This window comes from Cryptosporangium arvum DSM 44712, assembly GCF_000585375.1.
Lineage (GTDB): Bacteria > Actinomycetota > Actinomycetes > Mycobacteriales > Cryptosporangiaceae > Cryptosporangium > Cryptosporangium arvum.
Map to the genome: position 1 here is coordinate 6,375,019 of NZ_KK073874.1, position 226,146 is coordinate 6,601,164.

A 226,146-nucleotide genomic window follows, 5' to 3' on the forward strand; every position below is an offset into this window, starting at 1 on the left:
GCGAAGATGTTGCCGATGTGCTTCTCCACGGCGCCGGCCGAGAGCACGAGCCGCCGCTGGATCGCGGTGTTCGAGTGTCCCTCGGCCATCAGCCCGAGCACCTCCCGCTCACGGGCGGAGAGCGCGGGCAGCCTCCGCCGCGACGCGAGCAGTTCCGCGATCACGGCCGGGTCCAGGACGGTGCCCCCGCCGGCCACGCGACGCAGGCCGTCGAGGAACTCCCCGACCGCGGCCACCCGGTCCTTGAGCAGGTAGCCGATCGCGCCGGCGCCGTCGGCGAGGAGGTCGTCCAGGCCGGACGTCTCGACGTACTGGCTCAGCACCAGGGCCGGGGCTCCGGGTACCCGCGCGCGGGCGGCCAGCACCGCACGGAGGCCCTCGTCGGTGCGGCTCGGGGGCATCCGCACGTCGACGATCGCGACGTCGGGGCGGTGGGCGACGATCGCCGCGGTCAGCGCGGGCCCGTCGCCGACCGCGGCGACCACGTCGTGCCCCTCCTCGACCAGCAGCCGCACCAGGCCGTCCCGGAACAGCACCCCGTCCTCGGCGACGACCACCCTCACCGCGGGATCCGGGCCACGAGCGTCGTCGGACCGCCGACCGGGCTGGTGAGCGCCAGACGCCCGCCGAGCCGCTGGCCGAGTCCGGCCAGACCGTGGCCGGGCCGGATCGCCGCTCCGCCGATGCCGTCGTCGGTGACCGTGACCCGGCGGCGGCGGACCTCCACCCGGCAGTGCGTGGCCCCGCTGTGCTTCGCGACGTTGGCCAGCGCCTCGGCGACGACGAAGTACAGCGTGGTCTCGACCTCGGCCGGTAGCTCGTCCGGGACGTCCACCGACAGCGTCACCGGCACCGGCGAGCGGCGGACCAGCGCGGCCAGCGCCGCACGCAGACCCCGCTCGACGAGCACCGGCGGCGCGACCCCGCGCGCGAGCGCCCGCAGTTCGTCGAGCGCCTCGCGTGTCTGGGTGATCGCGTCGGCGAGGACGACCCGGGCACCGGCCGGGTCGGCGTCGAACCGGTGCTCGGCCCGGCCGAGGTCCAGGGCCAGACGCACCAGCCGTTGCTGCGGGCCGTCGTGCAGATCCCGCTCCAGCCGCCGGAGCGGGCTGACCCGCGGGGTCAGCAGCCGCCCGAGCAGCACCAGCGCGGCCCGGGCGGCGAACGGCAGCGTCAGCAGCAGCACCACCCCGACCACCGTGCCGAACACCATCCGGTCGGTGCGTGCCTGCAGCCCCAGCGTCAGGCTGGCCTGGTTGACGCCGTCGCCGAGCCGCAGCGTCATCGGCGCGAGCGGCGCCGGCGACGCGTCGTAGCGCAGCGCGCAGGTGGCCGCGGCCACGCCGACGAAGCACCACAGCGCGGTGAGCGCGGAGGTGAGGACGCTGAGCGGGAACGCCACCGCCGCTCGTGGCCACGACGACGCCCTCCTGACCACCAGCACCGGCGCCACCAGCAGCGACGCCGCATCGGTGAGCGGCCGCGGAACCATCATGACGACCAGTAAACCCGGGGACGCGACCGCGGCACGATTTCAACATCACGTGGAGACTGTTCTACAGTTTGTTGATGCTCGTTGATCTCGCCGCCATCGAGGCCGCCGCCCGGAACATCCAGCACGACGTCGTCCGGACGCCGACCGTCGAGAGCCCCGGGTTGACCGACCTGCTCGGCGTCCCGGTCACGGCCAAGCTCGAACTGCTCCAGCGCACCGGCTCGTTCAAGGCCCGAGGAGCAACCGCCAAACTGCGCTCTCTGGACGACGCCGAGCGCACCGCCGGAGTCGTCGCGGTCAGCGGCGGCAACCACGGCATCGCGGTCGCGGCGATGGCCGACACGCTCGGCGTGAAGGCGACGATCGTGATGCCGCGGTCGGCGCCGCGCCGGGCCGTCGAACTGGCCCAGCGGCACGGGGCCGCCGTGCACCTGACCGCCGACGTCACCGAGGCGTTCGCGCTCAGCGCGAGCCTGCAGGCGGAGGGGCTGACGCTGCTGCACCCCTTCGACGATCCGATCGTGATCGCGGGCCAGGGCACGGTGGGTCTGGAGTTCGCGCAAGACGCCGGGCCGCTGACCGACGTCCTGGTCAGCATCGGCGGGGGCGGCCTCATCGCGGGGGTCGCGGCCGCGCTGCGTGCGCTGCGACCCGGCGTGCGGGTGTGGGGGGTGGAGACCGAAGGGTCGGACACGATGGCCCAGGCGCTGGCGGCCGGCGCGCCGGTGACGATGGTGCCGACGTCGATCGTGACGACGCTCTCGCCGCCCGCGGTGACGGCGTTGACGTTCGGGCACGTGCGTGCGCTCGTCGAGGACGTGCTGGTGGTGACGGACGCGGAGGCCGTGCGGGGTTCGCTGGAACTCGCCGAGACCGCGAAGGTGTGGACGGAACCGGCCGCCGGGTGCCTCGTCCCGGCCGCGCGCCGGGTGATCGAGCGGGTCGGGGGGTCGTGCCGGTTGGGTCTGGTCGTCTGCGGCGGCAACGCGACGGTGGCGGACGTGCTGGCCTGGGCCGAGCGGTTCCACGTTGCGTGACGAGGTGTCGTCCGGGGGCACGGGGTCGTCCGCGGGCACGGGGGCGTTCGCGGGCACTGGGTCGTCCGCGGGCACTGGGTCGTCCGCGGGCACTGGGTCGTCCGCGGACGCGGGGCTCGCCGGCGGGGGTGGGGCTGGGGCTTCGTGGGCCACGGCGGGGTTCGTGGCGGCGGCGGAGCGCGTGGTGGAGGCGTACCGGCCGTTGGTGGAGCCGCTGGCGGCGGCGCTGGCCCCGGGCGCCGAGGTCGTGCTGCACGACCTGAGCAAGCTGCCGAACTCGGTGGTCGCGATCGCGGGCGGGCTGAGCGGGCGCACCCCGGGCGCACCCGCCACCGATCTGGGCCTGCGTCTGCTCATGCAGGACGACCCCCCGGACCGGGTCATCGGCTACCGCACCGAGCTACCGGGCGGCATCGTCTGCCGTTCCTCCACTATCTTCCTGAGCGGCGACCACGACCGCCCGGTCGCCGCCCTCTGCCTCAACCGGGACATCACCCGCCTCAGCCAGGCCCGCGACCTGCTCGCCGAGCTCGTCGACACCCCCGAGGTCAGCGGCCACGACCGCTCGGAGACCTTCTACGACTCGGTCGAGAACCTGACCGAGGACCTGCTCCGGCGCGCGATCGGCGCCCAGGACGTGTCCGAAATGTCCAAAGCCGACAAGACCCGCGTGGTGAAGGACCTCGAGCGACGAGGCTTCTTCCTGATCAAAGAATCAGTCGAGCTGGCCGCCCGCACTCTGGGGGTCAGCCGGTACACGATTTACAACTACTTGAACGACTGACGTCCGGGCACCCCGTCGTCGCGCGGGCGAGCGACACTTGTGACGTGCCGCCCACGTCGTCCCTCCGCAACCGCTCCGGCCTGATCGCGGCGGTCGTCATCGGCGCCGTGGCGGTCACCACCGGGATCGCGATCTTCGGCCCGGGCATCGAACCGGGGCCGCAGCGACCGCAGCCGGGGCCGAGCACGGTGCGGTGGAGCACCACCGTGAACCAGGTCGCGTTCGCCGACGACCGCACCGGCTGGGCGCTGACCCCCCGGTGCGAGTCCGTTTCGGAGTGCGACCCCGCGTTCTGGCGGACGCTCGACGGCGGCCTGACCTGGCAGGAGGTCTCGGTGCCCGCGAAGACGCTGGGGCGCGACTCCGGCGTGCAGGTGGTCGCGGCCGGGCCCCGGACGGTCGTGGTCGAAGCCGGTCGGCGCCGATGGCTCAGCAGTGACAGCGGGGACCACTGGAAACGCGGGACAGCGGTCGGCTCAGTGCGGGCCGGGGCCCCACCTCCGTCGCGAGCCCGCCTCCGCGTGGGCTCCGGCACCCCTCCGGCATCCCGCGCCTCGACGCCGTCGGGGCCGCAGCCGTCGGGCGCGCAGCCGTCGGGGCAGCGGCCGGGGCGGGTGTTGGCGTGGTATTCGCCGGAGAGCGGCCAGCCGACCGCCTTCCCGGCGCAGCCGGACTGGCAGCCGATCTCGATCTCGAGCGCGGCGGACGGCAGCGTCTGGGCCTCGGGCGGCAACAACCAGCTCGCGGTGTGGACCGACACGTGGCGGGGGGCGCGTCCGGTACTCCCCCCGCCGCCGCGCACGTTCATCCAGGTCGCCGCGGTCGACCGGAACACCGCCTACCTCCTGGTGTTCGGCGTCGACGACGAGAGCCTCCTACGCCCGAGCGGCGTATCGCACACCGCCGACGGCGGCCGCACCTGGAAGCTCACCTCGCTGCTCGGTTCGAGCCTGCGCGGCAGCCGGGACGCGGCGACCGTCGGCGAGCGGCTGGTGGTGGTCGATTCGTCAGGAGGTGTCCAGCTCATCGGGCCGACCCCGAGCGCCCCCCGGACGGTGTCCGGAGCACCGGCACTCTGGTCGCTGGACTCGACCGGCGACCGCCTGGTCGGCAGCGGCCTGCAGGACGGCCGGTACTACGCCACCACGAACGGCGAACAATGGACGGAACTGCAGCTCCCGGCGTGATTGGCGTTGGGTCGGGGCGGGTTCAATAGAGGCATGGACAACGTGCTGCTCGTCGCGTTAGCGATCGCTGTCATCGGTCTCGGTCTGATCGCCGCGGCACTCGCCGGACGGGACCGGCGGGACCACCGCACCGCGCGGCAGCTCGCGGCCGTCGAACGCAAACTCGACGCCGTACTCAGCCACCTCGGCGTCGACCTGACCGAGGTCTCCTACCCCGAGGTCGAGCGACTTCTCGCCGCGGGCAAGACGGTCCACGCGGTCAAGGAGTACCGCAAGGCGACCGGCGCCGGTCTGCTCGAAGCCAAGACCGAAATCGACCGCTTGGAACGCCGCCGCACCGCCACCTCCGCCCCGACCCCCGCCGCCACGCCGTCGCCGACCACCCCGGCCGCAGAACCCGCCGCGGCGGAGACGACCACCCGGCCGGCGGAGAAGCCCGCCCCGGCCGAGACGACTACCCCACCCGCGGAGAAGCCCGCCCCGGCGGGGACAACCACTGCACCCGCGGAGGCGACGACCGCACTGGCCGAGAAGCCCGCCCCTCCGGCGTAGTCGACCGGGACATCCGCCGGGCACCGACCGACGAGGCCGGCGCCTGACCCGAGAGGATCACCGCCCGGCCGACTGCGGTCACGCCGCCCCGCCGACCACCGCCGAATCGTGCCGGGCCGCGAACGACACCATGACCGTCGCCGAACGGCCCGGGCGCCGGCAACACATGAGCACCGGCGAAACAGGGCGCTGCACAGGACGCCGTGGGTGCGGCCGGGGCGGCTGGTGAGTCGGGCGGGTCCTCGAATTCCGGGAACCCGGGTCGGGGTGTGTCACGCCAGGCCTGGGGCATAGCTCCAGGTCGGCGGCAGCTCGATGGTGGGTGCCTGCATCGACAGATCGAAGTCGTCGACGCGGAATCCCGCGGCGAGCAGGGTTCGGAGCGCGGGATGCGGGCCGGGCAGGCACAGTGCGACGTGGTCACTGTCCAGCGCAGCGACGGCTGCATACAGTGCACCCGCCGCCGACCGCGGGTCGGAACACGTGAGGTGCGCCAGCACGCCGGGTACACCGGGTCGCCCGGCCCCCACGGCGGTCACCCGCTCCCCGTCCCGCACGACGAACGCCCTCCCCGCTCGCATCCAGTGCCGATAGACCGCCGCACGCCCACCCCCGTCCCGCCCCGGCCCGAGCCCCGCACCCGCGCCGAGGTCAGCGGCAACGCCCGAGCCCATGCCCGCACCGGCACCACGGCCGACGACGGCGCCGGACACCGCGTTCGGGTCCGCACCCCCTACCGGGGAGAGAGCGGCTTCGGTGGAGGCGGCAGTGGTGGCGTCCACCCGGTCGACCCGAAGCACGCCTCGGGGCAGGCGGGACACCGGGCCGCTGAGGTACAGCAGCGGCCACGACGGCACCATCCCGGCGCGTGCGTACAGCGGCAGCGCCGACGGGTGTTTCGAGCTGAACGTGAACTCCAGCGGCGGGAGCGCACGCAGGAGCGCGGCGCCCACCCCGCGCGCGTGCACGGCCGGATCCACGAACAGGTCGGTGAGCAACGTCCCGAGGGGTGTCGGCAGCGCCCCCGCCCACCCCAGCACCGTGCCGCCCGACACCGCCACCTTCGCGTGCCCCTGAGCGCGGATCACCTCGACGTACGCCGGGTCGGCTCCGGAGTCCTCGTCGGACTGGCCGGTCGCGTGCGTGATCGCTCGGATCCCTGACAGATGCCCCGAATCCACCGCCCGAATCTCCACCCGCCTAGTGTGACGCCATGGACGATCCCTACCGCCTCGGCCGATTCGTCAGCGCCCAGGACAGTGGCTACGGCTACGACTCCGTGCTCGCCGAGCTCCGCGCCGGCGAGAAGGTCAGCCACTGGATGTGGTACGTGTTCCCGCAGGTCAGCGGGTTGGGGAGCAGCTCGATGGCGCAGCAGTACGCGATCGGATCGCTGGACGAGGCGCGCGCCTACCTGGCCCGGCCCACGCTCAGGAAGCGTCTGCACGACGCGATCGACGCGCTGCTCGGCGTCGAAGGGCGCAGCATCACGCGGATCCTCGGGTCGATCGACGCGATGAAGCTCCGCTCCTCGATGACGCTGTTCGACGCGGCCGAACCGGGCGAACCGGCCTACCGGCGGGTCCTCGATCGGTACTTCGACGGCCGGACCGACGAGCGAACCCTGGAACTCCTGCGATAGCCCGTGTGAGGATCGGCGGGTACCGCCCCCAGCGAAGGGACGCCCGCCGATGAGTACCGCCGTCTCGCAGGCCCGTCAGCACGCGCTCGGCGACCTCCCCCGACGCTCGGCCCGCCGCTTCGGCGACAAGACCGCGATCATCGACGGCGGGACGCGCTTCACGTTCGCCGAGCTCGACGCCGTCGTGGACCGCACGGCCGCGGCCCTGGACGCCGCCGGCCTGGTCAAGGGCGACCGGCTCGCGTTGCTCTCGCACAACTGCTGGCAGTTCGCGGTGCTGTCGTTCGCCACCGCGCGCCGCGGCGTCGTGCTGGTGCCGGTGAACTTCATGCTCAACCCCGAGGAGATCGCGTACGTCCTCGATCACAGCGGCGCGGTCGCGTTCGTCGCCGAGGACGCCCTGACCGCGACCGCGGAGAAGGCGATCGTCGCGTCGGCCGGGGCGGTGAACCTGCGGTTCGCGATCGGCACCGGCGAGACGCAGCCCGGCTGGCGCGACTTCGCCGAGTGGACGTCCTACGACGGGCCCTTACCCGAAGCGGTCCTGGTCGGCGACGACGACCCGATCCGGCTGATGTACACCAGCGGCACCGAGTCCCGGCCGAAGGGCGCGATCCTCACCAGCCGGGCGCTGCTCTGGCAGTACGCCAGCTGCGCGATCGACGGCGAGATGACGTTCGACGACGTCGAGGTGCACTCGCTGCCGCTGTACCACTGCGCGCAGCTGGACTGCTTCCTCAACGTCGACGTGTACACCGGCGCGACGAGCATCATCCTGCCCGCGCCCCAGCCGGCGGCGATTCTGCACGCGATCGAAGAGCACCGGGCGACGAAGTTCTTCGCGCCGCCGACGGTCTGGATCGCGCTGCTGCGGTCGCCGGAGTTCGACACCACCGATCTGTCGAGCTTGCGCAAGGGCTACTACGGCGCGTCGCCGATGCCGGTGGAGATCCTGCAGGAGCTCGCACGGCGCCTGCCCGGCGTCCGCTTCTGGAACTTCTACGGCCAGACCGAGATGGCCCCGCTCGCGACGATCCTCCGGCCCGACGAGCAGGTGCCGCAGGCCGGCAGCGCGGGACGGCCCGCGATCAACGTCGAGACGATCGTGGTGGACGACGACGACGAACCGGTGCCGCCGGGAACGGTCGGGGAGATCGTGCACCGGAGTCCGCACGCCACGCTCGGTTACTACCGGGACGAGGAGAAGACCGCCGAGGCGTTCCGCAACGGCTGGTTCCACTCCGGGGACCTGGGGGTGTTCGACGCCGACGGGTATCTACGTGTCGTCGATCGCAAGAAGGACATGATCAAGACCGGCGGGGAGAACGTCGCCAGCCGCGAGGTGGAGGAGGCGCTCTACCAGCACGCCGGCGTCGCCGAGGTGGCGGTGTTCGGCATCGACCACCCGTACTGGGTGGAGGCGGTGACCGCGGTGGTGGTGCCGAAGGAGCCGGGCCTCGACCCCGGCGAGGTCGTCGCGTTCGGCAGGTCCGTGCTCGCCGGGTTCAAGGCACCGAAGTACGTCGTGGTGGTCGACGCACTGCCGAAGAACCCGAGCGGCAAGATCCTGAAGCGCGAGCTCCGCGACCGGTTCGGGCACCTAGGCCGCGAGTAGGACGAAGAGCAACCCGAGCGCCGCCGGGAGGGCCTGGACGAACAGGATGCGGCGGCTCGCGGTCAGCGCGCCGTAGACGCCGGCGACGATGACGCAGCCCAGGAAGAACGTCTGGAACGCGACGTCGTCGCTGATCAGACCCCACGCCAGGCCGGCGGCGAGGAACCCGTTGTAGAGGCCCTGGTTGGCGGCGAGCGTGGTGGTGGCGCCGGCGAACTCCTCGGTGGTGCCGAAAGCCGCCCGGGTGCGCGGGGCACGCCAGAGGAACATCTCCAGCACCAGGATGTAGACGTGGATGGCGGCCACCAGGCCGACGAGTACCTGCGCGATCAGCGACACGCGCGTGAGCGTAACCAGCGGGTTCGGCGGATCGGCGGACGCCCCGGGCGGTTCAGCTTCCCTTGGGAGCGCGACGCCGGCGCGGAACCGCGACGGGGGCCGGGAAGTCCGGGGCCGGGGGCAGCGGCTGGAACGGGAGTTCACCGCGGTAGCCGACCGCCAGCGCGAGCTGCCGCCCGGCCAGCGTTCTCGCGCGGGCGGTGGTCAGCGCCGGGTCACCGGCGGTCAGACGCGTCGCGAGGCCTCCGAGCAGCGCCAGCGCGACGGTGGCGACGTCGTCGGGATCACCGTCGGTGAACAGGCCTTCGGCGCGCCCGGCGGCCACGGTGGCCGCCAGCGGCTGCAGCTGCCGGTCGTTGAGCGCGGCCAGGGCCCGCGCGAGGTCGGGCGCGCCGGGGGCGCGGTGCTCGAGTTCGGCCCAGAGCCGCCACTCCAGGACGTCGTCGGCGGTGAGCGGGAGGCCGAAGTCGATCAGGTCGGCGAGTCGTTCGTCGGCGCGGGTGCGCCGGCCGGCCGCGGCGCGGCGCTCCAGACGCTGCTCGGCGACGCTCAGCGACTGGGTGAGCGCGTCGGTGAGCAGCTGCGCGCGGGACGCGAAGTGGTAGTGCAGCAGCGCGGTCGAGACGCCGGCGTGCCGCGCGATGTCGGCCAGGCGCACACCGTCGAACCCGTCCTGGGCGATCAGTTCGAGCGCCGAGCGCAGGATGCGTTCGCGTGCCTCCGTGCCGCTCATGCGCGACAGCGTCCCACGCCCTTCCCTGACCTCGCGTCGAGGTCGTAGGCTCGGACCCGGCCTGATTTTAAAGTCAGTAGGAGTGAGAGTGCCTCGCTACGGAGCCATGTTCGGTCCGGACGTCACGTTCCTCGGCGTCGACCGCTGCGCCCTGGACGACCCGGAGTCCTACGCGAACGCCGACGCGGTGATCGTCGGCGCCCCCTTCGACGGCGGGGTCAGCCACCGGCCCGGCGCCCGTTTCGGGCCGCAGGCCATCCGTACCACCGACTACAACCCCCACGACGGCTCCCGTCCGTCGCTGGCGCTGCGCGTCGATCCCCTGCGGGAACTGCGTGTGGTCGACGCCGGGGACGTGGAAACCTACGCCGGGGACATCGAAGGCAGCCTCAAGGCCGTCGAAGCCGCGGTGACGACGATCGCGGCGTCCGGAGCCGTGCCGGTCGTGCTCGGCGGGGACCACACGATCGCGTTACCCGACATCACCGGCGTGGCCCACCACCACGGGTTCGGACGGGTGTCGGTGATCCACTTCGACGCCCACGCCGACACCGGCGACGTCGAGTTCGGACACCTGCACGGGCACGGCCAGCCGATGCGCCGGCTGATCGAGTCGGGCGCGGTGCGGGGTGACCGGTTCATCCAGATGGGGCTGCGCGGGTACTGGCCGGGGCCCGACACCCTGGACTGGATGGCCGACCAGTACATGCGCTCGTACGAGATGAGCGAGATCGTCGCGCGCGGGCTGGACGTGTGCCTGGCCGAGGCGTCCGCGCTGGCGCTCGACGACTGCGACGCGGTGTTCCTCTCGGTCGACGTCGACGTGGTCGATCCCGGCATGGCGCCGGGGACGGGCACGCCGGAACCGGGCGGGCTGACCTCGCGCCAGCTGCTCGACGCGGTCCGGCGCCTCTGCCTGGAGCTGCCGATCGCCGGGCTCGACATCGTCGAGGTGTCGCCGCCCTACGACCACGCCGACGTCACCGCGTTCCTCGGGAACCGGATCGTGCTCGAGGCGCTGTCCGGAATCGCGGCCCGCCGCCGGGGCCTGGTCTGGGCACCCGAACGCCCGCTGCTCGACGGCCGGGGAACGCGCCCGCCGCGCTAGGACGCCAGGCGTCGATAGGCGCTGCGGTGGAAGACCAGGGGTTCGGCGTCGGCGTCGATGCCGAGGTCGTGGACGCGGAGCAGGACGATGTGGTGGTCGCCGGCCGGGATCTCCTGTTCGAGCGAGCAGTCGAGCCACGCGGCCGCGCCTTCGAGGAACAGGGCCCGGTCGTCCGAGCGCCGCCAGCGCTGACCACCGAAGCGGTCGCCCTCCTTGGCCGAGAGCTGCCTGCTGGCCTCCGCGTGCCCGTCAGCGAGCACGCTGACCCCGATCCGGGACGCGACGCGCAGCGCCGGCCAGGTGCGTGACGTCCGCGCGACGCAAACCGAGACCAGCGGCGGATCCAGCGACACCGAGGTGAACGACGAGGCCGCCATCCCGACCGGGAACCCGTCGGGCTCGGCGGCCAGCGCGGTCACACCGGTCGGGAACGCGGCGAACACGCGGCGGAGACGGCCGGGGTCGGTACCGATCTGGGTGACACTCATGCGCGCTGCTCCTTCGCGACCGGCAGTGGCGGCACCGGCCAAGGTGGATCATTGATCGTTCGCCGCAGCTCCGGGGCGATCGCCGACGGGAACGGCTCGAGCGACTCGCGGTGCTGGGCGTCGGTGGGCCCGCCCGCGTCGGCGTGCAAGTGCATCACCGAGTGCCCGAACCGGTCGTGGTAGCGCTGGACCGTGTCGATCACCTGCTCCGGGCGGCCGATCAACGCGGAGCCGCGCTCGACGTGGTCCTCGAACGTGGTGAACACCGGCTGGGGGGCCAAAGATTTCGGGAAGCCGAGATTCGCCTCGAAGATCGGCCGGTGGACCCGGTAGGCGTCCGGGGACCCGGGGGTGGTGTGGTGGCCGGCGGTGCCCGCGACCGCGGTGGCCGGGTCGTGCCCGTCGGCGGCCAGCCGTTCCCGGGAGCAGCGGACGGCGCCGTTGCCCTTGCGCGCGGCGATGTGGCTGAGCACGACCGGCGGGGACGAGGAGACGGACGGCCGCTCGCGACGCTCGCCGACGCCCCGCTCCTCGGCGGGCCGGGCGCTCCCGATCACCTGCCGGAAGCGATCGTGGGTCGACACCGTGCGCCGGGTGAGCGGGTCGGGCGCGTGCACGATGAGCGTGATCGCGAGCAACTTCACCTGGCACCTCCTCCGGTCTCCTTTCCCCAGTAAACCAGTCTGGATTGTGGGTCGCCAGACGTCACGCTGTGATGCTCGACGTTGACGCACGGGCGAAGGCCTCCCTTGGCCGCTGTGCGCACGCGAGAGATATGTCTGCCGACCGGCCGGTTGGCACACCTGTCCCGTCTGAATTTCGGTCGACGAGGTGGGGCAGGCCGATCATGGGCGGACGCTGGTGCGGAACCGCGTCGCCGCCCGCTCGGTCCCTGACCGTCCGGTGTGGCTCAACTGCCGCGAGAGGGTGACGATAAGGTCTCGCTCAGTAACTTCAGGCAGGGGGCCGACCTGATGAGCGTTGTCCAGGCGCGTTTTGTGCGACGAACGATCGAGGATCGCTTCGACGGCCTGCTCGACCTGTCCGACCTAAGCACTCGCCCGCCGGACGCCCAGCAACAGGCATTTCTTAGCCGAGGGCTGGCCGCACTCGCCGTCCAGATCGAGCACCCCTCCAGCGACGCGGTCGCCGCGCAGGCCGTCTTCGACGGCCAGGACGATCAGGGCCTCGACGCGATCGCATTCGACACCCAGGCCGGCCGCCCGACGATCACGCTCGTGCAGGCAAAATGGAGCGACTCGGCCAAGGGCGGCTTCGGGGAAGCCGAAGTGCACAAGATGCTCAACGGTCTGGACCTGATCCTCGACTTCAAATTCTCCTACTTCAACCGGCGTTTCCAGCCCCACGTCGCGGCGGCGCAGGCTGCGTTCGACGTCACCACACCCCGGATCACACTGCTGGCCGACATGTTCGAGGAACACCGACGCGGTCTTTTCGCCCGCAACATTCGCGAATCCCTCGACTTCACCGACGTCAACAACAAGATTCGCCAGACGCTGCTCTCCGAGCCGGAGAACCTCTGGTACTTCAGCAACGGCATCACGATGCTGTGCGACTCGATCAAGCCGGTCGGGCGGCCGGTCCTCGGCCACGTGGGGGAATTCCAGCTGAGCGGCGCGAGCGTCGTGAACGGGGCGCAGACCGTCAGCGCCATTCACAAAGCGTATGCGGCGGATCCGTCGATCGCGGAGCGCGGCCGAGTGCTCGTCCGATTGATCTCGCTGGAAGATTGCCCGCCGGGATTCGGCGAGCAGGTGACCACGAGCACCAATACCCAGAACCCGATCGTCGAGCGCGACTTCAAGGCGCTGGATCCGGCGCAACTCGCCCTCCGCGATCAGTTCGCGATCGACCTCAGCTTGATCTACGTCATCAAACGCGGCGAGCCGGTGCCCGACGCCGAGCACGGAACGTCAATCACCGCCGCGGTCGAGGCATTAGCGGCCACGCACGCCAACGCTGAATTCGCCGCCCGCGCGAAGCGCGATCTTTCGTCCCTCTGGCAGGACGATGCTTACGGCGAGCTTTTTGGGGCCGCTCCGAACGCCCACCGTGTCTGGCGGTCCGTCTTAGTAGTTCGCGCCGCACGGCACGAGTTGGCGCGCCTCCGCGAAGGACTCGTTTCGCGGGCAGACGCGATGGCTGTGACGGGTGACCTGCTGATCTCCCACGTCGTCTTTCGTCAGCTCGACCACAAGCGGATCGAAGACCCCGAATTCCACTGGGACAAGGAGCTCGAGCGGATTCCCTCCCTGGTCGAAGGAGCCTTGATCCGCTGCCTGGAGGCAATCAACGCCGAGTTCGGGGTCACCAGCCACATCATCGCCGCCGTGAAGAACTCCGAGCGCATTGAACGTGTCGCCCAGGCGGCGATCGACGCTCTGCTCACCGGTGATTCCGTGCCCGAGCTCGACAGCGAGTACCAGGTCAGCGTCGCGAATCGGAAGAGCCGGCAGACCGACACGGTCAAAGTGCTGGTGGCGGCCGGCACGATCGCGGACGGAACGGTGCTCGAGTTCCGTCCGTTCAGCCGTCCGGAGCGGCGGGAGATGACCGATTGGCTAGCCGAGGACGCGGCCCGGAGCCTGGCCATCTGGCGCAACAGCAAGCGGAATCAGGTGCAGTGGCAGGCGGACGGGAAGTGGTACTCCCCGAGTGGTCTGGTTCGGCAGATGCGGGCGATGGCGTCCGGCCGGGATCAAGCCGTGCAGGGAACACTGCACTGGCATGTTCCGGACCGAGGGTCGTTGAAGCAGATCGGCGATGCCGTCCAGCAGGAGCAGGATGCCGCAGCGGCCGAAACGTCCTAGCCGGGCCGTCGGTGCAGCATCGTGGTGAGGTCGCGCGCGAGGGCCGGCGCGTCGGCGACGACTAGTTGGTATTCGCGCACCACGACGCGGCCCGCGATCACGACGTGCCGGGGGCGGCGGCCCGGGTCGGTCCAGAGGAGCCCGCCGATCGGATCGGCCACCCCCGCGTCGGCCACTCCGGTGACGTCCCAGCACACGAAGTCGGCCGCCGCCCCCACCGCCAACGACCCGAGCACCACCGGCGCGCCGGTCCCGGCCCCGCCCGGACCGACGGACCCGCCCGGACCGACGGACCCGCCCGGACCGACGGACCCGCCCGGACCGGCGGCCGGGCCCGGGCCTCGGCCCAGGCCGGTGGCCGAGCCGGCGGTGGCCCAGCTCAGGACCTCGCGGGCGGAGACGGGGCGACCCGCCAACGGGGCCACCTGCAGGGCCAGGCGGGCGTCGGCGAGCAGGTGGCCGGCGTCGTTCGAGCCGCCGCCGCTGGTACCCAGCCCCACCGCGACCCCCGCGTCGGCGAACGACGCCATCGGCGCCACTCCCCACCCCATCGGCAGGTCGCAGCCGGGCGCGTGCGTCACGCTCACCCCGGCCGCGGCGACGCGTCGCACCTCCGACGGCGTCACGTCGCACAGGTGCGCGAGCGTCACGTCGGGCGCCAGCCAGCCCCACTCGTCGAGCAGGTCCAGCGGGCGCCGCCCGTACTTCTGCGCCGCGACCTGCACGTCCACCTGCTCGTTGGCCTGCGTCCGGCGGCGTAGCCCGTACCGCGCCGCCACCTCGCCGAGCAGCGCGAACGTCTCCTTCGAGTCGCTGTGCACCCCGGCCGGGCCGACGGCCACCCGGACGTGGTCGTCGGCCGGGAACGCGGACGCGATCGCGGCGGCCGACTCCGCGGCACGCATCGGGTCGTCCCCGGCGCTCCCCCGCACGAAGACCAGCCGGACGCCGAGCCGTCGCGCCGCCGCCACCACCGCGGACGCCAACCCGACGTCGTCGGACACCGACGCGCCCAACCAGGTCAGCTGGTGGTCCGCCACCGTGGTCACACCACGCAGCGCCGCCTCGGCCAACCCCACCGACGCGGCCGCGCCGGCCAGCTCGGCGTCCACCCCGGTACGCCGGTACGCCGCGCCCATCACGCGCAGCCACTCGCGCATCGGCACACCCCGGGTGCCGGGGAGCGTACGGAACGCGCTCTGGAGCAGATGGTGGTGGGCGTTCACCAGCCCCGGCGTCACCACGCATCCCTCGGCCACCAGAACGTCGTCATCGTCGGGGCGAGCGGCCACGAACCGGCCGGTCACCGGGTCGCACGCCAGATCCCCCGACGAATCGCCGCGGAAGTCCCAGCGGCGCACCGCGCCGACGACCCTCACCGAGGGCTGAACCGCTGGGCTTCGCCGAGCACCGACGCCATCGTGTCGACCGCGCGCTCGAAGACCTCCCGGCCGTACTCCGCGGTGGCCGTGGAGGCGTCCCCGAGCACACCGTCGGCGTTGAAGTCCGACGACAGCCACCCGAAGCTGACCGGCTTGCCGAAGCCGATGTGCTCGTACCCGGCCAGGTGCTCGGGCACCCACCGGCCCGCGTGCTCCAGGTGCACGAGGTCGGGCCGCAGGTGCAACATGACCGACGTCTCGGAGTGACCGCCGTGGATGCCGAGGCCCTGTTCGGACGCCGACGAGGAGCCGGGCGCCGACGGGTGCGCGAGGAACGTCCGGAGCCCGAACTCCCGGCGCAGTTCCCGGCACGCCACCTGGCCGAGCGCCGAGTTGCCGCCGTGCGCGTTCAGCAGCAGCAACCGGCGCGCGGGCGTGGTCGCTATCGACCGTCCGATGTCGACGAGCGTACGCATCAGCGTGTCCCAGGAGAGCCAGATCGTGCCGGGCGACCAGGCGTGCTCGTCGGACTTTGTGTACGACAGCGCGGGCAGCAGGAGGGCGTCGACACCGCGTGAGCGGGCCAGCGGAACGGCCGCGGACGCCACCGCCGACGCTACGGTCAGATCGGTGGACACCGGCAGGTGCGGTCCGTGCTGCTCGATCGAGCCCAGCGGTAGCACGATCACCGCGTCCGGATCGAGGGCGGCCAGCTCGGGCGCGGTGCGGTCGACGAAGTTCATTCGAGCTTCCCCGGGTTGAGCAGCCCTTTCGGGTCGGACGTCGCGGCCTGCGCGCGGATCAGGTCCACCTGCCGGTCCACGTACCACTGGTGCGGGCTGTGCACGCCGACGCCGAGTTCCTCCAGCGCCGCGATCGCCGCGAGCACACCCTCCTCGGACGTGTAGTCGGCGACGATCATCCCCTGGATCCCCCGATGGCCCAGGTCGAGGTGGAACAGCGCGTTCGGCAGCGCCGCGCGGATCGCGTCGGGGGCGTCCCACAGCGGGTCACCGGCGGATTCCAGGTGGAAGCACGGATACCCGGACTGCTGGAGGAAGTAGACCGGGTGGTTGTACGACATCCCGGAGAGGAGATCGGTGGCCTCGACCCCGTCGAGCACCGCGGTGACCTCGCCCCCGGCCTCCGCGACCAGCACCGTGAACGCCGCGACCGACGCTTCCGGCAGGATCGCGCGCACGCTCACCCGGGTCCGGTCGACGGCGGGCGACGGCAGGTGCTCGACGAGCGGCACCTCGTCCAGCGACGCGAGCCGCGGGCCGAGCGGCCGGACGCGACGCAGGATGTCGGTGCCGGTGCGGTAGTCGTCGGTCGCGACGTAGACCGCACGCCAGTCCCGGGCGGGTTCGGTGGCGAGCGTGAGTTCGGTGAGCACCCCGGTGACGCCGTACGCGTGCACGTAGGGCCGGACGTCGGCGGGGGTGACGGCGGTCCCGCTCCCGTCGCAGGGCGCGACCGTCACGGACTTCACGAACCCGTCGTAGGTCGTGCCGTGCTCGATCGTTCCGGTGCCCGCGCTGCCGCCGCCGACGAACCCGCCGGCGGTGGAGCCCTTGGTGGACGGGAACAGCCAGAGATCCTGGCCGGTGGCCCGGACCGCGGCGTCCACCGCGGTGAGCTTCGCGCCCGGTTCGACGCGGACGTAGCCCTCGCCGACCTCCAGGACACGGTCGCATCGACGCAGGTCGAGGATGGCGCCGCCGGCGAACGGCGTCGCCTGGCCGTAGTTGCCGGTGCCGGCGCCGCGAGGCGTGATCGGGACGTCGTGCTCGTACGCGGCGGCGAGGACGCGCGGGATCTCGGCCGAGGTCTCCGGCGTCACGACGAGCTGGGCGGTGAAGCGGCCCGGGGGCAGCTTCTCACGCAGCACCGGCGACATCCGCGACCAGTCCGAGGACAGCTTGACCAGGTCGCCGGTACCGGTCGTCACGTCGCCGAGAGCCGCCACGAAGCCGTCGATCTGGGCCTGCGCCGGCACCGGGGGAAGCGGCGCACGGGTCACGGTCACGGGAGCGTCACCGACTTGTCGAGGAACCGCGTGTCGATGATGTCGGCGGCTTTCAGGCCGGCCTTCGGGGTGCCGCCGCTGGCCTGCAGCAGCGGGGCGAACGTGTCGATCGTCTGCTGCACCCGGGCCGGGTCCATGCCGCCGAGCGGACCGGACGTGTCGTCGGCGACGATCTTCAGGTCGGCCATCGTCTTCGCCGCGTACTTCGCGACGCCCTCGGAGTACGTCCAGCCGTCGTCGTACTTCTCGACGACGTCGACGATCAGGGCGTTCGTGGTGTCGGGCCGTTCCAGGTAGTCGATCTGGGCGCGCTGCAGGATCGGCACCAGCTTCTTCAGACAGGGCGCGTTCTTCTCCAGGTCACCGGTGCGCACCGAGAGCGGCTCCGGGTAGACGGAGTACCCGACGTCGGCGAGCAGCTGGTAGGCCACCGGCTTGCCCCAGGCCCGCACCTCCTTCTCGTAGATGTACGGCTCCGCGGTGGCGAAGCCCTGCTGGGCGATCTTCGGGTCGCCGACGAAGCGGGCGGGCGCGCCGTCGTAGGACGTGTCCAGCTGGGACTTCGTGATCAGCCCGTTCTTCACCAGCAGCTCGGCGTAGAGCGTGCCCTCGGACACGACGATCGACGCCTTCTTCTTCCCGAGGTCGGCGACCGTCTTCACGTCCGGGTAGGTCTTCGGGTCCCACATCAGCATCTGCGGGCTCTTGTTCAGCGGCGCGACGACCGCGGTCACCGGCTGCTTCCCGGACGCCGAGATCGCCTGGTCGGTGGTGACCAGGCCGAGCAGGATGTCCTGGTCGACGTACATCTGCGAGGTGACCGACTGGAAACCGATCGCGGCGCCACCGGCACGCACCTCGACGTCGACGCCGGTGTCCATACCGCCGCTGACCAGCGGTCCCTTGACGCGCTTCTTCCCCGCGTCGACCGTGTAGCCGGCGCCGATCAGCGCGTACGCGGCGCTGTGTTCGGCTTCCGGCTCCCAGTCGGCCTGGACCACGACGGTCGCCGGGCAGACGTCCGAGAGGTCCTGCGCGGAGCCCTTCGGGGCGGCCGTCGCGGTGTTCGCGCCGCTGACCGCGGTGTCGTCGTCGGACGAACACGCGGTGACGAGCGCCGGCGCGAGGGCGAGCAGCAGGGTGGCGGCGAGCCGCCGACGGGCGATTTTGTTCACGTCATCTCCGGGGGTGGGGTTCGCGTCAGGCTCGGGACGTGCCGTACCAGCGGCCGATCACCGCGCGGTCGAGCGCGGTGAACACGGCGAAGATGGCCACGCCGAGGAACGAGGCCAGGAAGATCGAGGCGATCAGGTCTTCCGACTGCAGCCGCGACCGGTAGGTGTCGAGCAGCCCGCCGATGCCCGGTTCGCCCTGGCGGAAGAACATGTCGCCGACGACCGCGCCGATCACCGCCAACCCGGCCGACGTCCGCAGCCCGGTGAAGATCGACGGCACCGCGGCCGGCAACTGCAACAGCACGAGGCGCTGCCAGCGGCCGGCCCGGTTGAGCGTGAACAGGTCGTGGGCATCGCGGTCGGCCGAATGGATGCCGAACAGCGTGTTCGAGATCATCGGGAACAGCGAGATGATCACGCAGACGATGACCCGGCTGGTGAACCCGAACTGGAACCACAACCCGATCAGCGGCACGATCGCCAGGATCGGCACGGTCTGGATCACCACCGCGTACGGATAGACCGCGCGCTCGATGAAGTCGGCCTGGCTCATCAGGATCGCGGTGAGGATGCCGAGCACCACCGCGATGCCGAGGCCGGTGAGTGCGACGCGCGTGGTCAGCGCCAGTGCTTCGAGCTTCGGCTGCAGGTGGTCGGGGTCGAGCACGGCGACCGCGAGCACCTCGTCGGGCGGTGGCAGCAGGAACCGGCGTTGCTCCGAGAGCACCAGGTAGGTGACCCCGTACCAGATCCCCAGCCCGGCCAGGAGCGCGCCCAGCACCGGCAGGACGTTGCGCGTGATCCGCCGTTTCTTCCGCGGCGCGAGGGTCGGCGCCGTCTTCTCCAGGGTGGCCGCAGTCATGAGTGGTGGCCCTCCAGTGCGTGCGAGACCTCGCCGGTGAGCGCCGCGAACTCCGGGGTGTAGCGCAGCTCCGGCGAGCGGGGATGCGGGAACGGCACCGGGACGTCGGCCGCGATCCGGCCCGGTCGTCCCGTCATCACCACCACCCGGGTGGAGAGGTAGACCGCTTCGCTCACCGAGTGCGTGATGAACAGCCCCGCGAAGCCGCGCAGCTGGAACAGGCGCTGCAGCTCGGTCTGCATGCCGAGGCGGGTGATCTCGTCGAGCGCGCCGAACGGCTCGTCGAACAACGCGAGCTGCGGGTCCGCGACCAGCGCGCGGGCCAGCGAGACCCGCATCCGCATCCCCCCGGACAACTGCCGGGGAAAGCTCTTCGCGAAGTCGGTGAGACCGACGAGCGCGAGGGCTTCCGCCGCGCGCTCCGTCCGTTCTCTCCGGCCGACGCCGCGGAGCTGCCCGACCAGCGCGACGTTGCCCAGGGCCGACCGCCACGGCAGCAACGTGGGGTCCTGGAACACGAAGCTCGTGGTGGCCGCGGCGACGTCGAGCGTGCCGTCGGTGACGGTGTCCAATCCGGAGGCCAGCCGCAGCAGGGTGCTCTTCCCGCAGCCCGACGGTCCGACGACCGCGACGAACTCGCCGGGCGCGACGCTCAGGTCGACGCCGCTCAGCGCGGTCGTCCCGGTGTCGAACACCTTGCTGACGCCGGTGAACTCGAGCGCGGCTCTCGTGGTGGCGGTCATCGGCCCTCCGGACCTCTCGGGTGAGCGGGAACGCCGGTGGCGGCCGGTGCGGTGGCGGGCAGTGCGGTGGCGCTCTCGGTCCGGGTGCGGGCCAGGACGGTGCCGGCGCGCAGCACCACCCGCGCGTCGCCGGGGCCGGCCACCAGGCTGGTGAGCGACTGCACGGGGACGAGGAGCAGGTCGGCGACCGCGCCGTCGGCCGGCCCGGCGGCGGGCAGGTGCAGCGCCGCGCGGACGCCGCCGGTCACCGCCTCCAGCGCCTCGTGCGGATGCAGGTGGGCCGCGCTGACCAGCAGGGATGCCGTCTCCAGCGGATCGCCCCTGCCGACGGCGTTGAACGGGTCGCGCAGGTTGTCGCCACCGGCCGCGACCGTGATCCCGGCGTCGAGCATCGGCCGCACCGGGGCGATTCCCCGCGGCACCGAGTGCCCGTGGTCGCGTCCCTGCAGGTAGAGGTTGGTCTGCGGGAGCACGACGACCGCGATGCCGGCTCGCGCGACCCGGTCGAGCGTGCTCGCGAGGCGCTCGGGCGGGAGCATCGAGAGGCGGACGCAGTGGCTGGCCGTGACCCGGTGCTGGAACCCGCGGGCGATCACCTGGTCGGCCAGGTCGGCCAGATCGAGGCCGGGGGTCAGGTCGAGCGTCTCATCGGTGTGCAGGTCGAGTGGGAGCCCGGCGCGTTCGGCGACGTCGAGCAGGCGTGCGGTCTCCGCCGCCGGGTCTTCGGCGAGGTGGGGCACGCCGCCGAGCAGGTCGGCGCCCTCCTTCGCGGCGGCCTCGACGACCGGTAACGGGGTCGCCGGGGAGATCAGGGGTACGACCTGGATCGTCAGGTGGTCCGCGAGCGCGTCCCGGAGCTCGAGCAGCGCGCGCAGGCCGCGCAGCGCGTCGCCGTCGGGTGGGACGTCCACGTGGGTGCGGATCGCGGTGACACCGGCGGCGGTGTACTGCCGGAGCGCGCGTCCGGCGCGGTCGCTGATGTCGGCGCCGTCGATCCCCGGCAGCATCCGGTGCCACTGCTCGACCGCCTCGACCAGGCCGTTGAGCCGGGTGGCGCCCCGGTCGACGGTGAGCGCCTTGTCGAGGTGCGCGTGCGGCTCCCCGAGCGCGGTCACGGCGAGCCAGCCCTCCGCGTCGACGTCGGCGCCCGGCGGGGTCCCGGTGCCGACGACGGTCCCACCGCTGATCGTCAGGTCGGTGGTCCGGCCGTCGAGGAGTTGGACGCCTCGGAGGTGGGCGACGCGGTCTCCGGGCCGGAGTGCGGACGGACCGAGCACGAGGCACTTCTCCCCTCGGGCAGAATGTTGACCAGGTGAACATCGGCGAGGCTAGGCCGCGAATGTTTCGTCGCGCGCAACGCCGGTGACAGCGCTGTTTCGCATCCGAAAGCTGTTTCGTACCGAGGGGGAAGGACGAGAGTTGCGGCGACAGGCCGGGCCGGAAGCGCGGGCCCTGGGGGAGGTCATCCGGCAGCGGCGGCGGTCACTCGGGATGACGTTGGTGCAGGTCGCTGCGGTCACCGGGTTGTCGCACCCGTTCCTGAGCCAGCTCGAGCGCGGGCGGACACGGGGCAGCATGCGGACGCTGTTCCTGGTCGCGGAAGCCTTGCGCACCTCGCAGCAGGCGTTGCTCGCCGCCGCACAGCCGGCACCGGACGGGGTCGAGACGGTGGTGCTCGAGGTGGACGACGCGAGGTCGATCCCGGTCGACTCCGGTTCGGCGCGGTTGCTCGCGGAGGCACCCGGGCAGTTCGCGGTCACCGAGTTCCGGCTGCGGCCGCAGGAGTTCAGCGAGTTCTACGTGCACGAGCACGCGGAGCTGGTCTACGTGGCCTCGGGGAGGGTCGAGGCCCAGGTGCGGCCCGGGCCCGAGCAGCACGTGCTGCGTCCGCGTGACGTGCTGCGGATTCCCGGATCGGTACCGCACCGGTGGCGGGCGTTCGGGACGAGCGAGGCGGTGGTGCTGGTGACGCACACGTTCACGTCATAAACGGCGTATTCTAGGCAAAACGCCGCTTATCCGGGGGTTGAGATGGCCGTCGTCGAATACCACTTCCCACCGACCACGGAGGCCGGGGGGCGTCCGGGGGCCGAGGCCTACCCGATGGCCGAGGTATGCCCGGGGGCCGAGGTGCGTCCTGGGGCCGAGGTCGCGCTGACCGGAGCCCCGGCGCGCCGGCCCGCGGTGTATCGCGCCCCGAGCACCCGCCTGGACCGCCCCTCCCCCGCGCACCGCGGTTCACTCGCCGAGTCTCCGCCGCCACGCCGATTCGCCGCCGCGGCGGCTCCCCGGCCGACGCCTCCACCCGTCGCCCGCCCGGCGGCCCGTCCCGCATCGACACCTCCGCCCGTCACCCGCCCGGCGATCCGGCCCGCGTCGGCGCCTCCGCCCGTCTCGCGGCCGACGGCCGTCCGGCCCGCGGCCTACCCGGTCGAGCCCCGCTCCGTGGCCCACCCGCAGTACCCGCAACCGGCCGTCGGTTACCCCGTGCTGATGCCGGTGGTCGTCGTGGTGCCGGTGGTGCCGGTCCGGGTGTCGGTCACGATCACGTTCGGCTTCTGAGCTCGCGCGCACGCGCCGTCGCCGCGTCGGCAGGTACGACTCGGTCATCGTCGACCACCACCGCCGGATACTGCTGGTGCCCGCCGAGGCCCCGCTCGACCGCTCGCGCACCGTGGCCGGATGCACCACGATCCGCCGGCTCGGCCCGCGCCGGTGCCGCCGAGCCCGGAGCGGCTCGCCGACGGCTCCCCCTACGACAGGACGACTCCCCCTACGACGGCCGGAGCCGCTCGCCGACGGATCCTCACGACAGCCGGCGGACTTCGCCCAGCACGACCCGGCCGACCGGTCCGGCCGGGACCCCGGATCGCGTCAGCGCCGGTACGCCCGGCCGATGGTCGTCGGTGAGCCGTCCGAGGCGTAGAGCGACGTGCCGCTGTTCCCCGGCGAGAAGATGAACCACGAGTACCGCTCGACGAACGGCAGACCGTCCATCATGGCCGTCGACGCGGTCACGAAAGCGGCCTGCTGCTCCGGTGAAGGGTGGCGCGGTGTCCCGGAGCTGAAGTCGATGAGCGCGTACTCGGTGAGCCAGATCGGCTTGTTCCAGCGGTCGTGCACGGCCTGCAGGTAGCTCCGCAACTGGCGCACCGCGTTCGCGGTCGTGAAGTCCCCGCCGTACCAGTGCAGTGCGATGAAGTCGACCCGGTAGCCCTTGGCCCGCGCGCCCGTCATGAACTGGTCGAACCAGCTCCCGTCGGTGGCCGCGCCGAACGCCGGCGCCGGGCTGCCCAAGCGCATCCCGGTGTCCTGCAGCGACGGCCACAGTTCGAGGGCGCGGGCCGGCGAGAGGTTCGACTGGCTCGCGAAGTCGGGTTCGTTGAAACCGAGCAGCGTGTCGCCGCGCTGTTTCACCGTGGACAGCGTCCGCTCGTCGACCGAGTCCTCGCCCCAGATCATCGGCGTGAACGACACGCCCGCGGGTGCGGGGACCGGATCGGTGCCCCAGGTGTAGTACCAGCCGGCGCCGGAGTCGCCCAGCGCCGTCTTCACCGCCCCGAAGTTGTTGAGCGCCGCGCCCCGCTTGCCGGAGACCGCACGCGGCCGCGCCGCCGACGGACTGGCCCCGGCACCGGCCTGCGCGGGCCCCACCGAAACCCGCGGACCCGCCGTCGACCCGGCCGTCGGCCCCGCCGTCGGCCCGGCCGTCGAACCCGCCGTCGAGACGAGCGCCGACGGGGAGGGCGTCGGATCGATCACCGCGGCGACCGGCGCGGCCGGACCGCCCGAGCCTTTCGCGGCCCATCCCCCGACGGCCGCGACGACCACGCCCAGACAGACGGCCAGGATCAGGAGCGCACGGCGGGACACCTCACCAGTCTCGATCGACCCTCGCGCACCGGACAGCAGGATGGTCCGGACACAAGACACTCATAAGGGACCGCCAAGGTTCGCGCTACCGCCGGTGCGCGTACGCCACGTAATCGCTCACCGGCAGCCCACGGTCGAGCGACCCGGAGTCGGCCCGGACCGACGTGACGTCACCGTCGGCCCGCGCGGTCAACAGCCAGGCCGCGACCAGCTCGCCGTCGCGGAACTCCGGTCGCCACCACGCGTCGCAACCGTCGCAGCGCCCGGCCCGCTCGTCCCCGACCGATTCCAGCCGCAACCGGCCGTGCGTGACGTCCGGGCAGAAGCCTTCGCTCAGCCGCGACGTCGGCGTGAACCGAATCCCCATCCCCCCAGTGTCCGGGTGGCACGAAGTGGGGATCAAACCGCCACCACCGGATGACACGGTGCTCTGGTGACGATTTCCGATGCCGGCGAACTCCGCCGACTCCGAGCCGCGGCCCCGGCCGCCGAAGAAGAGATCAGCAACGACCCGGCCGGCTGGCCGTGGTGGGCCGGGTCGCTGCCCCAGGTGCTCGACGTGGCCACCCGCGTCCTGAGATCCGGGTCCGCCACCGAGGACGACCACCGCGCCGCGGTCTGGCTGCTGCTCCAGGCGTCCGGCTATCTGGTCGAGGTCGAACGCCCGGACGAGTCGGTGGAGGCGGCCGGGACGGCGGTGCGGGCGGACGAGGCGCGGTTCGGCCCCACCCATCCCGACACGCTCCGCAGCAAGGAAACACTCGCGGGTGCGCTGTCCGAGACCGACCGGCTCGATGAGGCGCGGGAGCTCATCGAGTCGGTCCTCGCGGACCGCGTCACCGTGCTCGGCCCCGACCACCGGGAGACGCTGCGTGCCGCGGACACCGCCGCCCTCGCGGCCCTCGACCTCGGGGAGATCGACGAGGCGATCACCCGCTTCGAGGGGGTCCTCGAGGCCCGGCGGCGCGTGCTCGGCGACGAGCACCGCGACTGCCTGGTGACCCGGCACAACCTCGCCTACGCGTACGTGGAGGACGGCCGGCCCGAGGACGCGATCCCGATCTACACCCAGGTGTACGACGCCTCGGTGTCGCTGCTCGGCCCCGCGCACCCGGAGACGCTCTTCACGTTGAAGGCCCTCGGCGACGCCCACGTCGACGCCGACCAGCCGGCCGAGGCGGCCGAACGCTTCGCGGTGGCCTACCGGGTGCGACGACGGGTCTTCGGCGAGGACCACCCGGAGACCCTGGTCACCCGGCACGGGCTGGCCGACGCCTGCTTCGGTACCGAGCGCGCGAACGAGGCGGTGGCGCACCTGGAGGACGTCGTCGCCCGCTGGCGCGCACGCGGGGACCGGGAGGACGTCCGCCTGCTCAACGCGGTGCACGACCTGGGCTGCCTCTACTACCTCACCGACCGGGACACCGCGGCGGCCGAGTTGTTCGAGGAGTTCCTGCCCGAGTTCCGGACGGCGCTCGGCGAGGACTCGGCCCGCACGCTCTACGCCTCGGCCGGCGTCGCGAGCCACTACGTCGACACCGGTCGGGACGACGAGGCCCTGGTCCTCTACGAGCGCACGCTCGCCGCCTGCGACCGGCACTACGGTTCCGGCCACCAGCGGTCGCTCCAGCTGCGGTACGAGCTAGCCACCCTCCACGCCGACGCCGGCCGTGACGACGAGGCGATCGTGGAGTTCGAGCGGGTCCTGGAGGGCGAGCGGACGCTCCACGGCCCGCACCACGAGGACACCGAGCAGACCCGCGCGGACCTCGTCCGGGCCTACCAGCGGGCCGGGCGCTCCACCGACCAGGTGCGGCTGCTGGAGCGGACGCTCAGCGAGCGCACCGACCCCGACGACCCCGGGACGCTGCAGATCGCCCATCAGCTGGCCGACGCGCTGGAGGACGACGACCGCCCCGAGGACGCGATCCGCCACTACGAGCCGACGCTGGCCGCGCGCCGGCGCGTACTGGGCGACGACGACGCGGCGACGCTCGTCACCGCGGCCAACCTCGCTTACACCTACCGGAGGGTGCGGCGGCACGACGACGCGATCGCGCTCTACCGGGAGGTGCTCGCGACGGCAGGCGCGGTGCACGGCGCCGACCACCCGGAGACGCTCACCGACCGGCACCTGCTGGCCGGCGCCTACCTCGACGCCGAGCGGTACGAGGAGGCGATCGCGGAGTTCCGGCGGGTGCTGGACGGCCGCACGGACCGGCTCGGCGCCGACCACCGCGCGACGCTGCTGAGCGCGGAAGGACTGGCCTACGCGTTACGTGAGTCCGGCCGGGTCGAGGAGGCGGTGGCCGCGTTCGAGCGCGTGGTCGACGGCTACCGCCGGGTCGTGGGCACCGACGAGCCGGAGACGCTGTACGCGGTACGCGGGCTGGCCCGCGCCCACCGGAGGGCCGGCCGGGCGCACCGGGCGATCACGACGTTCGAGGAGCTGGTCGCCCGGCAGCGGACGGTGTTCGGCGAGCGGCACGAGGAGACGCTCGACACGCTGCACGAGCTGGCCGACTCCTGCCTGCGCGCGGACCGGCCCGACGACAGCGTGTTCTGGTACGAGTGGGCCGTCCGGGGGTACCGGGACACGCTCGGCGACGACGACCCGGTCACGCACGACGTCTGGTGCGGCCTCGCGGACGCGTTCCTCGCCGCCGACCGGCCGGACGACGCGGTCGGCGTCTACACCCGGGTGCTCACCGCGCGGCGGTTGCTCTGGGGCGAGGAGCACAAGGAGACGCTCGTCACCGCGCACAACCTGGCCCACGCCCACCAGAGCGCGGGCCGGCTCCCGGAGGCGATCACGCTGTACGAGGGTGTGCTCGACGACCGGCGCCGCGTGCAGGGCGAGGAGCACGAGGGCACGTTGATCACCGCGCACAACCTGGCCACCGCCTATCTGGCGACCGGCAGGGCCGAGCGCGCGGCCGAGCTGCACGAGCACGTCCGCACGACGGCGGCCCGCGTGCTCGGCCCCGACCACCCGCTCGCGCTGGAAGCGGGCCTCTTCCTCGACGAGGCCCGGGGCGAGGGCTAGAGCTCGGTCAACGGGACACGTTCGTCGCGGAGCCGGTCGGGAGCCACCACCGGCCGCTCCGTGGCGAGCCTCCACAGCGGATCGCCGTCGTCCCAGGCGTTCACGTTCAGCACCCCATGCACGGCCCCGCCGACCAGCCAGAACGCGTACCAGGAGCCCTCCGGGTCGTCGCCGCGCAGAACCACCTCGGCCTCGGGACCGGCGGGGTCGACCCAGCCCCGGTACTCGAACCCCAGCTCGTACTGGTCGGAGAAGAAGTACGGCACGCGGGTGTAGGGCTCGGGCGCGGCGCCGGTCAGCGCCGCGCCCAGGTACCGGCCGTGCTGCTGCGCGACGTCCCAGTGTTCGACGCGTACGTGCGTGCCGTGGACGGGGTGGTCGACGGCCGCGATGTCGCCGATCGCGACGACGTTCGGGTCCGACGTGCGCAGCGTGGCGCTGACCGCCACCCCACCCGCGGCCTCGGTCAGCCCGGCGGAACGGGCGAGCGCGAGCCGTGGGGACACGCCGGTGGCCAGCACGACCACGTCCGCGTCGACGAACCGGTCGGCGAGCGCCACGCCCCGGTCGGTGATCCCGGTGACGTCGGCCCGGAGCGTCACCGCGACGCCCTTCGACCGGTGCAGGCCGAGCAGCCGCTCGCTCACCGCCGCCGAGCCGAGCACCGAGAGCAGACCCGGTCCCTTCTCCAGGATCTCGACGTCACACCCCTGCTGACGCAGCGACGCGGCGACCTCGCAGCCGATCCAGCTGCCACCGACGATCGCGACCTTCGCCCCGTCCGCGGCGGCCGAGCGGATCGCCAGCGCGTCCTCGAGCGTGCGCAGCACGTGGGCCCGGTCGGCGCCCTCGATCGGCGGCCGCCGGGGCTCCGCGCCGGTGGCCAGCACCAGCGTGTCGTACGGGAGCCGCTCGCCGCCGTCGAGCGTGACCGTGCGCCCGCCCGCGTCCACGTCGGTGACCGTCGTGCCCGGGCGGAACGTGACCTCCCGGTCGGCCCAGGCGGCCGCGTTCCCGCCGTCGAGCACCCAGTCGGGTTCGTCGCTGCCGCCCTGCATCAGCTTCTTCGACAGCGGTGGCCGTTCGTACGGCGCCGCGTGCTCCGCGCCGACGAGCGTGACCGACCCGTCGAAACCGTGCTCCCGCAGCGCGAGGGCGGCGGTGCCACCCGCCAGGCTCGCACCGACGACGACTATCCGCTGATCCGTCATCACCCAGGCCTACCACGACGGGGCCGCACGCAGAAGCGCGTGCTCCAGCGCACGCGGCCGCGCGGTGGCCGTCGGAGGCGCCGGACCGGCCGATCCCGGCCTACTGTCGACACCATGTCAACAATTTTGTTCGTAGTGACCGGCGCCCGGCACTGGACGCTGAAGGACGGCACCCAGCACCCGACCGGCTACTGGGCCGAGGAACTGCTCGCCCCGTACGACGCGTTCACGCGGGCCGGGCACACCGTGGTGTTCGCGTCGCCGGGCGGCGTGACCCCGGTGCCCGACCGCGGCAGCCTCGCCCCCGACGCGAACGACGGCCGCACCGACGTCGAGGACCGCCTGAACGCGATTCCCGAGCTCAAGGATCCGCTCGACCTGGCGGAGGTCGACGTCGCCGACTACGCCGCGGTGTTCTACCCGGGCGGCCACGGCCCGATGGAGGACCTGGCCGTCGACGCCGACTCCGGCCGCCTGCTCGCCGCGACGCTCGACTCCGGCAAGCCGCTGGCGGTCGTCTGCCACGGCCCGGCCGCGCTGCTGGCCGCGCGCCGCCCGGACGGGACGTCGCCGTTCGCCGGGTACCGCCTCACCGGGTTCACCAACGCCGAGGAGACCCAGGCCGGGCTGGCCGAGAAGGCTCCGTGGCTGTTGCAGGACCGGCTGACCGCGCTCGGCGTCACGTTCGACGAGGGACCGGCCTGGCAGCCCCACGTCGTGGCCGACCGGAACCTCTACACCGGCCAGAACCCGGCGTCGTCGGCGCCCCTCGCGGCCGAGGTGCTCACGCACCTGTCCTGACGACGGCCCCCCGCGGTTCGCCTCGCCGATACATAGTGGAGGCGAGGGATCACGATACGTGGGGGGAAATCCGATGAGCTTCCAGCGGCGGCCCCGCGCGTTCGGCCCGCGCAACCGGGGTGTGTGGATCCTGCTCATCGTGATGCTCGTGGTGCTCGCGCTGTCCTGTTGCGCCGGTCTGATGGTGTCGATCGCGCAGCAGGGCGGCGACGATCCGGCGCCGGCCGAGTCCCCGTCGGCGAAGGCCGCGGCGGCGGCGCCCGGCCGGCTGACCGTCCCGAACCTGGTCGGGGTCCGCCTACCCGACGCCGAGGAGAAGCTGACCGCGCTCGGCTTCGGGAACCCGCGGGTCGAGGACTCCAGCGGGCGCGACCGACCGGTGCTCAGCCGCGCGAACTGGGTCGTGCGGAGCCAGGATCCGAAGCCCGGCGCGTCGGTGGCCGGATCGACGACGGTGACGCTGCGCGTCAGCAAACCCACCGACACGGCTCCCACCGGGGCGCCGTCCGAGGGGGTGGTCCCGGACGTGGTCTGCCGTGACCTGCAGGCCGCGCAGGACGCGATGCAGGCGGCCGGGTTCTTCGTGCTGGCGTCGGCCGACGGCACCGGCCAGGGGCGGCGGCAGTTCGTCGACCGGAACTGGGTCGTCACCGACCAGTCGGTGAAAGCGGGGACGCGGCCGGTGCGCTCGACCCGGGTGCTGCTCACGGTCGTGAAGATCGGCGAGGCGAACGACGCGTGCGCTAGCTGAGCGCGAACGCCGCGATCCGCGTCGACTGCAGGAAGTGGAAGTTGTCGTCGGAGACGAGCAGCACCGTGCGCCGGCCGTCGGGCCGGTCCGGGCCGAGCGTCGCGCCCTCGAAGTTGTCGACGCGCAGCCCCGGGGCGTCGTCCAGGTCGAGCAGGAGCTTCTTCGTCATCGCGGTCGCGCCGGACAGGGAGTTCCGGCCGAGCACGTCGGTGGCGTTCCGGGTCTCGGCCAGGAAGATGCGCACCGTGATCCGGTACCGGTCGACGACCGCGGCGCGCTCCAGCACGAGGTAACGCCCGCCGCCGAGCGCGACCAGGTCGGACAGCCCGTTCGTGTCGCCGGAGTCGGCCTCGCGCGGCTCGGCGAACAACGGCTCCAGCGGGTACGCGTACTGCGCGACCGGGCGCCCGGTCGCGGTGTCGTACTCGGTGACGCGGGTCAGCGCACCGGCCTGCGCGGTCGGGTTCGGACCGTCCTGACGCAGCGGCTCCTCCATGCCGACGGCGAAACGCTTCCCGTCGGGGGTGAACGAGATGCCCTCCAGGGCCTGGTTGCGGCGGGGGCCCTTCCCGGGCGCGATCGTCAGCTCGTCCGGGATCGGCAGTTTCCGCACATACGCGCCGGACGGTTTCGCGATCCGCACCGCCGGGTCCAGCAGGTTGTCGCTGCGCTCGCCCTCGTCGACCCAGTAGAGGTCACCGTTGCCCGGGTGGACGGCGATGCCCTCCGGGTCGGGCGGAACGGCGCCGGACGCGAGCGACGGGAACGTCGAACCGTCCCGGCGGCGCAGTGGCGCGGTGCCGGTGAGTTTCGCGGTGACCTTCCGGTCGGACACGTCGATGTCCGCGGTGTAGAGGCGCGCCGGGTCGCGCTCCGAACGGTCGTCGCTGATCAGGTAGTAGCGCCCCGAGCGCCGGTCGTAGCTGATTCCGGACAGGCCACCGACCGTGGTGCCCCCGAACTCGGGTGAACGCGGAATCGTCGTGTCGCCGAGGAACTCCAGCGCGGGCCCTGCGGCCTTCGTCGGCTCGGCGTTCGGCTCCGCGTCCTCCCGGCAGCCGGTGAGGAGGAGCACCACCAGGAGAAGAAATGCCGCAGACCGCACGGGAATGAGAGTAAGTGCTTCCGCAATTCGTACTAGTGAAGCATCCGTGTCGTCGTGGGGAGAGCGCTATGACCGTCGCCGCTGACACCTTCGTCCAGGAGTGGGAAGACTGGTACGCCAAGCACCAGCGCGTGCTCGGCGATCCGCACGGCTTCCTGGCGATCACCAGCCTCAACTGGCTCGACGAGAACCCGCAACGGTTCCCGGACGCGCCGGGCGCGTGGTCCACCGGTCCCGACGGCGTCGTCGTCGACCTCGAGCCGGGCGAGGAACTCGTCGTGGACGGGGAGACGATCACCGGGCGCCACGGCTTCGGCGTCGTCGCCGAGCGCGCGAGCCTCTACCCCACCTCGGGCGACGCGGTCATCGAGGTCGCCAAGCGGGGCGGGAACGACATCATCCGGCCGCGCCACCCGGAGAACCCGCTGCGGACGAACTTCGACGGCACGCCGGCGTACGCACCCGACCCGCGCTGGGTCGCGACCGGCGTCTACGTCCCGTTCGACGAGCCGCGTCCGACGACGGTGGGCGCCGCGGTCGAGGGACTGCAGCACGTGTACGACGCTCCGGGCGAGATCCGGTTCACGCTGGAGGGCCGGGAGCTCACGCTCACCGCGTTCAACGGCTACCAGCCCGGCACGCTCTCGGTGCTGTTCACCGACGCCACGTCGGGGGTCACCACGTACGCGGCGAACCGCTCGCTCGCGGTCGAGGCCCCGGCCGAGGACGGGACGGTGACGCTCGACTTCAACCGCGCGGCGAACCTGCCCTGCGCCTACACCGACCTGGCCACGTGCCCGCTGCCCCCGGCCGAGAACCGCCTCCCGATCGCGATCGAGGCCGGCGAGAAGATCCCCACCGAGCGGCTCTGAGCCCGCGGGGGTGGTCCGGGGCTCCGACGAGCCCCGGACCAGCGGCGTCATTCCGCCAGGGCGCCCCGCCGCCGTTCCACCGACGACACGACGCCCGGTAGTCCGGACAACGCGTCGCTGACCGCACCGAGCACGTGGTCGGCGTCCCGCCGGTCGCCGAGCCCGTCCGGTGCACCCACCGCGTGCTCCAGATAGGTCACCAGCGCGCTCAACGCCTGCGCCGCGTAGGCCGTCCGCACCGGGCTGTGCGGCCCCACCAGGGGCCAGTGACCCGCGACGACGGAGTAGCCGTCGATGTCGGTTCCGATCTGATCTTCCACCGTCATCACCATTCGAACTCGTACCAGGTGCGCCCCCGCCGCCGGTCCCTACCCGCCGGAACGCCGCCTATGCGCAGGCACGAGTTCGGTCTTGATCGACCTGCTCAGCTCCAGGCTTCTTCGGAGAAGCGGACGTCCTCGTCGGCCAGGACGTCGTCGATCAGGTCGGTACGGTGGTCCGGGTCGCCCGGCGGGATGTCGACGAGTTCGTAGCCGCAGCTCTCGTAGGCGGTGCGGTGGATCTCCTCGGACCGCTTGGCGTCGGCTTCGCTGATCCGCCGGGGCGGCGTGGGCCCGGCCGGGCCCCAGCGCGCGACGAAGAACACCAGCGGCTGGTAGATGCCGCTCTGCACGACCCGGTTGACCTCGGTGCGCAACGCCCGGGTCATCGGTAAGCCGGAGTAACGTGCGAACGCGAGCGTGCAGATCGGCGACCGGTCGAAGAGCTGCACACCGCCGCTGTCGATCGGGAGCTGTTGCTGACGTTCGTGCTGCAGGCGGATGACCGCGTCGACGAACCCCGCGTCTTCCTCCGGCGCCTCGACGCCGAGGGCCCGCTGCTGGGCGACGACGTCGGCGGCGGCTTCCTCGACCACGGAGTAGCCACGCTCGGCCAAGGCGTGAAGAATCGTCGTCTTCCCGCATCCCGGCGCTCCGGTGAGGATGTACCGACGCACACCACTATTCACGCAGTGATCGGCGACAGAAGCAAGCCGCTGTTCCGGAGGTTCACGTGATGACCGGACCACGGGCCGTGGACGAGGTCGTCCCGCTCGCCAGTGCCTTGATCCGTATCGACACCACGAATCTCGGCGACCCGGACGCTCCGGGCACCGAACGCGCCGCGGCCGAATTCGTCGCCGAGCAGCTGAGCGACGCCGGTTACGACCCGGATTACGTCGAGTCCGGGGCCCCGGGCCGGGGCAACGTCGTCGTGCGGCTCCCCGGCGCCGACCGCGACGCGGGCGCGCTGCTGATCCACGGCCATCTCGACGTCGTTCCGGCCGACCCGGCCGAGTGGACGGTCCATCCGTTCTCCGGCGAGGTCCGCGACGGTTACCTCTGGGGGCGCGGCGCCGTCGACATGAAAGGCATGGTCGCGATGGCGCTCGCGGTCGCGCGCCAGTTCCGCCGCGACGGCACGGTGCCCCGCCGCGACCTCGTCTTCGCGTTCCTCGCCGACGAGGAGGCCGGCGGCCGGGTCGGCTCGCAGTGGCTGGTCGAGAACCGCCATGACCTCTTCGAGGGCGTCACCGAGGCGATCGGCGAGGTCGGCGGCTACTCGGTGACGCTCGGCGGCCGGCGGGCCTACCTCGTGCAGGTCGCCGAGAAGACGTCGTTCGCGCTCAGCCTGGCCGCCCACGGCCGCGCCGCGCACGGCTCGATGCTGCACGAGGACAACCCGGTAGCCCGGCTCGCCGACGCGGTGGCCCGGCTCGACCGGCACCGGTTCCCGGTGGTGCTCACCGATCCGGTCCGCGCGTTCCTGCGTGGCGCCGCGTCCATGCTCGGTACGTCCGACGACCCGGACGTGGTCGTCGCGCGCCTCGGACCGCTCGCCCGGCTCATCGGGGCCACGCTCCGGGACACCGCGAACGTCACGATGTTGCGGGCCGGCGTGAAGTCCAACGTGGTGCCGTCGGTGGCTCGCGCCGAGGTCGACTGCCGGGTACTCCCGGGCCGCCGGGAAGCGTTCGAACGCGAGATCGTCGAGGTGCTGGGGCCGGGCATCGAGGCGACCTGGCGGCACCTCCCGGCGTGGGAGACCCCGTTCGACGGTCCGATCGTCGACGCGATGGGCGCCGCGGTGACGGCCGAGGACCCCGGCGCCCGCCTGCTGCCGTACCTGCTGCCCGCCGCCACCGACGCGAAGGCCTTCCAGCGGCTCGGCATCCGCACGTTCGGCTTCACCCCGCTGCGGCTTCCGCCCGAGCTGGATTTCTCCGCGCTGTTCCACGGCGTCGACGAGCGGGTGCCCGTCGACGCCCTGCGGTTCGGCGTCCGCGTGCTCGAACGGTTCCTAGCCGAGGCCTAGGCGTGCGTCCGCGTTCGCCAGCACGTCGGTGAACTCGGCGAGGAACGCGGCCTGGTCGACGTCGAGTACGACCTTCGTCGCCGGGGCGTCGACCAGGGGGAAGGCCGGGAGCTCCAGCTCGGCGGTACGCATCAGGCGGGCGCGGACCGCGTAGCCGTCGTCGCGCACGTTGACCGGCCCGTCGGCGGTGCGGGTGGCCCACTCCGGGTGCAGCAGGATCCCGGCGGCGAGCGGGTCGTGCGCCGAGCAGATCCGGCGGCCCCACTTCTCCTGGTAGAAGTCCAGGTAGTAGCCGAGGATCGCGGAACAGAACGACGTCACGGGGCCGGGCCGGTCGGCGAGCGCCGCGATGAACTCCTCGTCGAGGATCGCCGGCGTCGTCACGTTGACGCCGACCATCACGATCTCGCTGCGCTCGGCGGCGTACACCACCGCGGCGGCCTGCGGGTCGGCGTCCACGTTCGCGTCGACCTCGAGGATCGTGCCGGCGGGCTGGTACGGCCCCGAGCCGCCCATCACCACGATCGAGCGGTACCGGGTGAGCACCTGCGGGTCGATCGCGATCGCGTCGGCGAGGTTCGTCATCGCGCCGAGCACCAGCAGGTCGACCTCGCCGGGCCGCTCCTGCCCGATGCGCACCAGCGCGTCCGCGGCCGACTCCTCCGCCTGCGTGCTCGGGATCCGCTCGAGGCCCAGGTCGCCGAGGCCGTCGTAGCCGTGCACGTGGTGGGAGTAGCGGGGTTCCTTGCCGGAGATCGGGCCGGGCCGGCCGAGGTGGATCGGGACCCCCTCGACGCCGCACAACCCCAGCACGTGGCCGACGTTCACCGCCGAGTCCGCGGTCGAGCAGTTGCCGTGGGTGGCGGTGATCGCGACCAGGTCCACGCCACCGACCGCGGCGAGGTACACCAGCGTGAGCGCGTCGTCGATACCGGTGTCGGTGTCGACGACCACGGCGCGGCGGGACGTCATCGGGTTCCTCCTGTGGCTTCGACTGCGGTGGGTTCGGGGAGCGGATCGGGGCTCCGGCGCTTCCAGCGGGCCGACGTCAGGATCAGCGCGATCAGCGTGATCACGTACGGCGCGGCGTCGGTGGCCTGCTGCGGGAGGCCGAGGCCCTGCAGCCGGAAACCGAACGCCTCGGCCGCGCCGAACACGAGGCTGGCGGCCAGCACGAGCCCGGGACGTCCGCGGCCGAGCATCACGGCGACGACCGCGACCCAGCCGCGGCCTGCGGTCATCTGCTCGCTGAACAGCTGCACGTTGCCCAGCGCGAGCTGCGCGCCGGCCAGGCCGCAGAGCCCACCCGCGACGAGCACCGCGGCCTGCTGATATCCGTTCACGTTGACGCCGAGGCTACGGGCGGCGTCCGGGTTCTCACCGATGCCACGCAGACGCAGCCCCGCCGGGTGTCGCGCCAGGAAGACTCCGAGCGCCGGCACCAGCAGCAGGCTCAGCACGACAACCCAGCTGCTGCTCGCGAGCACGTCACCCAGGATCGGGACGCGACCCAGCCAGGTGTCGCCGAGGCGTCCGAGGCCGGCCAGGTCGGGGCTGCTGTAGGTGCCGCTGGTGCCGAGCAGCGAGCGCAGCAGGAAGCCGGTGAGGCCGACCGCGAGCAGGTTCGTCCCGATCGCGAGCACGATCGGATCGGCACGCAGCCGGATCGACCCGACGGCCAGGATCAGCGCGGTGAGCACGCCCGCGCCCACCGCCGCGGCGACGCCGAGCAGCGCGCTGCCGGTCTTCGCGCTGACCGCGACCGCGGTGAAGCAGCCGAGCAGCATCTGGCCCTCGAGGCCGATGTTGAAGACGCCGGCCCGGGCGCAGAGGGCGCCGCCGAGCGCGGCGAGCAGCACCGGCGCGAGCGCGATCAGGACCGCCGCGACGAAACCGAGCGTGAAGACGTTCACCGGGCCCCCGCCTTCGTCTTCGCGCGGTAGGCCTGCACCGCGACGATCAGCACGAACGTGATGACGACGCTCGCCTGGATGATCGCTGTCAGCTGCCGGGGGATGCCGACGTCGCGTTCCATGCCGGTGCCGCCGACCTGCAGCGCGGTGAACAGCATCGCGCCGGCGAGCAGCCCCGCCGGGCGGCCGGACGCGATCAGCGCCACGGTGACGCCGGTGAACGTGTATCCGGGCGCGACGAGCGCGCCGTCGATGAACCGGTAGGGCGGGCCGGCGACGATCATCGCGCCGGTGAGGCCGGCGATCGCGCCGCTGGCCGCCAGCGCGCCGCTGGTGCGGCGGTTCAGGTTGATGCCGACGTACTCGCCGAAACGGAGGTTCGCCCCGAGCGTGCGCAGGTCCAGGCCGGTGGCCGTGCGCGCGTCGACGATCCAGTACGCGGCGAACAGCAGCACCGCCACGACCAGGCCGAGGTTGACGTAGGCGTTCGCGGGCAGCGACGGCAGGTGCATCGCGTCGGGCAGGCGCGGGGTCTGCGGGATGCCGGTGCCCTTGTCGGTGAGCGGGTAGCGCGCCAGGTACGACGCGAAGCTCACGGCCGGGAAGCCGAGCAGCAGCGTCGAGATGATGACCGGGACGCGGCCGAAGCGGGCCAGCGGCACCGCGAGGTACGCCCAGGCCGCCGCGGCGGCGGCGCCGGCCAGCGCGGCCAGCGCGTAGCCGGCCAGGCCCGCGTCCGGCAGCGCGATCGCCACCGCGGCGGCGGTGATGCCACCGAGGACGAGTTGCCCGTCGCCTCCGAGGTTGAACTCGCCCATGCGCAGCGGGATCGCGAAGCTCACGGCCATGCCCAGGATCGGCGCGAACGCCGCCGCGAGGTAGGGCAGGTTGGTGTCGAGCAGGATGCCGCGGAACAGCGCCTCGTACCCGGTGAGCGGGTTGGTGCCCGCGCTGAGCAGCACGATCGCCCCGACCAGGAAGCTGGCGACCAACGCCGGCAGCGCGGCCCCGGTGACGGCCCGCCGACCCACTGCCGTCAGCGTGCTCATGTGTCCTCTCCCGGTGGAGTCAGCGCCGGAGCCTCGTCGGTGGCGTTGGTCATGGCCTCGCCGAGGCGTTGTTCGGAGAGGTCGGCGCGGTCGAACGCGGCCACGAAGCGGCCGTCGACCATCACGTGCACGCGGTCGGCGAGCGCGATCAGCTCGCTCAGCTCGTTGGAGACCAGCAGCACGCCGTGCCCGGCGGCCCGGTAGTCCAGCAGCTCCCGGTGGATGTACTCGATCGCGCCGATGTCGACGCCCTGGGTCGGGTTCTCGGCCACCAGCAGCGGCGCCCGGTGCTCCAGCTCCCGCGCGAGCACGACCTTCTGCGCGTTGCCGCCGGAGAGCGAGGACACCGGGGCGTCCGGCCCGGCTCCCCGCACGTCGTGCCTGCGCATGAGCTCGGCCGCGAACTCCCGGAGCCGGGCCGGTTTCAGCCACCCCTTCCGGAAGTGCCCGACGGCCAGGTTCTCGGTGATGCTCAGCGATCGGGCCGACCCGACCGCGCCCCGGTCCTCGGGGACGTAGGCCAGCCCCGCGGCCCGCCGCCGCCGCAGGTCGGCTCGACTGACGTCGGCCGAGGCGATCCGCACCGTGCCGGACGCCGACCGGAGCCCGACCACCGCCTGCACCAGCTCGCTCTGGCCGTTGCCGGCGACGCCGGCGATCCCGACGATCTCCCCCGCGCGCACGGTCAGCCGGTCGACGTGGACCGGCGCCGCACGCAGGTCGGTCACCTCGAGCACGGCCTCCCCCGGCTCGTGCGGCGCGTCGTTCGTCGCCGCCTCGATGTCCCGGCCGGTCATCAGGTGGGCGAGCTTCGCGGGGGTGGTCGCCGCGGTGGCGAGCGAGTCGACGACCGCGCCCCGGCGCAACACCGTGACCCGGTCGCTGACCTGCATGACCTCGTCGAGCTTGTGGGTGACGAGCGCGACCGCGGTGCCCCGCTCCGCCAGCCGCCGGACCGACGTGAACAGCAGCGCGGTCTCGGCCGGCGTGAGCACCGCGGTCGGCTCGTCGAGGATCAGCACGTCGGCGCCCCGGTAGAGCGCCTTCATGATCTCGACCTGCTGACGCAGCCCCATCGGCAGCGACGCGACGGTCGCGGCGGGGTCGAGCGTCGACCCGTACTCCTCGACCAGCGCGGCGACGCGTCGGCGGGCCCCGGGCCGGTCGAGGAAGCCCCGCTTCACCGGTTCCGCGCCGTAGATCACGTTGTCGGTGACCGACATGCTCTCGAACAGCTGGAAATGCTGGTGGACCATGCCGATCCCGGCGGCGATGGCGGCTTTCGGCGAGTCGAAGCCGATGTCCTCGCCGCGGGCCACGATCCGCCCTTCGTCGGGCCGCACGCTGCCGTACAGCACCGACATCAGCGTCGACTTGCCGGCGCCGTTCTCGCCGACGATCGCGTGCACCTCGCCGGCGCGCAGTTCGAGGTCGACGTCGTCATTCGCGACGACCGGGCCGAACCGCTTGGTGATCCCGGCGAGGCGCACACGAGCGTCGGTCATGCCGCGGCCGGGTCCTTCACGACCAGCTTGCCGGAGACGATCTGGTCGCGGACTTCCTTGACCTTGGTCAGCACGTCCTGGTGCTGGGCGATGACGCAGCCGGAGCTGGCCACGTCGGCCTCCAGGCCGGTCAGGCCGACGCCGTCCTCCTTGAGGCCGTACTCGGTGACGCCGCCGGGCTTGCCGTCGAAGATCGCCTTGACCGCGTTCTGGATCGCGACGTCCACACGCTTGATCGCGTTGTCGACGACGACGCCGGGCTCCTTGCCGCACTCGTTGACGTCGACGCCGAACGCGTAGAAGCCACCGGCCTTGGCGGCCTGGAAGACGCCGGTGTTACCGCCCGAGGAGGCGGCCATCACGTAGTCGACGCCCTTCTGGGCCAGCGTCTCGGCCTGGGCGTTCGCCCGCGCCGGGTCGCTGAACGGGTTGTTGCCACCGACGAAGAGCGGGGTGAACGTCGACTTCGGGTTCACCGACTTCGCGCCCTCACCGAACGGGTCGGTCCAGCGGTGGATGAAAGGCGAGTCGAGCGCGGCGACGGCGCCGAGCGCGTTCTTCTTGGTCAGCAGACCGGCCTCGACGCCGGCCAGGTACACCGCCTCGTACTCCTTGAACCGGGCGCAGGTGAGGTTCTTGGCCGGGTTCTCCGGGCACGAGTCGACCTGCAGGAACTGCTGGTCGGGGTTGTCGACCGGCGCGGTCTTCATGAGGTCGTCGAAGTTGAAGCCGATCGCGACGATCAGGTTCGGCTTCGCGTCGATCGCGGCCTGCAGGTTCTGCGAGATGCTCGTCGGGTCGGTGCTCTCGTACACCTTGACGTCGGCGTTCGCGGTCTTCGCGGCGGCCTTGGAGCCGTCGACGGAGAGCTTCAGGAACGCGTCGACGCCGACGGGGTTCGGGGTGATGACGACGATCGACTTCTTGGCGCCATCGGCGCTCGAGCCGGACTCGGCGCTGCACCCGGTAGCGGCGACCGCCACGACGGCCGCGCCCAGGGTCAGGGCCAATAACTTGGCGTGACGACGTAACCGCATTCCTGAGTTCTCCTACCAGCAGTGTGGGGTATGCTCCCGGCAGCATACGGAGTTGATCAGTGATTGAACAACTTCCACTGATCGCTAGGCTAACGCGCGTACGGTTATCCTTGGCAGGAGTGTGACCATCACCAGGCGTCCGGTGCGACCAACCGCACTTCCGGAAGTGATCGCGGCGTCGTTACGGGAGCGCATCGGGGTCGAGTGGTCCACCGGGGACCAGCTGCCGAGCGAGGCGGAACTCGCCGCCGAGTACGCGGTCAGCCGGCACACGATGCGGGCGTCGCTGCTCGCGCTGCAGCGGGCCGGGCTGGTGACGACACGCCACGGATCAGGCACGTTCGTGACGCGGTACAACTCGTCGATCCGGGCCGGGCTGCAGGAGCTGCGCTCGCTGCACGATCTCATCGCCCAGCAGGGCCACCGCCCGGGCGCGTCCTACCGGTCGCGCCGCCGGCGCGTGGTCACGACGTCCGAGGCCGAGCTGCTCGAGCGCGGCGCCGCGTCGGAGGTCTACGAGATCGAACGCGAGATCACCTCCGACGGCCGGACGGTGGCCTTCGACTACTCCGTGGTCGCCGCGGACGCGTTACCGGGCGACGCCGACCTGTCCGGCTCGCTGTTCGAGCAGTACGCGAAGGTGAACGCGCTGCCCGATCGGGCGGTGGCGCGCGTGCGTGCGGTGCTGGAGCCGTCGGTGGGATGGGGCGCGGGGCGGCATCCCGACGGTTTGTACCTGCTGCTCGACCAGGTGCAGTACCTACCGGGGGGACGCCCGCTCTCCCACTCACGCATCTACTTCCTCGACGAGGGTTTCGAGTTCCTCCTCGTCCGCAGCTGAGCCCGCTCCGCGCGCGGGGTTCAGTGGGCGAGGTTCACGTGGGCGCGGTGGTGGGCGCCCTTCTCGATGAGGTCGACGAAGCCGAGCGCGTAGTCCGCACCGGAGATCGCGCCGCCGTCGGACGGGGCCACGGACACCTCGTCGCCGACCCGGTACGCGCCCCGGCGCTCGCCGGGCGCGAAAGAGCCGAACATCCGGGCCGGGCTCACGAACACCCAGTTGAGCGTTTCGGGCGTCGCCGGGAGGTCCTCGACGACCAGGCCGGCACCGGCCAGCACCTCGGTGTGCAGCTCGGCCGGGACGTGGGTGAGGTCCTCGACGAAACGCGGGGCCCCGGGCGCCGGGCGCAGCGACGAGAAGCCTCCGACGACGTACAGCGTGGCGCCCTCGGCGTCGGCCAGGCGGGCGGCGGTGCCGGTGACGGCGCGGAAAGTGCCGGCCAGCGGGCCGCGCGGCGCGAGCGCGGCCACCACCACGTCGGCGCCTCGGACGACGGCGGCCAGCGCGGCCTCGTCGGTGGCGTCACCCTGGACGTAGGTGACACCCGGGACGGGCTCGGTAGGCGCGGAGCGGCTGAACGCGGTGACCTCGTGACCGCGCCCGGCGGCCTCCGCGACGATTGCCGATCCGGCGTAACCGGTGCCGCCGATGACGACGATGCGAGACATGATGTGCCCTTCTTCCCCACGGGGTTCGACATGGTTACCGTAAGAGACCAGGTCTCCAGCGGGAAGAAGGCACTTCGTGGTAACCACCCAGGTAGACGCGGTGATCGCGGGTGATCCGTATCACGCCGACTGCCCCACCCGGCGCATTCTGGATCGCGTCGGCGACCGGTGGACCGTCCTCGTCGTCGGTGTGCTCGGCGACGGGGACGCCCGCTTCTCCGAGCTGCGCCGCCGGATCGAGCGGATCTCGCAGAAGATGCTGACGCAGACGCTGCGCAGCCTCGAACGGGACGGGCTGGTGCGGCGCACGGTCTACCCGGAGGTGCCGGTCCGGGTCGAGTACGGCCTCACCGACGCCGGGCGCACGCTGCTGGAGCCGCTACGGGCCCTGCGCCAGTGGTCGATCGAGCACCGCGACGAGATCGCGGCCGCACAGGCGGCCTACGACCGCACCGAGTGACCCTCCGCGGCCGTCGAGGCCCGCCCCAAATGGAGCCGGCGGCGGGCCTCGGACGCCTCAGAACGCCGCGAGCACCGAGCCCGAGTACTTGTCCTCGATGAACTTCTTCACCTCGGGCGAGTGCAACAGCTTCTCCAGCTTCACGACACGCTCGTCCTTCTCGTCCCCGGCCCGGACGACGAGCAGGTTCGCGTAGGGGTTGTCGGTGCCGCTCTCCAGCGCGAGGGCGTCCTCGGCCGGGTTGAGGTCCGTCTCGATCGCGTAGTTGCCGTTGATCACCGAGACCGCGGTGTCGTCCAGGCTCCGCGGCAGCTGCGCGGCTTCCAGCGCCTTGAACGTGAGCTTCTTCGGGTTCGACGCGATGTCCCGCTCGGTCGCGTTGACGCCGACGCCGTCCTTCAGCGTGAGCAACCCGTTGGCGGCGAGCAGGTTCAGCGCCCGGCCCGAGTTCGAGGGGTCGTTCGGGATCGCGACGACGCCGCCCTCGGGGACGGCCGTGAGGTCCTTGACCTTCTTCGAGTACAGACCGAGCGGCTCGATGTGCACCGGCGTCAGCGCGGTGAACTTGTAGCCCTTGGCTTTCACTTCCTCGGCCAGGTACGGCTTGTGCTGGAAGTAGTTCGCGTCGAGTTGCTTGTCCTGCAGCGCGACGTTGGGCTGGACGTAGTCGTTGAACTCGACGATCTCGAGGTCCAGGCCTTCCTTCTCGGCGAGGTTGTCCTTGATGTACGTCAGGATCTCGCCGTGCGGAACGGGGCTGACCCCGACCTTGAGCGCGCCGTCGGACGACGTCCCGGAGTCACCGCCGCAGGCGGCGAGCCCGAAGACGAGCGTGAGGGCGACCAGGAGGCGACGCATGGGTTTCCTTATCGGTGGGAGAGACGGCGAACGATCAGATCGCCGAGCATCTGGATGAGTTGGACGAACACCACGAGCACCACGACCGTGGCGACCATGACCTCGGTCTCGAAGCGCTGGTAGCCGTAGCGGATCGCGAGGTCACCGAGGCCACCGCCGCCGACGACGCCGGCCATCGCCGAGTAGCCGACGAGCGCGACGACCGTGATCGTCAGGCCCGCGACCAGACCCGGCCGGGCCTCGCGGAGCAGCACCTTCCCGACGATCTGGCGACGGGTGGCGCCCATCGCCACGGCGGCCGCGACGACGTCGGGCGGCACGTCACGGATCGCGGACTCGACGATGCGGGCGAAGAACGGGATCGCCCCGATCGTCAGCGGCACGATCGCCGCGGACGTGCCGATCGTGGTGCCCACGATCGCGCGGGTGAACGGGATGACCGCGACCAGCAGGATGATGAACGGCAACGACCGGCCGACGTTGACGACCAGCCCGAGCACCGCGTTCACCGGCGGTGCGGTCAGCAGGCCACCGCGGTCGGTGAGCACGAGCAGCACGCCGACGAGCAGCCCGCCGACGGCGGTGAGCACCGTGGAGACGCCGACCATGTAGGCGGTCTCCTGCAGCCCGACGCCGAGGATCTCACTGAGTTCCGACCAGGTCATGCGGCCACCTCCACCAGGGCGCCGTGATCGCGGAGGTAGGCGATCAAGGGCTGGGCCGCGGACCGGTCGCCGGGCAGCGCCAGGCGCAGACGCCCCGCGCGCACCGCGGCGAGCTGCTCGACCGCGCCGCTGAGGATGCGGACGTCGGCGTCGAACCGGCGGACGAGGCCGGCGAGCAGCGCGTCGTCGGCGTGCGTGCCGCTGACCGTGACGTCGACGACCGTGGTCCCGGGCACGTCCGGTACCGGCCCGAGCGGGAACAGCCCGCGGGTGAGCTCGCTGCCGGGCGCCGTCAGCAACTCCGCCACCGGGCCCGACTCGACGAACCGCCCGTTGCGCATCACCGCGGCCGAGTGGCACGCCTGCTTCACCACCCCCATCTCGTGGGTGATCAGCAGGATCGTCAGGCCCAGCCGACGGTTGAGGTCCTGCAGCAGGCTGAGGATCGAACCGGTGGTGTCCGCGTCCAACGCCGAGGTCGCCTCGTCCGACAACAGCACTTTCGGACGTCCGGCGAGCGCACGGGCGATCCCGACGCGCTGTTTCTGGCCGCCGGAGAGCTGCGCGGGGTACGCCCCGCCCCGGTCGCCGAGCCCGACCAGGTCGAGCAGCTCGGCCACCCGTTCGGCCCGCTCCGCCCGGCCCACCCCGGTGACCTCCAGCGGGAGCGCCACGTTGCCGGCGGCGGTGCGTGACGAGAGCAGCGCGAAGTGCTGATGGATCATGCCGATGCCGTGCCGGGCCCGGCGGAGCTCGCCGACGGACAACGACGTCAGCTCCGTGCCGTCGACCGTGATCGTGCCGGCGTCGGGCCGCTCCAGCAGGTTGACGCAGCGCAGCAACGTGCTCTTGCCCGCGCCGCTGGTACCGATGACCCCGTGGATCTCTCCTTCCGCGACGGTGAGGTCCACACCGTCGACCGCGATGACGTCCCGCCTCGCCGACCGGTAGGTCTTCCGTAGGCCTTCGATCCGAATCACGAGAGCGGAGCTTAACTACTAAAACCCTACCTGTCATATCGGTTTAAGATTGATACGCTGGGGGCGCTCCGAAATCACCTCGACGTGCCGGACGCTCGGCGTTACGGTCCCCGCCGTGGACCAAGACGGATATTTCGGCGAAAGCATCGCCGCGACCTACGACGATCCCGACAGCACGGAGTTCTCCCCCGCCGTCGTCGGCACCACGGTCGACGTGCTGGCCTCGCTGGCGCAGCGCCCCGGCGCCGCTCCCGGCCGCGCGCTGGAGTTCGCCGTCGGCACCGGGCGGATCGCGCTGCCGCTGGCCGCGCGGGGCGTCGAGGTGGCCGGCATCGAGCTCTCGAACGCGATGGTCGAGCGGCTACGCGCCAAACCCGGTGCCGACGCCGTCCGGGTCACGGTCGGCGACATGACCACCACCCGCGTGGACGGCGCCTACGACCTCGTCTTCCTGGTCTTCAACACGGTCATGAACCTCACCACGCAGGAGGCCCAGGTCGCCTGTTTCCGCAACGCCGCCGCGCACCTGGCGCCCGGGGGGCGGTTCCTGATCGAGGTGATGGTGCCGGAGCTGCGGCGCCTGCCGCCGGGCCAGACGATGGTGCCGTGGCTGGACGGCGAGAACCGCTGGGCGTTCGACCGCTACGACACCGCGACGCAGGCGATGAGCTCGAACTACGTCGAGCCCGGCGAGTTCCGCTCGATCCCGTTCCGCTACGCCTGGCCGGCCGAGCTCGACCTGATGGCCCAGCTCGCCGGCCTCCACCTCGAGGCCCGTTGGGAGGACTGGCACCGTACGCCGTTCACCCACGAGAGCACGAAGCACGTCTCGGTCTGGCGCAAGCCGCCGGAACCTCAGGCCGGCACCGACTCCTTGGACTCCTCTTCCGGGCGCTGAACGTCCTCGACCGCGGTGACGGCGTCCACGGATTCCTGGGCCTTGTCCGCGAAGTACTGCTTGAACGACCAGGCGATCGCCGCCGCCCAGACCAGGTAGATCACCGCGTAGAAGCCGTAGCGCACGCCGTCGGGTGCGTCGATCCAGTCGCTCTTGAGCAGCGAGCGGGTGTTCGTCAGCACGATGATGCCGCCGACGAGCGACCCCAGCACGCGCGGCGGAACGTGGCGCACCAGCCAGGCGGCGATCGGCGCGGCGATCACGCCGCCGATGAGCAGCGCGACCACCCAGCCGAAGTCGATGTTCTCCGAGCCGATGCCGACGAAGAAGCCGATGCTCGCGGCGACCGAGATCAGGAACTCGCTGGTGTCGATCGAGCCGACGACCTTGCGGGGCTGCAGCCGGCCGCTGGCCAGGATCGCCGGCGTGCCCACCGGACCCCAGCCGCCACCGCCGGTGGCGTCGATGAAACCGGCGAAGACGCCGAGCGGCGCGAGGAACCGCTTGCGCAGCGGTAGCCCCAACCGGTCCTTGCGCAGGCCGAAGAGCGTGAACCGGACGAGCACGTAGAGCCCGAGCGCCAGCAGGATGAGCGCCATGATCGGCGCGGCGGTCGCGGTGTCGAGGCTGGAGAGGAACGTCGCGCCGGCGAACGCGCCGAACGCGCCCGGTACCCCGATCTTCAGCACCACCGGCCAGTCGACGTTGCCGAACCGCCAGTGCGAGAACCCGGAGACCAGCGTGGTGCCCACCTCGGCGAGGTGCACGGTGGCCGAGGCCGCGGCGGCGTTGGTGCCGATCGCCAGCAGGAGCGTCGTCGACGTGACGCCGTACGCCATTCCCAGGCTGCCGTCGACGAGTTGGGCACCGAGGCCGACGAGAGCCAGCAGGATCAGTTTGCGCACGGACGCCTCCGTTGTATCCCTATCGGGCACATAGGTTCGAGCAAGTCTCCGTGCCCTAGTCGACATCGTCAAGCGTGGTTCCCAGGGTGTGGGTCACGCGTTTCGTTGACACGTCGCGTTCGGCATGTGACGGTCAGCACGGTTTCACTGTCGAGACCGGAGGGTGCCCGATGCCTGATGCTCCCGAGATGACCGAATTACTCCGCGATACACCGTCCAACTGGGGCCGGTGGGGTGACGACGACGAAGTCGGCGCGCTCAACCACCTCACCGCCGCGGAGGTTCTCCGTGGCGCCGCTCACATCCGCTCCGGCTCGGTGTTCACACTCCAACGCCTGATCGGCGACCCGAAGGGCGACCCGGTGTGGCCCGGCCGCACCCCGGCCGTCCGCACCCAGGTGCTCGACGAATCGACCTGGGACAGCGACAGCGCTCCCCAGTTCCCCGGCGGCCTGCACTACGCCGACGACAAGATCAACGCGTTCCTGCAGGGCTCCACGCAGTACGACGCGCTCGGTCACGTCTGGTACGGCGGCAAGATCTGGAACGGGTACGACGCCCGCACCACGGTCGGCGGGCTCGACAAGGCCAGCGTCCAGCCGATCGCGGAGCGCGGTGTCGTCGGCCGGGGCGTCCTGCTCGACCTCGCCCGCTTCCGCGGCAAGGAGAACCTCGAGAAGGCCGAGACGTTCACCCACGAGGACCTCGAGGCCTGCGCGTCGGCTCAGGGCCACACGATCGAACCGCACGACATCCTCCTCATCCGGACGAACTTCCTGCGGCTCTTCTTCGAGCAGGGCCCGGCGTTCTACGAGGGGTTCTGCGAGCCCGGCCTGACCTACTCGCGCGAGCTCGTGCAGTGGTTCCAGGACAAGGAGATCCCGAACCTGGTCACCGACACGATCGCGAACGAGGTCACGATCGACCCGGTGTCCGGCGTCGCGCTCCCCCTGCACTGCGCGCTGATGCGTGACCTGGGCGTCACGCTCACCGAGATCTGCGACCTGGAGAAGCTCGCGGCCAGCTGCGCGGAGGACAAGCAGTACACCTTCCTCTACGTCGCCGCCCCGCTGAAGGTCGCGCGGGCGAGCGGATCGCCGGTGAATCCCGTCGCGATCAAATGAGCGCGAAACCCTGGCTCGCGCACTACGGCGAGGGCCGGCCCGCCGAACTCACCCCCGACCACGAGACGATGCTCGACCTGTTCCGCGCCTCGCTGGCCCGGGCCCCGGGCACCGAGGTGATCCGGTACTTCGACGGCGTCCTCACGCTGGCGGAGCTGGACCGCGCGTCGGACGCGCTGGCCTCGGCGCTGCTGGACCGGGGGTTCGCCGCCGGCGACCGGATCGCGCTCTACCTGCAGAACGACCCCGCGTTCGTGATCGGGCTGGTGGCGGCCTGGAAGGCCGGCGGGATCGCGGTCGCGATCAACCCGATGAACCGGCACCGCGAGCTGACGTATCTGCTCACCGACGCCGGGGCGTCCGCGCTGCTCTGCCTGGACGAGCTGTACGCCGACGTGGGGCGCGCGGTCGTCGCGTCGGGCGCCACCGACGTCCGCATCGTGATCACCGCCTCGGCGCTCGACCGGCAGCAGCGCATCGACCCGCGGCTGTTCGCCCACGTCACCAAGCCGGTCATCGAGGACGCGAGCGACCTGGAGACGCTCCTCGAGCAGTACGACGGGCGCACGCCGCCGCCGGTCGACCCCGCACCCGACGACGTCGCGATCCTGACCTACACCTCCGGCACCACGGGCGTCCCGAAAGGCGCGCTGAACACCCACCGCAACCTCGCGTTCAACGCGCAGACCTACCGCGACTGGATGGCGCTGACGCCGGCCGACCGGATCCTCGGCGTCGCGCCGCTGTTCCACATCACCGGCCTGGTCGGGCACATCGGCATCGCGCTGCTGCTGCCGGCGCCGCTGGTGCTGGCCCACCGGTTCCACCCCGGCGTCGTGCTGGACGCGATCCGCGAGCACCGGCCGACGTTCACGGTCGCGGCGATCACCGTGTTCATCAGCCTCGCCGACCAGCCCGACGCCACCTCCGACGACTTCGCGTCGCTGACGATCGTGTACTCGGGCGGCGCGCCGATCGCCCCGGCCGTACGAGACCGGATCGCGGCCGCGACCGGACTGAACATCCACAACATCTACGGGCTCACCGAGACGAACTCGCCGTCGCACGGCGTGCCCTACGGAGCGCGGGCGCCGGTCGACCCCACGTCCGGCGCGCTCTCGATCGGCGTTCCGGTGTTCAACACCGACGTGCGTGTGCTGGGCGAGGACGGCGCGGAGGTCCCGGTCGGCGAGGTCGGGGAGTTCGCGATCCGCGGGCCCCAGGTGGTGCCGGGGTACTGGAACAAGCCCGACGCCACCGCCGAGTCGATCCCCGGCGGCGAGCTGCGCACCGGCGACGTCGGCTTCATGGACTCCGACGGCTGGTTCTACCTGGTCGACCGCAAGAAGGACATGATCAACGCGGCCGGGTACAAGGTCTGGCCGCGCGAGGTCGAGGACGTGCTCTACACGCACCCGGCGGTCCGCGAAGCCGCCGTCGTCGGCGTGCCCGACGAGTACCGCGGCGAGACCGTCAAAGCGTTCGTGTCCCTGCGGCCCGGCGCCTCGGCAACGCCCGACGAGTTGGTGGAGTTCTGTCGCGCCACCATGGCGGCCTACAAATACCCCCGCATCGTGGAGTTCGTCGACGAGCTCCCCAAAACCACCACCGGCAAAATCCTCCGGCGCGAACTCCGACCTCCCCGATAGGAATACAATGCTCGAATGAGCATCGGGATCGCCGTCGCCGACTTCGACCCATCGACCACCAACTATGTGGACGCCGTGCTGGCGCACGCCCGCCGAGCGCGCGACGCCGGCCTGCGCTCGCTGTGGTTCGCCCAGCGCTTCGACTACGACGCGACGACGCTGGCCACGGTCGTCGCGCGGGAGCTACCCGAGGTCGAGGTCGGCACCTCGGCGATACCGATCTTCGGCCGGCACCCGGTGCTGGTCGCCACCCAGGTGCAGGTGGCGCGGGCCGCGACCGGCGGCCGGTTCCGGCTCGGCCTCGCGCTCGGCACGAAGACGTTGACCGAGCAGACGTTCGGGATCCCGTTCGACCGCCCGATCGCGGTGCTCCGCGAGTTCCTCACCGCGCTGCGGACGCTGCTGGAGACCGGGGACGCGGAGTTCCGGGGTGAGCTGATCACCGCGGACCCGGTGCGGCCGATCACCCTGGCCGGGGCCACACCGCCGCCGATCCACGTGGCGGCGATGGGTCCGCAGGCGCTGCGCGTCACCGGCGAACTGGCCGACGGCACGCTCCCGTATCTGGCCGGTCCGCGGACGCTGGCCGAGGAGATCGTCCCGACGATCACCGCGGCCGCCGAGCGGGCCGGCCGCCCGGCACCGCGGATCGTCGCGTTCCTGCCGGGCGGGTTCGCGAGCGACCCCGACGCCGCGCGCGACGCCGCCGCCGGCCCACTCGCGTTCTACGACTCGATTCCGTCCTACCAGCGGGTCGTCGCCCGCGAAGGGCTCAGCACGGCAGCCGAACTGGCCGTCCTCGGCGACGAGAAGACGGTCGAGGCCGCGATCCGGCGCTACTACGAGGCCGGGGCCACCGACGTGGTCCTCACGCAGACGCACTTCGGTGGCCCCGCCGATCAGCAGCGCACCTACGAGCTGCTGGGCTCGCTCACTTGACCTCGAACTCGCCGAGTTCGGACCAGTCGGTGCCGGGCACCGTCGTGTTCACGATCTTCGGCGTCGCCTGCAGGTACTGCGGCAGTTCCCGCTGCGCGGCCTTGAAGTGCTCCGCGGTCACGTGCGCCACGCCGGCGTCCTGATCGCGGAACGCCTCGTTGATGACGTACTCATCGGGGTTGTCGACGCTGCGCGACCAGTCGAACCAGAGGTTGCCGGGCTCGGCCCTGGTCGCCTCGGTGAACGCCTTGCTGATCTCCGGCCACGAGTCGGCGTGCTCGGGCTTGATCAGGAACTTGGCGGTGATGAAGATCAAAGCTGCTCCTAGGGAATCAGGATGGCCCGCCCGCGGACGCGTCCGTTGTCCAGGTCGTCGATCGCGGTCTGGAAGTCGTCGAGCTGGTACTTCGCAGTATGCAGCGTGACCTTGCCCGCGGCGGCGAGCGCCATCAGCGCCACCAGGTCGTTGTACGAGCCGACGAGGTTGCCCACGATGTTGACCTCGGTGGAGATCAGGTCGATCGTCGGCACGTTGATGTTCTCGCCGTACCCGACGACGTGGTAGTCACCGGCCCGCCGCGTCATCCGCAGCCCCTCCGCGGTCGAGCCGCCCTCGCCGACGAAGTCGATGACCTGCTCGGCGCCGTGCCCGCCGGTCAGGTCCAGTACCTCCTCCACGTGGTTCCCGCCGGCCACCACCCCGTGCTGGGCGCCCAGCTCGAGCGCGAGCTTGAGCGCGTCCGGGTTGCGGTCGACGACGATGATCTCGGCCGGCGAGAGCGCCGCCATCACCTGGATGCCGATGTGGCCGAGGCCCCCGGCCCCGATCAGCACGACCCGGTCGCCGGCACGCAGCCGGCGCGACGACTTCGCCACCGCGTGATACGCGGTCAGACCCGCGTCGGCCAGCGCGGCGACGTCGGACGGCTCGAGCCGGTCGTCGATCTTGACGACGCTGCGCGCGGACGTCTTCAGGTACTCCGCGTAGCCGCCGTCGGTGTCGATGCCGGGGAACGCGTTGTTCTCGCAGTGCACGTCGTCGCCGTCGCGGCAGGCCCGGCAGAGCCCGCAGGTCACCAGCGGGTGCAGGATGACCTTGTCCCCCTCGGCCACGTTCGTGACCGCGGAGCCGATCGCCTCGACCCAGCCGGCGTTCTCGTGCCCGATCGTGTACGGCAGCGCGACCTGGGACTTCTCCGCCCACTGGCCTTCGAGGATGTGCAGGTCGGTGCGGCACACCCCCGCCCCGCCGATGCGGACGACGACGTCGTGCGGGCCGGTGATCTCCGGCTTCGCGACGTCGTCGATGCGCAGCGGCTCGTGGTAACCGACGACACGGACGGCCTTCATCGGGCAGCCTCCTCGAGGATGAGCGGAAGTAGCGGTCGCTGGTCGCGCTCGGCGCCCGGGTAGCGGGTGGCGAGCAGACCTCGGCAGAAGTGGGCGTTCCCCTCGACCGAGATCCGAACCGACCGGGCCCGGCGCAGCCGCAGCTCGGCCTGGTCCCGGGTCGGACGGGTGCCGTCGTCGTTCAGCAGCACCGGCGAGCCGGCGTCGACCGGCCAGCCGATCGTCGTGCGGCGCTGGATCAGGGCGTCGGTGTACGGACCGGCCGGGAGGTCCGCGAGGGTCAGCGCCCAGACGTCCCGCTCGGGTTCGGCACGCAGCAGCGCGGTGATCGCCCGTTCCGTCGCCGCGGTGTGGGCCTTGTGCTGGAACGTCGCGCGCAGCTCGTCGAGCGAGTCCTCGGCTTCGTGCCGGAACGTGCCCTTGTAGCCGGCCGCGGCGGCCAGGCCGGCGTTGATCAGCTCCGAGTCGTGGTGGTCGTCGAGCTCCACGACCACCCGCTCGACGCCGGGAACCGCAGCCACCGCCTCGTACGCGTCCGACGCCATGAGATACGCGAAGTTCGGCGCGCAGAACGACGTCGGCAGGCGCAGGTGGATCTCGACGTGCCCGCCGGTGATCTCGACGGACCGGACGAACCCCAGGTCGGTGATCGGCTCGTCCAGCTCGGGGTCGACCACCGTGCCCAGCGCGTCCAGGATCGCCGGCCTCATGAGGCGGCGGCCGGCTCCCGGGGGCCGGTCTGCGGCGCCTCGGCCGTCGGGAGCTGGAGTTCGGCCGGCACCTTCAGGTCGTAGAGGCGGGCGGCGTTGAGGCCGAGGATCTTCTTCTTGGCCTCCAGGCTCAGCGGGGCGTACTCGTTCATGTCGGCCGGGATCTGGAAGTCGACGAACCGCTCGACCAGCCACTTCGGGGTCCAGAGCGCGTAGTCGCTGGAGAACAGGATGCGGTCCTCGCCGATCCAGTACAGCAACTCACCGATGATCTGCGCGAAGTAGCGCGGCCGCGTGTGGATGAACGGCATCGCGACCGCGAGCCCGGCGTACACGTTGGGCTCCTGCGTGGCGATCCAGCAGAAGTCCTCCAGGCGCGGCAGCCCGCAGTGCTCCACGACGAAGTTGAGGTCGGTGAAGTCGGTGGCCACGTGGTCGATGTCGGCCACGTCGAACGCGTCCCGGTCCAGCGGCCGGATCGTCGGCCCCTTGTGGACGTGGATGTTCTTGATGCCCAGCTCCTGGGCGGCCTCCAGGTACCGGTACGCCCAGGGGTCGGTCAGCTTGTAGCCACGCGACTCGCCCTGCCACTCGGCGGTGTAGAGCTTCACGCCCTTCAGGCCGAAGCGCGCGGCGTCCTCACGCAGTTGCTTGAGGCCCTGCTCGCCGAAGCGAGGATCGAAGCAGTGGTTGTACGTGAGCTTGTCCGGGTGCTGCTGCGTGAGGGCCCAGGCTTCCTCGGTCTGGCCGAACCCGTTGTTGTAGAACTCGCCGAGCAGCGCGGGCTGGAAGATCGCGTGGTCGGCGTACCCGAGCTCGAAGATGTCGCGCATCAGCCGGTCGCCGCCCTGGTACAGGTACTCCTCGTACGACCAGAGCTCGGACTCGGGGCTGAGGTTGCGGTGGTAGTCGTAGAAGCAGTCGATGAACTGCTTGCCGTGGACGTTGCGCAGGTTCTCCGGGCGGGCGTCCCAGAGCGCGATGTGCGCGTCGACGACGTAGTAGTTCTCAGCATCTTTGCTGTACATGCTGGGCCTCCGAGGGGTGGTGGATGCCTTTAGGGGGACGCTAGGCAGAGCCTCCTACCCCTTCAAGACGAGCGCTGTCTCACTCTGAGACGTACGCTGGACGCCCAGCCTCTCCCGGGGGGTGACTCGTGGACGATGCTCTGGCCGGCCGTTCCGCGCCGGGCCGGTTACGTGCCTCCTGGCGCCGCAGCGAGCGGTACGGCGTCTCTCCCGACGTGGTCAGCCCCGTGTTCGCGGAGTCGGTCGACACCGATTCCCTGCTCTACGACTGCGCCGGTGAGGTGCTGAGCGGATTGCAGCGGACGATCGCCAACGAGCCGATCGGCCTGATCGTCGCCGACCGCACCGGGCTCGTGCTCGCGCGCCTCTGCAACGACCCGGCGATCCGCCGTTCGCTCGACCGGGTCTACCTGGCTCCGGGCTTCTCCTACGCCGAGCGCGACGCCGGCACGAACGGGCTCGGCCTCTCGCTCGCCGACCGTGCCCCCACGCTCGTCCGTGCCGACGAGCACTACACCACCGAGCTGCGCAAATACACGTGCGCCGCGGTGCCGGTCGTCGATCCGGTCTCCGGCGACCTGGCCGGCAGCATCAACCTGACGACGTGGTCGGAGTCGTCGTCGGAACTGCTGCTGGCGCTCGCCCAGGCAGCGGCCGGCGCGACGAGCGCGCTGATGCTGGTGCGCGCGACGGGGCGAGCGGTGCGCCCGTCGCCGCGCGGCGAGATCTTCCACGTGGCCGCCGGGCCGGACGACCCGTGTGTCTCCCCCGGCTGGCGGCTGGCCGTCGACGACACGCTCGCGGCGGTGGCGGCCGGCCGTGTCGTCACGGTGATCGGCGAACCCGGAGTGGGCAAGTCGGTGGTCGCCGCGCTCGCGCACCGGCGGCTGGCGCCCCGCTCACGCATCCTGCACGCGCGGGCGCCCGAGGCCGGCGACGTGTCCGCGTGGCTCGAGCTCTGGACGCCGGAGCTCGGCAAACCCGACACCTGTCTGATCGTCTCGGGGGTGCACACGTTGCCCGCGTGGGCGGCCGGTGACCTGGCGCGGCTGCTGGCCGCGGCGGCGCGGTTCGTGCTCACCGCGCCGGAGTACACCGCGCTGCCCGACGAGCTGGCGCCGCTCGTCGACGCGCTGGTCGAGGTGCCGCCGTTACGCCGGCGCGCGGACGACGTCATGCCGCTGGCCCGGCACTTCGGTCTCGCGGCCCGGCACCGCCCGATCGAGTTCACCCCGCGGGCCGCGGCCGCGCTCACCGCGTACTCCTGGCCGGGCAACGCCGCCCAGCTCAAACGGGTGGTGCGTGACGCGGTGACCCGCACGAACGTCGTCGACCTGCACCACCTGGCGCCGGAGGTGCTCGACGCCGGCGCCCGGCCGCTGACCCGGCTGGAGAAGCTGGAGCGCGACGAGATCGTCCGCTGCCTGACCCAGCCCGACCAGACGATGACGCACGCCGCCGAGGAGCTGGGCATCGGCCGCGCGACGCTGTACCGCAAGATCGCGCACTACCGCATCACCGTGTCGCCGCGGAAGGCGTAGAAGCCGGCCGCGATCGTGCCGAGGCAGAGCGCGGCGGCGCTCAGGCCGAGCGCCCAGTGGATGCCGACCACCGCGCCGAACAGCCCGACCGTCACCCCGCTGCCGAACCGCAGCCCCATCGACGCGGTGCCGTAGACGCCGAGCACCCGGCCGCGGTCGGGCGCCGGGGCCAGCAGCTGGACGACGGTCTGCCCGATCGACATCGCGGCGAGGTTCGCGACCCCGCCGAGCACCAGCATGCCGAGGGCCAGCGGGTAGTTCGTGGTGAGCGCGAAGACGAGCGTCGTGACGCCGTAGACGAGCGTGCTGATCACGGCCGCCTTCACGTTCGGCCGCACCCAGCCGGTGGCCTCCAGCACGATGCCGCCGACCACCCCGCCCACGCCGTTGGCGAACAGCAGCACGCCGTACGCGGTGCCCTCGCTGCCGGCCCCGAGGTCGTTGGCGAAGATCGGCATCGTGGACTGCAGCGAGGCGCCGATGAACAGCGAGCCGATGCCTCCCAGCACGATCATGCTGATCAGCGTCGGGTTGTTCGCGATGTCCTTGACGACGCGCACGGAGTCCGTGATCCCGACCCGCTTGACGGTGAAGCCGTCCCGGGTGTGACCGGTGAACCTCGTCCGGAACAGGAACAGCGTCAGCGGCAGGTAGAACAGCACGTTGACGAAGATGCCCGCGGTGGGGCCGATGGTCAGCAGCAGCGCCGAGCCGACGACCGGGCCGAACAGGATGCCGAGGCTGCGGAACGTCGCGTTGAGGCGGACGGCGCTCGGCAGCTCGTCGTCGCCGACGAAGTCGTGCAGCATGAGCTGTTCACCGGGGCCCCAGAGCGCACCGGCCAGGCCGTGCAGCACCAGCAGCAGGCAGGCGTTCCACACCTGGAGCGTGTCGGTGAGGAACAGGACGCCCCACCCGACCGAGACGAGCATGAACAACGCCTGTGCGGCCTGGATGACCCGGCGGCAGTCGAACCGGTCGGCGAGGCCGCCGAAGTACACCGAGAACAGCAGGAACGGCAACCAGTGGCTGATCACCTCGAACCCGGCGAGCGCCGGCGAGTGGAACTTCTCCCAGAGCACCCAGTAGGTGAGGACGTGCTCGATGTTGTCGGCCATCATCGCCAGCGCCGCACCGATGAGGTACGGCCGGCAGTCGCGGTTCCTCAGCGCGGCGAACCGGGCCGGAGCTACTGTCACGAGGCTCCAGGCTAGGCTCCCGGGAATGGCACGGTTCATCGACGTCCACCCGATCAATCCGCAGCCGCGTGCGATCAGTCAGATCGTGGCGCTGATCCGCGGCGGTGGGCTGATCGCGTACCCGACGGACTCCTGCTACGCGCTCGGCTGCCAGGTCGGCAACCGGGAGGGCCTGGACCGCATCAAGGCGATCCGCAAGCTCGACGACCGGCACCACTTCACGCTCGTCTGCAGCGACTTCGCGCAGCTCGGACAGTTCGTGCAGATCAGCAACGCGGTGTTCCGGTCGGTGAAGGCGTCGACGCCGGGGCCGTACACGTTCATCCTCCCGGCCACCCGGGAAGTGCCGAAGCGACTGCTGCACGCCAAGAAGAAGACGGTCGGCGTGCGCATCCCCGAGCACACGGTCACCCAGGCGATCCTCGCCGAGCTGGGCGAACCGCTGCTCTCGACGACGCTGACGCTGCCCGGCGACGAGGAGCCGCTGACCCTGGCCTGGGAGATCCAGGACCGGCTCGACCACCAGATCGACGCGGTCGTGGACGCCGGGGAGTGCGGCATGGAGCCCACGACGGTCGTCGACCTCTCCGGCGACGAGCCGGAGATCCTCCGTCACGGCGCCGGGGACACGTCCCGCTTCGAGTGATGGGCGTGTAGGCGGCGCAGAAGCGTGACCAGCTGATCGCGCTCGCGCGCGGTCAGGGGGGCCAGGATCTCTTCCTGGGCCGCGGTGACGCACGCCTCCAGCGTCGTCAGGCGCTCCGTGCCCGCGCCGGTGATCGAGACGACGTTGCGGCGCTTGTCGGACGGGTCGGGGCGGCGGCGCACGTAGCCGTCGGCTTCGAGCTCGTTCAGCGCCGCCACGACGTCGCTCAGGTGGATGCCGCTGCGACGCCCGAGCTCGGCCTGGCTCGACGGGCCGGCCTCGGCGAGCGTCCCGAGCAGGCGGTAGTGGTAGCCGCGCGCGCCCGCGGCCGCGAAGCCGTCGGCCACCACCCGCCCGGCGTGCTGCGCGGTCTGTGACAGCAACCAGCTCGGGAGCGACGGCAACCGGGAGAACGCGGGTTCCATGCCCGAACGTTAGTTGACCTAACGATCTCGGCCCAACTATCGTTAGGCCTCCAAACGTTAGGAGCACTAACGATGATCACCCCCTTCCGCATCGCGATCCCCGGCTCCGAGCTCGACGACCTGGCCGCCCGGCTCGACGCCACCCGCTGGCCGTCGGCGTTACCGGACGGCTACGGCTATCCCCTCACCGACCTCCAGGCGCTCGCGTCCTACTGGCGCCGCGAGTACGACTGGCGGGCCGCCGAGGCCGAACTGAACGGGTATCCGCAGTTCACGACCGAGTTCGACGGCACGACCGTCCATTTCCTGCACGTCCGCTCGGCCCGGTCGGACGCGCTCCCGCTGCTGCTCACCCACGGCTGGCCGGGCTCGATAGTCGAGTTCCTCGACGTCGTCCCGCGGCTCGCCGACTTCCACCTGGTCATTCCCTCGATCCCCGGCTTCGGGTTCTCCACCTCGACCGGCGGCTGGGACGTTCCCCGGGTCGCCGACGCCTGGCTCAAGCTGATGAACCGCCTCGGGTACGACCGCTTCGGCGCCCACGGCGGCGACTGGGGCTCGGCGATCTCGCGCGTGCTGGGCGCGGCGGCGCCCGACCGCGTGGTCGGCGTCCACCTGAGCTACCTGCCGACCCCGCCGGCTCCCGGCGACTTCGACGCGGCGGACCAGGAGCGGCTGGCGCAGATCCGGCGGTACCTCGAGCAGCCGCCCGGGGTGCGGGTGCTCAACTCGCAGACGCCGCAGACCGCGGCCTACGCCCTCACCGACTCCCCCGTCGGGCAGCTCGCGTGGATCGCCGAACGGTTCGCCGAGTGGGGCGACCCGAACACGCCGGTCGGCGCGGATCGGCTGCTCACCGACGTCATGCTGTACTGGCTCACCCGCACCGCGAACTCGTCGGCGCGGCTGCACCGGGAGACGACCGCCGGGCCGCTCCCCTGCCCGGTGCCGCTGGGCGTGGCGGTGTTCGCGCACGACATCACCCGGCCGGTCCGATCACTCGCGGAAAGGGTCTACGACATCCGGCACTGGTCCGAGTTCGACCGCGGCGGCCACTTCGCGGGCCTGGAGGCGCCGGACCTGCTGACCGCCGACCTCCGCGAGTTCTTCTCCGCGGTGGCGTGAACCGCCGTCCGGCCGACGTCGCCCGCTAGCCCGACCAGGGCTGGTTGACGAAGACAGCGGCGCCACGGGGCGGCGTCACGTCCGCACCGTTCGCGAGCTGCCGGCACAACGCCCACAACGGCTCGGCGTTCGGGCCGTTGCCACCGCCGCTCGCGGCCGCGCTCTCCGGGCTCCAGCGCACCTGCCAGCTCGTGGCCTGCAGCACCACGTACGGTCCGTCCACCACCTCGGTCACGACGTCGTCGAGGTTCTCGAGCAACGACTCCGACCCGGAGTCACAGGCGTCGCACCCGCAGTCCGGCAGCATCTCGAGCACGACGTCGGGCCGGCCGAGACAGAGGTACAGCACCGGCGGCGGGCCGTCCCGCTCCAGCAGGAGCAGCGGCTGGGTGCCGGGCCGGTCCGACGCGACCCGGGTACCGCGGTCGAACCCGCGGAGCTCCGTCGGCTCCGCCCGGACGCCCGGCACCTCGGCGAGCCGCTCGGCCCACAACCGGGCCCGGGTGAACACGATCCGGTACCGCTCCGGGGCGGTGACGCGCTGGTACTCCTCCGGGAGCGGCTCGTCCCGGTCCGGAGCCGGCCACGCCCGCTCGCCGAGTGCGTCGTACCGCTCGGCGACGTCCCTCCGCAGTCCGTCCACCCGATCAGCCTCGCACGCGCGACGGGCCGGACGCGCAACCGCGGGTCGTCGGCCCCCGCGAGCGGGGATCAGCGCAGCGCGTAGACGCGGATCGTGCCGTCGTCGAACGCGACCGCGACCCGGGTGGCGTCCCGGTTGAACGCGGCGCTGCCCGGGGTGGCCCCGGCGGCGGTCAGGAGGCGGACGTCGCGCACCGAGGCGCCCGTCGTCGGGTCCCAGCGGGTGACCGTGCGGTCCACGGCGGCGACGAGTTGCTCGCCGTACTCGTCGAACGTGATCGCGCTGTCGCTGGTGAGCGTGCCGACCGGCAGGTCGGGCCCGATCGGGCGGCCGGTCGGGAGGTCCCAGACGCGCACCGTGTCGGGCCCGGACGCCGCCGCGAGCCGGCGTCCGTCCGGGCTGAACGCCACCGCGGTGGGCCCGGTCGCCCCGGCCACCCGGGTACGGAGCGCGCCGGTCGCCACGTCCCACAGCTGGACGCCGCCGGGACCGGCCGCGGCCAGCGTCGTGCCGTCCGGGCTGAACCGCAGGCCGCGCTCGGCGACCCGCACCCCGGGGATCGACGCCTTCCCGGCGAACGTCTCGTTCCGGTCGATGCGGATGCCGGTGCCGTCGGCGACCGCGACGGTCGCGCCCTGCCCCGTCTCGGCGAGCGCCACGACGTCCCGGCCCACCCCGGGGAGCGGACCGTAGAACAGCCGCCCGGTGTCGGCGGACCACACCCGCACGGTGCCGTCGGACCCGGCCGTGATCACGGCGCCGTCGGTCTCGTCGAACCGCACGTCGCCGAACGCCCCGGCGGTCCGGATCGGACCGACCGCGTCCGGCCGGCCCGGCGCCCGGACCTGGTTCGGTGTCCAGACGTACAACGAGCCGGTCGCGTCGAGGAACGCGATCCGGTCGGTGGCCGGCGCGTACGCCAGCCGCGTCGCGGTCCCCGGGGCGCCGTGGTGGACGGCGATCGCTTCGGTGTCCTTCGCCAGCGCGAGAGCCACCGTGGGCGCCGACGGCGGGGGCGGGGCGCCGAAGCTGACGAACCGGGCCCCGGCCGCGATCACGGTCAACGCCAGCACGCCCCCCACCGCGACCAGGGCCCGACGCCTCCGCGCCGGGCGCTCCGCCCCCGACGGCGCCGACGGCGATCCCGGCCCCGATCCCGATCCCGGGACGATGCGCAGTGGGACGCCCGAGCGCCACGGCCAGTCGGGGCCCAGATCGCGGGCGGCCGCGGCGGCCAGCTCGGTCACGCACTCCTGCGCCGACGGCCGGGCCGGCGGGTCGTCGTCGCGCATACGCCGCAGCACCGCCCCCACCGAGCGCGGCGGATCCTCGGCCGTCGCCAGCAGACCGTCGAGCACGGTGGCCAGCGCGGACACGTCGTCCGCCGGCTCCGGTGCGACGTCCGACCCGAGCACCGCGAAGCCGAAGTCGCTCACCTTCAGCGCGCCCTCGGCGTCGAGCAGCAGGTTCGTGGGGGTGATCCCGCCGTGCACCAGGCCCGCGCCGTGCGCCGCCGCCAGCGCGGACGCGGCGGCCAGCGCCCACGCGCACACCGCCTCGGGCGCCGGGCGCGGCTGCTCGTCCAGCGAACCGCCGGGCATCAGCTCGCTCACGACCAGCCAGCGCCCGTCCTGGACGGTGTGCCGCAGCACCGGAACCACGTGCGGGTGTTCGGGCGCGGCCAGCGACGCGCCGGAGCCGGGAACGGGAAGCACCTTCACCGCCCGCGGCGCCCCGGAGGACCGGTGCGTCGCGACGAGGACCACCCCACGTGGACCGGACCCGAGCGCCGGGCCGACCACGAGATCCGGCAACGCCGCCGCGACCTGCGCCCGATCGACGATCACGGCGGCGAGGCTATACCGCCGGCACCACTACCGGAGGATGTTCGCGAGCGCGTGCGACGCGGTCGCGCCACCGTCGACGACGAACTCGCCGCCGGTGCAGTAGCTGCTCTCGTCGGAGGCCAGGAACAGCACCATGTTCGCGATGTCGTCGGCGGACGCGACCCGTTGGAGCGGCACCCGCTTCCCGATCGGCCCGACGTCGACCGCCATCCCGCCGAGCGCGTTGGACACCATCGGGGTGTCGACCGCGCCGGGGTGCACCGAGTTCACCCGGATGTCGTACTGCCCGAGCTCCATCGCGGCGACCTTCGTCATGCCGCGGATCGCGAACTTGCTCGACGCGTACGCGACGAGCAGCGGCATCCCGCCCAGGCCCTCGATCGACGAGACGTTGACGATCGACCCGCCGTGTTCACGCATCAGCGGCACCGCGGTACGCATGCCGAGGAACGTGCCGAACTGGTTGACGCGGATCACGCGCTCGTAGTCGGCGAGCGTGGTGTCGGCGAGCGCGGAGAAGTGCAGCAGGCCGGCGTTGTTGACGAGCACGTCGAGGCGCCCGAACCGTTCGCGCACCGCACCGGCGGCGGTGGCCCACGCGGCCTCGTCGCTGACGTCGAGCGGCAGGAACGTGGCCGCGTCGCCGAGGTCGGCGGCCAGCTTCGCGCCGTCCTCCTCGAGGACGTCGGTGAGGAGCACCTGCGCGCCCTCGGCCACGAACCGCCGGGCCGCCGCGGCGCCCTGCCCGCGGGACGCGCCGGTGATCAACGCGATCTTCCCGTTCAGCCGCATGTGCTCAGCCTCTCTGTTCAGCTAGCTCTGGCGCTCGAGCAACGAGATCTCCCGGCCGGTGAACACCTGATCGGGCGTGTGGTCGGCGAAGTACCCGCCGAGAGCTTTCGCCAGCTCCGCGGGGTCCCAGGTGTCGCCGGCCGCGTCGAACCGGGCCGCCACGGTGGGCGGCGCCAGCACCGCGACCAGGCCGCCGTGCACGAAGAACACCTGGCCGTTGATGTGGTCCGCCGCTTCCGAGGCCAGGTAGGTGACGAGCGGCGTGACGTGCTCGACGCCGAGCGGATCGGGGCCTTCGGACGGCGCGGGCCCGTAGACCGGCTCGGTCATGGCCGTACGCGCCCGCGGGCAGATCGCGTTGGCCCGCACCCCGTAGCGGGAGAGCCCGCGCGCGGCGGCGACCGTCAGCGCGGTGATGCCGCCCTTCGCCGCGGCGTAGTTCGGCTGGGCCACCGCGCCGAGGAACCAGGCCTCCGAGGTGGTGTTGATCAGCCGCCCGTAGACCGGCGCCCCGGTCTGCTTCGACCGGTCCCGCCAGTACGCCCCGGCGTTGCGGCAGAGCAGGAAGTGCCCCCGGAGGTGGACGCGGACCACCAGGTCCCACTCGTCGTCGGACATCGAGAACAACATCCGGTCGCGCACGACCCCGGCGTTGTTGACCACGATGTCCAGCTGCCCGTAGTGCCGGATCGCGGTGTCGACGAGTTCACGCGCCACGTCCGCGTCGCCGACGTCGCCCTGGACACCCACCGAGCCCGGCGGCAGATCGGCCACGTCGTTGAGGACGACCGACGCCCCGGCCGCTTCGAGCGCGAGCGCCTCCGCCCGGCCGAGGCCGGACCCGGCCCCGGTCACGATCGCCACCCGCCCGGATAAAGACATAGAACCCGTTCTCCGATCTCAGCTACTCGGTCACGGTGATCACTCGCCAACAATCTAGAACACGTTCTACGCTAGCGGAAACCGTTCGACCGAGGAGGGGCGGATGCGGCTGCGCTACACGCGGGAGCAACTGGCCTTGGCCGCCGAGTTGCGCGCCTACTTCGAAGCGCTGATGACGCCCGAGCGGCGCGAGGCGCTCGAGACCGGCGAGGACGACTACGGCGAGGGCAACGCCTACCGCGAGGTCGTCCGCCAGCTCGGCAAGGACGGCTGGCTGGTGCTGGGCTGGCCCACCGAGTACGGCGGGCAGGGCCGCTCCCAGCTCGACCAGCTCATCTTCCTGGACGAGGCCGCGATCGCCGGGGTGCCGATCCCGTTCCTGACCCTCAACACGGTCGGGCCGACGATCATGCGTCACGGCACCGAGGAGCAGAAGCGCGACTATCTGCCCCGGATCGCGGGCGGCGAGCTGCACTTCGCGATCGGCTACTCCGAGCCCGGCGCCGGCACCGACCTGGCGTCACTGCGCACCAAGGCCGTCCGCGACGGCGACGAGTACGTGATCAACGGTCAGAAGATGTGGACGAGCCTGGTCGGTTACGCCGACTACGTCTGGCTGGCCTGCCGCACCGACCCGGACGCGGTGCGCCACCGCGGGCTGTCGGTGCTCGTCGTGCCCACCGACGCGGCCGGGTTCTCGTGGACCCCGGTCCACACGATGGCGGGGGTCACCACCAGCGCCACGTACTACGAGGACGTCCGGGTGCCGGTCGACGCACGCATCGGCGGTGAGAACGAGGGCTGGGCGCTGATCACCAACCAGCTCAACCACGAGCGGGTCGCGCTGACCTCGGCGGCACCGCTGCGCCGGGCCCTGGCCGACGTACGGGCCTGGGCCGCGGCCACCCCCGGGCGCAACGGCAAGCGGCTGCTCGACGCCGAGTGGGTCCAGCTGCACCTGGCGCGGGTGCACGCCCACGCCGAGGTGCTGCGGCTGATGAACCTGCGCACGGCCTGGGAGCCCGACCTCACGCCGGCCGCCGCGTCGGCCACCAAGGTCTACGGCACCGAGCTGGCCACCGAGGCCTACCGCCTGCTGATGGAGGTGCTCGGGCCGTCGGCGACGCTGCGCGCCGGTGCGCTGAAGGGCCGCATCGAACGGGCGCACCGCTCCGCGCTCATCCTCACGTTCGGCGGCGGCACGAACGAGATCCAGCGCGACATCATCGCAGCCGCGGGACTCCGGCTGCCGGTCGGACGGCGGTAGACGATGGACTTCTCCCTCACCGAGACCCAGGTGGAGCTCGCGGGCCTCACCCGCCGCATCGTCTCCGACCAGGTCACCACGGAACGGCTGCAGGCGGCCGAGGCCGCGGGCTCGCGCTTCGACCGCGCGCTCTGGGGCGTGCTCGCCGAGACCGGCATCCTCGGCGCGGACGACCTGCTCGACCAGTGCTCGGTCCTGATCGAGCTGGGCCGCGGGCTGGCCCCCGTGCCCTACCTGCCGACGATCGCGGTGGCCGCGCCGGGGCTGGCCCGGTTCGGCTCCGCCGACCTCCGGCTGCGGTGGCTGGCGCCCGCGGTCGGCGGACAGGTCGTGCTCACCGCCGCGCTGGCCCATCCCGACGTCCGGCCGCCGGCCGCCGCGGGCAAAGCCGGTGGTGGCTGGCTGCTGACCGGCGAGGTGACCGCGGTACCGGCCGGCCCGATCGCGGACGCCCTGCTGGTCGAGACCGTGGCCGGGGTGTTCGTGGTGAGGTCGGACGACCCCGGGGTGACGATCGAGCGGCAGCCCTCCACCGACCTCGACGACGCCGGCCGGCTGCGCCTCGACGACGTCGAGCTCACCGACGACCGGCGGCTGGACGGCGACGACGTCGCGGGCTGGCTGCGCGCCCGCGCGGCCGTGGCCCGATCGGCGTACCAGCTCGGCGTTCTGCAGGCGGCGCTCGAGCTCACCGCCGAGCACGCACGCACCCGGGTGCAGTTCGGCAAGCCGGTCGGCTCGTTCCAGGCCGTGAGCCAGCGGGTGGCGAACGCGTACGTCGACGTCCAGGCCCTCGAGCTGACGGTCTGGAACGCGGCGTTCGCGGTCTCCGACGACCACGACGCGGCGGCGGCAGTGGCCACGGCCGAGTTCTGGACGGCCGAGGCCGGACACCGGGTCGCGCACACGCTGGTGCACATCCACGGCGGCACCGGAATCGACGTGTCGCACCCGGCGCACCGCTACTTCACCGCGGCCAAACGCGTCGAGTTCGAGGGCGGGGGTGCCACGACCGCGCTCCTGGGGCTGGGGGCGACCCTGGCCACGGAGTAGCCTGCTCCCCCATGCGACTGGGGCTGTTCGGTATCAACACCGACCTCTGCGCGCTCGACCCGCAGCTCGCGGTCGACGTCGCCGTCGCGGCCGAGGAGGCCGGCTGGGAGAGCGTCTGGACCGGCGAGCACTACGCGTTACCCGACCCGCCGGTCCCGGCGTCACCCACCCGGCCCGAGACGCCGTTCCTCGACCCGTTCGTCGCGCTGGGCCACCTCGCCGGGGCCACCAGCACGCTGCTGCTCGGCACCGGCGTCACGGTGGTGCCGGTGCACCAGCCGGTGATCCTGGCCAAGCAGGTGGTGAGCGTCGACCGGCTGTCCCGGGGACGCTTCCTGTTCGGCGTCGGCGTGGGGTACCTCGAGCCGGAGTTCCGGGCGCTCGGCGTCTCGCTCGCCGACCGCGGGGTACGCACCGACGACTACCTGGACGCGCTGCAGGCGCTCTGGACGACGTCGTCGGTGCACGTCGTCGGGCCCCGGGTGTCGATAAGCGGCGTCACCGCGGAGCCGCGCCCGGTCCGTGCCGGTGGGCCTCCGCTGCACGTCGGCGGGGCGTCTCCGGGTGCGTTGCGCCGCACCGTGCTGCGCGGGCACGGCTGGTACGGCTGGGCCGTCACGCCGGAGGAGACGGCCGCGACCGTGACCCAGCTGGCCGAGCTCGCCGACAACCTGGACCGGCCGGCCGAGCTCGGCGCACTGGAGATCTCAGTGACGCCGAGCGGCCGCACACCGCTGGACGCCACGCTCGTCTCGGCCTACGCCGAGGCGGGGGTGGACCGCCTCATCGTCTCGCCTCCCGGTCGCGTCCGCCGCGACCAGGAGGCGCTGCTCCGCTTCGTGCGTGACACCCCCGCGGCGCTACTTCGCTAGGCGGGCCCGGGTCTCCTCGGCCTCCTGGACGATGTCGGCGATGACGTCGGCGACCGGGCGCAGGGTGTCGAACCGGCCGATGATCTGACCGGCGGGCATCGCCACGACCTCCGGGTCGTCGGCGGCGGCGATCCGCCGGTGCGCCTCACCGACGAGCAGGTTCTGCAGCGGCATCGGCAGCGGGTCGGGCGCACCCGGCGCAGCCCAGGCCTCGGTCCACTTGCTCTTCACCAGCCGGGCCATCTTGCCGGAGTAGATCCGGGCCCGGACCGTGTCGGACGAGGACGCGTTGAGCAGCGCCCGGCTCACCGCGGTCTGGCCCGGCAGCCCCTCGCCGTACTCGGACGTCAGCAACCAGGTCGAGCCCATCCACACCCCGGACGCCCCGAGCGCGAGCGCGGCGGTCACCTGCCGCCCCGACCCGATCCCGCCCGCCGCGAGCACCGGCACCTGGTCGCCGACCGCGTCGACGATCTCCGGCACCAGCACCATCGTGCCGACCTCGCCGGTGTGCCCACCGGCCTCCGAGCCCTGCGCCACCACGATGTCGACGCCGTCGGCGACCTGGCGGCGGGCGTGGTCGACCCGGCCGGCGAGCGCCGCGACGAGGATGCCGCGGTCGTGGGCCTGGCCGATCACGTCGGCGGGCGGGGACCCGAGCGCGTTGGCGATCAGCGCCGGCCGGTGCTCCAGCGCGATCTCGACGTGGGCGCGCGCCACCGAGTGCAGCCAGCCGAGGACCCCTTCCTGGTCGGCGCTGTCCTCCGCGGGGAGCGGCGGAACCCCCAGCTCGTGCAGCGTCTTCTCGACGAAGTCCCGGTGGGCGGGCGGCACCAGCGCGGACAGGTCGCCGATCGAGCCCTCGGTGGGTGCCTTCATCGGCATCACGACGTCGACGCCGTACGGCCGGCCGTCGGTGTTGGCGTCCATCCAGTCCAGCGCGGCCGCCAGCCCCGCCGGGTCGTTGTAGCGGACGGCGCCGAGCACGCCGAGGCCACCGGCCCGGCTGACCGCGGCCGCCACGTGTTCCGACGGCGTGAACCCGAAGATCGGGTGCTCGATGCCGAGCCGGTCACAGAGATCGGTACGCACGCTGTGTCTCCTCTTAATGGCCGGCCGAGACGGGCAGTTCCTCGGACGGCGGGTGCGCCTCGACGTGCCGCCGGGCGCCGGTGTAGTCGGCCTTCCCGGTCGCGAGCCGTGGCATCTGGTCGACCCACCAGTACGACCGGGGCATCTTGTACCCCGACAGCTCGGCGCGGCCGGTGCTGTCGAGCCCGGCGGCGTCGGGCTCGTGGCCCTCCCGCCACTGGATGATCGCGCCGACGCGCCAGCCGAGCCGTTCGTCGGGGACGCCGACGACCAGGGCGTCGAACACGCCCGGGTGCGCCTTGAGCGCGCCCTCGACCTCCTCCGGGAAGACCTTCTCCCCGCCGGTGTTGATGCACGTGTTGCCGCGGCCGAGCAGCAGGAACGTGCCGTCGGCCTCCGGGATCGCGAAGTCGCCGGGCACCGTGTACCGCTTGCCGTCCACCTCGGCGAACAGCGTGGCGGTCTTCTCCGGGTCCTTGTAGTAGCCCTGCGGCAGGTAGCCGCCGCGGGCCAGCCGGCCCACCTGGCCCGACCCCGGCGCGATCGGCCGGTTGTACTCGTCGATGACGATCGTCTCCCGGCTGGAGTTCACCCGGGGCCCGCGGGGCTCGATGTTGTCCTTGCTGATCGCGCCGATGCCGCTGAAACCGGTCTCCGACGAGCCGACGGCCTCGGTGAGGAAGCTGTTGGGGAACGTCTCCAGGTACTCACGCTTCACCGAGGGGGACATCAGCGCGGCGGTGCTGGAGATCGCGAGCAGCGAGGACGGGTCGTACGCGCCGCCGTCGGGCGGCCCCTCGCGGTAGGCCTCGAGCAGCGGCCGGGCCATCGCGTCGCCGACGATCGCGATCACGTTGACCCGCTCGTCGGTGATGGCCCGCCACACCTCGTGGGCGTCGAACCGCGGCATCAGGACGATCGTGCTGCCGGTGAAGAGACCGCCGAACAGCGTCCACTGCGCGGCGCCGTGGATCAGCGGGGCGGCGACCAGCCGGACCAGCCCGGAGTCGACGCCGCTGCGGGCCTGCTCCCATTCGTCCTGGATCGGCTCGCCGGTCATGAAGTCGACGCCGCCGCCGAGCACCCGCCAGATGTCTTCCTGGCGCCACATCACGCCCTTCGGACGCCCGGTGGTGCCGCCGGTGTAGATGATGAAGAGGTCGTTCGGATCCCGCTCCGGGAAGTCCCGCTCGGGCGACTCGCCGGCCAGCGCGTCCTCGTACTCGGTGCCCTGATCGCCGAACTCGAGCACGTGCTTCAGGTCCGGGCAGTCGGCCCGGACCGCGCCCACCTCGGCGGCCAGGCCGCGCTGGGAGACGACCGCGACGGCATCGGAGTCACGGAGGACATATCGTAACTCGTTCTCGGTGCTCCGGAAGTTGACGTTGATGGTCGCGGCGCGCAGTTTGCACACGGCGAACATCGTCTCGGCGGCCTCCATCGAGTTGGCCGAGTGCAGCGCCACGTGGTCGCCCGGCTTCACGCCATGTCGGGCCAGGTGGTGAGCTAACTGGTTGGCCCGCGCCTCGAACTGGGCGTAGGTCGCGCGGCGCTCCCCGAAGACCAGGGCGTCGCGGTCAGGGACGAGATCGACGGCATGTTCCACGAGGTCTGCCACGGTGAGGACCATGGCATCAAATTAGAACACGTTATTGTTCGCCACAATGGTTCTTCGCATTCCTCGCGCGTCCGCGCAGAAAGTGAACCGCGATTCGGCGGACCGTTGATCCCAGGGCAGCGCCGCGCTTACCGTGAGGGCACTCCGATTGCGGCGACAGCGAGGTGGCCGGCATGGATGCAGACTTCCGGGTAGCTGATCTCACTCGACGACATGCCGCGGAACGCGGCGACCGCCCGGCCCTGACCCAGGGCGACCGCACGCTCACCTACTCCGAACTGGAGGAACGCGCCGGTCGGATCGCCAACGCGCTACGCGCCGACGGCGTCGGCGAGGGCGATCGCGTCGCGGTGCTCGACAAGAACTCGATCGAGACCGTCGAGGTGCTCGTCGCCGCCTGGAAGCTCGGCGCGGTCCTGATCCCGCTCAACTGGCGGCTGACCGCGGCCGAGCTCTCCCCCGTCGTCGAGGACGCCGGAGCGGTCGTCCTGTTCGCCGCGCCCGAGTTCGCGGAGACCGCCGAGCGGGTCGCGGCGGCCGTCGGCTCGGTCGTGAAGACCGTGCAGCTCGGCTCCGACTACGAGAAGTGGCTGGGCGCGGCCCCGGCCGAGGACACCGGCTTCCGCGGCGACCTGGACACGGTCGTCTTCCAGCTCTACACCTCCGGCACCACCGGGCGTCCGAAGGGCGTGCTCACGACGAACCGCACGCTGAGCGTCGGCGAGGAGGGCGCGGCGCGCTCGTGGGGCATCGACGGGGACTCGGTGACGCTCGTCGCGATGCCGATGTTCCACATCGGTGGGCTCGGCTTCGCACTCGTCGGCCTGTTGTTCGGCGCGCACGGCGTGATCGTGCGCGAGCTCGTGCCGCCCGACCTGCTCGACCTGATCGTCGAGCGGAAGGTCACGAACACGTTCCTGGTGCCGTCGGTGATCGGCATGCTCGTCGCCCTGCCCGGCGCGGCCGAGCGCGACTACTCGGCGCTGCGCTCGATCGCCTACGGCGCCTCCCCGATCACCCCGGCGTTGCTGCGCCGGGCGCTGGCGACGTTCGGCCGCCCGCTCTTCCAGCTCTACGGGCTGACCGAGACGCAGGGCGCGATCGTGCAGCTCGACGCCGACGACCACGACCCCGGCGGCCCCCGCGAGCACCTGCTGCGGGCGGCGGGCAAGCCGTACCCGTGGGTGGAGCTGCGGATCGTCGACCCGGTGGACGGCACCGCGCTGCCCGCGGGCACGCCCGGCGAGATCCTGGTCAGGAGCGTGGTCAACACCCCCGGCTACCACAACCAGCCGGAGACGACGGCGGCGCTGCTCGACCCGGAGGGGTGGCTGCACACCGGCGACATCGGCAGCCTGGACGACGAGGGCTACCTCACGATCTCCGACCGGCTCAAGGACATGATCATCACCGGGGGCGAAAACGTGTTCCCGGCCGAGGTGGAGGCCGTGCTCGCCGACCACCCCGACGTCGCCGGGGTGGCCGTGGTCGGCCGGCCCGACCCGACGTGGGGCGAGGCCGTGGTGGCCGTGGTGGTGGCGCGGCCCGGCAGCGTGCCCGATGCCGACGGCCTGATCGGTTTCGCGCGCACCCGCCTGGCCGGATACAAGCTGCCCAAGTCGGTGGACTACGTGGACGCGCTTCCCCTGGGGCCAACGGGCAAGGTGCTCAAGCGCGAGCTGCGCCGCTCCTACGACGACGCCTGACCGCGGGCTGCCGGGGCGTCGGCCCGGAGCAGCGCACCCAGCGCGCGGACCTCGGCCACCGAGCGGGCGCCGGTGAGGAGCATCGAGACGCCCGCCGCCTCGCGGCGGGCGATCTCCCGGCGGACGTGGTCGGCGTCGCCGACGATCGAGATCTCGTCGACCATCTCGTCGGGCACGGCGGCGACCGCCTCGGCCCGTTTGCCCGCCGCGAACAACGACGTGATGTCGTCCACGGCCTCCTTGAAGCCGGCGCGGACGAACAGGTCGGCGTGGAAGTTCATGCCGGGCGCGCCCATCCCGCCGATGTAGTGCGCCAGCGCGGGCTTCTGCGCGTCGAGTCCGGGCCGCCGGTCGTCGGTGACGATGATCTGGCAGTTCGCGACCACGTCGAACTCGCCGCGGGTGCGCCGCGCGCCGGGCCGGGCCAGCCCTTCGCCGAGCCACTCCTCGTACATGCCGCCCAGCCGCGGGGAGTAGAAGACCGCGATCCAGCCGTCGGCGATCTCGCCGGTGAGCGCGACGTTCTTCGGGCCTTCGGAGCCGAGCAGGATCGGCAGGTCGGCGCGGAGCGGATGGGTGATCGGCTTGAGCGGTTTGCCGAGCCCGAGCGCGCCCTCGCCGCGGTAGGGCAGCGGGTAGTGCGGGCCGTCGTTGGTGACCGGCGCCCGGCGGGCGAGCACGTCCCGCACGACGCGGACGTACTCCCGGGTGCGGGCCAGCGGCTTGGCGAACGGCCGCCCGTACCAGCCCTCGACGACCTGCGGCCCGGAGACGCCCAGCCCGAGCGAGAACCGCCCACCGGAGAGGTGGTCGAGCGTGAGCGCGTGCATCGCACACGCGGCCGGGGTGCGCGCCGAGATCTGCACGACCGCGGTACCCAGCCCGATCCGCTCCGTGGCCGCACCCCACCAGGCCAGCGGCGTGAAGGCGTCCGACCCCCACGCCTCGGCGGTGTAGACCGCGTCGAACCCGGCCTCCTCGGCGGCGGCGACGAGCTCGGGCGCGCCGGTCGGCGGCGCAGCCCCCCAGTAGCCGAGCTGCAAGCCGAGCCGCATCAAGACCTCCGAGCGTGTCGAGCGCCGCTAGGCGCGAGTGCATGAAACCTGGAGCCCGCTCAGGGCGGCGCTGCCAGTCGAGCGCGAATCCGCCGCGTACAGGTGCGTACTCAAGGGTTCGCGCTCGCCTGGCAGCGCCGTCCTGAGCGGGCCGCCCACCTAGGAGTAGCGGACGGGGAGGTGTTTGATGCCGTTGATCCAGCCGGAACGCAGGCGGGCCGGTTCGGCGACCTTCCGGATGTCGGGCATGTGGTCGGCGATCGCGTTGAAGATGAGGTCGATCTCCAGGCGGGCGAGGTTCGCGCCGATGCAGTAGTGCGTGCCGCTGCCGCCGAACCCGAGGTGCGGGTTGGGGCTGCGCATGATGTCGAACTTCTCCGGGTGGTCGAACACCTCGGTGTCGTTGTTCGCCGAGCTGTAGAACATCGCGACCCGCTGGCCGGCCTTGATCGGCTGCCCACCGAGCTCGGTGTCCTGCGTCGCGGTGCGCTGGAACGCGATGATCGGCGTCGCCCACCGCACGATCTCGTCGGGCGCGGTGCGCGGCCGCTCCTTCTTGTACAGCTCCCACTGGTCGGGGTGGTCGAGGAACGCGTTCATCCCGTGGGTGATCGCGTTGCGTGTGGTCTCGTTGCCGGCCACCGCGAGGATGAGCACGAAGAACCCGAACTCGTCGTCGCTCAGCCCGCTCTCGCCCTCCTGCGCGTTGATCAAAGTGGTGACCAGGTCGTTCGCGGGGCACTTCCGCCGCTCCTCGGCCATCCCCATCGCGTACCCGAGCATGTTGGCCGACGCCATGTTCGACGCTTCCGTGGCCAGTTCGTCGTCGTCGGAACCGATCATCTGGTTCGACCACTCGAAGACCTTGTGCCGGTCCTCCTGGGAGACGCCGAGCAGGCCGGCGATCGCCTGCAGCGGCAGCTCGACCGCGACGTCGTTGACGAAGTCACCCTCGCCCTTCGCGGCGGCCTCGTCGACGATCGTCCGCGCCCGCGCGGCCAACTCCTCGCGCAGGCTGTTCACCGCGCGCGGCGTGAACATCCGGGACACGATCGAGCGCTGCGCGGTGTGCTTCGGCGGGTCCATGTTCAGCAGGATCAGCGACTGCATGTCGATCGCGTCGCGCGTCATGTCCGGCCCGAACCGGACGATCGCGGTATTCGTGGTGCTGGAGAACACCGACGGGTTCCGCGAGATGTCCACGATGTCGGCGTGCCGGGTGACCACCCAGTAGCCGTCGTCCTCGAAGCCCGCGATGCCGTGCGGCTGCGCGTTCCACCAGACCGGCGCGGTGCGGCGTAGCTCGGCGAACTTCTCCAGCGGCACACCCTCCTGCATGTACAGGTCGGGATCGGTGAAGTCGATGCCGGCGGGAATGTCGGGAGCGGTCATGACGACGACCTCCGCTGTGAGGTATCCGTGCGAGTAACCAGACGCTACATGATCAACTGGAACCTGTTCTAGTATCGACGTCGCCCCCGAGCGAAGGAGCACGTATGGGAACCCCGGTCATCGTCTCGGCCGTGCGGACGCCGATCGGGCGTCGCCGCGGCCGGCTCTCCGGCCTGTTCCCGGCCGAGTTGCTCGGCGTCGCGCAGCGAGCGGCCGTCGACCGCGCCGGCCTCCCCGCGTCGGAGGTCGAGCAGGTGATCGGCGGGTGCGTCACCCAGGCCGGCGAGCAGGCGGGCAACGTCACCCGGGTGGCCTGGCTGCACGCGGGCCTGCCGGAGAGCACCGGCGCGACCACGATCGACGCCCAGTGCGGGTCGGCGCAGCAGGCCACGCACCTGATCGCGGCCCTGATCGCGGCCGACGCGATCACCGCGGGCATCGGGTGCGGCGTCGAGGCGATGTCACGGCAGCCGCTGGGCAGCAACATCTCCGAGGACAAGAAGCCGAAGCCCGACAGCTGGACCATCGACCTGCCGAACCAGTACGGCGCCGCCGAGCGCATCGCGGTGCGCCGGGGCCTCACCCGCGCCGACACCGACGCGTTCGGCGTCCGGTCGCAGGCGCTGGCCGCCGCCGCGTGGGCGGAGGGGCGCTTCGAGCGCGAGATCGTGCCGGTGGAGCTGCCCGACGGCACCGTCGTCCGGCGCGACGAGGGGCTGCGCGAGACCACGCTCGAAGGGCTGCGCGCGCTGAAGCCGGTGCTCGACGGCGGCGTGCACACCGCCGGCACGTCGTCGCAGATCTCCGACGGCGCGGCCGCGCTGCTGCTGATGGACGCCGCCGCCGCGGCCGAGCGCGGGTTGACGCCGCGGGCCCGGATCGTCGCGCAGGCGCTCGTCGGCGCCGAGACGTACTACCACCTCGACGGGCCGGTGCAGGCCACCGCGAAGGTACTCGCCGGCGCCGGGATGAAGATCGGCGACATCGACGTGTTCGAGGTCAACGAGGCGTTCGCGTCGATCCCGCTGTCGTGGATGTCGGTGCACGAACCGGCCGCCGACCGGGTCAACGTCAACGGCGGGGCGATCGCGCTCGGGCACCCGGTCGGCTCGACCGGCGCGCGCCTGCTCACCAGCGCGCTGCACGAACTCGAACGCCGTGACGCCGAGACCGCGCTGGTGACGATGTGCGCCGGTGGCGCACTGGCCACCGCGACGATCCTCACCCGCGCGTAGTCAGCCTCGCCCGCACGTACCCCGCCAGCACCAGCGCGATCCAGACCAGCCCGTGCACGCTCAGCAGCACGACGTCGACCACCGCGTTGTCGTTGGCCGCGCGGACGGACGCGGTCAGGCGCGGCACCAGCCACCCGAGCGGGTCGACCGACCCCGACCCCAGGCCCAGCACGAGCACGACGCCTGCCACCAGCACGATCGTCGCGCGGCCGAGGTCGGGGCTGGTCGCGCGGGACGCCCAGGCTCCGATCGCCAGCCCGGTCAGCGCGCTCAGCAGGTGGATCCAGAGCCCGAACAGCAGGCCGGTGAGGGCGTGCCCGGTCTGGACCGCCCCGATGACCCAGGGCAGCACGAGGGCGATCACGATCGTCAGCGTCGCGGGCAGCAACGCCGCCAGCAGCCCCGCGAGGACCTCACGCACCGGCCCGCCGACCACCACGCTCGACAGCAGCCGCTGCGTGTCCGGTTCGGCGTCCAGCACGAGCTTGGCCTGCCAGGCCAGCACCGGCAGCAGCACCAGCGCCGACGTGCCGTACGCCTCGACACCGGGCGCGGCGCCACCGGCGTGCAGGACCGCGAGCAGCACCACGGTGGCGATCAGCGGCGCGAGCGCACGGCGGGTGCGCGCGTACCCGGACACCCGGCTGCCGGCGAGCGCGCCGACCCGGGACGCGGTGGCGACGCTCACCGGGCGGCCCCCACCGATCGCACCACGTGCCCACCGGCACGCAGCCACGCCACCACCGCGGCGACCTCCTCCGCGTCGACCACCACTTCGATCACCTGCGCCTCCCGGGACGTGGCCCGCACCGTCAGCCGACCCTCGGCCAGGCACCACTCGGCATCCGGGTGCAGCCCGGCCAGCTCACCCCGGTGATCGGACACGACGACCACCCCACCGGCCGCGGTGACCTCACGCACCAGCGCCGGCAACTCGGTGCGGGTCGCCGCGTCGAGGCCCTCCCACGGCTCGTCCAGCACCAGCAGGCCCGGGCGGACCAGCAGCGCCTGCACCAGCCCGACCTTCTGCGCGGTGCCCTTGGACAGTTCGGACAGGCGGGTGTCGAGGAACGGCGTGAGGTGCAGACGCTCGGCCCAGGCGTCGATCACCGGTGCGCCGAGCGTCCGCCCCCGGACCCGGCCCACGGTGGTCAGATACTGCCTCGTCGTCCAGGCCTGCTCGGCCGGGAACCGCTCCGGCACCCAGCCCACGACCGCCGGGCGCCCCATCACCTCGCCGCGGGTCGGCGCCAGCACCCCGGCCAGCACGCGCAGCAGCGTCGTCTTGCCGGCGCCGTTGCGCCCGGTCACCGCCGTCACCGTGCCGCGCGGCAACACCCCGTTGACGCCGGTGAGCACCCAGGGGCCGCGCCGTCCGAATCGGAGGGAGACGTTCTGCAGCGCCAGACCGGTCACGCCGACCGATCGTACGCAATGGGAGGAAGCCGTGGGGCGCGCGTGCCGCCCCGGACGACTGTCCACGGTCCCGCGTGAAAACCCTGCTGACGCCGGGCTCCCACTCCTGGTATGCCTGTTCCGGGCTGGAAACCTCCAGCGCCGGTCACAGCGTCGGTCGGGGGCACCGATGCTCCTTCCTCAGCTGATGCGTCCGCTGCCGGCGGGGTCACCCGGAGCGCAACCCGGCGCGGGGATACTCGACACCTCGTTCTACACGGTCATCTCCGGGCCGGTGGGCTCTTATCTGGCCGAACGGCTCGCGGCGGCGATAGCCTCACGCAACCGCTGGAACGGGTGCGTCTGGCTACGGCGGCCCCAGCGGACCCTCCGGTCCCTCGACGCGGCGCTCGGGGAGGCCTGCGCGAAACGGTGGAACGCTGACCCGCACCCCCTCGACGACCCGCGGCGCCGGCTGGAGCAGGCCCTGCTCCGCTCGCCGGAAGGAGCCGTCGTGGTCGTCGAGGTCACCGACCTCACCACGGCGATAGGCCGCTTGATGACCGGCCTGCGCCCGCTCGCGTCGGAGCGTGGCGTCCGCCTCGTCGTGGTGACCGAAGGTCTGCACCTCCCGGTCCTGCGTTTCGCGCCCGACACCCTGGTGACGCCGGCCGCGCTCGGGGGTCGCGACGGGCTGGCCGCCCGGATCGGCGAGGCCGCCTACGCCCCGGTGGCGGCGAAACGGCTGGCCCGCCTGGCCGAGCGGCGGCCCGCCGTGGCCACCGACCTGCTCGACGCCGCGGCGGTCTGGCCCTCCGACGTGCTGGGCGGCGCGCTGGCCGGACGGATCCGGACGCTGGAGCGGGTCACCGCCGCGCTCCTCGAACTCTGCACCCCCGCGCAGCGCTCAGCACTGGAGGCGTCCGTGTCGACCGGTTACTGGCACCCGCAGCTCGACACCGGCGTCGTCCGGGCCGCCGACCTGCGACCGTGGCTCGTGCCGCTGGAGGAGTCCTGGAGCTGGGTCCGTCCGATCTGGCTGGCACCGCTGCGGCGCGCGCTGGCCGCACGGGAGCGCCGGGGACCCCGGTCCGTCGTGGCCGTTCCGGCCCCTCGACCGGTCGTCCGGGACCGTTCGCCGGGCCGGGGCGTCGTCGAGGCCCGGCTGTTCGGTGGTTTCGAGGTCCGGGTCGACGGCATCGCGGTCGACTTCCCCGGCCGGCGCGGACGGAGCGTGCTGCGGTTCCTGCTGGCGCGGCCGGATCGCCGCTGCCCGCGGGACCAGTTGCTCGAGGAGTTCTGGCCCGACGTCGACGAGCGGGCGGCACGCAACCGGCTCCAGGTGGCGATCAGCGGTCTGCGCTCCGCGCTGCGCCCGGCGACGAACGACCACGTCATCGAGTACGTCGCCGACGGGTACCGGATCTCGCCGGCGGTGCGGGTGCACACCGACGTCGAGGAGTTCGAGGACGCGCTCGGCGCCGCGCGCACCGCCGAGCACCGCGGCCGGCCGGACGTCGCGCTGGGCGCCTACCACCAGGCCATCGATCTGTACCGCGGCGACTTCGCCGCCGACGTGCCGTACGAGCCCTGGACGCTGCTGCCCCGCGAGCGCCTACGCCTGCGGTACCTCGACGCGCTCGACGCCGCCGGCCGCATCTCGCTGGGCGCGGGGCGGATCGACGACTGCATCGTGACCGCGCACCGCGTGCTGGAGGTGGACCCCGGCCGGGAGGACGCGCACCGGTTGTTGATGCGCTGCTACCTCCGGCAGGGGCGCACCCACCAGGCCCTGCGTCAGTACGAGCTGTGCCGGCGCCTGCTCGCCGCGACGCTCGCGGTCGAACCGGCGCCGGAGACCACGGCGCTCTACCGCTCTATCCGGCCGCGATGAGCTGCGGCAGCGGGCCGTGGACGGGGACGAGACGAATGCGCGCTCGCCGGACCCCGGCGGGCAGGACGACGTCGGTGAAGCTCAGGATCAACGGGGCCGGGGGCTCGTGTGCGCCGCTGAGCGAGGCACGCACCGTCCACTCGCCCGGTTCGCCGTACGGACGGTCGAGCAGGTCGGCGTGGTACCGGAACACGGGCGCCGGGCTCCGACCGACGGGCCGCAGGGTCTGCTCGACGGTCCGGCGACCACCGACGAGCCGGCCCGCATCGAACGTGGCCGCGCCTCCGTCCGGCTCGCTCCCCCGGCACGCCGCCAGCGACGGTGGAGGCGGCCACGGGCCCCCGGCCGCGGGCTCGGACGGGCCCGGGGTCGCGGGCTCGGACGCTGGGAGCGCCGGGCGGGCCGGCGTGGGGTCCACGCCGGCTTCCGCTTCGACGAATCGGGCGATCGCGTCCGCGCCCCAGCCGGCCACGGCCAGTTCGCGCCCGCTCCGCACGTGCGTGATCGTGCCGTGCGTCGGCCGACCGTCCGCGGTCAGCGAGAGCCGCAGTACGAACGCCTCGTGCCGGTGCTCCAGTGCCGCCCCGGTGCCGGCTGCCCCGTGGTCCGAGAGTTGCTCGTAGAGCTCCTGCAACCGGTCGCCGGTCCGCTCCCGCGTGCCCCGCAGTGCGCCCACGATCTCGGTGAGCGCGGCCCAGGTGACGACACCGGCGCGGTGCAGACGTGACTCCGCACCGGCCCCGATGCCCTCCAGGTCGCGGAAGCTCGCACCGACGGGCGGGACGGCCCCGGCCCGGATGCCGGTCACTACGGTGATTCGACCTGGATGATCGGCCCTTCGAAGAAGCCGGTCAGGTCGTAACCGGGAGACCCGACCGACCGGCTGTTCAGGAACACGGTCGCGATCAGTTTGTAGATTCCGCTGTTGCCCGCGCTGTCCTCCTTCAGGAGGTTCGCGGGGACCACGAGGTCGACGGTGAACAGCTCCCGGTTCGGCCGCACCGGGTCCGGGTTCGCCGCCGCCGTGCCGCGCCGCGCGACCGTCGTGTCCCGCCCGAGCTCGATCTCGTCGCCGGGGCCGATCGACTCGGCGTAGACGCGCACCAGCCAGGTGGGCGCCCCGCGGTCGAGGAAGAGCGGTGCGAGCTGACCGAAGACCTCCCACGCGACCCGGAGCGTGAACGGCTTCGCCGGGTCGACGACGTGGTTGCCGGTGCCGCCGTTGAACGGTTGCGGATCGATGACGGCCAGCGCGGTGATGGCTCCCTCGATCGAGCTCGGGTCACCCGGGTTCCGCGGCCCCACATTGGGGTCGAACTGCAGCACCATCTGACACCCTCCGGATTCGGGTCGCCGCGAGCCGGCGACCTCCGGAACAACGCTAGGGACGACGCTTAGCGACCCACCCGTTCAGCGCCCCGATGGCGAGTTCAGCTTTCGCTAAGCGCATTCTCAGCGGATCACCGAGACGTTCATGCGCAGCCCCGGTGACCCGCCCGAATGCGTCGCGAAGAAATCACCCTTGTCGATCACGGTGAGCCCATCGACACCGGCTACGAGTCGTCGTCCACAGTCGGGGCGAGAACAGACGTAGAGCACTTCCCCGGGCATTTGTGCCTCGATAAGCAATTCGTGGTGTTCCATCGTGTCCTCCCGACGGGTGGGGTACACAATGGGTTCCCGGTCCGCCGGCGCTCACACGCTCAGATCCAGTCGTCGGGTTCCGGCCAGGCGAACCACGGTTCCGGGTCGGACGTCGCGGTGTAGCGGCCCCGGTGGAACAGCAGGGGCGCGTGCCCGGCCCCGGGCGCTTCCAACGCGTCGACGCGGCCGACGACGATCTGGTGGTCACCGCCCGGGTACACCGCCTCCACCCGGCAGTCGATCCAGGCCAGCGCGCCGTGCAGCACCGGGGACCCGGACGGCGCCGCGCTCCACCCGACGACGTCGAACTTGTCCGCGCGCCGGGCGCCGAACACCGCGCTCACCTCGGCCTGGTCGGCCCCGAGCACGTTGACGCAGAACGTGCCGGCGCGCGCGATCACCGGCCAGCTGCGTGACGTCGCGCTGGGGCAGAAGACGACCAGCGGTGGCTCCAGCGACAGGGCGGAGAAGGACTGGCAGGCGAAGCCGACCGGCTCGCCGTCGAGGCTCGCGGTCACCACCGTGACGCCCGTGCAGAACTGTCCGAGCACCGACCGGAACGTGCCCGGATCAACCGTTGGCGCCGACACTGAAGTCATGCCCCCAGAGGCTCACCGCGGTGCTCTCCCGCGCGATCCAGTCGTCGTCCTCGACCTGCCGGCCACCCGTACCGAACTCCACGTCGAAGCCGCCGGGCGTTTTCATGTAGAACGACAGCATCAGGTCGTTGACGTGGCGGCCGAGCGTCGCCGACATCGGCACCCGGTGGCGGCGGGCCCGGTCGAGCGCGAGCCCGACGTCGTCGGTGTCCTCGACCTCCACCATCAGGTGGACGATGCCCGACGGCGTCGGCATCGGCAGGAACGCCAGGCTGTGGTGGCGCGGGTTGCAGCCGAAGAACCGCAGCCACGCCGGCGGCCCGTCCTCGGAACGGCCGACCGCGATCGCCGGTAGCCGCATCGAGTCACGCAGCTTGAAGCCCAGCACGTCCCGGTAGAAGTGCAGCGCCTCGGCGTCGTCGCGGGTGGACAGCACGACGTGCCCGAGCCCCTGCTCACCGGTGACGAACCGGTGCCCGTACGGGCTCACCACCCGGCGGTGCTGCAGCGCGACCCCGGAGAAGACCTCCTGGGTGTTGCCCGAGGGGTCTTCGAACAGGATCAGCCCGGTGACCTTCCGGGATGCCTTCTGCTCGGGCGTGCCTTCCTTCCACGGAACGCCCGCGGCGTCGAGCCGGGCCTGGATGTCGCGCAGGCCCTCCTCGTTCGCGGTCTCCCAGCCGGTGGCCGACAGCCGATCGGCCTCGCCCCGGACGATCACCAGCCGGGCCGGGAAGTCGTCCATCCGCAGGTGCAGCTCGCCCTCGGGCGCGCCGGTGCCCTCGACCATGCCGAGCACCTTCAGCCCGTACGTGCGCCACGCCTCGAGGTCGGTGCACTCGACGCGGAGATACCCCAGCGACGTGATCATCGAAGACCCTGCCCTCCTAAGAACGCCTCGGTCAGCCGGTTGAACTCGTCGAACTTCTCGAGCTGCGCCCAGTGCCCGCACCGGCTGAAGACATGCAGCTGGACGTCGGGCAGCTGCTTGAGCGCGACCAGGGCGCCGTCGAGCGGGTTCACGCGGTCTTCGCGGCCCCAGATCATCAGCGTGGGCTGCTGGATGCGGTGGGCCTCGCGCCAGAGCTGCCCCTCTTCGGGGTGCTGGAAGAAGGACATGCCCATCGCCGTCATGGCCCGCAGCGACTCGGGGTCGCTCGCGGCCGCGAAGCGCTCCGCGACCAGCTCGTCGGTGATCAGCTTCTGGTCGTGGACGAGCGTGCGCAGGAACGCCTTGAGCTTCTCGGGCGTGGGGCCGGGCGGTGCGCCGAACTTCCCCAGACGCTGGACGCCCTCGGTGGGGTCGGCGGCGAACACGTTCAGGCCCAGGCCGCCGGGGGCCATCAGCACGAGCCGCCGCGCCCGGCCGGGGTGGGTGAGCGCGAACCGGGTTGCCACGCCTCCGCCGAGCGAGTTGCCGACGAGGTCGACCACCTCGATGCCGAGTTCGTCGAGCAGCTCCGCGAGCACCCCGGCGGCGTAGGTGAAGTACTGGGGATGCTCGGTGCGCTTGCCGGAGCGTCCGAAGCCGGGCATGTCGACCGCGAGCACCCGGGCCGACTTGCTGAACACCTCGACGTTGCGCCCGAAGTTGCTCCACGCGTTCGCGCCCGGCCCACCCCCGTGCAGGAGCACCAGCGGTGGCCGGTCGGCCGACTCGTCGCCCAGGTCGTGGTAGTGCACGTCCAGACCGGACGGGACGGCCAGCGTGTGCCCGTCCATCAGAACATCCCGTCGGTGACCGGGAGCCCCAACTCGGCCCGCCCGTACATCACCAGGGCGCGCTCGACGTCGTTCGCCGCGTGCACCCGGGCCGCGTGGGCGTCGCGCCAGAACCGGGAGATCACCGACGGCGCGTTGATCGCCTTCCCGCCGGCGCTCTCGTAGAGGCTGTCGGTGGCGTCGATCGCGCGTGCGCTGCCGAGCACCTGGTCGCGGCGGGCGCGTAACCGCATCTCTATCGGGATGCGCGTGTTCTCCACCGCGAGCGCGTACTCCTCGTTGACGTCGCGTTCGAGCTGCAGCCAGGCGGCGTCGATCTCCGCCGCGGCGCGGGCGACGCGGACCTGCGCGAACGGGTCGTCCTTGGCTTTCTCACCCAGGTACGACGCGCGGACCCGGGCCTTGGTGTGCCCGGCGTAGGCCTCGTACGCGCCGTCGGCCATGCCGATCAGCGGCGCGGTGATCGCGAACGGGTGGATCGTTCCGTACGGCATGCGGTAGAGCGGGCCGTCGTTGAGCTCCTGGCCCGGGCACCGGACCTTCGCGGTGTTCTGGAACGAGAGCGTGCGGTGCTCGGGCACGAACACGTCGTCGATGACGACGTCGTTGCTGCCCGTGCCCCGCAGGCCGACGGTGTCCCAGACGTCCTCCACCGTGTAGTCGGTGCGCGGGAGGAGGAACGTGCGGAAGTCGGTGGGACGGCCGTCGTCGCCGATGACCAGGCCGCCGACCAGGACCCAGGTGGCGTGGTCGGACCCGGAGGAGAAGCTCCACCGGCCGCTGAACCGGAACCCGCCGTCGACCGCGGTGGCCCGGCCCTGCGGGGCGTACGAGGACGAGATGCGCGTGTCGAGATCGTCGGCCCAGACCTCGCGCTGCGCCTCTTCGGCGAACAGCCCGACGTGCCAGGGGTGGACGCCGAGCACCGACGTGACCCAGCCGGTGGCGCCGCACGCGCTCGCGATCAGCCGGACGGCTTTGTAGAAGACGATCGGGTGCGCCTCGTGACCGCCGTAGCGCTGCGGCTGCAGCAGCCGAAGCACGCCGGTTTCCTGCAGCGCCTGGATCGACGCGGCGGGGATGCGGCGCCCCGCCTCCGTCTCCGCGGCGCGCTCGTGGAGCACCGGGAGGAGGTCGCGTACCGCGTCCAGCACTTTTTCGTCGACGGTCTCCATCGCTGGGCTCTCTCCGTCTCTCGGCAGTCAGGGGTAGCCTAGAACACGTTCTTTTTCGTGTCGAGGAGCCGCACGTCAGAGCCGGGTGGCGCTCCTCGGGATCAAAACTATAACCTGTTCTATGTCAGGGCCCGAAAGATCGGGAGGTTCAGCATGACGCTGACGAGCTCCGACGGTGACGTGCGGACGATCGATGCGGGCACTCCGCAGGCTCGTTACGCACGCGGTTGGCACTGCATCGGCCTGGCCGAGCGGTTCCGCGACGGCAAGCCGCACGCGGTGCAGGCGTTCGGCACCAAGCTCGTGGTGTTCGCCGACACGGCGGGCGCCATCCACGTGCTCGACGGGTACTGCCGGCACATGGGCGGCGACCTCACCCAGGGCACGGTCAAGGGCGACGAGGTGGCCTGCCCGTTCCACGACTGGCGCTGGTCGGGCAACGGGCGCTGCGCGGCGATCCCGTACGCCCGCCGCGTGCCGCCGCGGGCGCGCACCCGCTCGTGGCTGACGCTCGAGCGCAACGACCAGCTGTTCGTCTACAACGACCCGGAGGGCAATCCCCCGCCGCCGGGCGTCGACATCCCGGCGATCGCCGAGCGCGACACGTACAGCACCTGGACGTGGGACAGCGTGCTCGTCGAGGGCTCCCACTGCCGGGAGATCATCGACAACATGGTCGACATGGCCCATTTCTTCTACATCCACCACGCGTTCCCGGTGTACTTCAAGAACGTGTTCGAGGGCCATGTCGCCAGCCAGTACCTGCACTCGCGGGCCCGGCCCGACACCGGTCTCGGCGCCAACAGCGACCCGGGCGATCTGTTGCGTTCCGACGCGTCGTACTACGGGCCCTCGTACATGATCGACTACCTGTGGAACGAGATGGCCAACGGTTTCACGCTCGAAACCGTGCTCATCAACTGCCACTACCCGGTCTCGCCGACGTCGTTCATGCTGCAGTGGGGCGTCATGGTGAAGAAGATCCCCGGGGTCGACGACGTGACGTCGGACAAGATCGCGCGCAAGCTCTCCAAGGGCTACGGCACCGGCTTCCTGCAGGACGTCGAGATCTGGCGCAACAAGACCCCGATCGACAACCCGCTGCTCTGCGAGGAGGACGGGCCGGTCTACCAGCTGCGCCGCTGGTACGAGCAGTTCTACGTGGACGCGGCCGAGGTCACCGGCGACATGGTGGCCCGGTACGAGTTCGAGGTCGACACCGCCCGCGCCGTCGAGACGTGGGAGGCCGAAGTGGCCGAGAACCTGGCCCGGGCGCAGGAATCATGACGCGGGTCCTGCGCCGGGACGCCCACCGGGAGGAGCAGCTGCACGGCGGCTACCACCCGGTGGCGTGCGGCGCGTGCACCACGACGGTGCTGGTGCGCCACGCGAGCGCGAAGCAGACGTCGATCCAGTGGCCCGCCGACGCCGCCTGCCCCGAGTTGCTCGACCGGGGGCCCGACGGCGCCCCGGTGCGGGCGTGCACACGGCTCGGCGCGGCGATCCAGGCCGCGGAGCGTCCGTGACCTCGTACCGCTTACGGGTGGCCGAGGTCGTGGCCGAGACCGACGACGCCCGGTCGTTCGTGCTCGACGTCCCGCCGGAGCTCACCGAGGTCTTCGCCCACAAACCCGGCCAGTTCCTCACCGTGCGGGTGCCGGTCGAGCCGGCCGTGGCCCGGTGCTACTCGCTCGCCAACGCACCCGGTGATCCGCTGACCATCACCGTCAAGCGCACGGCCGACGGGTACGGCTCGGTGTGGCTGCACTCCCACGTGGCCGCCGGCGACACGCTGGAGGTGCTGCCGCCCGCCGGGCGCTTCCACCCGCGCTCGCTCGACGGCTCGTTCCTGCTGGTGGCGGCGGGCAGCGGCAGCACACCCGTGCTCGGCATCCTGCGCACGGTGCTGACGTCCGGCACCGGGCGCGTGACGCTCTTCTACGCCAACCGCGACGAGAACTCGGTGATCTTCGCCGCCGCGCTCCGTGCGCTGGCCGAGAAGTATCCCGACCGGCTCACCGTGCTGCACTGGCTGGAGTCGGTGAGCGGCCTGCCCACACCGGCCGCGCTGGGGCCGCTGCTCGCACCGTGGGCCGCCGGGGCGGAGGTCTTCCTGTGCGGCCCGGCGCCGTTCATGGCGGCGGCGGACCTGGCGCTGCGCGGGGCGGACGTCGCGCGCGTCCACGTCGAGAAATTCCAGTCGCTGGCCGAGGACCCGTTCGTCGACGTGGCGTACGTCCCACGCACGGCCGAGGGCGAACCGCTCGAGGTGGAGATCGACGGGGCCTGGCACACGCTGTCGTGGCCGGAGGGGCGGCGGATGCTCGACGTCCTGGTCGAGCACGGCCTGGCCGCGCCGTCGTCGTGCCGCGAGGGGCGCTGCGGCGCGTGCACGTGCCTGCTGGTCGACGGCGAGGTGGAGATGGTGAACAACGAGGTGCTCGACGCGACCGACCTGGCCGACGGGTACGTGCTGGCCTGCCAGTCGACGCCGAAGACCGGCCCGTTCCGGGTCTCGTACGACGCATGAGTCTGCCGCCGCGGCCCAAGCAGCTGGATTCCCCGCTGCTGCCGACGATCTTCCGCTACGCCTCGCGCGCGCAGGTATGGGTGTACCGCCGTACCCGCGGGCGCGTCGGGGGGAAGTGGCGCATCGGCGCCGGCTTCCGCAAGCCGGTGCCGACGCTGTTGCTCGACCACCGCGGGCGCACGTCGGGCCGGCTGTTCACCGTCCCGCTGCTCTACCTGGCCGACGGCGACGACCTGGTCGTCGTCGCGTCCCAGGGTGGCCTCGCGTCACATCCGCAGTGGTACCGGAACCTGTGCGCCTCCCCCGACACGTCGGTGCAGGTCGGCGGCGAGCGCCGGGCCGTGCGGGCGCGGGTGGCCACCGGCGAGGAGCGGGCGCGGCTGTGGAAGCGCGCGGTGGGCGTGTACGCCGACTTCGAGGCCTACCAGTCCTGGACCGACCGCGAGATCCCGGTGCTGGTGCTGTCGGCCCGCTAGGGCCCCGACCTCGAACTGTTCATGTCGCACGCTTCCGAAGACAAGTCGGGCTTGGTGAGGAGTCTGGCTGAGCGATTACGCCGGTGGGGGATCAAAGTTTGGTACGACGAATATTCCTTGAGCCCGGGAGACAGCCTCTCGAGATCACTCGACAAAGGTCTCGCCGCCACGAGATACGGCCTCGTGGTGATAAGCCAGCATTTCATCACCAAGCCGTGGACAGAGTACGAACTGCGCGGGCTGACCGCCAAAGAGATGCTCGGTCGAGACACAGTGATCATCCCGGACAAAATTGCGATAACGACGACCGACAAGAGCCTGGACGACGTTACGAATCTGGGAACTCATCGCGGGTATTTTCGCAACAGTCGAGCGGCAGTACCGCCCATCCAGTGCGTGCGTAACGAGGACGGCACCATCCTCTACGCGGGGCCGGAGCCTACTGACGAGGCGATCCGGACCTAAGGCTTGCGCGCGACACCGCCCCACATCTCGACCTCGCCGGGAGCCAGGTCGGTGGTGGCACGCCACTCCGCGATGCTCACCAGGCCCGGCTCCACCAGGTCCAGCCCGTCGAAGAACCGCGACACCTCCGCGAAGGAGCGGAACTGGCCCGGCGTCGACGCCATGATCGGCGCCAGCGCCTCCAGTTGCTCCGGCATCTGGTGGTCGATGGTTCCGTGGGAGAGCGCGAGGTGGCTCCCCGGCGCCAACGCGTCGACGAGCGTCCGCAGGTGGGCGTAGGGCGCGTCGGAATCCTCCAGGAAGTGCAGCACCGAGAACAGCAGCAGCCCCACCGGCTGATCGAAGTCCAGCGGCGCACGCGCGAGGATCTCGCCCGGGTCCCGGACGTCACCCTCGAGGTAGGTGGTGTTCCGGCTCAGCAGCGGCCCGGCGTGCAGCAGCACGATCGGGTCGTTGTCGACGTACACCACCCGCGCGTCCGGTGCGACCTCGTGTACGTTCCCGGCGCTCGGGATCCCGGTACCGACGTCCAGGAACTGCCGGACGCCCTGGTCGGACAGGTACGTCACGGCCCGCTGCAGGAACCGGCGGTTCTCCACCGCGGCGGTGCGGGTGCTCGGGAACGCGGCGGCGATCGCGTCGCCCGACGCCCGGTCGGCGGCGAAGTTCACGGTGCCGCCGAGCCAGTAGTCGTACCGCCGCGCGGGGTGGGGCACCGACGTGTCGATCCCGGGAGGAGCCGGCTCACTGTTCACAGACGCATTAGAGCGCACCCGCCGCATCGAGCGCCGCCAGGTACCCCGACGTCATCGCGGGCCCCAGCGTCGCCCCCGGGCCGGCGTACGTGCGGCCCATCACCTGCGCGCTGGTGTTGCCGGCCGCGTAGAGGCCCGGGATGACGCTACCGTCCTCACGCAGCACGCGCGAGCGCTCGTCGGTGACCAGCCCGCCCTTCGTCCCGAGGTCGCCCGGGACGATCTTCACCGCGTAGAACGGCGGCTTCACCAGCGCCGCGAGGTTGGGGTTCGGCTTCACCCTCGGGTCGCCGTAGTACCGGTCGTAGGCCGACTCGCCCCGCCCGAAGTCCTCGTCCTTCCCGGTCCGCGCGAACCCGTTGAAGCGCGCGACGGTCTGCTCCAGCGCGGACGCCGGAAGCCCGATCTTCTCGGCCAGGCCCGCCAGCGACGACGACTTCGCCGCCACCCCGGCCCGGTACCAGGAGCCGGGCAGCGGCTGCCGCGGCCCCTTCGCGGTGAACAGGTACCGGTCGCGGTAGCGCTGGTCGAACACCAGCCACGCCGGCACCGCCGGGTCGGCCTGCTCGTAGATCGCGTGTACCGCGTCGACGTAGGGCGCGGCCTCGTTGACGAACCGCTTGCCGTCGACGTCCACCAGCACGCACCCCGGCAGCGAGCGCTCGGCGAGCAGGAAGTAGGGCCCCCGGGGCAGCGGCACCGACGGCCCCCACCACGCGTCGTCCATCAGCCGTACCGCCGCACCGAGGTCCTGCGCGGTGCGGATGCCGTCTCCGGTGTTGGCCTCGGCGCCGACGGTCCACTCGGTGCCGATCGGCTCCTTCTGGTACTTCTTGCGCATCGTGTCGTCCCGCTCGAACCCGCCCGCGGTGAGCACGACGCCCTTCTCGGCGAGCAGGACGTCGGACTCGATCCGCACCCCGGCGACCCGCCCGTCCTCCACGACGAGCTCGAACATCGGCGTCGACAGCGACACCGGAACGTCGTGACGCTCCAGGCCCACGCGTAACCCGGCCGCGAGCGCCTGGCCCATCGTCAGCAGCTCCCGCCGGCGCATCCGGCTGCCCCAGGCCCGCGCGCCGACCCGGGCGGCGGTGGCCACCCCGCGCGGATGACGCATCGCCAGGTTCAGCCAGCGGAACTCCGCTTGCGTGATCGCCAGGCCGCCCTTGGCCGCGAGGTACGGCGGCTCGAGCGTCGAGCGCAGCGGGCCCAGCACCCCGGCGGGGAACGGCTTGGGCTCCACCGAGCGCCCCATCGGTCGTCCGCCGGGCGCCTCCGGGTAGTAGTCGGAGTAGCCGCGCACCCAGCCCAGGCGCAGCGGCGTCTCCCGCTCCAGCAGCGCCAGCATGTCGGGCCCGTGGCGTAGGAACGCCGCACGCAGCGCGGCGCCGTCCGCGTCGCCGGGGCGGGCCGCGGTGGTGACGATGTGCTCCAGGTAGGTGGCCGCCGCCGCGGCGTCGTCGACGACGCCGTCGCGCCGCAACACGTGGTTGTTCGGGATCCAGACGCCGCCGCCGGAGCGAGCGGTGGAACCGCCGTAGCAGGGCGACTTCTCCAGCACGATCGCGCGCAGGCCCGACGTGGCGGCGGTGAGCGCCGCGGTCATGCCGGCGCCACCGGCACCGACGACAACCAGGTCGAACTTCTTCGCAGCGGACATCGACGCTCCTCCGGTCACGGCCTCGATCTGTAACACGTTATAGAAAAGTCGGACCGCACCGCTATGGTGTGACAAGGCTTGAATCAGAACGCGTTCTAGACCGGAGCCCTCATGCTCGACGACGTCGAACTGCAAGCGGCGGCGGACGCCCTCCGGGCGGCCGAGCGCGACCGGGTGGCGATCCCACCGCTGATCACCACGTATCCGGGCATCGGCGCCGGCGATGCCTACCGCATCCAGCTGCTCAACATCGAGCGGCGCAGCGCCGCGGTGGTCGGCCACAAGGTCGGGCTCAGTTCCGAGGCCATGCAGCAGATGATGGGCGTGGACGAGCCCGACTACGGCCACCTGCTCGCCGACATGCGCCACACCGAGGACGAACCGGTCGACGCGGGCCGCTACCTGCTCCCCCGGGTCGAGCCCGAGGTCGGCTTCATCCTCGGCGACGACCTGCCGGAAGACTGCACCGAGGAGCAGGCCCTCGCGGCCACCGAGGCCATCGCGCCCGCGCTCGAACTCATCGACAGCCGCATCGTCGAGTGGAAGATCGCCCTCGCCGACACGATCGCCGACAACGCGTCCTCGGCCGGCTTCGTGCTCGGCCGGGCCCGGATCGATCCGCGCACGGTCGACCTCACCGCGCTCCCGGTGCTCCTGCACCGCAACGACGAGCAGGTCGGCGCGGGCACGTCGGCCGCCGTGCTCGGCAACCCGCTGGTGGCGGTCGCCTGGCTCGCCCGCACGGTCGCACGGTTCGGGGTCCGGCTGCGTGCCGGGCACGTGGTGCTCCCCGGCTCCTGCACCCGCGCGGTCGACGCCCGCCCCGGCGACGTGTTCCGGGCCGAGTTCGGGGCGCTCGGCGCCGTCCACCTCACGTTCAAGTGACAACCCCGACCCGAGCGAGGTGACGCATGAGGAAGGCACGGGCAGCGATCGTCGGCTCCGGCAACATCGGCACCGACCTGATGTACAAACTGCTGCGCTCCGACACCGTCGAGCCGCAGTGGATGATCGGCATCGACCCCGGTAGCGAGGGCCTGCGGCGGGCGGCGAATGCGGGCCTGGAGGTGAGCGCCGAGGGCGTCGACTGGCTGCTGGCGCGCGACGAGCGTCCGGAGCTGGTGTTCGAGGCCACCTCGGCGTCGGTGCACCGGGCCAACGCGCCGCGGTACGCGGAGGCCGGGATCGTCGCGGTCGACCTCACGCCGGCCGCGGTCGGTCCCGCCGTGATCCCGTCGGTCAATCTGGGCGACGAGCTGGGCGCCACCAATGTCAACCTCATCACCTGCGGCGGGCAGGCGACGATCCCGATGGTCGCCGCCGTGTCGCGGGCCACCCCGGTGCGGTACGCCGAGATCGTGGCCACCGTGGCGTCGAAATCGGCCGGGCCGGGCACCCGGGCCAACATCGACGAGTTCACCCGGGTCACCAGCCGCGGGCTCGAGACGATCGGCGGCGCCGACAGAGGCAAGGCGATCATCGTGCTCAACCCGGCCGACCCGCCGATGATCATGCGCGACACGATCTTCTGCCAGGTCTCCCCGGACGCCGACCGGGCCGCGATCACCACGTCGGTGGAGCGGATGGTCGCGGACGTGGCCACTTACGTCCCCGGTTACCGGCTCCTCAACGAGGTGCAGTTCGACGACGACCGGGTGAGCATCTTCATCGAGGTCGAGGGCGCGGGCGACTACCTGCCGCCGTACGCGGGCAACCTCGACATCATGACCGCGGCGGCCGCCCGGGTGGGCGCCGAGCTGGCCTCCCGGAAGGTGACGGCATGATCCGCATCACGGACACCTCCCTGCGTGACGGCTCCCACGCGAAGCGCCACCAGTTCACCGTCGACGAGGTGCGCGCGGTCGTCGGCGCCCTGGACGCGGCCGGGGTGCCGGTGCTCGAGGTGACCCACGGCGACGGGCTCGGCGGCTCCTCGTACAACTACGGGTTCAGCCACACGCCGGAGCAGGAGCTCATCCGCACCGCGGTGGCCACGGCCACGCAAGCCAAGATCGCGTTCCTGATGCTGCCCGGCGTCGGCGTGAAGGACGACATCCGCGCCTCGGCCGACAACGGCGCATCGATCTGCCGGGTCGCCACGCACTGCACCGAGGCCGACGTCTCGATCCAGCACTTCGGCCTCGCCCGCGATCTCGGTCTGGAGACCGTGGGGTTCCTGATGATGGCGCACTCGATCCCGCCGGAGGACCTGGCGAAACAGGCGCGGATCATGGCCGACGCCGGCTGCCAGTGCGTCTACGTCGTCGACAGCGCCGGAGCGCTGGTGATGGACCAGGTCGGCGACCGGGTCTCCGCGCTCGTCGCCGAGCTGGGCGACGACGCGACGGTCGGCTTCCACGGGCACGAGAACCTCGGGCTGGGCGTGGCCAACTCGGTGCTGGCCGTCCGCGCCGGCGCGCGGCAGATCGACGGTTCCACCCGGCGCTTCGGGGCCGGGGCCGGCAACACTCCGGTCGAGGCGTTCGTCGGGGTGTGCGACAAGCTGGGCATCGAGACCGGCATCGACTTCTTCAAGATCGTCGACGCCGCCGAGGACGTGGTGCTGCCGACGATGCCCGAGGAGTGCCGTCTCGACCGGATGGCGCTGATCATGGGCTACGCCGGGGTGTACTCGAGCTTCCTCAAGCACGCGTTCCGGCAGGCCGAGCGGTACCAGGTGTCGGGCGCCGAGATCCTGGTGCGGGCGGGTGCGCGCAAACTCGTCGGTGGCCAGGAGGATCAGCTGATCGACATCGCGCTCGAGCTTCAGCGCGAGGCGGCGGCCGCCACGAACCAGTCCCCGGCCAGCACCGGCTGACCGCCGATCTCGTCGGCCAGCTGTTCGGCCCGGAGGAAACGCTTGAACACGTGATGGCGCGAGCCGTCGTTGAGGATTCGTTCCTGCAGCTGTTCGGCGGTGGCGCCCGGGCGAAGGGCGGTGTCCACGACGACGAGCTCGTGCGCCACCCGGCGAGCCTCGCCCAGGAACACCGCCCGCTCGGCCGGCGGCAGGTGCCCCTAGAAGTGGCCGGTGAACACGCGCTCGAAGCTGTCGTCGGCGAACGGCAGGTCGAGCGCGTCACCGCGCATCGCGATCCCGGTACGCAGCCGCCGCTGGGTCAGCGTCACCATCGCCGGGCTCTGGTCCAGCGCGACCACGAGTCCACGCAGGTGCCGCGTGAGGAACCCGCTGCCGCACGCGACGTCGAGCGTGCGCGCCGGCTCCAGGGCGTGGACGAACCGGCACAGGTCGTCGACCTCGGCGTCCCAGCCGGGCCGGGGCCGCGACGCGAACCGCCCGAGGCTCTCGTACCACTCGTCGTACTCCGCGGCGCGCTGCTCGTAGTACGCCGCCGTCCCGGGATCACGCGCGAACGAAGGCATCCGTCCACGATCGCTCCGATTCGGCGACCACGCAATCGGGGAAACCCTCCATCCCGGATGCGGTGCGTGGAAACAGCGCCCCGCGGCATCAACACGCCGATCGCCCCTCCCGCCCGGCGCGACGACAACGGGCTCGGCAGCACCGGTACCGTCGCCGCCGGCCGGGCCGCCGGCCACACGATCGCCGCTGCGTACCGAGCATCCGTACGTTCGCGGTCGGGGCCGGTGCTTCCGGCGCCGCGTGGTCTCGCTCCCGGCCGGTGGCGCGGGCGTCCGGTAGGTCCCCGACATCGCACCGGCATTCCCGCCGCGAACAAACCCCTCGCGGGCGTGCCGGTGCCGCCCGTTCCGGGGAGCCGTCGCCCGGGCTACCCCGCGGTGAGCACCAGCCCGCTGGTCGGGACACCGGTGCCAGCCGTCACCAGCACCGTCGACGCGCCCGGGACCTGGTTCACCGCGCTTCCCCGGAGCTGGCGGACCCCCTCGGCGATGCCGTTCATCCCGTGGATGTACGCCTCGCCGAGCTGCCCGCCGTGCGGGTTCGTCGGCAGCGCACCGTCGAGCCCCAGGGCACCGCCGGCGACGAAGCCCGCGGCCTCCCCGCGTCCGCAGAAGCCGAGTTCCTCCAGCTGCACCAGCACGAACGGCGTGAAATGGTCGTAGAGCACGGCGACGTCCACGTCGGACGGACCGAGCCCGGCCTGGCCCCACAGCTGCCGCGCCACCGTCCCCAGCTCCGGCAACCGCGTCAGGTCGTCGCGGTAGTAGCTGGTCATCAGGTACTCGTCGTCGCCGCTGCCCTGGGCCGCGCCCGCGATCAGCACCGGCGCCCGCCGGAGGTCGCGGGCCCGTTCGGCCGACGTCACGACGAGGGCCACGCCGCCGTCGCTCTCCTGGCAGCAGTCGAAGAGCCGCAGCGGCTCGCAGATCCACCGCGACGCCTGGTGTTCCTCCAGCGTGATCGGGCGCTGGTAGAACCAGGCGGCCGGGTTGGTCGCCGCGTGGGCGCGCATCGTCACCGCCACCCGGCCCAGGTCCTCGGACGAGGCGCCGTAGGTGTGCAGGTAACGCTGCGCGAACATCGCCACCCAGCTCGCCGGCGTGCCGAGCCCGAACGTGTACGCCCACCCCGCGTCCACCCCGCCGGTGGTCGGCGCTCCGGCCAACCCGGCCTGCACCTGGCCGAACCGGTGACCGGAGCGCTCGTTGAACGCCCGGTAACAGACCACCACCGACGCGACGCCGGTCGCCACCGCCATCGCGGCCTGCTGCACGGTGGCGCAGGCGGCACCGCCCCCGTAGTGGACCCGGCTGAAGAACGTCAGCTCGGGGATGCCCACCTCGCGGGCGACCGCGATCTCGGTGTTGTTGTCCTGGGTGAAGCTCACCAACCCGTCGACGTCGGCGGGGGTGAGCCCGGCGTCGTCGAGGGCGGCCCGGACGGCCTGCGCGGCGAGTTTGAGCTCGCTGCGCCCGGAGTCCTTGGAGAAGTCGGTGGCGCCGATTCCCACCAGCGCGGCCCGGCCGGACAGACTCACAGCGTCACCCTCACGGTCCCGCGGACATGGTCACCACGACTCACCCGGCCGACCACCGCGACCGTGAGCTCCGAGCCCTCGGACGACGTCACCGAGCCCGAGAACGTCAGCCGGTCGTACGCGTAGCACGGCACACCGAGCCGGATCTTGACCCCGCCCACCCGCGCCGACGGCCCCGCCCAGTCGGTGACGTACCGCTGCACCAGGCCGGTCGTCGTCAGGATGTTGAGGAAGATGTCCTGGGAGCCGCGCGCGACCGCGAGATCACGGTCGTGATGCACCTCCTGGAAGTCGCGGGTGGCGATCGCGGTGCTGACGATGAACGTCGGCGTCACCTCGAGGACGAGTTCCGGCAACTGCGTCATCGAACCCTCCACGCGGGCAGCGTCAGCTCGGCGTCGATCTTCTGCCAGGTCAGTTCCACCGGGGTGCCGATCTCCGGCCGGCCGTCGAGCACCTCGCCGAGGATCCGGACACCTTCCTCCAGTTCCACCAGCGCGACGACGTACGGCGTCGCGCGCCCCGGGACCGGTGGGTGGTGGTGCACGACGTAGCTGAACACCGTGCCGCGCCCGGAGGCGACGACGTACCCGGTGAACTCCGAGCCGCAGGAACGGCAGAACGGCCCCGGCGGGTGGCGGAGGGCCCCGCACTTCTCGCATTTCTGGATGCGTAGCTCGCCCCGCCCGGTGCCGTCCCAGAAGAACCCGGTGTCCCGGCTGACGACCGGGCGCAGCACGCCGCCGGACGGCTTCGGCGCCGGCCGGAACTTCAGCACCCGCCACGCCATCTCGGCTACCGGCTCGTCCCCGGAGTACCAGGTGTTGTGCGTCGTCACGAACCAGCCTTCGCCGAGCGCGGTCTGCTTCGGCCCGGTGACCTCACCCAGCCGGGACCGCACGGTCAGCTCCTCGCCGGGGCGCAAATAACGGTGATAGGTCTGGTCGCAGTCGGTGGCGACGATCGAGGGGTAGCCGGCCTCGGTGAGCACGCCGAGCATCAGCCAGAGCGGGTCGTCGGCGTCGCGTACCCGGCCCAGGCCCGGCATCGTCCAGACCTGGATCATCGCCGGCGGCACGACGACGCCGGGATGGCCGGCCGCGCGCGCCGCGTCCTCGTCGACGTAGATCGGGTTCTCGTCACCGAGCGCGTCGAGCCAGGCATGCGTCACCGGCTCGTTCACCGGGTCGCGGGCGACGAACGGCGCGCTCTCGCCCCGGGCCCGGATCTTCTCGGCGGCTCCGAGGATGTCGGCGGTCATCGGGGAACCCTCTCCAGACCGAGGCCGGCGGTGGCGATGAGTTCGCGCTGGATCTCGTCGACCCCGCCGCCGAACGTCAGCACGGTGTTGCGTTTGCGGTGGACGTCGAGCCAGCGGAGCAACGCGGCGGTCCCGGGGTCGGCCGGGTCGCCGTGCCGGGACACGACGTCCTCCAGCAGCGGCCAGGCCCACTGGGCGGCCTGGGCGGCGAAGACCTTCGACGCGGACGCGTCCGCGACCTCCCCCGTGCCGCCCGCCGCCGCCGCCACCTGCCAGTTGAGCAGCTCGTTCGCGCGCTGGAACGCGTGCACCCGGCCGAGGGAGCGCCGGACGTCGGGGCGGTCGAGCAGCGGTGTGCCGTCCGGATCGGTCCGGGTGGACGCCCAGGACCGCACCCGGTCGAGCAGGCCGCCGAGCCGCCCGGCCGGGCCGAGCATCACCCGTTCGTGGTTGAGCTGGGTGGTGATCAGCCGCCAGCCCCGGTTCTCCTCGCCGACGCGCATCGCGACCGGCACCCGCACCTCGCGGTAGTAGGTGGCGTTGACGTGGTGCGCGCCGTCGGACGTGATGATCGGCGTCCAGGAGTAGCCGGGGTCGCGGGTGTCGACGATCAGGATCGAGATGCCGCGGTGCTTGGGTGCGTCGGGGTCGGTGCGGCAGGCCAGCCAGACGTAGTCGGCGTCGTGTCCGCCGGTGGTGAAGATCTTCTGACCGTCGACGACGTAGTCCGCGCCGTCGCGGACGGCCCGGGTGCGCAGCGAGGCCAGGTCGGTGCCGGCCTCGGGCTCGGTGTAGCCGATCGCGAAGTGGACGTCGCCGCGCAGGATGCCGGGCAGGAAGCGCGCCTTCTGCTCCTCGGTGCCGTAGCGCTGCAACGTCGGGCCGACGGTCTCCAGCGTCACCGACGGCAGCGGGACGTCGGCGCGGGTGGCCTCGTTGACGAACAGCTGCTGTTCGACCGGGCCGAGGCCGCGCCCGCCGTACTCGGTCGGCCAGCCGAGCCCGAGCCACCCGTCACGGCCCAGCCGGCGGATCAGGTCGCGGTACTCGGGGCCGTGCCGGTCGACGAGCATCGCCTCCCGCTCGGCCGGCGAGAGCACGCCGGCGAAGTACGCGCGCATCTCCTCGCGCAGGGCCCGTTGTTCGGCCGTCAGGTCGATCAGCACTTCTCCCCCAGGTACCGCGCGCCGAGCCGGTCGAGAGCGTCCGACGAACCGCCGACCAGCCGCGCGAGGTCGCTCGCCGCGGCCGAGAACCGGTGCAGCGGGTAGTCCCGGTCGAGGCCGAGACCGCCGTGCAGGTGATGACAGGTGCCGATCGCCGCCGGGAGCTCGGTCGCCACCCAGTACGCGGCCACCTCGGCGTCGGTGCCCGGGTCGAGGTCGTTCGACAACCGCCAGACCGTGGACTGCGCCAGCAGGTGGAGCGTGCGTGAGGCCAGGTAGACGTCGGCGATCTGCTGGGCGACCGCCTGGAACGTCGCCAGCGGACGCCCGAACTGGTGCCGGGCGGCCACGTGCGCAACGGTCAGCTCCAGCGCGCCGGAAAGCAGGCCGTCGCCGTAGCTGACCGCGGCGGCGAGCGCGAGCCGGTACAGGTCGCGCACCGCGTCGGGCCCGCCCACCAGCGCCTGCGCGGGCACCGCATCGAACGAGACCCGGTAGGGCGCGTTCGGCCCGGCGCCCGGTACCCGGGAGACGTCGATCCCCGGCGAGGCGAGATCGACGAGCAGGAGCGCAGGGCCGGCCACCGGCACCAGCACGTACTCGGCCGCGCCGGCGTCGGGAACGCCGAGCTTGACCCCGGAGACCACGAGACCGTCGGCCACCGTCCGGGGCTCGGCCGGGAACGGCGTCGAGGGCTCGTGCAGCGCGACGGTGATCACGGCGCCGTCGTCGACGACGCGCCGGAGCAAATCCTCCGCGGCGCCGCACCGCGCCAGCGCCAGCGCGCCGACGCCGAGCGTGGCGAAGAACGGGGTGGTGGCCGCCCGGCGCCCGAGCTCGGTGAGCACGACCGCGGCTCCGGCCGGCCCGAGGTCGTCCCCGCCGACGCCGGAGGGTAAGGAGAGTTCCACGAGCCCGGCGTCGACGAGCGCGTCCCACAGGCCCTCGCCGGCGGAGCGCTCGACCACCAGCGCGGCCAGCTCCGCGGCGTCACGCAGCGGTGGTTCCGCAGTGAAGTCCACCACCGGATACTAGAACAGGTTCTATCCGTGCGTCGCGGCGTTCCGCGACGAAGAGAACGGTTTCTCCACTGTCACGAGGGGACGATCGTGCGTTACGGGAACGTGACGGGCGGGCGGCACTAGAACGTGTGACTCCTCGGCCGAGGTACTCTGTGCAGGTATCCGTCAGACCCAGGGGGTAGACCCGATGGCCGGACCATCTCGTGCGCGCGGTGGCGGTTCGAGCGTCCTCAACACGCTCAACGCGCTCACCGAGGACGACCTCGGCTCGGCCGCGCAGCGCGACCGGCGCAAGCGGATGCTCGACGCCACGATCGCGCTGGCGACCAAGGGCGGCTACGAAGCCGTGCAGATGCGCTCGGTCGCGGAGAACGCCGACGTCGCGCTGGGCACGCTCTACCGGTACTTCCCCTCGAAGAACCACCTGCTGGTCACCGGCCTCGCCCGGGAGTTTGAGAGCGCCCAGGAGCGGCTCGACCGGGTCGACATCCCCGGCGAGACGCCGAGCGAGCGGGTGCTGTTCGTGCTCGGGCGGGTGACCCGGAAGCTGCAGCGCTACCCGCAGCTCACCGAGGCGATGACGCGGGCGTTCATGTTCGCCGACGCCAGCGTGTCGGCCGAGGTCGACACGGTGGCCCGGCTGATGGAGCGGATGTTCGGGCAGGCCATCCACGAGGAGCCGAACGCCGAAGACCTGGCGATCGCCCGGGTGATCGGCGACGTGTGGCTCTCCAACCTGGTCGCCTGGGTCACCCGGCGGGCCTCGGTCAGCGACGTCGCGGCCCGCCTCGAACTCACCGTGCACCTGCTTCTAGACAACGTCAGCGAGCGGAGCGCAGCGTCAGCACCGTGATCTCGCTCGGCGCGAAGATCCGGAACGGCGGGCCCCAGAAGCCGGTGCCCCCGCTGGTGTAGAGCTGCGTGCGCTCGCCGTGGCGCGACAGGCCACGCACGACCGGCTGGTCGAGCCGGACCAGGAAGTTGAACGGCCACATCTGGCCGCCGTGCGTGTGCCCCGAGACCTGCAGGTCGATGCCGGCCTCGGCGGCGTGCCGGACGAACTTCGGCTGGTGGGCCAGCAGCAGCACCGGCAACTCGGGGTCGGCCCCGTCCAGCGCCGCCGCCAGGTCGGTGCGGTGGCCGGGCAGCCCGGACGACTTCGCGGTGACGTCGTCGACGCCGGCGACCACGAGCCGGTCGCCGCCGCGCTCCACCACCACGTGCCGGTTGTGCAGCGAGTTCCAGCCCAGGTCGGTCATCCGGTCGAGCCAGCCCTGGGCCTCGTTGAAGTACTCGTGGTTGCCGGTGACGTAGACCTTGGCCAGCCGTGCGTTCAGCGTGCCCAGCGGTGCGGCCTGCTCCCGCCGCTGGTCGGGCGTGCCGTCGGCGATGTCACCGGCGTGCGCGACGACGTCCGCGTCGAGCGTGTTGATCAGCTCGGCGGTCCTGCGTGACCACTCGGCCCGGTCGATCGGGCCGTAGTGGGTGTCGGCGATCAGCACGACCCGGGTGCCGTCCAGGCCGGCGCCGAGGCGCGGCAGCGTCACGTCGAGTTCGCGGACGCGGGAGACACGCATCGCCTCGTAGTGGCCCCAGGCCAGCAGCGCGACGCTCACGACGAGCGTGAACACGGTGGTGATCCGGGAGGCGTGCCCGACCCCGCCCAGCCACAGCGCGAGCCGCAGCACGTCGCCGATCACCGACCAGACGAACAGCACCCAGACGACGCCGAGCAACGTGTCGCCGATGCGGGCGGCCCGATCGTCGTGGCGGCCGTGGCCACGCATCATCGAGACCGGCAGGCCCACGAACCCGGCCAGCACCACCAGCGAACCGACCAGGACGACGGCGAGCGGCCAGTCGTTGGACGGGCCGAGCAGCGTCCACCAGGGCACGCCGAACAGCAGCAGCGAGATGACGACGACGATGCCGAGGAACGCCGAGGGGCGCCGGCCGCGCTCGGGGGTGGGTGCCGGCCCGGCGTCGGCGACACTCTGGGGTGGCGAATCGAGATCGGCCACGGCGTACTCCTGTTCGACGGTTCCGGCTAACGGAGCGACGGCTCCGCTAATCCCAACGGCACGCTACTCGCGGTGATTCCGCGTTCCCCCGGTAACCCGCGCCACCCCGCTACTCCCGATCGCCGCCGGTGCGGTAGCGGCGCACGGCCGGGAGCGACGCGGCGATCGCGACCGCGCCGAGGACACACGCGACGCCGCCCAGCGCGGCGCTCGCGGCCGGGCCGACCGCGGCCGCCACCACCCCCGCGCGGGCGTTGCCCAGCTGCGGCCCGCCCGCCCCCACCACGAAGTCGACGCCGCTGATCCGCCCGCGCAGCTCGTCGGGTGTCGTCAGCTGCAGGATCGTGCCGCGGAACACCACCGTGACGACGTCGGCCGCGCCCGCGACCACCAGGCACACCAGCGCGAGCCAGAGCGCCGGGCTCAACCCGAGCCCGACGATCGCCGCTCCCCACACCCCGACCGCCACCAGCATCGCCGCCCCCTGGCGCCGGACCCCGCTCAGCGGGCCGGAGAACACGCCCGCCGCCAGCCCGCCGAGCCCGATGGCCGCGTAGAGCAGGCTCGCGGCGGCCTCCCCGCCGCCGAACCGGGTGACCGCCAGCGCCGGGAAGAGCGCCGCCGGCATGGCCAGCGCCATCGCGTTCAGATCGGCCAGCAGGCTGCCCGCGACCAGCGGGTTGCGCCGGGCGTACCGCAACCCGTCGACGACCGAGCGGAGCCCGACGGCGGTGCCCCCACCGTCGGGCGGGATCGCCCGAATTCCGGCGACCGCCCACGCGGAAACCGCATAGCTCACCGCGTCGGCCAGGTAGACGGCGGCGACCCCGGCCGTCGCGATCAGCCCGCCCGCGAGCAGCGGCCCGGCCAGAGCGCTGACCTGCCAGCCGAGGTGGGTGAGCGCCGCCGCCGCAGGAAGGAGCCCCGGCGGCAGGAGGCGCGGCGCGAACGTGCGCCGGGCCGGCGCGTCGACCGCGGAGAGCCCGGACTGGGCCGCGGCCAGGACGTAGAGCAGCACGAGCTGACGCAGGTCGAGCAGCGCCTGCACGGCGAGCAGCGCGGCGACGAGCGTCAGGCCGAGGCTGGTGACCAGCACGAGCCGACGCCGGTCGACCGCGTCGGCGATCGAACCGCCGAGCAGCCCCAGGGCGAGCGTGGGCGCCATCGTGACCAGCCCGATCGCACCGACCGCGAACGACGAGCCGGTGAGCCGGAAGACCTCGATCGCCAGCGCGACCCCGGTCATGCCGGTGCCGACGGCCGAGATCAGGTGGCCGGCCCAGAGTCTCCGGAACTCCGGTGAGGTCCGGAGTGGACGGGTGTCGGCCAGCAGTGGCGTCACAGCCGGGAAGCTAGCCCGGCCCCCCGACAGAAATCTGACCGTCGACACAGCGTAGACATTCGCGCTACCGTCGAGGGCAACCCCGTCGAGGAGGTAGCGATGCCGACCACCATCGAAACCACGACCGCGGCCTGGCGCACAGCCGGCGAGCGCGGTGACGCCGAGGGAGCCGCCGCCTGCCTGGCCGAGAACGCCGTCGCGATCTCCCCGCTCACCGCCGCGTTCCGGTTCGAAGGGCGCGAGCAGGTGCGTCAGATGCTCGTCGCCGCCGTGCAGGTCTTCGACGACCTCCGCTACCACACCGAGGTCGGCGACGAGCGCACCCGCGCGCTGTTCCTCACCGGCCGGGCCGGCCAGGAACAGTTCGAGGAGGCGCAGCTACTGCGCTTCGACGACGCGGGCCGCATCGTCGAGCTGACGCTGTTCGGTCGTCCGCTGCCCGCGCTCACCCAGGTGATGAGCACGATCGGTCCGGCGCTGCTCCGGGCCCAGGGGCGTCCGGGGCTGGCCCGCGTGATCCGGGCCGCGACCGTGCCGCTGCACGCGATGACACGCCTCGGCGAGCGCACCCTGGTCCCGCTGGCCGACCCGAAGCGCAGCCGCTGAAAGCCACCCACCGACCCCGACCGCGGCCGCTGAAAGCCACCCACCGACCCCGACCGCGGCCGCTGAAAGCCGCCCACCGACCCGAACCGCGGTCACCGGAGGCGCGCGAGCATCACCGATGTCAGCCGGCGGGCCGCGGAGGCGGCTCCGTCGACGTCGCCGGACGCGATCGCCGCCGCGAGCACACGCTGGGTCGCCAGATCGGCGGCCTCGGGCGCGGACAGCTCCCGGGTGACGTCGGCGTTCTGGTTCATCGCCAGCACCAGGCTGTTGTACGACAGCTGATACGCGAGGTTGTCCCCGGCGACGATGATCAGCCGCCAGAACTGCTCGTAGCGCTCGGCCAGCACGTCCGGATCGGTCACCCCGGTCGACCCGGTGACGAATCCTTCGATCTCGGCGGCCGCCCCGGCCGAGGCCCGCGCGGCCGCCAGCCGGGCGGCGTCCACGCCGATCGCGAGCCGCATCTCCAGCGCCGAGCGCAGGATCTCCCCGCCGGGCGAATCCAGCGACGCGGCCAGGTCGCCGAGCAGCTCGAGCCCGGCCGAGACCCGCCAGTCCAGCACCCGGGTGGCACCGCCGTGGCTCACCTCGACCAGGCGCGCCTGCTGCAGCCGCCGGATCGCCTCCCGCAGCCCGTGCCGCGCCACCCCGAACTCCTCGGCCAGCGCCCGCTCGCCGGGCAGCGCCGATCCGGCCGCCAGCGACCCGGTCAGGATCGCGTCACGCAACTGCCGGTACACCGCATCGGAGACGCCACCGCGCGCGATCGGGCTGAAGGTCACGTCACCGACTTTACGGGCGGCGCCCATCCCGGCCCGCGCAGCAGGTGACCGACGCGGTGACGCCAGCAGGACGCGCTCCGCACGGCGCGGGCGATCTTCCCGTACTCCCCGAACGCCACCCGGATCGGGTTGTACGTGCCGATGTTCGTGGTCAGGCCGTAGATCACGCGCTCGCCCTCGGGCTCGAACGTGCGGAACAACCGGTCCCAGACGATCAGGATGCCGCCGTAGTTGCGGTCGAGATACACCTGCTGCGTGCCGTGGTGGACACGGTGATGCGACGGGGTGTTGAACACCGCCTCGTACCAGCGCGGCATCCGATCGATGCGCTCGGTGTGGAGGAAAAATTGATATATCAAATTCACCGACAGCTGGAAGAAGATCATCCACGGTGGAATGCCGATCGCCGCGAGCGGTAGCCAGAACGGCAGCGCGGTGAACGGCGTCCAGGGCTGGCGGAGCGCGGTGGAGAGGTTGTAGCGCCGGCTCGAGTGGTGCACCACGTGGGAGGCCCAGAGGATCCGCACCTCGTGGTGCGAGCGGTGATACCAGTAGTAGGCCAGGTCGTCGGCGAAGAACAACAGCACCCACGTCCCGATCGACGTCGGGTCCAGCCGTAACGGGGTGAGCGCGTACACCCCGGCCAGCGCCGCGAGCGTCACGATCTTCCAGAACGCCTCCACGACGAGGAACCCGAGCCCCATCGACAGGCTCGTCACCGTGTCCCACGCCGTGTAGCCGAGCTCGCTCTCGTCGCTCAGCAAGCGGTAGGAGGCGATCTCCAACGCCACGAACAGCACGAAGACCGGGATGGCGAACACGAGCACGTATTCGGTCATGCGACCAGGCTACGAGAGCTGGTCCACTGGTTCAACCACTTCGCGGCAACGCGTGGATCGCCGCGATCAGCAGGTCCAGGCCGAACTCGAAATCGGCCTCGGGATCGTGCGCGAGCAACGCCGGTGCGGACGCGACCACGTGCGGGAACTGCGCCGGATCGACCCGGGTGAGCGACGGGGCCGTGCCCTCCTCCACCCGATCGAGCAGCTGGGCGAGCCAGAGCGCCTGCAACTGCGACCCGACCGCGTACGCCATCAGCGCGTGCACGATCCGGACCGCGGTGGCGCCCTGGAACCCCGCCTCCGCCGCCAGCGCGAGCGCCCGCTCGGCCAGCCGCGACGCCGCGGTGCTGTCGATCGAGTGGGTCAGCACCACGCGCATCGCCTGGGGGTACTCGTGAGCCGCGGTCCGGAACGCGCGCACCAGCGCCCGGGCCTCGCCCTGCCAGTCGCCGGTTCCCGCGGGCACGGTGTCGAGCCCGGCGACCACGTACTCGGCCACCCCTTCCAGCAGGGTGGCCTTGTTCGGCACGTGGTTGTACAGCGACATCACCGCGACGCCGAGCTCGGCCGCCACCGCGCGCATCGACAGTGCGTCGACCCCGTGCCGCTCGATCAGCTGGACGGCCGCGTGCACGATCCGCTCGCGGGTGAGCACCAGCCGCACCACGGGCTCCGGGGCCCTCCGCGCGGCGTTCACGTCAACCGGACCGGCAGTTCGTCGTAGCCCCGCAGGGTACGGGTGGGGCGACGACGGACCGGGCCGGCGAGCGTCACATCCGGGTAGCGCTCGAAGAGCCGGCGCAACGCCTCCTCGCCCTCGATGCGGGCCAGCGACGCACCCAGGCAGTAGTGGACGCCGCTGGAGAACGCGAGGTGCTCCTTGGCGTTCGCGCGGTGGACGTCGAAGCGCTCCGGGTCGTCGAAGACCGCGGGGTCCCGGTTGGCTCCGCCGATGAGGATCGACAGGAACGTGCCCTTGCGCACCGGTACTCCCGCGACCTCGGTGTCACGCAGCGCCCGCCGGGCCGTGTTCTGCACCGGCGACTCGTACCGCAGGATCTCCTCGACCGCGTTGCCCCAGTCCAGGCCGTCCAGCTGGTCGCGGTGGGACATCAGCAGCGCCGCGCCGTTGCCGATCAGGTTCACGGTCGTCTCGAACCCGGCGGCGAGCAGCAGGCCCGCGATGGCCAGCAGCTCGTTCTCGTCGAGATCGTTGTCGTCGTGGATGAGGCGGCTGATCAGGTCGTCGCCGGGGTCGTGGCGCAGCCGGGCGAAGTGGCCGGACATCCAGTCGTTGAGCTGCCGGATCGCGTGGTCCACCCGGCGGTACTCGCGGTAGGACAGTCCGATGTCGAGCACGGGCGCGGCCGCGCTGCCCCAGGCGACGAACTGCGCCCGCATGGCCGCCGGGACACCGAGGATCTCCGCGATGATCGTCACCGGCAGCAGGCTCGCGTAGTCGCGGACCAGGTCGGGTTCCGGGCCCGCCCGGTCGAGCAGCTCGTCGGCGAGCTCACCGACCCGCTCGCGCATCGACGCCATCGCGCGCGCGGTGAACACACGGGAGACCAGCCGCCGGTAGCGGGTGTGCACCGGCGGGTCGACGGCGAGCATCGACGGCGGCGTCACCGGGCCGATCGTCCGCTGCGGGCGGGTCATCATCCAGCGGGCCGCGGGCGGCAGGGCGTCCGGGTCGGAGACGACGCCGAACGCGTCGCTGCGCAGCACCGCTCCGGCGATGTGGTGATGGGCGGTCGCCGCCAGGAACGACCCCCGCACGATCGGCGCGCGGTCGCGGATCTCGGTGTAGAGCGGGAACGGGTCCTCCCGGGTGGAGCGGTCGGAGAACAGCCGCGCCTGCAGGTCACCCTGCTTGCGGGCCCGGTTCATCGCCAGCCGGGCGACGCCGTGCCGCGTCGACCAGGAGCCGGCGGTGAGCAGCTCGGCGTGCAGACGGTTCGGGCGCTCGCGAGTCTCCATGGAACCTCCAGACGTACGACGTACGTCTTACGTACACCGTACGTACGCTAGCCGTCAACGTGAATGGTGGTTAACATTCCGCCCATGGAGCTCACCGAAGCCCGCCGCCGGTTCGCCGAACTCCGCGACCGGGCCGAGGGCGTCCGCCCCGAGGAACTCGACGAGATCTGGGCCGCGTTACCGACCGCACGGGTCGACGACGTCCTCGGAGCCTGGAAGGGGGCCGACTTCGCCACCGGGCACCCGCTGCACCAGGGTCTGGTCGACGCGCGGTGGTACGGCAAGACGTTCGTCAGCGCCTCCGACGCCAAACCGCTGATCTGCACCGACGAGAACGGCGCGCGCTACTCCGACCTCGCGCTCGGACGCGGCGGCGAGGCCTCGCTGTGGGCGGTCGAGTTCCGCGGCGAGGTCACGGCGACGATGGTGTACGACGCCCAGCCGGTGTTCGACCACTTCAAGTGGGTCGACGACGACACGCTGATGGGGATCATGAACGGCAAGTCGCCGCTGATCTTCCACCAGGGGCACCACTACTACTTCCTGCTCGAGCGGGACGTATCGGGTACAGTCCCGGCGTAGGTCATGAGTGCCAGCGCCAAGCCCCGGCTCGCTGGCCGGCAACCCTCCACGGTTCGCGGTGGGGTGCCCCGGGTGAAGACCTGGCCCGACCGTGGTCCTCACGGCGGGCAAGCGCGGACCTCGTGACGGGGTCCTCTGTGCCAGGAGTGACGCCTCGTGCTGACCCATGCCCACCCCGCCCTGCCCGCCGCGACGAGCCCCGGAGACCGCCGGAGCGCCGGAGTGACCGTGCTCGGAGACGACCTGCCGGTCACGCTGGCCGACGGCACGCTCACCGACCACGTCAACCTCGACTACGCCGCGACCGCGCCCTGCCTCGCCGCCGCCGCGGAGGCCGTGAACGCGATCCTGCCCTGGTACGCGAGCGTGCACCGGGGCGCAGGCGCGGCCTCGCAGCGCTGCACGCTGGCCTACGAGCGGGCGCGCCAGACGATCGGCGACTTCGTCGGCGCGCGCCCGGCCGACCACGTCGTGTTCACCCGGAACACCACCGACGCGCTGAACCTGCTGGCCCGGGCGCTCCCGGCCGGGACCACGGTCGTCGGCTGGGCCGGTGAGCACCACGCGAACCTGCTCCCCTGGACCGACACCGTGTCGCTGCCGGTCCCCCGCACCGCCGCCGAGGCGATCGCCGGCCTCGAAGCCGCCCTGGCCGACCTCCCCGCCCCGCCGCGCGCGGCCACCCCCGGCCGCGCGGGCACTCCGGGGCGGCTCCGGGGAACCGTGCTGGTCACCGTCACCGGGGCCTCCAACGTCACCGGCGAGGTGTGGCCGCTCGCCGCGCTCACCGAGACCGCGCACCGCCACGGCGCCCGCATCGCCGTCGACGCCGCCCAGCTCGCGCCGCACCGCCCGGTCTCGCTCGCCGCCACCGGCATCGACTACCTCGCGCTCTCCGGACACAAGCTCTACGCCCCCTTCGGCGCCGGCGTGCTGGTCGGACGGGCCGACTGGCTCGACGCCGCGGACCCCTACCTGGCCGGCGGCGGGGCCACCGCCTACGTCGCCCCGGTGACCGACGGCGACCTGATCGGCTACGCCGTGGACTGGAACTCCGGGCCGGCCCGGCACGAGGCCGGAACCCCGAACCTGCTCGGCGCGGTAGCGCTCGCCGCGGTCTGCGAAACCCTCGCCGCCGCGGACCGCGACGCCCTCGCCGCCGACGAGAATGCCCTGGTGGAGCGGCTGCGCGACGGGCTGGCGCACCTGCCGGGCGTCGAGGAGCTGCGGAAGTTCACCGACGGGCACGACCGCGTCGGCATCGTGAGTTTCGCGGTGGCGGGCGTGCCGGCCGCGGACGTGTCCGCGTACCTCGCCACCCGCCACGGCATCGGGGTCCGCGACGGCCTCTTCTGCGCCCACCCGCTCACCGAGCGTCTGCTGGCCGACGCGTCCGCCCGCGCCGGCGCCGACCTCGGCCCCACCGCGGTGCGCGCCAGCGTCGGTCTCGGCAGCACTCCCGGCCACGTCGACCGGCTGCTGACCGGGCTCGCCGAACTGACCCGGGACCGTTTTGGTGGGCTATGACCCACCCGAACGTTCACGCTTCACGAGGGGTTCTCCGGATATCGACCGGGTCGCTGGCGCGTACCCGATAGTGTTCGCGGATGTTCGTTGTGACCCTCACTTACGTCGCTGACATCTCCGAAGTGGATTCCGAAGAGGAAGCCCACCTCGCCTGGCTCGACAGCCAGTTCGCCGACGGGGTGTTCGTCGCCTCCGGCCGGCGGGTGCCGCGCCACGGCGGCGTGATCTTCGCCGACAACGTCGATCGCGAGGAGCTCAACCGGCGCCTCTCCCTCGACCCCTACGCCGAGAAGTGCCTGGCCGACTACACCGTGATCGAGTTCGACCCCACGCGGGTCGCGCCCGGTTTCGAGAAGTTACGCTCCGACACCGCTTCTCCGGGTGCCGGCGTGGCCGGTGTCCCGCCCCGCTCCGCCGTCCCGGCCGACGCCCCCGCCACCGAGGCCTGAGAGGCACGATCTCGCGCCGCGCCGGTCGCGCGGCGCGAGCCCGCGCGTCAGGACGGTGCGGGGTGGGCGTTCAGCGCGATACCCGGCTCGAACGCGCCGGTGACCAGGGTGTCGGCGCAGTAGTCGGGCGAGACGAAGATCTTGCGCGCGCCGCTGAAGCCGTCGTAGGCGAACAGGTACACGCGCACCGCGGCGTCGGTGTGCTCACGCAGCAGCGTCGGCAGGTCGATCGACGGGTCGACGCCGCACCGCTCGAGTTCCCCCGGCGGTACCCGCCCCAGGCACATCCGGACGTACCGGTAGCTCTGCCGCTGCAGCCGCGGGAGCCACGTCACCGACGTGGGCAGCTCGATCAGCGACACCGGCGAGCCCGCCTCGTCGACCTCGTGCGGTAACCGTAGCTGGGCCCATACCTGCAGGTCGAGCGCGTGCCGGCGGCCGGTGTTCACGATCTTGATCCGCGGCATGTCGTGGTCGGTGCCGGTCCACGCCGTCTCCGGCGGCGCGACGATGATGTCCGACCACCCGATCCTCGGCGCCAGCCGGCGGGTGAACCACCACCAGAACAGGAACGACGTCAGGATTCCTGTCGGCACGCTGATGAGGGTCGAGACAATGATCTCCACGGCACCACAGTGGATCGGATCCGGTCCGGTCGCGCAGCCGATTATCGTGACCGCATGAGCGGCGACCGGGACCGGGACTCCGGAGGACGGCCACGCCAGGCCCGCCCGCGCGACGCGACGGGCCGTCCGCTCCCCTACGGCGACCCGCGGGGCGTCGACCCGGTGTCGGAGGAGCCGTTGCCGCCTCCGCAGGCGCTCGCCGAGGCCCAGCGGCTTCTCGACGGTGGGCGCGCCTTCTCCGCTCACGAGGTGCTGGAGGCGGCCTGGAAGGCCGCACCCGAGTCCGAGCGCGAGCTCTGGCAGGGCCTCGCGCAGTTCTGCGTCGGCATCACGCACGCCCAGCGCGGCAACCGGACCGGCTCCGGGACGCTGCTGGCCCGCGGCGTGGCCCGGCTACGGCCGTACGCGGCGGCACCACCCCACGGCATCGACGTCCCGGGCCTGCTGACCTGGTACGACACTCACCGGGACGCCCCGGAGAAGGCCGCGCCGCCTCAGCTGACGTGACGGTCGACCTCGGCCAGCAACGCCATCACGTCGATCGGCTTGGCCAGGAACGCGTCCGCTCCGCCCCCGCGTAGGCGCTGCTCCGCCCCGCCGGAGACGTCCGCGGTCACGATCACCACCGGTGTCCGGCGCAGCACCGGGTCGGCGTGATGGCGCACGGCCGCGAGCAGCTCGTCACCCGACAGGCCGGGCAGGTGGACGTCGAGCAGGACGAGCGCGGGCCGGAGTTCCTCGAGCAGCCGCAGCCCGGACGGGCCGTCCGGAGCCACCACCAGGTTGAGCTGCTCGCGCTTGCTGAGCACCCGCTGCACGAGCGTCACGTTCGCGGGGTTGTCCTCGACGTAGAGCACGGTGGACGTGTGCACGGTCGGCGTCACCGGCGCGATCCCGGCGACGATCAGCTCCACCGGGTCGTCCTGGCCGGCCGCGGAGGCCGGGAGATCGATCTGGAAGGTGCTGCCGAAGCCGGCCACGCTGCTCACGCCGATCCGGGCGCCCATCGCCTCGAGCAGGCTCTTGACCAGCGACAAGCCCAGACCAGTGCCTTCGACGCCGGTCCGCTCGGCGCCGAGCCGCTCGAACGGGACGAACACGTCGTCCAGCCGGTCGGCGGGGATGCCGAGCCCGGTGTCGGTGACCGTGATCCGCAGCCAGGTCGCGGCGCCGGCCGCCACCCGGCCACCCTGGTCGTCGGCCGGGTGGAAGTCGACCGTGACGCGTCCGCCGGGCCGGTTGTACTTCACCGCGTTCGACAGCAGGTTGAGCAGCACCTGGCGGAGGCGCTGCCGGTCCGCGCGGGCGATCATGCCGGTCGTGGCCATCGTGGGGCGTTCGAGCGCGACCCCGGCGTCCTCGGCGGCCGGTCGCATCAGCGTGAGCGCCTCCTCGACCAGCGGCTCGACGTGCACGCCCTCCACCGAGAGCGAGAGGCGTCCGGTCTCGATCCTGGCGACGTCGAGCGCGTCGTTGAGCACGGCGAGCAGGTGTCGTCCGGCGCGCAGGATCTGGCCGAGGTTGTCCGCGTCGATCGGGGACAGGTCGGCCGATTCGAGCAGCTGGGCGAATCCGAGGATCGCGTTGAGCGGCGTGCGCAGCTCGTGGCTCATCCGCGACAGGAACTCGCCCTTCGCGCGGTTGGAGCGTTCGGCCCGGTCGCGGGCCTGTTCGGCGCGGTCGCGGGCGACGTGGGCGTTGAGCGTCTCCTGCCGCCGTTCGGTGACGTCGTGCAGCGTGCCGGCGAACCCGACCGGGGCGCCGGAGCCGTCGAGGAGCGGGCCGCCCTGCACCTCCATCCAGCGCGAGTCGCCGTCGCGGTCGCGGAAACGCACGTCGCGGACCATGGACCGGACGCGGTCGGGGCGCGACATCTCGGCCATGTGCTCGGCGGCGACCTGACGGTCGTCGGGGTGGACGCTGTCCATCGCGCCCTGGCCGATCACGTCGCTGGCGGGGATGCCGGTGAACTGCGTGAACGCCGGGTTGACGTAGGAGATCCGGCCCAGCGTGTCGATCTCGACGACGACCGAGCTGAGCTGGTCGAGCAGCGCCCGGGCGTGGTGTTCCTCGAGGTCGGCGGCGAGCAGCGTGGCGCGGCGGGCGATCGCGGCACCGATCAGCGCGCCGGCGCCGACCGCGACCTCACCGCGCTCGCTCTCGCGCAGGTGCTCGGCGACAGCGGTCTCGTTGACCACGCCGCCGATGCGCAGCGCGGCGGTGACCAGGCCGCCGTGGGCCACCGGGACGAGCACGGCCGGGCCGCCGAGGCTGGTGTCGTCGACGGTCGGTCTACCCTCGTCAAGGCGCTGCCACTGGATGTCGCTGAGCCCCGGCGCGGCGCCGATGCCGGGTGCACCGGCCGGCAGCCCGGGGAGCGGCGCGGGCCCCGCGGCGGGCGTGAGCGCCGGAGGCACCGGCGCGGCGTGCTCCCCGGGTTCCGGCGCCGGCGGCAGTCCGGGCGTGAGCCCCGGTGCCTCGGCCAGGCTCGGCGGCTCCGACCGCCCGGAGGCCCCCGGGAGACCGGGCGCGTCCGCGAGCGGGAACGGCTCGGACGGCTCGGACGGGCGCACGACCAGCTCGCCCCGGCGTCCGCCGACGAACGCGGTGACCGCGACCACCGACAGTTCGAGCGCGCTGTCCAGCGTCGCGACCGTCGAGGCGGACAGCAACGTGCCCACCTCGACGAGCAGCTCGACACCCGACCGGTCGGTAACGTTAGGCATTGTCCGGTTCGTCACACTGCTCAATCGGCGCGCGCACCGCGGTCCTGAGTGCTCAGGGCACCACCCACGCGGTGAGCGCGGCGGCCAGCGTCCCGTCGTTCTCCACGGTCTCCACGGTCAGCCGGACGAGCTTGGTGGTCAGCTGCTGCGGCTCGGCCGCGAGCCGCGAGGTGAGCACGCAGACCGTGGTGCCCGCCGACGGCGTGACCCACCCGACGCCGGGGTCGGACTGGATCGCCTCCACGCACCCGCCGGCCGACGCCTGCGGATCCGCCACCACCGCGAACCGCGCCGACTCGCCGAAGTCCAGGTGGAAGCCGTCGGCGCAGCTGCCGTACGCGGCGTCGGCCCCGGCCGGTGGCAGCACCCGGGGCTCGTCCAGGTCGAGGTCGGTGCCCTCGCAGGTGCTCGGCTGCACCCGCACCGGCTGGACAGCGTAGGCCAGCTCGTAGTTGCCGGCCGGATCCAGGCGATCGGGGTTCAGTGACGCGGTCGGGCTCGGCCGCGGCGGCGCGGGCGGCTCGGGCGCCGGTGCCACCGGCTGCGCCACCCCCGGTGTCGACGGGGCCCCGGCCGCCACCGCGCTCGCCGCCGCGCTGGCCGCCCGCTCGGCCGCGGATTCGGCGCTCGCCGCCCGGCCGACCGCGATCAGGCCGGTGACCGTCGCGATGCCGCCGATCAGGATCGCGAGCACCGCGAGGCCGAGCGCGACCACCGGCAACCCGGCCGCCTCGAACGACCGGCTGACCCGGCGGTGCCGGACCCCGGCCTGCGAGTGCCGCCCTGGCCCCGGCTCGGGAACGCCGGTGAAGCCCAGAAACCCGGGCTCCTCGGGGACGGGCTCGGCGGAGTCGTCCGGGTCGTCGTCCGTAACCGTCCGCCCGTACACCGTCGCGGACCGGCCGTAGAGCGTCCCCGGACGCTCGTACGGCGCTCCGTAGGGCACGTCGTACCGGGTCCAGTCAGATTCGTCGCTGCTGGGTTCCCGGAACTCGGGCTCCTGAAGGCTACGCTCCACCGGCCCAGATCCAACCCGATTACCCCGGTTCATCCCAATCCGACACGCTAGACATTGCGGCGGTATTCGCCGCCCACCTCGAAGAAGGCCTCGGTGATCTGGCCCAGGCTGCACACCCGGGCGGCGTCCATCAGTACCGCGAAGACGTTGTCGCCGGCCATCGCCGCGTCCTTGAGACGACGCAGGGCCTCGCGCGCCTCGGGCCGGTGCGACTCCTGGAACGCGCGTACCCGCTCGACCTGCGAGCGCTTCTCGTCCTCGGTGGCCCGGGCGAGCTCGATCTCGCCGACCTCCTCGCTCCCCTCCGGCGGCAGGAACGTGTTGACGCCGACGATCGGCAGCGACCCGTCGTGTTTGCGCTGCTCGTAGAGCATCGACTCGTCCTGGATGCGGCCGCGCTGGTAGCCGGTCTCCATCGCCCCGAGCACACCGCCGCGCTCGGAGATGCGGTCGAACTCGGCCAGCACGGCTTCCTCGACCAGGTCGGTCAGCTCGTCGACGACGTAGGCGCCCTGCAGCGGGTTCTCGTTGACCGCCAGGCCCCACTCGCGGTTGATGATCAACTGGATCGCCAGGGCCCGGCGCACCGAGGCGACGGTCGGGGTGGTGATCGCCTCGTCGTAGGCGTTGGTGTGCAGGCTGTTGCAGTTGTCGTAGATCGCGGTGAGCGCCTGCAGCGTCGTCCGGATGTCGTTGAACTGCATCTCCTGGGCGTGCAGCGACCGGCCGGACGTCTGCACGTGGTACTTGAGCTTCTGGCTGCGCTCGTTCGCGCCGTAGCGTTCTTTCATCGCGATCGCCCAGATCCGCCTGGCGACGCGGCCGAGCACGGTGTACTCGGCGTCCATGCCGTTGGAGAAGAAGAACGAGAGGTTCGGCGCGAAGTCGTCGACGTCCATGCCGCGGGCCAGGTACGACTCCACGTAGGTGAAGCCGTTGGCCAGCGTGAACGCGAGCTGGCTGATCGGGTTCGCCCCGGCCTCGGCGATGTGGTAGCCGGAGATGCTCACCGAGTAGAAGTTGCGGACCTGGTTCTGGATGAACCACTCCTGGATGTCGGCCATCATCTTCAGGCTGAACTCGGTGGAGAACAGGCAGGTGTTCTGGCCCTGGTCCTCCTTGAGGATGTCGGCCTGCACGGTGCCGCGCACCTTCGTCAGCGCGTCGGCGGCGGTGCCGCCCCGCTCCAGCTCCTGGTCGATCACCGTGTTGAGGAAGAACGCGAGGATCGTCGGTGCCGGGCCGTTGATCGTCATGCTCACCGACGTGGTCGGCGCGGTGAGATCGAAGCCGTCGTAGAGCGCCTTCATGTCGTCGAGCGTGGCGATCGAGACCCCGGACGTGCCGATCTTGCCGTAGACGTCCGGCGGGGTGTCGGGGTCGCGCCCGTAGAGCGTCACCGAGTCGAACGCGGTGGAGAGCCGGGTAGCGGAGTCGCCGGAGCTCAGGTACTTGAAGCGGCGGTTCGTGCGGAACGCGTCGCCCTCGCCGGCGAACATGCGTGCCGGGTCCTCGCCCTCGCGTTTGAACGGGAAGACGCCGGCGGTGAACGGGAACCGGCCGGGGAGATTCTCGGCGCGCAGGAAACGGAGCCGCTCGCCCTCGTCGACGTGGCGCGGCAGCGCCACCCGCGGCACCTTGGTGCCCGAGAGCGTCTCCTTGCGGAGCACGGTACGCAGCTCGCGGTCGCGGACCCTGGTCACGAGCTCGTCGCCGGAGTAGTCGGCTTCCAGCTGCGGCCAGGAGGCCAGCAGCGCGTCCGCGTCGCGGTCGACGGCCACCCCGTCGATGAGCGTGCGCAGGGCGTCCGTGGGTGCACCGGCGGCCGTCAGTGCTTCGTGCGCGGCGACGAGATGAGCGCGCTGACGCACGGCGTCGACCTGGGTGGTCGTGGTGGCGTGGTAACCGCGGACGTTCCCGGCGATCTCGGCGAGATAGCGGGCCCTGGTCGGGGGCACCACGGTCGAGGCCGCCGTCGAGGTCTTGCCCTCCACGGCCGGGAGGACTCCCTCGGCGACCGGCAGGCCGGTGCCCGCGAGTTCGTCGCGCAGGTACTGGTAGAGCGCGGTGACGCCGTCGTCGTTGAAGGTCGCGGCGCTGGTCCCGAACACCGGCATGTCGGCCCAGGCGGCGCCGAACGCCTCCCGGTTGCGTACGAGCTGGCGGGCGACGTCACGGCGGGCGTCCTCCGCGCCGCGGCGCTCGAACTTGTTGATCGCGACCGCGTCGGCGTAGTCGAGCATGTCGATCTTCTCGAGCTGGGACGCCGCGCCGAACTCGGGCGTCATCACGTACAGCGAGGTGTCGACGAACGGGACGATCGCGGCGTCGCCCTGGCCGATGCCCGGGGTCTCGACGACCACCAGGTCGAAGCCCGCGGCCCGGCAGATCTCGATGGCCCGTTCGAGCCCGTCGGGGAGTTCGCGGCCGGCGCCGCGGGTGGCCAGCGAGCGGAAGAACACGACGTCGCCGTCGAGGCCGTTCATCCGGATGCGGTCGCCGAGCAGCGCGCCGCCGCCCCGGCGTCGGGTGGGGTCGACCGCGAGCACCGCGATCCGCAGCTTGTCCTGCTGGTCGAGCCGGAACCGGCGGACGAGCTCGTCGGTGAGCGACGACTTGCCCGACCCACCGGTGCCGGTGATGCCGAGTACCGGCACGGTGCGGGCCGCGGCCCTGGCCTCGATCTCGGCGGTGAGCTCGGCGGGCAACCGGTCGGCCTCGGCGAAGGTGATCGCCCGCGCGACGGCGCTGGTGGCGCCGGTGAACAGACCGTCCAGCGCGGTGTCCTGGTCGATCGTCGGCGTCGCCGCCGCCGCGCCGAGAATCTCCGCGACGCCCGTGACCGGTGCGCTCTCGCCGGTGGCGAGGGAGTAGTCGCAGGCCGCGATCATCGAGTTGATCATGGCCGCGAGACCCATCTTCTGGCCGTCGGCGGGCGAGAAGATGCGGGCGACGCCGCGGGAGTGCAGAAGCCGGATCTCCTCCGGCACGATCACTCCCCCGCCGCCGCCGAACACCTTGATGTGTCCGGCGCCGCGCTCGTTCAGCAGCTCGACCAGGTAGCTGAAGTACTCGACGTGCCCGCCCTGGTAGGCGCTGATCGCGACGCCCTGGACGTCCTCCTCGATCGCCGCGTCCACCACTTCGCGCACCGAGCGGTTGTGGCCGAGGTGGATCACCTCCGCACCCTGCGACTGCAGGATCCGCCGCATGATGTTGATCGCCGCGTCGTGCCCGTCGAACAGGCTGGACGCGGTGACGAAGCGGACCGGGTTCACCGGCACGTGGAGCGACGGAGGCATGAACGTGGTCCCGTCCCGAGTCGATTACTTTGACTTCCTACTATCTGACTACCAAGCAAAAATGTCCAGGTTCCGCCGGGCTCTATCCTGTGCGCCACGACACGCGGGGCCTGTTCGACGGCTCGCCGCTGCTGCCGTCCGCGGTGTGCGCCGAGCCCGACGGTCGTCCGCTCGTGGGCCGGGACGCGTTGCACGCCGGCGCGGTGCTCGTTCGGCGCGGTGCTCACCAGGGTCCGCGACGAGGCCGCCGCCACTCTGCGCGACACTCCGGACGAGACCGTGCCGACGTTCCCGGCCGCGGAGCAACAGCGGTCCGCTGTCGGTGAGCCCGGCCCCCGAGGACCACGTCCGCACCGGCGACGCGCTCGGCGTCGCCGGCCCGGACTACCCGCCGGACTTCACCCGGGTCGGTTGATCCGCGCCAGCAGGCGCGCGCGGGCCCCGGCCAGGCTGGGGCCGTACCAGGTCAGCGAGCGGCCGTCGACGCACGCGAACGGCGTGCCCGGGAACACCTCCGGGCCGTCGCCGGGCGTGAACTCGTACGGCTCGTCGGGCAGCAGAACGAGGTCGACCGGCGGCAACGCGGCCGGGTCGAACCTCGGATACCGCTCCGGGCTGTCCGCGAACACGTTGCGGTACCCCAGCCGCTCGACCAGGTCACCGGCGAACGTGTCCGACCCCAGCGCCATCCACGGCCGCCGCCAGATCGGCACCACCGCCGTGGACACGGCGGGGACCGCGACCCGCCACTCGTCGGCGGCGGCGTCCAGCCAGGCCGGGCGGGCCAGCCCGAGCGCGGTGAGCAGCCGCTCCAGCGACGAGAGGGCGGCGGGGACCGTGCGGATGTCGGTCACGTACACCGGGACGCCGGCCGCACGCAGTGCGTCCAGGTCGGGGGCGCGGTTCTCCTCCTGGTTGGCGAGCACGAGGTCGGGCGCGACCGCGACGATCGCCGCCACGTCGGGGTTCTTCGTGCCACCGAGACGAGGAACGTCCAGGTCGGCCGGGTGCGTGCACCAGTCGGTGACGCCCACGAGCAGCTCGCGTGCGCTCGCCGCGACCGTCTCGGTCAGCGACGGCACGATGCTCACCACCCGGCGCACCTCCCCGGGCAGCGTCACCGTGTGACCGAGGTCGTCCACCACCGTCGCCATGCCCCCGACGATAGGCCGATACGCTGCGGTCCATGGCTGCGCCGAGCTCGCTACCGTTCGACCCGGTCGAGGAAGCCGCCCGCAAGTGGAGCGCTCGCTGGGACGAGACCGACGCGATGGCCGTCGCCACCTCGATCATGCGGGTGCAGCAGCTGCTGCTGGGGCGCATCGAGGCCGCGCTGCGTCCGCTGCAGCTGACGTTCGCCCGGTACGAGGCGCTCGTGCTGCTGTGTTTCAGCCGCCAGGGCAGCCTGCCGATGAGCAAGATGGGCCAGCGGCTGATGGTCCACCCCACCAGCATCACGAACATCGTCGACCGGTTGCAGGCGCAGGAGTTCATCCGGCGCGAACCCCATCCCACCGATCGGCGCACGACGCTCGTCGTGATCACCGACGCCGGCCGCGAGGTCACCGAGCGGGCCACCCAGGCGCTCGTCGAGGTGCGGTTCGCGCTCGACTCGCTCGACCCGGAGAAGATGCGCGAGCTCTACGACCTGCTCCGGGACGTCCGGCTGCACGCCGGCGACTTCCCCGCCGACGACCCCCGGCGGAGCTGGCCCGACGCGTTCAGCGAGTGACCTCCGCCAGCAGCTGTTCCCCGGTCAGGGCCGGGGCCCCGTGCTCCTCGGCCGCGTGGACCAGCGCGACCACCGCCCGGTTGACCGGTGCGTCGACGCCCGCGCGTTCGGCCAGGCGCACCACCGCCCCGTTGAGGAACTCGACCTCGGTGCGCCGGCCCGCGTCCAGGTCCTCGGCCATCGACGAGCGGGCCTCCGGGTCGATCCGCAGCATCGCGCCGGCCAGACGGGTGAACAGCGCGTCCGGCACCCGCAGCAGCGTCGGCAGCGCCCCCGGCGGGACCTTCGTGACCCGCGCCGGCCGGATGCCCGCCGCGCGCAGCGCCGCGAGCGCCTCCTCGATCAGCGCCGCCAGCACCCGCCGGTAGGCCCGCTGCGAGAGCTCCGCCCGCAGCGGCACCCCGGCCAGCGCGTTCACCGCGTTGTTGAGGTTGAGCAGCATCTTGCCCCACTGCACCGGCGCGAAGTCCGCGCGCAGCGTCACCGGCAGGCCGGCGGCCGCGAAGGACGGCAGCCACGGATCGAGCGCGCTCGTGCGACCGGCCATCAACCCGCCCTCGGTGGCCCGGTGCAGTCGTCCGTCCTCCGGCGAGACGACGTTGAACGGCACCATGCCGGGCACGATCTCGTAGTCCGGGAGCCGGGTCTGCAGCACGTCGACGTTGCCGACGCCGTTCTGCAGGCTGAGCACCACCGGGCGCTGCGGGGCGTACGTGGCGATCAGGTCGGCGGCGGCCGGCGTGTCGGCGCTCTTCACCGCGAGCAGCACCAGCCCGGCGTCGGCCAGCGCGGTCGGGTCGAGGGAGTAGTCGAGCGCGCCGGCCGGGATCTCGATGCGTCCGCCGTCGAGATCGGTGAGCTCGAGCGGCGCCTCGGTGTAGCGGCGCATCCGCTCTCTGCCGATCAGCGCCACCTCGGCGCCGGAGGCGTGCAGCGCCCCGCCGACGTAGAGACCGATCAGACCCGCGCCCAGTACGACGATCCGGCTTCGCACTCCGTTGCTCCCTCGTTCGTGACCCGCATTGTCGGAACCTTCGTCAGGTACTGACAAGTCGGCTGCGCCGATCGTTGACCCGCTCGGCCGCGCCGCGCAGGGTATGCCCACCGGAACCACAGAGGGAGCGGGCATGGACGCGGACGTCATCGTCGTCGGAAGCGGGTTGGCCGGTCTGGTGGCCACGGCCGAGCTGGCCGACGCCGGGAAATCGGTGATCCTCCTGGACCAGGAGCCCGAGGCGTCCTTCGGCGGCCAGGCGTTCTGGTCGTTCGGCGGCCTGTTCCTGGTGAACTCCCCCGAGCAGCGCCGGATGGGCATCCGCGACTCCCACGACCTGGCCTGGCAGGACTGGCTCGGCACCGCGGGCTTCGACCGGGAGGACGAGGACACCTGGGCCCGCCGCTGGGCCGAGGCGTACGTCGACTTCGCGGCGGGCGAGAAACGCTCGTGGCTGCGTTCGACGGGCATCGGCCTGTTCCCGCTGGTGAACTGGGCCGAGCGGGGCGGCTACGACGCCACCGGGCACGGCAACTCGGTACCGCGGTTCCACATCACCTGGGGCACCGGGCCGGGCGTCATCGCGCCGTTCGTCCGCCGGGTGCGTGCCGCCGGGAACGTGGAGCTGCGCTTCCGGCACCGCGTCGACCTGCTGCTCACCGACAACGGCGCGGTCACCGGCGTCAGCGGCAGCATCCTCGCACCCGACGACGCCCGCCGCGGCGCTCCGAGCTCGCGGGAGGTGGTCGGGGACTTCGCGCTCCGGGCGCAGGCCGTGATCGTCACCTCCGGCGGCATCGGCGGCAACCACGACCTGGTGCGCGCCAACTGGCCCACCCGGCTCGGCGAACCGCCGAAGAGCCTGCTCACCGGTGTCCCCGCGCACGTCGACGGTCGGATGCTCGGCATCACCGAGTCGGCGGGCGGCCGGGTGGTCAACCGCGACCGGATGTGGCACTACACCGAGGGCATCACGAACTGGGATCCGGTGTGGCCGAGCCACGGCATCCGGATCCTGCCCGGCCCGTCGTCGCTCTGGTTCGACGCCACCGGGAAGCGCCTGCCGGTGCCGCTGTTCCCCGGGTTCGACACGCTCGGGACGCTCGAGCACATCACCAGGACCGGCCACGACCACACCTGGTTCGTGCTGACCCAGAAGGTCATCGAGAAGGAGTTCGCGCTCTCCGGCTCCGAGCAGAACCCCGACCTGACCGGGAAGGACGTGCGGCTGCTGCTGCAGCGCGTGCGTCCGGGTGCGCCCGGCCCGGTGGAGGCGTTCAAGAAGAACGGCGTCGACTTCGTGGTCGCCGACAACCTGCCGGAGCTGGTGGCCGGGATGAACAAGCTCACCGGGACCGCGCTGCTGGACGCGGCCGACATCGAGCGGCAGGTGATGGCCCGCGACCGGGAGATGGCCAACCCGTACACGAAGGACCTACAGATCACGGCGTTGCGCGGCGCCCGCGCCTACCGGGGCGACCGGCTCATCCGGGTGGCGTCGCCGCACCGGTTCCTGGATCCGTCGGCCGGTCCGCTCATCGCCGTCAAACTGCACATTCTGACGCGGAAGACGCTCGGTGGGCTCCAGACGGACCTGTCCGGCCGGGTGCTCGGGGCCGACGGTGCTCCGATCGACGGGCTGTACGCGGCCGGGGAGGTCGCCGGGTTCGGCGGGGGCGGCATGCACGGTTACCGGGCGCTGGAGGGCACGTTCCTGGGCGGCTGCCTGTTCTCCGGCCGGACCGCGGGCCGGGCCGCCGCGAGCGCTGTCGGCTGACCCCCGCCGGGGTGCGAGGATCAGAGGCGTGACAACAGTTGACGCGGAGGCCGTCGAAGCCGCCGCCGTGCGGTTGGGCGCGGTCGTCTCGCGTACTCCCCTGGAGCGCAACCTGCGCCTCTCCGCGCGGACCAGCGCCTCGGTCTGGCTCAAACGCGAAGACCTGCAGGTCGTCCGCTCGTACAAGGTGCGCGGCGCCTACAACCTGATCGCCCAGCTCGACGAGGACGCCCGCTCGCGCGGTGTGGTCTGCGCGAGCGCGGGCAACCACGGGCAGGGCCTCGCGTACGCGTGCGCCGCGCTCGGCGTCCGCGGGAAGGTCTTCGTGCCCCGGCCGACGCCGCGGCAGAAGCGGGACCGCATCGCCGCGCTCGGCGGCGCGGCCGTCGAGCTGATCGTCACCGGGGAGAGCTACGACGACGCGGCGGCCGCCGCCGCCGAGGACGCCGCACGCACCGGCGCGACGCTCGCGCCCGCGTTCGACGACCCCCGGACGATCGCCGGGCAGGGAACCGTCCTGAAAGAGGCGTTCGAGCAGCTCGACGAGGTGCCCGACCTCGTCGTGATCCCGGTCGGCGGCGGAGGGCTGCTGGCCGGGTCGCTGGCCTGGCTGCGTGAGCGGTACCCGTCGGTGCGTGTCGTCGGGGTCGAGCCGGCCGGGGCCGCCGGCATGGCCGCCGCGATCGCCGCGGGCGGACCGGTCACGCTCGACGACCTCGACGGGTTCGTCGACGGCGCGGCCGTGCGCCGGGTCGGGGAGCTGACCTATCCCCTGGTGAAAGGCACCGAGCTGATCGCCGTGCCGGAGGGCCAGGTGTGCGTCGAGATGCTGGAGCTCTACCAGTCCGACGGCATCATCGCCGAGCCCGCGGGCGCGCTGGCGCCGAGCGTGCTGGGCCGTGTGCTCGACGTCGAGCCCGACTCGACCGTGCTCTGTGTCCTGTCCGGCGGCAACAACGACGTGAGCCGGTACGCCGAGGTCGTCGAGCGGGCGCTGGTGCACGAAGGGCGCAAGCACTACTTCCTGGTCGAGTTCCCGCAGGAACCGGGCGCGCTGCGTCGCTTCCTCGACGAGGTGCTCGGGCCCGACGACGACATCACGCTGTTCGAGTACGTGAAGCGCAACAACCGGGAGACCGGGCCCGCGCTGGTGGGCATCGAGCTCGGGCGCGCGGAGGACCTGGAGCCGCTGCTCAAGCGGATGAACGAGGCACCGTCGCGGATCGAGCGGGTGGAGACCGACAGCCCGCTCTTCAGGTTCCTGGTCTGAGCAGCGCCAGCTGCTCGCGCTGGGTCGCCAGGTCTGGCGCGGCGACGCGGAGCACGAGGTGCTCGACGCCGGCGTACTCGGCCAGCCGCTCCCGGACCTGCTCGGCCGACCCGGCGACGAGCAGCGCGTACTCGCGCTCCGACCGGTACATGGACAGCACGACAATTCCCTCGAAGGTATCGACGGCACTGATAGACACCGGGACATGGACTTCCCGACGGCGCTGCGCACCCGGCGGCGCGGCCGCAACGTCAGCCAGCTCCAGCTGGCGATCCGCGCCGGAACCACCCAGCGGCACCTGAGCTTCCTGGAGAGCGGCCGCTCCGCGCCCGGGCGCACGCTCGTCGTCCGCCTGGCCGAGTCGCTCGACCTGCCGCTGCGCGAACGCAACGAGCTGCTGGCCTCGGCCGGCTACGCGCCCGTCTACCCGGAGACACCGCTCGCGGACCTGCCCGGCGTGCGCACGGCGCTGCGTCACGTCCTGGCCGGGCACGAACCGTACCCCGCCGTCGTCGTCGACCGTCACGGCACTCTCGTCGACGCCAATCGAGCGCTGAGCCTGCTCACCGACGGCGTCGCGCCGGCCCTCCTGACTCCCCCGGTGAACGTGTACCGGCTGGCCCTGCACCCGCACGGCCTGGCCCCACGGATCCGGAACTTCGGGCAGTGGGCGCACCACGTGGTCGACCGGGCCCGGCAGGAGCTCGCCGCCCATCCGTCCACGCGGCTCGCCGAGCTGGTCGAGGAGCTCGCGGGCTACGCACCGGCACGCACGATCACCGCGGACCACGTCGGCTTCGCGGTGCCGCTGCAGCTCGACGACCTGCGCCTGACCACCACCGTGACGACGTTCGCCACCGCGCTGGACGTCACCGTGGCCGAGCTGAAACTCGAGGCGTTCCTGCCTGCCGACGAAGAAACCGCCACTCGGCTTAGGGTGTCCCGGTGAAACCGTTCCTGTTGCTCGGGACCCGCGCCGACGACGCCGCGGCCGACGAAGAGTACGACGCGTTCCTCCGCTTCTCCGGGCTGGCCGAGCGGGATCTGCGCCGGCACCGGCTCGAACAGGCACCGCTGGGCGACGTCGACCTCGGCGACTGGTCGGGCATCCTGCTCGGCGGCGGGCCGTTCAACGTGTCCGACCCGCAGGCGTCCAAGACCCTGGTCCAGCAGCGGGTGGAGGCCGAGCTCGGGGCGCTGATCGGGCGCGTCGTCGACGCCGACTTCCCGTTCCTCGGCGCGTGCTACGGCATCGGGACGCTCGGTGGCCAGCAGGGCGCGCTCGTCGACCGCACGTACAGCGAGCCGGTCGGCGCGGTCGAGATCACGGTCGTCGCACCGGACCCGCTGTTCGACGACGTCCCACCGACGTTCCAGGCCTTCGTCGGCCACAAGGAAGCGATACGCGTGCTGCCACCGCACGCGGTGCTGCTGGCCAGTTCGCCGACCTGCCCGGTGCAGGCGTTCCGGATCGGCCGGCACGTCTACGCGACGCAGTTCCACCCGGAGCTCGACGCCGACGGGCTCTGCACCCGCGTCGACGTCTACAAGTACGCCGGGTACTTCGCGCCGGAGGAAGCCGACGAGATCAAGGCGCTGGCCTACGCGAGCGACGTGCGGTACCCGCCGGAGGTGCTCCGGGCGTTCATCCGAGTAGCGCGGCGTAGTGAACGGTCGTCGGCCGCACACGGATGACCAGGCGGCGCTCGTCGTCGGACTCGTTCGGCGGGTCGACGTCGAGATACTTGTGGGAGAGCCGGGCCGGTAGCTCCTTGCCGGGGTCGGGTTCGAGCGTGGCGGTGCCGCGCACCTCGGCCGACGTGTAGGGGTTGGCCTCGTCGTGGACGGTGACGCTCACCCGGGGGTCGCGGACGATGTTGCGTGCCTTCGCGCGGTGGTCGAGCACGGAGAACAGCAGGTCGTCGCCGTCACGCAATACCCAGAGCACGCTCGACTGGGGTGATCCGTCGGGGTTGACGGTGGCGATCGTGGCGAAGTTGCGGGCGTCGAAGAGGGCGTTCACGTCGGGGTGCACGGAGCTATCGTGGCAGACATTGGTTTGTAGTGGAAGGTTTTGTTGCAGAGGATATGGGCTTGTTATTTTTTTGCGGGCGGGAGCCACCGGGGGACACGAAGCGCCAGCGCGAGGATCGGGACGACGGCCAGCGCGGTCAGGACCGGCAGCGACGCGGTGCCCGAGGCGGCGCCGAACGCCGCGTAGACCACGAGCGCGACGACCTCCTCCCCCACGTTGGCGACCGACGTCACGGTGGCGCGCGGGCCGGTCAGCGTGTCCTGCAGCCGGGCTCCGGCCACCACGATGCCGAAGCCCAGCAGCCCGAACCCGACGCCGAGCGCGACGAAGCCGAGCGGGTGCCGGATCAGGGCGCCGGCGGCGAGGAGCGCGGTCCCCAGCGCCACGACGACCGCGAGGCGGCGCGGTGCGATGTCGCCGAGACGCCCGCCGAGCTCAGCGCCGAGCGTGTAGCCGGCGGTGGGGACGAGGAGCAGGAGCGGCAGGACGGCCGGGGACGCGAGGTCGACGGCGAGCAGGCCGAAGTACTCCTCGACGGCGGTGACGCCGCTGAGGAACACCACGACGAGCACCACGCGCCCGACCCGGCGGTTCGTGACCGCCTCCCGGATCCCGGCGCGGAGCGTGTCGAGGTAACCGGGTTCGGGATCCGTGCCGGGGCCGGGGGTGGCGGGCGAAGCGGGTGGAGCGCCTTTCGGAAGGCGGGACGCCAACGCGGTCGCGAACAGGCAGACGGCGACGGAGGCCCAACCGACGAGCGGGTAGCCGCCGAGCGCCATCAGCGGAGCGGCGAGCGCGGTACCGGCGACCGAGCCGGCCGCCGACAGCGCTTCGGCGCGACCGAGGAAGCGGGCATAACGATCCGCGGTGCCGTAGCGGGTGAGCTCGTCGTAGACGAGCGCCTCCCAGGTGCCCGACGAGGCCGCGCCACCGGCGCCCCACAGCACGAAGCCGAGCGCGAAACCGGGGAACGTCGGCCAGAGGATCCAGGACGCGAACCCCCCGGCACGCATCAGCATCCCGGCGACGAGCAGATGGCGCCGCGGAATCCGGTCGGCCAGCGCGCCGGACGGCACCTCGAGCACGAACCCGGCGAACGACCAGACGCCGAACAGCACGCTGATCTGGCCCGCCGACATTCCGGCGTCCGCGAACAGCAACGCGTAGACCGGGTAGAGCGGGATCAGTTCGTACGTGAAGACCAACGCCTGGACGCGTCGGATCAACCGGTGCGTGGGGCCCTGGTCACCGCGGCTGAATCAATGTCGTCGCATAGGCTGATCGTCGCACGCCGGGCCAGCGAATATCAGTGCGTCCCGGCGAGCCGCCGCAGCATCGGGGGCGTGTCGGCCGACGGGAGCACGGCCTCGATGAACACCATCTTGTCGGGGGCGGCGCCGGCGCTGGCCAGGGCCGCGCGGAGCTCGCTGCGGCTGGTGACCCGGTAGGTGTGCGCGTGCGGGGCCATCGACCGCACCAGCCCGCTCCAGTTCCACGGCGCGACGTCGTGATAGGACGCGGTGGGGCTCTGACGCACCCGCTCGATCGTGTAGCCGGCGTTGTTCACGACCAGCACGACCGGCGCCAGGCCGTTCGCCGCCATCGCGCCGATCTCCTGGGCGGTCATCTGCGCGGCGCCGTCGCCGATCACGAGCACCGGGCGGCGCTGCGGTTCGGCGAGCCCGGCGCCGAGGGTGGCGGGCAGCGTGTACCCGACCGAGCTCCACACCGGCTGCGCGACGAACGCGGTGCCGCGGGGGAACGTGATGCTGGCCGCGCCCCAGAACGACGTGCCGATCTCCGCGAGCAGCGTCGAGTTCCTCGGCAGCCACTCCTCCAGGCTCTCCCACAGCGAGATCTGCGTGAGCGCGTCGGTGACCGGCCCGTACTCCTCCTCCGCGCGGTAGCCCAGCACGGCCGACGCGGGCAGCCCGGCCGCCGGCAGCGTCGCGTACTCGCTGGCCAGGCCGGTGAGCGCGGCGAGGGCGGCGTGCATCGGCACGCCGTCGAACGTCTCCTGGGCCACCCGGGCCGAGGTGCCCCGGATCTCGATCGTGGCCGCCGGGTCGTTGCGTGCGGTGAACGCACCGGAGACGACGTCGGTCATCAGCGTGCCGACGGTGATCAGCACGGCGGCCTGGTCGACGGCGTGGCGGGCGGACTTCACGCCCAGGTCGCCCCAGTAGACCCCGGCGAAGCAGGGGTGGTCCTCGTTCACACATCCCTTGCTCGAGACGAGCGTGACGAACGGCAGCGGGCCGGCCTCGACCAGCGCACGCAGCTCGCGGGTGGCCTGGCGGCGCTCGACCTCGTGACCGGCGACGACCGTGACCTGACCGTCCTTGGTCCGGAGGAGGTTGCGCGCGGCGTTCGCGAACGCGGCGAGCGCGGCGGCGTCCACCTTGGTCCTGGGGAGCGGGGTGGCGAGGCGCTCGGCGTCGGTCGTCGCGTCGGCCACGTCGGCGGGCACGCTCAGGTAGACCGGGCGGGACGTCTCGAGCGCGGTGGCGAGCGCGGCGTCGATCTGTTCGGCCGCGCGCTCGTGGGTGAGCACCTCGGTCGCGGCGGTGACCTCGCGGTAGGCCCGCGCGAAGTGCCCGAGGTCGCCGTCGGCGAGCGTGTGGTGCAGGAGTTTCCCGGCTGCTCCGGTGGCCGGCGATCCGGTGATCTGGACGACGGGCACCTGCTCGGCGTACGCGCCGGCGATCGCGTTGAGGCAGCTCAGCTCGCCCACGCCGTAGGTCGTGACGACCGCGGCGAGCCCCCGGCGGCGCGCGTAGGCGTCGGCCGCGTAGCCCGCGTTGAGCTCGTTCGGGGAGCCCACCCAGCGCTGCTGACCGCCCGCGAGCAGGCCGTCGATGAGCGCCGAGGTGAAATCGCCGGGGACACCGAAGAGGTGCGCCACGCCGTTCTGGCGTAACCGCTCGGCCAGATACCCGGAAACCGTGACCTCACGCATGAACGTGACGCTGCCGTTCGGGGGTCAGAACGGCAAGATGAGGGTGGTTGGTTGAGCAAAATGCTTCCTGATCGACGCTCGAAGGGCTGACTGTTGAGCGAAACGCGCATTGTCGACCGCACCGACGCGGCCATCCTGCTGGCGTTGGACGCCGCGCCGCTCGCCACCACCACGGCGTTGGCGGACGAGCTGGGGTTCGCGCGCAACACGGTGCAGAGCCGGCAGCGGCGGCTGGAGTCGGACGGGTCGCTGGCGCCGCCGTCGAGCCGGCTGCGACTGGATTCGCTGGGGTACCAGATGCTGGCGTTCGTCTCGATCCAGATCAGTCAGGGAGAGCTGGACCCGACGGTGGAGGCGCTGTCGACGATTCCCGAGGTGCTGGAGTTGCACGCGGTGACCGGGGACGCGGACCTGATCGCGCGGGTGGTGGCGGTGGATCCGGAGGACCTGCACCGGGTGACGCGGCTGATCGTGGGGTCGTACGGGGTGATGCGGACGAGCACGAGCCTGGCGGCGAGGGAGCTGATTCCGCATCGGATGGGCCCGCTGCTCGCTCGGTCGCTGGAGTAGTGGTCGGTCGTTCCGGCTTCTCGCGGCACCGCGATGGCGGGAGCGAGGCATCGCGGTGGCGGGAGCGGGTTCAGCGGTCGCGGTTTCCGGGCGGACGTGGGACGGCCCGGGAACCCATGGTCGGGTTCCCGGGCCGGTGAGGCGGGTGGTCAGTGCTGTCAGTGCTCGCTGTGTTCGCGGCGGAAGCGGCTCAGGCGGCTGGTGAGCCGGCTGCCCAGGCCACCGTGGCCGGCGCCTTCGCGGTCGGCCGGGTCACGGTCGTCCCGCGCCGGGGCGGTGTGGTCGACGGGGGTGGATCCGTTGTTGCCGTCGTCGACGGGGGTGGCGCGGTCGGTCACGGGGGTGACGCCGTCGTTCACGGCCACCCGCTCGTCGCGGGCGGACCGCTCGTCGCGGACGGGCCGCTCGTCGTCAGTGGCGTCGTGGGCGGTGTGTTCGCGGGCGGCGGCGTCGCGGGCCTCGCGGTCGCGCTCGACGCGGGCGATGCGCTCACGGGTGTAGCCGTCGCGGCCGTCGTCGGCGACGGGGGTGTCGGTGCGGGCGGTGACCTCGTCCGTGGCGGGGCCGGCGGCGACCTCGTCACGACGGTCACGGCCACGGAGCAGCCGGGTCCGCGCGGGCGCGGTGCGCTCGGGCGCGGTGCGCTCGGCGTCGCGAGCGTCCGCGCGACCGGCGTCGGCGGGCGCGGCGGTGTGGCCGGTGCGGCGACGGCCGCGGTCGACGTGCACGCGGTCCTCACGCAACGCGTTCTCGTGCGCGGTGTCCACATCGTGGATACGACCGTCCCCGGGGGCACCGTCGGGGTCGAGATCCGGCGCCAGCTTGCGCGCCTGCTGGGCGAGCCGCTCGGCCTCGGCGTGCTCGCTGTCGGCCCGGCGGGTGCGCTCGGCGGCCTCGCGCTCCTCCCGCGCGAGCTCGCGCTCCAGTTCGGCCCGGCGCGCTTTCGCCTGAGCGATCTGCTGCGCGGCGGCCGCACGCTCGGCCTCGGCCCGCGCCGCCCGTGCCTTGGCTTCCTCGAGGTGCTCCTGCGCCTTCAGCCGGCGCTGCTCCGCCTTGGCCCGACGCTGGCGCGGAATCACTACCGCTGCGACGACCAGGGCTAAGAGCACAACCACGATGAGGGCGATGGTGAGCCCGGTCGACATGGCGGCCTCCGTCCATCTCGAAGTGTTTCGGTCGAGACCGGAGTACCCGCCTCCTCCGCCGAGTAAAGATCCCGGGGTCAGGCCTGGCCCGCAGTGGTGGCCCCACGGGGCTCGGACTCACGCACGTAGCGCATGAGCCCCTCCTGCGTCACCGCCGCGACGAGCCGTCCGCGCCGGTCGAAGATGCGCCCCTGGGTGAGCGCGCGCCCGGACCCCGCCGCCGGTGAGGTCTGGTCGTACAGCAGCCAGTCGTCGGCCCGGAACGGCTGCAGGAACCAGAGCGCGTGATCCAGCGACGCGCCCTGGGTCTCCGCGTGCGGATGCGGCACCCGGGCCGAGCCGAGCAGCGACATGTCGCTCAGGTACGTCAGCACGCAGACGTGGAACACCGGGTCCACCGGGAGCGTGTGGCGGTACCGGATCCAGATCTGCTGCTGCGCCGCCGCGCCCGGCACCCGCGCCACCGACGAGGCCGGCACCGACCGCAGGTCCCAGTCGGGCCACTCGCGCGCGTGCCACGCCGCGATCTCGCCCTGCACGCCGGTGGGGTCGGGCAGGTCCTCCGGGAACGGCACGTCCGGCATCGAGTCCTGGTGCTCCGGACCCTCGTCCTGCACGTGGAACGACGCCGACATGAAGAAGATCGCCTTGCCGCCCTGCACCCCGGTGACCCGGCGGGTGGCGAACGAACGCCCGTCCCGGATGCGGTCGACGAGGTAGACGGTCGGGATGTCGGGTTTGCCGGGCCGGATGAAGTAGCCGTGGAGCGAGTGCACGATGTAGCCGTCGGCGACCGTGCGGACCGCGGCCACCAGCGCCTGGGCCGCGACCTGACCACCGAACGTCCGCTGGAGAAACGTGTCAGGGGTGCTCCCCCGGAAGATGTCGTCCTCGATGCGTTCGATCTCCAGGACCTCATGGATGGTCGCCACCCGCACTACGATGCCATTCGAACGAATGTACGAGACAATAGAGCCATGGATCGCCTGCTCGAGGCGCACCAGCGAGCCGCCGCGTTCTACGCCGGCCAGCTCGCCCGCCTCGCGTGCGGCCCGGCCGTGGACTACCTGCGCAGCCGAGGTATCCCCCGGGCGCTGGCCCGCGCGCGGCCCTGGCGGCTGGGCTACGCACCCTGGGGCCGCACCGCCCTGCTCGACCACCTCCGCCGCTTCGGCCACACCGACGACGAACTCGTCGCCGCGGGCCTGGCCGTGCCCTACGGCGGCCGGCTGACCGACGCGTTCCGCAACCGCGTGATGTTCCCGGTCCGCGGGTCGGACGGCCGGGTACGCGGCTTCGTGGGCCGCGACCTGTCCGGCCACCCCCGCGTACCGCGCTACCGCAACAGCGCGACGACGCCGCTCTACACCAAGAGCAACCACCTCTACGCGCTGACCGAGCGGGTGACGGGTGGGGAGGCGCCGGCGGCGGTGCTGGTGGTGGAGGGGCCGGCCGACGCGGTCGCGCTCTCCCGGTTGCCGGTGGGAGCGGAGGGGCGCTGGGCGGCGGTGTCCACCTGCGGGACGGCGCTCACCGGTGGGCAGGTGGAGTTGCTGGCCTCGGCGGTCGCGCCCGGCACGGCGGTGATCGTGTGCTTCGACCCCGATGCCGCCGGTCGGCGGGCCGCTGACCGGGCGTACCAGCTGCTGTACGACTGGGCCGGGCCGGTGGACGCGATCGTGCTGCCGCCGGGCACCGACCCGGCGGCGCTGGTGGCCCGCTCCGGGCCGCAGGGCGCCGATCGTGTGCTGCGGCGGTGTCGCACGTCCCTGCTGGCGGCCCGGGTCGGCTTCGGTCTGGCCGGCCGCCGTCTGGACGAGATCGAAGGGCGCGTCACCGCGCTGCGTGCCGCCGGCGCCCTGCTCCGCCGCTCGACGGAACGGGCTCCTCGCGACGCTCCCCTGATCCCCGCGATCGCCCACTCGCTGAGCGTCCGCCTCGGCATCGACGGCGCGACGACCGCCGACAGCATCTACCCGCCCTGATCGGGGAGGGCGCGCGGATTCCCGCGCGCCCTCCCCGGAGCTAGAGGCCGAAGCGCTCGGCCAGCAGCGTCCGGTGGTGCAGCGGATCACCGAACAGCAGCTGCGACGACTTGGCGCGCTTGAAGTACAGGTGCGCCGGATGCTCCCAGGTGAACCCGATCCCGCCGTGCACCTGGATGTTCTCCGCCGCCACCGCGAAGTACGCCTCGCCGACGTACGCCTTCGCCAGCGACGCCACGGTGGCCAGGGACGCCTCGCCGGACGCGGCCACCGCCGCCGCGTGGTAGGCCGCCGAGCGGGATCCCTCCACCGCGACCAGCATGTCGGCGCACTTGTGCTTGATCGCCTGGAACGAGCCGATCGGGCGCCCGAACTGGAGCCGCTCGCGTGCGTACGTCGTCGCCTGCGTGAGGACGGCGCGCGCTCCCCCGACGCTCTCGTTCACCAGTGCCACGCAGGCCAGGCGCAGCACGTGGTCGAGGATCTCGTCGGCCGTGCCTTCGGTGCCGATCAACCGGGCCGACACTTCGTCGAACACCAGGTCGGCCTGCTTACGGGTCAGATCCATCGTGGACAGCGGATGCGCCGACACCCCGGCGGCGCCCTTCTCGACCGCGAACAGCGACGGCCCGGCGTCCGCGCACGCCACCACGAGAAGCAGGTCGGCGAGTGCGCCGTCGAGCACGAAGTGCCGTGAACCGCTCAGCGTGTACCCGGCCGGCGTGCTCCTGGCCTCCACCGCGCCGTCGAACTGGCCGGTGTCGTTGGCGTAGGCCAGCGTCGCGATCGTCGAGCCGCTCGCGATGCCCGGCAGGAGCTCCTTCTTCGCCTCCTCGTCGTCCGACGCCAGCAGGGCGGACGCGGCGAGCACGGCGGAGGCGAGGAACGGCGACGGTAGCAGCGCCGCCCCCATCTCCTCGAGCACCAGGCACAGCTCGACGAAACCGAAGCCGGAGCCGCCGTACTCCTCCGGGATGTGGAGCCCGGGCAGTCCGAGCTGCTCGCTCAGCTGCTTCCACACCGCCGGGTCGTAGCCCTCGTCGGTCTCCATGAACCGGCGCACCGACGACTCGGGCGAGGTGCGCTCGAGGAACGTCCGCACCGTCGTGCGCAGTTCTTCCTGTTCCGGGGAGAAAATGCTCATCGCGGCACGTCCTTCCAGGCCACGCCCTTGTCGACCCGTACGTCGCCGGGCAGACCGAGCACTCGCTCCCCGAGGATGTTGCGGAGCACCTCGGACGTACCGCCCTCGATGGTGTTGGCGCGCGTCCGCAGGAACACGGTCTGCGTCGACGGGATCCCGTTGCTGCCGTAGGGCAGCGTCGGGCGGCGCATCTCGTAGTCGGGGATCAGCGTGCCGGACGAGCCGAGCAGGTCCAGCTGGAACTCGGCCGCGCGCCGGTTGAACTCGGCCGAGGTCAGCTTCAGCACCGACCCCTCCGGGCCTGGTGTGCCGCGGTTGCCGGCGGCGGCCGCGCGCACCGCGGTGAGGTAGTTGACGTTCGCCTCGATCCAGAGGCGCACCGCCTGGTCGCGGCGCACCGGGTTGCCCTCGCCGCGGGAGGCCGCGACGCGGTAGCCCTCGAGGAGGTCGGCGCCGGGCTCGTCGCGGGTCGCGATCGCGCCGCCGAGCGAGACGCGCTCGTTCATCAGCGTCGTCGTACCGACCCGCCAGCCGTCGCCGACGTCACCGAGCCGGTCGCTGTCGGACACCCGCACGCTGTCGAAGAACACCTCGTTGAACTCGGCGGCGCCGGTCATCTGCCGGAGCGGCCGTACGTCGACTCCCGGCGCTTTCATGTCGACGAGGAACGCGGTGATGCCGCGGTGCTTCGGGACGTCGGGGTCGGTGCGGGCGAGGATCAGACCGCGGCTCGCGAGGTGCGCGAACGAGGTCCACACCTTCTGGCCGTCGAGGATCCAGTCGTCGCCGTCCCGGCGGGCCCTGGTGGCGAGGCCGGCCACGTCGGACCCGGCGGAGGGCTCGCTGAACAACTGGCTCCAGACCTCTTCGCCGGTGTAGAGCGGCCGGAGGTACCGCGCGCGCTGCTCGGGCGTGCCGTGGGCCAGGATCGTCGGGCCGCACATGCCGATGCCGATGGGGTTGTACGAGCCCGGATGCGGTGCCCCGGCCTCGGTCAGGCGCTGTTCGACGAGACCCTGGAGGGCGGGGTCGGCGTGGCGACCACCGTCGGCCGGGTCCACCCAGACCCAGGCGAGACCGGCGTCGAACCGCGCGCCGAAGAACTCGTGCGGGTCGGTGGTGGCGGGTGGATGCTCGCGGAGTAACGCGTCGATCGCGTCGTTGAGCTGCTCGGAGGACAACAGCGTCTCCTTCCCGGTGGCGGGTAGTTATGTACCCGTCCGCCCGAAGTTAACAGACGTTCGCCGTCCACCGACAGCGATGGCCCGCAGCGGACGCTGCGGGCCATCGAAAACGGTGCGCTAGTGCATCATCACCGGGGGTGCACCCTCGGCTTCGTCGTCGAGGAGGTGCGACTCCTCCCGCTTGCGGGGCAGGAAGAACGCCGCTCCGAGCGTCACCACGCAGAGCGCCAGCGCCACCCAGTAGGTGTGCGCGAACGCCTCCGCCGCCTCCTGCAGACCCTTGGCGACGGCCTCCGGGCCGCCGACCTGCTGGACGATCCGCGGGTCCTGCTGCGCGGCGATCGCCGGCAGCGCGAGCTGCGAGTCCTTGAGGCCGTTGGTGAGCAGCACCGACATCAGCGCGACGCCGACGGAGCTGGCGATCTGCTGGGTGATGTTCAGCAGCGTCGAACCGCGCGCCACCTCGCTGTTGGTCAGCGTCCGCAGCGCGCTGGTCATGATCGGCATCATCGTGAGGCCCATGCCGAGACCGAGCACGAACAGCCACGCGATCAGCACCCCGTAGGAGGTGTCGGCCTCGATCCCGGTCAGGCCGTACATGCCGATGACGATCGCGATGATGCCGAACGGCACGATGCGTCCGACCGGCATCTTGTCCGACAGCGCACCGGCGATCGGCATCGTGACCATCGCGCCCAGACCCTGCGGGGCGACGAGCAGACCGGCCATCAGCACGGACTCACCGCGGATCTGCTGGAAGTACGTCGGCACCAGCAGCAGGCCACCGAAGAACGCGACCGCGAACAGGAACATCGTGATGATGCTGACCGTGAGGTTCCGGTTCTTGAACAGGCGCAGGTCGAGCAGCGGGTGCTGGGGCTTGAACGAGTAGATGACGAACCCGATCACCAGCAGGATGCCGACCAGGGCCGGAATCCAGACCTTGTTGGCCGTGATCGTGCCGGCCTCCGGGATCGACGAGACGCCGTAGAGGAACAGCGCGAGACCCGGCGACATCATCAGCATGCCGACGAAGTCGAACGACTCGGACGGCTGCGGCGAGTCGGACGGCAGCACGAGCTGGGAGTAGATCAGCGCGCCGATACCGATCGGGACGTTGATCAGGAAGATCCAGTGCCAGCTCGCGGCGTCGATCAGCCAGCCACCGAGGATCGGCCCACCGATCGGGCCGAGCAGCATCGGCACGCCCAGGATGGCCATCAGCCGACCCATGCGCTTCGGGCCGGCGGCCCTGGTCATGATCGTCATGCCGAGCGGCATCAGCATTCCGCCGCCGAGGCCCTGCAGCACGCGGAAGCCGATCAGCGCCTCGATGTTCCAGGCGGCGGCACAGAGCGCGGAGCCGGCGGTGAACAGCGCGATCGCCGTCATGTAGAGGCGCTTGGTGCCGAACCGGTCGGCGGCCCACCCGGTGAGCGGGATCACGGTGGCCAGAGCCAGCGTGTAGGCGGTCACCGTCCAGGCGACCTGCGCGTACGACAGCGGCTCGTCGACCGAGCCGAACTCGGTCTGGAACGTCGGCAGAGCGACGTTGACGACCGTGATGTCGAGAATCGACATGATGGCGCCGAGGACGACAACCCCGGCCACCTTGAGTATGTCGGGTGTGATCTTGTCGTCGTTGGCCGTGGCTACGTCTGCCATGAGTACTTTCCCTCGTGCCGATCCGTAAGGCAGGGTGGATTAATTTTACGCTCGTTAGATTCTTACTGCATCGATGCACGGAACCAAAACCAAAATAAAGTGACGATCCGTCACAGCATCGACGCCCGGATGAACAACCGGCCCGGCCGAGCGGCGTATTCCCACTATCGGCAGGTTCCTTGCATCAGCCAAACAATCTGGGCCGACGCTACCCCACGCCGCTTCCGACCGCGTTCCCGCCCGTCACCGCCGGGGTCGACGGCCGCTCGCGTGACGTCGCCAGCACCGAACCGATCAGGATCAGGACGAACGCGACGCCGATCAACAGCGTCAGGCGCTCCCCCAGCACGACGACGCCCGCGAGCACGGCGACCGCCGGGTTGACGTAGGTGAACACGGTGGCGCGTACCGGCCCGACCTCGCGGATCAGCGCGAAATACACCAGGAACGCCGCCGTCGTGCAGACGAGGCCGAGCGCGGCGATCGCACCGAGCACCGACGGCTCGGGCCGGGTGTCGGGCCAGGTGACGATCGCGGCCGGCGCGTAGAGCAGCGCCGCGAGGCTGAGCGAGACCGCCGTGAGCGGCAGGCCCGGCACGTCGTCCAGGTAGCGGATGACGATGAGCGGCGCGACCGCGTACCCCACTGCGGTGAGCAGCACCTCGACGGTCGGCCAGGCGTCGCCGCCCCGCAGGGTGGGTGCGACGAGCACCGCCACCCCGCCCAGCCCGACGAGCAGACCGGCCAGCCGCGTGCGGCCCAGCCGCTCGGTGCCCCCGGTGAGCCGGACCGCGATCGCGCCGAGGACCGGGACCGTCGCGATCAGCAGGCCGGCCAGCGAACTCGGCAGCGTGCGTTCGGCGTCGGTGAGGAAGAACCAGGGGCCGACGAGCTCCAGCAGCGTGAACGCGACCACCGGGCGCCACCGCCGCAGCACCGTGCGGACCCCGCCGTTGCGTAGCGCGAACGGGAGCAGCAGCAGGCCGCCCATCGCCACCCGGGCGAACACGACGACCGGGACCGCGACGTCCTCCACCGCGACTTTGATGAGCAGGTAGGGAATGCCCCAGACGATGCTCATGACGACGAACAGCAGCCAACCGCGACGGGACACGGCTCGACGATAGGGGCCGCGAGCGGGCGGCCGATCGGAGGCGGGCCGGCTGTCCGTCGGCTTTCGATGTCTGGCGGTGGTGGGATTCTCCGGGCGGGCAGAGTCGCCAAACAGACAGCCGGTGCGCCTCCGGACACGCGAACGGCGGCCTAAGGTGACCGCGTGGCGGCAGCGGGAACTCGGCTAGGGGTCGACTTCGGGACATCGAACACGGTGGCGGTCCTCGCCCGGTCCGACGGCCGGGTCAACCCGCTGCTGGTGGACGGCCAGCCGCAGCTCCCGTCGGCGGTGTGCGCGACGCCCGCGAAAGAACTGCTCGTCGGACGAGCCGCGCTGCACACCGCCCGGTTGCACCCCGACGGGTTCGAGCCCAACCCCAAGCGCCGGATCGACGACGGGGTCGTGCTGCTCGGCGCGGGCGAGTACGAGGTCGTGGAGCTGTTCGCCGCCGTGCTGCGCCGGGTCGCGGACGAGACCCGGCGGGTCACCGGGGCGGCGGCGCCGGACGAGATCCGCATCACCCACCCCGCGGTGTGGGGCGGCGCCCGGCGCGATCTGCTGCGCCGGTCGGCGGTCGCGGCGGGATGGCCGGCGCAGGCCGTCGGGCTGGTGCCCGAGCCGGTGGCGGCCGCGGCGGCGTTCGCCGAGGTGCACGGGGCGCGGCTGCCGATCGGCGGGAACGCGCTGGTCTACGACCTGGGCGGCGGCACGTTCGACGCCACCGTGCTGCGTCGGACCGCATCCGGGTACGACGTCCGGGCGACCGACGGGCTCGTCGACGCCGGCGGCCTGGACATCGACCACGCGATCCTCACCCACGTCGGCGCGGTGGTGCAGAAACGCAAGCCCGACGCGTGGCGCGCGCTGACCTCCCCCGACACCGCCGCCGAGCGCCGGGCGCGGTGGCTGTTCCAGGACGACGTGCGCGGAGCGAAGGAACTGCTCTCCTCGGCCGCGTCGACGTTGATCCCGGTGCCGCTCATCGACGACGAGATCCCGCTGACGCGCACCGAGCTGGACGCGCTGACGCGCCCGCTGGTGGAGCGGACGATCGTGTCCGTGCAGGGCGTGTTGCGCGAGGCCGGGCTCACCCCCGGCGATCTGTCGGCGATGTTCCTGGTGGGTGGCTCGACGAGGATTCCGCTGGTGGCGACCATGCTGCACCGGACGCTCGGGGTCGCGCCCACGGTGCTGGAACAGCCGGAGCTGATCGTGGCGGAAGGGGCGCTGCGGGTACGCGCGTTCGACGCCGCGCCAGTGGGTGGGGTTCCGCCGGCCTCGGCGCCGCCGTTCCCCGGCCCGCGGTCGGGACCGCCCCAGCAGGTGCCGGCGCAGTACTCCGCACCGCCCGCGTCGGCGCCTCCGTACCGGGCTCCTTCGCCCGGCTTTCCGTCGCACGGGGCTCCCTCTCCGGGTGCGGCTTCCCCGGGAGCGGCCGCTCACGGGGGCGGCTCACACGGGGTCGGCTCGCACGGGGGAGGCCCGCACGGGGGCAGCTCACACGGGGGCAGCTCACACGGGGGCAGCTCACACGGGGGCGGCCCGCACGGGGGAGGCCCGCACGGGGGAGGCCCGCATGGGGGGCATTTGCCGGGCGGGCCGCAGCACGGGGCGGGGGGTCCGCAGTATCCGGGGCCTCGGCCGCCGGCGAACCAGCCCGCGCCCGTGTCGCACTCGGGGCCGCCGTTCCCGCCCCGAGCGGCGAACCACCCGGGTGGCTGGCGCCCCGCGCAGCCCACGATGCCCTACCCCGAGCCCCAGGCCGCGCCGGGAGTGGCGCGCGGCGAGCGCGACTTCCGCTCCGCCGAAGCCGCTCCCGCTCCCTACAGCTCCTCCCCTGCCGCCCCGGTCAGCGCGAGCCCGTTCCACGCCACCCCGGTGAGCGGCCCAGCCGCCGGCGCAGCCCCGATCAGCGGCGGAGGCGCCAGTGCGGCCCCGGTCAGCGGCCCAGCTGCCGGAGCAGCCCCGATCAGCGGCTCAGCGGCCAGCGCGGCCCCCGTGAGCGGCCGAGCCGGCGGCGCCGCGCCGGTGAGTGGCCCAGCCGCCGGTGCGGCGCCGGTGAGCGGCCCGGCCTCCGGAGCAGGTCGCGCCGCCGGTGCGGCCCCCGTCAGCGGCCCGGCGGCAGGCGCAGCTCGGGCCGCCGGTGCGGCCCCCGTGAGCGGCCCAGCCGCCGGCGCGTTCCCCGTGAGCGGCCCAGCGGCCGGCGCGTTCCCCGTGAGCGGCCCAGCCGGAAGCGCGGCCCCCGTGAGCGGCGCCGGCCCGATCAACGGCCCAGCGGGCGCAGCCCCGGTCAGCGGCCCGGCATCTGGAACTGCTCGCGCCGCCGGTGCGGCTCCCGTCAGCGGCCCGGCAGTGGGTGCGGCCCCGGTGAGCAGCGCCGCCGTCGGAGCAGCAGCAGTGAACGCCCGACCCGTCAGCGCGATCCCCGTCAGCGCCGCGCCGGTCAGCGCCGCGCCCCTGAGCGCGGCCCCCGCCAGTGCCCCGCCCCTGAGCGCCGCCCCACACAACGCCGCCCCACACAACGCCGCCCCACACAACGCCGCCCCCGTCAGCGCTGCCCCCGTCAGCGCCGGCCCTGACACCGGCAAACCGACCGTGCAGGTGCGCACCATGCACCAGACCGGTGAGTCCGTGGAGTTCCGCGGCCACGACGGACCGGTTTCGAGTCTGGTGATCAGCCCGGACAGCACCCGCCTGGCCACCGCCGGAGCCGACCGCACGGTCCGCATCTGGGACCTCGCGACCGGTCGCCGCATCGTCACCCTCACCGGCCACACCGCGCGCGTCAACGGGCTGGCGTCCAGTCCGGACGGTTCCCGCCTGGCCAGCGTCGCCGACGACCTGAGCGTCCGCATCTGGAACCCCGCCACCGGCACCGAGCTCGCGAACCTCACCGGCCACACCGACATGGTCCGCGCGGTCGCCTTCCACCGCGACGGTGTCCGCATCGCGACCGGCAGCTTCGACCACACCGTCCGCCTCTGGGACATCCGCTCCGGCGCGACCGTCGGCACCCTCACCGGGCACACCGACGTCGTCCGTGCGGTCGCGTTCCACCCGGACGGCCGTCGCGTCGTGACCGGCAGCTTCGACCAGACGGTCCGGATCTGGGACGTCGAGACGGGCCGTCTGCTCGCGAGCCTGTCCGGCCACGGTCTCGTGCACTCGGTCGCTTTCAGCCCGGACGGACGGATCCTCGCCACGGCGGGTGTGGACGGCGCGGCCCGGCTCTGGGAGGCCGACAGCGGGCGTCCGCTCGGCGAGCGACTGGCCGGTCACTCGGGCGCGGTCACCGCGGTGGCGTTCCGCCCCGACAGCCGGGCGCTGGCCACGGCGGGCATCGACGGCACGGCCCGGCTCTGGAACGTGATGAGCGGCCGGGCGCTCACCGCCCCGATCGGCGGCCACACCGCGGCGCTGACGTCAGTGGCCTTCGCCCCCGATGCCCGCGCCCTGGTCACCGGCAGCCACGACACCACGGCCCGCGTCCACCCGATCTGACGCCACCCGGCCCGACGCCCCGATCGACGCGCCCCGATCGACGCGCCGCGATCCGGCGCCCCGATCCGACGCTCCGATCCGGCGTGCCCCCGATCCGGCACGCCGCGATCCGGCACGCCCCGATCCGCACGCCCCTGATCCGGCGCCCCTGATCCGACGCCCGATCTCACGTCGGGTCAGATCGACGTTCCCACGCGCGCCCATACCCCGGAGCGCGTGCGCCACGTCATGCCCGCGAAACGGGCCGTGACGAACACCGCCAGGCCGGCCCAGACACCGGCCAGACCCCAGCCGAACACCGCCGCCGCCACCGTCACCGGGACGAACCCCAGCAGCGCCGAACCCACCGTCACGTTCCGGATGAACGCGTTGTCCCCGGCGCCGAGCAACACGCCGTCCAGCGCGAACACCACGCCGCCGATCGGCACCATCGCCACCAGGAACGGCCAGAGCACGCCCAGCTGTTCGCGCACGGCATCGTCGTCGGTGAACACGGCGGGCACCACGAACCAGGCGAGCCCGAACACCCCGGCGAACACCACCCCGGCGACCAGGCCGAACCGGCCGACCCGCCAGGCCGTGGCCTTGGCCGCGCCGACGTCACCGCTGCCGAGGGCGGCCCCGACCAGCGACTGGGCCGCGATCGCGAACGAGTCGAGCAGCAGCGCGGCCAGGTTCCAGAGCTGGAGCCCGACCTGGTGCGCCGCGAGCTGGGCGGCACCGGACCGGCCCGCCACCGCCGCCGCGGTGAGGAACGCGATCTGGAAGGCCGCGGCCCGCACGACCAGGTCTCGGCTCACCAGCAGCTGCCGGCGCATCACCGGCCACTGCGGAGTCAGCGGTACCCGCTCGCGCACCAGAGCCCACAGGCACAGCCCGCCGCCGAGCCACTGCGCGACGACGTTCGCCCAGGCCGACCCCTCCAGGCCCAACCCGACCGGGTACACCAGCACCGGTGACGCCGCCGCCGAGACGACGTTCGCGATCACCACGACGACGACCGGCGTGCGGGTGTCCTGGACGCCGCGCAGCCAGCCGTTGCCAGCGAAGACCAGCAGGATTCCGGGGAGACCGAGGACCGCGATGCGCAGCCAGGACTCAGCCGCCTCGGCGACGGCGCCGTCACCGGCGATCAGCCGGGTGGCCCAGGGCGCCAGCACCTGGCCGGCCAGCACGCCGAGCGTGCCGATCAGCAGCGCCAGCCAGGAGGCCTGGACGCCCTCCCCCACGGCGCGGTCGCGCTGCCCGGCGCCGAACCAGCGGGCCGCACGGCCGGTGGTGCCGTAGGCCAGCGTCGTGCCGACGATCGCGAGCAGGCCCATCAGCGTGCCGCCGGCGCCGAGGCCGGCCAGCGCCACCCGGCCGAGGTGCCCGACGACCGCGGTATCGACGAGCAGGAAGATCGGCTCGGCCGCGAGGACGACGAACGCCGACGCGGCCAGCCGCACCACCCGCCCCGCCGGCGGCGCCACCCCATCCGCCCCAGAAACACCCGCCCCCGAAACACCCGGCTCAGAAACACCCGGCTCAGAAACACCCGGCTCAGAAACATCCGGCCCGGAACCACCCGGAACCACACCCTCGGCGGCGCTCCCCTCGCCGTCGCCGGCGCCGCCCCCAGGAAGCGTCACCGGGGTTTGACGGCCTGCACGGTGTAGGTCATCGGCGCACGCCACGGCCGGTCGGCCATCCGGTACTCACCGCCGGTCTTCTCCATCAGGCCGGGGAACGGCTCCCACGGCACCGAGTCGTGCTCGACCAGCTGGGTCAGCGTCAGGCCCTGCTCGAGCAACGCGGTGACGACCTCACCCAGACCGTGGTTCCAGTTGTGCACCGTGTTGTTGATGAACTGGGTGTCGGTCTGCACGTAGGTGCCCTCGTCGTGCCACACCACCGGCTCGGCGCGCTCGAAGTACGGGTACCGGAGCACGAGCCGGCCGTCGCGCCGGTCGTCGTCGAGCGCCCACAGCACCGGGTGGCCCTCGCGCATGAACAGCCGTCCGCCCGGGCGCAGCAACCGCGCGACGACGGCGGCCCAGCGCCGGACGTCGGGCAGCCAGCAGAGCGCGCCGACGCCGGTGAACACGAAGTCGAACCGCTCGGCACCGAGGGCCTCGACCGCCTCGTACACGTCGGACTGCACGTACTCGATCTTCGCGCCGGTCTCCTCGGCGAGGCCGCGCGCCTGCTCGAGGGAGCCGCCGGAGAAGTCGAGGCCGGTCATCCGCGCGCCGAGCCGGGAGAGCGACAGGGTGTCGGTGCCGATGTGGCACTGCAGGTGCAGCCCGTCGAGCCCGGCGACCTCCCCGAGCCGTTCCTGGTCGAACTGCACGACCCGGCTCAGGAACGTGGGATCGACCCGGAACCGGTCGACGTCGTAGTCCTGGGAGGCCGCGTGCGCCGCCGCGCGGTCGTCCCAGCTCGCCCGGTTGAGGCTGCGGTAGTCGTCGATATCGCCGTTCGCTGTCACGACACGAAAATGTCATACCGATCACAGCGAAATCACGCGGGTATCCAGTTTCACCCGAGCGGCGTAGCGGCTCCGCTACCGTCCGTGGATGCGCCGTCGCACGCTCACCTACGCCGACGCCGTCCGCCTGATCGGCGAGCCGGAGAGCCCCGCGGTCACCGCGCTGGGCCACCTGGCCGGTGCGGGCGCGGGAGTGGTCACCGCGGCCAGCGTCGGCACCATCGACTTCTTCGCGTTACGTGACCAGCTGGTGCGCTGGGGCCATACCGCGGTCACCGGGTTGCGCGAGCGGCTCGGCGGCCTGTCCCGCTTCGACCGCACCGAGCGCCTGGTCGCCGCCCACGGCGTCCTCGTGGTGACGTCGTTCTTCGAGGCGCTCGACGACGTCCTCGCCGATCTGGGCCTGGATCTGGACGCGGCCGAGCTGACCGCCGCCGAACAAACCGGGCTCGCCACCGGCACCGGTCACGCAGCGCTGGTCAGCGCCCTGCTCGAGGCCTCGCTGCCGATCCCGTCCCCGGCCCGTCCGGCCGAGGTGCTGGCCGAGCACCTCGCCGACTACTACTCCGCGTTCACCTACTCGGTGCACCAGTTCCTGCGCGGCCTGCGCGCGTTCGACGGGCGGCTGGACGACGTCCGATCGTTGACGCCGGTGAAGCGCGGGGCGCTCGCCCGCTACGACGCGGCGTTCCGGACGCTCGCCGGCGAGGTACCGGAGTTCCGGGTCTGGGCGGCCACCGTGGATGCCCGGGCCACTCGCGAGGTGGTGCGGACGAGCACCGGCGCGCTCCGGTCCGACCTCGCCGAGATCCACACGCTGATGACCGCGCCGAGCCCGGCCGACGCCGTCCGCTCCGGCCTCGAGATCCAGCACCGCAACCGGCTCGACCGGCCGATCCTCGCCTCCGACCGGGTTCCCGACCACGTCGTGCTCCCCCGCCTGCGTGACAGCTACGTCGACCCGGGCGGCCGGGTCGCCGAGACCACCGCGGGCAGCCGACCGGCCACTGAGGAATGGTGGGCGGGCGCAGGGCCGGTGGGCAGCGTCCCGGACTTCGTCCTCGGCCACCTCACCACGCCGGCGGCGCTCACCGCGCCGACCGTCGTCCTCGGCCATCCGGGGTCGGGCAAGTCGGCGCTGACGACGACGCTCGCGGCCCGGCTCACCGACGCCGGGTTCCTCGCGGTCCGCGTCGAGCTGCGTACCGTGCCCGGCGACACCTCGATCCAGACCCAGATCGAGCAGGCCCTGCGGCAGTCGCTCGGCGAAGCGGTCTCCTGGCCGGAGCTCGCGCGCCGCGCGAGGCCGGCCCTGCCGGTCGTCATCCTGGACGGCTTCGACGAGCTCCTCCAGGCCACCGGGCTCAACCGGGCCGACTACCTGGAGGAGGCCCAGGCCTTCCAGGAGCGCGAAGCCGAGCTGGGACGGCTGGTCGCGGTGCTGGTGACCAGCCGCACCGTGGTCGCCGACCGGGCGCGCTTCCCCACCGGCACCGTCGTCGTGCGGATCGCGCCGTTCGACGAGGTACAGGTCGAACGGTGGCTCGAGACCTGGAACGCGGGCAACCGCGCGGGCCTCGCGTCACGAGGACTGCGACCGCTGCCGGTCGACGTCGTGCTCGCGCACGGAGAGCTGGCCGGCCAACCGTTGCTGCTGCTCCTGCTGGCGCTGTACGACGCCGGGGCGAACGCGCTGCAGCGGGCCGGCAGCGGGCTGGGGCGCGTCGAGCTGTACGAGCGGTTGTTCGCCGACTTCATCGAGCGGGAGGTGGACAAACGGCGGTCCGCGGGCGACCGGGGGCCGGACGTCCAGCGGGAGTGGCGACGGCTCGGGGCGGTCGCGCTGGCGATCCTCAACCGCGGTGGCGACGTCATCCTGGAGGCGGAACTCGACCGGGACCTCCCGCGGCTGCTGGCCGACGACGACCTCATGGCCGGGCCGGCCGACCCCGGCCGCACGCTGAGCGCGAGCCAACTGCTCGTCGGCCGGTTCTTCTTCGTGCACGAATCCCGGGCGACGCGGGACACCGGCGCCCCGGAACGCAGCTTCGAGTTCCTGCACGCGACGTTCGGCGACTACCTCGCCGCCCGGCTGATCGTCGACGCGCTCGTCGACCTCACCGACGAGTGGAAGCACCAGCGTGGGCGCCGGTACCGCACCGCGCTGGACGCCGGCTTCCTGTACGCGGCGACGTCGTTCGTGACCGTGACCCGGCGCGCGCCGCTGTGGGACTTCGTCCGGGGTCTGCTCGGTGCGCTGCCGGCGGCGCGGCGGGCGGAGTGCCGTGAGCTCGCGCTCGAGCTGTTACCGGAGGCCGGGTTCCCCCAGCCGACGTGGTCCGGGGCCGAGTACGAGCCCCGGCGCAAACCGTTCGCGGCCCGGCACGCCGCGTTCTCCGCGAACCTCGTGTTTTTCGCGGTGGTACTGGCCGACGGCCCGGTCCGTGCCGACGAGTTGGCCGGCGGTCCGTCGCCGGAGGCGTGGCGGCAGCTCTCCCTGCTCTGGCGCAGCCAGCTCGACCTCTCGGACGGCGGCCGGATCTGGCGCTGGCTGCGGGTCGGGTGGCGCTACGACACCGACCCCACCTGGCTCGAGGTCCGGGTGGAGGACGCGTCCCCCGTCAGCGTCTACGAATCCCTCCCCTGGCCCACCGACGACCCCTCCGTCCAGCGGCACCGACTGGTGCATCCCGGACGTCGTGCTCCCCGCCGACTCGCCCTTCGGCGAGACGCTGAGACGGGCGGCGTTCTACCAGACGTCGATCGACTTCCGCGAGGCCGTCTACGGCTCGATGGCGGCGTGGCCCCAGGCCGACATCGTGCCGGCGACCCCGGCTCACACACCAGTCGTGCTGGACCCGGCGACCCTTCTCCAGCAACTGCTGCTCGTTCCGGCCGAGCAGCACGGCCGCGACATCCGCGGTGAGCTGTTCCACACGGCTCTGCGCCACGCCACCGCGCGGCCCTACCGGCACGCCGTGCTGCGCCAACTGGCTCAGGAACCCGACGCGTTCCGATTCCTCGCCTTGCGCGACTCGGACCGGATCCTCGACATCGACGAACTCGCCGACGACCTGCCCCTGTTCGCCCGGATCGTGGCGTCGACCGCGGGCAACGACGTCGGACCGCACCTGATGCGCAGAGGGCACGACCGGTTGGGGGCCCCGTGGCCGATCGGGGCCGACGAGGTGTTCCGGCGCGCGTTCGCGGGCGAAGGGCTACCGGTGCCCCCGTGGGTGGAGGGGATACTTTCGCACGGGCGTTCGATAAATGAAGTAGAGTGAACGGCATGACCGCGATCGCGTACCAGCCCTCGATCCTGGAGCTCGCCGACACCGATGCCCGGCTCGGCCCGCTCGAGGGGCGGGTCCGGCGGCACGAACTGTCGGCCGGCGCCTGGGTGGATCACCTGCCGGGGTGGGTACGCGGGTCCGACGCGGTGTTCCAAACGCTGCTGTCCGAGGTCGACTGGCGGGCCGAGCGGCGCGAGATGTACGACCGTGAGGTCGAGGTCCCCCGGCTCCTGCGGTGGTACGGCGTCGGGGAACCACTCCCGCACGAGCTCCTGACCGACGCCCGCGATCAGCTCACCGCGCACTACGCCGACGAACTGGGCGAGCCGTTCGTCACCGCGGGGATGTGCCTCTACCGGGACGGGCGCGACAGCGTCGCCTGGCACGGCGACACGCTGGGGCGCTCGGCGCACAGCGACACGATTGTCGCGATCGTGTCGTTCGGGTCGGCGCGGCCTTTGCTCCTGCGCCCGCGCGGTGGTGGGTCGAGCCTGCGCTTCCCGGTCGGGCACGGTGACCTGATCGTCATGGGCGGTTCGTGCCAGCGCACCTGGGAGCATTCCGTTCCCAAAACCACCCGCTCCTCCGGCCCGCGGGTGAGCGTGCAGTTCCGCCCCGTCGACGTCGCTTAATCCGAAAAACATTACCGTCGATTAGTCGCGTTTTCGCTGGTCATGGCGCCTTGATCGCGCCCGGACGGCTTTATACCTTTCCCCGTACCACGCCAGTTCGGCTACGGGGGGAAACACGAATGCGCTCAGTCGGAAGATTGCTCGGAATCGCCGGCACGGTACTGGCGATCACCGCGTCGGGCACGGCCGCCGCGGCCGTGCCGGCCGTCGACAGGTCGTGGGAATGCGACGGGCAGACCCTTTGCCTCTACCGCCAGGCCGACGGCGACGGACGGCGGATCGAAATCGGGTATCTGCCCGGGGACTGCGGCTCGGAGCCGATCTCACCGGTCCGGATCACACGATCGGTCTTCAACAACAACTCGTTCGCGGTCGTACTCGAGACGAACACCAGCTTCAGCCTCCGGGTCGCGGCCAAGCGGCAAATCGACAACCTCCAGCCGGAGCGGAGGTTCACGGGGGCACGGCGGGACAACTGCTGACGTGAGCGCCGGCGGCTCGGGGCGCCCCGAGCCGCCGGCGTTCCGGTTCAGTTCACCTGGCGCCCCTGGTCCTTCCAGTACGGCTCGCGGAGCTTGAACTTCTGCAGCTTGCCGGTCGCCGTCCGCGGTAGTTCGTCGACGAACTCCACGCGTTTCGGCGTCTTGTACCCGGCCAGCCGCGTCCGGCAGAACGCGATCACGTCCTCGGCCGTCACCGGCGAGCCGTCGGTGACGATCAACGCGGTGACCAGCTCGCCCCACTTCTCGTCGGGGATACCGATCACCGCGACCTCGCGCACCGCCTCGAACGAGTTCAGCACGTCCTCGACCTCGATCGACGACACGTTCTCGCCGCCGGTGATGATCACGTCCTTCTTGCGGTCGGTGATCGACAGGTAGCCGTCCTCGAACGCGCCACCGTCGCCGGTGTGGAACCAGTCGTCGGCCTGCGCTTCCGCCGTGGCCGCCGGGTTCTCCCAGTACGCGTCGAGGTTGTGGTTGGTCTGCGAGAGCACCTCGCCGGACTCGGAGACCTCGATGCGCACCCCGAGCGCCGGCGCTCCGGCCCGTCCCAGCAGCCGCGCCTGTTCCGCGGCCGGCAGCGGGTCCCACTCGGCCCGCATCCGGTTGATCGTCAGCAGCGGGGAGGTCTCGGTCAGGCCGTAGATCTGGATGAACTCCCAGCCGAGATCGGACCGGATCCGCTCGATCGTGCGGGTCGGCGGGGGCGCGCCGGCCAGGATCACGCGCACCCGGTCGCGCCCGGGGACCTCGCCCTCCCAGGTCTCCAGCGCGTCGAGCACCGCGTTCAGCACCGCCGGCGCCGCGCACATCACGGTCACCCCGTGGTCACGCACCCGGCGCAGGATCTCCGCGCCGTCCACTTTGCGCAGCACGACCTGGTGCACGCCCAGCCCGGTCATCGCGTACGGCATGCCCCACCCGTTGGCGTGGAACATCGGCAGCGTGTGCAGGTAGACGTCCCGGTCGGTGACGCCGGCGTGCAGCGCGAACACGGTCGCGTTGAGCCAGTTGGCCCGGTGGGTGAGCTGCACGCCCTTCGGCCGGGCGGTGGTGCCGGACGTGTAGTTGAGCGTGCACGTCGCGGCTTCGTCGGCCGACCACGGCCGCGGTTCACCGCCCCCGGTGAACATCGCGTCGTCGCCGAGCACCACGGTGTGTTTCACCGGCACCGAGTCGAGCAGGCCGCGCAGCTCGGGGTCGACGAGCAGGACGTCGGCGCCGCAGTGCGACACGATGTAGCCGATCTCCTCGGCGCCGAGCCGGAAGTTGATCGGCACCAGGATGCGTCCCCAGCCGGAGACCCCGAAGAACGACGTCAGCATGCGGCCGGCGTTGTGCGACACGATCGCGACCCGGCCGCCGACCGGGACGTCCAGCTCGTCGAGCCAGGCCGCCTGGCTCCGGGCCATCCCGGCGAGCGACCGGTACGACACCGGGCCCAGCGACGGCGCCGGTTGGGCCGGTTCGTCGGTCACACCGATCCGGTCGGGATAGACCGTTTCGGCCCGATCCAGAAAGTCCTTCACGTTGAGGGGATAGAACACGCGCCACCTCCGACGTCGAACTCGATCGATCGAAAGGTAATCGCGCACGGCTCCCCACGCACCCGAAGTTGGTTACGCGGTGTGCCCGTGATCGCGACTACATACAACCAAAAATCGACAACGGGCAAAACAGACTTTGCTCGTTCCAGTGAGGCAGTTCACCCCACACGCTCGCTCGTGGTTACCATGCGATCACTGACAGCTAATACATGTTGCGCAAACGTTACCGGGACCCGTTGACGACTACGAAGGGTTCTGGTGAAGTGTGCGCACTAATGTTGGATCCCGTTGTGATCCACACGGCAAGGAGGCGCACTGATGCCCACCCCTTCGCTTGACTCACTGCTCGGCCGCTCCGGGATGAGCCGCCGGTCGCTCCTCCGTGCCACCGGGCTCGGTGCCGGCGCGATCGCCGCCGCCCCGCTGCTCGCGGCCTGCACCGGGGCCGACAGCGGCTCCGACGGCGGCAGCGGAACCGGCACCGTCTCGTTCGGTTCGAACGGATCCGACGAGGTGCCGAAGAAGGCCTACGCCGCCCTGATGGCCTCGGCCAAGAGCGCCGTCGACCTGGACGTGAAGATCAACACCGTCGCTCACAACGACTTCCAGAACAACATCAACAACTACCTCAAGGGCAGCCCGGACGACGCCTTCACGTGGTTCGCCGGCTACCGCATGAAGTCGTACGCGAAGCAGGGTCTGGTCGCCGAGATCGACGACGTCTGGGAGAAGGTCGGCAGCAACTTCTCCGAGGCGTTCAAGACCGCCTCGACCGGTGACGACGGCAAGAAGTACTTCATCCCGCTCTACAACTACCCCTGGGGCTGGTTCTACCGCCCGAGCGTGTGGAAGGAAAAGGGCTACACCGAGCCCAAGACCTGGGACGAGCTCATCGCCCTGGCCAAGAAGATGAAGACGGACGGGCTCAACCCGATCGCGTTCGCCGACAAGGACGGCTGGCCGGCGTTCGGCACGTTCGACTACCTGAACATGCGCGTCAACGGCTACCAGTTCCACGTCGACCTGATGGCGCACAAGGAGAGCTGGGAAGACGCGAAGGTCAAGAAGGTCTTCGACACCTGGAAGGCGATCTTCCCGTACCAGTCCGCCGACTCCCTGGGCCGCACCTGGCAGGAAGCCGCGCAGACCGTCGTCACCAAGAAGTCGGGCATGTACCTGCTCGGCTCGTTCGTCGGCCAGCAGTGGCCCGAGGGCGACACCGACATCGACTTCTTCACGTTCCCGGAGATCGACTCGACGATCGGCGCGGACGCGATCGAGGCCCCGATCGACGGCTTCATGCTCAGCAAGAAGGGCGGCGAGAACAAGAGCGCCCGCAAGCTGATGGAGTACCTGGCCACCGGTAAGGCCGAGGACGTCTACCAGGCCATCGACTCGAACAACGTCGGGGCGGCCAAGGACGCCGACGTGAGCAAGTACAACGCGCTGCAGAAGAAGTCGGCCGAGGTCATCGGGGCGGCGAAGAACATCTCGCAGTTCCTCGACCGCGACGCCGAGCCCGCGTTCGCGAACAACGCCGCGCTCCCGGCCTTCCAGCAGTTCATCAAGGACGGCAACGTCGCGTCGGTGACCAAGAGCCTCGAGGCGCAGGCCAAGCAGATCTACGGCAGCTGAGACAAGCGATGACGACCCCTCAGGCCACAGTGGCCAAGCGCAAGAAATTGCGCCGACTCACCGGCACCGACCGCGTCGTACTCGGGCTCATGGTCGGTATCCCGACGCTGATCGAGCTACTGCTGGTCTGGGGGCCGGCGCTGTTCTCGGTCCTGCTCGGGTTCACCGACGCCCGGACCGACATCGACCAGCCCGGCGGAGTCAGCTTCGCCGGGCTGGACAACTACAAGTTCATCACGCAGGAGTACCCCCCGTTCTGGCCGGCGGTGCAGCACAACATCATCTGGCTGGTGTTCCTGGCGGTGATCGCCACGCCGGTCGGCCTGTTCCTCGCCGTGCTGCTCGACCAGAACCTCAAGGGCTCGCGGATCTACCAGAGCATCTTCTTCGTCCCGGTGATGCTCTCGCTCGCGCTCGTCGGCATCATCTGGCACCTGATCTACAGCCCGGACGCCGGCCTGCTCAACAGCGTGCTCGGCACCGCGGGCACGGCCGACCAGATCGACTGGTTCGGCGACTCGAGCATCAACCTCTGGGCCGCTCTCGTCGCGGCGTCCTGGAAACACGTCGGGTACATCATGGTGCTGTACCTGGCCGGTCTGAAGGGCGTCGACCCGTCGCTGCGCGAGGCTGCGGCGATCGACGGCGCCAACGCCGTGCAGACGTTCTTCCGGGTCGTGTTCCCGGCGATGCGCCCGATCAACATCGTGGTCGTCGTCATCACGGTCATCGAGGCCCTGCGCGCCTTCGACATCGTCTACGTGATCAACCGCGGCACCAACGGCCTGGAGCTGCTGTCCGCACTCGTCGTCCAGAACCTGGTCGGTGAGGGCACCCAGATCGGCGTCGGCGCGGCCATCGCGACCGTGCTGCTGGTCATCTCGCTGGTGCCGATCGTCATCTACCTCTGGCAGACCTTCCGGAACGAGGAGAAGTCATGACGGTCCTCACCGAAACCGGTGGTGAGACCACCGCTCCCCTGAAGCGGGCCAAGACCTCCGAGGGCGGGCCGAAGCTCACCCGGGGCGGCCGGATCTTCAGCTACTCGTTCCTGACCGTCACCGCGTTCCTGTGGCTCGTCCCGCTGGTCTGGACGATCTACACGTCGCTCCGGCCGGAGAAGGACACCCAGAAGTACGGCTACCTGAGCGTCGGCGGGTCGTTCAACTTCGAGAACTACTCCAACGCCTGGAACCAGGGCGGGTTCTCGAAGTACTTCCTGAACTCGGCGATCATCACGGTCCCGGCCGTGATCCTGACGCTGACGTTCGCCGCGATGGTCGCGTTCGCGGTGTCGCGGTTCAAGTGGAAGTTCAACGTCACGCTGCTGATCCTGTTCACGGCGGGCAACCTGCTCCCTCCGCAGATCCTCGCCGCGCCGCTGTTCCAGCTGTACAAGCACTTCGAGCTGCCGTACTCGGTGAGTGACTCCGGGTCGCTGCTGAACACCTACTACGGCGTGATCGCCGCGAACATCGCGTTCCAGGTGGGCTTCTGCACGTTCGTGCTGAGCAACTACATGAAGGCGCTGCCGGGCGAGCTCACCGAGGCCGCGATGGTCGACGGCGCCAGCGTCTGGACGCAGTTCTGGAAGATCATCCTGCCGCTGTGCCGTCCGGCGCTGGCCGCGCTGGGCACGCTCGTGGTCATCTGGATCTACAACGACTTCTTCTGGGCGTTGTTGTTCATCCAGACCGGCGACCGGCTCCCGGTCACCACGGGTATCAACAACCTGTTCGGCCAGTACGCGCAGAACGACAACCTGATCGCCGCCGGTGCCCTGCTGACCGCTATCCCCGTGCTCGCCATCTACGTCGCGCTCCAGCGTCAGTTCGTCGCCGGCCTCACGCTCGGCGGTAGCAAGGGATGACGCTGCGAGCCGTCACCGCCCGCCTGGGCGGCAAGCTGGCCTACGGCGGCGACTACAACCCCGAGCAGTGGCCGGAATCGGTGTGGCTCGAGGACGTCGCGCTGATGAAGGAGGCCAAGGTCAACCTGGTCTCGCTGGGCATCTTCTCGTGGGCGAAGCTGGAGCCGGCCGAGAAGGAGTACGACTTCGGCTGGCTCGACCGGGTGCTTGACCTGCTCCACGACAACGGCATCGCGGTCGACCTCGCGAACGCGTCGGCCAGTCCCCCGCCGTGGTTCGCCCGCCGGTACCCGGACTCGCTGCCGGTCGACGTCGACGGGCAGCGGCGCTGGTACGGCGCGCGGCAGGCGTTCTGCCCGTCGTCGCCGGACTACCGCACGGCCACCGCGCGGCTGACCCGCACGATCGGCGAGCGGTACACCGATCACCCGGCCGTGACGATGTGGCACGTCCACAACGAGTACGGCTGCCACAACTGGCACTGCTACTGCGACACGTCGGCCGAGGCGTTCCGCACCTGGCTGCGCGACCGGTACGAGAACCTCGACAGCCTCAACGAGGCCTGGGGCACCGCGTTCTGGAGCCAGCGCTACTCCGACTGGGCCGAGGTCATCCCGCCCCGCACCCCGGCGTACAACTCGTTCGCGAACCCGACCCAGCAGCTGGACTACTGGCGGTTCTCCTCCGACGAGCTGCTCGACTGTTTCCGGGCCGAGGCGGAGATCCTCCGCGAGCTGTCCGACGCGCCCGTCACGACGAACTTCATGACGTTCTTCAAGCCGCTGGACTACTGGGCCTGGGCCGCCGAGCAGGACCTGATCTCCAACGACCACTACCGGATCGTCGAGGGCCTCGGCCCGGGTGGGGCCACCCACGACCTCGCGATGTCCGGCGACCTGATCCGGTCGCTGGCCGGCGGCGAGCCGTGGCTGCTGATGGAGCACAGCACCAGCGCGGTGAACTGGCAGCCGCGCAACCCGGCGAAGCTCCCCGGCCAGCTGCGCCGCGACAGCCTCACGCACACCGCCCGGGGCGCCGACGGCGCGCTGTTCTTCCAGTGGCGGCAGTCGAAGGCCGGCGCGGAGAAGTTCCACTCGGCGCTGGTGCCGCACGCGGGCACGGACTCCCAGCTGTGGCGCGACGTCGTGCAGCTGGGCACCGACCTCGACCACCTCGCCGAGGTGAACGGCTCGACGGTCCGCGCCCAGGTCGCGATCACCGTCGACTGGGAGAGCTGGTGGGCCGTCGAGCTCGACTCGCACCCCAGCGTCGAGGTCACCGGCCTGGCTGAGCTGCGCCGGTTCCACCGGGCGCTCTGGGAGCGCGGGGTGGCCTGCGACTTCGTGCACCCCGACCACGACCTGTCGGCCTACCGCCTGGTCATCGTGCCGACGCTGTACCTGACCGGCGGCGAAGCCGGGCCGAACCTGACCGAGTTCGTCGAGGCCGGCGGAACCGCGCTGGTCACGTACTTCTCCGGGATCGTGGACCACAACGACCACATCCGGCTCGGCGGGTACCCGGGCGCGTTCCGCGACCTGCTCGGCGTGCGGGTGGAGGAGTTCGACCCGCTGCTGGAGCCCGTCCGGATCGACGGGCTCGACCACGCGACCGGGACGGTCTGGAGCGAGGCGGCGACCGCGACCACGGCCGAGGTGCTCGCCACCTACGGCGACGGCCCGCACGCGGGTCGTCCGGTGCTCACCCGCAACGCGGTCGGCGACGGCCAGGCCTGGTACCTCGGCACGCAGCTGGACGCCGCGAACCACGCCGCGCTGGTGGGGCGGCTGATGGAGGCGTCCGGCGTCGAACCCGTACTGTCCATCGCGGACTGGCCGGAGGGGTTGGACGTGGTCGAACGGGTCGGCGCCGACGCCCGGTACCTGTTCGCGATCAACGGGTCCGACGCCGGGGTCGCGATCCCGGTGCGGGGACGTGACCTTCTCACCGGCCGGGACTGGGTGGAGAGCGATTTCGTCGACGCGGGCGCGGTGGCCGTGATCCGGATCGCCGTTTAGGGCTGGAGGCATGGGCATGCGGGAATCGGCCAGCTGGCTGGCGCCGGGACGGGTCAACCTGATCGGGGAGCACACCGACTACAACGACGGCTTCGTGCTCCCGCTGGCCATCGAGTTCGGCTGCAGAGCGACGGTCTCACCCGGCCCTTCCGGAAGACTCCGGTTCGTCTCCGCGCAGGAGGGCGAGCCGGTCGAGCTCCGCGTCCCGGCGCTCCAGCCGGAGCGGGTCACCGGCTGGGCCGCGTACCCGGCCGGCGTGCTGTGGGCGCTGGGCGTCGAGGAGCTGCCGGGGCTGACCGTCACGGTCGACTCCGACGTGCCGCTCGGCGCCGGGCTGTCCTCGTCGGCCGCGCTGACCTGCTCGGTCGCGGGCGCCGCGAACGAGCTGCTTGAGCTCGGCCTCTCCCCGCGCGAACTGGTGACGGTCGCGCGCAGGGCCGAGAACGGCTTCGTCGGCGCGCCGACCGGCGGCATGGACCAGCTGGCCTCGATGCTCGGCGAGGCCGGGTCGGTGCTGTTCTGCGACATGCGCTCGCTCGACGTGCGTCCGGTGCCGTTCGACCTGGCCGCCGAGGGCCTGGCCCTGCTCGTGGTGGACTCGAGGGCTCCGCACCAACACGCCGACGGCGAGTACGCGGCGCGGCGGCGCTCCTGCGAGCGGGCCGCGCACGTGCTCGGCGTCCAGGCGCTGCGTGACGTGACCGATCTCGACGCCGCCCTGACCCGGCTCGCGAAGGACACCGAGGGCGAGGAACTGGTCAAGCGGGCCCGCCACATCGTCACCGAGAACGAGCGGGTCACCGACGTCGTCGCGCTGCTCGACGCCGGGCGTGTGCGCGAGATCGGCCCGGCCCTCACCGCGTCGCACGCGTCGATGCGTGACGACTTCGAGATCACGGTGCCGGAGGTCGACGTCCTGGTCGAGGCGGTGCTCTCGGCCGGCGCCTACGGCGCCCGGATGACCGGCGGCGGTTTCGGTGGGTGCGTCATCGCGCTCGTCGACAACGACGGGGTCGACGCCGCGACGCGGGCCGCCGTGTCCGCGGCGTCGGCGCGGGGCTTCACCGAGCCGCGCGCGTTCGTGACCTCACCGGCCGCCGGGGCCCACTCCCTGGACGGCCCGGATGCTGGCTAGCCAACGGCAGGCGCGCATCGTCGAGGAGATCCGCCGGGGTGGCGGGGTGCGGGTCAGCGACCTCACCGAGCTGCTCGGCGTCTCCGACATGACGATCCGCCGCGACCTGGAGGTGCTGGCGCGCGCCGGGGTGCTCCACAAGGTGCACGGCGGCGCCGTCCTAGCGAACTCGCGGCGCACCGACGAGCCGGGATTCGCGGTCAAGAGCGCACTGCAGCAGCCGGCGAAGGAGGCGATCGCGGCCCGCGCGGCCGAACTGATCACGCCGGGCACGGCGATCGCGCTCTCGGCCGGCACCACCACCTGGACGCTGGCCCGCCACATCACCGCGATCCCGGAACTGACCGTCGTCACGAACTCGACGACGGTCGCCGACATCCTGGAGGCCCAGGCCCCCAGGGCCGGGTTCACCGTGATCCTCACCGGCGGGGTGCGCACGCCCAGCGCCGCGCTGGTGGGGCCGGTCGCCGACCAGTCGATCGCGTCGCTCCACGTCGACCAGCTGTTCATCGGCATGCACGGCATGGACTCAGATGCCGGGCTGACCACCCCCAACCTGGCCGAGGCCCAGACCAACCGCGCGCTGATCGGCAGTGCCCGGGAAGTCGTCGTGCTGGCGGACTCCACGAAGTGGGGCATCGTCGGGCTCGCCGACTTCGGGCCACTGTCCACCGCGGACGTCCTCATCACCGACAGCGGCCTGCCACCGGCCGCCCACGACATCCTGGCCGAGTCGGTCGGCGAGCTCATCGTCGTCGACGCCCCGGCCGACCACCCTGCCGTCGGAGACCGCACATGAGCAACATCTCGGAGATCCACCTCTCCGACTCCCGCGAGCTGTTCTACTTCGACGACGCTCCGGGCAAGGACCGGTCGGCCGTCGACGAGCGCGGCCTGCCGCACGTCACCAGCACGTCCGAGCGCCGCTGGGACTCGCTGGCCGGCGAATGGGTGGTGATCGCCGGGCACCGCCAGTCGCGCACGTTCCTGCCGCCGACCGACCAGTGCCCGCTCTGCCCCACCCGGGACGCCGAGCACCGCACCGAGATCCCCGCGCCGGACTACGACGTGGTCGTGTTCGAGAACCGGTTCCCGTCGCTGTCGGTGGCCTCGACCGGCAAGTCCGCGGCCGACGGCCTGTTCGACACCGAACCGGGCAACGGGCGCTGCGAGGTCGTGTGCTTCACGTCCGACCACAACGGGGCGTTCTCGCAGTTGCCGCCGGAGCGGGTCCGTACCGTCCTGGACGCCCTGTCGAACCGCACCGTCGCGCTCGGAAAGATCCCCGGCGTCGAGTACGTCTTCTGCTTCGAGAACCGGGGCGAGGAGATCGGGGTGACGCTGTCGCACCCGCACGGGCAGATCTACGCGTACCCGTTCGTGCCGCCGCGCATGGAGCGCACCCGGCAGGCACTGCGTGAGCACCACGACGCCACCGGCGAGTGCCTGCAGTGCGCGCTGCTCGCCGCCGAGCAGGCCGCCGGGGCGCGGATCGTCGAGAAGGGCACGTACTTCACCGCGTACGTGCCGTTCGCGGCGCGGTGGCCGTACGAGGTCATGATCGTGCCCCACCGGCACGTGCCCGACCTGCCCGCGCTCGACGAGGACGAGCTCACCGAACTGGCGTCGCTCTACCCGGCGGTGCTGCGCCGGTTCGACGGGCTGTTCGAGCAGCCGGCGCCGTACATCGCGGGCTGGCAGCAGGCGCCGACCCGCGTCGACCGGGACCGGTGGCACCTGGCGCTGCAGGTGTTCTCGATCCGGCGGGCGCCGGGCAAGCTCAAGTACCTGGCGGGCTCGGAGTCGGGTGCGGCGGTGTGGATCAACGACATCGCCCCCGAGAAGGCCGCCGCGGCGTTGCGCGGAGAGAATTGAGCCCATGCTGACGCCAGACGAGTTGCTGACCACGACCCGCAGTGTCCGGAAGCGACTGGACCTGACCCGCGACGTTCCCCTCGAGCTGATCCGGGAATGTCTGGACATCGCGCTGCAGGCGCCGAGCGGGTCGAACGCGCAGTCCTGGCACTGGGTCGTGGTCACCGACGCGTCCAAGCGGGCCGCGATCGCCTCGTACTACGCGGACTCCTGGGAGCGCTACATCGCGTCCGGGCGCTCGGCCGGCGCGCTCTACGCCGACGACCCGGAGCGGACCGCGGTGCAGCAGCGCATCGGCAGCTCCGGGCAGTACCTGGCCGACCACATGGCCGAGGTGCCGGTGCTGGTGATCCCGTGCATCCGCGCCGGCTCGCTGGGGGCGGGCAACCAGGCCGGCCTGTGGGGTTCGATCCTGCCGGCGACGTGGAGCTTCATGCTGGCGGCCCGGGCCCGGGGGCTCGGCACCGCCTGGACGACGCTGCACCTGCGCCACGAGGCGGCGATCTCGGAGCTGCTCGGTATCCCGGAAGGCATCGCCCAGGCGGCCCTGGTCCCGACCGCCTACTACACCGGCGACACCTTCAAGCCCGCCGCCCGCCAGCCCCTCGACGAGGTCCTCCACGTCGACACCTGGTGATATCGCGGCAGTGATATCGTCGGCGTATGAGCGACGAGCCGACATCGTTTCTCGTGCGTGACGTCCCCCCGGACGACATGCGCCGGTTCCGGGCGGCCACCGCGCGGGTGAAGATCAGCCTTCAAGCGGCGATCCGCCAGCACATCAGCGAGGTCGCCGAGCAGGAGCGTCTCCGGGAGCGCGCGGAGATGATGGAGCGCGCCCGCCAGCGGCGCTCCCAGCGCCCGTCGATCCCCGCCGACGAACTGCACGCGGGTCTCGACGCCGACCGCGCGGCCTGGAACGGCGCATGACGTTCGTCGTCGACGCCTGCGTCGTCATCAACTGGTTGTTCGCACCGCCGGAGTCCGAGGCCTACCGGCGGGCCGAAGCGTTCCTCGACGCCAACGCCGACCTGGCCGGGCCACCGATCCTCCTGCCCGAGGTGCTGGGCCGCATCTCCGGCCTCACCAACGGCGGGCAGATCACCTGGCAGGACGCGGCCGAGGCCACCGACCTGTTCGTCTCGCTCGGCATCACGATCCACCCGCACCCGATCGGTTACGCCTCCGTGCCCCGGCTGCTGGAACTGGGCGCGAACCTCGGGTCGGCCGACGCCACGTACGTGCTGCTCGGCGAGGAGCTGAACGCGCCGGTCGTCACCCAGGACGAGCGGATGATCAGCGCGGCTCCCAAAGTCACCGACCACGAGGTACGCGCGGCCTAGAATCACGGCATGGATCAGGCCTGGAAGCTGGAGCAGCACTTCTGGGAGGAGCTCAGCGAGGGCCGGGCCGCCGGGTTCTACGCCCGGCACATGACCTCCGACGGGTACGTCGTGCTCCCCACCGGTGTCGTCGAGCGGGACGAGCTGATCAGCCGCTGGGAGCAGCACGAGGCGCTGACCTACGAGCTGTCCGAACCGCGTCTGCTGCTGGTCGACGGCAACGTCCTCGTGCACTACCACGCGTCCGCCGACGGGAGCTGGCTGCCGAACTACCGGGCCTGGATCACGTCGCTGTACACCTGGGAGGGCGCGGACTGGGCGCTGGTCTTCCGCCAGCACACCCCGACCGGCGAGTTCGCTTTCTAGTACCCGCCGGCGTCTAGCGCTGGGCGGGTGAGAGTTCCGCGATCAGGTCACCGAGCACGCGGCGGGCGAGGTCGAGTTCGTCGGCCGCGCGGGCCAGGGCCTGGTCGTGTTCGTTCGTCGCGGACAGCCAGCCGAGCGTCGCCAGCTCCTCGAAGCTCGCGCACACGTCGGCCAGCGCGCCGGCGCCGATGTTGGCCGCCGAGCCCTTGAGCTTGTGCGCCTTCTCCGCGGCGGCCGACGCGTCCCCGGTGTGCACGGCGTCGCGGAGCGCGGCGAGCGTCTCCGGTGCGGTGCTGACGAACGCGCCGACCATCTCGGTGAGCAGCTCCTTCTCCCCGTCGGTGGGGGCCGGCCCGGCGATGTCGGCGAACCGCGCCCGGATGCTGCTCTCCTGCTCGGCGGCCGCGGCCACCAGCCCGGGTTCGCGCAGCAGCGCCGGAGCTCCCACCGGCGGCAGGTCGGGCGCGGGCGACGCCGAGCGCGCGAACTCGTCGAGCGCCGCGCGCAGATCGTCGGCGCGCACCGGTTTGGGCAGGTAGTCGTCCATGCCGGCGGCCCGGCACGCGGCCTTGTCCTCCACCAGCACGCTCGCGGTCATCGCGATGATGTGCGGCTGCCGGTCCTCGGGCACCTCGGCCCGGATCCGGCGGGTCGCCTCCAGCCCGTCCATCACCGGCATCTGCACGTCCATCAGGATGACGTCGTACGGCGCGAGCTGCACGGCACGCACCGCTTCCAGGCCGTCGGAGACGGTGTCGACCAGGTGCCCCTGCTTCGAGAGCATCAGCTGGGCCACCTTCTGGTTCACCGGGTTGTCCTCGGCGAGCAGGATCCGCAGCGGAACCGACGCCGGCGCCGGCGGTGCCTCGGTCACGTCGTCCAGGTCGGGCAGCGCCCGGGCCACCACCCGCGCCAGCGTCGAGTGCAGCGTCGAACCCCGCGCGGGTTTGGTCAGCACGGCGTCGAACAACTTCTGCTGATCGGGGCCCGGCCGCCAGGCGACGCTGGTGAGCAGGATCAGCGGCAGGTCCGCGGTGGCCGGAGCGGACCGCAGCCGGCCGGCCAGCCGGGCACCGTCCATCTCCGGCATGTGCATGTCGAGCACCGCGACGTCGTACTGCGCGGACGCTTGCAGCAGCTCGATCGCCTCGGCCGCCGACGCCACGTCGGTGCAGCGCAGCCCCCAGCCGGTCAGCTGCAGACGCAGCACCCGCCGGTTCGTCGCGTTGTCGTCGACGATCAGCGCGTGGGCGTCGGCCAGCGCGCTGTGGTCGGCCGGCTGCAGTTCCCGGTCGACGCAGCCGGTCAGGATCGCGGTGAGCGTGAACGTCGAGCCGATGCCGACCGCGCTGTGCACCGCGATGTCACCGCCCATCGCGTTCGCGAGCCGGCGGCTGATCGCCAGCCCGAGCCCGGTACCGCCGTACACCCGGGTCGTCGAGGAGTCGACCTGCGCGAACGACCGGAACACCCGGTCCATCCGGTCGGCCGGGATGCCCGGCCCGGTGTCGCGTACCTCGGCGGTCAGCTCGACCGGCCCGTCCGGCGCCTCGGTGAGCGGCCGCCCCCGCACCGCCAGCACGACCTCGCCGAGCGCGGTGAACTTCACCGCGTTGCTGAGCAGGTTCACCATGATCTGACGCAGCCGGGTCACGTCCCCGCGCAGCACCGGCGGCGTGACCGAGTCCAGGCTGCCGACCAGTTCCAGGCCCTTGCGCTCGGCGTCCAGCGCCACCAGCGCGAGCGCCGAGTCCATGCACTCACGCAGGTCGAACGCCTCGTCGTCGAGTTCGAGCTCGCCGGATTCGATCTTCGAGAAGTCGAGGATGTCGTTGATGATGCCGAGCAGCGCCTCGCCGGAGTCGCGGACCGTCTTCACGAACTCGCGCTGGTCGTTGTCGAGATCGGTGTCCATCAGCAGCCCGGTCATGCCGATCACCGCGTTCATCGGCGTCCGGATCTCGTGGCTCATCGTCGCCAGGAACGCGGACTTCGCCGCGGCCGCCGCGACCGCCTGGTCACGGGCCTGCGAGATCGCCTCGATCGAGTCGTTGACGGCCTGTCCCATGCGTTCCAGCTCCACCGGCCCGGACACGTCGGCCCGGCGGCTGAGGTCGCCGTCGGTGATCCGGTTCGCGGCCGCGGTGACCTCCTTGATCGGCCGGGTGATCCGGCGCGTCACCCACCACGCCCCCAGTCCGACGACGAGCACCGCCGCGCTCGAGCCCCACAGGATCAGCGCGCGGGTGTTCAGCGCGCTCTGCCTGCTCGCGGCCTGCCGCTCGACCAGCAGCCGCACCTCCTCGGCCCGCATGGCGTCCAGGCCGCTGGAGATCTGGATCATCGCGGCCGAGCCCTGGCCCGACACCGTGAAGCTGCGTGCCGCGTCGAAGCCGGCGTTGCGGCGCAGCGACACGGTCTCGGCCATGATCGCGATCTTCACCTGCACCGGCGGGTCCAGCGCGTCGAGCATGTCCTGCTGGCGCGGGTTGTCGGCGGTGGCCGCCCGCAGTTGCGCGAGGTCCTTGCCGACCTGGCGGGTCGCCTCCAGGTACGGGAACAGGTAGCTCTCCCGCCCCGTGATGACGTAACCGCGCTGCCCGCGCTCGGCGTCCAGGAACCGCTGGCGCACGACGTCGATACGGTGCAGGACGTCGTAGGAGTGATCGACCGGCGCGCGTTCCTGCAGGAGCGTCCCGATCCGGACGTAGGCGCTCAGCCCGATGATCGCCAGCACGAGCATCGCGAGCAGGAAGCCGATCGCGAGCAGCCGCCCGACCGTGAGCCGGGCGGCGAACGGGCGCGAGGCCGGGACCTCCTGGGGCACGGGGCCGGACGGTCCGGACGATTCGTCCGGACCGGTCGCGGATGGCTCCCTCCCCGCGCCGGCCAGCGCTGCCCCCTCGTCCGTCGGTGGGTGCGCGCGTCCGGGCGTCCGGCGAGAAGCACCCGAATCGCACCCGTCGGCTCATCGGCGCGAACCCCGGCGACCTGAAGCATTTTCGCGATTCCGACGCCGGCGCGTAGCGGTACGATGCCGCGGTGTCCGGGGAGAAGCCCTTACCAGCGGCGTTCGAAGTCACCACAACTCACCCGGAGCTGAGAGTCTTTCCGGCCGCCACCAAGGCCGGTGACTGGCCGGCGATCGCCGCCGGGTTCCAGCAGCTCCGAGGTTGGCAGGCCGCGTCGTCGGCGATCTGGCTCATCGCCGACGTGCCCGGCTCCGATCAGTTCTTCCGGCAGGTCGTGGCGCGGGAGCCGTCCCCGATGGCCGCGACGATCCTCGGCTACTGCCTGATCAGCGCCGGTTGGCGGATCCGCACCAGCTACGCGGCCAGCCGGGTGTCCCGCGAGCAGTTCGCCGCCCTGCACGACCACCTGCGTGACGCCGAGCGCACGCTGATGGACGTCACCGCGCGCGATCCCCGGGCGATGCTCGCCTGGAAGGGCCGGCTCACGACGGCGATGGGTCTCTCCCTCGGGGTCGCGGAGGGGCGGCGCCGCTACGACCGGCTCGCCCGGGTCGTTCCCGACAGCTACTCCGCGCAGAGCTCCCATCTGCAGCACACCTGCCCCAAGTGGGGCGGCAGCTGGGAGACCGCGTACGCGTTCGCACGGGAGTGCGTCGCCCAGTCCCCGCCGGGCGGCCTGAACGGTGCGGTGCTCGCCACCGTGTTCCTGGAGCAGTGGGCCGTGGGCGGGGACGACGAGCCCGGCCGCGTCCTCCGGGAAGGTCACCAGGAGGTGTGGGCCGCCGCGCAACGTTCGGTGCTGCACCCCGGTTTCCGGCGCGAGCCCGGCTGGGTCGGGGCGCTGAACGAGTTCGCGGCGTTCTTCAACATCGCCGGCCTCCACTCGTACGCGGCCGTGTTCTTCCGGGCCATGGGTGAGTTCGCGTCCGAGTCCTGGTGGGACCGGCTCCCCGGCGACGGCGTCGAGAACTTCTACGCGTGCCGGGCCGAGTCGTTCTCGATGGCGGGTGGAGCATGATCAAGGAAACCGAGGTCGACGGGGTTCCGACGCTGATCGCGTCGGTCAGTGGCCCGATGAGCGCCGGGCTGGTGTTCCGCGTCGGGTACGCCGACGAGGTGCTGGCACGCGCCGGCATCACGCACCTGATCGAGCACCTGGCGCTCTTCACCACCGGCCAGGCCGACTACCACTACAACGGACGCACCGGCGCCGCGTTCACCGAGTTCCACCTGCGCGGCCGCGAGCACGACGTGGTCTCGTTCCTCACCGGCGTCTGCACGTCGCTGGGTGCGCTGCCGATGGAGCGCCTGGAGATCGAACGGCAGGTGCTGCTCACCGAGGAGTCCGGGCGGTCGCTGACGCCGTCCCACGTCCTCGCGCCCTGGCGGTACGGCGCCCGCGGGTACGGCCTGCCGGGGTACCTGGAGTACGGCGTCCCGGTGATCTCCCCGGACGAGATCCAGCACTGGTTGCGTACCTGGTTCACCAAGGAGAACGCGGCGCTCTGGATCGCCGGTGACGGGGTGCCGTCGGGGTTGCGGCTCCCGCTCCCGAGCGGCGGCCGACGCTGGGCGCCGCCGGCCGTCACCAGCGCGCTGCCGGTCACCCCGGCGTACTTCCAGGGGCCGCTGAACGGCGCCGCGTTCGACGCGGTCGTGCCGATCGGCGCGGCGTCGCAGCTCTACTCCGACGTGCTGCAGCGGGAGCTGTTCCGCGAGCTGCGCCAGGCCAGCGGCCTGTCGTACACCACCGCGACCGGCTACGCCGCGCACGCGCACGGCACCGCCGAGGTGACCGCGGTCGCCGACGCGCTGCCCGAGAAGCAGTCCGCGGTGCTCGGCGGGATGATCGACGCGCTGCTGACGCTCGCGGTCGGGCGGGTCGATCCGGCCGACGTCGACGCGGCGAGGACGAAGCGGCGGGAGGCGCTCACCGACCCGGAGGCCGAGGCCGCGATGCTGAGCGCGCAGGCGAACGCGCTGCTGGCCGGCCAGCCGATCCGGACGCTGGAGGAACGGCTGGCCGAGCTGGACGCGGTCACCGTCGAGCAGGTCGCCGGGGTGGCGGCCGCGGCGATGACGACCGGCCTGCTGCTGGTGCCGCCGGGCCACAGCGCCGACTGGGCCGGGTTCACCGCCGCCCCGACGACCTCGTACACCGTGGTGCCGGGTTACACCTACGCGGTGGTCGACGACGATCAGGACCGGTTCCACATCGGGCCGACCGGCGTCAGCCGGGTGATCGGCGACGAGGCCGCGACCGTGCTGTACGCGGAGTGCGCCGCGATGCTGATCTGGCCGGACGGCGGCCGGCTGCTGATCGGTCACGACGGCATGCGGGTCGCGGTGGAGCCGACGATGATCGCCGGTGACCCCGCGGTGCTCTACCAGGTCGGGACCGGGTTGCCACCGCACCTGGTGGTGCGGATGCCGGCGCGGGACGAGTCGGAGATCCCCCGGCCGACCCCGCCGGAACCCGTCGTGCCCGCGCCGCCGGAGAAATCGGGCCTCTTCCGGAGGAGGAAGAGCTAGGGGCGGGCGCGGGCGGCGGCGTCGGCGACGGGGCCGCGGTGGAGGTGTCCGTGGCCCGGCAGCACCAGGTCGGCGTCCAGGGCTTCGAGCGTGTCCAGCGTCGCCACCGTGCGGTCCAGGTCGTGGTGGAAGATCGGGTGGAGCAGCTGCGGGCCGGTGACCGGTGACGTCGGATGCCCGGTCACCAATGTGTCGCCGGTGACGATCACCCCGTGGTCCGGCAGGAGATAACAGGTGTGGCCCGAGGTGTGGCCGGGCGTCAGCACCGGCACCGGGCGCCCGGGCAGGTCGAGCGGACCGTCCGCCGGGAACGGCTTTGCGTCGGGCAGCGTCACGTGCTTCGTGCCCCCGACCCGCAGCACGTGGAGCCCCCAGGGCAGGAAGCCGGGCCGGAACACGTTACGCAGGACGTCGACCGGCGTGGCCTGCTCCCGGTACTCACCGTGCACGTGACGCACCTCCGGAGACGAGAGGTACACCGGCGTCGTCGACCCGGTCACCAGCTGCGGGAGCGAGCCGATGTGATCGATGTGCCCGTGCGTCACCAGCACGGCCGCGATCTGGGCGGGCCGGTACCCGATCAGGTCCAGTGACTGCCGGACCGCGTCGACGTCCCCCGGATACCCGGCGTCGATCAACGTGACCGCGTCGCCGTCGGCCAGTACGACCCAGTTGACCGCGTCGCCTTCGACAAAATGCACACGATCGGCTACTTCCGTCACGGTAGGGGTGCCCATGGTCCGCGACGGTAGCAAGAGCCGTTACACGGGGATCGCGGCCCAGACCGTCTTGCCGTCGGGCTGCTCCTGGCAGCCCCACTTGTCGGCGATCGCGGCGATGAGCGGGAGTCCGCGGCCGCGGGTGGAGAGCGGGTCGAGCTCGCGCACGACGACCGGCCGGCAGCTCTCGTCGTGCACCGAGACCTTCACGAACGAGCCGCACAGTTTGACCGCGAGGCGGAACGGCGTCCGGGCGTGGTCGACGACGTTCGCGACCAGCTCGTGGACGACGAGCAGGATGTCCTCGGCGGCGGTGCCCCCGATCCGCCACTGGGTGAGCAGGTCACGAACGGTCCGCCGGATCTCGGCCGTCGCGGCCGGCGTCGGCGCGTGCGCCTCGTCGAGCTCGACGGTCGGGTCGCAGTCGGTGCGCATCGGACTGATCACCTCCACAGTCCCAGTATTTGCCAGGACCCGCACGGTGAAACAACCCGGAGCTCAGGAGACCAGGCGCTCGGCCGTGTCCACGTCCGTGATCAGCACGTTCACCCAATCGTTCAGTAGAGCGGCCCGAATCGCGGAGAGCTTGCGCTCGCCGCCGGCGACCGCGACCCGCCGGTCGATCGTCCGTAAGTCGGCGCTGGAGATGCCGACGACCCGCTGATCGAACCGGGACTTCACCGGGCGCCCGTGGTCGTCGAAGAACCGCAGGCAGACGTCGCCGACCGCGCCGAGCGAACGCAGCTCGCCCTGGTCGGCCTCGGCTACCGCGTTGCCCGAACGCAGCAGCAGCGGCGACGGCTCGAGGCTGCCGATGCCGACGAGCGCGACGGTCAGTTCCTTCCACTGCGCCATCACGGCGGCGACCGCGTCGTCCTGGGTCAGCGCCCGGCGGATCGCCGGGGTGCCGACCAGCCCGGGCGACGGCACGAACACCGGCCGGGCTCCGGTCAGCTCGGCCAGCCGGCCGGTGAGGCGGGTGGCCTGCACCTGCGCCTCCGGGCTGCCCACGCCCCCGACGATCTGCACGACCCGGTCGGCGACCGACGTGTGTTTGGGGTGCATGGCGTCGACGGCGGCGAGCAGCGACTCGCTCCAGGACGAGATGCCGATGACATCGCCGCCCTTGAGCGTCGCGTCCAGGTACACCGCGGCGGCCGCGCCGAGCGCCGGGATGACGTCGCCGTTCGAGCCTTCGGTGTCGACGACGACCGCGTCACGCAGCCCGTAACGCTGTTGGAGCTTCTCCTCCAGCTCGGTGTGGACGCCGGGCGGCAGCACGACGACCGTGCGGACGATCCCGCGGGTCGTGGCCTCTTTCAACAGGCGGGAGACGCGCGGCTGCGAAATGTTTAGTTGCGCGGCGATCTCGGGCTGGCGCATGCCCTGCTCGTGGTACATCCGCGCGACCTTCGCCAGCATCCGGAGCTGCTCGGCCGCCGCGGTACGCACGCCGGTGACCGGCATCGGCGTCTCCCTCATATTTATTCAGGCGAAGTGTAGTGGGGCCGCCGGAGCGGCCCCACCGACACCGGGTCAGGACTTGCGCGCGAACACCCCGAACTCGTCGGCGTTCGCCTTGGTGACGATCTCGCAGTCGATCGACTGCTTCTCTTCCTTGCCGGACTTGCCGTCCTTGATCGTGGCGTCGGCCTGCTCGACGGCCTGCTCGGCGGCGAGCGCCGCCGGCTGCAGGGCGGTGGCGAGCATCTCGCCGGCCTTGATCGCCGCGATCGCGTCGGGGCTGCCGTCGAAGCCGACGACCACGACCTTGTCCAGCAGGCCCGCGCCCTTGAGCGCCGCGACCGCGCCCAGCGCCATCGTGTCGTTGCCGGCGATGACGCCCTGGATGTCCTTGTTCTTCTGGATGATCGTCTCCATCTTGGTGAACGCTTCCTGCTGGTCCCAGTTGGCGCTCACGCTGGCGACCTTCTTCATCGCCGGGTACTGCGAGATGACGTCGGCGTAGCCCTTCGACCGCACACCGGCGTTCGTGTCGGACTCCTTGCCGGTCAGCTCGACGTAGTTGCCCTTGCTCTTCATGCCCTTGACGAACTCCTGCGCCGCCAGCTGGGCACCCTGGGCGTTGTTGGAGACGATCTGGGCGGTGGCGACGCCCGTCTTGTTGATCTCCCGGTCGATCAGGAACACCGGGATGCCGGCGTCCTTCGCCTTGGTGACCGGGCCGATCGAGGCGTCGGCGCCGGCGTTGTCGAGGATGATCGCCTTGGCCTTCCGCGAGATCGCGGCGTCGATCAGCTCGCTCTGCTTGTTCGGGTCGTCGTCGTGCGACGCGACCGAGGTCTCGTAGCCGAGTTCCTTGGCCTTCGCGGCGGCCGCGTCCGCCTCGGCCTTGAAGAACGGGTTGTCGGGCGACGGGGTGATGATGGCGATCAGGCCGCCGGCGTCACCGGACGACGAGCCGCTGCTCGCCGAGTCGCTGTCGTCGCCGCCGCACGCGGCGAGCGAGAACGCGCCGAGGGTGAGGGCGAGGCCGGCCGCGGCCAGGCGGCGCAGTCTGAGAGACATGGGGGGTGGTACCTCCACAGTGAGGACTTCTCGGGGGTCGGGAGTCAGGAAGCTGAGGTTTGAGCCGCGGCGGCCGCCGCGGCCCCGCGCTTCTGGAAGCGCTGCTGGCCCTGGTCGAGCATCACCGCGAGCACGATCACCGCGCCCTTGATGAGGATCTGCCAGAACGTCGAGACGCCCAGGTTGACCAGGCCGTCGGCGAGGAAGCCGATGACGAACGCGCCGACGAGCGTGCCGCGGACGTTGCCTCGGCCACCGGAGAGCGCGGCGCCGCCGATGACGACGGCCGCGATCGCGTTGAGCTCGAACGTCTCACCGGCCTGCGGTGCGGCCGAGGTGAGCTCGGACGCGATGATCAGGCCGGCCAGCGCCGCGCAGGCGCCGGAGATCATGTAGACGCGGGCCTTGACCCGTTTGACCGGCACACCGGAGAGCTCGGCCGCCCGCTCGTTGCCGCCGGTCGCGTAGAGCCACCGGCCGAACGGCGCCTTGCGGATCAGTACCGTGAACACGACCGCGAGGATCGCCAGCAGGTAGATCGAGACCGGGATGCCGAGGATCTTGCCGCCGCCGAGGTAGTTGAACCCGGTGTTGCCGAGCTCCGGGTCACCGCCCAGGTTCGGGTAGGTCTCGCCGTCGGAGATCAGCAGGGCCGCGCCGCGGGCCACGTAGAGCATGCCCAGCGTCGCGATGAACGGCGCCACGTTGAACCGGGTCACCAGGATGCCGTTGACCGCGCCGACGAGCGTGCCGACCGCGATCGCGACCAGGATCGTCACCCAGACCGGCGGGTAGGCGATGACGCCGAACAGCTTCACGCCGCCGAGCAGCTCACCGGCGACCACCCCGGACAGTCCCACGATCGAGCCGACCGACAGGTCGATGCCGCCCTTCAGGATCACCAGCAGCATGCCGAGCGCGAGGATGCCGTTGATCGCGACGTGCTTGGTCATCGTGATCACGTTCGTCACCGTGAGGAACGTGTCCGAGAGCAGCGTGAACACGATGATCAGCACGGCGAGCGCGATGAACGCGCGGGCCTCGAACACCACGTTCAGCACGCGCAGCCGGTTGGCCTGGGCAGCGGCGGAGGCCGCCGCTTCGCGGCGTTCCTCGGTCGGTGGGGTGACGGTGGCGGTCATGACGCCTCTCCGGTCTTCGTCGACGGGACACTGCCGCCGGAGGCGGCCATCAGGTCTTCGCGGGTGAGGGCTCCGCGCGTGAACTCCCCGACGATCCGGCCGCGCGAGAGCACCAGCAGGCGGTCGGGGACGTGCAGCGCCTCCTCGGCCTCGGAGGTGGTGAACAGCACGGCCAGGCCGCGCTGGGCCTGCTCGGCCATGAGCGCGAACACGTCGGCCTTCGCGCCGACGTCGACACCGCGGCTGGGCTCGTCGAGCAGCAGCACCCGGGGATCGGTGAGCAGCGCCTTGCCGATCACGACCTTCTGCTGGTTGCCGCCCGAGAGCGAGCCGATCGGCGACCTCGGGCTGCTCGTCTTCACCGTGACGTCGGTGATGGTGCGGCTGACCGCGGTGTCCTCGTCGCGGCGGTTCAGGAACACGCGCCGGGCGAACGCGAGCAGACCGGCGAGCGAGAGGTTCTCCCCCACGCTCATCGTCTGGACCAGCCCGTCCCGCTGCCGGTCCTCGGGCACCAGCATCAGCCCGCGGGCGATCCGCTCCCGGATGGTCTCCCGGCCCAGGACCTCACCGGCCAACGCCACTTCACCGGACTGGATCGGGATCCGGCCGGCGAGCGCCTCGAGCAGCTCGGTGCGCCCGGCGCCCATCAGCCCGTAGAGACCGACGATCTCCCCGGCCCGCACGCGCAGCGTCAGCCCGTCGACCGCGAGCCGGTCCGAGTTCGACGGGTCCGGCACGACCAGGTCGGTGATCGTGAGCAGCTCGTCGCCGAGGACGGTGTCCCGGTCCGGGAAGAGCGAGTCCTGGTCCCGGCCGACCATCTGACGCACGATCCAGCCCAGGTCGACGTCGTCGGCCTCGGCCGTGGCCACGAGCGACCCGTCACGCAGCACGACGACGTCGTCGGCGATCTCCAGCGCCTCGTCGAGGTGGTGGGAGATGTAGACGACCGCGACCCCGTCGGCGGTGAGTTCGCGGATCATCCGGAACAGCACCTCGACCTCGGGTTCGCTGAGCGCGGAGGTCGGTTCGTCCATGATCAGCACCCGGGCGTCCTGCAGGAGCGCGCGGGCGATCTCGACCAACTGCTGCTGACCCAGGCGGAGGTCCCCGACGAGAGTCCGGGGGTCGATCTCCTCCTCGAGCCGCTTCAGGATGGCCGCCGAGGCGGTCCGCTCCCCCTTGCGGTCGACCGCGAACGCCGGGGTGATCCGCTCCCGGCCGAGGAACAGGTTGTCCTCGATCGAGAGGTTCGCGCAGAGGCTGAGCTCCTGGTGGATGATGACGATCCCGGTGTCGGCCGCGTGCCGGGCGCTGGTGAACACGACCGGTTCGCCGTCGACGGCGACGTGGCCGGTGGTGGGCGTCTCGATGCCGGCCAGGATCTTCATCAGCGTGGACTTGCCGGCGCCGTTCTCGCCGAACAGCGCGGTGACGCGCCCGGCCCGCGCGGCGAAGTCGACGCCGGTGAGGGCGTGGGTGCCGCCGAAGACCTTGGTGATCCGGGACGCGCTGAGCACGCTCCGGTTGCCCTGGTTCGCTTGCTCCGCGGCGGTCACGGCGTCACCTCGAACGTCACCGGGGTGAGGGTCACGACCTCGGGGGTGAGGAAGGTGAACGCGCCGACGACCGAGATCTTCTTGCCCTTGAGTGCGTTCGGCTGGACGCCGGCGAGCACCTTGGTCCGCACCTCGTTGTTCAGTGCGGTGCCGGCGTCGGAGTACTGCACCTGGTTGAGGAAGTCGCCGAACTTGATCGTGCCGGTCGCGTCGCGCAGCGAGGTGCCGGTGATCGCCGGTCCGACCTGGACCCAGACTTGGGTGCCCGGCGGGAGGCCCTCGACGGTGAGCGCGAGCAGACTGCCGTTCAGATCGGCTCCGGTGCCGTCGACGCTGACCGGGAAGCTGTAGGGGCTGCTGCCCACGCGCTTGCCGTACTTCTCGCCGGCGGCGTCCGCGTCGGCCTTGAGTGCCGGGACGAGTTCGGTGAGCGGGGTCGCGTTCCTCTCGATCAGGGGCGCGACCTTCGGGAAGGTCTCGGCGCCGTACTTGGCCGGGTCGAAGGTCTGCTCGGCCGCGGCTCGGGTGGCCGGGGCGTCGGCGTCGCGCCATTCGGTGGCGAGGCCCATCGCCGCGAGCACGACGACGACCACACCCGCCTGGATCGCGCGGACCTTCCGGCTCGGCCGGGTGGCCACGGTCCGGGTGCGGGCCGCCTGCCGGCGCGTCCCCGCCGCGGCTGGCGTCGGCTCGGAGACGGCCTCGGCCGGTGACTCGGTCGACGATGACGACGTCACGAAAGCCTCCTCGAGGCAAGAGAATCAGTAGTGGGTGCGTTCGGGTCGTCGCTCACGGACGACATGTCCGGCGCGGGCGACGCGGCCGGGGTGAGCCGGGCTCGGGCCACCGCGCCGTACCATCCCTCGCGCGCTGTGCGGCGCTCTTCCGGCGCCATCCCCGGGGTGTAGTCGGTGGTCGCGCCCTGCTTCCACCGGCCCGGGCCGACACCGTTCGCGGCCAGACGGGCTACGCCCAGGGCGGAGAGGTCGGCCCCGTCGGCGCGGCGGACCGCGCGGCCGGAGAGGTCGGCCTGGGCCTGCATGACCGTCGCGCTCCGCGAGAGCCCGCCGTCGGTCAGCAGCGTCTCGACCGGGCTACCGGCCGCTTCCACCGCCGCGACGACGTCCTCGACCTGGAACGCGACCGACTCGATCGCGGCCCGCGCCAGCGCCGGACGAGAGGTGCCGAGCGTCAGCCCGCTCACCGTGGCGACCGCGTCGGCGTCCCACCAGGGTGCGCCGAGCCCGCCGAACGCCGGCACCAGCGAAACCCCCTCGGACGAGGGCCCCGCCGACTCCAGCAGTGCGGTCGTGTCCACCTCGAACAGCTCCGCGAGCCAGGTCAGCGTCCGCCCGGACGAGCGGATGTTGCCCTCCAGCGCGAGCGTCGGAGCGGCCCCACCCACCTGCCAGGCCACCGTGAGACACAGCCCGTGGGTGGCCGCGGTGGGTCCGGAGACGACCGCCATCACCGACGACCCCGTGCCGTACGTCGCCTTGACGACGCCCGGCTCCCAGCCCGCGTGGGCGTAGAGCGCGGCGTGGGAGTCACCGAGTACGGCCCGCACCGGAACCCCGTCGGGCAGCGGCGCGAACCCGCGTACGGGCGAGAACGGCCCGTCCGACGGCGTGACGTCACCGAGGACCTCGGCCGGAACCCCGAACAGCTCGAGGAGGCGGGTGTCCCAGACGCCCCGCCGCACGTCGAGCAGCTGCGTCCGCGACGCGTTGCTGATCTCGGTGACGTGAGCGCCGGTCAGATGGAACAACAGCCAGGAGTCGATCGTCCCGAGGCACAGTTCCCCGGCCGTGCTGCGCCGCCGGTCCGGGTCGTACTCGTCGAGCAGCCACTGCGCCTTGAGCGCGGAGAACATCGGGTCCAGCGGCAACCCGCTGATCTCTTCGACCAGCGGCCCCACCCCGGTCGCCCGTAACTCGGCGCAGCGGGCCGCCGTCCGCCGGTCCTGCCAGCCCAGCAGCGGCCCGAGCGGCTGCCCGGTCGCACGGTCCCAGAGCACGAGCGACTCGCGCTGCGTGCTCAGCCCCACCGCGGCGACGCGCCGCACGTCGTCGGCCGAGAAGGAACCGACGGCCGAACGGACGCTGTGCCAGACCTCGGACGCGTCCTGTTCCACCCACCCCGGCCGCGGGTGCGAAGCACCGAGCGGCACGGAGGCGGAGGCGACGACGGTGCCGGAGACGTCGACCAGGAGCGCCTTGGTGGCGCTGGTGCCCTGGTCGACCGCCAGGATCAGCGGGTCAGGACCGGCCATGCCCGAGCAGCTCTCTGGCGGCGGCGGCGATGCCGTCTGCGGTCAGCCCGAAGTGCTCGAGCAGGAAGGACGCGCTGCCGGTGGGCGCGAACACGTTCGGGATGCCGAGGATGCGCATCCGGACCGGGTGCTCGGTCGCGACCAGCGACGCGATACCCGCGCCGAGGCCACCGCTGACCGTGGCTTCCTCGGCGGTGACGATGCCCCGCGTCTCGCGGGCGGCGGCGAGCACGGCCTCGGCGTCGAACGGGTCGACGAACGGCATGTTGACGACGCGGAGCCCGATGCCTTCGGCGCGCAGCAGCTCGGCGGCCTCCAACGCCCGCGACACCAGCGTGCCGATCGCGATCACCGTGACGTCGTCGCCGTCGGTGAGCGTGGTGGAGACGCCGGGACCGAACGGCGCGTCCTCGGCCGTGACCACCGGGACCTTGAAGCGCGGGATCCGGATGTACACCGGACCCGGGTTCTCGACCGCCCAGCGCACGGCCTGGCGGGTCTGCACCGGGTCGGCCGGCACGACGACCGGCAGGTTCGCGACCGCCCGCATCCAGGACAGGTCCTCGATCGAGTGGTGGGTGGGGCCGAGCTCGCCGTAGGCCATGCCCGGGCTCTGCCCGCACAGGATCACGTGCGTCTCGCTGTAGGCGGCGTCGGCCTTGATCTGCTCCAGCGCCCGGCCGGTGAGGAACGGCGCGGCGGCCGAGACGAACGGGATCTTGCCGCCGTTGGCCAGACCGGCGCCGACGCCGACCAGGTCCTGCTCGGCGATGCCGACGTTGATCAGGCGCTCCGGGAACCGGTCGCGGAACCCGACCAGGTTGCTCGAGCCGACCGAGTCGTTGCAGACCGCGACGATCCGCTCGTCGGCTTCGGCGAGCTTGATCAGCTCGTCGGCGAAGTCCTGGCGACAGTCGAACTCCTCGGTGCTCACACCAGCTCCTCGAGGGCGAGGCGGACCTGCTCCGGGGTCGGCACCTTGTGGTGCCACTCGACCCGGTCCTCCATGAACGAGACGCCCTTGCCCTTGATCGTGTTGGCGACGACCGCGACCGGCTTGCCGGTGGTCGACGGCTCGAGGGCCTGCAGGATCGCGACGTGGTCGTGGCCGTCGATGTCGCGCAGCTCCCAGCCGAAGCTGGTCCACTTGTCGCCGAGCGGCTCGAGCGCCTTCGTGTCCTCGGTGCGCGCACCCTGCTGGAGCCGGTTGCGGTCGACGATCGCGGTGAGGTTCGCCAGCTCGTAGTGGCTGGCGGTCATCGCCGCCTCCCAGTTGCTGCCTTCCTGCATCTCTCCGTCACCGAGGACGACGACGGTCCGCCAGGACTTGCCGTCGAGCTGGGCGGCGAGGGCGGCGCCGGTGGCGACCGGGAAGCCGTGGCCGAGCGGGCCGCTGTTCGTCTCCACACCGGGGACCTTCACCCGGTTGGGGTGGCCGTTCAGCGCCGACAAGGGCGCCATGAACGTCGTCAGCTCCGTGCGCGGGAAGAAGCCGCAGTACGCGAGCGTGGAGTACAGCGCGGCGGCGCAGTGACCTTTCGACAGGACGAAACGGTCGCGGTCGGCCCAGTGCGGCCGGGCCGGGTCGAGGTTCAGCACGCCGGCGAAGCAGGTGACCATGATGTCGGTGACGGAGAAGTCGCCGCCGATGTGGCCTAACTTCGCGGTGCTGATCATCTCGACGATGCTGCGCCGGACGGCGAGCGCGATCGTCCGCAGCTCCGCGGCCTTCTCTTCCTCGCTGAGCCCGGTGAGCCTCGAGCGCAGCTCTCGGTATTCCGCGGCCAGCGGCGGATCAGCCACTAACATGGTGAATATCTATTCTGGCTCGAATTTGCATACGCACACACTGGCGCCGAGTTTCGCCTTTCGTCAAGCGTCCGTTCGCAGCTGCATCGATGCAGTACGGCGTGGACTCCACGATTGACAGGTAACGCGCCGGAAACTACGTTGACCGCAACTCCCATTCGGCTATGAATGGATATTCACATGGAGCCGTTATTCGGTGCCGGCATCTGGCACTTCGGGCAGTACGTCGATCGCTACGCCACCGACGGCTACGGTCCCCCGGTCAGCACGCTCGAGGCGATCGACCGGGCCGGCCAGGTGGGCTCGCTCTCGGTCGTCGACCTGACCTTCCCGTTCGCCCCCGCCGACCTGCCGGTCGCGGACGTGGCGGACGCGTTGAAGCGCAACAACCTGCGCGCGATCGCGATCACGCCCGAGATCTACACGCGCACGTTCGTCAAGGGCGCGTTCACCAACCCCGACGCCGCCGTGCGTCGCGAGGCGATCGAGCTGATCTCGGCCGGCGCCGAGGTGGGGCGCGAACTGGGCGTCGACTACATCAAGCTGTGGCCGGGGCAGGACGGGTGGGACTACCCGTTCCAGGCCGACTACGCCGAGATCTGGAAGTACTCGGTGGAGGGTGTGCGCGAACTCGCGACCACGTTCCCCGACTTGAAGTTCGCGATCGAATACAAGCCCCGGGAACCGCGCAACCGCATGGTGTTCTCCGGCGTCGCCCGGACGCTGCTCGCGATCGAGGAGATGGGGCAGCCGAACGTCGGCATCCTGCTCGACTTCGGACACTCGCTCTACGGCGGGGAGTCACCGGCGGACGCGGCCCAGCTCGCGATCTCACGCGGCCGGCTGTTCGCGATCGACGTCAACGACAACTTCCGCGGCTGGGACGACGACATGGTCGTCGGCTCGGTGCACCTCACCGAGACGTTCGAGTTCTTCTACACGCTGCGTCAGCTCGGCTGGGAGGGGATCTGGCAGCTCGACCAGTTCCCGTTCCGCGAGGACCAGGTGCAGGCGGCCCGGGACGGCATCGACGTGATGCGAGCGATCTACCGGGCGATCGACCTGGTCGACCACGAGGCGCTGCGGGCGGCTCAGAAGGCACAGGACGCGCTGGCGGCCCAGCGGCTCATCCGCAGGGCGCTGCTCAGCACGCTGCCGGAGTAGCTCCGGAAGAGGCGTGAACGTTTCCGACGTTCACGCCTCAGACGGCGCTCGCGAGGACGTGCTGGAAGGCTAACTCCGACGCCCCGATCAGCGCCGAGTCGCGACCCAGCGCGGGCGTGATGAGCGGCGTGGCGGCCCGCGACTCGACCTTCGCGCGATGACCGAGCTCGCGCTCGATCGTGGCGCACTCGATCCGCAGGATCTCGGCGAGCGTGTCGCCCACCACCACCGCCTCCGGGTTGAAGACGTTGATGAGGATCGCCAGCGTGCGCCCCAGCGACGTCGCCACCCGGGCCACCGCCTCGGCGGCACGCGGCGAACCACGCTCCGCGTCGGCCAGCACCGCGGCCACGGCGGCCGGCCCGAGGTCGTTCACCCCGGCGTAGCGCAGCAGCGCGTGCTCGCCGATGATCGTCTCGACGCACCCGTTGCTGCCGCAGTGGCAGCTGGGGCCGTCGGGGTCGAGCATGATGTGCCCGATCTCGCCGGCGTACCCGTGCGAGCCCTGCAGCAGCGTGCCGTCGACGATCACGCCGCCACCGACACCCACCGACCCGGTGACGTAGACGACGTCACGCATCTGCCGGGCCGCCCCGCGCTGGTGCTCGGCGAGCGCGCCGAGGTTCGCGTTGTTGCCGATCCGGATGTCGAGGCCGGGGAGCCGCTCGGCCAGCGCGTGGCCGAGCGGGACGTCCCGCCACCGGATGTTCGGCGCGTGCACGACCAGCCCCTCGGTGGCGTGCACCGTGCCGGGCACGCTCACCCCGACGCCCACCAGCGTGGCGCTGGCCGGCATCTCGGCGGCCAGCGCGAGGGCGTCGGCCGCGATCCGGCCGACGACCTCGCCGGGAGCGGGCTCCGCGATCGCGGTCTCCCGGCGCACGTGCACCCGGCCGCCGAGTCCGACCGCCGCGGAGACGATCCGCTCGACGTCGAGCTCGACGGCCAGTACGTACGGCCCGTCCGGACGGGGCGCCACCACGTGCGACGGCCGTCCGGCCTTCTCACCGCCACCCGGGACGTGCTCGTCCACCATCCCCCGCCGCACCAGGTCACCGACCAGGTCACCGATCGTGCTGCGGTTGAGCCCGAGCGAAGTGGTGAGCTCCGCCCGGGTCAACTCGCCGTGCCGGTGGATCTGGCTCAGCACCTGACCGAGGTTGTGTCGCCGGATCTCCTCCGGTCGCACCACCGTGGAACGGGGCACGGCTGGGATCAGTCTTCTGCGGGGTTGCGTCGCGACAGCGCGTCCGCGCCGGCCGCGACCAGCAGCACCAGCCCGGTGACCAGGAACACGTAGGCCGAGCTGATGTTCTTGATCAGGTTCAGACCGTTCGGGATCATCGCGATCACGATCGCACCGATGACCGCGTCCCGAACCTTGCCCCGGCCGCCGAACAGCGACGTACCACCGATGACCGCGGCACCCACCGCGTAGAGGACGTCGGTGTTCTTACCGAAGTCCGACGGCACACCACCCAGGTAGGACGCCCCGATGATGCCGGCGAGGCCGGCCATGCCGGAGCAGATGATGAACGCCGACATCCGGATCCGGGTCACGTCGATACCGGCCCGGCGCGCGGCCTGACGGCTGCCGCCGACCGCGTAGAGGAAGCGGCCGTACTGCGTCCGGGTCAGGACGTAGGTCCAGAACACGAACACGATCGCGACGATCAGCACGGCCCACGGGACGCCCTGGATCTTCGCGAACACGGTGCGCGACCGGTCCTGGTTGAGCACGAACACCGCGATACCGGTGACGACCGCGATCGCGCCCGCCCGGACGAACACCAGGTCGAGCGGCTCGGCCGACAGGTCGGACCGGCGCCGGCTGATCGAGCGGTACGCGGTCGTGCCCAGGTAGGCGAGCATCGCGAGCGCCCAGACCACCCAGGCGAACACGACCGGCATGTAGCCGTTCTCGATCTTGTCGACGAGGTCGAAGTTCCGGGTGGGGATGGCCGCACCGGTGCCGATGAACTTCAGCAGCACACCCTGCCAGGCCAGGAACAACGCCAGCGTGACGATGAACGACGGGATGCCGACGCGGGCGACCAGGAAGCCGATCAGGGTACCGATCGAGGTGCCCACGGCGACCGAGAGGAACATCGCGAGCAGCTGCGTCGTCCCGAGGTGGGCCACCGCGACCACGATGCCCAGCGCGATGATCACGGCCGGGATCCACAGCTTGGACAGCGCGGCGAGCGCGACGGTCGCGACCATGATCAGCATCAGCGCGACGAACACGCCGGTGCCGAGCGACGCCTGCAGGTCGCCGTCGTTGTTCAGCGCCAGCGCCAGGCTGGCGGCGCAGACACCACCGGCGGTACCGGCCGACAGGTCGATCTCGCCGATCAGCAGGACGAACACCATGCCCATGCCGAGCACGGAGATCTGCGCGGCCTGCTGGAGCAGGTTCGCGAAGTTGCCCTTGCTCAGGAAGACGTCGCTGGTGTTGGCGAAGATGATGACCAGCACCAGCGCGCCGAGGATGGCCGGTAGCGCGCCGCCCTCACCGCCGCGAACCTTCCCGACGTAGCCCTTGAAGGCGTCGACCACGTTGCGCGGTCCGGCGTCCGAGGCGAATGCGGCGGCGTCGGCCTCCGGCGTGGAGTCGAGCACGCTCGCGTCGGACGCGACGCTGTAACCCTTGTTGTCAGTAGTCATCAGATGCTCACAGGTTCGCGTCCGCGGTGGCGCGGGACAGGCCGAGGTCGCCGGACCGACCGGTGGTGATCAGCTCGACCACCTGACTGACCGTGGCGTCGGCGGCCTTCACCTCGGCCGCGATGCGGCCCAGGTAGAGCGCGTCGATCCGGTCGGAGACCTCGATGACGTCGTTCATGTTGTGCGAGATCAGCACCACGCCGAGCCCGCGGTCGGCCAGCCGGCGGACCAGGTCGAGCACCTGCCGGGTCTGGGCGACACCGAGCGCGGCGGTCGGCTCGTCCAGGATGACGACCCTGGAGTTCCAGAGCACGGCCTTGGCGATCGCGACCGTCTGGCGCTGACCGCCGGAGAGGCTGCTCACCGGCTGCCGCACCGACTTCACGGTGCGGACCGAGAGGCTCGCCAGAACCTTGCGTGCCTGCGCCTCCATCGCGCCCTCGTCGAGCTGCCGGAGCCGGTTCTTGGACTCGCGTCCGAGGAACATGTTCTGGACGATGTCGAGGTTGTCGGCGAGCGCGAGGTCCTGGTACACGATCTCGATGCCGAGCGCGGCGGCGTCGCGGGGGCTGCCCAGCGACACCTGGTTGCCCTCGAAGTAGAACTCGCCGGAGTCGACGTGGTGGATGCCGGCGATGCACTTGATGAGCGTCGACTTGCCGGCGCCGTTGTCGCCGACGAGCGCGGTGACCTCACCGGGGTAGACCGCGAGGTCGATGTCGTGCAGGACCTGGACCGGTCCGAAGCTCTTGTTGATCTTGCGTAGTTCGAGGATGGGGGTGTCCGCCATCGCTGCGGCTCCTTCAGGAGAAAGCGCCGGCGGGCAGAGCCCGCCGGCGCGAAAAACGAGTCAGGCGACGCCGGCCTCGGTGCACATCGCGGCGTACTTGCCGGTGCACAGCTCGGCCTTGGTCACGAAGCCGTCAGCGACGACGTCCTTGACCGTCTCCTTGGTGATCGCCTTCGGCGTGAGCAGCAGCGACGGGACCTGACGCTTGCCCTGCGTGTCCTCGACGGTGCCGGTGGTCTCGCCCTTCTCGCCCTTGAGCAGCGAGACGGTGAGCTTGACCAGGCCTTCGGCCTCGTCCTTGATCGGCTTGTAGACCGTCATGTACTGGTCGCCCGCGAGGATGTTCTGCAGACCACCGGCGGTCGCGTCCTGGCCGGTGACCGGGACCTTCAGGCCGTTCTTCTTCAGCACGGTGATCGCCGAGTTGCCGAGACCGTCGTTGGCCGCGAGAACGCCGTCAACCTTGCCGCCGGCGGCGGTGAGCAGCTGCTCGAAGATCGTGACGGCCTTCGCGTTGTCCCAGTCCGGGACGCTCTGGTCGCCGACCTTCTTCCAACCGGACTGCTTCGTGAGCACCGAGTCGTAGCCCTGCTTGAACAGCGTGGCGTTGTTGTCGGTGGGCGACCCGTTGAGGTCGATGTAGGTCGGGTTCGTCTTGCCCGACTTGGTCAGAGCGTCGACCAGGCCCTGGCCCTGCAGCTCGCCGACCTTCACGTTGTCGAACGACACGTAGTAGTCGGCGGTGCCACCGAGGGTCAGACGGTCGTAGTCGATCGTCTTCACGCCGGCGGCCTTGGCCTTGGCCTGCACCTGGGCGCCGGTGGCCGAGTCGAGGTTCACGATCGCGAGGACGGAGACGCCCTCCTGGATCATGCCGTCCGCGATCGACACGAACTTGCTCTTGTCACCGAGCGCGTTCTGGATGTCGGCGTCGACGCCGGCCTCCTGGAACGCCTTGGTGAGCAGCGGCTTGTCGAAGCTCTCCCAGCGGGCGGACGACTGGGTGTCCGGAAGGATCACCCCGACCTTGCCCTTGACCGACGACGAGTTCCCGGTGTCCGCCTTGTTGTCGGACGACGAGGAGTCATCGCCACCGCATGCCGCCAGGACGAGCGCCATCGCGGCGCTGACAGCGACCATTCCGAGCGCACGCATGCGCATAGGTGTCCCGCCTTCCCCATTGAAGGGGCCGATGTCGGGTGAGGACATCAGCAATTGTTGTGGCCGGGAACTTATCGACTGCAAAGGCTCCACGGGAAGGCTCGTTACGGACCCGTTACGGCGCTGACGGTGTAACCGTCACCGTATTGCGAGTGATTATGCACATTATGTCCGTATGAGCTGCTCTTCGTCCAGTAGCCGATCCGCCAGCGCATCGATCGCACGATCGAGGCGGGCGCGGTCGACGGGGTCGGCCGTGTCCCAGTCCCCGAGCTGGCCGACGAGCCACCGCCGCCACGCCGCGGCGACTTGGCCGAACGCCTCGGCGCCGCGCTCGGTCAGCGCCAGCCCGGCGCCGTCCGCACGCAGGTGACCGTCCTCCACCGCCTGCAGGAACACCGGGGCGAGCACGTCGGCCGGGACGCGGTGCGCGGCCGCGATCTCCTCCAGGGTCGGCGGGCTCCCCCGGCGCGCGCGTAGCTGCACCTGGCCGACCACCCAGGCCTCGCCGGGGTCGAGCGCCGTTCCCGACCCGGCCAGCACCTCCGGGGCGGCGGTGGCCGCACCCCGCCGGATCAGCTGGGCGACCGTGCGCTCGAGTTGCCGGTCGGCGTCGGCGGTGTCGGGGGTGCCGAAGCCCTCGCCGACGTCGGTGGCGCCGGCCCGGGCGGTGTCACGCAGCGGCACCTGCTTGAGCAGCAGCGAGACCAGGAAGCCGACCACCGCGATCGGCACCACCCAGGTGAAGACGTGGCCGATCGCCGACGCGTAGGCGCCGATGAACGGCGCGGCCTCGACGAACGGGAGGCGGTGCAGCGCGGCCGGGTCGGCCACGGTCTCCGGGGCGACGTCCGGCGACACCCGGAACGCGGTCGTCAGCTCCTGGGACAGCTGGTTCGAGTAGAGTGTCCCGAATACGGCGGTTCCGACCGTGCTGCCGACCGTGCGGAAGAACGTGACCCCGGCCGTCGCGGTGCCGAGGTCACCGTAGGCGACCGTGTTCTGCACCGCGATCGTCAGCACCTGCATGGCCAGGCCCAGCCCCGAGCCGAGCACGAACATGTACAGCGACTCCAGCGCGACGCCGGTGCCGGGGTCCATCGTCGACATCAGGAACAGCCCGAGCGTCATCACCGCGGTACCGACGACCGGGAACACCTTGTACCGTCCGGTACGGCTGATCACCGATCCGCTGACCATTGACATGACCAGCAGCCCGGCCATCAGCGGCAGCGTCCGGAAGCCCGAGCCGGTGGCCGAGACGCCGTCGACGTACTGCAGGTACGAGGGCAGGAACGTCATCGCGCCGAGCATCGCGAACCCGACGATGAAGCTGAGGACGCCGCACACGGTGAAGACCGGGTTGGCGAAGAGCCGCAGCGGCAGCATCGGCTCGACGGCCCGCTTCTCGGCGAAGACGAACAGCGCGAAGAACGCGGCCGCGCAGCCGAACATGCCAAGGATCATCGGTGAGGTCCAGGCGTACTCGTCGCCGCCCCACTCCAGCGCGAGGATCAGCGAGACCACACCGAGCGTCACCAGCACGATGCCGAGGTAGTCGATGAGCGGCTTGGTCGTCCGGGTCACCGAGGGGATCGTGCGCGCGGCCATCCCGACCATGACGACCGCGACCGGCAGGTTGACGTAGAAGCACCAGCGCCACGACAGGTGGTCGGTGAAGAGGCCGCCGAGCGTGGGGCCGAGGACGGTGGTCAGCCCGAAGACCGCACCCAGCGCGCCCTGGTACCGGCCCCGCTCGCGCAGCGGGATGACGTCGGCGATGAGGGCCTGCGCGGTGACCATCAGGCCGCCGCCGCCGATCCCCTGGATCGCCCGCCCGACGATCAGCAGCGTCATCGAGTGCGCGACGCCGGCCACCGCCGAGCCGAGCACGAAACACACGGCCGAGGCCTGGAAGATCAGCTTGCGCCCGAACAGGTCGCCGAACTTGCCCACCAGCACCGCGGACACGGCCTCGGTGAGCAGGTAGGCGGTCACGACCCAGGCCATGTGCCCGGCGCCGCCGAGGTCGGCGACGATCGTCGGCAACGCCGAGCTGACGATCGTCTGGTCCAGGGCGGCCAGCAGCATCCCCAGCAGGATCGTGGTGAAGACCAGGTTCATCTGGTTGCGGGAGAGCGCGACGCTCTGAGGCATAGGTCCCATATAGCACCTTTTGGAGACGTTGCCCACGTCACAAGATATAAAGTTGCACCAAGCAACTGAAGAGATAAAGTTGCATGTATCAAAGAGCTATCGCTGAACGAGGGCTGGTAATGACGACTGCTACCGCTGGAGCGCCACCGACTGCGGAGCCGATGTCGCACCGTCAGATCCTGGAGGCCCTCACCGGTCTCCTGCTGGGCATGTTCGTGGCGATCCTGTCGTCCACGATCGTCACCAACGCACTGCCGACGATCCTCACCGACCTCCACGGCGGCGAGTCGGCCTACACCTGGGTGGTCACCAGCACGCTGCTGGCCACCACCGCCACCACCCCGATCTGGGGCAAGCTCGCCGACCTGACGAGCAAGAAGATGCTGGTCCAGATCGCGCTGGTCATCTACGTCGCGGGTTCGGCGGTCGCCGGGCTGTCGCAGAACATCGGCGAGCTGATCGCCGCCCGGACGATCCAGGGCGTCGGCGTCGGCGGCCTGACCGCGCTCGCCCAGGTGATCATGGCCGCGATGATCTCGCCGCGGGAGCGCGGCCGGTACTCCGGCTACCTCGGCGCGGTCTTCGCCGTCGCGACCGTGTCCGGCCCGCTGATCGGCGGCGTCATCGTCGACACCGACTGGCTCGGCTGGCGCTGGTGCTTCTACGTGGGGGTCCCGATCGCCGCGCTGGCGCTGTTCGTGCTGCAGAAGACGCTGCACCTGCCGGTGATCAAGCGCCGGGTGCGGATCGACTACCTGGGCGCCACCCTGGTCACCGCCGCGGTCTCGCTGCTGCTGATCTGGGTCTCGCTGGCCGGCTCGCAGTTCGACTGGGTGTCCTGGCAGTCCGCGGTGATGGTGCCGGGCGCGCTCGTCCTCGGTGCGCTGTTCGTCTGGGCGGAGTCGCGGGCGGCGGAGCCGATCATCCCGCTGGGGCTGTTCCGCAACCGCACCGTGCTGCTCGCCACCGTCGCCAGCCTGTTCGTCGGCGTCGGGCTGTTCGGCGCGAGCGTCTTCCTCAGCCAGTACTTCCAGATCGCGCGGGGCGAGTCCCCGACCGCGTCCGGCCTGCTCACGCTGCCGATGATCGGCGGTCTGTTCCTGTCCTCGACCATCTCCGGGCGGATCATCACCGCGACGGGCCGCTGGAAGCGGTTCCTGGTGGCCGGCGCCTTCCTGATCACGGTCGGGTTCGCGCTGCTGGGCACCGCCCGCGCCGACACCCCGTACTGGCACCTGGCGATCTTCATGGCCGTGATCGGTACCGGGCTCGGCATGACGATGCAGAACCTGGTGCTGGCCGTGCAGAACACCGTCAAGACCAGCGAGCTGGGCACGTCGAGCTCGACGGTCGCGTTCTTCCGCAGCCTCGGTGGTGCGGTGGGCGTCTCCGCGCTCGGCGCGGTGCTCGGCCACCGGGTCACCGACTACCTGGAGTCGGGCCTGCGCGCGATCGGCGTGGACGCGGCCGCCTCGGGTGACGGCAGCCTGCCCGACCTGTCGACGCTCCCGGCGCCGATCCGGTCGGTCGTGATGGACTCCTACGGCCACGCGGCCGGCGACGTCTTCCTGGTGGCGGCCCCGTTCGCGCTGCTGGCCTTCCTCGCCGTGCTGTTCATCCGCGAGGTGGCGTTGCGCAGCTCGATCGGCGACACCCCGGCCGCGAGCCCGGCACCCGCTCCGGCCGAGGCTCCGGTTCCGGCGCTCGTCGGTGCCGAGCCGGCCTCCGAGCCGGCCTCCCACCTGGCGACCGGGGACCCCGAGGAGCGGCCCGCTCCGGTGTCCACGCTCCCCCGGCGCGGCGTCCGGCACCCGGGACGCCACGAGGCCGGGCGGCACGAGGCCACCCGGCGCGGCGCGCGACGCAAGGCGGAGCACGAGCTCCAGTAATCTGGGTACGACCGTGACCAGACTGGGTAACCTCGGTCAATGGCGCGCTCGTACGACCTGGTCCTGTTCGGCGCCACCGGCTTCACCGGTGGCCTGACCGCGGAGTACCTGGGCACCCACGCGCCCGCCGGACTCCGCTGGGCCCTGGCCGGCCGCGACCTCGGGAAATTGGCCGAGGTCCGCGGCCGGCTCGGCCGTTCGGAGACCGAACTGCCACTGCTGCACGCCGACGCGGGGGACGCCGCGTCGCTGCGCCGGCTCGCCGAGTCGACCGGGGTGGTGGCCAGCACCGTCGGTCCGTACGTGAAGTACGGCGACCCGCTGGTGGCCGCCTGCGCCGCCGCCGGCACCGACTACACCGACCTGACCGGCGAGCCGCGTTTCGTCGACGAGACCTACCTGCGCCACCACGCGACCGCGGCCCGGACCGGCGCCCGGCTCGTGCACGCCTGCGGGTTCGACTCGATCCCGGCCGACCTCGGCGCCTGGTTCACCGTCCAGCAGCTGCCGGGCGGGCAGCCACTGCGCGTGGAGAGCTTCTACCGGGTCTCCGGACGGGCGTCGGCGGGCACCGTGCACTCGCTGGTGGGCGCGGTGGCCGACGCCGGCGCCGCCCGGCGCGCGGCCCGCGAGCGCCGGAGCCGCGAGTCGTCGCCGCCGGCCGCGCCGCTCCGGCTGCTCCCCCGGACCCACCCGGTCGGCCTCTGGACCGTGCCGATGCCGACGCTCGACCCCCGGATCGTCGAGCGGTCGGCGACGGCTCTGGGGTACGGGCCGGGCTTCACCTACGGGCAGTACCTGGCGTTGCCGTCGCCGGTGCACGTGGCCGGTGCGCTCGCCGGCACGGCCGCGATCACCGCGGCGGCGTCCTGGGCGCCGACCCGCGAGCGTCTGCTCGGCCGGTTCGCGTCCGGCACCGGGCCGACCGCGGAGCAGCGGCTCGCCGGGTGGATGTCGGTGCGGTTCAGCGGGGTCGCCGCCGACGGCACCCGGGTGCTGACCGAGGTCCACAGCGACCTGGACCCCGGTTACGCGTCGACCGCGATCATGCTCGCCGAGTCGACGCTCTGCCTGGCCCTCGACGAGCTCCCGCCCACCGCGGGGCAGGTGACCACCGCCGCGGCGATGGGCGAGCGGCTGGTCGCACGCCTGGACGCGGCCGGGATCACGTTCCGCGTCCGGAAGCGGTGGCCCCGGTCGGAGTAGCCGACGCGGTCCCGGCGGCCGCCAGACGTACCAGGAAACACGCGCCGGTCGGGCGGTTGGGCCGGTAGCCGAGCCCGATCCGGCCGGCCTCGGCGAGCGTCCGGACGATGTAGAGCCCGAGCCCGGTGCCGCGCTTGGTCGTCGCGACGCCGGTCTCGGCCCGGCTGAAGCGCTCGAACAGGTACGGGACGAAGTCGGCCGGGACGCCCTCGCCGTGGTCGCAGACCGCGAGTTCGACCGTGCCGCCGAGGTCGCGCGCGGTGAGGTCGAACGGCGGCGACCCGTACTTCACCGCGTTGCCGAGCAGATTGGTGACGATCTGCTGCAGGTGGCCGGGGTCGGCACGCACCCGGACACCGTCCGGCACCGAGATCGTGACGTCGAGCGCCTGGTCGGGCGGCAGCGTGACCACCGCGTCGCGCAGCGCCTCGCGCAAGGCGATCGGCACGACCTTGGGGGTGAGCACGCCGGCGTCGAGCTGGGCCACCGTGAGGATGTCCTCGACCAGCCCGTTCAGCCGCAACCCGGCCGCCTCGATACCCCGCAGGTACTGCTGTTTGCGCTGATCGGGCAGCTGCTCCCAGTCGTCGGCCAGGGTCTCGGTGTAGCCCAGGATGCCGGTGATCGGCTGGCGGACGTCGTGCGAGAGCATCGCGACGAAATCGGCCATCCGGTCCCGGGCGTCGGTCAGGTTGCCGTTGATCCGCTCGAGTTCGTCCGCGTGTTCGGCGAGCTGGGCCCGCGCCGCCGCCTCCTCGTCCTCCAGTCGCTTGCGGTCGGTGACGTCGACGACCTGCACGGTGAACCGCACCGGCGTGTTCTCCAGGTCGCGGTGGAGCGTGACGGTGGTGGCGCCGTGCACGACCCGCCCGTCCGCGTGCCGGTAGCGCTGCTCCCGGGTGAAGCCCGGCGTGGCCCCCGCGAGCGTCTCCCCCATCGCCGCCTCGGTGCCCGGCACGTCGTCCGGGTGCACGAGCTCGGCGAACGGGAAACCGGCGAGGGTGTCCGGCGGGCGTCCGAGCATCGCGCCGAACGCCCGGTTGGCCTGCTTGACCCCGCCGGCCAGATCGATCAGCGCCATCCCGGCGAGCGAGTGGTCGAACACGGTCCGGAACCGCTGCTCGCTCAGCCGGAGCGCGCGGCGGCTCCGTGAGCCGCGGGCCGAGATGAGCACCGCGATCAGCCCGACGGCGGCCGCCGAGACCAGCCCGACCCGTCCGCCGGTCGTGGCTCCGGCGAGCGGGCCGTAGAGCGAGTCGTCCGGCACGGTCGCGACCAGTCGCCAGCCGGTGCCCGACACCGGATAGCTGCTGAACGTCCAGCGTCGGCCCCCGGACTCGTAGGTGTCGAAGACGCGGCCGGCCGGGTGCTCGGTCAAGGCCGCGGCCATCGCCGGCTCCGCCGTGCCCAACGCCTTGTTCTTGCCGTTGACCGACCGGTTCGCCGCCACCACGCGGCCCGCACCGTCGGCCAGGTAGACCCGGTTGCCGGGAATCGTCAGCGCTTTGGTGAGGTAGGCCGAGAGCGGGCTGCGGGCGACCTCGACCGCGCCGGAGAAGACCCGTCGGCCGTACGGGGTGTCGTACGGCATCGCGAACGCGGTCACCGCGAGCTGCCCGCTGGCGGACGGCACGACCGCCGACACCGCCGGGACGCCGGTGCGCAACGCCGACTTGAGGTGCGTGTACTGCGGGAGGAGCAGGTTCGTACCGATCAGCGACGGATTCGGCGGCGCGACGTGCAAGGCCCGGCCCCGCGCGTCGATGAGCACCGCGGCGGGGTAGCCGAACGTCGTGACCGAACGCCGGAAATCCGCGTCGTCCACGGTCTTCGCGGCCAGGAACGTCGTCGCCTGCTTGCGCTCCCGGGCCAGCAGGTCCTGTACGTAGCTGGCCACGAACTGGCTGCCGAGCGACACCCGGACGTCGAAGCGCTGTTCCAGGTCGTCCCGGCTGGAGCGCTGCGCCCAGGACAACGTCGCCGCCACGACCGCGCAGAGCAGCAGCCACACTCCGACGGGCAGCACGACGTCCCGCGTCCGGGCCATCGACCCGGATTTCGCCACGCGCTTCACCGAAGTGAGTTAACCAGCTTAATTACGACAAAAACACCACCGCGATCGGCGAATCAGCGCTTGGCGTACCGCTCGAGCGTGCTGAGCACGTCGGCCGCCGCGGTACTCAGCGCGGCGAGCTCGGCGTCGGTGAACTCCCGCGGTTCCAGGCCGATCACGCAGTGGGTGCCGATCACCTGGCCGTCCGGCGTGCTGAGCGGCACCCCCGCGTAACTGCGGACACCCTGGTGCACGACGAGCGGGTTGTCGTGCTCCTCCGGGTCGCGGGACATGTCGGGGACGACCTGCGGACGGCCGGAGCGCACCGCACGCACGCAGAACGACCATTCGATCGGCACGTTCACGGCGTCGCCGTACCCGTCGAGGCCGTAACTGCCCCGGACGACCGCGGCCGAGTCGAGCATCAGGTTCGTCATCGCGATCGGCTGGCGCAGCCGCTCGGCCGTGCTCGCGGCGATCGCGTCCAGTTCGGCGACCAGGTCCGGGTCGGTGAGGTCGTAGCGGGCGAGCGCGCTCAGGCGGTCGAAGGACGAGAGCGCGTTCAGGTCGGCGTCGGTGATCCGCTTCACGGTGCACTGCTCCGCATCAGGGCGTAGGCGCTCGCCAGCCGGTCGTAGCTGGCGAGCCGGATCGCCAGCGCCTCACCGCAGAGCGCGGTGACCGGAGCCGCCGACCGCATGACGTCGAGCAGCCGCTCGATCGCCCCCGGTTCGGTCTCGGTACCGCTCAGCCGCGCGGCGGAGAGCAGTTCGGCCCAGATGCGGGACGCCTGCGGACCGTAGATCCGCTCCACCGCGCGCCGCGCCTCGGCCAAATCGGGTCGAGTCACCCCGGCCACCGCGTGGGAAGTCACAGCTTCTCCCATCGGCCGGGAAGTTCGGGAGCTGAGCGGTGCACACTGATCTCCGTGGCGATCTTCTCTCCCGGGTTCCAGGGCCGGCGGCGGTCGGCGACCGGCCTCCTCCCGCCCGGTCAGTACGAAACGAACGGCTTCCCGGTGCTCTCGGCCGGGCCGACCCCCCGGGTTCCGCTGGACACCTGGGAATTCACGCTGACGACCGAGGACGGTACGAGCCGCTCCTGGTCGTGGGCCGATTTCCAGGCGTTGCCGAAAGCGAACCCCACCGTCGACATCCACTGCGTCACCAAGTGGTCGAAGTTCGGCACGACCTGGGAGGGCGTGTCGCTCGACACGCTGCTCGACGGCGTGGACACCGCGGCCGCGCACGTGCTCGTGCACTCCTACGGCGGGTACACGACGAACCTGCCGCTGGCCGATCTGCGTGGCGGCAAGGCGTGGCTGGCCTTCGGCTACGACGGCAAGCCGCTGACCCCCGAGCACGGCGGCCCGGTGCGCCTGCTCGTCCCGCACCTGTACTTCTGGAAGTCGGCCAAGTGGGTGAGGCGGCTGGAGCTGCTGGTCACCGACAAGAAGGGCTTCTGGGAGCGCGCGGGCTACCACAACTACGGCGATCCGTGGCGGGAGCAGCGCTACGACGGGGACTGAGCGTCCGGAATCGAGGATCGCGGCCGGCACCAGCGGCACGGCGCGTTCCACGCGGTCGGCTTCCCGGCGCGTCCGTCCGTCGACGCGGGGCCGCGCCGGACCGGCCCGGTGGGCCACACTCCACGAATGCGACAAACCGGTTGTTCCGGAAGCAGGCGCGTCAGCCGGCGAACCGCGCTGGCGTTCGGGGCGAGCCTGCTCGCCGGGTGCCGCACCGCACCGGGCGGAGCCGGCGGCGTGGTCACCGGAGGAACCGTCGAAGCCGCCACCGAGGCGCTCCTGCGCGACGCCGGGACCTGCCGCCCGTCGCCCCAGCTGGCGCAGGGTCCGTACTGGTTCGACGTCGACCGGCTGCGTGGCGACCTCCGGGAGAACCGCCGCGGCACCACCCTGCGGCTCGCGCTCCGCGTCGTCGACGGCGCCGGCTGCGGACGGGCCCCGGTCCGGGACGCCACGGTGGAGGTCTGGCACTGCGACGCGTCCGGGCGCTACTCCGGCTTCGAGGGGCCGGAGCGCACCGCGCCGGCGAACCCGCCGCCCGGCTGGCCGAACACCCGGGGCGCCGAACGGCCGGCGGCCGACCCGACCGGCGACCCGATGGGCTACGACACCCGCACGTCCGACGGCTCCTACAGCTCCGGCGACGCCGAAACCCAGCCCTCCGACGACGCCACCTACCTGCGCGGGGCCCAGGTGACCGGCGCGGACGGCATCGTGCGGTTCACCACGATCTACCCCGGCTGGTACACCGGGCGGGCGCCACACGTCCACGCCAAGGTGTACCTCCGGCGCGGCACCGCGCTCAGCACGCAGCTGTTCTTCGACGACGCGACGAGCGCCGAGGTGTACCGCACGCCCCCGTACCGCCCCGGTGCGCCGCGCACCCGGACGGACCCGTTCTTCCGCGACTCCCTGCTGCTGTCCGTCCGCCCGCTCGGCGACGCCTACCTCGCCGCGACGAACCTCGGCGTCGATCTCCTCGACGTCCCGCCGGGCGCCCCAGGTACCCTAGGGGGGTAGAGTAGGTGCATGGCACACGCGTACATCGCCGACAAGGACGCCTACCTCAAACGGTTGCGGCGGATCGAGGGGCAGATCCGCGGGCTGCAGCGGATGGTCGAGCAGGAGGAGTACTGCATCGACATCCTCACCCAGGTCTCCGCCGCGACGAAGGCGCTCCAGTCGGTGGCGCTCGGCCTGCTCGACGAGCACCTCGCCCACTGCGTGGTCGACGCCGCACGCAACGGCGGCCCGGAGGCGGACGCGAAGGTCCGCGAGGCATCCGACGCGATCGCGCGTCTCGTTCGATCCTAGGAGAGTTCGATGTCCGTTTCGGCGACCTACCCGGTGACCGGAATGACCTGCCAGCACTGCGTGAACGCGGTGTCGTCCGAGGTCGGTGAGGTTCCCGGCGTGACCGCGGTCGACGTCGATCTGGCCGCCGGTTCGGTGACCGTGACCAGCGAGGCCCCGGTCGACGTCGCGCAGCTCCGCGCCGCGGTCGACGAGGCCGGGTACGTACTCGTGAGCTGACGCGGAGGCGCTCCCCCGGGCGATCAGGGCTGGCGCGGACACGTCTCGTCGGGGTCGACCTTCGCCATCAGCGTGCCGACCAGATCACCCAACCGCGCCAGCTCCTCCGGCGTCAGCGGGTCGACGACGAGCGAGCGCACCGTGGCCACGTGACCGGGCGCGGTCCCCACGACCTTCTCCCAGCCGTCCGTGGTGAGCACCGCGTTCGTCGCGCGACCGTCCTCCGCGCACGGTTCGCGCCGCACCCAGCCGCGGAGTTCCAGGCGCTTCACCACGTGCGACAACCGCGACAGCGAGCCGTTCGCCAGTTCGGCGAGCTGGCTCATCCGCAGCGTCCGGTTCGGAGCTTCGGAGAGCCGCGACAGCACCATGTACTCGAAGTGGCTCACCCCGGCATCACGCTGGAGCTGCGTGTCGAGCGCCGCGGGGAGCTTGATCAGCAGGCCGGCCAGACGCAGCCAGGTGCGCTGCTGGTCGGCGTCGAGCCAACGGGCATCGGATTCCACACCCCCAGTGTACGTCATAAGTTGACGCTTCAACTTTCGCGCCGTACGGTAGTTCAAGGTTCAACTATTTGAGGGGCGATCCCATGCACCCGTTCGACACGCACCTGGAGAAGACCGCGGCCGCGGCCCCGCACGCGCTCTGGACGCCCGACGACGGCCCGCTGCCCTCGCTCTACCTGAGCCACGGCGCTCCCCCGCTGTTCGAGGACGCGACCTGGATGGACCAGTTGTTCGCCTGGGCGCGGTCCCTGCCGAAGCCGAAAGCGATCCTGATCGTCTCGGCGCACTGGGAGATGGCTCCGCTCTCGGTGAGCAGCACCGAGGCGAACACCACGCCGGTCTACGACTTCGGCGGTTTCGACCCCCGCTACTACCGGATGCGCTACGACACTCCGGACTCGACCGACCTCGCGTCGCAGCTGCTCGCGGTGCTGCCGGACACCGAGACGGTCTACGAGCACCGCGAGCGCGGCCTCGACCACGGCGCCTGGGTGCCGCTCAAGGTCATGTACCCCGACGCCGACGTCCCGGTGCTGCAGATGAGCATCCCGACGCACGACCCGGCCCGGCTGCTCGCGCTCGGCACGCGTCTGCGGCCGCTGCGCGAGCAGGGCGTCCTGGTGATCGGGTCCGGCTTCATGACGCACGGCCTGCAGTTCCTGCGCGACTACTCGCTCGACGCGAAGGCGCCGGGCTGGTCGGCCGAGTTCGACGCGTGGGCCGCCGACGCGCTGGCCCGCGGCGACGTCGACGAGCTGGCGGCGTTCCGCGACCGGGCGCCCGGCATGCCCTACGCGCACCCGACCGTGGAGCACTTCACGCCGCTGTTCGTCGCACTCGGCGCGGCCGCGAACCCGGAGGCGCCGGTGACGACGACCGTCGACGGCTTCTTCCTCGGGCTGGCGAAGCGGTCGTTCCAAGCAGCCTGAGCGGCGTTCGCGCATCAGTGGTGGCCCTGATCCGCGAACGCCCTTTCGTCAGATGTGTCATCGGACGAACAGTCTGCACGTCGCGTCACCGATCGTCCCTGCCTGCGAAAACCTGGACTCTGTGCGTACGGCCAGAGAGACCCCGCGGCCGCCACCCCACTCGAGGAGTACGCACCATGACCGCCCGGACTCTCCGCCTGATGTTCGCCGCCGCTGCCGCCGCCGGCGTGTTCGCCCTCACCGGCTGCGGCACGATCACGATCTCGACCGACGACGCCACGCCGTCCGCGACGCCCTCGGGTGCCGCGCAGCAGCCGTCGAGCGCCGCCACCGCGTCCGGCGACGACGGTCAGGCCGCCTCCGACGGGCTCGGCACCGACGTCACCACGCTCAACCCGTGCACGCTGCTGACGCCCGCCGAGGTCAACCAGTTCACCGGGAGAGAGATCACCCAGATCGACAGAGACAACGCCACCGCCGGCACCACCCGGTACTGCCAGTGGCAGCTGGAGCAGGGCGTGCTCGTGCTGAGCCTGTCGCCGACCTCGGCCGACGACTTCGCGGTGCGCGACCCCGCCGCGCAGGACTTCGACGGCGTGGGCGACGAGGCCTTCACCAGCTCCGGCCACCTCTACGTCCGTAGCGGTGACCTCTCGATCGACGTCTACTCGACGAGCAAGGGCGGCGACGGCGGCAGCGCCGAGAACATCGCGGTCGAGAAGACCGTCGCCCAGCGCGTGATCGACCAGCTCTGACCGTTCGCCGGTGCCGGGCCGCCCCTTCCGGGGCGGCCTTTCTCAGTTCAGCAGGCCCCGGAGCAGCGCGGTGATCACGCGCTCGAAGAGTTCCTCGGCGCCCGGCCCGGTCCCCGGTCCGCCGCCGAACAGCGCCGCGAGGTGCGGATAGCGCTCCGGCGTGACGACCGCGGCCAGGTACTTCGCGGTCGCGGCCCGGCCGTCGGCCGTCGCGGCCGACCGCGTCGACAGCTCGTCGCGTGCGAACAGGCTGACGACGCCGCTCAGCATCGCCACCGCCTCGAGCTTCGCCTGCGCCGGCCGGTCGAGCACGCTCAGCGCGGCCAGCCCCTGCTCCAGATAGGCCACTCCGTTCGGCCCGATCCCGGTGGCGCCGGGGTGGATCTCGACCATCCACGGGTGACGCAGGTAGAGCGCGCGCAGGTCGTGGCCGATCGCGAGCGCGTCGGCGAGCCAATCGCCGCTCACCGGTTTCGGGTACGCCAGCTCGCCGGTGACCGCGTCGACCATCAGGTCGATCAACTCGTCCCGGGTGGTCACGTACCGGTAGAGCGACGCCGTCCCGGCGCCGAGCGCGCCGGCGACCTTGCGCATCGACACCGCGGCCAGCCCGGAGGCGTCGGCCAGGGCGATCGCCGCGGCGGCGATCCGCTCGCGGCTGTGCTCCGGCGCCGGTCCGTGCCCGGTGCGTTCGGGCCGGAGCCAGATCGGGTCGTTCATCGCACCTCCTTTGCGAACAGCGTACCCAGTCAGGTACAGTCGCTACTGCGAACACCGATCGCAGTAGAGGAGGCTCGCATGATCGACGCCCGCGACCTGGTGAAGACCTATGGGGACGTCCGTGCGCTGGACGGGCTCGACCTGACCGTTCCGGCGGGGAGCGTGTGTGCGCTGCTCGGTCCCAACGGCGCCGGCAAGACCACCGCGGTACGCGTCCTGACGACGCTGGCCACCCCCGACTCCGGGCACGCCACCGTCGGCGGGTTCGACGTCGTCGGCCGGCCGCACCGCGTGCGCGAACTGATCGGGCTGGCCGGGCAGCACGCGGCCGTCGACGACGACCTGACCGGGCGGGAGAACCTGGTCATCCTCGGCCTGATGCTGCATCTGGGCCGCCGCGGCGCCAAGCAGCGGGCCGACGAACTACTCGAACGGTTCGAGCTCACCGGCGCCGGCCACCGGCTGGTCAAGACGTACTCGGGCGGGATGCGCCGCCGCCTCGACCTGATCGCGGCGTTCCTGGTCGAACCCGCGCTGCTGGTGCTGGACGAGCCGACGACCGGCCTCGACCCCCGCAGCCGCCAGGAGATCTGGACGACGGTGGCCGACCGCGCCGCCGCCGGCACCACCGTGCTGCTCACCACGCAGTACCTGGAGGAGGCCGACCGGCTGGCCGACCAGGTCGTCATCGTCGACGCCGGGAAGGTCGTCGCCGAAGGCACGCCGGACGCGTTGAAGGACGCCCTCGGCGCGCGCGTCGACGTGGTGGTGGAGCACGCCGCCGACGCCGCGGCCGCCGCCACCACGCTCGAACGCTGGGCCACCGGGCCGCCGCTGATCGACGGCACCCAGGTCAGCGCGTCGGTGCCGGCCGGGGTCGTCACGCTGCCCGAGGTCGTGCGCGCCCTGGACGCCGACGCCCTGGCGGTGGCCGACGTGCGGCTGCGCCGTCCCACTCTCGACGAAGTGTTCCTCGACCGGACGGAGGCGGCGGCATGACGACTGCAGTGGTCGACGGGATGGCCGCGGCCGAGCGGGTGCTCACCCGGCTGCGTCACGATCCCTCCGGCATCGTGCTCACGCTGGCCGGGCCGCTGGTGCTGGTCGTGGCCTTCGGGTACATCATCGGGAGCGCGATCGACGTGCCCGGCGGCGGCTACCGGGCCTACCTGGTGCCCGGCCTGTTCGTCCTGATCGCGGTGAACATCGTTCCCCCGCTGGTGACGATGGTGCGCGACAACCAGCTCGGCGTCGTCGACCGGTACCGTTCGCTGCCGATCGCACGCAGCGCGGTGCCGTTCGGGCAGGCGGTGGCGACCGGCGCATACGGGCTGGTGAACTTCGTCCTGATGGGACTGCTCGGGCTGCTGGTCGGGTGGCGGATCGAGCGCGGGGCCGGCCGGGCGCTGGCCGCGCTGGGGTTGCTGCTGCTGGTGCAGTTCGCGATGACCTGGGTCGGGCTCTACCTCGGGCTGGTCGTGCGCAGCCAGGAGGCGGCCGGGCAGCTGTCGCTCGTCGTGCTGCCGGTCTCGATGGTGTCGAACGTGATGGTGCCGACCGGCGGGATGCCCGGCTGGCTGCGGGCGGTCGCGGAGTGGAACCCGGTGAGCGCGCTCGGGCAGGCCGTGCGTGAGCTGTGCGGGAACCCGCTCCCCACCGAGTCCTCGGCCTGGCCGCTGCAGCACCCGGTCGCGGCGTCACTGCTGTACGCGGCCGTGATCCTCGCGATCTTCGTACCCGCGACCACCGTGCGGTTCGCCCGGCCGCGTTAGCTCCACAGCGCGACGTGGACGGGTGGGCGGCGGGGGGTGGCCGGGGCGGAGCCGGGCGGGGCGAGCATCGCGGCGGTGGCGCCGGGCGTCGTCACGAACTCCTGCAGCGCACGGGCCGCCGTGCTCGCCCGGCTCCGCCCGAGCACGGTCGCGTACCAGAGCCCCTGCACCGGCGTGCCGGGCAGCGGTAACCGCACGAGCGTGCCGAGCCGCAGGTCGGCCCGCACGACGTGCCCGAGCGCGAGCATCACCCCGTCGCCGGCCCGGGTGGCGTCGATGGCCTCGGTCTCGGTGGGGAAGCGGACGAGGTCGGGCCAGCTGGGCAGACCCGCCAGCCACCGCCCTTCCTCCGACAGTTCTTCGAGACCGGCCGGGCCGGTCAGCCAGACCTGGCGGAGCGGCTCCGCGCGGGGTGAATCCGCGACCAGAATGCGCTGGTAGCGCAGGAACGGCACCGCGTCGAGCGAGTCGCCGGCCGCCGGGCGCGGCCCCAGCACGACGTCGGCGACGCGACGCACCAGCGCGTCGGCGAGGTCGGCGCCCTCGAGCACCACGAGGTCCACTTCGCAGTCCGGCAGGCGCCGGGTGAACGCGTCGAGCAACGCGCCCGCCGCGTGTTCGCCGAAGTCCGCGGTCGCGGCCACCCGCAGCGACCGGGTGGCGGTGACGGTCTCGGCCACCTCGCGCCGGGCCTGGTCGGCGAGCCCGACGATCTCCTCGGCGTGCACGGCCAGCCGCCGCCCCCCGGGCGTGAACGCGATCCCCCCGCCGGCCCGCACGAACAGTGGATCGCCGAGTTCGGCCCGCAGCGCCGCGACCGCCGCCGAAACGGCCGGTTCGCTCACCCCGAGTTCCGCCGCGGCCGCGCGCAGCGAGCCCAACCGGACGACCAACGCAAACGTTCGCAACTGGCTCAGGGTCATCGCCGACACCTCTTAACCGTTCGCTTATGACGACCTTGACACTTGTAAACGCTGGTAACAAGGTCGGGTTCGGATATCCCCATCCCTCGATGTGGAGGCACCTAGGTGCAAGTTCCCGCTCCCTTTGACTACGCCCGCGCGGAGAGCGTCGAGGACGCGCTGGCCCTGTTACACACGCACGGCCCGGAGTCGCGGGTGATCGCGGGCGGGCACAGCCTGCTGCCGATGATGAAGCTGCGGCTCGCCCGACCCGAGTGGCTCATCGACATCAACGATCTCTTCGAGCTGGACTACCTGGTCGAGGACGGAGGGACGGTCCGCGTCGGCGCGCTCACCCGGCACGCCACCCTGCTCAACTCCGACCTGATCGCGCGGCTGTTCCCGATCGTCACCGACGCCGAGAAGGTGATCGCCGACCCGGTCGTGCGCAACCGGGGCACGATCGGCGGCTCGCTGTGCCAGGCCGACCCGGCCGAGGACCTGTCCACGGTCTGCGAGGTCCTGCGGGCCGAGGTCGTCATCCGCGGCCTGGACGGCGAACGGGTCGTCACGATGGAGGAACTGCACCGCGGCCCGTACGAGACCGCGGTCGCGCAGGACGAGCTGCTCACCGAGGTGCGCTTCGCCGTCCGGCCCCGCACCGGCAGCGCCTACGAGAAGGTCGAGCGGCGGGTCGGCGACTGGGCGGTGGCCGCCGCCGGCGCGTCGGTGACGCTCGACGAGACGGGGGCGATCGCGGACGTGGCGATCGGGCTGACCTCCGTCGGGCTGGACGGGCGCACCGCGACGCGCTCCGAGGACGCGCTCCGGGGCGAGCAACCGACCGAAGCCGCGTTCGCGGCCGCGGCCGCCCTCGCCGCCGAGGACTGCGACCCGGTCGCCGACCAGCGCGGACCGATCGACTACAAGCGGCACCTCGCCGCCGAACTGACCAAACGCGTGCTCCGGCGCGCCGTGGAACGGGTGCGCTGATGCAGATCACGATGACGGTCAACGGCACCGAGGTCACCGCCGAGGCCGAGCCCCGCACCCTGCTGGTGCACTTCGTCCGGGACACGCTGAAGCTGACCGGCACCCACTGGGGCTGCGACACCAGCAACTGCGGCACGTGCGTGCTGCTGATGGACGGCGAACCGGTGAAGTCGTGCACGGTGCTGGCCGCGATGGCCGCCGGGCGGGAGATCCGGACGGTCGAGGGCCTGGCCCAGAACGGTGAGCTCGACGTCGTCCAGCAGGGATTCATGGCCGAGCACGGGCTGCAGTGCGGGTTCTGCACGCCGGGCATGATGATGACCGCCCGCGCTCTGCTCGACCGCAACCCCGAGCCGGACGAGACCGAGATCCGCACGGCGATCTCCGGCCAGATCTGCCGCTGCACCGGTTACGCCACGATCGTCCGATCCGTCCAATGGGCGGCCAAGAACGGGGCAACCGCATGACGGTCACCGAAACCAACCCCGCCGCGACCGACGAGAACCGCCCGATCGGCTTCGGGCGCCTCCAGCGCAAGGAGGACCCGCGCTTCATCCGGGGCAAGGGCCGCTACCTGGACGACATCGTGCTGCCCGGCATGCTCCACGGCGCGATCCTGCGCTCGCCGGTGGCCCACGCGAAGATCGTCTCGATCGACACCACCGAGGCGCTGGCCCACCCCAAGGTCCTCGCGGTCATCACCGGCACCGACCTCGAAGGCCTCAACCTGGCCTGGGCCCCCACGCTGTCCTCCGACGTCCAGGCCGTGCTCGCCACCGACAAGGTGCGCTTCCAGGGCCAGGAGGTCGCGTTCGTCATCGCCGAGGACCGGTACGCCGCGCGCGACGCGCTCGAGCTGATCGACGTCGACTACGACGTTCTGGAACCGGTCATCGACGTCCGGAAGGCCCTGGACGCGGACACGCCGATCATCCGCGACGACATCGCCGACAAGGCCGACAACCACATCTTCGACTGGGAAGCCGGCGACGCCGCCGAGACCGACGCGGTGTTCGAGACCGCCGAGGTCGTCATCAGCGAAGAGGTCATCTACCCGCGGGTGCACCCGGCGCCGATGGAGACCTGCGGCGCGATCGCCGACTACGACCCGATCGACGGCAAGCTGACGCTCTACGAGACCACCCAGGCACCGCACGCCCACCGGACGCTGTTCGCGCTGGTCGCCGGGTTACCGGAGCACAAGATCCGGGTGATCAGCCCCGACATCGGCGGCGGCTTCGGCAACAAGGTCGGCATCTACCCCGGCTACATCCTGGCCGTCGTCGGCTCGATCGTCACCGGCAAGCCGGTGAAGTGGGTCGAGGACCGCTCGGAGAACCTGATGTCGACGTCGTTCGCGCGCGACTACATCATGAAGGCCGACGTGGCGGCCACGCGCGACGGGAAGATCCTGGCCGTGCGCACGCACGTCATCGCCGACCACGGCGCGTTCAACGCCAGCGCCAACCCGACCAAGTACCCGGCCGGGTTCTTCCACATCTTCACCGGCAGCTACGACCTGCAGGCCGCGTACTGCAAGGTCACCGGCGTCTACACGAACAAGGCGCCGGGTGGCGTCGCGTACGCGTGCTCGTTCCGGGTCACCGAGGCCGTGTACCTGATCGAGCGGATGGTCGACATCGTCGCGGCCAAGCTCGAGCTCGACCCGGCACAGATCCGGCTGAAGAACTTCATCCGGCCGGAACAGTTCCCGTACGCGAACAAGACCGGGTGGGAGTACGACTCGGGCGAGTACGAGAAGACGTTCCGCCTGGCGCTCGGCAAGGCCGGCTACGACGAGCTGCGCGCCGAGCAGGCCTCGAAGCGCGAACGCGGCGAGCTGATGGGCATCGGGATCAGCTTCTTCACCGAGACCGTCGGCGCGGGGCCGCGTCGCCACATGGACATCCTCGGCCTGGGCATGGCCGACGGCGCCGAGGTGCGCGTGCACCCGACCGGCAAGGCCGTCGTCCGGCTGAGCGTGCAGACCCAGGGCCAGGGCCACGAGACGACGTTCGCGCAGATCGTCGCCGAGGAGATCGGCATCCCGCCCGAGGACATCGAGGTCGTCCACGGCGACACCGACAACACGCCGTTCGGCCTCGGCACCTACGGCAGCCGGTCGACGCCGGTCAGCGGCGGCGCGGTCGCGCTGGCCACCCGCAAGGTGCGCGAGAAGGCCAAGCACATCGCCGCGGCGATGCTCGAGGTGCGTCCCGAGGACCTCGAATGGGAGAAGGGCCGCTGGTTCGTCGCCGGTGACCCCACCCAGGGCAAGACGATGGCCGAGATCGCGATGGGTGCGCACGGCACCGTCGAACTCCCCGAGGGCATCGACGGCAACCTGGACGCCGAGGTCACGTACAACCCGCCGAACCTCACGTTCCCGTACGGCGCGTACATCTGCGTCGTCGACGTCGACCCGGGCACCGGGTACGTGAAGGTGCGCCGGTTCATCGCGGTCGACGACTGCGGTACGCGCATCAACCCGATGATCATCGAGGGCCAGGTGCACGGCGGGCTGACCGACGGCGTCGGCATGGCGTTGATGGAGTTCATCGGGTTCGACGAGTCCGGCAACTGCCTCGGCGGGTCGTTCATGGACTACCTGATCCCCACCGCGATGGAGGTGCCCGACTGGGAGACCGACTTCACGGTCACCCCGTCGCCGCACCACCCGATCGGTGCGAAGGGCATCGGGGAGTCCGCGACCGTCGGTTCGCCGCCGGCCGTGGTGAACGCGGTCGTCGACGCACTGGCCCCGTTCGGCGTCACGCACCTGGACATGCCGTGCACCCCGGACCGGGTGTGGGCGGCGATGCAGGGCCGGGCGACCCCGCCGATCTGATGAGCATCCTGTCTCGCGCCGAAGAGCTCACCCGGGCTCGGAAGCCGTACGTGAAAGCCACCGTCGTGCGCGCGGGCAAGCCGGCCAGCGCGCACGCCGGTGACACGGCGCTGGTGCTCGCCGACGGAGCCATCGAGGGCTTCGTCGGCGGTACCTGCGCGGAGTCGTCGGTGCGGGTGCACGCACTGGCCGCGCTGGAGGCCGGCGACCCGCTGCTGCTGCGGATCTCCGCCGGTGCCCCGTCGACACTCGTCGAGGAGGGCGCGGTCACGGTCGCGAACCCGTGCCTGTCCGGCGGCAGCCTGGAGATCTTCCTGGAACCCCGAAAGCCGGCCCCGCGGCTCGCGGTGATCGGCGACACCCCGATCGGGGTGTCGCTGGCCGCGCTGGGAGCACCGCTCGGGTTCGAGGTGTCGGCGTCGATCGACGGTGCCTCGGCCGTCGTCGTGGCCTCCCACGGGCGCGACGAGGAACCGGCGCTGGAGGCCGCGCTCCGGGCCGGTGTGCCGTACGTCGGGCTCGTCGCCTCGCGCAAGCGCGGCGCGGCCGTCCTCGCGTCGCTCGAGGTCGGCGAGGCCGAGCGCGCACGGGTGCACTCCCCGGCCGGGCTGGACCTCGGCGGGCGCTCCGCGCCCGAAATAGCCCTGTCGATCCTCGCCGAGATCGTCGCTCTCCGTTCTCAGGCCGACGCCGAGCCGCGAACCACCGCGGGCGACGCTCCGGTGCCCGGTACCACCGCCGCTCCCGGCGGCTTCGTGACCGTTCCGGCGGGCACGGTGCCGATCGCGGTGATCGACGCTCCGGCCACCGCGATCGATCCCATCTGCGGGATGACCGTGGCGATCGTTCCGGGAGCGATCCAGGCCGACGGCGAGTACTTCTGCGCCGAGGGCTGCAAGCGCCGGTTCCTCGCGGGTCGCGGGTGACCCCCGGGGCCGCGCGGGCCGGCGCGTCCCAGGAGGTGGCAAACGTCTTCCCGGACGTGGACGCGCTGGCCGGCGCCCTCGACACCGCGGGTTATGTCGTCGACCCCGGCCTGGCGACCGCGCTCTTCCTCGCCGTCCGGCTCCCCCAGCCGGTCCTGCTCGAGGGCGAGCCGGGCGTCGGCAAGACCGAGGCCGCGAAGGCCCTGGCCCGGGCCCTGGACACCCCGCTGATCCGGCTGCAGTGCTACGAGGGCATCGACGCCTCCGAAGCGCTGTACGAGTGGAACTACCCGCGCCAGATGCTCGCGATCCGGATGGCCGAGGCCCGCGACGAACGACTCGCGGAAGCCGACCTGTTCACCCGCGACTACCTGCTGCGGCGACCGCTGCTCGCCGCGCTGGAACACCGGGGGCCCCGCCCGGCGGTGCTGCTCGTGGACGAACTGGACCGGGCCGACGACGACTTCGAGGCGTTCACGTTCGAACTCCTCGCGGAGTCCTCGGTGACGATCCCGGAGCTCGGCACGATCACCGCGGACCGGCCGCCGATCGTCGTCCTCACCTCGAACCGCACCCGGGACCTGCACGACGCGCTCAAGCGCCGCTGCCTCTACCACTGGATCGACTACCCGTCGCCCGAGCGCGCGGCCGAGATCGTCCGGCGGCGCGTGCCCGACAGCGCGCTACCGCTGACCCTGGAGGCCACCGCCGCGGTCGCCCGGATGCGCGGGCTCGACCTGGAGAAGCCTCCGGGCATCGCGGAGACGATCGACTGGGTGGCCGCCCTGACGCTGCTGAACGTCCCCCACCTGGACGCCGTGGCGTCCGGCACGCTCGGCAGCGTGCTGAAGAGCCGCGACGACCTCGACGTGGTTCGCGGCCAGGGGTTGGCCTGGCTGACGGGTTCCGGCCGTGCCTGATCCCGGGCGCGGTGCCGGGCCTGATCCCGGGCGCGGTGCCGGGCCTGATCCCGGGGTTCGGGCGGGGATCAGGGCCGGGGACCGGACCCGGGCCCGGGCCGAGGCCGGGGGCGGGCGCGGGGTGGTCGTCCGGCCGGGGGTGGTGGCGGTGCGGTTCGTCGAGGCGCTGCACTCCGGCGGGGTGCCCGCGGGCACCGACCGCGCGGCGCGGTTCGCGGCGGCGTTGCGGCTGGTGCCGCCGGTGACCCGGGATCGGCTGTACTGGACCGCCCGAACGACGCTCGTCGCCGACGCCGAGCAGCTGCCCGCGTTCGACGCGGTGTTCGACCGGATCTTCGGCGACGACGCCCCGCCCGTCGACCTGGCCGATTCCCGGGGTGACCCCACCGCGCCACCGCTGCCCGACGTCCCGAACGAGACCAGGCCGGCGGCGGCCGACAACCGCCCCGAGGAGCGAGGTGTCTCCGGGGCCGGCGCGTCGTCGTCGTCCGGAGGTGGCGACGGCTCGCCCCGGGCGGTGCCCGCGCTGGCCTCGGCGACCGAGCGGCTCCAGCACACCGCGTTCGCCGAGCTGTCGGAGTCCGAGGTGGACGCCGTCCGGCACCTGGTCCGGCGCCTCGTCCTCGCCACCCCGCAGCGACGTACGCGCCGCTCCCGGGCGTCGACCAGGAACGGCGAGCGGATCGACGTCCGCCGCACCGTCCGGAACGCGCGGAAGACCGGCGGGGATCCGGTCGCACTCGTGCACCGGCGCCGCCGGCGCCGGCCGCGGCCACTGGTGCTGCTGTGCGACGTGTCCGGGTCGATGGAGCCGTACACCCGGGTCTTCCTCGCGCTGCTGCACGGCTCGGTGACCGGTGCCCGCGCCGAGGCGTTCGTGTTCTCCACCCGGCTGACGCGCCTGACCCGCCCGCTCGCCCGCCGGGACCCCGACCTGGCGCTGCGCCGCGCCGCCGAGGCCGCCCCGGACTGGGCCGGCGGGACGCGGCTCGCGTCGTCGCTGCGCACGTTCCTCGACTCCTACGGCCGGCGCGGGGCCGCCCGGGGCGCGGTCGTCGTGATCCTGTCCGACGGCTGGGCGCAGGACGAACCGTCCGACGTGGCCGCCCAGATGGCGCGGTTGCGGCGGCTCGCGCACCGGATCGTCTGGGTCAACCCGCGGAAGGCGGCCACCGGTTTCGCGCCCAAGGTCGGCGGGATGGCCGCCGCACTACCCTTCTGCGACGCGTTCGTCAGTGGGCATAGCCTGGCCGCACTGGACGAGGTCGCCGCGGCGGTTTCGCACCCATCGAAAGGATTGTTGTGATGCAACTCGACAGCGCGTTCGACGTGAGAGCACCGATCGACCAGGTGTGGTCGACGCTGATGGACTTCGAGCGCGTCGCGGCGTGCCTGCCCGGTGCGCAGGTGCTCAACACCCTGTCCGAGGATGCGTACCAGGTCGGCATGAAGGTGAAGCTCGGGCCGGTCACCATGCAGTACAAGGGACAGTTAGAGGTCGTGGAGCGGGTACCGGAGGAGCACCGGGCGGTGCTGCGCGGCAAGGCCAAGGAGGCCCGCGGCCAGGGCACCGCCGAGGCGACGGCACGGCTGGCGCTGACGTCGGACGGGGAGACGACACGCGGCACGGTGTCGGCGGACGTGAATCTGTCCGGCCGGGCGGCGGCGATGGGGCAAGGGGTCATCAACACGGTGACCGAGCAGATGATGACGCAGTTCGCGACGAACCTTCAGGCGATGCTGGAGGCGGGTAACGCTCCGGCGGGGGGCGACTCGGCGTCCGACGGGGTGACTTCGGCCGGTGCCGACGCTGGTGTCGCTGCGGGCGGTCAGGGTGCTGTGGATGGCGCGGCGGCCGGGGCCGATTCCGCACGGGCCGATTCCGCACGGGCCGATTCCGCACGGGCCGATTCCGCACGGGCCGATTCCGCCGGGGCCGGGGCGGTTCCGGCGAAGAAGGCGGCTCCGCGGAAGCGGGCCGCGGCGAAAGCGACCGGCGACGTGGCGGCCGCCAATGGGGCGGCGGTGACCGCTGCGACCGCTGCGGCCGGTGCCGCACCAGCAGTGGTCCCCCCGGTTTCCTCGACTCCTGCGGCTTCCCCGGCTTCCTCGGACTCGGCTTCCTCGGACTCGGCTTCCTCAGGCTCGGCTTCCTCGGCGAGCGGGGGTTCCGCGGGGACGACCGCGCGGGCGGTGGCCGCCGACGGTGGACCGCTGCCGAGCGCCCCCGGCACCCGCCCGGTGCCGGCCTTCGTCCCGGCCGACGACAACGCGCTCGACGCCGTCGCTCTCGCGAAGGCCATCGCGGAATCCCAGCTCCGCGAGCCCAAGAAGGCCCTGGGCCTGCTCGCGATCGTCGCCCTGCTGGCCTACCTCTTCGGCAAGCGCCGGGGCCGCAAGGCCGCCGCCTGACCCCCGAAATTGTCGTACCCCTGTTCTAAAGTGGTGACAGTGGCCGCCGGTCGGTAGCCACTGTCACCACGACGGAGGGACGGCTCATGACCCCCCAGATCACCGTCAACGAGCAAGCCAACCCCACCCGCCTGCTCGCCCGCCGATCCGGCGAACCCTGGACCGACGACGAGTACTCCAGCGTGGTCGCCGCCCTCGCCGCCGACATCAGCGTCGAGCAGCTCGCGGAAGAACTGCAGCGCACGCCCGGCGCCGTCCGAGGCGCGCTCCGGCTCCTCACGCCACCCGCACTGGGCCTCCGCGGCGCCGCCGCCGAGAACTGGCTCCGCGAGCAGCTCACCGCCTCCACCGGCTACGACTGGCGAGCCTCCCGGCGCGCCCACAGCAACGGCACGTACTGGACGCCCTCCGCCGACGACGTCCTGGTCGACGGCTGGCGCCGCAGCACCCCGCTCGGCGAGCTGGCCGCCACCGTCGGCGCCACCGAGCTCCACACGCACCGTCGCCTGGTGCAGCTCCACCTCTCCCACAGCGTGCTCGACACCGTCAACCGGCTCGGCTGCACACCGGGTGGCGACCTCGAGGCCCGCTACCTGGTCGCGCGCGACGAGTACCGCTCCGCGGTCTGGGTCCTCACCATCGACGGCCTGGTCGATCAGTACGGCACGGTCACCGACCACGTGAGCGTCCACTCCAGCCGGGGCTCCGCCGCGATGACACTCGAACGCCTCACCAACACCCACCGCTTCACCGCCACCGCCCGCCGCCTCTCCCTCCCCGCCGCCCGCTGGCGCCTGGTCGGCCGCGGCCTCGACACCGCCGCCTACGGCCTCGGCCACCCCGACACCGCCGGCGAAATCCCAGCCCACCGAGCCGCCTGACCACCCGCGCCGCCCGCCCCACGCGGGCGGCGCACCACCCCCGCGCACCAACCCCCGCGCACCAACCCCCGCGCACCAACCCAGGCGCACCATTCCCGGCGCACCACCCCCGGCCCGCACCCCCCACGCCGCAGCGGGCAGCGCAACCACGCCCTCCTCGGCGCCGCCGCGCTCCCGGTCGAATTTCTTCTCCTCGTCCCCATCGGTGAACAGTCCCTCGACATAGGTCAATCGCTGCGGTGGCTGACGCCCGCGTGGGCGGCGTGGGCGGCCTGGGCGGCCTGGGCGGCCTGGGCGGCGTGGGCCGCGTGCGCCGCGTGCGCCGCGTGGGCGGCCTGGGCCGCGTGCGCCGCGTGGGCGGCCTGAGCCGCGTGGGCCGCGTGGGCGACCTGAGCCGCGTGGGCGGCCAGGGCGGCCAGGGCGGGTCGGTGGGAATCAGCCGGAGGCAGTGGTCGCTCACGTCCGCGAACGATGGGCAGACCACCGGTCCGAGGCGCGCCAGAAGCACGGAGCCACTACCGTGGCCAGCCAAGCGGGACGGTCCGCACGAGTCGAAGGAGCGCACCGGTGAGCACCTCGCGGCACGATCACGTCGGTATCGACGACGCTCGCATCGAGGACCTGGGCGGCGGACTCTTCGCCTACATCCAGCCCGATGGCAGCTGGTTCATCAACAACACCGGCTTCCTCGTCGGCCGGGATGGCGTCACGCTGGTGGACGCCTGTTCCACCGAGCGGCGCACCCGCGCGTTCCGGGACGCGGTCACGACGGTCACCGACCAGCCGATGCGCGTGCTCGTCAACACGCACAGCCACCCCGATCACACCACCGGGAACGCGCTCTTCGCGGAGGCGGCGATCGTCGCGCACGAGGCCACGCGCGACGACGTGAAGCGTGGCTTCCCGCCGCTGAACGGGATCTGGGATCCGGTCGACACCGGGTCGCTGCCGCCCGCTCCGCCCTTCCTCACCTATCGCGACGGCGTCACGCTCTGGGTGGACGACCTGCGCTGCGAGGTGAAGCACGTCGGTCTGCCCGCGCACACCACGAACGACTCGATCGTCTGGGTGCCGGAACGGTCCGTGCTCTACGCCGGGGATCTGGTGTTCGCCGGGGGCACACCGTTCCTGATGTCCGGGTCGGTGGCCGGCTCGATCCAGGTGCTCACCGACGTGATCGCACCACTGAACGCCACCACGATCGTCCCGGGGCACGGGCCGGTGTGCGGACCGGAAGTCATCACCGACGTGCTCGAGTACCTGCGGTTCGTCCAGGACACCGCGCGCGCCGCGAAGGACGCCGGGCTGTCCCCGCTCGACGCCGGGCGCGAGACCGACCTCGGCCGGTTCGCCGAGTGGACCGACCGCGAGCGCATCGTCGGCAACCTCCACCGCGCCTACGCCGAGCTCGACGGCGCTGCGCCGGGCGCGCCCCTGGACATCACCCAGGTGCTCACCGACATGGTCACCTACAACGGGGGCCGACCGCTCACCTGCTACGCCTGATCACGCGGGGTCGTGGCCCCAGTTCATGAGCGAGTAGCGCCACGGGGTCTCACGCACGTCGCCGGAGGGACGTTGCGCCAGGTGGCGACGCACGTAGCCGACGACCTTGCGCATGTGGGCGTAGTCGGCCTCGGTCAGGTCGGCCTTCTTCGAGCGCAGGATCGTCACGATCGTGCGGCCCGAGTCGTGCCCCACCGACTCACCGCCGGACTTTCCCTTCGGGGCGCCGACCGACTTCGACTCGTCACTGTCGAGCCACTTCTCGAGCGTGGCCGGCGCCATGTTCACAGCGCCCCTGAACTCGCGCCAGGTCTCCTGGTCGTCGCTGGTTTTCGTCGCCATCGAGTCCTCCTGGGGCGAAACGTCCCTGGAAGCCTCGGCTACCCGACGAGTCCTGATTTACGCCGACGCGCGGGTGACCAGCCGCACCGGCAGCATCTCGCGCACCGGTTCGCCGCCCGAGAGCATCTCGAGCAGCGCCGCGACCAACCGGCGGCCGAACGCGCTCACCGGCTGGTGCACGGTGGTCAGCGGCGGTTCGGTCCAGGCGGCGATCTCCTCCAGGTCGTCGAACCCGATCACCGCCACGTCCTCCGGCACCCGCAGCCCGGCCCGCCGGAGCACACCGATCGCCCCGGCCGCGGTCAGGTCGCTGGCGGCGAACACGGCGTCCAGCGACGGCACCCGCTTGAGCAGCTCGCTCATCGCCCGCTCGCCGCCGGCCCGGGTGAAGTCACCGTGCGCGATCAGCGCCGGGTCGGGCTCGCCGAGCGTGTCCCGGTGCTCGGCCAGCACCGCCTGGTATCCGTCCAGCCGCTCGACGGCCGCCCGCTGGTCGAGCGAGCCGGTGATCGTCGCGATCTGGCGACGACCGAGCCCGACGAGGTGCTCGACCGCGAGCCGGGCCCCCTCGCGCTGGTCGACGTCGATCGAGCCGGCGGCGGTGACGTCGTCGCCCCAGGGACGTCCGCCGAACATCACCGGGATCGGCAGGTTGCGCAGAGCGGGCAGCAGCGGGTCGGTGCGGTGCACCGACAGCACGATCGCGCCGTCGACGTGGCCCCCGGCCAGGTACGCCGCGATCCGGGCGTGGTCGTTCTCGCCGCCGGTGAGCAGCAGCACCGGCTGACGCCCGGCGTCACCGAGTTCGCGGCTGGTCGCGAGGATCAGCCGGGACAGGTACGGGTCGGTCATCACCATGTTCGACGGCTCGCCGACGACGAGGCCGACGGCGTCGGTGCGCCGGGTCACCAGGCTGCGCGCGACCGGGTTGGGGACGTAGCCGAGCGTCCGGATCGCGTCCTCGACCCGTGCCCGCACCTCCGGCCCGACCTTCGACGACTCGTTCACCACGCGGGACACCGTCGCCCGGGACACACCCGCGAGTTCGGCCACCGCGTCCAGCGTCGGACGCGGTCCCCAGCCCGAACGGGCCCCGTTCGCCACCTGTGTCACCCCTGGTATCAGCGCCCACTGCACGCGCGCTTATCGTCTCATCGCGACAGTCACGGGACAGGAAGCCACCCGAGGGTGGAGCGAGGCCCTAGAGAGCGCTTTCTCGTGTCGCCCGACACAGTATCGCGCAACCGTGTGTGCGCAGCCGATACCACCGAAACCGTCCGGAAACCCGGGTGCGCTTGAACCCCCGGTAGGCCGTGTGCGTACCCAGGGTAGGCGGCTGCGGCAGTTCCGGGGGTGGCCGCCCTGTTCGAGGAGGATTCACCGGTGAAAACACTCCGGATGGCGTCCTTCGGTGCGCTCCTCGGGGTCCTGGTCGCGCTCGGTCTGCCGGCGGGGGTCGCGTCCGCACACGGAGCGCTCACCGCCCCCGTCTCGCGGACGGCGGCGTGCGGCACCGAGGGCGGCTCGTCGGCTCGATCCGCGGCGTGCCGGGCGGCGGTCGCGGCGAGCGAGCCGGGGGCCGCCGCGCAGTGGGACAACCTGCGGGTGGCCGACGTCAACGGCCGCGACCGCGCGGTGATCCCCGACGGCAAACTCTGCAGCGGCGGGCTCGCCCGGTACGCGGGGCTCGACCTGCCGCGCACCGACTGGCCCACGACGAAGGTGACGCCCGGCGCGAAGTTCACGTTCCGGTACCGCACCACGATTCCGCACGAGGGCACGTTCCGGATGTACGTCACCAAGCCGGGCTACCAGCCGGGCAAGGCGCTGCGGTGGTCGGATCTGGAGACCGCGCCGTTCCTGTCGATCACCGATCCCCGGCGGGCCGACGGTTCCTACGTCCTGCCCGGTCGCCTGCCGGTCGGGCACGCCGGGCACCACCTGATCTACACGATCTGGCAGAACTCCAGCACGGCCGACACCTACTACTCCTGCTCGGACGTCGACTTCGCCGCGTCGATCGGCACGTCGAAGACCGACGAGGCCCGCCCGGAAGCGCCGGCGTCGCCCGTGGTCGACGCGGGGCGCGCCGCCGGAGCACCGAGCGCGCCCGCCGCCGGCGGCTCGGCCGACACCGCCTCCCACGACACCGAGGAACACGACACCGAGGAACACGCGCACGGGGACGCCGTCGACGAGATCGACACCTCCCCCGTCGCGGCGCAGGAACCCGCCGGCCTGATGAACAGCAGCCGCTGGCCGCTGATCGCGGGAATCGGCGCGCTGCTCGCGGTGATCGGAGCCATCGGCCTGGTCGCGCTCCGCTTCCGCCCCCGCCCCCGCCACCGCCGGGGGTAGGGCCTCACCTCACGGCCGGAACCTCCTCGCCCGCGGCCACCGGCCCGGGCGGGGTTCCGTCGCCGAACGGACGGCCACCCAGCTCCTCCCGGCCGTGAGCGGTCGACCAGAGACCGAGTTCCGGGCCGATCGGCACGATCCCGGTCGGGTTGATGTTCCGGTGCACCTCGTAGTAGTGGCGCGTGATGTGGTCGAAGTTCACCGTGTCGCCGAAGCCGGGCGTCTGGAACAGGTCACGGCTGTAGGCCCACAGGGCCGGGTACTCGGTGATCTTGCGCCGGTTGCACTTGAAGTGGCCGTGGTACACCGCGTCGAACCGGACGAGCGTCACGAACAGCCGGACGTCGGCCTCGGTGATCGTGTCCCCCACCAGGTACCGACGAGTGGTCAACCGCTCCTCGAGCGCGTCGAGCCGTTCGAACAGGCGGTTCGCCACCCGCTCGTAGGCCCGCTGCCTGGTCGCGAACCCGGCCGCGTAGACGCCGTTGTTGACGTCGCGGAACACGTCCTCGTTGACCGCGTCGATCTCGGCCCGCAGCGGCTCCGGGTAGAGGTCCGGCGCTCCGTCCCGGTGCAGCGGCGCCCACTCCGTCTCCAGGTTGAGCGTGATCTCCGGGTAGTCGTTCGTCACCAGCTTCCCGGACGGGACGTCGACGATCGCCGGCACGCTGATCCCGCCGTCGTACGAGGGCTCCCGCGCCCGGTACGCCTCCCCCAGGTACTCGATCCCCAGCACGGGGTCGCGGCCGTCGGGATCGAGCGTGAAACGCCAGCTCTTCTCGTCCTGGATCGGGTCCGTGACCGCCATCGACAACGCGGTCTCCAACCCCAGCAACCGCCGCACGATCACCGCGCGCGACGCCCACGGACACGCCCGGCTGACGACCAACCGGTACCTTCCCGCCTCCAGCGGCCAGGCCGGATCCCCGATCCGATCGGTGAAATGGTTCGGCGCGCGTTCGAAGTCTTTGCTCATGGCGGCTCCGTTCCCGTCGATAGGTCCGACGAGGCTATGCCCGCCCCGTGGGTCGAGTACGCGAAAGCGCAGGTGACAGCGTGACCGAGACGCCCGACTACCAGTTCGCGCACCACACCCTGGACCGGTTCGTCTACGGCGACCTCCGGCAGGCCGCCGTGATCAACGTGGGCCGCTACTTCAACACCGACCTGTACCCGGGTGGGCGGTTCGAGCGGCTCGACGGCGGCGGTGACCGCCCCGAGGTTCAGCACCAGTTCACCGCGTCCGACCTGACCGCCGTGCGCTGCCTCGGCACCGACATCAAGCCGGTGTCGGCGATCGCGCTGCTCGAGACGCACGCCGGCCGGCTGTCCGCGCTGCTGCGCCGGATCCCGCACATGCCGCTCTACGAGGCGCCGCTCTCCGAGATCAACGCGTCCTCGTCGGCCGGAACGCTGGCGAGCATGCTCATCGGCGACGACTTCCCGCACCTCGGGCGGATGACCGCGACGAAGCTGCTGGCCCGGAAGCGGCCGCACCTGCTGCCGGTCTACGACATCGTCGTGGGACGCATGCTGGGCAAGCCGCAGAACATCACCCACTGCCTGCACAGCTGGTTCCACAGCGACCCGGAACGCGCCAAGTCACTGGCCTCGATGCGCGACGAGATCCCCGGCGTCGCCGACATCAGCCTGCTCCGCGTCCTCGACGCCGCCATCTGGACCCACGGCTACGAGGACACCGTGGAGGCGGCCTCCTAGAACCACTCCGGGTCGACGTCCAGCGTCGTGCGGTCGAGCGAGGCCAGCAGGTCGAACTGGGGTGCGGTCTTCGGGAGCTCGTAGCGGTAGAAGTAGCGGGCGGCCTGGCGTTTGCCCTCGTAGAAGGCTCCCTCGTGGCCCGCGGCGGCGAGGAACTGCTCGAGCCAGAGCCACGCCACCACGGCGTGCCCGACCGCCTCCAGGTAGATCGACGCGTTGGCGAGCGCGACCGCGGGGTCACCGGAGCCCCAGAGCGTCGCCGTGACCTCGCCGATCCGCGCCACCGTGGCGCCCAGCGCGGTGCCGAGCTCCGCCGCCTCACCGCCGGCCGCGGCGGCCCGCGTCACCGTCTCCCCCAGCACCGCGCCGAGCAGCGCGAGCCCGGCGCCGCCCCGCATCACGACCTTCCGGCCGAGCAGGTCCAGCCCCTGGATGCCGTGCGTGCCCTCGTGGATCGGGTTCAACCGGTTGTCGCGGTAGTGCTGCTCGACGTCGTACTCACGCGTGTAGCCGTAGCCGCCGTGCACCTGGATCGCCAGGTCGTTGGCCTCCAGGCACCACTGGGACGGCCAGCTCTTCGCGATCGGCGTCAGCACGTCGAGCAACAGGTGGGCCTCGGCGCGTGACGCCTCGTCCGGCAGCGTGCGTTCGTCGTCGAGAAGCTTGGCGCAGTACAGGTTGAGCGCCAGCGCGCCTTCGACGTACGACTTCTGCGCGAGCAGCATCCGGCGCACGTCGGGGTGTTCGATGATCGGCACCTGCGGCGTAGCCGGGTCCTTCACTAGGCGTCCCTGCGGGCGGTTGCGTGCGTAGTCGAGCGACTTCAGATACCCGGTGTACCCGAGCGCGGTCGCGCCACCGCCGACGCCGACCCGCGCCTCGTTCATCATGTGGAACATGTAGGACAGCCCGTGGTGCTGCTCGCCGACCAGGTACCCGACCGCGCCGTCGCCGGCCTCGCCGAAGTTCAGCATCGTGTTCGTGGTGCCGCGGTAGCCCATCTTGTGGTTCAGACCGGCGAGGACGACGTCGTTGCGCGTGCCGTCCGGAAGGAACTTCGGAACGACGAACAGCGAGATGCCCTTGACGCCGGGCGGGCCGCCGGGGATCTTCGCCAGCACCAGGTGGACGATGTTCTCGCCGAGTTCGTGTTCGCCGGCGGAGATCCACATCTTGTTGCCGACGATCCGATACGTGCCGTCAGCCGCCGGAGCAGCCCGGGTCACGATGTCGGAGAGCGACGAGCCGGCCTGGGGCTCGGACAGGCACATCGTGCCGTGGATCCGGCCTTCGAGCATCACCGGCACGTACCGCTCGACCAGCTCGGACGACGCGTGCGCGAGCAGCAGGTTCGCGGCGCCCAACGTCAGGAACGGGTAGGCCGCGGTGCCGACGTTCGCGGCCTGGAACCAGGAGAAACAGGCCCGGGCGACGACGCCGGGCAGCTGGCCGCCGCCCACCTCGGCCGGCATCGCGGCGCCGAGCAGCCCGGTTCCGGCCAGGACGTCGAGCGCGCGCTTGACCTCGGGGATCATCGTCACGCGTTCGCCGTCGAAGGTCGGCTCGGACGCGTCGGCCTGCTTGTTGTGCGTCGCGAAGTGCTCGGTGGCGACCTCTTCGGCGAGGTCGAGCGCACCGTCGAACGTCTCCCGCGAATGGTCGGCGAAGTACTGACGCTTGGTCAGCGCCTCGACGTCGAGCCACTCGTAGAGCAGGAAGTCCAGGTCACGACGGCTCAGCAGCAGTGACATCCAGGGGCCGCCTTCCAGCGAAACCGAGGTCCGTGCGGTGGTACCAGGACAGTTCCCGGTCCCCCTCCAGCCAGCAGAGGAGCACGGGGACACCGTCGAGGTCGGAGGGGAAGTCGATCAGGAGCGGCGCCAGGCTCTTCAGCTCGGCGCCGGTCTCCTGCACGGTCGTCATCAGCTCGTCCAGCCGGGCCTGGGCGGCCTTCAACTCCGGAAGGCCACCCAGGTCGGTCGACGGGCCGTTGAGCTGCACCGCGGCGGCGAGCTCCGCGGCATCGGCCCGCAGCGAGACGATCTCGTCGAGCACCGGAAGGAGCTCGGTCAGCTCGTCGCGAGCTTCTTCCACCGTGAACAGACCCATGCGGGCAACTTACAGTCCGAGCGACTTCGCGATGATCGTGCGCATGACCTCGCTGGTGCCGCCGTAGATGCGGTTCACGCGGTTGTCGGCGTAGAGGCGGGCGATCGGGTACTCGAGCATGTAGCCGTAGCCGCCGTGCAACTGCAGGCACTTGTCGATGACGCGGGACGCGACGTCGGTGCAGAACAGCTTCGCCTTGGCCGCGTCGGACGCGGACAGCTCACCGGCGTCGTGGGCGTCGAGCGCCCGGTCGACGACGGCCTGCGCGGCCTCGACCTCGGTCTGGCAGTCGGCGAGCACGAACTTCGTGTTCTGGAAGCCGGCGACCGGCTGGCCGAACACCGTGCGCTCCTTGACGTACTCCAGCGCGAACGACACCGCGGCCGTGGCCTGCGCGTACGCGCCGACGGCGATGCCGAGCCGCTCCTGCGGGAGGTTGTGCGTCAGGTACGAGAACGCCTTGCCCTCCTCGCCGAGCAGGTCCTCGACCGGCACCTTGACGTCGGTGAACGAGAGCTCAGCCGTGTCCGAGGTACGCAGCCCGATCTTCTCGAGCTTCCGCCCGACCTGGTACCCCTCGGACTTGGTGTCGACGACGAGAATGCTCAGGCCGCCGCGGCGGTCCTCCTTCGTCGCCGGTGCGGTGCGGCAGACGACGAGCACGCGGTCGGCGAGCACACCACCGGTGATGAACGTCTTCGCGCCGTTGAGCACGTAGTGGGTGCCGTCCGGGGAGAGCTTCGCGGTGGTCTTCATGCCGGCCAGGTCGGAGCCGGTGCCGGGCTCGGTCATCGCGATCGCGGTCATGATCTCGCCGCTGGCGAAGCCCGGCAGCCAGCGCTTCTTCTGCTCGTCGTTGCCGTAGGCGATCAGGTACGGCAGGCAGAGCGCGGTGTGCACGCTGGAACCGCCGAAGCTGACGCCGGCCCGGGCCAGCTCCTCGGTGGTGACCGCGGAGAACTTGAAGCTGGTCTCGCCGGCGCCGCCGTACTCCTCCGGCACCTCGATGCCGAACACGCCGAGCTCGCCCAGGCGGAGGTAGAAGTCGCGCGGGACGTGCCCCTGCTCCTCCCACTGCGGGTAGACCGGAACGACCTCTTCCGCGATGAAGTCGCGGATCGTGGCGCGGTACGCCTCGTGGTCCTCGTTGAATACGGTTCGGCGCACGCGCGTCGTCCTCTCAGGTGCCGCTGGACGTTCGTTAAGTTACTTCCGGGTATAAGCCGCAGTCTACTCAACGCGTTCGACAAAAACCGGCGGGCTCTCGAACAAGCGTTAAGCTAACAATCTGCCATCCGGAGGTGACCCTGACCACCGCCCCGCTCCGTCCCCCCGGCCAGAAGGCGCTGCTGGCCGCGGCGAGGTGGGAGTTCGCCGAGCGCGGCTACGGGGGCGCGTCGATCCGGGACATCGCCCAGCGCGCCGCGGTGAGCCTGTCCGCGCTGTACCACTACTACGGCGGCAAGCAGGAGATGCTCTACGCCCTGCTCGACGAGGGCATGGACGTCTACGAGGAGACCTGCGCCGAGGTGCTCGCCGACGTCGGCGACGAGCCCGCCGAGCGGCTGGAGGCGCTGGTCGAGGCGCTGATCCGGTTCCGCACCGGGCCCCGGGGCAGCAGCCAGCTCGAGCTCACCGAGTGGCGCAGCCTCAACCCCGAACAGCACACCGCGCTCCGCGCCCGTCAGGCCGTGGCCACCGACCGGTTCCGACAGGTCATCGCGAACGGCGTCGCACAAGGCATTTTTCTGACGCCCGAGCCCGACGACGCGCGCCGCATGATCATCGCCGCGTGCAACGCGGTCGCGCAGTGGTACCAGCCCGGCGGCACCACCCCGGTGGAGGTGCTCATCGAGCGGTACGCGGGGCTCGCGCTCACCGTGGTGGAGTACCGACCGCGGCGATACCGTCGCTCATGAGCATCATCGTGACCGGAGCCGGGCAGGGGATCGGCCGCGCGATCGTGGAGCGCCTCACCGCCGACGGCGAGGACGTCGTCGCGGTCGATCGGGACGCCGCCGCGCTGGACTGGGTGCCCGAGCACGCGCGGGTCGTCGCGGACGCGTCCGACGAGGCCGCGATGGAGCGGGCCGCGTCCGCCGCCGTCGCGCTGGGGCCGCTGACCGGATGGGTGAACAACGCGGCGATCTTCCGGGACCTGTCCGTGCACTCCGCACCCGCTCCCGACGTCTCGGACGCGATCCGGCGCAACGTCGATCTCGTCGTGGTGGGCTCGACCGTGGCCGTGCGTCGTTTCCGGGCCGGCGGCCACGGCGGCGCGATCGTCAACCTGTCGTCGTGGCAGGCCCGGCTGGCGGTGCCGGGGTCGCTCCCGTACGTGGCCGCGAAGTCGGCGATCGAGGGGCTGACGCGCTCGCTGGCGGTCGAGTACGGGCCGGACGGGATCCGGGCCAACGTGGTGGCCCCCGGTTCGGTGGAGACCGCGCGGTACCGGGAGTACGCGGCGGAGCACCCCGCCGTCGAGGCCGAGATGGCGCGGCTGCACCCGCTGGGCCGGGTCGCGGCGGCCGCGGAGGTCGCCGCGGCGGTCGCGTTCCTGCTCGGACCCGACGCGAGCTTCATCAGCGGCGTCGTGCTGCCGGTGGACGGCGGACGCACCGCGCTCGGGCACGATCCCGAGGGGCTATGAGTTCCGCTCGGGGCCGCGGGTGATCGGGAGGCCCAGTTCGGTGCGGATCTGTCGCTGGACGGTCACCTTGTCCGGGCGGGCGTCGATCGAGGTGACGAACTCCTTGCGGCGGAACAGCTCGAGCACCGGGTTCGTCTTCGAGTGGTAGTCGCGCAGCCGTGATTCCAGCGCGTGCTCGGCGTCGTCCTCGCGGGTCATGAGCTCGCCGCCACAGACGTCGCAGCGCCCTTCGACCTGCGGCCGGTGGGCGATCAAGTTGTAGTCCATGCCGCAGCGCGTGCAGAGCCGCCGGTTGAGCACGCGGCGGCGGACCTCGTCGTCGGGGAGCTCGAGGTGGATCACGCCGTCGATGTCGTAGCTCTCCAGGAAGAACTCGGCCTGCGGACGATTGCGCGGGAACCCGTCGACGATGAAGCCGTAGTTCCAGTCGTGCTGGTCGAGCCGGGTCCGCACGAGTGAGCCGACCAGCTCGTCGCTGACCAGCTCCCCGGCGGCCACGATCCGGCGCACCTGGGCGCCGATCTTCGTGTGGTGCTGCACGTGCCAGCGCAGCATGTCACCGACGCTGATCTGGACCAGCTCAAAATCATGGGCGAGCATCGCCGCCTGGGTGCCCTTCCCGCTGCCCTGCACCCCCATGATCACGTACTTGCGCATGATCGAGACCTTCTCACCGGAACGGCTCCTCCGCCAGCGTGCGCGCCGCCTGGACCACTTAGTACGATCCCGCGCTCGGCCTGAGCGCGCACCTCGACCAGGTCGTGCTCCACATCGTCGCGGAGAGCGGAGCCGGCAACCTGCTGTGCGCGGTGACCGGCCTGCTGGACGGCGGTCCGCCGGCTCAGCTGATCGTGACGCCCGCGGCTACGGCTGCGGGCGGCCGGCTTCGCGGAGATGGTCGAGGAACTCCGGCAGGGCGGGATGAGGCGGGGTGCCGGTCCAGGCCACGTAGACCGTGATCGGCGGCACGTCGGCTAGCGGCCGGTAGACGACGCCCGGATAGGCGTGGGTGTGTCGGGTCGCCGCCGCGGTGACACCGACCGCTCCCCCGGACGCGATCGCGTTGAGCCATTCGTCGACGTTGTCGAGCTCGACGATCCGGGTCGGGCGCCGCCCCGGTGGCCACAGGTCGAGGCTCGTGGTGCCGACCGGCGGAATGAGCGCGATGGTCTCCGCGGCCAGGTCGTCGAGCGTGAGGACGTCCCGGCCGGCCAGCGGGTGGATGTCGGGAAGCGCGGCCAGCCGGGGCTCGCGGTAGAGCGGGCGGCCGGGGAAGCCGACGGGTTCGCTCCGCAGGAGCGCGACGTCGACGAGGCCGTGTTCGAGGCCGGCCGTCCGGGTATCGACGCGGTGGACCTCGACCGGGACGTCCGGGTGCGCGGAACGCCACGCACGCAGCAGCGGGGTCGTCCGGCTCCCGAGCGCGGCCCAGGCGTACCCGAGGCGCAGCGGACGCGGAGCGGCGGCCTCGGCCAGCGCGTCCTGCACCGCGGCCAGGATGGTGCGCGCCCGGTCGTAGAGCGCCCGGCCGCGTGGCGTCGGCTCGAGGTGGCGGGTGTCGCGGTCGACGAGCCGCGCCCCGACGCGGTTCTCCAGCTGGCGCAGGGTGCGCGACAGCGCGGGCTGGGCGATGCCGAGATTCGCCGCGGCGGCGGTGACCGTCCCCGCGTCGACGATGGCCACCAACGCGCGGAGGTGACGCAGCTCGACGTCCATGCCTCGGCAGCATAACCGGTGCTGAAACGGTATTTCCGCCGACGCGTCGAACGCTGGCAGCGTCACCGGCATGACACGGAGGACGACCGGCGAGGGCGTCGGGCTGGTGCTGGCGGGGGTGTGCTCGCTGCAGTTCGGGGCGGCGCTGGCCGCGACGCTGTTCCCGGTGCTGGGTGCGCTCGGAACGGTGTCGGCGCGGTTGGTGGGTGCGGCCGTCGCGCTCGGCCTGGCAGCGGTGATCGCGGGCCGGGTACGTCAGGCGCGGTGGCGGGTGGCGGTGGTCTTCGGGCTGCTCACCGCGACCATGAACACGTGCGTGTACCTGGCGGTCGAGCGGCTGCCGCTGGGCGCGGTGATCACGATCGAGTTCCTCGGGCCGCTCGGCCTGGCGCTGGCGCTGTCCCGGCGCCGGCGTGACGTCGGCTGGGCGTTGTGTGCGCTGGCCGGCGTCGCGCTGCTCGGTGGCGGACTGTCCCGTCCCGACCCGCTCGGGCTCGTGCTGACGCTGGTGGCCGCGGTGTGCTGGGCCGGGTACATCGTCCTGAACCGACGATTGGGCTCCGCGGCCGGTGGGGGCGTGTCCAGCCTGGCGCTGGCGGCGCTGGTCGGGGCGGTGGTGGCGGCCCCCGCCGCCGTGGTGCCCGCAGCCACGCACCCGGCGGCGTTCGCGCTGGGATGCCTGGTCGGCGTCCTGGCGTCCGCGCTGCCCTACGCCGCGGACCAGCTGGCGCTGCGCCGGCTTCCGGCCCGGGTGTTCGGGGTGCTGATGAGCCTCGGACCGGCGGTGGCGGCACTGGCGGGCTGGATCGTGCTGGGCCAGGCGATGACGCTGCTGGACTGCGCGGCGATCGCGCTGGTGATCGTCGCGGCGGTGGGTGTCACGGGCCGCTCAGACGTCGACGTCGTCGAGGAGCGCGATGTTGGCGGCTTCGTCGGGGTCGGGGGTGGGCTCGGAGAGAAATGCGGCGACGCATTCGACGGCGACGTCGGGCGCGAGCCGCTTGAGGCTCAGCGCGATGACGTTCGCGTCGTTCCAGAGGCGCGCACCCCGCGCGGTCCACGCGTCCGCGACGGTCGCCGCCCGCGCCCCCGGCACCTTGTTCGCCGCGATCGCCGTCCCGGTGCCGGTCCAGCACATCAGGACGCCGTAGTCCGCGTCCCCGGCGACGACCGCTCCGGCGACCCGGCGTGACATCACCGGCCAGTCGCCCTCGACCGTGGCCACCTCGTGGTGCTCGTCGAGGTAGGCCCGCACCGCCTCGACGCACTCGTTGCTGTCGTCCGCCGCGAACGCGATCCGCATGGGGTCACTGTAGGTCCGCGAGCGCCTTCTCCGCGCCGCGGTGCAGCTTCACCGGCTCGGTCCTGCTCGCGGTGTCGAGCGAGATGTCCTTCGCCGCCTTGTTCGCGGCCACCAGCGCCTGCTGCTTTTCGAACAGCGTCCTGGTGAGGACGCAGGCCAGGTCGGCGTCGAGCGACTCGGGCACGAGCAGCAGGTTCGGCACCGCGATCGTGGGCACCGCGGCCGGGGTGCCGTAGGTGGCCGCCGGGATCGACGCCTGCTCGTACTCACCGCTGATCTTGCGCATCGCGGGCAGCAGCGGCGTGATGTCGAGGAACGTCACCCGGTTCTTCGCCGTGGTGAACAGGTCGGTGATGCCGGGCGTCGGCAGGCCGCCCGACCAGACCATCGCGTCGATCGAACCGCTCTTCATCCCGTCGACGGTCTTCGCGAGGTCGAGGCGCTGGGCCTGGACGTCCTTGGCCGGGTCGAGGCCGGCCGACTGGAGCAGGCGGTTCGCGATCACCTCGGTGCCGGACTTCGGGGAGCCGGTGGAGACCCGCTTGCCCTTGAGATCCTCGACGGTGGTGATACCGGCGCCCGTGCGGGCGATGACCTGCGTGTAGTTGGTGTGGATACGCGACAGCGCGCGGATCGGCTGCGGCTTGCCGTCGAACGCGCCGTTGCCGTTGACGGCGTCGGCCGCGCTGTCGGCGAGCGAGAACGCGACCTGGTAGTCGCCGCGGACGAGCTGCTGGATGTTCTGGACCGAGGCGCCGGTCTCGGCCGCGGTGGCCTTGACCGTGCCGCCGGTCGCGGCGCTGATCTGGTTCGCGTAGGCGTTGCCGATCGCGAAGTAGACGCCGGTGTTGTTGCCGGTCGCGATGCTGATCCGGATGTCGTCCTTCACCTCGCAGGTGACCGGGGTGTCGGCGTCGTCGGTGGTGGCGGTGTCGCGGCGGCCGCCGCACCCGCTGAGGGTCGCTGTGGCCAGGCCTAGGGCCAGGGTTCCGCCGAGGATCCGAACCCACCGCTGCCGCATCATCGCGTCTCCTCCGGTTCAGTGCCGTTCGGGTCGTGGGCCGTTGCTCGTGTCCGCGCGGGGTCTTCTCGCGCGGGGTCTTCTCGCGCGGGGTCTTCTCGCGCGGGGCCTTCGTGCGTGAGGGCGTCCTGCGCGGGGCTTTTCTGCGCGGGGTCTTGTGGCGCAGGGTTTTGCTGCGCGGGGTCTTGTGGCGCAGGGCTTTGTTGCGCGGAGACATCTTCCGCGGGGGCTTCCTCCGCGAGGGCTTTCGGTGTGGGGATGCCGGCGCGACGGCGGTGCAGGGCCGCGGTGGCGATCGCGGCGGCGAAGAGGAGCAGGCCGACCGCCACCGGGAGCGGACGCAGGTACAGCAGGAGCAGCGCCCCGACACCCGCCAGCACCCGCCCGGCCCGTCCCACCGGCCCGACCCCGAGCACCCAGCCACCGGTCGCCGTGGCCAGCGCCGCCACCCCGAGCGCCGCGATCACCGTCGCGAGCACCACGGTCGGCACTCCGCCCCGCCCGAGCAACCCGTCGCCGGTGTCGGTGAGCACGAACGCCAGCGGCACCAGGAACGCCGGCAGCGCGTACTTCAACGCCTGCCACATCGTCGGAATCGCCGCGCCCCCGGTGACCGCCGTCGTGCCCACCGCCGCCAACGCGGTCGGCGGCGTCACCTCGGACAGCACCGAGTAGTAGAAGACGAACATCGCGGCCGCCGCCGCGGGCACCCCGAGCTCGAGCAGCGCGGGTCCGATCACGACCCACCCGATGATGAACGACGCGGTGACCGGCACCGCCAACCCGAGCAGCGCCAGCGCCACGGCCGCGAGCACCGCGGTGAGCGCCAGCGTCGCGACCGGGTCGTCGACGATCGCCCGAGCCCCGTCGACGAGCAACGACGCGGTCTGGGCGGCGAGCCCGGTCTTCGTCATCGTCGCGGTGATGATGCCCGCCGCCGCGCACACGACCGCGACCGTGAGCACCCCGCGCCCGGCGTCGGCGAGCGCGGCGAACAGGCGGCGCGGCGTCATCGCCGAGGACCGGTCCAGGAACGACAGTCCGAATGCCAGCGCGGTCGCGACGAGCACCGCTTCGGCGACCGAACGTCCCAGGAACAGCAGGAGCAGGATGACGAGGAGCGACGCGAAGTGGTAGCCGAAGCGCGCCAGCAGTCGCCACGCCGACCGGCCCGCCACCTCCACCGGACGCACCCCGAACCGGCGGGCGTCGATCTCCACCGCGAGCAGGATGCCGAGGTAGTAGAGAACGGTCGGGACCGTGGCCCAGCCGAGCACCGCCAGGTAGGAGACGTCGAGGTACTCGGCGATGATGAACGCCGCCGCGCCGAGCGTCGGGGGCGACAGGATCGCGCCGACCCCGGCCGCCGCGAGCATCCCGCCGGCGTTCTCGGCCGGGTAGCCCGCCCGGCGCAGGATCGGCCAGGTGACCGCGCCCACGCTCACGGCGGTCGCGGTGCCGCTCCCCGAGACCGTACCGAGCAGGAACCCCGCGGCCACGGCCGTACGCCCGGCCGCGCTGCGTGACCGGCGGAACGCGGCCACCGACAGGTCGACGAAGAACTGGCCCGCGCCGGAGTAGCTGAGCACGGCGCCGTAGAGCGTGAACAGCACGATGTACGTCGCGGCGACGTCGAGCGGGGTGCCGTAGAAGCCGCTGCCGGAGTTGTAGAGCGCGTCGACGATCTGGTCGGCGTTCAACCCGGCGTGCGCGACCGACCAGGTCTGCGGCAGATAGCCGCCGTAATAGCAGTACGCGAGCGCGACCAGGCAGACCACCGGGAGCACCCACCCGGTGGTGCGCCGGCACGCTTCGAGCACCAGCACCAGGAGGACGCCGCCGGCGACGACGTCGAGCGGGTCGAGCAGCCCCTGCCGGTCGAGAAACGCGTTGTAGCCGACGAGAACCGGGTAGGCCGCCACGGCGAGCGCGGCGGCGGCGAGTATCCAGTCGAGCACCGACGGCCGGTCGGCGCTTCCCGGCCGCGACCGGTAGCAGAGGAACACCAGCGGCAGGACGATCGCGAGGAACAGGATCAAGTAGAACTGGTTGCCCTGGCTCAGCGGCCGCAGCGCCTCGTACACCGCGAAGAGGACGACGGCCGCGGCGGCGATCGAAACCGCGAGCCCCACTCGTCCCGCGAGTTGCCTCGCCGGTAGTTCCTCGTCACGGACGACGACGTCCGGCGCCACGGTCCCGGGGGCGGCCATGCCGGGACATTACCAAGAACGGACATGTCTGTATTGGTCCAGAGATGGCACAGCCCCCGGAAATCCGGGGGCTGCACCGTCTACTCAGGAGTTGACCGGCTCCGGGGCCGCCGCGGCGGCCGCGGCGGCCTCTTCCTTGCGCCGCCGCTTGTCGGCCTTCCGCTCCTTGCGCCCTTCGACGAGCGTGTAGAGCGCGGGCACGAGCACCAGCGTCAACAGCGTCGAGCTCACCAGACCACCGATGACGACGACCGCCAGCGGCTGGGAGATGAACCCACCCTCGCCGGTCAGACCGAGCGCCATCGGGATCAGCGCGAAGATCGTCGCGGCCGCGGTCATCAGGATCGGGCGCAGCCGGTGCCGCCCACCCTCGACGACGGCCTGGACGACCGGCATCCCGTCCCGCCGGTACTGGTTGACCAGGTCCATCAGCACGATCGCGTTCGTGACCACGATGCCGACGAGCATCAGCACACCGATCAACGCCGGAACGCCCAGTGCCGTGCCGGTGAGCAGCAGCAGGAGCAGCGCGCCGGTCGCCGCGAACGGGATCGACACCAGCAGGATCAGCGGCTGGATCAGGCTCCGGAACGTCGCCACCATGACGATGAAGACGATCACGATCGCCGCGAGCACGGCCAGCCCGAGCTGCTGGAACGCCTCGGCCTGGTCCTCGGATGCGCCGCCGAGCGAGTAGCTCGCCCCGGCCGGCAGGTCCAGCGCGTCCAGCTTCTTCTGCAGGTCAGCGGTGGTGGCGGTCAGGTTGTCGCCGCTCGGCGTCGCGCTGACGGTGGCGCTGCGCGCGCCGTCGATCCGGGTGATCTCGACCGGCCCGGGCTCGGTGCGGACGTCGGCGACCTGGCTCAGCCGGACCACGCCGGCCGAGGTCGGCACCGGCAGCGACCGCACCGCCGCGACCGTCGTCGGAGGCGCCGCCGCGAGGACGGTGACCGGCTGCTCGACGCCGTCGATCACGACCTGACCGGCGGGCGCTCCGCGGAACGCCGCCGCGACGACCTGCCCGAGCGTGCTCTCGGTGAGCCCGTACCGCGCGGCCACCTGATCCTTGAGCGACACCTCGACCCGCGGGGTGCTCTCCGCGAGGTCGCTGCTGACGTCGTCGAGACCGTCGACCGACTCCATCGCCTTCGTCACGGCCCCGGCGGCGGTGCGCAGCGTCTCCTCGTCCGGTGCCTGCACGATGACCTGCTGCTGGCTACCGCCGAACCCCGACTGCGCGGCGCCGACCTCGATGTCACCGGCGTCGGCCAGCCCGTCGAGCTTCTTCTCCAGCTCGTCCTGGACCGCGGCGGTGTCCCGGTCCTCGTTGACCGTGAGCTGGTAGCTCGCCGAGTTGCCCGCGCCGCCGAGCCCGAACGTGCCGCCGCCGATCGTGACCTGGTACGACTCGAGATCGCCGCGGTCACGGAAGTCGGCGAGGACGTCCTCGACCTTCTTCGCGGCCGCGTCGGTGGTGGCCAGGCTGGAGCCCACCGGCAGCGTCTGCGTGAGGTTGAGGGTGTTCTGGCCGGACTGGTCGAGGAAGTTCGTCTTGAGGAACGGCACCATGCCGAGCGTCGCGATCAGGATGACGATCGCGATCGTGATCGTGGTCCAGCGACGGCGGACCGCGAACCCGATCACCGGGACGTAGATCCGCTGCAGCAGCCCGCGCCGTTCCTTCTCCTCGGCCTCGGCCCGGACCCGCTCCGCGTCCTCGACGTTCTTCGGCGGGCGCAGGAACCAGTACGCCAGCACGGGGACGATCGTGAGCGCGACGACGAGCGAGGCCAGCAGCGCGACCGTGACAGTGATCGCGAACGGACGGAACAGCTCGCCGACGAGCCCGCCGACCAGCGCGATCGGCAGGAAGACCGCGACCGTGGTGAGCGTCGACGCGGTGACCGCACCGGCCACCTCACGCACACCGTTGAAGATCGCGGCCAGCTTCTCCTCGCCGTAGCCGAGGTGGCGTTTGATGTTCTCCAGCACGACGATCGAGTCGTCCACCACCCGGCCGATCGCGATCGTCAGCGCGCCGAGCGTCAGCACGTTGAGCGAGAGGCCGTCGGCCCACATCACGATGAGCGCGATCAGCACCGACAGCGGGATCGAGACCGCGGTGACCAGCGTCGAGCGCAGGGACAGCAGGAAGACCAGGATGACGACGACGGCCATGACCAGGCCCAGGCCGCCCTCGGTGGCGAGGCTGTTGATCGACTTCTCGATGAACGGCGCCTGGTCGAAGACGACCGTGAGCTCGGCGCCGTCGCCGAGCGCCTCGGTCCAGTCGTCGAGCTTGTCGCTGATCGCGTGGGAGATGTCGACCGCGTTGCCGTCGGGCGTCATCGTCACCGAGATGCCGAGGCTCGCCTTGCCGTTGGTGCGGGTGACCGACGAGGCCGGGGTCTCGACCGATTCGATCGAGGCGACGTCGCCGAGCTTCACGGGTGCGGCCGGAGCCGATCCGGTCGTCGCGGCGCCGGTGTCGCCGCTGGGCGCGGCGGTCGCGCCGTTGTCGCCGCTGGGCGCGGCGGTCGCGCCGTTGTCGCCGCTGGGCGCGGCGGTCGCGCCGGGCGTCACGTACAGGTTCTTCAAGTCCTCGACCGAGGTGTAGCCGCCGCCGACCTGAACGGTGAGCGCCTGGGTGCCGTCGGCGACCTGACCGGCCGGTACGGCGGTGCCCCCGCTGCTGATCGCGGCGCTGATCGCCTGCGGGCTCAGCCCGGCCGCAGCGAGCTTCGCCAGGTCGGGCCGGACGACGACGGACTTGTCGGGGGCGCCGGACAGCGTCGCTTCCCGGACGCCCTCGATGCCGCTGAGCTCCGGCAGGACGATCTTCTGGAGCTTCTGGGCGAACGCCGACGGGTCGTCACCCCCGGACGCGGACAGCGCGACCGCGGGCAGCAGGTCGTCGGTGCCGCCGGAGAGGATCGACGGGTCGACGTCGGCGGGCAGCTGCGCCCGGTCTATGGCCTGCTGGAGCTTGTTCACGGTGGCGCCGATGTCGGTGCCGTACTCGAGCTCCACCTGGATGGTGGAGAAGCCCTCCAGCGAGCTCGACTGGGTGCCGGTGACCCCGGCGACGCCGCGCACGGCGTCCTCGATCGGTTCGGTCACCTGGCTCTCGACGACGTCCGGCGACGCACCGGAGTACTGCGCGGTGATGAACGCCGCGGGGATCTCCAGGGACGGGATGAGCTGCTGTTTCAGCGACGGGATCGCGATCAGGCCGAACGCGGTGACCGCGATGGTGATCAACGCGATGAGCGCTCGGTTGGCGAGGCTGAACCTGGCCAGGAAAGACATGGCGGTTGCTTTCTCCGATCGGCGGGATCCCGGAGGTGTCCGGGCCTTGCTCCGGCGGCCGTCCCACAATGGACGGCAGCGATCTGGCGAACGGTAGTCACCCACAACCAACCGGGGTGGGCGCACCCATCCTCAGCGGAATTTCAGTCAGGGCGCCTACCGGGGCGGTTCGACTCCGGCGGTGACGCCGGCACCGGACGCGGAGCCCGGCACCGGACGCGGAGCCCAGCACCGGACGCGGAGCCCGGCACCGGTCGGGATCAATGCCCGCTGAGGCCGGCCTGTTCGCGCGCGAGGCGCTCGTCACCGCTGAGCGTCGCTAGCGGCTTCTCCTTGATGAACAGTACGGCGACCAGCGCCAACGCGGCGATCGGCGCGCCGACGAGGAACAGGTCGGCGGTGGCCTCGCCATAAACGTCCTGGATGACGCGGAGCACCGCGGGCGGCAGCGTGGATAGGTCGGGGACCTCGGCCGAGCCGTCTCCCCCGGCGGCCACCGGGCCGAGCTTCTCGGTGGACAGCGTCGTCACGCGGTTCGCGAGCACCGCACCGAGCGCACTGACGCCGATCGCGCCGCCGAGGCTGCGGAAGAACGTCAGCACCGACGTGGTGGTGCCCAGGTCACGGGCCGGAACGTCGTTCTGTGCCGCCAGCACCAGGTTCTGCATGAGCAGACCGACGCCGACGCCGAGGACGAACATGTAGAGCGAGAGCATGGGGACGCTCGTGTCGGCACCGATCGTGCCGAGCAGCCCCATGCCGATCACCATGATCACGCCGCCGGCGAGGAGGTAGACCTTCCACTTGCCGTACTTCGTGATCAGCGCGCCGGCGATCGTGGACGACCCGAGCAGGCCGAAGATCAGCGGCAGGCTCATCAGACCGGCGACCGTCGGCGACTTGCCCAGCGCCACCTGGAAGTACTGGCTCAGGAACACCGTGCCGCCGAACATCGCGACCCCGACGAGCGCGCTGGCGACCGTCGTCAGCGAGACCGTGCGGTTGCGGAAGACGCCGAGCGGGATGATCGGCTCGGCCACCCGCGCCTCGACCACCACGAACAGCACGAGCAGCACCACGGCCAGCGTGACTAGGCCGACCGTCCACGCGGAGGCCCACGCGAACTTGTCGCCGGCCAGCGTCGACCAGATCAGCAGCGTCGAGACGCCGGCCGTGATCAGCAGCGCGCCGAGCCAGTCGATCTTCACTTCCTTCTTGGCGACCGGCAGGTTGAGCGTGCGCTGCAGCAGCACGATCGCGATGAGCGTGAACGGCACGCCGATCAGGAAGCACCAGCGCCAACCCAGCCAGGACGTGTCGACGAGCAGACCGCCGATGAGCGGGCCGGCGATCGTACCGACGCCGAACACGGCGCCGAAGATCCCCGAGTACCGGCCCAGTTCGCGCGGCGGGATCATCGCGGCCATCACGATCAGCGCGAGCGCGGTGACCCCACCGGCGCCCATACCCTGGATGACGCGGCTGAGGATCAACACCTCGACGTTGGGCGTCAGCCCGGCCACCAGCGAACCGATCACGAACATCGTCAGCGAGAGCTGCATGAGCAGTTTCTTGCTGTAGAGGTCGGCGAGCTTGCCCCAGAGGGGGGTGGTCGCGGTCATCGCGAGCAGCTCGGTGGTGACGATCCAGGTGTAGACGGACTGGCTGCCGTTCAGGTCGGCGATGATGCGGGGCAGCGCGTTCGAGACGACCGTCGACGCGAGAATCGAGACGAACAGGCCCATCATCAGGCCGGACAGCGCCTGGAGGACCCCGCGCCGCGACATCTTCGCGGGCGGCTCGGCCGGTAACTCGGTACCGACGGCGTCAGTGGGCCCCGAAGGGCTGGTGGTGGTCACGCGTTTCTCTCTCGTGAGACAGGGGTGGGGCGGAGAGGGTCAGTGGTGGTGCGCCGGCGCGAAGCCGGTGGAGAGGGCACCGAAGGCCTCGTCGACCAGGGCGATGAGCGACTCGTCACCGGTGCCGAGGGCCCAGCGCATCATCGCGACGCGCAGCGCGCTGCCGGCGGTGACCGCGAGCAGCAGCGAATACCCCTCGGGGACCGGGCCGGCAGAGTGGGCCCGGTCGTCGGGGCGGGCCGGATCGTCGACGTGGGCCGGGCTGTCGGGGCGGGGCGGGCCGTCGGGGCGGGGCGGGCCGTCGGGGCGGGGAGTGTCGCCGGCGAGCCGCTCGGCGAGTGCTGCCGCGAGCGCGAGTTCGGCGGCCGAGCCGGACTCGACCAGCCGGGCGAGCATCGCCGGGTTCTTGCTGCACACCGTCATCCGCAGCTTCAGCCGATCGGCGTCGGACTCGAGCTCCACCGCCTCCTCGCGGTAGGCCGCCCAGATCACGTCCCACACCGGCCGGTCCGACGGGGCCCGGGTGACCGTCTCCCGGATGCGGTCGCTGCCGTCGAGCATCGTGCCGAAGACGGCGTCGTCCTTGGTGGCGAAGTAGTTGAAGAACGTGCGCGGCGAGACGTCAGCGGCCGCGCTGATCTCTTCCACGGTGACCTGGTCGAGCCCCCGCTCCGCGACGAGACGCAGCGCCGCGTCGGCCAGCGCCGCCCGCGTCTGCTGCTTCTTCCGCAGCCGGAGTCCTTCGTTGTGCACAGGCCCACCCTAGAGGCTGGTTGCAGTGCCTGCAAATCTTTATCCTCTGCATTGTTGCAGGGCATGCATCAGAAGAACGACCGGAGAACCGGAGCCAACACGGAGGGGTCGACGTCATGGGTCTGACCAGGCAGCGTCCGTCGCTGGGCGTCGAGCAGCACACCGGCGAGCGCGTCGGCCGCGCTCGCGGTCCAGGGTGGGCTCGCTCCCCCGTCGACCACGAGCACGGGCACCGTCACCGAGGCCCAGCGGTGCAGCGGCAGCGGCCCGCCCGTCACCACGTCCTCGAGCAGCGCCACGTCGTGGGCCAGCGTGTGCGCGACGCTCTCCATCGCCGCCCAGCCGGGCGTCCGCTGCATGCCCCGCACCGCCTCCAGCGGCACCCCCACGCCCTCCACCAGGAACAACTCGACCGCGCCGTCCCGCTGGTCGGTCATCACCAGGCGCTCCAGGCGGGGCTGCAGGTCCTCGGGGATCGGCTTGCGGCTCCCGTCGACGACGAACGGCGGTTCGTACACGGCGACGGCGTTCACCGCGGGCCGCCGGGCAGCGGCGTCGAGGGCGAGCGCCGCCCCCGACGACATCCCGTAGAGCGCCGCGGTGCCGCCCGCGTGCCCGATCAGCGCGGCGATGTCGTCGATCTCGCGCTCGGGGGTGTACGGCGTGGCGCCGGGGCCGCTGTCTCCGCGTCCCCGGCGGTCGTAGTGGTAGACGGTGAGGTCCGCGGCGACGAGCCGGGCGAGCTCGGCGGTACCCGGGTCGATCGCGCGGTGCTGGAACGCGCCTCCCACCAGGATCACCGCGGGGCCGCTTCCGTAGCGGTCGAACGCGATCGGGGTGCCGTCGGCGGAGAGAACGGTGTCCATGGTCAAGGGTTCCCTTCGGTTGTGGGGCGCGGTCCGAGCTTTCCAGGCAAATCGGTCACCACGGCGGCAGCGCCCGTGTGCGTGTCGGGGGTCGGGCCCGGCAAGATGGTCCTTCGCGACCGTGTGACCCAGGTCATGAGCCGGGCACGTCGAGAAGCCTCCGGCTGCTCCGACCCCTCGCGTCAGGCCCTCCCCAGAGTTCGGAGCGAACGATGAAGTACCTGCTGCTGATCCAGATGAACCCGGCCGTCTTCGAGGCGCTCTCCGAGGAGGAGAAGAACGCGGTCTTCGCCGGGCACGACGCGTTCTCGGCGGAACTGAAAGAAACCGGTGAGCTGCTGGGCTTCGTCGCGCTGGCCGATCCGTCCGCGTCCACCACCGTGCGGGTGCGCGAGGGCGCCGTGGACGCCACCGACGGCCCGTACGTCGAGGCGAAGGAGTTCCTGGCCGGCTACTACGCGGTCGATTGCGAAACGCCGGAGCGCGCGGTCGAGCTGGCCGCGAAGATTCCGGATGCGGCGTACAACGCGATCGAGATCCGGCCGGTGATGGCCGAGGCGGGGTTGGAGATGTGACCACCCCTCCCGGCCTCGAAGACCGGTTGCGTGCGTGCGCGCCCCAGGTGCTCGGCATCCTGGTGCGCCGCTACGGGCAGTTCGACACGTGCGAGGACGCGGTGCAGGAGGCGTTGCTGGCCGCGTTCCGGCAGTGGCCCACCGAGGGGGTACCCGAGAATCCACGCGCGTGGCTCGTCGCGGTGGCGTCCCGCCGGCTGACCGACACGTTCCGGAGCGAGTCGGCCCGGCAACGTCGGGAGCTCCGGGCCGTTCCGGAGGAGCAGCCGTCGGTCCCGGGCACCGACGACACGCTGACGCTGTTCTTCCTGTGCTGCCATCCGTCGCTCTCGCCGACGACGCAGGCCGCGCTGACCCTC

At 71.9% G+C, this 226,146-nt stretch carries 219 protein-coding genes, 1 pseudogene and 1 riboswitch (2 of these 221 cut by a window edge); of the genes and pseudogenes, 96 read left to right on the top strand and 124 right to left on the bottom strand.

The window, feature by feature from the left end; all coding sequences use genetic code 11:
- Together CRYAR_RS29220 and CRYAR_RS29225 are read right to left on the bottom strand one after the other, a co-directional pair.
- Positions 1-563, bottom strand: partial view of a response regulator transcription factor gene (locus tag CRYAR_RS29220; protein WP_035856558.1) — the 5' portion only. 73 nt of this gene lie to the left of the window's left edge; only the first 563 of its 636 coding nucleotides appear in the window; the start codon lies at positions 561-563; the stop codon falls past the left edge of the window.
- Positions 560-1,495, bottom strand: coding sequence for a sensor histidine kinase (locus CRYAR_RS29225; protein WP_051571089.1), 936 nt, complete (start codon positions 1,493-1,495; stop codon positions 560-562). The genes CRYAR_RS29220 and CRYAR_RS29225 overlap by 4 nt, the downstream gene beginning before the upstream one ends.
- Positions 1,496-1,569: 74 nt before the next feature.
- Here CRYAR_RS29225 and CRYAR_RS29230 point away from each other — a divergent pair, with 74 nt between their 5' ends.
- The 4 genes from CRYAR_RS29230 (at position 1,570) to CRYAR_RS43800 (ending at position 5,055) form a co-directional block, all read left to right on the top strand.
- Positions 1,570-2,532, top strand: coding sequence for a threonine/serine dehydratase family protein (locus CRYAR_RS29230; RefSeq protein WP_035856559.1), 963 nt, complete (start codon positions 1,570-1,572; stop codon positions 2,530-2,532).
- Positions 2,533-2,695: 163 nt separating this feature from the next.
- Positions 2,696-3,316 carry a helix-turn-helix transcriptional regulator gene (locus CRYAR_RS29235; RefSeq protein ID WP_051571090.1) on the top strand — a complete coding sequence of 207 codons (621 nt, stop codon included), beginning with the start codon at positions 2,696-2,698 and terminating at the stop codon, positions 3,314-3,316.
- Positions 3,317-3,360: 44 nt separating this feature from the next.
- The gene (locus CRYAR_RS29240) at positions 3,361-4,503 is read left to right on the top strand and encodes a beta propeller repeat protein (RefSeq protein WP_035856560.1); all 1,143 of its coding nucleotides are present in this window, start codon (positions 3,361-3,363) and stop codon (positions 4,501-4,503) included.
- A 33-nt stretch (positions 4,504-4,536) separates the two neighbouring features.
- The gene (locus CRYAR_RS43800; protein WP_051571091.1) at positions 4,537-5,055 is read left to right on the top strand and encodes a hypothetical protein; all 519 of its coding nucleotides are present in this window, start codon (positions 4,537-4,539) and stop codon (positions 5,053-5,055) included.
- Between the two features lie 272 nt (positions 5,056-5,327).
- Here CRYAR_RS43800 and CRYAR_RS50375 read toward each other — a convergent pair whose 3' ends face one another.
- Positions 5,328-6,251, bottom strand: coding sequence for a GNAT family N-acetyltransferase (locus CRYAR_RS50375; protein WP_035856561.1), 924 nt, complete (start codon positions 6,249-6,251; stop codon positions 5,328-5,330).
- A gap of 17 nt (positions 6,252-6,268) precedes the next feature.
- On the opposite strand from CRYAR_RS50375, the gene CRYAR_RS29255 reads away from it, so the two are divergent.
- Together CRYAR_RS29255 and CRYAR_RS29260 are read left to right on the top strand one after the other, a co-directional pair.
- A complete protein-coding gene (locus tag CRYAR_RS29255; protein WP_035856562.1) occupies positions 6,269-6,697 on the top strand; it encodes a DUF1810 domain-containing protein in 429 nt (142 codons plus the stop codon).
- Between the two features lie 49 nt (positions 6,698-6,746).
- Entirely contained in the window at positions 6,747-8,312 is a 1,566-nt protein-coding gene (locus CRYAR_RS29260; RefSeq protein ID WP_035856563.1) for an acyl-CoA synthetase, read from the top strand.
- Here CRYAR_RS29260 and CRYAR_RS29265 read toward each other — a convergent pair.
- Together CRYAR_RS29265 and CRYAR_RS29270 are read right to left on the bottom strand one after the other, a co-directional pair.
- Complete coding sequence (locus tag CRYAR_RS29265) at positions 8,298-8,651, bottom strand: DUF1304 domain-containing protein (RefSeq protein ID WP_035856564.1); 354 nt, start codon at positions 8,649-8,651, stop codon at positions 8,298-8,300. The genes CRYAR_RS29260 and CRYAR_RS29265 overlap by 15 nt on opposite strands.
- 52 nt (positions 8,652-8,703) lie before the next feature.
- Positions 8,704-9,384, bottom strand: a complete 681-nt coding sequence (locus CRYAR_RS29270; RefSeq protein ID WP_035856565.1) for a TetR/AcrR family transcriptional regulator — start codon at positions 9,382-9,384, stop codon at positions 8,704-8,706.
- Positions 9,385-9,472: 88 nt separating this feature from the next.
- On the opposite strand from CRYAR_RS29270, the gene speB reads away from it, so the two are divergent.
- Complete coding sequence (speB, locus tag CRYAR_RS29275; RefSeq protein ID WP_035856566.1) at positions 9,473-10,492, top strand: agmatinase; 1,020 nt, start codon at positions 9,473-9,475, stop codon at positions 10,490-10,492.
- Here the strand turns inward: speB and CRYAR_RS29280 are convergent.
- Together CRYAR_RS29280 and CRYAR_RS29285 are read right to left on the bottom strand one after the other, a co-directional pair.
- Positions 10,489-10,980, bottom strand: coding sequence for a flavin reductase family protein (locus CRYAR_RS29280; protein WP_035856567.1), 492 nt, complete (start codon positions 10,978-10,980; stop codon positions 10,489-10,491). The genes speB and CRYAR_RS29280 overlap by 4 nt on opposite strands.
- Positions 10,977-11,624: a hypothetical protein gene (locus CRYAR_RS29285; protein ID WP_035856568.1), complete on the bottom strand. Its 648-nt coding sequence runs from the start codon at positions 11,622-11,624 to the stop codon at positions 10,977-10,979. The genes CRYAR_RS29280 and CRYAR_RS29285 overlap by 4 nt, the downstream gene beginning before the upstream one ends.
- A gap of 261 nt (positions 11,625-11,885) precedes the next feature.
- Between CRYAR_RS29285 and CRYAR_RS29290 the strand changes: the two genes are divergently transcribed.
- Positions 11,886-13,811, top strand: coding sequence for an AIPR family protein (locus CRYAR_RS29290; protein ID WP_211247696.1), 1,926 nt, complete (start codon positions 11,886-11,888; stop codon positions 13,809-13,811).
- On the opposite strand, the gene CRYAR_RS29295 is transcribed toward CRYAR_RS29290, so the two are convergent.
- From CRYAR_RS29295 to CRYAR_RS29325, 7 genes are read right to left on the bottom strand one after another with little or no spacing between them, the layout of a single operon-like run.
- On the bottom strand, positions 13,808-15,190 hold the full coding sequence (locus CRYAR_RS29295; protein WP_051571092.1) for an amidohydrolase family protein: 1,383 nt from the start codon (positions 15,188-15,190) through the stop codon (positions 13,808-13,810). The genes CRYAR_RS29290 and CRYAR_RS29295 overlap by 4 nt on opposite strands.
- Positions 15,187-15,936: a creatininase family protein gene (locus CRYAR_RS29300; protein ID WP_035856569.1), complete on the bottom strand. Its 750-nt coding sequence runs from the start codon at positions 15,934-15,936 to the stop codon at positions 15,187-15,189. The genes CRYAR_RS29295 and CRYAR_RS29300 overlap by 4 nt, the downstream gene beginning before the upstream one ends.
- Entirely contained in the window at positions 15,933-17,222 is a 1,290-nt protein-coding gene (locus CRYAR_RS29305; RefSeq protein ID WP_051571093.1) for an FAD-binding oxidoreductase, read from the bottom strand. Before CRYAR_RS29305 ends, CRYAR_RS29300 begins: the two co-directional genes overlap by 4 nt.
- A complete protein-coding gene (locus CRYAR_RS29310; RefSeq protein WP_035856570.1) occupies positions 17,219-18,397 on the bottom strand; it encodes a substrate-binding domain-containing protein in 1,179 nt (392 codons plus the stop codon). The genes CRYAR_RS29305 and CRYAR_RS29310 overlap by 4 nt, the downstream gene beginning before the upstream one ends.
- 25 nt (positions 18,398-18,422) lie before the next feature.
- Positions 18,423-19,259: an ABC transporter permease gene (locus tag CRYAR_RS29315; RefSeq protein ID WP_035856571.1), complete on the bottom strand. Its 837-nt coding sequence runs from the start codon at positions 19,257-19,259 to the stop codon at positions 18,423-18,425.
- Positions 19,256-20,002, bottom strand: a complete 747-nt coding sequence (locus tag CRYAR_RS29320) for an ABC transporter ATP-binding protein (RefSeq protein WP_035856572.1) — start codon at positions 20,000-20,002, stop codon at positions 19,256-19,258. Before CRYAR_RS29320 ends, CRYAR_RS29315 begins: the two co-directional genes overlap by 4 nt.
- Positions 19,999-21,279 carry an amidohydrolase family protein gene (locus CRYAR_RS29325; protein WP_063725785.1) on the bottom strand — a complete coding sequence of 427 codons (1,281 nt, stop codon included), beginning with the start codon at positions 21,277-21,279 and terminating at the stop codon, positions 19,999-20,001. The genes CRYAR_RS29320 and CRYAR_RS29325 overlap by 4 nt, the downstream gene beginning before the upstream one ends.
- A 142-nt stretch (positions 21,280-21,421) precedes the next feature.
- Here CRYAR_RS29325 and CRYAR_RS29330 point away from each other — a divergent pair, with 142 nt between their 5' ends.
- Both CRYAR_RS29330 and CRYAR_RS49200 read left to right on the top strand, forming a co-directional pair.
- Positions 21,422-21,991 (top strand): helix-turn-helix domain-containing protein, encoded by a 570-nt coding sequence (locus CRYAR_RS29330; RefSeq protein ID WP_035856573.1) that lies wholly within the window; start codon positions 21,422-21,424, stop codon positions 21,989-21,991.
- A 42-nt stretch (positions 21,992-22,033) separates the two neighbouring features.
- Positions 22,034-22,564 (top strand): hypothetical protein, encoded by a 531-nt coding sequence (locus CRYAR_RS49200; protein ID WP_035856574.1) that lies wholly within the window; start codon positions 22,034-22,036, stop codon positions 22,562-22,564.
- Between the two features lie 312 nt (positions 22,565-22,876).
- Here CRYAR_RS49200 and CRYAR_RS29340 read toward each other — a convergent pair whose 3' ends face one another.
- A complete protein-coding gene (locus CRYAR_RS29340) occupies positions 22,877-23,875 on the bottom strand; it encodes a glycoside hydrolase family protein (RefSeq protein ID WP_211247697.1) in 999 nt (332 codons plus the stop codon).
- 85 nt (positions 23,876-23,960) lie between these two features.
- Entirely contained in the window at positions 23,961-24,242 is a 282-nt protein-coding gene (locus CRYAR_RS29345) for a hypothetical protein (RefSeq protein WP_035856575.1), read from the bottom strand.
- A 66-nt stretch (positions 24,243-24,308) separates the two neighbouring features.
- Here CRYAR_RS29345 and CRYAR_RS43805 point away from each other — a divergent pair, with 66 nt between their 5' ends.
- Positions 24,309-26,921, top strand: coding sequence for a tetratricopeptide repeat protein (locus CRYAR_RS43805; protein ID WP_051571095.1), 2,613 nt, complete (start codon positions 24,309-24,311; stop codon positions 26,919-26,921).
- Here the strand turns inward: CRYAR_RS43805 and CRYAR_RS29355 are convergent.
- A complete protein-coding gene (locus tag CRYAR_RS29355; RefSeq protein WP_035856576.1) occupies positions 26,918-28,132 on the bottom strand; it encodes an NAD(P)/FAD-dependent oxidoreductase in 1,215 nt (404 codons plus the stop codon). The two genes, CRYAR_RS43805 and CRYAR_RS29355, sit on opposite strands and share 4 nt — an antisense overlap.
- Positions 28,133-28,246: 114 nt before the next feature.
- Between CRYAR_RS29355 and CRYAR_RS29360 the strand changes: the two genes are divergently transcribed.
- Positions 28,247-28,933, top strand: a complete 687-nt coding sequence (locus CRYAR_RS29360) for a type 1 glutamine amidotransferase domain-containing protein (RefSeq protein WP_035856577.1) — start codon at positions 28,247-28,249, stop codon at positions 28,931-28,933.
- A 73-nt stretch (positions 28,934-29,006) separates the two neighbouring features.
- Positions 29,007-29,684, top strand: coding sequence for a PASTA domain-containing protein (locus CRYAR_RS43810; protein ID WP_051571096.1), 678 nt, complete (start codon positions 29,007-29,009; stop codon positions 29,682-29,684).
- On the opposite strand, the gene CRYAR_RS29370 is transcribed toward CRYAR_RS43810, so the two are convergent.
- Positions 29,677-30,789: an esterase-like activity of phytase family protein gene (locus CRYAR_RS29370; protein WP_211247698.1), complete on the bottom strand. Its 1,113-nt coding sequence runs from the start codon at positions 30,787-30,789 to the stop codon at positions 29,677-29,679. The genes CRYAR_RS43810 and CRYAR_RS29370 overlap by 8 nt on opposite strands.
- A gap of 68 nt (positions 30,790-30,857) precedes the next feature.
- On the opposite strand from CRYAR_RS29370, the gene CRYAR_RS29375 reads away from it, so the two are divergent.
- Positions 30,858-31,661 carry a DUF1684 domain-containing protein gene (locus tag CRYAR_RS29375; RefSeq protein WP_035856578.1) on the top strand — a complete coding sequence of 268 codons (804 nt, stop codon included), beginning with the start codon at positions 30,858-30,860 and terminating at the stop codon, positions 31,659-31,661.
- Between the two features lie 47 nt (positions 31,662-31,708).
- On the opposite strand, the gene CRYAR_RS29380 is transcribed toward CRYAR_RS29375, so the two are convergent.
- Together CRYAR_RS29380 and CRYAR_RS29385 are read right to left on the bottom strand one after the other, a co-directional pair.
- Positions 31,709-31,981, bottom strand: coding sequence for a hypothetical protein (locus CRYAR_RS29380; protein ID WP_157018156.1), 273 nt, complete (start codon positions 31,979-31,981; stop codon positions 31,709-31,711).
- Positions 31,982-32,085: 104 nt separating this feature from the next.
- Positions 32,086-32,658: an AAA family ATPase gene (locus tag CRYAR_RS29385; protein ID WP_063725786.1), complete on the bottom strand. Its 573-nt coding sequence runs from the start codon at positions 32,656-32,658 to the stop codon at positions 32,086-32,088.
- 59 nt (positions 32,659-32,717) lie between these two features.
- Here CRYAR_RS29385 and CRYAR_RS29390 point away from each other — a divergent pair, with 59 nt between their 5' ends.
- Positions 32,718-34,016: a M20/M25/M40 family metallo-hydrolase gene (locus tag CRYAR_RS29390; protein WP_035867816.1), complete on the top strand. Its 1,299-nt coding sequence runs from the start codon at positions 32,718-32,720 to the stop codon at positions 34,014-34,016.
- Here the strand turns inward: CRYAR_RS29390 and CRYAR_RS29395 are convergent.
- Genes CRYAR_RS29395 through CRYAR_RS29415 form a run of 5 tightly spaced genes read right to left on the bottom strand, consistent with a single transcriptional unit; the run spans position 34,002 to position 39,520 of the window.
- Complete coding sequence (locus CRYAR_RS29395; protein ID WP_035856581.1) at positions 34,002-34,988, bottom strand: nucleoside hydrolase; 987 nt, start codon at positions 34,986-34,988, stop codon at positions 34,002-34,004. The genes CRYAR_RS29390 and CRYAR_RS29395 overlap by 15 nt on opposite strands.
- Positions 34,985-35,929 (bottom strand): ABC transporter permease, encoded by a 945-nt coding sequence (locus CRYAR_RS29400; protein WP_035856582.1) that lies wholly within the window; start codon positions 35,927-35,929, stop codon positions 34,985-34,987. The genes CRYAR_RS29395 and CRYAR_RS29400 overlap by 4 nt, the downstream gene beginning before the upstream one ends.
- A complete protein-coding gene (locus tag CRYAR_RS29405; RefSeq protein WP_084701086.1) occupies positions 35,926-36,978 on the bottom strand; it encodes an ABC transporter permease in 1,053 nt (350 codons plus the stop codon). The genes CRYAR_RS29400 and CRYAR_RS29405 overlap by 4 nt, the downstream gene beginning before the upstream one ends.
- Positions 36,975-38,483, bottom strand: a complete 1,509-nt coding sequence (locus CRYAR_RS29410) for an ABC transporter ATP-binding protein (protein WP_035856583.1) — start codon at positions 38,481-38,483, stop codon at positions 36,975-36,977. Before CRYAR_RS29410 ends, CRYAR_RS29405 begins: the two co-directional genes overlap by 4 nt.
- A complete protein-coding gene (locus CRYAR_RS29415) occupies positions 38,480-39,520 on the bottom strand; it encodes a BMP family ABC transporter substrate-binding protein (RefSeq protein ID WP_035856584.1) in 1,041 nt (346 codons plus the stop codon). Before CRYAR_RS29415 ends, CRYAR_RS29410 begins: the two co-directional genes overlap by 4 nt.
- Before the next feature lie 142 nt (positions 39,521-39,662).
- Between CRYAR_RS29415 and CRYAR_RS29420 the strand changes: the two genes are divergently transcribed.
- Positions 39,663-40,361, top strand: coding sequence for a GntR family transcriptional regulator (locus CRYAR_RS29420; RefSeq protein WP_157018160.1), 699 nt, complete (start codon positions 39,663-39,665; stop codon positions 40,359-40,361).
- Between the two features lie 20 nt (positions 40,362-40,381).
- Here CRYAR_RS29420 and CRYAR_RS29425 read toward each other — a convergent pair whose 3' ends face one another.
- Positions 40,382-41,029, bottom strand: coding sequence for an NAD(P)-dependent oxidoreductase (locus CRYAR_RS29425; protein ID WP_035856586.1), 648 nt, complete (start codon positions 41,027-41,029; stop codon positions 40,382-40,384).
- Positions 41,030-41,105: 76 nt separating this feature from the next.
- Here CRYAR_RS29425 and CRYAR_RS29430 point away from each other — a divergent pair, with 76 nt between their 5' ends.
- A complete protein-coding gene (locus CRYAR_RS29430) occupies positions 41,106-41,489 on the top strand; it encodes a winged helix-turn-helix transcriptional regulator (RefSeq protein ID WP_051571099.1) in 384 nt (127 codons plus the stop codon).
- 57 nt (positions 41,490-41,546) lie between these two features.
- Here the strand turns inward: CRYAR_RS29430 and CRYAR_RS29435 are convergent, their stop codons facing one another.
- From CRYAR_RS29435 to CRYAR_RS29445, 3 genes are read right to left on the bottom strand one after another with little or no spacing between them, the layout of a single operon-like run.
- Positions 41,547-42,347 (bottom strand): MetQ/NlpA family ABC transporter substrate-binding protein, encoded by an 801-nt coding sequence (locus CRYAR_RS29435; protein ID WP_035856587.1) that lies wholly within the window; start codon positions 42,345-42,347, stop codon positions 41,547-41,549.
- An 8-nt stretch (positions 42,348-42,355) separates the two neighbouring features.
- Positions 42,356-43,012: a methionine ABC transporter permease gene (locus CRYAR_RS29440; RefSeq protein WP_035856588.1), complete on the bottom strand. Its 657-nt coding sequence runs from the start codon at positions 43,010-43,012 to the stop codon at positions 42,356-42,358.
- On the bottom strand, positions 43,009-43,992 hold the full coding sequence (locus tag CRYAR_RS29445; protein ID WP_051571100.1) for a methionine ABC transporter ATP-binding protein: 984 nt from the start codon (positions 43,990-43,992) through the stop codon (positions 43,009-43,011). The genes CRYAR_RS29440 and CRYAR_RS29445 overlap by 4 nt, the downstream gene beginning before the upstream one ends.
- Positions 43,993-44,107: 115 nt before the next feature.
- On the opposite strand from CRYAR_RS29445, the gene CRYAR_RS29450 reads away from it, so the two are divergent.
- On the top strand, positions 44,108-44,890 hold the full coding sequence (locus CRYAR_RS29450; RefSeq protein WP_051571101.1) for a class I SAM-dependent DNA methyltransferase: 783 nt from the start codon (positions 44,108-44,110) through the stop codon (positions 44,888-44,890).
- Here CRYAR_RS29450 and CRYAR_RS29455 read toward each other — a convergent pair.
- The gene (locus tag CRYAR_RS29455) at positions 44,848-45,795 is read right to left on the bottom strand and encodes a sulfite exporter TauE/SafE family protein (RefSeq protein ID WP_035856590.1); all 948 of its coding nucleotides are present in this window, start codon (positions 45,793-45,795) and stop codon (positions 44,848-44,850) included. The genes CRYAR_RS29450 and CRYAR_RS29455 overlap by 43 nt on opposite strands.
- A 170-nt stretch (positions 45,796-45,965) precedes the next feature.
- Between CRYAR_RS29455 and CRYAR_RS29460 the strand changes: the two genes are divergently transcribed.
- Genes CRYAR_RS29460 through CRYAR_RS29470 form a run of 3 tightly spaced genes read left to right on the top strand, consistent with a single transcriptional unit; the run spans position 45,966 to position 49,507 of the window.
- Positions 45,966-46,919 (top strand): cyclase family protein, encoded by a 954-nt coding sequence (locus CRYAR_RS29460; RefSeq protein ID WP_035856591.1) that lies wholly within the window; start codon positions 45,966-45,968, stop codon positions 46,917-46,919.
- Positions 46,916-48,568, top strand: a complete 1,653-nt coding sequence (locus CRYAR_RS29465; RefSeq protein WP_035856592.1) for a class I adenylate-forming enzyme family protein — start codon at positions 46,916-46,918, stop codon at positions 48,566-48,568. Before CRYAR_RS29460 ends, CRYAR_RS29465 begins: the two co-directional genes overlap by 4 nt.
- A gap of 15 nt (positions 48,569-48,583) precedes the next feature.
- Positions 48,584-49,507, top strand: coding sequence for a TIGR03564 family F420-dependent LLM class oxidoreductase (locus tag CRYAR_RS29470; protein WP_035856593.1), 924 nt, complete (start codon positions 48,584-48,586; stop codon positions 49,505-49,507).
- Here CRYAR_RS29470 and CRYAR_RS29475 read toward each other — a convergent pair.
- Genes CRYAR_RS29475 through CRYAR_RS29490 form a run of 4 tightly spaced genes read right to left on the bottom strand, consistent with a single transcriptional unit; the run spans position 49,500 to position 52,595 of the window.
- The gene (locus CRYAR_RS29475; RefSeq protein WP_035856594.1) at positions 49,500-49,823 is read right to left on the bottom strand and encodes a putative quinol monooxygenase; all 324 of its coding nucleotides are present in this window, start codon (positions 49,821-49,823) and stop codon (positions 49,500-49,502) included. The genes CRYAR_RS29470 and CRYAR_RS29475 overlap by 8 nt on opposite strands.
- Positions 49,824-49,831: 8 nt before the next feature.
- A complete protein-coding gene (locus CRYAR_RS29480; protein ID WP_035856595.1) occupies positions 49,832-50,857 on the bottom strand; it encodes an NAD(P)-dependent alcohol dehydrogenase in 1,026 nt (341 codons plus the stop codon).
- Positions 50,854-51,567 carry a metal-sulfur cluster assembly factor gene (locus tag CRYAR_RS29485; RefSeq protein WP_035856597.1) on the bottom strand — a complete coding sequence of 238 codons (714 nt, stop codon included), beginning with the start codon at positions 51,565-51,567 and terminating at the stop codon, positions 50,854-50,856. The genes CRYAR_RS29480 and CRYAR_RS29485 overlap by 4 nt, the downstream gene beginning before the upstream one ends.
- A complete protein-coding gene (locus CRYAR_RS29490; protein ID WP_035856598.1) occupies positions 51,564-52,595 on the bottom strand; it encodes an amidohydrolase family protein in 1,032 nt (343 codons plus the stop codon). Before CRYAR_RS29490 ends, CRYAR_RS29485 begins: the two co-directional genes overlap by 4 nt.
- A gap of 128 nt (positions 52,596-52,723) precedes the next feature.
- On the opposite strand from CRYAR_RS29490, the gene CRYAR_RS29495 reads away from it, so the two are divergent.
- Positions 52,724-54,136 carry an AAA-type ATPase lid domain-containing protein gene (locus CRYAR_RS29495; RefSeq protein WP_211247699.1) on the top strand — a complete coding sequence of 471 codons (1,413 nt, stop codon included), beginning with the start codon at positions 52,724-52,726 and terminating at the stop codon, positions 54,134-54,136.
- On the opposite strand, the gene CRYAR_RS29500 is transcribed toward CRYAR_RS29495, so the two are convergent.
- Complete coding sequence (locus CRYAR_RS29500; protein WP_035856599.1) at positions 54,103-55,374, bottom strand: MFS transporter; 1,272 nt, start codon at positions 55,372-55,374, stop codon at positions 54,103-54,105. The genes CRYAR_RS29495 and CRYAR_RS29500 overlap by 34 nt on opposite strands.
- Between CRYAR_RS29500 and CRYAR_RS29505 the strand changes: the two genes are divergently transcribed.
- A complete protein-coding gene (locus tag CRYAR_RS29505; protein ID WP_035856600.1) occupies positions 55,361-55,981 on the top strand; it encodes an L-threonylcarbamoyladenylate synthase in 621 nt (206 codons plus the stop codon). The two genes, CRYAR_RS29500 and CRYAR_RS29505, sit on opposite strands and share 14 nt — an antisense overlap.
- Here the strand turns inward: CRYAR_RS29505 and CRYAR_RS29510 are convergent.
- Positions 55,948-56,406 (bottom strand): MarR family winged helix-turn-helix transcriptional regulator, encoded by a 459-nt coding sequence (locus CRYAR_RS29510; RefSeq protein ID WP_035856601.1) that lies wholly within the window; start codon positions 56,404-56,406, stop codon positions 55,948-55,950. The genes CRYAR_RS29505 and CRYAR_RS29510 overlap by 34 nt on opposite strands.
- A gap of 72 nt (positions 56,407-56,478) precedes the next feature.
- Here CRYAR_RS29510 and CRYAR_RS29515 point away from each other — a divergent pair, with 72 nt between their 5' ends.
- Entirely contained in the window at positions 56,479-57,531 is a 1,053-nt protein-coding gene (locus CRYAR_RS29515; RefSeq protein WP_035856602.1) for an epoxide hydrolase family protein, read from the top strand.
- A gap of 25 nt (positions 57,532-57,556) precedes the next feature.
- Here CRYAR_RS29515 and CRYAR_RS29520 read toward each other — a convergent pair whose 3' ends face one another.
- From CRYAR_RS29520 to CRYAR_RS29535, 4 genes are all read right to left on the bottom strand, one after another.
- Complete coding sequence (locus CRYAR_RS29520; protein WP_035856603.1) at positions 57,557-58,174, bottom strand: DUF6226 family protein; 618 nt, start codon at positions 58,172-58,174, stop codon at positions 57,557-57,559.
- Between the two features lie 68 nt (positions 58,175-58,242).
- Positions 58,243-60,021: a protein kinase family protein gene (locus tag CRYAR_RS29525; protein WP_035856604.1), complete on the bottom strand. Its 1,779-nt coding sequence runs from the start codon at positions 60,019-60,021 to the stop codon at positions 58,243-58,245.
- A 27-nt stretch (positions 60,022-60,048) separates the two neighbouring features.
- The gene (locus CRYAR_RS29530; RefSeq protein ID WP_035856606.1) at positions 60,049-60,813 is read right to left on the bottom strand and encodes a glucose 1-dehydrogenase; all 765 of its coding nucleotides are present in this window, start codon (positions 60,811-60,813) and stop codon (positions 60,049-60,051) included.
- A 21-nt stretch (positions 60,814-60,834) separates the two neighbouring features.
- On the bottom strand, positions 60,835-61,695 hold the full coding sequence (locus tag CRYAR_RS29535) for an SDR family NAD(P)-dependent oxidoreductase (protein ID WP_035856607.1): 861 nt from the start codon (positions 61,693-61,695) through the stop codon (positions 60,835-60,837).
- A gap of 103 nt (positions 61,696-61,798) precedes the next feature.
- On the opposite strand from CRYAR_RS29535, the gene CRYAR_RS29540 reads away from it, so the two are divergent.
- The 3 genes from CRYAR_RS29540 to CRYAR_RS29550 are packed head-to-tail and all read left to right on the top strand — an operon-like array spanning position 61,799 to position 64,887.
- The gene (locus CRYAR_RS29540; RefSeq protein ID WP_035856608.1) at positions 61,799-62,962 is read left to right on the top strand and encodes an acyl-CoA dehydrogenase family protein; all 1,164 of its coding nucleotides are present in this window, start codon (positions 61,799-61,801) and stop codon (positions 62,960-62,962) included.
- 3 nt (positions 62,963-62,965) lie between these two features.
- Positions 62,966-64,015, top strand: a complete 1,050-nt coding sequence (locus tag CRYAR_RS29545) for an acyl-CoA dehydrogenase family protein (RefSeq protein WP_035856609.1) — start codon at positions 62,966-62,968, stop codon at positions 64,013-64,015.
- A gap of 11 nt (positions 64,016-64,026) precedes the next feature.
- Positions 64,027-64,887 carry a TIGR03619 family F420-dependent LLM class oxidoreductase gene (locus CRYAR_RS29550; RefSeq protein WP_051571102.1) on the top strand — a complete coding sequence of 287 codons (861 nt, stop codon included), beginning with the start codon at positions 64,027-64,029 and terminating at the stop codon, positions 64,885-64,887.
- Here CRYAR_RS29550 and CRYAR_RS29555 read toward each other — a convergent pair.
- On the bottom strand, positions 64,876-65,979 hold the full coding sequence (locus CRYAR_RS29555) for an NAD(P)H-dependent flavin oxidoreductase (protein ID WP_035856610.1): 1,104 nt from the start codon (positions 65,977-65,979) through the stop codon (positions 64,876-64,878). The genes CRYAR_RS29550 and CRYAR_RS29555 overlap by 12 nt on opposite strands.
- 13 nt (positions 65,980-65,992) lie before the next feature.
- Positions 65,993-67,609, bottom strand: coding sequence for an acyl-CoA synthetase (locus tag CRYAR_RS29560; protein WP_035856611.1), 1,617 nt, complete (start codon positions 67,607-67,609; stop codon positions 65,993-65,995).
- Positions 67,610-67,770: 161 nt separating this feature from the next.
- Here CRYAR_RS29560 and CRYAR_RS29565 point away from each other — a divergent pair, with 161 nt between their 5' ends.
- Positions 67,771-69,303 carry a long-chain-fatty-acid--CoA ligase gene (locus CRYAR_RS29565; protein WP_035856612.1) on the top strand — a complete coding sequence of 511 codons (1,533 nt, stop codon included), beginning with the start codon at positions 67,771-67,773 and terminating at the stop codon, positions 69,301-69,303.
- Here the strand turns inward: CRYAR_RS29565 and CRYAR_RS29570 are convergent.
- Together CRYAR_RS29570 and CRYAR_RS29575 are read right to left on the bottom strand one after the other, a co-directional pair.
- Positions 69,288-70,358: an LLM class F420-dependent oxidoreductase gene (locus tag CRYAR_RS29570; protein WP_051571103.1), complete on the bottom strand. Its 1,071-nt coding sequence runs from the start codon at positions 70,356-70,358 to the stop codon at positions 69,288-69,290. The two genes, CRYAR_RS29565 and CRYAR_RS29570, sit on opposite strands and share 16 nt — an antisense overlap.
- A gap of 159 nt (positions 70,359-70,517) precedes the next feature.
- Positions 70,518-71,750, bottom strand: a complete 1,233-nt coding sequence (locus CRYAR_RS29575; RefSeq protein ID WP_035856613.1) for a cytochrome P450 — start codon at positions 71,748-71,750, stop codon at positions 70,518-70,520.
- A gap of 104 nt (positions 71,751-71,854) precedes the next feature.
- Between CRYAR_RS29575 and CRYAR_RS29580 the strand changes: the two genes are divergently transcribed.
- The gene (locus CRYAR_RS29580; RefSeq protein ID WP_035856614.1) at positions 71,855-72,985 is read left to right on the top strand and encodes a steroid 3-ketoacyl-CoA thiolase; all 1,131 of its coding nucleotides are present in this window, start codon (positions 71,855-71,857) and stop codon (positions 72,983-72,985) included.
- Here the strand turns inward: CRYAR_RS29580 and CRYAR_RS29585 are convergent.
- Both CRYAR_RS29585 and CRYAR_RS29590 read right to left on the bottom strand, forming a co-directional pair.
- Positions 72,972-73,673: a hypothetical protein gene (locus CRYAR_RS29585; protein ID WP_035856615.1), complete on the bottom strand. Its 702-nt coding sequence runs from the start codon at positions 73,671-73,673 to the stop codon at positions 72,972-72,974. The two genes, CRYAR_RS29580 and CRYAR_RS29585, sit on opposite strands and share 14 nt — an antisense overlap.
- Complete coding sequence (locus CRYAR_RS29590; protein WP_211247701.1) at positions 73,670-74,401, bottom strand: ATP-binding cassette domain-containing protein; 732 nt, start codon at positions 74,399-74,401, stop codon at positions 73,670-73,672. Before CRYAR_RS29590 ends, CRYAR_RS29585 begins: the two co-directional genes overlap by 4 nt.
- Positions 74,402-74,570: 169 nt before the next feature.
- Here CRYAR_RS29590 and CRYAR_RS43815 point away from each other — a divergent pair, with 169 nt between their 5' ends.
- Positions 74,571-76,274 (top strand): AfsR/SARP family transcriptional regulator, encoded by a 1,704-nt coding sequence (locus CRYAR_RS43815; RefSeq protein WP_157018163.1) that lies wholly within the window; start codon positions 74,571-74,573, stop codon positions 76,272-76,274.
- Here CRYAR_RS43815 and CRYAR_RS29600 read toward each other — a convergent pair.
- The 7 genes from CRYAR_RS29600 to hsaA all read right to left on the bottom strand — a co-directional run bounded on the left by CRYAR_RS29600 (position 76,258) and on the right by hsaA (position 81,414).
- Positions 76,258-77,082, bottom strand: a complete 825-nt coding sequence (locus CRYAR_RS29600; RefSeq protein WP_035856617.1) for a hypothetical protein — start codon at positions 77,080-77,082, stop codon at positions 76,258-76,260. The genes CRYAR_RS43815 and CRYAR_RS29600 overlap by 17 nt on opposite strands.
- Complete coding sequence (locus CRYAR_RS29605; protein ID WP_035856618.1) at positions 77,082-77,603, bottom strand: hypothetical protein; 522 nt, start codon at positions 77,601-77,603, stop codon at positions 77,082-77,084. Before CRYAR_RS29605 ends, CRYAR_RS29600 begins: the two co-directional genes overlap by 1 nt.
- Before the next feature lie 123 nt (positions 77,604-77,726).
- On the bottom strand, positions 77,727-77,918 hold the full coding sequence (locus CRYAR_RS47610) for a hypothetical protein (protein ID WP_157018165.1): 192 nt from the start codon (positions 77,916-77,918) through the stop codon (positions 77,727-77,729).
- A 59-nt stretch (positions 77,919-77,977) separates the two neighbouring features.
- Entirely contained in the window at positions 77,978-78,517 is a 540-nt protein-coding gene (gene hsaB, locus CRYAR_RS29610; protein ID WP_035856619.1) for a 3-hydroxy-9,10-secoandrosta-1,3,5(10)-triene-9,17-dione monooxygenase reductase subunit, read from the bottom strand.
- Positions 78,489-79,388, bottom strand: coding sequence for an iron-dependent extradiol dioxygenase HsaC (hsaC, locus tag CRYAR_RS29615; RefSeq protein WP_035856620.1), 900 nt, complete (start codon positions 79,386-79,388; stop codon positions 78,489-78,491). Before hsaC ends, hsaB begins: the two co-directional genes overlap by 29 nt.
- Positions 79,385-80,239 carry a 4,5:9,10-diseco-3-hydroxy-5,9,17-trioxoandrosta-1(10),2-diene-4-oate hydrolase gene (gene hsaD, locus CRYAR_RS29620; protein WP_035856621.1) on the bottom strand — a complete coding sequence of 285 codons (855 nt, stop codon included), beginning with the start codon at positions 80,237-80,239 and terminating at the stop codon, positions 79,385-79,387. The genes hsaC and hsaD overlap by 4 nt, the downstream gene beginning before the upstream one ends.
- A complete protein-coding gene (hsaA, locus tag CRYAR_RS29625; protein ID WP_035856622.1) occupies positions 80,239-81,414 on the bottom strand; it encodes a 3-hydroxy-9,10-secoandrosta-1,3,5(10)-triene-9,17-dione monooxygenase oxygenase subunit in 1,176 nt (391 codons plus the stop codon). The genes hsaD and hsaA overlap by 1 nt, the downstream gene beginning before the upstream one ends.
- A 153-nt stretch (positions 81,415-81,567) precedes the next feature.
- Between hsaA and CRYAR_RS29630 the strand changes: the two genes are divergently transcribed.
- Genes CRYAR_RS29630 through CRYAR_RS46110 form a run of 5 tightly spaced genes read left to right on the top strand, consistent with a single transcriptional unit; the run spans position 81,568 to position 84,885 of the window.
- Positions 81,568-82,701, top strand: coding sequence for a 3-ketosteroid-9-alpha-monooxygenase, oxygenase component (locus CRYAR_RS29630; protein ID WP_035856623.1), 1,134 nt, complete (start codon positions 81,568-81,570; stop codon positions 82,699-82,701).
- On the top strand, positions 82,698-82,940 hold the full coding sequence (locus tag CRYAR_RS29635) for a hypothetical protein (RefSeq protein WP_035856624.1): 243 nt from the start codon (positions 82,698-82,700) through the stop codon (positions 82,938-82,940). Before CRYAR_RS29630 ends, CRYAR_RS29635 begins: the two co-directional genes overlap by 4 nt.
- Positions 82,937-83,944, top strand: a complete 1,008-nt coding sequence (locus CRYAR_RS29640; protein ID WP_035856626.1) for a ferredoxin--NADP reductase — start codon at positions 82,937-82,939, stop codon at positions 83,942-83,944. Before CRYAR_RS29635 ends, CRYAR_RS29640 begins: the two co-directional genes overlap by 4 nt.
- Positions 83,941-84,420: a nitroreductase family deazaflavin-dependent oxidoreductase gene (locus CRYAR_RS29645; protein ID WP_035856627.1), complete on the top strand. Its 480-nt coding sequence runs from the start codon at positions 83,941-83,943 to the stop codon at positions 84,418-84,420. Before CRYAR_RS29640 ends, CRYAR_RS29645 begins: the two co-directional genes overlap by 4 nt.
- Positions 84,421-84,441: 21 nt before the next feature.
- Positions 84,442-84,885: a toll/interleukin-1 receptor domain-containing protein gene (locus tag CRYAR_RS46110; RefSeq protein ID WP_084701088.1), complete on the top strand. Its 444-nt coding sequence runs from the start codon at positions 84,442-84,444 to the stop codon at positions 84,883-84,885.
- Here CRYAR_RS46110 and CRYAR_RS29655 read toward each other — a convergent pair.
- Positions 84,882-85,640 carry an SAM-dependent methyltransferase gene (locus CRYAR_RS29655; protein ID WP_035856628.1) on the bottom strand — a complete coding sequence of 253 codons (759 nt, stop codon included), beginning with the start codon at positions 85,638-85,640 and terminating at the stop codon, positions 84,882-84,884. The two genes, CRYAR_RS46110 and CRYAR_RS29655, sit on opposite strands and share 4 nt — an antisense overlap.
- A 7-nt stretch (positions 85,641-85,647) precedes the next feature.
- Entirely contained in the window at positions 85,648-87,303 is a 1,656-nt protein-coding gene (kstD, locus tag CRYAR_RS29660) for a 3-oxosteroid 1-dehydrogenase (protein ID WP_035867899.1), read from the bottom strand.
- A 111-nt stretch (positions 87,304-87,414) separates the two neighbouring features.
- Between kstD and CRYAR_RS29665 the strand changes: the two genes are divergently transcribed.
- Genes CRYAR_RS29665 through dmpG form a run of 3 tightly spaced genes read left to right on the top strand, consistent with a single transcriptional unit; the run spans position 87,415 to position 90,121 of the window.
- A complete protein-coding gene (locus tag CRYAR_RS29665; protein WP_035856629.1) occupies positions 87,415-88,188 on the top strand; it encodes a 2-keto-4-pentenoate hydratase in 774 nt (257 codons plus the stop codon).
- 26 nt (positions 88,189-88,214) lie between these two features.
- Entirely contained in the window at positions 88,215-89,087 is an 873-nt protein-coding gene (locus tag CRYAR_RS29670; protein WP_035856630.1) for an acetaldehyde dehydrogenase (acetylating), read from the top strand.
- Positions 89,084-90,121 carry a 4-hydroxy-2-oxovalerate aldolase gene (dmpG, locus tag CRYAR_RS29675; protein ID WP_035856631.1) on the top strand — a complete coding sequence of 346 codons (1,038 nt, stop codon included), beginning with the start codon at positions 89,084-89,086 and terminating at the stop codon, positions 90,119-90,121. Before CRYAR_RS29670 ends, dmpG begins: the two co-directional genes overlap by 4 nt.
- Here the strand turns inward: dmpG and CRYAR_RS29680 are convergent.
- From CRYAR_RS29680 to CRYAR_RS29710, 7 genes are all read right to left on the bottom strand, one after another.
- Complete coding sequence (locus CRYAR_RS29680; protein WP_035856632.1) at positions 90,070-90,294, bottom strand: hypothetical protein; 225 nt, start codon at positions 90,292-90,294, stop codon at positions 90,070-90,072. The genes dmpG and CRYAR_RS29680 overlap by 52 nt on opposite strands.
- Before the next feature lie 27 nt (positions 90,295-90,321).
- The gene (locus CRYAR_RS48230) at positions 90,322-90,687 is read right to left on the bottom strand and encodes a class I SAM-dependent methyltransferase (RefSeq protein WP_035856633.1); all 366 of its coding nucleotides are present in this window, start codon (positions 90,685-90,687) and stop codon (positions 90,322-90,324) included.
- Positions 90,688-91,055: 368 nt separating this feature from the next.
- Positions 91,056-92,225 (bottom strand): lipid-transfer protein, encoded by a 1,170-nt coding sequence (locus CRYAR_RS29690; protein ID WP_035856634.1) that lies wholly within the window; start codon positions 92,223-92,225, stop codon positions 91,056-91,058.
- The gene (locus CRYAR_RS47615) at positions 92,222-92,590 is read right to left on the bottom strand and encodes a MaoC family dehydratase (protein WP_035856635.1); all 369 of its coding nucleotides are present in this window, start codon (positions 92,588-92,590) and stop codon (positions 92,222-92,224) included. The genes CRYAR_RS29690 and CRYAR_RS47615 overlap by 4 nt, the downstream gene beginning before the upstream one ends.
- Positions 92,587-93,486 carry a bifunctional MaoC family dehydratase N-terminal/OB-fold nucleic acid binding domain-containing protein gene (locus tag CRYAR_RS29700; RefSeq protein ID WP_035856637.1) on the bottom strand — a complete coding sequence of 300 codons (900 nt, stop codon included), beginning with the start codon at positions 93,484-93,486 and terminating at the stop codon, positions 92,587-92,589. The genes CRYAR_RS47615 and CRYAR_RS29700 overlap by 4 nt, the downstream gene beginning before the upstream one ends.
- A complete protein-coding gene (locus tag CRYAR_RS29705) occupies positions 93,483-94,652 on the bottom strand; it encodes an acyl-CoA dehydrogenase family protein (RefSeq protein ID WP_035856638.1) in 1,170 nt (389 codons plus the stop codon). The genes CRYAR_RS29700 and CRYAR_RS29705 overlap by 4 nt, the downstream gene beginning before the upstream one ends.
- Entirely contained in the window at positions 94,646-95,674 is a 1,029-nt protein-coding gene (locus CRYAR_RS29710; RefSeq protein WP_035856639.1) for an acyl-CoA dehydrogenase family protein, read from the bottom strand. The genes CRYAR_RS29705 and CRYAR_RS29710 overlap by 7 nt, the downstream gene beginning before the upstream one ends.
- A 187-nt stretch (positions 95,675-95,861) precedes the next feature.
- Here CRYAR_RS29710 and kstR point away from each other — a divergent pair, with 187 nt between their 5' ends.
- On the top strand, positions 95,862-96,527 hold the full coding sequence (kstR, locus tag CRYAR_RS29715) for a cholesterol catabolism transcriptional regulator KstR (RefSeq protein WP_035856640.1): 666 nt from the start codon (positions 95,862-95,864) through the stop codon (positions 96,525-96,527).
- Here the strand turns inward: kstR and CRYAR_RS29720 are convergent.
- Complete coding sequence (locus CRYAR_RS29720) at positions 96,496-97,695, bottom strand: metallophosphoesterase (RefSeq protein ID WP_035856641.1); 1,200 nt, start codon at positions 97,693-97,695, stop codon at positions 96,496-96,498. The genes kstR and CRYAR_RS29720 overlap by 32 nt on opposite strands.
- Before the next feature lie 109 nt (positions 97,696-97,804).
- The gene (locus CRYAR_RS29725) at positions 97,805-99,037 is read right to left on the bottom strand and encodes an MFS transporter (RefSeq protein WP_035856642.1); all 1,233 of its coding nucleotides are present in this window, start codon (positions 99,035-99,037) and stop codon (positions 97,805-97,807) included.
- A gap of 99 nt (positions 99,038-99,136) precedes the next feature.
- Here CRYAR_RS29725 and CRYAR_RS29730 point away from each other — a divergent pair, with 99 nt between their 5' ends.
- On the top strand, positions 99,137-99,643 hold the full coding sequence (locus CRYAR_RS29730; protein WP_035856643.1) for a nuclear transport factor 2 family protein: 507 nt from the start codon (positions 99,137-99,139) through the stop codon (positions 99,641-99,643).
- A 92-nt stretch (positions 99,644-99,735) separates the two neighbouring features.
- Here CRYAR_RS29730 and CRYAR_RS29735 read toward each other — a convergent pair whose 3' ends face one another.
- From CRYAR_RS29735 to CRYAR_RS29750, 4 genes are read right to left on the bottom strand one after another with little or no spacing between them, the layout of a single operon-like run.
- Positions 99,736-100,428: a FadR/GntR family transcriptional regulator gene (locus tag CRYAR_RS29735; RefSeq protein WP_035867902.1), complete on the bottom strand. Its 693-nt coding sequence runs from the start codon at positions 100,426-100,428 to the stop codon at positions 99,736-99,738.
- On the bottom strand, positions 100,425-101,267 hold the full coding sequence (locus tag CRYAR_RS29740; RefSeq protein WP_035856645.1) for a sterol desaturase family protein: 843 nt from the start codon (positions 101,265-101,267) through the stop codon (positions 100,425-100,427). The genes CRYAR_RS29735 and CRYAR_RS29740 overlap by 4 nt, the downstream gene beginning before the upstream one ends.
- A gap of 31 nt (positions 101,268-101,298) precedes the next feature.
- A complete protein-coding gene (locus CRYAR_RS29745) occupies positions 101,299-101,934 on the bottom strand; it encodes a TetR/AcrR family transcriptional regulator (RefSeq protein ID WP_211247702.1) in 636 nt (211 codons plus the stop codon).
- 29 nt (positions 101,935-101,963) lie between these two features.
- A complete protein-coding gene (locus CRYAR_RS29750) occupies positions 101,964-103,250 on the bottom strand; it encodes a cytochrome P450 (RefSeq protein WP_084701091.1) in 1,287 nt (428 codons plus the stop codon).
- An 84-nt stretch (positions 103,251-103,334) separates the two neighbouring features.
- Here CRYAR_RS29750 and CRYAR_RS29755 point away from each other — a divergent pair, with 84 nt between their 5' ends.
- The 3 genes from CRYAR_RS29755 (at position 103,335) to CRYAR_RS29765 (ending at position 105,808) form a co-directional block, all read left to right on the top strand.
- Positions 103,335-103,832 (top strand): DUF4334 domain-containing protein, encoded by a 498-nt coding sequence (locus tag CRYAR_RS29755; protein WP_035856646.1) that lies wholly within the window; start codon positions 103,335-103,337, stop codon positions 103,830-103,832.
- Positions 103,832-103,952: riboswitch (SAM riboswitch) on the top strand. Its footprint overlaps the gene before it by 1 nt.
- Positions 103,953-104,054: 102 nt before the next feature.
- Complete coding sequence (locus tag CRYAR_RS29760) at positions 104,055-105,359, top strand: aminotransferase class V-fold PLP-dependent enzyme (protein WP_035856647.1); 1,305 nt, start codon at positions 104,055-104,057, stop codon at positions 105,357-105,359.
- An 80-nt stretch (positions 105,360-105,439) separates the two neighbouring features.
- Complete coding sequence (locus CRYAR_RS29765; protein WP_063725787.1) at positions 105,440-105,808, top strand: YciI family protein; 369 nt, start codon at positions 105,440-105,442, stop codon at positions 105,806-105,808.
- A gap of 47 nt (positions 105,809-105,855) precedes the next feature.
- Here CRYAR_RS29765 and CRYAR_RS29770 read toward each other — a convergent pair whose 3' ends face one another.
- Complete coding sequence (locus CRYAR_RS29770) at positions 105,856-106,404, bottom strand: hypothetical protein (RefSeq protein WP_157018167.1); 549 nt, start codon at positions 106,402-106,404, stop codon at positions 105,856-105,858.
- An 84-nt stretch (positions 106,405-106,488) separates the two neighbouring features.
- On the opposite strand from CRYAR_RS29770, the gene CRYAR_RS29775 reads away from it, so the two are divergent.
- A complete protein-coding gene (locus CRYAR_RS29775) occupies positions 106,489-106,941 on the top strand; it encodes a DUF309 domain-containing protein (RefSeq protein ID WP_051571109.1) in 453 nt (150 codons plus the stop codon).
- Here CRYAR_RS29775 and CRYAR_RS43825 read toward each other — a convergent pair.
- The 4 genes from CRYAR_RS43825 to CRYAR_RS29795 form a co-directional block, all read right to left on the bottom strand.
- Complete coding sequence (locus tag CRYAR_RS43825; RefSeq protein WP_051571110.1) at positions 106,929-109,160, bottom strand: ATP-binding protein; 2,232 nt, start codon at positions 109,158-109,160, stop codon at positions 106,929-106,931. The genes CRYAR_RS29775 and CRYAR_RS43825 overlap by 13 nt on opposite strands.
- A gap of 52 nt (positions 109,161-109,212) precedes the next feature.
- A complete protein-coding gene (locus tag CRYAR_RS29785) occupies positions 109,213-110,178 on the bottom strand; it encodes a hypothetical protein (RefSeq protein WP_035856649.1) in 966 nt (321 codons plus the stop codon).
- 47 nt (positions 110,179-110,225) lie between these two features.
- The gene (gene icmF, locus CRYAR_RS29790) at positions 110,226-113,480 is read right to left on the bottom strand and encodes a fused isobutyryl-CoA mutase/GTPase IcmF (RefSeq protein ID WP_035856650.1); all 3,255 of its coding nucleotides are present in this window, start codon (positions 113,478-113,480) and stop codon (positions 110,226-110,228) included.
- Between the two features lie 398 nt (positions 113,481-113,878).
- A complete protein-coding gene (locus CRYAR_RS29795; protein WP_211247703.1) occupies positions 113,879-114,634 on the bottom strand; it encodes a helical backbone metal receptor in 756 nt (251 codons plus the stop codon).
- A 32-nt stretch (positions 114,635-114,666) separates the two neighbouring features.
- Between CRYAR_RS29795 and CRYAR_RS29800 the strand changes: the two genes are divergently transcribed.
- Complete coding sequence (locus CRYAR_RS29800; RefSeq protein ID WP_051571111.1) at positions 114,667-115,212, top strand: MarR family winged helix-turn-helix transcriptional regulator; 546 nt, start codon at positions 114,667-114,669, stop codon at positions 115,210-115,212.
- Here CRYAR_RS29800 and CRYAR_RS29805 read toward each other — a convergent pair.
- Positions 115,202-116,206, bottom strand: a complete 1,005-nt coding sequence (locus CRYAR_RS29805; RefSeq protein WP_035856651.1) for a 2-dehydropantoate 2-reductase — start codon at positions 116,204-116,206, stop codon at positions 115,202-115,204. The genes CRYAR_RS29800 and CRYAR_RS29805 overlap by 11 nt on opposite strands.
- A 133-nt stretch (positions 116,207-116,339) precedes the next feature.
- Between CRYAR_RS29805 and CRYAR_RS29810 the strand changes: the two genes are divergently transcribed.
- Positions 116,340-117,983, top strand: coding sequence for an FAD-binding dehydrogenase (locus tag CRYAR_RS29810; RefSeq protein ID WP_157018169.1), 1,644 nt, complete (start codon positions 116,340-116,342; stop codon positions 117,981-117,983).
- 19 nt (positions 117,984-118,002) lie between these two features.
- Positions 118,003-119,253 carry a threonine ammonia-lyase IlvA gene (ilvA, locus tag CRYAR_RS29815; RefSeq protein ID WP_051572253.1) on the top strand — a complete coding sequence of 417 codons (1,251 nt, stop codon included), beginning with the start codon at positions 118,003-118,005 and terminating at the stop codon, positions 119,251-119,253.
- Here ilvA and CRYAR_RS47620 read toward each other — a convergent pair.
- On the bottom strand, positions 119,237-119,452 hold the full coding sequence (locus CRYAR_RS47620; protein WP_157018171.1) for a hypothetical protein: 216 nt from the start codon (positions 119,450-119,452) through the stop codon (positions 119,237-119,239). The genes ilvA and CRYAR_RS47620 overlap by 17 nt on opposite strands.
- Before the next feature lie 6 nt (positions 119,453-119,458).
- Here CRYAR_RS47620 and CRYAR_RS29820 point away from each other — a divergent pair, with 6 nt between their 5' ends.
- Positions 119,459-120,202: a helix-turn-helix domain-containing protein gene (locus CRYAR_RS29820; protein ID WP_035856654.1), complete on the top strand. Its 744-nt coding sequence runs from the start codon at positions 119,459-119,461 to the stop codon at positions 120,200-120,202.
- Complete coding sequence (locus tag CRYAR_RS29825) at positions 120,199-120,948, top strand: glutamine amidotransferase (RefSeq protein WP_035856655.1); 750 nt, start codon at positions 120,199-120,201, stop codon at positions 120,946-120,948. Before CRYAR_RS29820 ends, CRYAR_RS29825 begins: the two co-directional genes overlap by 4 nt.
- Here the strand turns inward: CRYAR_RS29825 and CRYAR_RS29830 are convergent.
- The 3 genes from CRYAR_RS29830 to CRYAR_RS29840 form a co-directional block, all read right to left on the bottom strand.
- A complete protein-coding gene (locus CRYAR_RS29830) occupies positions 120,899-121,288 on the bottom strand; it encodes a PPOX class F420-dependent oxidoreductase (RefSeq protein ID WP_035856657.1) in 390 nt (129 codons plus the stop codon). The genes CRYAR_RS29825 and CRYAR_RS29830 overlap by 50 nt on opposite strands.
- 62 nt (positions 121,289-121,350) lie before the next feature.
- Entirely contained in the window at positions 121,351-122,514 is a 1,164-nt protein-coding gene (locus tag CRYAR_RS29835; RefSeq protein ID WP_084701095.1) for an MFS transporter, read from the bottom strand.
- An 80-nt stretch (positions 122,515-122,594) separates the two neighbouring features.
- The gene (locus tag CRYAR_RS29840) at positions 122,595-124,247 is read right to left on the bottom strand and encodes an alpha-keto acid decarboxylase family protein (RefSeq protein WP_035856658.1); all 1,653 of its coding nucleotides are present in this window, start codon (positions 124,245-124,247) and stop codon (positions 122,595-122,597) included.
- A 93-nt stretch (positions 124,248-124,340) separates the two neighbouring features.
- Between CRYAR_RS29840 and CRYAR_RS29845 the strand changes: the two genes are divergently transcribed.
- Positions 124,341-124,817 carry an Lrp/AsnC family transcriptional regulator gene (locus CRYAR_RS29845; protein ID WP_035856659.1) on the top strand — a complete coding sequence of 159 codons (477 nt, stop codon included), beginning with the start codon at positions 124,341-124,343 and terminating at the stop codon, positions 124,815-124,817.
- A 158-nt stretch (positions 124,818-124,975) separates the two neighbouring features.
- Here CRYAR_RS29845 and CRYAR_RS50380 read toward each other — a convergent pair whose 3' ends face one another.
- Together CRYAR_RS50380 and CRYAR_RS29855 are read right to left on the bottom strand one after the other, a co-directional pair.
- Positions 124,976-125,962, bottom strand: a complete 987-nt coding sequence (locus CRYAR_RS50380) for a hypothetical protein (protein WP_051571112.1) — start codon at positions 125,960-125,962, stop codon at positions 124,976-124,978.
- A gap of 77 nt (positions 125,963-126,039) precedes the next feature.
- Positions 126,040-126,894: an acyl-CoA thioesterase gene (locus CRYAR_RS29855; protein WP_035867945.1), complete on the bottom strand. Its 855-nt coding sequence runs from the start codon at positions 126,892-126,894 to the stop codon at positions 126,040-126,042.
- A gap of 45 nt (positions 126,895-126,939) precedes the next feature.
- Between CRYAR_RS29855 and CRYAR_RS29860 the strand changes: the two genes are divergently transcribed.
- Positions 126,940-127,947: a toprim domain-containing protein gene (locus CRYAR_RS29860; RefSeq protein WP_035856660.1), complete on the top strand. Its 1,008-nt coding sequence runs from the start codon at positions 126,940-126,942 to the stop codon at positions 127,945-127,947.
- Between the two features lie 40 nt (positions 127,948-127,987).
- Here CRYAR_RS29860 and CRYAR_RS29865 read toward each other — a convergent pair whose 3' ends face one another.
- The 4 genes from CRYAR_RS29865 to CRYAR_RS29880 all read right to left on the bottom strand — a co-directional run bounded on the left by CRYAR_RS29865 (position 127,988) and on the right by CRYAR_RS29880 (position 133,054).
- Complete coding sequence (locus CRYAR_RS29865) at positions 127,988-129,091, bottom strand: acyl-CoA dehydrogenase family protein (RefSeq protein ID WP_035856661.1); 1,104 nt, start codon at positions 129,089-129,091, stop codon at positions 127,988-127,990.
- The gene (locus CRYAR_RS29870; RefSeq protein WP_211247704.1) at positions 129,088-130,272 is read right to left on the bottom strand and encodes an acyl-CoA dehydrogenase family protein; all 1,185 of its coding nucleotides are present in this window, start codon (positions 130,270-130,272) and stop codon (positions 129,088-129,090) included. Before CRYAR_RS29870 ends, CRYAR_RS29865 begins: the two co-directional genes overlap by 4 nt.
- A 120-nt stretch (positions 130,273-130,392) precedes the next feature.
- Entirely contained in the window at positions 130,393-131,940 is a 1,548-nt protein-coding gene (locus CRYAR_RS29875) for a DHA2 family efflux MFS transporter permease subunit (RefSeq protein WP_035856663.1), read from the bottom strand.
- 208 nt (positions 131,941-132,148) lie between these two features.
- The gene (locus tag CRYAR_RS29880; protein WP_063725788.1) at positions 132,149-133,054 is read right to left on the bottom strand and encodes a DMT family transporter; all 906 of its coding nucleotides are present in this window, start codon (positions 133,052-133,054) and stop codon (positions 132,149-132,151) included.
- Between the two features lie 162 nt (positions 133,055-133,216).
- Here CRYAR_RS29880 and CRYAR_RS50385 point away from each other — a divergent pair, with 162 nt between their 5' ends.
- Complete coding sequence (locus CRYAR_RS50385; RefSeq protein WP_084701099.1) at positions 133,217-136,555, top strand: Hsp70 family protein; 3,339 nt, start codon at positions 133,217-133,219, stop codon at positions 136,553-136,555.
- A gap of 176 nt (positions 136,556-136,731) precedes the next feature.
- Here the strand turns inward: CRYAR_RS50385 and CRYAR_RS29890 are convergent, their stop codons facing one another.
- The gene (locus CRYAR_RS29890; RefSeq protein WP_035856664.1) at positions 136,732-138,027 is read right to left on the bottom strand and encodes an MATE family efflux transporter; all 1,296 of its coding nucleotides are present in this window, start codon (positions 138,025-138,027) and stop codon (positions 136,732-136,734) included.
- 155 nt (positions 138,028-138,182) lie between these two features.
- Positions 138,183-139,007 carry a methyltransferase domain-containing protein gene (locus tag CRYAR_RS29895; RefSeq protein WP_035867972.1) on the bottom strand — a complete coding sequence of 275 codons (825 nt, stop codon included), beginning with the start codon at positions 139,005-139,007 and terminating at the stop codon, positions 138,183-138,185.
- Between the two features lie 106 nt (positions 139,008-139,113).
- Here CRYAR_RS29895 and CRYAR_RS29900 point away from each other — a divergent pair, with 106 nt between their 5' ends.
- The 4 genes from CRYAR_RS29900 (at position 139,114) to CRYAR_RS29915 (ending at position 143,432) form a co-directional block, all read left to right on the top strand.
- The gene (locus tag CRYAR_RS29900; RefSeq protein WP_051571114.1) at positions 139,114-141,951 is read left to right on the top strand and encodes an NACHT domain-containing protein; all 2,838 of its coding nucleotides are present in this window, start codon (positions 139,114-139,116) and stop codon (positions 141,949-141,951) included.
- Positions 141,875-142,309: a hypothetical protein gene (locus CRYAR_RS29905; RefSeq protein ID WP_035856665.1), complete on the top strand. Its 435-nt coding sequence runs from the start codon at positions 141,875-141,877 to the stop codon at positions 142,307-142,309. The genes CRYAR_RS29900 and CRYAR_RS29905 overlap by 77 nt, the downstream gene beginning before the upstream one ends.
- 5 nt (positions 142,310-142,314) lie before the next feature.
- Entirely contained in the window at positions 142,315-142,950 is a 636-nt protein-coding gene (locus tag CRYAR_RS29910; protein ID WP_035867985.1) for an alpha-ketoglutarate-dependent dioxygenase AlkB, read from the top strand.
- Between the two features lie 119 nt (positions 142,951-143,069).
- Positions 143,070-143,432: a hypothetical protein gene (locus CRYAR_RS29915; protein WP_157018173.1), complete on the top strand. Its 363-nt coding sequence runs from the start codon at positions 143,070-143,072 to the stop codon at positions 143,430-143,432.
- 47 nt (positions 143,433-143,479) lie between these two features.
- Here CRYAR_RS29915 and CRYAR_RS29920 read toward each other — a convergent pair whose 3' ends face one another.
- Entirely contained in the window at positions 143,480-145,000 is a 1,521-nt protein-coding gene (locus CRYAR_RS29920) for an AMP-binding protein (RefSeq protein ID WP_035856667.1), read from the bottom strand.
- 318 nt (positions 145,001-145,318) lie between these two features.
- Here CRYAR_RS29920 and CRYAR_RS29925 point away from each other — a divergent pair, with 318 nt between their 5' ends.
- The 11 genes from CRYAR_RS29925 to CRYAR_RS29975 are packed head-to-tail and all read left to right on the top strand — an operon-like array spanning position 145,319 to position 155,242.
- Positions 145,319-146,635 (top strand): ABC transporter substrate-binding protein, encoded by a 1,317-nt coding sequence (locus tag CRYAR_RS29925; RefSeq protein WP_051571115.1) that lies wholly within the window; start codon positions 145,319-145,321, stop codon positions 146,633-146,635.
- 8 nt (positions 146,636-146,643) lie between these two features.
- Complete coding sequence (locus CRYAR_RS29930) at positions 146,644-147,576, top strand: carbohydrate ABC transporter permease (protein ID WP_035856668.1); 933 nt, start codon at positions 146,644-146,646, stop codon at positions 147,574-147,576.
- Positions 147,573-148,505 (top strand): carbohydrate ABC transporter permease, encoded by a 933-nt coding sequence (locus tag CRYAR_RS29935; protein ID WP_084701101.1) that lies wholly within the window; start codon positions 147,573-147,575, stop codon positions 148,503-148,505. Before CRYAR_RS29930 ends, CRYAR_RS29935 begins: the two co-directional genes overlap by 4 nt.
- Positions 148,502-150,523, top strand: a complete 2,022-nt coding sequence (locus CRYAR_RS29940) for a beta-galactosidase (protein WP_035856669.1) — start codon at positions 148,502-148,504, stop codon at positions 150,521-150,523. Before CRYAR_RS29935 ends, CRYAR_RS29940 begins: the two co-directional genes overlap by 4 nt.
- Positions 150,524-150,533: 10 nt before the next feature.
- Positions 150,534-151,658, top strand: a complete 1,125-nt coding sequence (gene galK / locus CRYAR_RS29945; protein ID WP_035856670.1) for a galactokinase — start codon at positions 150,534-150,536, stop codon at positions 151,656-151,658.
- Positions 151,648-152,457 carry a DeoR/GlpR family DNA-binding transcription regulator gene (locus CRYAR_RS29950; RefSeq protein ID WP_035856671.1) on the top strand — a complete coding sequence of 270 codons (810 nt, stop codon included), beginning with the start codon at positions 151,648-151,650 and terminating at the stop codon, positions 152,455-152,457. The genes galK and CRYAR_RS29950 overlap by 11 nt, the downstream gene beginning before the upstream one ends.
- Positions 152,454-153,533, top strand: a complete 1,080-nt coding sequence (gene galT / locus CRYAR_RS29955) for a galactose-1-phosphate uridylyltransferase (protein WP_035856672.1) — start codon at positions 152,454-152,456, stop codon at positions 153,531-153,533. Before CRYAR_RS29950 ends, galT begins: the two co-directional genes overlap by 4 nt.
- 4 nt (positions 153,534-153,537) lie before the next feature.
- Positions 153,538-154,170, top strand: coding sequence for a nitroreductase family protein (locus tag CRYAR_RS29960; RefSeq protein ID WP_035856673.1), 633 nt, complete (start codon positions 153,538-153,540; stop codon positions 154,168-154,170).
- A 26-nt stretch (positions 154,171-154,196) separates the two neighbouring features.
- Positions 154,197-154,463: a hypothetical protein gene (locus CRYAR_RS29965; RefSeq protein WP_035856674.1), complete on the top strand. Its 267-nt coding sequence runs from the start codon at positions 154,197-154,199 to the stop codon at positions 154,461-154,463.
- Positions 154,460-154,876, top strand: coding sequence for a type II toxin-antitoxin system VapC family toxin (locus tag CRYAR_RS43840; protein WP_051571116.1), 417 nt, complete (start codon positions 154,460-154,462; stop codon positions 154,874-154,876). The genes CRYAR_RS29965 and CRYAR_RS43840 overlap by 4 nt, the downstream gene beginning before the upstream one ends.
- 9 nt (positions 154,877-154,885) lie before the next feature.
- Entirely contained in the window at positions 154,886-155,242 is a 357-nt protein-coding gene (locus CRYAR_RS29975; RefSeq protein WP_035856675.1) for a hypothetical protein, read from the top strand.
- Between the two features lie 13 nt (positions 155,243-155,255).
- Here CRYAR_RS29975 and CRYAR_RS29980 read toward each other — a convergent pair whose 3' ends face one another.
- Positions 155,256-158,069 carry a hybrid sensor histidine kinase/response regulator gene (locus CRYAR_RS29980; protein WP_051571117.1) on the bottom strand — a complete coding sequence of 938 codons (2,814 nt, stop codon included), beginning with the start codon at positions 158,067-158,069 and terminating at the stop codon, positions 155,256-155,258.
- 215 nt (positions 158,070-158,284) lie between these two features.
- Between CRYAR_RS29980 and CRYAR_RS29985 the strand changes: the two genes are divergently transcribed.
- Entirely contained in the window at positions 158,285-159,232 is a 948-nt protein-coding gene (locus tag CRYAR_RS29985; protein WP_051571118.1) for a hypothetical protein, read from the top strand.
- A complete protein-coding gene (locus tag CRYAR_RS29990; protein WP_051571119.1) occupies positions 159,229-160,746 on the top strand; it encodes a peptidase M16 family protein in 1,518 nt (505 codons plus the stop codon). The genes CRYAR_RS29985 and CRYAR_RS29990 overlap by 4 nt, the downstream gene beginning before the upstream one ends.
- Here CRYAR_RS29990 and CRYAR_RS29995 read toward each other — a convergent pair.
- From CRYAR_RS29995 to CRYAR_RS30040, 10 genes are all read right to left on the bottom strand, one after another.
- The gene (locus tag CRYAR_RS29995; RefSeq protein WP_035856676.1) at positions 160,743-161,483 is read right to left on the bottom strand and encodes an MBL fold metallo-hydrolase; all 741 of its coding nucleotides are present in this window, start codon (positions 161,481-161,483) and stop codon (positions 160,743-160,745) included. The two genes, CRYAR_RS29990 and CRYAR_RS29995, sit on opposite strands and share 4 nt — an antisense overlap.
- A gap of 24 nt (positions 161,484-161,507) precedes the next feature.
- Entirely contained in the window at positions 161,508-161,900 is a 393-nt protein-coding gene (locus tag CRYAR_RS30000; RefSeq protein WP_063725945.1) for an ATP-binding protein, read from the bottom strand.
- Positions 161,901-161,963: 63 nt separating this feature from the next.
- Positions 161,964-162,932, bottom strand: coding sequence for a sugar-binding transcriptional regulator (locus CRYAR_RS30005; protein ID WP_035856677.1), 969 nt, complete (start codon positions 162,930-162,932; stop codon positions 161,964-161,966).
- Positions 162,933-163,001: 69 nt separating this feature from the next.
- Positions 163,002-163,994 carry a D-ribose ABC transporter substrate-binding protein gene (locus CRYAR_RS30010; RefSeq protein WP_035856678.1) on the bottom strand — a complete coding sequence of 331 codons (993 nt, stop codon included), beginning with the start codon at positions 163,992-163,994 and terminating at the stop codon, positions 163,002-163,004.
- A 44-nt stretch (positions 163,995-164,038) separates the two neighbouring features.
- A complete protein-coding gene (locus CRYAR_RS30015) occupies positions 164,039-165,136 on the bottom strand; it encodes an ABC transporter permease (protein ID WP_035856679.1) in 1,098 nt (365 codons plus the stop codon).
- Positions 165,133-166,698, bottom strand: a complete 1,566-nt coding sequence (locus tag CRYAR_RS30020) for a sugar ABC transporter ATP-binding protein (protein ID WP_035856680.1) — start codon at positions 166,696-166,698, stop codon at positions 165,133-165,135. The genes CRYAR_RS30015 and CRYAR_RS30020 overlap by 4 nt, the downstream gene beginning before the upstream one ends.
- Positions 166,695-167,435, bottom strand: a complete 741-nt coding sequence (locus CRYAR_RS47625; protein WP_051571122.1) for a DUF2291 family protein — start codon at positions 167,433-167,435, stop codon at positions 166,695-166,697. The genes CRYAR_RS30020 and CRYAR_RS47625 overlap by 4 nt, the downstream gene beginning before the upstream one ends.
- Positions 167,432-168,970 carry an FGGY family carbohydrate kinase gene (locus tag CRYAR_RS30030; RefSeq protein WP_051571123.1) on the bottom strand — a complete coding sequence of 513 codons (1,539 nt, stop codon included), beginning with the start codon at positions 168,968-168,970 and terminating at the stop codon, positions 167,432-167,434. Before CRYAR_RS30030 ends, CRYAR_RS47625 begins: the two co-directional genes overlap by 4 nt.
- Positions 168,957-169,904: a transketolase family protein gene (locus CRYAR_RS30035; protein ID WP_035856682.1), complete on the bottom strand. Its 948-nt coding sequence runs from the start codon at positions 169,902-169,904 to the stop codon at positions 168,957-168,959. The genes CRYAR_RS30030 and CRYAR_RS30035 overlap by 14 nt, the downstream gene beginning before the upstream one ends.
- Complete coding sequence (locus CRYAR_RS30040; protein WP_035856683.1) at positions 169,901-170,779, bottom strand: transketolase; 879 nt, start codon at positions 170,777-170,779, stop codon at positions 169,901-169,903. Before CRYAR_RS30040 ends, CRYAR_RS30035 begins: the two co-directional genes overlap by 4 nt.
- Positions 170,780-170,959: 180 nt before the next feature.
- On the opposite strand from CRYAR_RS30040, the gene CRYAR_RS30045 reads away from it, so the two are divergent.
- A complete protein-coding gene (locus CRYAR_RS30045; protein ID WP_211247705.1) occupies positions 170,960-171,943 on the top strand; it encodes a sugar phosphate isomerase/epimerase family protein in 984 nt (327 codons plus the stop codon).
- A gap of 37 nt (positions 171,944-171,980) precedes the next feature.
- Here the strand turns inward: CRYAR_RS30045 and CRYAR_RS30050 are convergent, their stop codons facing one another.
- The 5 genes from CRYAR_RS30050 to CRYAR_RS30070 form a co-directional block, all read right to left on the bottom strand.
- Complete coding sequence (locus CRYAR_RS30050) at positions 171,981-173,150, bottom strand: ROK family transcriptional regulator (protein ID WP_035856685.1); 1,170 nt, start codon at positions 173,148-173,150, stop codon at positions 171,981-171,983.
- Between the two features lie 8 nt (positions 173,151-173,158).
- A complete protein-coding gene (locus tag CRYAR_RS30055) occupies positions 173,159-174,610 on the bottom strand; it encodes a sugar ABC transporter permease (RefSeq protein ID WP_051571125.1) in 1,452 nt (483 codons plus the stop codon).
- 7 nt (positions 174,611-174,617) lie between these two features.
- A complete protein-coding gene (locus CRYAR_RS30060; RefSeq protein WP_035856688.1) occupies positions 174,618-175,400 on the bottom strand; it encodes an ATP-binding cassette domain-containing protein in 783 nt (260 codons plus the stop codon).
- 60 nt (positions 175,401-175,460) lie between these two features.
- Positions 175,461-176,555, bottom strand: coding sequence for a sugar ABC transporter substrate-binding protein (locus tag CRYAR_RS30065; RefSeq protein ID WP_035856689.1), 1,095 nt, complete (start codon positions 176,553-176,555; stop codon positions 175,461-175,463).
- A 171-nt stretch (positions 176,556-176,726) separates the two neighbouring features.
- Positions 176,727-178,727, bottom strand: a complete 2,001-nt coding sequence (locus CRYAR_RS30070) for an MDR family MFS transporter (protein WP_035856690.1) — start codon at positions 178,725-178,727, stop codon at positions 176,727-176,729.
- A gap of 152 nt (positions 178,728-178,879) precedes the next feature.
- Here CRYAR_RS30070 and CRYAR_RS30075 point away from each other — a divergent pair, with 152 nt between their 5' ends.
- Both CRYAR_RS30075 and CRYAR_RS30080 read left to right on the top strand, forming a co-directional pair.
- A complete protein-coding gene (locus CRYAR_RS30075; protein ID WP_211247707.1) occupies positions 178,880-180,607 on the top strand; it encodes an MDR family MFS transporter in 1,728 nt (575 codons plus the stop codon).
- Positions 180,608-180,646: 39 nt separating this feature from the next.
- Complete coding sequence (locus CRYAR_RS30080) at positions 180,647-181,813, top strand: saccharopine dehydrogenase family protein (protein ID WP_035856691.1); 1,167 nt, start codon at positions 180,647-180,649, stop codon at positions 181,811-181,813.
- Here the strand turns inward: CRYAR_RS30080 and CRYAR_RS30085 are convergent.
- The 3 genes from CRYAR_RS30085 to CRYAR_RS30095 form a co-directional block, all read right to left on the bottom strand.
- A complete protein-coding gene (locus CRYAR_RS30085) occupies positions 181,773-183,878 on the bottom strand; it encodes a sensor histidine kinase (RefSeq protein WP_157018175.1) in 2,106 nt (701 codons plus the stop codon). The genes CRYAR_RS30080 and CRYAR_RS30085 overlap by 41 nt on opposite strands.
- Before the next feature lie 62 nt (positions 183,879-183,940).
- Positions 183,941-184,456, bottom strand: a complete 516-nt coding sequence (locus CRYAR_RS30090; protein ID WP_211247708.1) for a GAF domain-containing protein — start codon at positions 184,454-184,456, stop codon at positions 183,941-183,943.
- Positions 184,453-184,716, bottom strand: coding sequence for a hypothetical protein (locus CRYAR_RS30095; RefSeq protein WP_157018177.1), 264 nt, complete (start codon positions 184,714-184,716; stop codon positions 184,453-184,455). Before CRYAR_RS30095 ends, CRYAR_RS30090 begins: the two co-directional genes overlap by 4 nt.
- Before the next feature lie 78 nt (positions 184,717-184,794).
- On the opposite strand from CRYAR_RS30095, the gene CRYAR_RS30100 reads away from it, so the two are divergent.
- The 4 genes from CRYAR_RS30100 to CRYAR_RS30115 all read left to right on the top strand — a co-directional run bounded on the left by CRYAR_RS30100 (position 184,795) and on the right by CRYAR_RS30115 (position 186,927).
- Positions 184,795-185,394: a sulfite oxidase-like oxidoreductase gene (locus CRYAR_RS30100; RefSeq protein WP_035856695.1), complete on the top strand. Its 600-nt coding sequence runs from the start codon at positions 184,795-184,797 to the stop codon at positions 185,392-185,394.
- 126 nt (positions 185,395-185,520) lie between these two features.
- The gene (locus CRYAR_RS30105; protein ID WP_063725789.1) at positions 185,521-186,414 is read left to right on the top strand and encodes a peptidase associated/transthyretin-like domain-containing protein; all 894 of its coding nucleotides are present in this window, start codon (positions 185,521-185,523) and stop codon (positions 186,412-186,414) included.
- Positions 186,415-186,423: 9 nt separating this feature from the next.
- Positions 186,424-186,708, top strand: coding sequence for a metal-sensitive transcriptional regulator (locus CRYAR_RS30110; protein ID WP_035856696.1), 285 nt, complete (start codon positions 186,424-186,426; stop codon positions 186,706-186,708).
- Positions 186,709-186,717: 9 nt separating this feature from the next.
- A complete protein-coding gene (locus CRYAR_RS30115) occupies positions 186,718-186,927 on the top strand; it encodes a heavy-metal-associated domain-containing protein (protein ID WP_035856697.1) in 210 nt (69 codons plus the stop codon).
- Positions 186,928-186,950: 23 nt separating this feature from the next.
- On the opposite strand, the gene CRYAR_RS30120 is transcribed toward CRYAR_RS30115, so the two are convergent.
- Positions 186,951-187,433, bottom strand: coding sequence for a MarR family winged helix-turn-helix transcriptional regulator (locus CRYAR_RS30120; RefSeq protein WP_211247709.1), 483 nt, complete (start codon positions 187,431-187,433; stop codon positions 186,951-186,953).
- Positions 187,434-187,516: 83 nt separating this feature from the next.
- Between CRYAR_RS30120 and CRYAR_RS30125 the strand changes: the two genes are divergently transcribed.
- Positions 187,517-188,362 carry a DODA-type extradiol aromatic ring-opening family dioxygenase gene (locus tag CRYAR_RS30125; protein WP_035856699.1) on the top strand — a complete coding sequence of 282 codons (846 nt, stop codon included), beginning with the start codon at positions 187,517-187,519 and terminating at the stop codon, positions 188,360-188,362.
- Between the two features lie 176 nt (positions 188,363-188,538).
- A complete protein-coding gene (locus CRYAR_RS30130; protein ID WP_035856700.1) occupies positions 188,539-189,117 on the top strand; it encodes a DUF3558 family protein in 579 nt (192 codons plus the stop codon).
- Positions 189,118-189,159: 42 nt separating this feature from the next.
- On the opposite strand, the gene CRYAR_RS30135 is transcribed toward CRYAR_RS30130, so the two are convergent.
- Complete coding sequence (locus CRYAR_RS30135) at positions 189,160-189,837, bottom strand: TetR/AcrR family transcriptional regulator (RefSeq protein ID WP_035856701.1); 678 nt, start codon at positions 189,835-189,837, stop codon at positions 189,160-189,162.
- Between the two features lie 78 nt (positions 189,838-189,915).
- Here CRYAR_RS30135 and CRYAR_RS30140 point away from each other — a divergent pair, with 78 nt between their 5' ends.
- On the top strand, positions 189,916-190,836 hold the full coding sequence (locus CRYAR_RS30140) for a daunorubicin resistance protein DrrA family ABC transporter ATP-binding protein (protein WP_035856702.1): 921 nt from the start codon (positions 189,916-189,918) through the stop codon (positions 190,834-190,836).
- The gene (locus tag CRYAR_RS30145; protein ID WP_035856703.1) at positions 190,833-191,609 is read left to right on the top strand and encodes an ABC transporter permease; all 777 of its coding nucleotides are present in this window, start codon (positions 190,833-190,835) and stop codon (positions 191,607-191,609) included. The genes CRYAR_RS30140 and CRYAR_RS30145 overlap by 4 nt, the downstream gene beginning before the upstream one ends.
- Here CRYAR_RS30145 and CRYAR_RS30150 read toward each other — a convergent pair.
- Positions 191,606-192,532 carry a LysR family transcriptional regulator gene (locus CRYAR_RS30150; protein WP_035868069.1) on the bottom strand — a complete coding sequence of 309 codons (927 nt, stop codon included), beginning with the start codon at positions 192,530-192,532 and terminating at the stop codon, positions 191,606-191,608. The genes CRYAR_RS30145 and CRYAR_RS30150 overlap by 4 nt on opposite strands.
- 105 nt (positions 192,533-192,637) lie before the next feature.
- Here CRYAR_RS30150 and CRYAR_RS30155 point away from each other — a divergent pair, with 105 nt between their 5' ends.
- The 9 genes from CRYAR_RS30155 to CRYAR_RS30195 all read left to right on the top strand — a co-directional run bounded on the left by CRYAR_RS30155 (position 192,638) and on the right by CRYAR_RS30195 (position 202,997).
- A complete protein-coding gene (locus CRYAR_RS30155; RefSeq protein ID WP_035856704.1) occupies positions 192,638-193,504 on the top strand; it encodes an FAD binding domain-containing protein in 867 nt (288 codons plus the stop codon).
- Positions 193,504-193,971, top strand: a complete 468-nt coding sequence (locus CRYAR_RS30160; protein ID WP_035856706.1) for a (2Fe-2S)-binding protein — start codon at positions 193,504-193,506, stop codon at positions 193,969-193,971. The genes CRYAR_RS30155 and CRYAR_RS30160 overlap by 1 nt, the downstream gene beginning before the upstream one ends.
- Complete coding sequence (locus tag CRYAR_RS30165; protein ID WP_035856707.1) at positions 193,968-196,352, top strand: aerobic carbon-monoxide dehydrogenase large subunit; 2,385 nt, start codon at positions 193,968-193,970, stop codon at positions 196,350-196,352. The genes CRYAR_RS30160 and CRYAR_RS30165 overlap by 4 nt, the downstream gene beginning before the upstream one ends.
- Entirely contained in the window at positions 196,352-197,278 is a 927-nt protein-coding gene (locus CRYAR_RS30170; protein WP_035868080.1) for an XdhC family protein, read from the top strand. The genes CRYAR_RS30165 and CRYAR_RS30170 overlap by 1 nt, the downstream gene beginning before the upstream one ends.
- Positions 197,275-198,198, top strand: a complete 924-nt coding sequence (locus CRYAR_RS30175; RefSeq protein ID WP_084701111.1) for an AAA family ATPase — start codon at positions 197,275-197,277, stop codon at positions 198,196-198,198. Before CRYAR_RS30170 ends, CRYAR_RS30175 begins: the two co-directional genes overlap by 4 nt.
- Positions 198,191-199,504, top strand: coding sequence for a vWA domain-containing protein (locus CRYAR_RS30180; protein ID WP_211247710.1), 1,314 nt, complete (start codon positions 198,191-198,193; stop codon positions 199,502-199,504). Before CRYAR_RS30175 ends, CRYAR_RS30180 begins: the two co-directional genes overlap by 8 nt.
- The gene (locus tag CRYAR_RS49205) at positions 199,504-200,610 is read left to right on the top strand and encodes an SRPBCC family protein (RefSeq protein ID WP_211247711.1); all 1,107 of its coding nucleotides are present in this window, start codon (positions 199,504-199,506) and stop codon (positions 200,608-200,610) included. Before CRYAR_RS30180 ends, CRYAR_RS49205 begins: the two co-directional genes overlap by 1 nt.
- Before the next feature lie 86 nt (positions 200,611-200,696).
- Positions 200,697-201,491, top strand: coding sequence for a hypothetical protein (locus CRYAR_RS30190; RefSeq protein WP_035856709.1), 795 nt, complete (start codon positions 200,697-200,699; stop codon positions 201,489-201,491).
- A gap of 567 nt (positions 201,492-202,058) precedes the next feature.
- The gene (locus CRYAR_RS30195; protein WP_051571127.1) at positions 202,059-202,997 is read left to right on the top strand and encodes an MBL fold metallo-hydrolase; all 939 of its coding nucleotides are present in this window, start codon (positions 202,059-202,061) and stop codon (positions 202,995-202,997) included.
- Here the strand turns inward: CRYAR_RS30195 and CRYAR_RS30200 are convergent, their stop codons facing one another.
- Together CRYAR_RS30200 and CRYAR_RS30205 are read right to left on the bottom strand one after the other, a co-directional pair.
- Entirely contained in the window at positions 202,998-203,339 is a 342-nt protein-coding gene (locus tag CRYAR_RS30200; protein WP_035856710.1) for a DUF3140 domain-containing protein, read from the bottom strand.
- Positions 203,340-203,396: 57 nt separating this feature from the next.
- Positions 203,397-204,443 carry a LacI family DNA-binding transcriptional regulator gene (locus CRYAR_RS30205; RefSeq protein ID WP_035868103.1) on the bottom strand — a complete coding sequence of 349 codons (1,047 nt, stop codon included), beginning with the start codon at positions 204,441-204,443 and terminating at the stop codon, positions 203,397-203,399.
- Between the two features lie 279 nt (positions 204,444-204,722).
- On the opposite strand from CRYAR_RS30205, the gene CRYAR_RS30210 reads away from it, so the two are divergent.
- Positions 204,723-205,697 (top strand): lytic polysaccharide monooxygenase auxiliary activity family 9 protein, encoded by a 975-nt coding sequence (locus CRYAR_RS30210; RefSeq protein WP_211247712.1) that lies wholly within the window; start codon positions 204,723-204,725, stop codon positions 205,695-205,697.
- A 4-nt stretch (positions 205,698-205,701) separates the two neighbouring features.
- On the opposite strand, the gene CRYAR_RS30215 is transcribed toward CRYAR_RS30210, so the two are convergent.
- Positions 205,702-206,673, bottom strand: a complete 972-nt coding sequence (locus CRYAR_RS30215) for a glutathione S-transferase family protein (RefSeq protein WP_035856712.1) — start codon at positions 206,671-206,673, stop codon at positions 205,702-205,704.
- 80 nt (positions 206,674-206,753) lie between these two features.
- Here CRYAR_RS30215 and CRYAR_RS43845 point away from each other — a divergent pair, with 80 nt between their 5' ends.
- Positions 206,754-207,416, top strand: coding sequence for a DUF6308 family protein (locus tag CRYAR_RS43845; RefSeq protein ID WP_051571128.1), 663 nt, complete (start codon positions 206,754-206,756; stop codon positions 207,414-207,416).
- On the opposite strand, the gene CRYAR_RS30225 is transcribed toward CRYAR_RS43845, so the two are convergent.
- The 3 genes from CRYAR_RS30225 to CRYAR_RS30235 are packed head-to-tail and all read right to left on the bottom strand — an operon-like array spanning position 207,413 to position 210,692.
- Positions 207,413-209,167, bottom strand: coding sequence for an acyl-CoA dehydrogenase (locus tag CRYAR_RS30225; protein WP_035856713.1), 1,755 nt, complete (start codon positions 209,165-209,167; stop codon positions 207,413-207,415). The two genes, CRYAR_RS43845 and CRYAR_RS30225, sit on opposite strands and share 4 nt — an antisense overlap.
- Positions 209,142-209,525 (bottom strand): DUF2203 domain-containing protein, encoded by a 384-nt coding sequence (locus tag CRYAR_RS30230; RefSeq protein ID WP_035856714.1) that lies wholly within the window; start codon positions 209,523-209,525, stop codon positions 209,142-209,144. The genes CRYAR_RS30225 and CRYAR_RS30230 overlap by 26 nt, the downstream gene beginning before the upstream one ends.
- Before the next feature lie 9 nt (positions 209,526-209,534).
- Entirely contained in the window at positions 209,535-210,692 is a 1,158-nt protein-coding gene (locus tag CRYAR_RS30235) for an acyl-CoA dehydrogenase family protein (protein ID WP_035856715.1), read from the bottom strand.
- Positions 210,693-210,826: 134 nt separating this feature from the next.
- Here CRYAR_RS30235 and CRYAR_RS30240 point away from each other — a divergent pair, with 134 nt between their 5' ends.
- Positions 210,827-211,444, top strand: a complete 618-nt coding sequence (locus CRYAR_RS30240) for a TetR/AcrR family transcriptional regulator (protein WP_051571129.1) — start codon at positions 210,827-210,829, stop codon at positions 211,442-211,444.
- Positions 211,441-212,175, top strand: coding sequence for an SDR family NAD(P)-dependent oxidoreductase (locus tag CRYAR_RS30245; protein ID WP_035856716.1), 735 nt, complete (start codon positions 211,441-211,443; stop codon positions 212,173-212,175). Before CRYAR_RS30240 ends, CRYAR_RS30245 begins: the two co-directional genes overlap by 4 nt.
- Here the strand turns inward: CRYAR_RS30245 and CRYAR_RS30250 are convergent.
- Positions 212,170-212,832 carry an adenylate kinase family protein gene (locus CRYAR_RS30250; protein ID WP_035856717.1) on the bottom strand — a complete coding sequence of 221 codons (663 nt, stop codon included), beginning with the start codon at positions 212,830-212,832 and terminating at the stop codon, positions 212,170-212,172. The two genes, CRYAR_RS30245 and CRYAR_RS30250, sit on opposite strands and share 6 nt — an antisense overlap.
- A gap of 207 nt (positions 212,833-213,039) precedes the next feature.
- Positions 213,040-213,891 carry a LysR family transcriptional regulator gene (locus CRYAR_RS30255; RefSeq protein WP_035856718.1) on the bottom strand — a complete coding sequence of 284 codons (852 nt, stop codon included), beginning with the start codon at positions 213,889-213,891 and terminating at the stop codon, positions 213,040-213,042.
- A gap of 304 nt (positions 213,892-214,195) precedes the next feature.
- Between CRYAR_RS30255 and CRYAR_RS50950 the strand changes: the two are divergent.
- Positions 214,196-214,711, top strand: a pseudogene (locus CRYAR_RS50950) (EamA family transporter); the annotation flags it as partial.
- Between the two features lie 69 nt (positions 214,712-214,780).
- Here the strand turns inward: CRYAR_RS50950 and CRYAR_RS50955 are convergent.
- From CRYAR_RS50955 to CRYAR_RS30290, 7 genes are all read right to left on the bottom strand, one after another.
- Complete coding sequence (locus CRYAR_RS50955) at positions 214,781-215,194, bottom strand: RpiB/LacA/LacB family sugar-phosphate isomerase (RefSeq protein ID WP_084701117.1); 414 nt, start codon at positions 215,192-215,194, stop codon at positions 214,781-214,783.
- 4 nt (positions 215,195-215,198) lie between these two features.
- Positions 215,199-216,215 (bottom strand): TAXI family TRAP transporter solute-binding subunit, encoded by a 1,017-nt coding sequence (locus tag CRYAR_RS30265; RefSeq protein ID WP_035856719.1) that lies wholly within the window; start codon positions 216,213-216,215, stop codon positions 215,199-215,201.
- The gene (locus CRYAR_RS30270; RefSeq protein ID WP_084701119.1) at positions 216,215-218,425 is read right to left on the bottom strand and encodes a TRAP transporter permease; all 2,211 of its coding nucleotides are present in this window, start codon (positions 218,423-218,425) and stop codon (positions 216,215-216,217) included. The genes CRYAR_RS30265 and CRYAR_RS30270 overlap by 1 nt, the downstream gene beginning before the upstream one ends.
- 84 nt (positions 218,426-218,509) lie before the next feature.
- The gene (locus tag CRYAR_RS30275) at positions 218,510-221,734 is read right to left on the bottom strand and encodes an efflux RND transporter permease subunit (RefSeq protein ID WP_035856720.1); all 3,225 of its coding nucleotides are present in this window, start codon (positions 221,732-221,734) and stop codon (positions 218,510-218,512) included.
- A gap of 260 nt (positions 221,735-221,994) precedes the next feature.
- Complete coding sequence (locus CRYAR_RS30280; protein ID WP_035856721.1) at positions 221,995-223,521, bottom strand: MFS transporter; 1,527 nt, start codon at positions 223,519-223,521, stop codon at positions 221,995-221,997.
- A gap of 111 nt (positions 223,522-223,632) precedes the next feature.
- Complete coding sequence (locus CRYAR_RS30285; protein ID WP_035856722.1) at positions 223,633-224,346, bottom strand: TetR/AcrR family transcriptional regulator; 714 nt, start codon at positions 224,344-224,346, stop codon at positions 223,633-223,635.
- A 68-nt stretch (positions 224,347-224,414) separates the two neighbouring features.
- Positions 224,415-225,212 (bottom strand): alpha/beta fold hydrolase, encoded by a 798-nt coding sequence (locus CRYAR_RS30290; protein WP_035856723.1) that lies wholly within the window; start codon positions 225,210-225,212, stop codon positions 224,415-224,417.
- A gap of 212 nt (positions 225,213-225,424) precedes the next feature.
- On the opposite strand from CRYAR_RS30290, the gene CRYAR_RS30295 reads away from it, so the two are divergent.
- Together CRYAR_RS30295 and CRYAR_RS49835 are read left to right on the top strand one after the other, a co-directional pair.
- Positions 225,425-225,787 (top strand): YciI family protein, encoded by a 363-nt coding sequence (locus CRYAR_RS30295; RefSeq protein ID WP_035856724.1) that lies wholly within the window; start codon positions 225,425-225,427, stop codon positions 225,785-225,787.
- Positions 225,784-226,146, top strand: partial view of an RNA polymerase sigma factor gene (locus tag CRYAR_RS49835; protein WP_245620529.1) — the start only. Its footprint extends 1,239 nt past the window's final position; the window shows 363 of its 1,602 coding nt (coding positions 1-363); the start codon lies at positions 225,784-225,786; the stop codon falls past the right edge of the window. Before CRYAR_RS30295 ends, CRYAR_RS49835 begins: the two co-directional genes overlap by 4 nt.

Bases quoted from the DNA above. Each gene is read 5' to 3' on its own strand.
- CRYAR_RS29500 (WP_035856599.1), bottom strand. From the start codon at position 55,374: ATGAACCGTGCCATTCCCGGGAGCCTAGCCTGGAGCCTCGTGACAGTA.
- CRYAR_RS29460 (WP_035856591.1), top strand. From the start codon at position 45,966: ATGCCTGATGCTCCCGAGATGACCGAATTACTCCGCGATACACCGTCC.
- CRYAR_RS29645 (WP_035856627.1), top strand. From the start codon at position 83,941: ATGAGTCTGCCGCCGCGGCCCAAGCAGCTGGATTCCCCGCTGCTGCCG.
- CRYAR_RS30250 (WP_035856717.1), bottom strand. From the start codon at position 212,832: ATGCGCAAGTACGTGATCATGGGGGTGCAGGGCAGCGGGAAGGGCACC.
- CRYAR_RS29580 (WP_035856614.1), top strand. From the start codon at position 71,855: ATGGGAACCCCGGTCATCGTCTCGGCCGTGCGGACGCCGATCGGGCGT.
- CRYAR_RS29930 (WP_035856668.1), top strand. From the start codon at position 146,644: ATGACGACCCCTCAGGCCACAGTGGCCAAGCGCAAGAAATTGCGCCGA.
- hsaD (WP_035856621.1), bottom strand. From the start codon at position 80,239: ATGGACGGGCACACGCTGGCCGTCCCGTCCGGTCTGGACGTGCACTAC.
- CRYAR_RS29230 (WP_035856559.1), top strand. From the start codon at position 1,570: ATGCTCGTTGATCTCGCCGCCATCGAGGCCGCCGCCCGGAACATCCAG.
- CRYAR_RS29360 (WP_035856577.1), top strand. From the start codon at position 28,247: ATGTCAACAATTTTGTTCGTAGTGACCGGCGCCCGGCACTGGACGCTG.
- CRYAR_RS29910 (WP_035867985.1), top strand. From the start codon at position 142,315: ATGACCGCGATCGCGTACCAGCCCTCGATCCTGGAGCTCGCCGACACC.
- CRYAR_RS29630 (WP_035856623.1), top strand. From the start codon at position 81,568: ATGACGCTGACGAGCTCCGACGGTGACGTGCGGACGATCGATGCGGGC.
- CRYAR_RS29605 (WP_035856618.1), bottom strand. From the start codon at position 77,603: ATGGTGCTGCAGTTCGACCCCAATGTGGGGCCGCGGAACCCGGGTGAC.
- CRYAR_RS49205 (WP_211247711.1), top strand. From the start codon at position 199,504: ATGCAACTCGACAGCGCGTTCGACGTGAGAGCACCGATCGACCAGGTG.
- CRYAR_RS30060 (WP_035856688.1), bottom strand. From the start codon at position 175,400: ATGGCGGACACCCCCATCCTCGAACTACGCAAGATCAACAAGAGCTTC.
- CRYAR_RS29355 (WP_035856576.1), bottom strand. From the start codon at position 28,132: ATGACGGATCAGCGGATAGTCGTCGTCGGTGCGAGCCTGGCGGGTGGC.
- CRYAR_RS30010 (WP_035856678.1), bottom strand. From the start codon at position 163,994: ATGTCTCTCAGACTGCGCCGCCTGGCCGCGGCCGGCCTCGCCCTCACC.
- CRYAR_RS29505 (WP_035856600.1), top strand. From the start codon at position 55,361: ATGGCACGGTTCATCGACGTCCACCCGATCAATCCGCAGCCGCGTGCG.
- CRYAR_RS29915 (WP_157018173.1), top strand. From the start codon at position 143,070: ATGCGCTCAGTCGGAAGATTGCTCGGAATCGCCGGCACGGTACTGGCG.
- CRYAR_RS29425 (WP_035856586.1), bottom strand. From the start codon at position 41,029: ATGTCTCGCATCGTCGTCATCGGCGGCACCGGTTACGCCGGATCGGCA.
- CRYAR_RS46110 (WP_084701088.1), top strand. From the start codon at position 84,442: ATGTCGCACGCTTCCGAAGACAAGTCGGGCTTGGTGAGGAGTCTGGCT.
- CRYAR_RS49200 (WP_035856574.1), top strand. From the start codon at position 22,034: ATGGCCGTCGTCGAATACCACTTCCCACCGACCACGGAGGCCGGGGGG.
- kstR (WP_035856640.1), top strand. From the start codon at position 95,862: ATGGCCGGACCATCTCGTGCGCGCGGTGGCGGTTCGAGCGTCCTCAAC.
- CRYAR_RS30000 (WP_063725945.1), bottom strand. From the start codon at position 161,900: ATGCGCACCGACTGCGACCCGACCGTCGAGCTCGACGAGGCGCACGCG.
- CRYAR_RS48230 (WP_035856633.1), bottom strand. From the start codon at position 90,687: ATGCCTTCGTTCGCGCGTGATCCCGGGACGGCGGCGTACTACGAGCAG.
- CRYAR_RS29755 (WP_035856646.1), top strand. From the start codon at position 103,335: ATGGAGCTCACCGAAGCCCGCCGCCGGTTCGCCGAACTCCGCGACCGG.
- CRYAR_RS29490 (WP_035856598.1), bottom strand. From the start codon at position 52,595: ATGTACAGCAAAGATGCTGAGAACTACTACGTCGTCGACGCGCACATC.
- CRYAR_RS29990 (WP_051571119.1), top strand. From the start codon at position 159,229: ATGATCAAGGAAACCGAGGTCGACGGGGTTCCGACGCTGATCGCGTCG.
- CRYAR_RS29535 (WP_035856607.1), bottom strand. From the start codon at position 61,695: ATGTCTTTATCCGGGCGGGTGGCGATCGTGACCGGGGCCGGGTCCGGC.
- CRYAR_RS29540 (WP_035856608.1), top strand. From the start codon at position 61,799: ATGCGGCTGCGCTACACGCGGGAGCAACTGGCCTTGGCCGCCGAGTTG.
- CRYAR_RS30170 (WP_035868080.1), top strand. From the start codon at position 196,352: ATGAGCATCCTGTCTCGCGCCGAAGAGCTCACCCGGGCTCGGAAGCCG.
- CRYAR_RS29865 (WP_035856661.1), bottom strand. From the start codon at position 129,091: ATGAGCATTTTCTCCCCGGAACAGGAAGAACTGCGCACGACGGTGCGG.
- CRYAR_RS29545 (WP_035856609.1), top strand. From the start codon at position 62,966: ATGGACTTCTCCCTCACCGAGACCCAGGTGGAGCTCGCGGGCCTCACC.
- CRYAR_RS29700 (WP_035856637.1), bottom strand. From the start codon at position 93,486: ATGACCGCCGACATCCTCGGAGCCGCCGAGAAGATCCGGGCCCGGGGC.
- CRYAR_RS29795 (WP_211247703.1), bottom strand. From the start codon at position 114,634: ATGGCGACGGTGGTGGACGACCTCGGTCACACGGTGACGCTGCCCGGG.
- CRYAR_RS29935 (WP_084701101.1), top strand. From the start codon at position 147,573: ATGACGGTCCTCACCGAAACCGGTGGTGAGACCACCGCTCCCCTGAAG.
- CRYAR_RS30055 (WP_051571125.1), bottom strand. From the start codon at position 174,610: ATGACTACTGACAACAAGGGTTACAGCGTCGCGTCCGACGCGAGCGTG.
- CRYAR_RS43810 (WP_051571096.1), top strand. From the start codon at position 29,007: ATGAGCTTCCAGCGGCGGCCCCGCGCGTTCGGCCCGCGCAACCGGGGT.
- CRYAR_RS30255 (WP_035856718.1), bottom strand. From the start codon at position 213,891: ATGGACGTCGAGCTGCGTCACCTCCGCGCGTTGGTGGCCATCGTCGAC.
- CRYAR_RS29440 (WP_035856588.1), bottom strand. From the start codon at position 43,012: ATGACCTGGTCGGAACTCAGTGAGATCCTCGGCGTCGGGCTGCAGGAG.
- CRYAR_RS30200 (WP_035856710.1), bottom strand. From the start codon at position 203,339: ATGGCGACGAAAACCAGCGACGACCAGGAGACCTGGCGCGAGTTCAGG.
- CRYAR_RS30015 (WP_035856679.1), bottom strand. From the start codon at position 165,136: ATGACCGCCACCGTCACCCCACCGACCGAGGAACGCCGCGAAGCGGCG.
- CRYAR_RS29510 (WP_035856601.1), bottom strand. From the start codon at position 56,406: ATGGAACCCGCGTTCTCCCGGTTGCCGTCGCTCCCGAGCTGGTTGCTG.
- CRYAR_RS29300 (WP_035856569.1), bottom strand. From the start codon at position 15,936: ATGAACTTCGTCGACCGCACCGCGCCCGAGCTGGCCGCCCTCGATCCG.
- CRYAR_RS29480 (WP_035856595.1), bottom strand. From the start codon at position 50,857: ATGAAGGCCGTCCGTGTCGTCGGTTACCACGAGCCGCTGCGCATCGAC.
- CRYAR_RS30160 (WP_035856706.1), top strand. From the start codon at position 193,504: ATGCAGATCACGATGACGGTCAACGGCACCGAGGTCACCGCCGAGGCC.
- CRYAR_RS30105 (WP_063725789.1), top strand. From the start codon at position 185,521: ATGCGACAAACCGGTTGTTCCGGAAGCAGGCGCGTCAGCCGGCGAACC.
- CRYAR_RS30065 (WP_035856689.1), bottom strand. From the start codon at position 176,555: ATGCGTGCGCTCGGAATGGTCGCTGTCAGCGCCGCGATGGCGCTCGTC.
- CRYAR_RS29560 (WP_035856611.1), bottom strand. From the start codon at position 67,609: ATGGTCCTCACCGTGGCAGACCTCGTGGAACATGCCGTCGATCTCGTC.
- CRYAR_RS30135 (WP_035856701.1), bottom strand. From the start codon at position 189,837: ATGAACGACCCGATCTGGCTCCGGCCCGAACGCACCGGGCACGGACCG.
- CRYAR_RS29565 (WP_035856612.1), top strand. From the start codon at position 67,771: ATGGATGCAGACTTCCGGGTAGCTGATCTCACTCGACGACATGCCGCG.
- CRYAR_RS29570 (WP_051571103.1), bottom strand. From the start codon at position 70,358: ATGCGGCTCGGCTTGCAGCTCGGCTACTGGGGGGCTGCGCCGCCGACC.
- CRYAR_RS30265 (WP_035856719.1), bottom strand. From the start codon at position 216,215: ATGCGGCAGCGGTGGGTTCGGATCCTCGGCGGAACCCTGGCCCTAGGC.
- CRYAR_RS29840 (WP_035856658.1), bottom strand. From the start codon at position 124,247: ATGCGTGAGGTCACGGTTTCCGGGTATCTGGCCGAGCGGTTACGCCAG.
- galK (WP_035856670.1), top strand. From the start codon at position 150,534: ATGGGCATGCGGGAATCGGCCAGCTGGCTGGCGCCGGGACGGGTCAAC.
- CRYAR_RS29965 (WP_035856674.1), top strand. From the start codon at position 154,197: ATGAGCGACGAGCCGACATCGTTTCTCGTGCGTGACGTCCCCCCGGAC.
- CRYAR_RS29575 (WP_035856613.1), bottom strand. From the start codon at position 71,750: ATGACCGCTCCCGACATTCCCGCCGGCATCGACTTCACCGATCCCGAC.
- CRYAR_RS29875 (WP_035856663.1), bottom strand. From the start codon at position 131,940: ATGGCAGACGTAGCCACGGCCAACGACGACAAGATCACACCCGACATA.
- CRYAR_RS30140 (WP_035856702.1), top strand. From the start codon at position 189,916: ATGATCGACGCCCGCGACCTGGTGAAGACCTATGGGGACGTCCGTGCG.
- CRYAR_RS29960 (WP_035856673.1), top strand. From the start codon at position 153,538: ATGCTGACGCCAGACGAGTTGCTGACCACGACCCGCAGTGTCCGGAAG.
- CRYAR_RS29730 (WP_035856643.1), top strand. From the start codon at position 99,137: ATGCCGACCACCATCGAAACCACGACCGCGGCCTGGCGCACAGCCGGC.
- CRYAR_RS30145 (WP_035856703.1), top strand. From the start codon at position 190,833: ATGACGACTGCAGTGGTCGACGGGATGGCCGCGGCCGAGCGGGTGCTC.
- CRYAR_RS29405 (WP_084701086.1), bottom strand. From the start codon at position 36,978: ATGAGCACGCTGACGGCAGTGGGTCGGCGGGCCGTCACCGGGGCCGCG.
- CRYAR_RS29435 (WP_035856587.1), bottom strand. From the start codon at position 42,347: ATGCGTCGCCTCCTGGTCGCCCTCACGCTCGTCTTCGGGCTCGCCGCC.
- CRYAR_RS30110 (WP_035856696.1), top strand. From the start codon at position 186,424: ATGGCACACGCGTACATCGCCGACAAGGACGCCTACCTCAAACGGTTG.
- CRYAR_RS30245 (WP_035856716.1), top strand. From the start codon at position 211,441: ATGAGCATCATCGTGACCGGAGCCGGGCAGGGGATCGGCCGCGCGATC.
- CRYAR_RS30030 (WP_051571123.1), bottom strand. From the start codon at position 168,970: ATGGCCGGTCCTGACCCGCTGATCCTGGCGGTCGACCAGGGCACCAGC.
- CRYAR_RS29800 (WP_051571111.1), top strand. From the start codon at position 114,667: ATGGCTGCGCCGAGCTCGCTACCGTTCGACCCGGTCGAGGAAGCCGCC.
- CRYAR_RS43800 (WP_051571091.1), top strand. From the start codon at position 4,537: ATGGACAACGTGCTGCTCGTCGCGTTAGCGATCGCTGTCATCGGTCTC.
- dmpG (WP_035856631.1), top strand. From the start codon at position 89,084: ATGATCCGCATCACGGACACCTCCCTGCGTGACGGCTCCCACGCGAAG.
- hsaC (WP_035856620.1), bottom strand. From the start codon at position 79,388: ATGATCACGTCGCTGGGGTATCTCCGCGTCGAGTGCACCGACCTCGAG.
- CRYAR_RS29925 (WP_051571115.1), top strand. From the start codon at position 145,319: ATGCCCACCCCTTCGCTTGACTCACTGCTCGGCCGCTCCGGGATGAGC.
- CRYAR_RS30150 (WP_035868069.1), bottom strand. From the start codon at position 192,532: ATGACCCTGAGCCAGTTGCGAACGTTTGCGTTGGTCGTCCGGTTGGGC.
- CRYAR_RS29375 (WP_035856578.1), top strand. From the start codon at position 30,858: ATGACCGTCGCCGCTGACACCTTCGTCCAGGAGTGGGAAGACTGGTAC.
- CRYAR_RS43815 (WP_157018163.1), top strand. From the start codon at position 74,571: ATGCTCCTTCCTCAGCTGATGCGTCCGCTGCCGGCGGGGTCACCCGGA.
- hsaB (WP_035856619.1), bottom strand. From the start codon at position 78,517: ATGACTTCAGTGTCGGCGCCAACGGTTGATCCGGGCACGTTCCGGTCG.
- CRYAR_RS43825 (WP_051571110.1), bottom strand. From the start codon at position 109,160: ATGCCTAACGTTACCGACCGGTCGGGTGTCGAGCTGCTCGTCGAGGTG.
- CRYAR_RS30045 (WP_211247705.1), top strand. From the start codon at position 170,960: ATGGAGCCGTTATTCGGTGCCGGCATCTGGCACTTCGGGCAGTACGTC.
- CRYAR_RS30215 (WP_035856712.1), bottom strand. From the start codon at position 206,673: ATGAGCAAAGACTTCGAACGCGCGCCGAACCATTTCACCGATCGGATC.
- kstD (WP_035867899.1), bottom strand. From the start codon at position 87,303: ATGTCCGCTGCGAAGAAGTTCGACCTGGTTGTCGTCGGTGCCGGTGGC.
- CRYAR_RS30270 (WP_084701119.1), bottom strand. From the start codon at position 218,425: ATGGCCGCCCCCGGGACCGTGGCGCCGGACGTCGTCGTCCGTGACGAG.
- CRYAR_RS30190 (WP_035856709.1), top strand. From the start codon at position 200,697: ATGACCCCCCAGATCACCGTCAACGAGCAAGCCAACCCCACCCGCCTG.
- CRYAR_RS29740 (WP_035856645.1), bottom strand. From the start codon at position 101,267: ATGACCGAATACGTGCTCGTGTTCGCCATCCCGGTCTTCGTGCTGTTC.
- CRYAR_RS29515 (WP_035856602.1), top strand. From the start codon at position 56,479: ATGATCACCCCCTTCCGCATCGCGATCCCCGGCTCCGAGCTCGACGAC.
- CRYAR_RS30005 (WP_035856677.1), bottom strand. From the start codon at position 162,932: ATGCCGGTCACCGGCGTGCGTACCGCGGCGGCCGAGCAGCTCCGGATG.
- CRYAR_RS29940 (WP_035856669.1), top strand. From the start codon at position 148,502: ATGACGCTGCGAGCCGTCACCGCCCGCCTGGGCGGCAAGCTGGCCTAC.
- CRYAR_RS30230 (WP_035856714.1), bottom strand. From the start codon at position 209,525: ATGGGTCTGTTCACGGTGGAAGAAGCTCGCGACGAGCTGACCGAGCTC.
- CRYAR_RS29485 (WP_035856597.1), bottom strand. From the start codon at position 51,567: ATGAGGCCGGCGATCCTGGACGCGCTGGGCACGGTGGTCGACCCCGAG.
- CRYAR_RS30280 (WP_035856721.1), bottom strand. From the start codon at position 223,521: ATGTCGCGGCGCGGGGTCCTCCAGGCGCTGTCCGGCCTGATGATGGGC.
- CRYAR_RS29775 (WP_051571109.1), top strand. From the start codon at position 106,489: ATGAGCGGCGACCGGGACCGGGACTCCGGAGGACGGCCACGCCAGGCC.
- CRYAR_RS30075 (WP_211247707.1), top strand. From the start codon at position 178,880: ATGTCGCACCGTCAGATCCTGGAGGCCCTCACCGGTCTCCTGCTGGGC.
- CRYAR_RS29765 (WP_063725787.1), top strand. From the start codon at position 105,440: ATGTTCGTTGTGACCCTCACTTACGTCGCTGACATCTCCGAAGTGGAT.
- CRYAR_RS29900 (WP_051571114.1), top strand. From the start codon at position 139,114: ATGCGCCGTCGCACGCTCACCTACGCCGACGCCGTCCGCCTGATCGGC.
- CRYAR_RS29665 (WP_035856629.1), top strand. From the start codon at position 87,415: ATGCTCGACGACGTCGAACTGCAAGCGGCGGCGGACGCCCTCCGGGCG.
- CRYAR_RS29320 (WP_035856572.1), bottom strand. From the start codon at position 20,002: ATGACCGCCACCACGAGAGCCGCGCTCGAGTTCACCGGCGTCAGCAAG.
- CRYAR_RS30290 (WP_035856723.1), bottom strand. From the start codon at position 225,212: ATGGACACCGTTCTCTCCGCCGACGGCACCCCGATCGCGTTCGACCGC.
- CRYAR_RS30080 (WP_035856691.1), top strand. From the start codon at position 180,647: ATGGCGCGCTCGTACGACCTGGTCCTGTTCGGCGCCACCGGCTTCACC.
- CRYAR_RS29390 (WP_035867816.1), top strand. From the start codon at position 32,718: ATGACCGGACCACGGGCCGTGGACGAGGTCGTCCCGCTCGCCAGTGCC.
- CRYAR_RS29750 (WP_084701091.1), bottom strand. From the start codon at position 103,250: ATGGAGACTCGCGAGCGCCCGAACCGTCTGCACGCCGAGCTGCTCACC.
- CRYAR_RS29225 (WP_051571089.1), bottom strand. From the start codon at position 1,495: ATGATGGTTCCGCGGCCGCTCACCGATGCGGCGTCGCTGCTGGTGGCG.
- CRYAR_RS30165 (WP_035856707.1), top strand. From the start codon at position 193,968: ATGACGGTCACCGAAACCAACCCCGCCGCGACCGACGAGAACCGCCCG.
- CRYAR_RS29950 (WP_035856671.1), top strand. From the start codon at position 151,648: ATGCTGGCTAGCCAACGGCAGGCGCGCATCGTCGAGGAGATCCGCCGG.
- CRYAR_RS47615 (WP_035856635.1), bottom strand. From the start codon at position 92,590: ATGACGCAGTTGCCGGAACTCGTCCTCGAGGTGACGCCGACGTTCATC.
- CRYAR_RS29345 (WP_035856575.1), bottom strand. From the start codon at position 24,242: ATGGGGATTCGGTTCACGCCGACGTCGCGGCTGAGCGAAGGCTTCTGC.
- CRYAR_RS29315 (WP_035856571.1), bottom strand. From the start codon at position 19,259: ATGACTGCGGCCACCCTGGAGAAGACGGCGCCGACCCTCGCGCCGCGG.
- CRYAR_RS29395 (WP_035856581.1), bottom strand. From the start codon at position 34,988: ATGACGTCCCGCCGCGCCGTGGTCGTCGACACCGACACCGGTATCGAC.
- CRYAR_RS30070 (WP_035856690.1), bottom strand. From the start codon at position 178,727: ATGGGACCTATGCCTCAGAGCGTCGCGCTCTCCCGCAACCAGATGAAC.
- hsaA (WP_035856622.1), bottom strand. From the start codon at position 81,414: ATGGAGACCGTCGACGAAAAAGTGCTGGACGCGGTACGCGACCTCCTC.
- CRYAR_RS43840 (WP_051571116.1), top strand. From the start codon at position 154,460: ATGACGTTCGTCGTCGACGCCTGCGTCGTCATCAACTGGTTGTTCGCA.
- CRYAR_RS29280 (WP_035856567.1), bottom strand. From the start codon at position 10,980: ATGAGTGTCACCCAGATCGGTACCGACCCCGGCCGTCTCCGCCGCGTG.
- CRYAR_RS29530 (WP_035856606.1), bottom strand. From the start codon at position 60,813: ATGCGGCTGAACGGGAAGATCGCGTTGATCACCGGCGCGTCCCGCGGG.
- CRYAR_RS29270 (WP_035856565.1), bottom strand. From the start codon at position 9,384: ATGAGCGGCACGGAGGCACGCGAACGCATCCTGCGCTCGGCGCTCGAA.
- CRYAR_RS30295 (WP_035856724.1), top strand. From the start codon at position 225,425: ATGAAGTACCTGCTGCTGATCCAGATGAACCCGGCCGTCTTCGAGGCG.
- CRYAR_RS29255 (WP_035856562.1), top strand. From the start codon at position 6,269: ATGGACGATCCCTACCGCCTCGGCCGATTCGTCAGCGCCCAGGACAGT.
- CRYAR_RS50955 (WP_084701117.1), bottom strand. From the start codon at position 215,194: ATGCGGATCGCGTTCGCGGCGGACGACAGCAACGAGTGCGTCGAGGCG.
- CRYAR_RS29470 (WP_035856593.1), top strand. From the start codon at position 48,584: ATGAGCATCGGGATCGCCGTCGCCGACTTCGACCCATCGACCACCAAC.
- icmF (WP_035856650.1), bottom strand. From the start codon at position 113,480: ATGCCTCCGTCGCTCCACGTGCCGGTGAACCCGGTCCGCTTCGTCACC.
- CRYAR_RS29995 (WP_035856676.1), bottom strand. From the start codon at position 161,483: ATGGGCACCCCTACCGTGACGGAAGTAGCCGATCGTGTGCATTTTGTC.
- CRYAR_RS47610 (WP_157018165.1), bottom strand. From the start codon at position 77,918: ATGGAACACCACGAATTGCTTATCGAGGCACAAATGCCCGGGGAAGTG.
- CRYAR_RS30040 (WP_035856683.1), bottom strand. From the start codon at position 170,779: ATGTTAGTGGCTGATCCGCCGCTGGCCGCGGAATACCGAGAGCTGCGC.
- CRYAR_RS29975 (WP_035856675.1), top strand. From the start codon at position 154,886: ATGGATCAGGCCTGGAAGCTGGAGCAGCACTTCTGGGAGGAGCTCAGC.
- CRYAR_RS29550 (WP_051571102.1), top strand. From the start codon at position 64,027: ATGCGACTGGGGCTGTTCGGTATCAACACCGACCTCTGCGCGCTCGAC.
- CRYAR_RS30225 (WP_035856713.1), bottom strand. From the start codon at position 209,167: ATGTCACTGCTGCTGAGCCGTCGTGACCTGGACTTCCTGCTCTACGAG.
- CRYAR_RS29410 (WP_035856583.1), bottom strand. From the start codon at position 38,483: ATGACCGACGCTCGTGTGCGCCTCGCCGGGATCACCAAGCGGTTCGGC.
- CRYAR_RS29635 (WP_035856624.1), top strand. From the start codon at position 82,698: ATGACGCGGGTCCTGCGCCGGGACGCCCACCGGGAGGAGCAGCTGCAC.
- galT (WP_035856672.1), top strand. From the start codon at position 152,454: ATGAGCAACATCTCGGAGATCCACCTCTCCGACTCCCGCGAGCTGTTC.
- CRYAR_RS29820 (WP_035856654.1), top strand. From the start codon at position 119,459: ATGGACTTCCCGACGGCGCTGCGCACCCGGCGGCGCGGCCGCAACGTC.
- CRYAR_RS29465 (WP_035856592.1), top strand. From the start codon at position 46,916: ATGAGCGCGAAACCCTGGCTCGCGCACTACGGCGAGGGCCGGCCCGCC.
- CRYAR_RS29810 (WP_157018169.1), top strand. From the start codon at position 116,340: ATGGACGCGGACGTCATCGTCGTCGGAAGCGGGTTGGCCGGTCTGGTG.
- CRYAR_RS50380 (WP_051571112.1), bottom strand. From the start codon at position 125,962: ATGTCGACCGGGCTCACCATCGCCCTCATCGTGGTTGTGCTCTTAGCC.
- CRYAR_RS29415 (WP_035856584.1), bottom strand. From the start codon at position 39,520: ATGCGGTTACGTCGTCACGCCAAGTTATTGGCCCTGACCCTGGGCGCG.
- CRYAR_RS29860 (WP_035856660.1), top strand. From the start codon at position 126,940: ATGGATCGCCTGCTCGAGGCGCACCAGCGAGCCGCCGCGTTCTACGCC.
- CRYAR_RS30275 (WP_035856720.1), bottom strand. From the start codon at position 221,734: ATGTCTTTCCTGGCCAGGTTCAGCCTCGCCAACCGAGCGCTCATCGCG.
- CRYAR_RS29260 (WP_035856563.1), top strand. From the start codon at position 6,747: ATGAGTACCGCCGTCTCGCAGGCCCGTCAGCACGCGCTCGGCGACCTC.
- CRYAR_RS30115 (WP_035856697.1), top strand. From the start codon at position 186,718: ATGTCCGTTTCGGCGACCTACCCGGTGACCGGAATGACCTGCCAGCAC.
- CRYAR_RS30125 (WP_035856699.1), top strand. From the start codon at position 187,517: ATGCACCCGTTCGACACGCACCTGGAGAAGACCGCGGCCGCGGCCCCG.
- CRYAR_RS30130 (WP_035856700.1), top strand. From the start codon at position 188,539: ATGACCGCCCGGACTCTCCGCCTGATGTTCGCCGCCGCTGCCGCCGCC.
- CRYAR_RS29670 (WP_035856630.1), top strand. From the start codon at position 88,215: ATGAGGAAGGCACGGGCAGCGATCGTCGGCTCCGGCAACATCGGCACC.